The sequence below is a fragment of the Acinetobacter genomosp. 15BJ genome (assembly GCF_000400715.1).
Classification (GTDB): Bacteria; Pseudomonadota; Gammaproteobacteria; order Pseudomonadales; family Moraxellaceae; genus Acinetobacter.
The window spans coordinates 1,409,382-1,640,067 of record NZ_KE007347.1 but is presented as its reverse complement, the minus strand read 5'-3'; the positions used below and the strand labels follow the sequence as shown (position 1 = coordinate 1,640,067).

Genomic DNA, 230,686 nt, shown 5'->3' with positions numbered 1-230,686 from the left:
TTTCCTCATTCCAAGCCCTGTCAGTCTCTTTATCTGGACGTGTCGGGGTCGGTAATATTGCAGGGGTGGCGGCAGCAATTGGGTTCGGTGGTCCAGGTGCTGTGTTTTGGATGTGGTTAGTCGCATTTTTGGGTGCGAGTACCGCGTATGTCGAGTCCACACTCGGTCAAATTTATAAGGTCGAATATCAAGGTGAATATCGTGGTGGGCCTGCATTTTATTTTGACCGAGGCTTAGGTCAGCGTTGGTTAGGGATTCTCTTTGCGATTGCTGCAATTGTTTCCTGTGGTTTGTTTCTACCTGGCATTCAAGCCAATGCGGTCGGTAATGCGTTTACCCAAATTACAGGTCAGGGTGCCATCGTATTTGGTAATGTCGGTACTTATAAATTATTAGCCTTAATCGTGATTGTCTCTTTATTGGCAATCATTATTTTTGGTGGAATTAAACGTATTGCTCGCTTCGCAGAGTTCGTTGTTCCATTTATGGCCTTGGGTTATATCTTGATGGCTGTCATTATTGTCGGGATGAATATCCAAGAATTGCCTGGCGTGATCAAACTCATCTTTGAAGATGCATTTTCTCCAATGGCAGGGATTGGCGCCGCAATTGGTTGGGGAGTAAAACGTGGTGTTTACTCGAATGAGGCAGGGCAAGGTACTGGACCGCATGCAGCTGCAGCCGCAGAAGTTCAGCATCCAGCGCAGCAAGGTTTTGTGCAAGCCTTTTCAATTTATGTCGACACGTTATTTGTGTGTTCTGCAACAGCCTTTATGATTTTGATTACAGGCATGTATAACGTACAAGGTACCTTAGAAGCTGGGCAGTTTATCGTGCAAAATGTAGCGGCTACCACTGAAATTGGTTCACCTGCATTTACACAAATGGCAGTGAGCACCGTATTTGGTGGCTTTGGTCAAATCTTTGTCGCATTGGCTGTATTCTTCTTCGCCTTTACCACGATTGTGGCCTATTACTATATTGCTGAAACAAACATCACTTATCTGAGCTATATCACCAAAACACCATCTCTTTTATTCATCACTAAATGTTTCATTATGATTTCCGTGGCTTATGGCGTACTCAGCGCAACAGGTTATATTTGGGGGATTGGTGATATTGGGGTTGGTCTGATGGCATGGATTAATATCATCGGTATTATCGTGACTTATTTTGTATGGAAACCGACCATTAAAGCACTGCGAGATTATGAAGAGCAGCAAAAAGCGGGGGTCAAAGAGTTTATATTTGATCCAGTTAAACTCGGTATTCGAAATGCAACATTCTGGGAAGAGCGTTTGAAGAAGAAACAGCAACAATCATCTAATGATTGAATTATAAATTAATATTTTCGGGATAAAGAAGTTAGGAAGAATATTCCTGACTTCTTTTTTATGGATTCAACGATTTCCTGTATTTGTGATGTCCTCACAAGTTCATTGTATTGTTTTTGCCTTGTGCGTATGATCGAATTCAATTGTATTTTGAGAAATACAGGTAAAAAATTGCTTAGCTGAAGTCAGCCAATCTATAGATAACGAGAAAAGATACCGAAAATAGTACGAATCGTTATTGAGAGCGGACTTTAGTTAATGAACTAAAAACACTGGAGAGTTTTTGTAAAATGTCGAATCAAAATCTGAGTGAGGCTGCTGAACAAAGCGGACTTCACCGTAGTCTATCTAATCGACATCTACAGTTGATTGCGATTGGCGGTGCAATCGGAACAGGGTTGTTCATGGGGTCTGGTAAAACCATTAGTTTAGCTGGACCATCTATTCTGTTTATTTATATGACCATTGGTTTGATGGTGTTCTTCGTAATGCGTGCATTAGGGGAACTGCTACTATCCAACCTCAACTACAAATCTTTTATCGATTTATCGACTGATTTAATCGGCCCTTGGGCTGGCTATTTTGTTGGTTGGACTTATTGGCTCTGTTGGGTCACCATTGGTATCGCAGATTTATCAGCCATTATTTACTATCTGGAATTCTTTAATGGTGGCGAATCATTTACACCATTAGGTGGTTTGCTGATTAGTACTGTCGCTATTGCTTTTGTGCTTGGCTTGAACTTAGTCACCGTAAAATTATTCGGTGAAATGGAATTCTGGTTTGCGATGGTGAAGATCACAGCGATTATTGTCCTGATTGCTGTTGGTCTATGGATGATCTTTACTGGGTTTACCAGCACTACGGGTACGGTTGCAAGTGTATCTAACCTTTGGACACACGGTGGTATGTTCCCTAAAGGTTTAGATGGTTTCTTGGCGGGTTTCCAAATTGCAATTTTCGCATTTGTCGGGGTGGAATTGGTTGGTACAACTGCTGCCGAAACACAAGATCCGAAACGTAACTTACCGAAAGCAATCAACTCGATTCCAATCCGTATCATTATTTTCTACGTATTGGCATTGTTCGTGGTGATGTGTGTAACACCTTGGGATCAAATCAATCCTAAAGTTAGTCCATTCGTAAACATCTTCTCACAAGCGGGTATTGCTTCTGCAGCGATTATCATGAACTTGGTGGTGTTGTCGTCAGTGATGTCATCAATGAACAGTGGCGTATTCTCAACCAGCCGTATGTTGTTTGGTTTGTCAGGAGATCAGCAAGCACCAAAACTATTTGCGAAGCTTTCTAAATCTGCTGTACCTGCAAAAGCATTAATCTTCTCTTCTATCTGTATCTTCATTGGTGCATTTGTTCAGTTTGTTTATAAATTACAAACGGGTACTAATGATGAAGTGACGGCATTTACTTTAGCAACAACGCTATCAACGATTTTATTCATCTGTGTATGGATGATTATTATGTGGAGTTATATTAACTACCGTAGAAATCGTCCTGAATTGCATGCGCAATCAACATTTAAATTGCCTGGTGGTGTGTTTACATGTTGGGTGGTGATCATTTTCTTCCTTGCAACGATTTACTTCCTTGCCTTGGATGAAACCACGTTGGAATCACTCAAAGTTAGCCCAATCTGGTTTGTTATTTTAGCAATTGGTTATTTCTTCTATAAGAAAAAGTAATTCTTTAGCCGATTTAACACAAAACGCTGACCCCAAAGTCGGCGTTTTTTTATGGTTATTGTTTGATTCATTCAAGTTTAGACTTTAGCCAATCTGACGATCACGCTATACTGCTCCGAATTGTAAAAGTTAGGTGCACAGATGCTTAAAGTCATTTGTTCTATCAGTGTGTTGCTGAGCAGCGTTATTTTAACTGCATGCGGTCAGTCAGGTGCATTGCAATTACCGTCTGATCAAAATCAGGATAAGCGCGCAAAATATCTGCTTTATAAAAATGAAGCACCTCAGGCTAAGGCTTCATCTGATGCAAAAGCAGATCAAGCAGAGGTAGAACGCCAAGCAACATCGTCAACGACTCAATCACAGACCATCTCACCTTAAGTTTGTAAATAAGGACATCTTCATGAGTTTCACTCGCATTAATGGAGTATTGCACGCTGAGCAATGTTCACTGGATCAGCTCGCACAGCAATATGGCACGCCTTTATATGTTTATTCAAAAGCAACTTTTGAAAAGCATTATTTGGATATGCACCGTGCTTTTGATTTTATTGATCATCAAATCTGTTTTGCGGTGAAGTCAAACTCAAATTTGGCTGTTCTAAATGTGTTGGCAAAGGTAGGTGCAGGTTTTGATATCGTAACTGGTGGAGAACTGGCACGTGTACTTGCAGCAGGTGGTGAACCTTCGAAAATCGTATTTTCTGGTTTAGGTAAATCTGAAGCCGATATCGAAAAAGCCTTAAATGTCGGGATTGCTTGCTTTAATGTCGAATCTCATGCTGAGCTGGATCGTATTCAAAAAGTTGCAGCGAAATTAGGCAAAAAAGCACCGATTTCTTTACGTGTAAATCCAGATGTAGATGCCAAAACTCATCCTTATATCTCTACAGGTTTGAAAGAAAATAAGTTTGGTATTCCAAGTGATACTGTTGATGAAACTTATCAATATGCAGCGTCGTTACCGAATCTTGAGATCGTCGGTATTGATTGTCATATCGGTTCACAATTGACTGAAACCAAACCTTTCGTGGATGCACTTGATCGTGTGATTTTAATGATTGAGCAGTTGAAAAGCTTGGGTATCAACCTCAAACATATTGATATTGGTGGTGGTTTGGGTGTGCGTTATAAAGATGAAACGCCACCAAGTGTTGAAGAATATGCTAATTCGATGCGTCCAGCTTTAGAAAAGTTGGGTCTCAAAGTCTATATGGAACCAGGGCGTAGTATTTCTGCCAATGCAGGTGCATTACTCACCAAGGTGGATTTGTTAAAACCGACCAATCATCGCAACTTTGCGATTATTGATGCGGCCATGAATGATTTAATTCGTCCTGCTCTATATGAAGCGTGGATGGATATCCAATCTGTCAATCCAAATCCTGATGTCGAAGTTAAAACTTGGGATTTGGTTGGTGCGATCTGTGAAACTGGCGATTTCTTGGGTAAAGAACGTGATTTAGCGCTTCAGGAAAATGATGTGTTGGCGGTATTAGGTGCAGGTGCTTACGGTTTTGTGATGAGCTCTAACTATAATACCCGTGGTCGTGCTGCTGAAGTTATGGTCAGTGGTGATCAAGCCTATTTAATTCGTGAACGTGAAACCATAGAATCACTCTGGGAAAAAGAGCGTTTGTTGCCTGAGGAGTAAATTAAGATGTATTTAGAATTTACCAAAATGCATGGTCTTGGCAATGATTTTATGGTCGTTGACCTTGTGACCCAGCGAGCTTATTTAGATACAGTGACGATTCAGCGTTTAGCTGATCGTCATTTCGGTGTGGGTTTTGATCAACTACTGATTGTTGAGCCACCTGATTTGCCAGATGTCGATTTTAAATATCGAATCTTTAATGCCGATGGTTCGGAAGTCGAGCAATGTGGCAATGGGGTGCGTTGTTTTGCTCGCTTTGTACATGAGCGTCAATTGACAACTAAAACCAAAATTCGTGTGCAAACCAAAGCAGGGATTGTTGAGCCTGAGTTGGGTGCCAATGGTTGGGTGCGTGTCAACATGGGACCACCGAAATTTCTTCCAGAAGAAATTCCGTTTGTGACCCAAGAGCATGAAGATATTGAAGGTTTATACGCACTGGAACTTGCAGATAATCAGAGCATTAATATTGATGTTGTGAATATGGGTAATCCGCATGCTGTCACGATTGTTCCTGATGTATTAACTGCTGATGTTGAGCGTATTGGTCCACAAGTGGAATCACATGCGCGTTTTCCTGCACGTGTGAATGCTGGATTTATGCAAATTCTGGATGAAAAGCATATCCGTTTACGTGTATTTGAGCGTGGTGTCGGTGAGACTTTAGCCTGTGGTACAGGAGCTTGTGCCGCAGCAATCAGTGGTATGCGCCGTGGTTTGCTGGCGAATGAAGTCGAAGTTCAGCTTGCTGGTGGGAAGTTACATATCGCTTGGCGTGAAGGTGATGTGGTCTGGATGACAGGTCCTACCACACATGTTTATGATGCCCGTTTGGATTTAAGATATTTCCAAGTGTAATTTTAAAAAGATATAAACCTATCTTACGATAAGTAGGGTAGGTTTTTTTATAACTAGAAAGGACATAAATAAAATGAATGGTTTTGCAGCAGGGACATTGGTTCATACGGATAAAGGATTGATTCCAATTCAGAATATTAAAGTGGGCGACCTTGTTTTATCTATGTCGGAAGAAAATATAGATATTAAAGCTTATAAACGTATATTAAAAATAATAACAACATCTAATCAGGAAGTTTATCGTTTTGCTTACTGTACAGAAGATCAATTTTCCGAAATGTATATGGATCTAAGTTATGTTCTTTCAACTGCAGAACATCCAATCTGGTCTATAGAAGAAAATTGTTGGAGACCAGTAAATGAGTTTCAGGGATATAGCAAAGTATATACGTTAGGAGTTGATGAAAAGCAATATTACTTTTTCTGGGCTAATCAATTGTATCGAACGTATGATAGTCATGGGAATATATATGGTCATACAGCTCCACCATTGTCTAGGGATTTTGCTGAAGCGGATAGAATGGAAGCTTTTTTTAAAGTTACTTTAGAATCTATAAAAACTTATAATATGGAGTATGAAAATAAATATTCTCCATTTATGAATGAGGCTATTTCACTTTCATTAATCAAAGACTTATCATCAGTCGCTGATGGAACACCTTTACTAGTTGATACTTATCATATTGAAGTAGAGGATTTTAAGACTTATTTTGTTGGCGAATTAGGACTTTGGGTACATCAATGAAAAACTTGGTCTTTCTTGCGGGTGCGTCTGGAAATACTCAATTTTGGAATCCTCTGATCGAACAGATTCCTCATCATTATACAAAACAAGTAGTTGCTTATCCTGGTTTTCATGGTGTGGCAACAGATTCTGATATTCACAGTTTTGATGATCTGAGCCATTATGTGCTTGCACAGATTCAGCAACCTTCTATTCTTATTGCCCAATCTATGGGCGGAATCTTTGCCATCGCTGCGGCATTACAAAAAACAGATTTGGTGAAAGGTTTAGTCTTGATCACAACTTCGGGTGGAATTAATTTAGACCGATTTCAAGTTCAAGACTGGCGTCAGTTTTATCAGCAAGAATATATTGAATACCCCGATTGGTTCGTGACAACAAAAGCCGATTATGAGCAATGTTTACCAGATATTGAGGTGAACACTTTATTGATCTGGGGCAATCAAGATCCGATTAGTCCGATTGCGGTTGGTGAATATTTAAATCAGATCTTGCAAAAATCTAAACTCTATATTGTTGAAGGTGGTGACCATCAGCTGGCAGAGAAATGTGCAGATGAAGTCGCCATACAAATAAATGATTATTTAAAAAAGAATTAGATCGTGGTTGAAATTGATATTGTGCGTGCTGTGATCAGCACGCTTTTTTATTGCTTATCGTTTGCTGAATGCGAGTTTGAGTGCAAATAAGATGAAAATACTCCCTGTAATACGATCCATATAGCGAATGAATTTAGGCTGCTTCAAATAAGCAGAAATGGACTGCATCGCAGTGATCAAAAAAATTGACCAAATAAATCCAATGGCGACATGAATCATCACCAGCCCCATGGTCCAGATGACTGGAGACGAAGATTGTGGAATAAACTGAGGTAAGAAAGAAATATAAAAAATACCGACTTTGGGGTTGAGTAGATTGCCCCAAAACCCTTTAATAAACCAGTTTTGAGTCACCGCTACATCGTCTAGACCTGCAAGTTGGCTACGCGGTTTTAAAATAAGATTTAAGCCTAACCATGCTAAATAAATCGCACCTATCCATTTCAAGGCATTGAAGGCGAGATCGGAGGTCATTAACAATGCACCTAATCCACAGGCCACAATCACGCCCCATACAATACAACCTAGATTAATCCCTAAAGCAGCTTGGAATGCCTTCGCTTTACCTTCCAGAGTAGCAGTGCGAATAATCAGTGTGGTATCTAGACCAGGAGTAATAGTCAAGAGGGTGATTGCGATGAGATAGGGAATAAGCATTGTTGTCATGATGATGGTGTCACTCAAAACTTGAAATTTATTGTATTACACAGGCATCAATTGTTCGATATCGGTTTAGCGATAAATCGCAGCAAAATTTGCTAGACTGTAGCCGTAGCTATAGGCATAACACTGGAGAGCAATTTGGAAAGTCCTGAAAAACTGTTATCCATGTGGTTAAAAGAACGGATCATTCAAAATCAATCTGAACATACCATTGCTGCTTATCAACGTGATTTAACCGATTTTTTTAAATTTTGCGAATATAAGCAATTACAATTACCAGATGTTGAGGCTTCTGATTTGCGGGAGTATCTGGCTGCGCGTGTCGAACGAGATCAATTGAGTAGCAGTAGCTTGCAGCGTCATTTGACTTCAATTCGTCAATTTATGAAGTGGGCAGAACAAGGTCAATATCTGGAGCAAAATCCATCTGAAGATTTCCGATTAAAACGTCAACCACGACCTTTACCGGGGATGATTGATATTGAGACTGTACATCAGATCTTAGATCAAGTAGCACCAGAGAAACCGATCGAACAACAATTATGGTTACGTGATAAAGCCATGCTCGAACTGCTTTATTCCAGTGGTCTCCGTTTAGCAGAATTACAAGGATTGACGATTAAAGATGTCGATTTTAACCGACAACTTTTACGTATTATGGGTAAAGGCAATAAAACCCGAATTGTCCCATTTGGTGGCAAGGCCAAGGACAGTCTGGTGGAATGGCTGAAAATCTATCGAATTTGGCAAAGTGGTGTTAATGCCGACTCAGCTGTTTTCATCTCACAGCGTGGTAATGCCTTAACTCCGCGTCAGATTGAAAATCGAGTCAAACTGCAAGCACAGCGTGCAGGTGTCAATGTTGATTTACATCCACATTTATTGCGTCATTGTTTTGCGAGTCATATGCTTTCCGCTAGTGGTGATTTACGTTCTGTACAAGAGATGCTTGGGCACAGTAATTTGTCGACCACCCAAATTTATACCCATGTTGACTTCGAACAACTGGCTAAAGTGTATGATCAAACCCATCCACGCGCGCAAAAAAGCTAAATCCTGATATATTATGTTGCAAAATTGAGCATTTAATCGTCGACTACTTTTTCGCTTTATTTGTGAGATTTGTTTAATTGGTGTTCTTACTTAATTGACGCTTTTTTTCGAAAGTGAAAAGACATGTAAATTTATCAGAAACGATCCGTTACAGATCATCCTTATTTAAATCAAAATGCCTGTTTTAGATCGTTGAATTTTATAAAATATTAAAAAAATCAAAGTTTAATATTCATCACATTTATAAACTAAATTTGTAGCATCAATAATTATTTTCAATATGTGAACTGAGCGTTTCATCTTTTTTGTTGCCATAGCGGAAATTGTGACTTGACCGAAATGCCAAATACATTGCAAGATAGGGCACCTAAAAAGTTTCAATCGAAGAGTTAGAATGCTCTTCATTACATTTACTTGCTTAGAACAGCCGAGGATTACATGAAGGCTCTTGTCGCTGTAAAACGTGTGGTTGATGCCAACGTAAAAGTTCGTGTTAAGCCGGACAATAGTGGGGTTGACCTTACCAACGTTAAGATGTCAATCAACCCATTCTGTGAAATCGCAGTGGAAGAAGCGGTTCGCTTAAAAGAAAAAGGAACAGTTTCTGAAATCGTTGTTGTTTCAGTGGGTTCTAAAGACGCTCAAGAACAAATTCGTTCTGCAATGGCTTTAGGTGCTGACCGCGGTATTTTAGTTGAAACTGCTGATGAAGTTGGCGCTTTAGAAGTTGCTAAAATCTTGAAAGGCGTTGTTGATGCTGAAAAACCAGAACTTATCCTTCTTGGTAAACAAGCAATTGATGATGACTCTAACCAAGTAGGTCAAATGCTTGGTGCTTTACTCGGTGCTGGTCAAGGTACTTTCGCATCTGAAGTTAAAGTCGATGGTGGTAAAGTTCAAGTAACTCGTGAAGTTGACGGTGGTTTACAAACTGTTGAGCTTGCACTTCCTGCAATCATCACGACTGACTTACGTTTGAATGAGCCACGTTATGCTGCTCTTCCAAACATCATGAAAGCGCGTAAAAAACCGCTTGATACTAAGTCACCTGCTGACTATGGCGTTGCAACAGGCACTAAGCTTAAAACAATTAAAGTTGAAGCACCTGCTGAACGTAAAGCTGGCGTACAAGTGAAGTCTGTAGACGAGCTTGTTGAAAAATTGAAAAACGAAGCGAAAGTGATCTAATACAGAAGGATAAAATCATGAGTATTTTAGTTATCGCTGATCACAACAACCAGACACTTAACGGTGCAACTTTAAACGTTGTTGCGGCAGCTCAAAAAATCGGTGGTGATATTACTGTATTAGTTGCTGGTTCTGGCGCTCAAGCAGTTGCTGACGCTGCTGCTAAAGTTGCTGGTGTGAGCAAAGTATTACTTGCTGACAATGCTGCTTATGCAAACCAATTGGCTGAAAACGTTGCTGGCTTAGTTGCTGACATCGCGAAAGGCGGATACAAATACGTATTAGCTGCTTCTACAACGACGGGTAAGAACATTCTTCCACGCGTTGCTGCACTTCTTGACGTAAGCATGATTTCAGACATCATTGCTGTTGAATCTGCAAACACGTTCAAACGCCCAATCTATGCTGGTAATGCGATTGCAACTGTTCAATCTGACGAAGCAATTATCGTTGGTACAGTTCGTGGTACAGCATTTGATGCAGTTGCTGCTGAAGGCGGTTCTGCTGCAGTTGAAGCGGTTGCTGAAGCGAAAGATGCGGGTATTTCTAAGTTTGTTAACGAAGAAATCGTAAAACTTGATCGTCCAGAGTTAACTGCTGCACGTATCGTTGTTTCTGGTGGTCGTGGTGTAGGTTCTGGTGAGAACTATCACAAAGTACTTGACCCATTAGCAGACAAGCTTGGTGCTGCTCAAGGTGCTTCACGTGCTGCGGTAGATGCTGGTTTCGTACCAAACGATTTCCAAGTTGGTCAAACTGGTAAAATCGTTGCTCCAGATCTTTATATGGCGATTGGTATCTCTGGTGCGATTCAGCACTTGGCAGGTATGAAAGATTCTAAAGTTATTGTTGCAATCAACAAAGACGAAGAAGCGCCAATCAACAGCGTTGCTGACTACTGGTTAGTTGGTGATTTGAACACTGTTGTACCTGAATTGGTATCTAAACTTTAATTCTTTGTGAATGAAGTTTGAAAAACGCTCCTAAAGGGGCGTTTTTTTATGTGGTTAAAAAAAGATTGAGATATTTGATTTGGTATAAGAGATCACTTTTGTTTTATTAATATCTGGAGATATTCAAATACTAAGTTGTATTCACTTAGCATGCCTATCTCGTTTTTGTTCTTACCTTCATTGAAGAGAGCGCATATATGCTCTTATGTGTATTACATTGAAGTTATACGAGCGATACAGGGGCTTCGTATACGTCCACCGCTGGAATAGCCAAAATCATTAGCAGATCAAAAGGAAAGGCTCTATAAGGGGGATAATAAATAGTCGTGAATACTTGGGAGGATGACTTATGGTGCGTAGGATTTTTATTAAAGATGTACTATATTTTTCTTTTAGCAGAAGTAATTTACTCTATTTGAGATTTTTTCCTCGAGCTAAACTGCGGAATATTCAACGCATTCTCTTAATATGAATCCTTATTTCTGCATTTATGGGTGGTAATGACGTTGATCTTAAGAAGAAGATAAATCTCATTTAATTCAACACTTTTATTCTGTTACTTGATGATCTTTTACCCAAAACAGGAAAGATTCAACTTTTATCGATTGAGTTTTGATTTGATAATTTTAAGTTATTAATTTATATAATTTTTTTATTGTAAAAAAATGCTATTTTTAGATGCGTAAACTCACAGTTAGTGAGTGCCTTGTGCTATAATTTTTCGCTGTATTTTTTATTTTTAGTTCAAGCCCTTGAGCTAAATTTTTGCAAGATTGAAGACATAAAAACAGGTACAACTCTCTACCTGTAAACAAGGAGTATGCATGAGCGTATCGGAAATCAGACCGATTGCCATTGAGGACGAACTCAAGCATTCATATCTAGATTACGCGATGAGCGTAATCGTATCTCGTGCATTGCCAGATGTTAGAGACGGTCTAAAACCTGTTCATCGTCGCGTATTATATGCGATGCACGAATTGGGCAATGATTATAACAAAGCGTACAAAAAGTCTGCTCGTGTTGTCGGGGACGTGATCGGTAAATATCACCCTCATGGTGACAGTGCAGTATACGAAACAATTGTTCGTATGGCGCAGGACTTCAGCTTGCGTTACATGTTGGTTGATGGTCAGGGTAACTTCGGTTCAGTCGATGGGGATAGCGCAGCAGCAATGCGTTATACCGAAGTTCGTATGCAAAAATTAACCCATGAAATCCTAGCTGATCTAGAAAAAGATACGGTTGATTGGGAAGATAACTACGACGGTTCTGAGCGGATTCCTCAGGTGATGCCAACGCGTATTCCAAATCTTTTGATTAATGGTACGACAGGTATTGCTGTTGGTATGGCGACCAATATGGCGCCACACAACATGACTGAAGTGGTCAATGCATGTTTGGCCTATGCCAATAACCCGAATATTTCTATTGAAGGTTTGATGGAGCACATTACGGGCCCAGATTTCCCTACAGGCGGTATTATTTACGGTAAATCAGGCATTGTAGATGCTTACCGTACGGGTAAAGGTCGTTTACATATTCGTGGTAAATATCACTTCGAAGAAGACCAAAAAACAGGTCGTACTACGATTGTTTTCACTGAAATTCCATATCAAGTCAACAAAGCAAGAACGATTGAGCGTATTGCTGAGTTAGTCAAAGAAAAGAAACTTGAAGGTATTTCTGAGCTTCGTGACGAATCTGATAAAGATGGTATGCGTATTGCCATTGACTTGAAGCGTGGTGAAAACGCTGAAGTTGCGGTGAATAATTTATTCTTGCATACGCAATTGCAAAACTCGTTCAGCATCAACATGGTCTGCCTAGACAATGGTCAGCCAAAGTTGATGAACCTGAAAGATATTATTGCGGCATTTATTCGTCACCGCCAAGAAGTGGTCACGCGCCGTACCATGTACGAATTGCGTAAAGCACGCGAGCGTGGTCATATCTTAGAAGGTTTGACGGTTGCATTAGCAAATATTGATGCAATTATCGAAACTATCAAAACTTCTGCCAATCCAGCTGAAGCGCGTGAGCGTTTACAAGCAGGTGAGTGGTCAGGCGGTGGTGTGGTTGCATTGCTTGAAAAAGCAGGTGCGATTTCTGTTCGTCCAGATGAGATCGAAGGCGAAGACCCAGCGCGTCCATTTGGTTTGTCTGGTGACGTTTATCGTTTGTCGCCAACACAAGTAGGCGCGATCTTAGAATTACGTCTACACCGCTTAACGGGCTTAGAGCAAGATAAGTTACACGCAGAATATACTGAAATCTTAGGTCAAATTGCTGAATTAACTGCAATTCTGAATGACTTTAACTTGTTGATGAATGTGATTCGTGAAGAACTTGCGTTGATCTTGCAACAATATGGTGATGGTCGTCGTACTGAGATTGTAGAGTCTGGTGTTGATTTCTGCCGTGAAGACTTGATTCCTGAAGAACAAGTTGTATTGACAGTGTCTCAAACAGGTTATGCAAAAACTCAACCACTTTCGGATTATCAAGCGCAACGCCGTGGTGGTCGTGGTAAGTCTGCAACAGCAATGAAAGATGATGACATCATCCAGCATTTAATTGTTGCCTCGAACCATGCAACGGTACTGTGCTTTACCAATGTGGGTAAAGTCTATCGCTTAAGAGTGTTTGAAGTTCCGCAGGCTTCACGCGGTGCAAAAGGTCGTCCGATTATTAATTTGCTTCCATTGGATGCGAATGAAACAGTAACCGCAATTTTACCGTTGACAGAATTCCCTGAGAACCATTATGTATTTATGGCGACTGCATCAGGTACAGTAAAACGTGTTGAGCTTGCACAATTTAGTAATGTTCGTTCAAATGGTTTACGTGCGATCGAGCTGAATGAAGAAGATACCTTAATTGGTGTTGCGATTACCGATGGTAACCAGCAGATCATGTTGTTCTCGAATGAAGGTAAGGCAATCCGTTTTGCTGAAACTGATGTTCGTGCCATGGGTCGTACTGCCAAAGGTGTACGTGGTATGCGGGTAAGCTTCGCCAGCAATACGATCGAAGCTGAAGATGCTGATGTTGAAAATGATGACAGCGATGACAATGATGATTCATCAGATTCGAATGTTGTTAGCCGTATTGTCTCCTTGGTTGTTGTCCCTGAAACGGGTGAAGTGCTGTGTGCGTGTGCCAATGGTTATGGTAAACGTACCCCAGTCGATGACTTCCCGACCAAGAAACGTGGTGGTAAGGGTGTAATTGCGATCAAGACCAGCGAACGTAATGGTGAGCTTGTTGGCGCAGTATCGATTGATGAAAGCAAAGAACTGATGTTGATTTCTGATGGCGGTACGTTGGTACGTACCCGTGCAGCAGAAGTGGCAACCACAGGCCGTAATGCTCAAGGCGTTCGTTTGATCCGTCTAAGCGATGCAGAAACCTTGGTTGGTGTTGTATCTATTGAAGCAGTAGAGGATGACGAAGAGTTAGATGCTATTGATGACGTAGAAAATACCGAAGCTGAAGCAATCACTTCTGAAGACGTTGTTGTTGAACCAAAAGATGATGCACCTGAAGCTTAATTCGTTTAGGTAATAAAAAAGGAAGCTGATCAGCTTCCTTTTTTATTTAAGAGGTCTGATTAATGAAGAAGACATCATAGTTGCGGTAATGCAGAACTTTGACGTTTGGATGATCTGGTTTGTAGCCTCCAGGGTTACTCACAACAACTACTGGCTGGTTCTGTTTTAACATGTCTTGGAGTTGCTGCTTATTCCATAAATATTGTTTACGTCCAGGTTCAAATAACAGCCCATCTTTAAGCTCTAATGATGAGGTATCCGTTTTGACACTGTCCCAATCATTGACAATATAGACTGGTTTTTTTAAGTCTAATAAAAAAGGAAGGTCGTAGAAGTAATTGTAATAAAAGACCACATCCGAGTTGGGATTCATCGATTTTGCAAAGTCGATTTGGTCAGCATTGTTTTTGGTATCTAGAACGCGTACTGCTGCTGAAATAGACGTACATAATAGAATTAAGCTTAAGAAAATTGCGGTTAAATAATCTATTTTCTTCTGTTTAAATAACAGCATTAAGCAGAAAGGAACAATACATAGAATTGCACCAATGCTATAGATTTGAATCGCATGTGCTTGATAGAAAGCATGCGCATTCTTGATAAAATGCGGTGCTAAAGTAATTGCTAGTCCTAATACAAAAATAAAAAGAGCAGTTCCCCAGATTTGCAGTTTATTTTTATCAGGATTCTCCAATGCAGAACATACAGCAACAGCGAGTAAGATTGCGATTGGTGCTACCGCAGGTAAGATATAGCCTGCCAATTTTGAGGGAGGGATAGAGAAAAAAATACTCACCGATATAAACCACCAAAGGCATAGCGCGAGTAAAGAAGAAGAGAGTGATGTTTGAAAAATACGCTTTGAGAATTGAAACCGACTCACAAATAACCACGGTAAAAAGCTTACAAACAGGATCAGATAATAGAAAAACCAAGGTTGTTTATTGTTAAATGCATTGGAGCTGAATCGGCTGAATTGTTGATCAATGAAAAAATAGTGTAAAAATTGCGGGTATTTTAATTGAACAAAATATACCCAAGGTGCAGTTAAGACAAGAAAGAGGAGAATCCCGAAGGGATTGAGTAGAGCTGGAATCTTCTTCCATTGTTGTGTGCAAATAAGCCAGGGCAATAGTACCAGTCCAGGGATCAAGACACCGATGAGTCCTTTGCTGAGAAAGCCTGCCGCCGCTGCAAAATAGCCTAAAAATAGAACAGTTTTTTTGCCTGAAAGGCTAAAGTCAACAAAACTCAGAATACAAACAGTCATCCATGAAGCGACTAATAGATCATGGTTGATATATTCACTACTGCCGTAGAATAACAAGCTGGTTGCTAGAATAATGATGGTTAGTTGCGCTATTTGTTCTGAGACATGTTTTTTTAAAAAAACAAAAAGGCTGATTAGCATCATGCAGGCAGCTAATGTTGGAACCAGTCGCAGCACCCAAATATGCACGCCGAACACTTCCATTAAAGCTGTTGAAAGCCAGTGCAATAAAGGTGGCTTGTGCATAAAAGGTAAGCCATTAAGACGAGGAATCAGCCAATCTCCTGATTCAAGCATCGCGCGACTAATATCTCCATATCGTCCTTCATCAGGCACAGAAAGTGGACGAATCCATGAGCTAATCAACAACCAAACGGGTAAAAAGATAAGTAAAAATTTAGATGAACGTAGCCATTGTTGCATATATCGAATCCCTATTATTGAAATGCAAAATAACGATTGAGTAAAAAAGTAAAAATTGAGGTGATGCCAATACTAAAAATAACCAGCATGGAAATAGGGATATCAAGGTAATGGTGACTGACTAATAAAACGGACTCATTCAACATGAACCCTAGCCCAGCCACGATGATAAATTTCTTCAGCGTTTCCCTGTGCTTAAGATGTATTGCTTTAAAAGTAAAAATACGATGACCAAAGTAGCTGACCCAGAAAGCCATGAGAAAGGCGAGGAGGTTTGCATATTTTAGTGAAACTTGGTATTGAGGTTGAATCAGCAATATCACAAGAAGGTAGTGTGTAAGTGCTGCAATTAAGCCAACAATACCAAAACGAAAGAGCTGTAGGATATGAGTTTGCATTAGAGAGAAACTACATTATTTTGCTTGTCATGAACCAATGGTTTAGCTTGATTATGTGAATACTCAGCAGAAACAATATATTTTGGTCGGTTTTTAACTTCCGCATAAATACGCCCAATATATTCACCTAAAATCCCAATACAGAGTAGTTGGATACCACCTAAGAGCGTCATTCCTGCGGCCAACGTAGCCCAACCGGGTACACGGATACCTTCAATCATCGTTTCAATAATGATCCAAACGCCGTAACTCATTGCAAAGAGTGCAAGCAGTGCACCGAGATAAATACATAAGCGTAGCGGTAAATCGGAAAAGCCTGTCAATCCTGACATTGCTAGTTGAAACAAGGCCTTAAAATTAAAACTGGATTGACCAAATTGACGTTGTTGCTCAGTAAAGTGGATCCCAATACTCTTAAAACCAACCCATGCATATAGTCCTTTCATATAACGGTTCTTTTCAGGAAGCTTTCTGACTGCCTCAACGACTTTTGCATCGAGTAGGCGAAAATCACCCGCGTTTTCAGGGATGTCGACAGAAGAACTTAAATTCAAAACGTGATAATAGCCTTGAGTAAAGATTTTTTTGAGCCATGATTCTGTGCTTCGATCCCGGATGCCATACACCATGTCATAACCATCTTTCCACAGCTGAATCATGGTCGGAATGGCATCTAGAGGATGCTGGAAATCGGCATCGATCAATAAGGTCGCATCACCTGTAACGTAGTCCAGACCTGCACTTAAGGCTGCTTCTTTACCAAAATTCCGTGATAGAGTAAGGATGCGCAATGGATAGTCATCGAGCATTTGCTGTAACACCGTAATACTATTATCTTTACTACCATCGTCAATAATGATGATTTCATAGCGTAAATTTTGTTGTTCTAACTTCTGCGCCAAAGCTGGGATAAACTTTTTAAGGTTTTCTGCTTCGTTGTAGGCAGGAACAACACAAGATAGAAATGGGCTGTTTATCATAATAATGTATCCATTGGGCTCAGCGAAATTTGATAGATTCGACAATCATCACGAAACTGAGATGAACTGAGGTATTGGAATTCTCGGACACGTGCTTGAGCAATTGGATCCTGCTGATCAACTGCTTGCGTGGCTGGATGGCACATGATCAATAAATTATCTTGCGCGCGCATTAACCATTGTTGATTGAGTTGAGCGTAATTTTTGTGCTCAAAATCATAGATGCCTGCGAAATAATGGTTTTGATGTATATTTTTTTGCTTGCACTGACTCGCTAAGCTTGCTGCTCCTAACGCTGAAAGCAAACGTGTTTTGATGGTGTAATTAGAAATGGTGAGTGGATGTTGTAGGTTTCTAACCCATCCTTGAAAATTCTGCTGTTTAAGGAAGTGAACTAATACATCCCGAATAACAGGAAATTGGTGGATATGTTGATGTCCATCAATAAAATCAGGTTGTTTTCCCATTAGCTCAACAAACGCATTCCATTGTTGCTCAATACTTTGTTGAATGAGTTTACTGTCTAGCTGTCGGCTCCATGCTTTGAGCATTAATATTGGCAATGAAAATGTCGTGTTTGCTGAGCTAAATCTATGGGTGAAATTTAGGTGTAAACCGACATCAATATTGTTGGAGATTGGCTTGAGCTGTTGTGCTGCAATAGACCAATGCTCCGCTTGTGTCATGCAAGAAGTTGCATGTAAAGCACCTGTTTGGATCAGCAATAGAATCGCATCTGAAATCTCAGGATTCATTGCGAAGTCATCAGCGCAATAGCATACTTTAGCCATATCCATGCCTCAATTCAGATGGATTAAAAGGTAAGCGCCAAATTTAGTCTTACCTTTTAATGTCTACGATTGAAGCAATATGCCAAGAGATCCTTAATATCAACTTAAAGCGAAAAACACTATTTTTTAACCAGACGATAATAAGAAATCGCCAATAATATTGCAGCGAGTGTTGCAAGATAAATCAGTTTCGGCACCACAATGGATGTTGGTACACCCATCTGATTCAGTTGAACAAAGAGTTGTACCCCATGGGTTGAAGGCAGTGTCCATGCAAACCATTGCATCCAAAGCGGCATCGCTTCATGTGGCCACGCGGTACCTGTCAGCAAGAACAAGGGTACAGAAGTCACTACAATTAAATGACCAACCCGTTCTGGCATATCAACCAGTGAACCCACCAACATACCTAGGCCAATCACGCAACTGACATAGATCGGCACGGCAAGCAGCATGCCCCAGAAATTGCCACCATGTGGATATTCATATAACCAGAAGGTAAAGCCAAATAAATACAGGCAGCCTAAACAACCTGTGGTAAAGATCGCTGCGAAAGTTGCCCAGAATTCTACGGGTTTTGCCATCCAGCCTTGTTCACGGTAACTGGCGATCAGCATTGCAAGACCGAGCAGAATAGTCTGATGAATAATTAAACTGGCCACAGCAGGGAAGATATAACTGCCATAACCAGACATGGTGTTAAACAATGGAATTTGGTGGATCGAAATTTCTGGTTCAAAAGCAGAAGCACTTCCAAACTTTTCGAGATGCTCTTTCAGGGTATATTCGATCGAACTAGCTAAACCGACACCTACTTCTTTGGTCCGGATGAAATAAGCTGTACTCAAATACAAGCCAATACCGCCCATTTCACCGCGTTTTAAGCTATTGGTCAGGTTTTCAGGAAGTAGCAAAATACCTTCAGCTTGCTGGTTTTTCACCATGCGCTGTGCTTCGAGAAAGTTATCTGTCACGGTGGTGATCTTGATATGCGGACTATTAGATGCTTGGCTGATGATTTTTGAGGTCAAAATGCTCTGTTCTTCATCCACAATCACAATCGGAATATCTTCAGCAGTTTGTGCTTTATAGGCAGTTGGATAGAAAAAACTATAGAGAAAGATTGCGGCAATGAGGGTGGTAAACACCGAGCTATTGGCAAAAATGTTTTTAAAGGTCTGTAGGTAATAGCCGAAAAATGATTTCATGAGCACAGCTCCTGAGTATTTTTCTTTAACAAACGTATGCTCAATGCAAAGAATAACCCTGCAAAGATCAGCAGTATCCCCAATGGAACTAATGAAACATATAGATCACTGCCAATAATCCATTGTTCGGTCTGTAGTTTGGCATAAGGGGTGTAGGGAATAATCATCGACCAGAATTGAGTAAATGCGGGTGCATTATTCAAGGGAAGGGTAATGCCTGAGAAGCTCGGTGATGATCCGCCATAAAGTGCGATAAAACCAAAGGTTTTGGGCAAGTTCTGGGTGGCCAAAACGACAGTACTGCTAATCACGGCATAGGCAAAATACAGCAAAAACTGTGCAACAAGGATCAGTGTAAGTGAACCTGCGATAAAGTAACCACGAATATGTGCGAGCCAGAACATCCAACACCAAGTCCAGGCGCAGAAGATAAAGACATAGAGCAGGATTTTACCTAGTAGACTGGAGATAATTTGTTTTGATTGGACCCATTCACCGACAGTCTTGCGTTTAAATTCCTGCCCGATAGCAAAAGCCACACAGCAACACAATAATAAATGTAAAACTGCTGGCACCATAAAAGGTTCTAGAAACAGTTCATAACTCATGCTTGGGTTATATAGGGTTGAGATTTTGATATGTGGCGTGGGCATATCTAAATAGGGAATGGTATTGGCTAAATAGTTTTGCCCCATATAATCCGCCATACCATTTAAAGTGCTGATCAGCATCGCAGAGGAAATGGTATTACCGATACTAAAAAAAGACTGGTTATAGGCAATACTGATCTGCGCATCTTGGGCTTTGACCAGACGTTGCTCAGCCCCCTCAGGGATCATCACGAATCCCCAAGCTTCAGTTTTGTTGATTAATCGTTCTGCTTCATCTTGACTGGCGGTAATGGTTTTTACTTTCAAAGTATGATTGATGCTAAGTGCATGAATCACTTTACGGCTCATTTCACTTTGATCTTGATCAATCACCACAATCGGTAAATGTTCCGCTTTACCAGCGGAAAACATACTGCCAAATAGTAAAATTACCAGCAAAGGGGCAATGACCGCCATAAACAAATCAACTTTATGGCGTTTTAAATAGCGCAATTCCCGCAGCATTACTGCAAACATTGCTTATTTTGCCTCTTCAATTTTAAACAACACACTCATACCAACTTTTAAATCTGGAATGCTTTGTTCTGGTACAAGGTGAAATTTGAAACTACGAATATCATAACCACCGGTTTGACGTGTAGTTTTAATTGTCGCAAAGTCACCTTCAGCATCAATATTTTTGACTTTGAAAGTTTCTTTACGATTAAGTGCAGGAATAAATCCTTCAATCGTTTTCATTTTATAAACAGAGCTATACATGTCTTCGCGGACATTTAAGCTGACCCACAAATCATGATCTTCGATAATGCTGACCACAGGAACAGCTGTTGCGACTAATTCCGTAGGTTTGCCATAGGTCTTAGATACGGTTCCATCTGTTGGTGAATACAGTTTAGTTTCTTCAGTCAGTGCATTCGCTTCTTTCACCGCCGCTTGAGCCATCGCAACTTGCGCGTCGGCAGTTGATTTTTGTTGTTCTGTACTACCACGTTTGGCACGTGCATATTGTTGGTACGATGCCTCGGCTGTTTCACGTGCAGAGGTCTGTGCTGCAAGCATTTCGTCACGACGTTGGCGAGAAATCACGCCTTGTTGAAATAAGGTTTCACCACGCTTGTAGGTTGTTGCTGCTAATTCAGCTTGGGTTTTCATCGCTTGCCAATTGGCATAGAGCGTATCGATATTTTCTTGTTGTGCACCACGATACACGGTCGAATGAAAAGCAGTCGCACTTTGTAATGCCGCTTGTGCCTGTTCTTTTTTGGCCTCTAATTCAGGACTGACAAAACGAACTAAGGCTTGACCTTTTTTAACAGGCTGGCCTTCAGACACATAAAACTCTTCAATACGGCTCGGGACTTTGGTGCTGATATGTACCGTTTCTGACTCAACCCGACCTTGTAACTCAATCGCTTGCGGTTGATAAGCTTTCCATAAACCAAATGCAATCAGACCTAACAGCAGAATTAGAATAATTAAGCCGATGATTTTTGCCTTCCCTTTTTTTGGTGGCTCTGTTGGAGGCAGTTGTTGATTTGAGGTCTCAGGTCTCGACTGTTCTACTTTTTCTGTAGAGGTGGCTTGCACTTGAGATGGTTCAGAAGCTTGGGTCTCAGTCTTATTCTCCACTTGATCTGTATCGCGTTCTGAATTGGATGATGATTGATCTTGGCTCATAAATTTCTCCAATTAACGGATATAGTCTGTACGTGGTTGATTAACATAAAGCTTGAACTCATCAATTGAACCGTAGCTTTGTAATAAGGTGGCTAAAGATAAGATGTATTTATATGAATTTATTGCCATTTCACTTCTTAACGCGCTGAAGGCATTTTGTGCATCGATTACTTGAGTCGCTGTGCCCATACCTTCTTTAAATGAAAGCTGTTGGATACGTAAGTTTTCTTGTGCGGCTTTGGTGTTCTGAGTTAATAGTTGATGACTGGTTTGAGATGCATTTAATTCGCTATAAGATTTATACAGCACATTTTCCACTTCTTGCTTGGTGCGTTCGGTCATCAATTCTGCAGCATATTTTTTCAGTTCGGCAGCGCGGATATTTTTGTTGTTATCAATGCCTGAGAATAAATTGTATTTGGCCATCACACCGACAATCCAATTCTCTTTATTGTCCAACCCATATTCACCAAAGGCAAACAGGCTTGGCTTTTTTGCAGACTGCTGTACTTTAATATTTTCATTGGCAAGTTGGGTATCCATTTGCAGCTTTTTAATCAAACTTGAGTTTTGATCGTAATTTGCCAGCAGTTTATCCAAAGAGTGATTTTGGCTGGTATTTACAAATAGTGGGGTCGTGAGGTTTAAAGCCTCTTTGCTCTGTAATAGATTTTTTAGACTAAACTGGCTCGCTTGCAGATTCGACTGCGCATTTTGATAGGTGCGTTCTGCATTATTACGCGCCACTTCAAACTGCATGCGTTGTCCTTTATTAATAAAGCCTTGTTTCTCTAATTTAAGTGCATTGTTATAGTGTTCTTGCATGGCATTTAAATTAAACAGGCTGGCATTGAGTAACTGCTGTTGTAATTGCACATTAAAATACGATTGAATCATCTCAAAACGTTGTGAGTCTTGTTGTTGTTTTTCACTGATGTTTGAGCGTTGTGCTTGAATCGTTGCAATTTGCTTGGCACTGTTAATTTTACCGCCGGTATAGAGCGGCATTACCATCGAGATAGAAGTGCGGACATCATGGTCTTTCACTGTCACATCAAGATTGTTGGGAACCTGATTCAACCCTTCATTGACCGTCTGATCAAAACCTTGGCTGACTTGATCAATCACTTCTGGTGGAAGCACATTGCCCCATTGCGACAATTTGTCGTCAAATCCACGAGTGAGTGAGTTTTCGAGTCGACGTTTACTCGATTCTAAGGGCACGCTGGTTTCACTATGAAATGAATAGGCACGAGCATTTAAATCAATACGAGGTAAACCGAGATGCTTTACTGCTTCCATTTCAAGTTGAGAGGCTTGTTGTAAGGCTTGTTGGGCTTGTGTTGAATAGGCATTTTCCACAACATATTGTTCAGCTTGGCTATAACTCAATGTTTGTGCAAATAGGGCCGTAGGAAATAGGGCGCAGCTAATTAAGCCTATACTGAAGCTTAACATTTTAGGAAGCTGCTGGACCTTAAAACTCGGTCGATCATGTTGTTTCAACATTCGGTTATGTCGCAATTTAATAATATCCTGAGTAAGTCTAAATTCTTTTTATAAAATTAAAATAATATGTTTTTAATTAAATAGTTATATCACCACTTTTGGTGTAGTGAAATTGTAAAAAGTAGAGTTTTTAATCTAAATAAATCTCAGAAAAACGTGAAAATAAGATGCTTTAATAGACTATTAAATCTTGGCCTAAAATCTCAGTAGTGAATGAAATAGAATTGAAAAACTAATACTATTTTCTCGGTTAAATTGAAATATTTACGCGATAAGCTGCTGCAAGCTTCGCCAATCTATGGTTAAATTCCCATTCCAATTTGTTCCACTTTAACAAGGGAAAACTCATGCGTGCTTATAATTTCTGCGCTGGTCCTGCTGCATTACCTACTGCCGTTTTAGAAAAAGCTCAACAAGAATTGTTGAATTGGCAGGGCAAAGGTCTGTCGATCATGGAAATGAGTCATCGTAGCAATGACTATGTTGCTGTGGCTGAGAAGGCTGAGGCTGATTTACGTAAGCTCATGAACATCCCAGAAAATTATAAAGTCTTGTTTTTACAAGGCGGTGCATCGCTGCAGTTTTCAGCAATTCCGCTGAATTTGTTGGGTAAAAATAACAAGGCGGATTATATCCATACAGGTATCTGGTCTGAGAAAGCACTCAAAGAAGCCAAGCGTTATGGTGATATTAATATCGTTGAAGCGGGTACTTTAATTGATGGTAAGCATGCAATTACTGAACAAAGTACTTGGAACCTTTCAAACGATGCTGCTTATGTACATTATGCTGATAATGAGACCATTGGTGGTTTGCAATTCGCGGCTATTCCGGATGTGAATGCACCGTTGGTTTGTGACTATTCATCTAGCATTTTGTCTGCGCCATTGGATGTCAGCAAATTTGGTTTGATCTATGCGGGTGCACAAAAGAATATTGGCCCAGCAGGTTTAACTATTGTGATCATTCGTGATGATTTATTAGATCAAGCACAACCTGAAATTCCAAGCATCTTAAAATATGCCGATCAAGCTAAAAATGGTTCAATGGTGAATACTCCTGCGACCTACGCATGGTATTTATCTGGTCTTGTGTTTGAATGGTTGCTTGAGCAGGGTGGGGTAGATGCGATCTATAAAGTGAACCAAGAGAAAGCAAAACTGCTTTATGGTTATATTGATTCAAGCGATTTCTATAACAACCCGATTGCCATTCCAAACCGTTCAATGATGAACGTACCTTTTACATTAGCGGATGAAGCACTTGAAAAGACGTTCTTGCAAGAAGCTGAACAAAATCACTTATTGAACTTGGCAGGCCACCGTTCAGTGGGCGGTATGCGTGCAAGTATCTACAATGCTGTACCTTTAGAAGGTGTTCAAGCATTGGTGAACTTTATGGATGAGTTTGCGAAACGTCATGGTTAAGCCATAAGGTACTGCTAAAAATAAAAGCCCTCAGCATTGAGGGCTTTTATTTGCGAATAGGGTAGTGGTCAAAAAGTTTAAAAAAAGCCAATTCGATGAAACATGAGTGCTGCTAAAAACATACCAAGTAAAAAAAAGCAAAAAGCACCAACATCAAGTTTAAGACCTTGATCACTCGAATGAATCAGACTGGTGGTCGTTTGTTCTGGTATAATTTTCATTAGAACGCCTAAAATGCCATTTATGTGATTTTTTGTCACTTATGTGCAGTTTTAGCATAAATATTGGCCTGAATCCATAGGTTACCGCGAATATATTGGCCAATGTTAAAGTTTTTATACAATTCATTCTTCGTTGCAATACGAATCAAGATTGCAGGTAACTCATCTTCTAATACTAGGGTCACATCATAAAGGGTATATTCTTCTTGCATAAACTGCATAGAAGTTTTGCCGACGATATTACCTTGGAACCAAGCCTCATCTTCTTGACCTAATGTTTCACCAAATAAGTAGGCAACCATTTTAGAAAAGTCGACAGTGACAGGTTCTTGATCTTCTGGTGTTTTTGGTTGCCAGTCATTAATCAATTCTTGTAAATTGTCTGGGGCAATTCCATTATGCTCTGTCAAAATCGCATTTAATGCGCGGTGATGCTTAATTGAAGCAGGGTCATCAACAATGATTTTCTCATCAGCCGAAACCGTTTCTAATTCATACGCCCAAGCATTAAATTGAACTTGATAGGTTTGATTCTTGTCATATTGACAGCTATTTACACTGAATAAATTATCGAATGCATAAATAATGGTATTTTTATTTAAGTTCAAACGTAATACTGCCTGAGTTGAAGAATCACAGGTAATAATTCGCTCGATTTGCGCATCATATTTATATGGGCTATCAAAACTTGGAAATGCTGTTTTTAATGCACGAGGTTTTTGATCTTCAACCGCAATAATTTGATTAATCGAAACAGCTTCGCCACTCGGACCTTGAATCAGCCAGAATGATTGATCCATCTCATGCTCATCCTGACAGAGACCCATCGGCATTACTGGTGCATCAAGAGCCAATCCTAACCATTTGGGAACATCCGTTTCGGGAGTATCTGTCAGTAAGTTCCAATGCTCGACATGATTACCGAAATTTTGATCTTGAATTTTAATGATTTCTGGACTGTTTTGATTTTTCATAAAGCGTAATGCTAAAAAGATTGAACTTACTCTATTAAATCGAGGGTAACTGTCATATTTCAAGTCTGAATCTGTAATTCTCTACAATTAATTTAATTTTTAGCTCGAAATATCAATATGCTGCTTCTGTGTGTCGGACCAGAACTAGCGATGTGAATAGTTAGATGATCTTAATTCTACTTTTCCAGTAATCTGTTACACTATATTTTTTTACTTTCATGAGCTTTTGCCAACGTGCTGCCATTCAAATTGTGGGTAGATGCTGATGCTTTGCCTAAAATTTTACGTGAAGTGATTCTACGTGCATCTGATCGTTATCAACTTGAAGTTATTTTTGTTGCCAATCAAAATGTTGGGATTACGCCGTCACTGCGGATTAAATCCATTCAAGTGATGAGTGGCGCCGATAAGGCTGACCAAGAAATTGTAGATCGTTTGCAAGAAAATGACATTGTCATTACACAGGATATACCGCTTGCAGCACAAGTAATTGAAAAGGGTGGGATTGCGATTCATCCACGCGGTGAAATCTATACTACAGCTAATGTGAAAGCGCGTCTGCATTTGCGAGATTTTATGGATACTTTACGTGGTGCAGGGGTTCAAACCGGTGGGCCACCTCCGATCTCAGAACGAGACAAGCGAGAGTTTTCAAGTTCACTGGATCAGACCATTTTAAAACAGAAACGTAAGACAGCTTCTTGAGTCGGTTATGCCATCACGTATTAACCTCATGCTTACTTATGGACTATTAGTCTTTATCTGGGCAACTACACCTTTAGCGATTGTGTGGAGCGTCTCCGACCTGCATCCGATGTGGGCATTGGTGATCCGCTTTTTTATTGCTTTGCCTTTGGCTGTAACAGTGTTATTGCTGTTGAAGGTTGAGTTCCCAGTTCATAAAATTGCAGTATTAAGTTATGCCGCGGGTTCATTAAGCCTGATTGGATCGCAAATCTTTACTTATGCGGCAACAGCTTATTTAAGTTCTGGATTGATTGCGCTGATGTTTGGTTTGGCGCCGATTATGGCTGGTTTAATTGGACGCTTTGGCTTCCAGCAAAAACTGGCGGGTTTACAGTGGTTAGGTATGGCGACATCGATTGTTGGACTGGCCATGATCTGCCTAAGTGGTAGCCAGCAACATGTGCAGCCCATTGGTATTATTTTAATGCTGATCAGTGTTTTTTCTTATTCATTGTCAATTTTTCTAGTGAAGAAGATTAATGCAGATTTGCCTGTCATGGCACAGGCAACGGGTTCAATTCTGGTTTCAACAATATTGGCAACTATGCTAATCCCGTGGATCTGGCAATATGTTCCAACACATTTCCCGTCAGCCAAATCATTATTGGCATTGGCTTATACGGTGATTATGGCATCGTTGATCGCAATGTTCTGCTACTTTAAATTGGTGCAAAATCTAAAAGCAACCACCTTGTCACTAACCACGGTGATGACACCGATGTTGGCAATTCTGATCGGGGCATACCTGAACCACGAACAATTGTCTGCTCAGGTATTTATTGGGGCGAGTATTATTCTATTTGGATTATTCCTTTATTTCTTTAAAGATTTAAGAGCATATCGCCGTTTAAAAATATAAGAAAAATGTGGGAATTAATTGCTTTCCGTTTGCTGTGTTTGTTGAATACTGGCCGCTAATTTAGCGCGATCTTGGGGGTTTAAAGTAATGAAATACGCGCCAATACGGAACTTACCTTGTTCGTCAGCCGTGCTATGCGCCACTTGTGCTGTTGCCGCAATATGGAAGAAATTTTCTGGGTGGCTCAAGGTAATATGGATATATGTGCCTTCAATAATATCTTGCGAACTATAAAAACTTAAACCATTCTCGGAAAAGTTGACTTGTTCAGGAACGGGCAATAAGGATTGCACGATATTGTCGTAAAAAGAGCCCGTAATCAGATTCAGTTTTTGGTTAAAAAGGGATAAGATGCGAGCAATTTGTTGATCTTTTTCATTTAATTGTTCTAATTCGTAGCGAAACGCATGATCAAATTGATCTAATTCTGCAAGTAGTAGAAAATAGCGTGGCAAAACGAAATGGGAATCATACGGGTCATTCAACGCAACATCATCTGGAATGATTTGATAGTTGATTCTCAACACGGCATCAATACGAGACATCACTCGACGTTCAGTGTTGTCGTCAACAAGATGATGTTGTGAATTTTCCATAATAAATCACCTCGGACTAGATGGTATGTTTAAGCCAATTTCGCTGTATATAGGGTTGAGATACACTCGTGCTCAGCGGAGTAATCATTTTATTTCTTTTGTTGCTTTAGTTTCCATGATCGGCTTGACACTTGGTGTCGCTGTTCTCATTACAGTGTTATCTGTTATGAATGGTTTCGATCGCGAATTAAAAAATCGTGTCCTTGGAATGGTTCCACAAGCCACTGTTTCTTCTACTCAAATTCTAACAGATTGGCCTGAGCTTGTAAAAAAAGTTGAGAACCACCCGCATGTCACTGGTGCTGCACCATTTACTCAATTGCAAGGGATGTTAACCGGGCAAGGTCAAGTTGCAGGCATTATGGTGACGGGGATTGATCCTGAATATGAAAAGAAGGTTTCGATTATCCAGAACCACATGGTTTCAGGTGATTTAAATGCATTGAAAAAAGGCGAGTTTGGGATTGTCCTCGGCAAGGATATGACCGATGCACTAGGCCTTGGCTTAAATGACAGTGTGACCTTAGTACTGCCTGAAGCTACACCGTCACCAGCAGGTGTGGTGCCACGTTTTAAACGTTTTAAAATCGTTGGTATTTTTAGTGTGGGTGCAGAAGTGGATTCAATGGTCGGTTATATCGCCTTGAATGATGCTTCTACTTTATTGCGTTTACCAGATGGTGCACAAGGTGTACGCCTTAAAGTGGACGATATTTTTGCTGCGCCCGCAGTAGTTGACCAGATTGTTAAACAATTACCTAATAATTTTTATGCAACAAGCTGGAAGGAAACGCATGGAAGTTTATTCAGTGCAGTGAAAATGGAAAAGAACCTTGTCGGTTTACTATTATTTCTGATTATTGTGGTAGCAGCATTTAATATCGTATCGTCATTGGTCATGGTGGTAACCGATAAAAAGGCGGATATCGCAATTCTGCGGACTTTAGGGGCTTCTCCAAGATTTATCACGTCTGTTTTTATTGTCCAAGGCACCATCATTGGCGTTGTGGGTACTGTGATTGGGGTTATTTTAGGAAGTAGTTTTGCATTAACGATAAGTGATTTAGTTGGCTGGTTAAATCATACCTTTGGACTGAATTTATTTAGTGGTTATGTGATTGGCTATTTGCCTTCTTATTTACGCTGGCAAGATGTACTAATTGTTGTGACAGCATCTTTATCTATCAGTTTTTTAGCAACAATTTACCCTGCTATCCGTGCAGCGAAAACGCAACCAGCTGAGGCATTACGTTATGAGTAAGATCGTTCTAGAATCAAAAAATATCTTTAAGCATTTCGATGATGGCAAAAGTAAAGTTGAAGTGATCAAAGGCTTATCTCTTCAAGTCAATGCGGGCGAGTTCGTTTCTATTGTGGGGTCAAGTGGTTCAGGTAAAAGTACCTTATTGCATGTGTTAGGTGGCTTGGAGCAACCTTCACAAGGACAAGTATTTTTACAAGGCCAACGCTTTGATAATTTAGGTGAGGCAGAGCGTGGCTACAAGCGTAATCAATACCTTGGTTTCGTTTATCAGTTCCATCATTTACTCCCTGAATTTTCAGCCTTAGAAAATGTGGCGATGCCGTTAATGTTGCGCAGAGAAAGCAACTTTAAGGATGTGAAGAAGCAAGCAGAATATTTGCTCGATCGTGTAGGTCTATCCCATCGTATGGATCATAAACCAGGCGAATTGTCGGGTGGTGAACGCCAACGTGTGGCATTGGCCCGCGCGTTAGTGACCAAACCAGCTGTGGTATTGGCAGATGAACCGACTGGAAATCTAGATCGAAAAACAGCACTCAATATTTTTGAATTGCTCACCGATTTGAAAAAAGAGCTCAACATGGCGATGTTGATCGTGACACATGATGAGCAATTGGCACAGTCAGCGGATTCAATTTTGCATATGCAAGATGGTATATGGGTGGGTGAGCATGTTTAAACCCATTTCATTTTATATTGGGCTGAAATACACACAAGCGAGAAAAAAAAGCCGTCTGGTGTCATTTATTTCATTGATGACAATGATTGGTCTAACTTTGGGTGTGGCGGTGCTGATTACGGTTTTATCCGTCATCAATGGTTTTGACCGAGAATTGAAAAACCGTATTCTAGGCATTGTGCCGCAAGCGACCATTGCCTCAACTCAAATTATGACCAATTGGGAAGGTTTAGCGAAAGATATCACTAAACAATCCCATGTACTTGCTGTTGCACCTTATACCCAACTCCAAGGGATGTTAACGGCGCATGGCCAAGTAACTGGGATTATGATCTCAGGGATTGAGCCAGAATATGAAAAGCAAGTCTCTATTGTTCATGATTATATGAAAGCAGGCAGTCTAGATGCGCTGAAAAAAGGGAAATATGGAATCGTATTGGGGCAAGATCTAGCAGATAGCTTGGGACTTAAACTTAACGATCCTGTGACCCTGGTTTTACCAGAAGCGACGAGCTCATCGGCAGGGGTTGTGCCGCGATTTAAACGTTTCGAAGTGGTTGGAATATTTAAAATCGGTACTCAAGTCGATTCGATGGTGGGTTATATTGCACTGAATGATGCATCAACTTTATTGCGCTTACCAGATGGTGCGCAGGGTATTCGCTTAAAGCTGGATGATATTTTTGCTGCACCAGAAATTTCTGAGAGCATTATCAAAAAATTACCAAGTAATTTTTATGCTTCTAATTGGACATATACCCAAGGTAATTTATTTAGCGCTATTCAAATGGCAAAAAATATGGTGGGATTATTGCTTTTACTGATTATTATCGTGGCGACTTTTAATATCATTTCATCTTTGATGATGCTGGTCACGGATAAAAAGTCAGATATTGCAATATTACGTACTCTAGGGGCGTCACCATTATTGATTACTCAAATTTTCATGGTGCAGGGTACGATTATTGGTGTGATTGGAACGGGTTTAGGTACTGTTTTAGGCATTATTTTATCTTTAAGCATTGGTAATATCGTATCTTGGATTAATACCACCTTTGGCTTGAATCTATTAGATGCATATTTTGTGCATTATTTGCCTTCCTATTTACGTTGGCAAGATGTACTACTTGTTGTAAGCGTCTCATTACTATTAAGTTTACTTGCAACAATTTACCCCGCTTTACGAGCAGCAAAAGTTCAACCTGCTGAAGCATTACGTTATGAATAGTGCATAAATATTAAATTAGACCTCTTGTTAAAGCCCTGAAAAAGGGCTTTAATTTTATCTTTAGAAAAACTAAATTTAATTTTAAGAAATGTTGAAAATTGTTTTAATCAGCTGGATTGCTGGTATTGCCCTGATGGGGCATGATTTTAGCTTTGCAGTACACACTTGGTGGATTTGGCTAACACTAGCAGTCGTGATATTTGGCATTGGTTTATATACAAGAACGTCATATTCTCAATCTGTTGCCTATAAGTTTTTACTCTTAACCAGTGTCAGTTGGGCCTTGTTTTGTACGGGCTTTTATTATGCCGATTCAGCCTTGCAGCAACAGCTAAAATTCAAAGAAACTGAAGTACAGCCCTTTGAAGCGATTGTGTATATCAAAAAAATCGACGAGCTAAGCGAAGATGGGCAGAAACAAATTGTAGAAGTACTTAATCGACACACGCAACCCGTTGATTGGTTGCTTTATATAAAACAACCAAATAATCAAATTGTTCAGCAGCAAGATTTGCAATTAGGTCATTATTATCGTTTATCTGGGAGGATAAAACCTGCACATAGCTATGCTGTAGCAGGTGCATTTGATCAGGAAAAATGGTTTTTACAACAAAATGTCATGTCTGCTTATCAGGTCAGCGACATCCAGCCTTTAAGTCAAGATCAGATCTATCGTTTGGGCTTTCACCAGCATCTCAAGCAGCAACAAACACTACAAGAAAAATTTCTGCTCAATGTTGAAATGCTGCGATTGTCATTCCGTGAAATGCTGCAAGCGAGTACGCTACGGCATAAAGGTTTGTTATTGGCTTTGCTGACAGGTGACGAAAGCTTGTTATCAAATCATTTAAAGCAACAATTCCAACAATTAGGTATTTCACATTTATTGGCAATCTCTGGTCCACATGTCTTGGTTTTTGCGCTGATGCTGACTTGGGTATTGAAGTGCATGGTACAGCGTTATGCGCCAAAATTATATTTATGGCAACCACGACAGGTTTTAGTGCTTTTGCCTTTTGGACTGAGTGTACTGTTGTATGTGGCTTTTGTCGGTTTTGAAATTCCGGCACTGAGAACATTATTAACCGTGATTATTGCCAGTGTTTTTCTATGGTTTCGACAGTCGATTCAGCCATTCGCATTATTGATTTATAGTGCAAGCTTATTGCTGATCTATGATCCATTCAGTATTTTGTCTGCTGCATTCTGGTTGTCGTATGGGGCGTGCTTTATTCTACTACGCATCTATCAAACCATCAGGGATGTACCTCAAGAACAAGTCATCACAACCACTCAAAAACTGCTTTTAGGTATGAAGCTTCTGATTGAGTCACAATGGAAAATCTTTATTGCTTTACTTCCTTTGGTACTTATTTTCTTTCAGCAGATTTCGTGGCTTGCGCCGATCAGTAATCTGATTGCCATTCCATTGCTCAGTGGCGTAGTTGTGCCTTTAGGGATTATCGCAGCATGTATTTGGTTATTGATTCCTGCACTTGGACAACTACTATTTCAGTTCAGTGATGGATTACTGGCTATTTTGCTATGGCTACTCAATGGCCTACAACATGTTTCACCTGAGTTATATGGCGTCAGTTATACACCGTTGATGATGTTGGGCTTTATGGTTGGTATCGTCATTCTATTTCTGCCAAGAGGCATAGTCCCGAAGGTATGGTCGCTGGCGTGCTTCTTACCGATTTTTCTCGGCATAAAAGTCCAATCAACGGTATTCACTATTCTTGATGTCGGACAGGCCATCTTTTTACAGCATCCAGAACTGAGCCTAATGATCGATACGGGTGGGTCATATGATGAAACTAAGTTCAGCTTAGGGGATCGAGTGATTATTCCTTTTTTAAGGCAGCAAGGGATATGGACATTGGATCATGTGATTTTGTCTCATCTGGATCAAGATCATAGTGGCGCATTTGCAGCAATCCAAAATGCTTTTGCGATTACTCAAGTGCAATCCAATGAACGTAATGAAAAAATGCCATTTAAAAATAATTTCTCATTGTGTCAGCAAGGCCAGACTTGGTCATATTCAAATCTAAAAATACAAATTCTATCACCCGATCAGGAGGGCTTGGCTGTTGCAACACATCAGCAAAATGAACAGTCTTGTGTTGTTTATTTACAATTCCTGAATGCGCAACCGTATCAACATTTTCTGATTATGGGCGATGCAGGGTGGGAAACTGAATATAAGCTAATGCAGCAATATCCTGATTTAAAAGTGGATGTTTTGGTTCTAGGTCATCATGGCAGTAAACACAGCTCTGCTTATGATTTCTTAGCGATGTTAAAACCTAAATTAGCGATTGCATCAGCTGGCTCTGATAATCGTTATGGACATCCTAGTCAAGAATTGCAAAGTCGCCTTCAATCTTTAAAAATTCCTTTGCTCAATACAGCGCAGTCAGGCAGTATCAGTTTTTTATTCGAAAATGGTGTTGTTGAGTTAAAACAGCAACGCCATCAACGAAAATGGTTACAACGAGAATAGCCTACGCATCTTTATTTTGTTGTGTCTGCTGACGAACTGCAGCTACTTTTAGCAGCGCTTCATTTTCATCAATATCGTAGATTTTCTTTAAAGCGGGATTGGCGCGAAAACGTTTGTAGCTCCAGTGATAATGCTCGGGGTAACGTCGAATCAGTTGTTCTAAAGTTTGATGAATAATTAAAGTGCCATCTTCGGCATTACCTTCATAGATTTGAGGATTGATCGGTTCGACATACATATCAAAGCCATCTTGATCATTTCTCATGGCATAAAATAATAAAGCTCGAGCTTTGGTTTTTTGAATGAGTTTGGCGCTGAGACTGCTAGATGCCAGCGGAATACCGAAATAATCAACCATATCTCCACCATGATCAGGGGTATGGTCTGGAAGAATAACGGTAGTACCACCTTGTTTTAGTGCTTTAAAAATCTGTCGTACCCCACTTTCATCGGTAGGGACTAAATTTGCCTGATTGCGGCTACGTGCATCACGAACAAAACGATCAGCATCAGGGTTTTTGACAGGCTTGTATAAGATGGTCATTTGCGTATGTTGTGCTAACCATGCGTTCATGACTTCCCAAGTCCCCAAATGAGGCATAATCAGGACGACACCCTTTTTTTCTGCTAAGGCTTCATGGAAATAATGTTCGCCATGAATATTGTGGATTCTTTGAATGTTTTTTGCATCTGTTGAGCCCCAAATACTGAAAAACTCAAAATAAGAACCCAATTCATTTCGAATAGCTTGTTTGGTGAGTTGCTGTCTATGTTGCGAATCCATCTCTGGAAATGCAATTTGTATGTTCAAACCAATCGTTTTTGAAAGTTTGGAAAGTGGAAGAGCTGTGACCAAGGCTGCAACCAAACGTGCAAAGAAGCGCCCTAATTGAATCGGCTGGCGACTAACAAACTGAATAAGACGATATCTTGTACTGGTTGATTTAGGCTGAGTCATGTAGGAAAAATTATAAAAAATTACAAAGGGAAGTATAAAGCAAAAAATAATTATAAGTTAAGACAAGTTATTTAAACAGTTTTGCGCAAATCCACGTATATAATAAAGCCACTTTAAAATATATTGGATTGGAATCTTATGTCCGATTGGCCACCAAAACCACAAAATGAATCTACAAATAGTAATAATGTGACAGGCAAAGAATGGCAAATTTTAGAAAAAGCTGTTTTAGCTTCTGTCGAAGAACAACGCCGTAGTCGTCGTTGGAGCATTTTTTTTAAATGTTTGGGCTTTGCATATTTGCTGATTGTATTATTGGCAATGACCAAGAGCTGTACCAGTTCCTCTGAGAAATCAACGACAAGCATCAGCAGTAACCATTTGGCTGTGGTCGATATTGTGGGAACTATCGATTCATCTGCGGGTCAATCTACAGTGAATAGTGAAGATACCAACAAAGCATTAAAGCGTGCATTTGAAGCTAGCGGCAGTAAGGCAATTGCATTGAATATCAATTCACCAGGCGGCTCGCCAGTACAGTCTGATGAAATTTGGCAAGAAATCCGTTACCTGAAAAAACAGCATCCAGATAAAAAAGTTTATGCCGTAATTGGCGATATGGGTGCATCAGGTGCGTATTATATTGCTTCAGCAGCAGATGAAATCATTGTCAATCCATCAAGTTTAGTGGGTTCGATCGGCGTGATTATGCCAAATTATGGTTTGAATGGATTAGCGCAGAAGCTAGGCATTGAAGACCGTACCCTGACTTCAGGCAGCAATAAAGATATCTTGAGTATGACTAAACCACTTGATCCCGCACAAAAACAGCATGTGCAATCAGTCTTGGATAATGTGCATACTCACTTTATTAATGCAGTGAAAGAAGGTCGTGGTAAACGTTTGAAGTCAAATGACCCTGCAATTTTCTCAGGTCTATTCTGGACGGGTGAACAAGCAGTTGCTTTAGGTGTAGCAGATCGTAACGGAAGTTTGACAACATTGATGCGTGATCTAAAAATCGAGCAAAAAGTGGACTATACGGTACAACGTAATCCGTTAGAATCAATTCTAGGACGTATGGGGGCGCAGCTTGGTGCAGGTATTAGTAGTTCGCTTGCAGCACAGCTAGAAACTCAGCAGAACGCAAAAATACAATAATATTTCAAAAAGGGTTGTGTTAATCACAACCCTTTTTTTTATTCTAAAAATAACTGGACAGTTATCCTTTTAATTTGCAATACATATGTAGAGTAGGATAATTGACCAATCAGTGAAAATAAAAGACAAGCTTATGAAACCCTTGATTCATTTTGCCCATGCCAATGGTGTTCCATCTAAAGTTTATCAAAAGCTGTTTGATCAGTTAAAAGATCAATATGACATTATCTATGTTGCCGAGATTGGAAACGACAAGCGTTATCCGATCACCCACGGCTGGACGCACTTGGTCGATCAGATTATTGATAGCATTGTGCAGCAAGCACAAGGGCGTAAAGTGATTGGCTTGGGACATTCTTTGGGTTCAGTTTTGACACTGATGTCTGCTTATCGTCGTCCAGAGTTGTTTTCACAAGTCATCATGCTAGATCCACCTTTAATCATTGGTAAAGCATCCTTTATTTTTCATCTTGCTAAAATTTTTAAGCCTAAACTGGTGGACAAGATTACCCCAGCAGGTTTGTCAGTACGTCGTCGTGATCATTGGGATTCACGTGAACAAGCTGCAGAGTTATTAGGCTCGAGAGGTTTTTATCAACACTTTGATGCGGATTGTTTTCAAGCTTATATTGACTATGCCCTGACAGATGATCCACAAAATGGTGGTGTCACACTCACCATTGCTAAAGATGATGAAGTGGCAATGTTTAGAACCACACCATCCATGTGGTGGTTACCAATGCCAAAACCTCCTGTTCCTGTAGATTTGGTTGTGGGACAAGACAGTGTTTTCTTAAAAGAAAAGTTCCCGCAAGTAGCGAAAAAGAAATTGGGTATTCCTTTTTCTGTGCTTGAAGGTGGCCATATGTTCCCGTTAGAGCATCCAATGGAAACAGTAGAGAAAATTAAAAGCTTGGTAGTTTGAATCAATAAAAAACGCATCCTAGGATGCGTTTTATTTTTTAGAATTGTGCAAATTGAATTGGTCGTTCTAAGGGCTTTTGGTTGAAATAAGCTTGACCATTCTGCCAAGTCAGTTGGCCATTACATAACCATTCTGTAACTTGAGGATAAATGAAATGCTCAAGCTCATGCACACGTTGTGCCAAGCTTGTTACAGAGTCATGTAAACAGACTTGAATTGCTGATTGCGCAATACTTTGTCCTGCATCGAGCTCAGCCGTGACAAAATGAACTGTACAGCCATGCAAACGATCTCCGGTATTTAGTACACGTTGATGTGTATTCACACCTTTATAAAAAGGCAGCAGAGAAGGGTGGATATTTAACATTTTACCTTGCCATTGACTCACAAAGTTCGGGGTTAAAATCCGCATAAAGCCAGCAAGGATTACGAGATCAACTTGCCATGCCAACAATTGCTGATGCATGGCGTCATCAAAGCTTTCGCGATTTGGATAATCTTTATGTGAAATAACAGCGGTCGCAATATTGGCTTTCTCAGCACGCTGCAATGCGTAAGCATTAGCTTTATTTGAGAGAACACCAATGATTTGCCCTGACAGATTTGCATCTATCAGGGCCTGTAAGTTGCTACCGTTGCCTGAGACAAGGACAGCAATTCTCATTATGCAAAGATCACGCGAATTTTTTCGTCTGCACCTTCAACTGATTCAGCATTTTCTTGGATATAACCAATTTTCCATGCTTTCTCGCCTTGTGCATTTAAGAGATCAATAGCTTTGTCCGCTTCGCTTGCATCAACTGCAATCACCATACCTACGCCACAGTTAAATGTACGGTACATTTCAAAGCGTTCTACGTTGCCTTCACGTTGTAACAACTGGAATAATTCAGACCATTCCCAGCTTGATTCATCAATGACAGCTTGAGCACCATTTGGAAGTACACGTGGTAAGTTACCTGGTAAACCACCGCCAGTGATATGTGCCATTGCATGAACATCAACTTGTTTGCAAAGTTCGAGTACTGGTTTTACATAGATACGTGTTGGTTCCATTGCCACGTCGGCAAGTGGACGACCATCGACGATTTGAGTTAAGTCTACATTCTTAACATCTAAAATTTTACGCAATAATGAGTAACCATTTGAGTGTGCACCACTAGATGCTACACCAAGAAGTACGTCACCAGACTTCACTTTAGTTCCATCGATAATTTTACTGTGTTCTACAACACCAACAGCAAAACCAGCAAGATCGTAATCTTCACCTTCATACATGCCAGGCATTTCAGCAGTTTCACCACCGACCAATGCACAACCAGCAAGTTCACAACCTTTACCAATACCTGTCACTACATCTGCTGCAACATCAACATTTAAATGACCAGTTGCATAGTAGTCGAGGAAGAATAATGGCTCAGCACCACAAACAAGTAAGTCGTTTACACACATTGCAACGAGATCTTGACCAATCGTGTCATGACGGTTGAGGTTTAGTGCTAAACGTAATTTAGTCCCTACACCATCTGTTCCTGATACTAAAACAGGTTCTTCATAACCTTTGGGAATTTTGCATAGTGCACCGAAACCACCAAGACCGCCCATTACTTCAGGACGAGTGGTGCGTTTAGCGACAGATTTGATACGATCGACCAATGCGTCTCCCGCTTCAATGTCGACGCCAGCATCTTTATAGCTTAAACCAGTATTTGGGGTAGAAGTTGAGTTGCTCATAGTGAAGTCTCCGCAGTGGCGGCAGATTATAACCTGAATATACGAAACTCTTATGTTATTTATGCTCGAAAATGCTATCTTTAATTAAAATTTTTTTCCATTTATAACGATTACACGAAAAAAGGCTAGATTTTATGCAAGATCAGGTACTACGTCGTATCTTTATCCTCGCTGGGCTCGCATTACTCCTTTGGGTGCTCTATCTATTAAAGCCCATTGTGATTCCTTTTGTAGGTGCTTTTTTCATTGCCTACTTGTTTAGCCCGCTTGTGGATGTTCTTGTCAAAATTAAATTGCCTCGTTGGCTTGCAATCAGTATCGTGTTTATTGGTATTGGTGTGACTTTGACCATGGTTTTATGGTTTCTAGTACCACTGATATGGAAGCAATTAATGTATGCGCGGGATAGTATTCCTGCGGGAATTCATTGGATTAATGCAACCTTCTTACCGTGGGTATCACATACCTTTAATGTGGTGCCGATGGAAATTGATACTGAACAGATTACCAAAGCTTTTATGGATTATATCCAGACTAACTACAGTGCTGATAGTATTCAAACCATGGCGTTAAGAGTTGCCCAGTCTGGATTGAACTTTATTCAGTTGGGTGGTGTGGTGATTTTAATTCCAATTATCTCATTCTACTTTTTGCTCGATTGGGAAAGAATGCTACAAAGCTTTAGACGTTTAATTCCACGTCCTTATGAAGCTTCAACTTTAGCCATCGTTCGTGAATGCCATAGTGTCTTAGGCGCTTTTGTAAAAGGCCAATTCCTCGTTATGCTTTTATTGGGAATTGTTTATGCTGTTGGGTTGCAATTGATTGGTCTTGAGGTTGGCTTGATTATTGGGATGATTGCAGGCCTTGCCAGTATTATTCCTTATTTAGGTTTTGGTGTCGGGATTATCGCTGCCGTTATTGCAACCCTGTTTCAATTTGGATTGGATTGGACACAACTACTTTTGGTTGGTGTTGTATTTATGATTGGACAAATGGTCGAAGGCTACATTCTTCAGCCATTCTTGTTGGGAGATAAAATTGGGTTATCTCCTGTCGCCGTTGTTTTTGCTGTATTGGCCGGTGCACAACTGGGTGGTTTCCTTGGAATGCTAATTGCCTTACCTGTGGCTGCTGTCATTGTTGTATTATTAAAACATGCACGTGATAATTATGAAAAAAGTCGCTTATATGGATTACCAACAGAAGTTGTGTTGGTAGAAGGTGAAACTCAACATATAAATATTGAATCAGGTCATGTAGAGCTTGATATTCAAATTAAAAACTCTCAAGATACAGAGACTTCAAACTCGAATGACTTAAAGTAATTGAGGAACAAATTAAGTATATGCGTCAACTACAACTGGATATAGAACCTCAACTCGATGCTCGAATCAGTGATTTTTCAGGGCCGGGTTGGGGACCTGTGGTTGATGCAGTTAGACAGTTACATGCTGGGTTGGTAAGCCGCTTTTATGTCTATGGCGGCGCTGGTACAGGTAAGAGTCATTTGCTTTCAGCGATCTGTGATTCATATTTAGAGTTAGGTCGGCCTGCAATAAAAGTTTCATTGTTAGAATTATTAGATGCACCCATTGAAGCAATCACGTCTTTAGAATTTTATGACTTAGTTGCATTAGATGATATTGATTCGATTAGTGGCGTTCCACATTGGCAGAAAGCCGTTTTTCATTTAATGAATAATCATGAAGGGCAGTTGGTTTTTTCTTCTCGTGTTGCGCCCATTGAGCTAAAGCTTGAATTACCAGATTTACAGTCAAGGTTGACTCAGGCTGTCAGTGTAAAAGTGCCGAATGGCAGTTCCTATATTGATCGGCATGCTTTACTACAATCAGTTATGACCCGACGTGGTATTCATTTTGATCAACAGATTGTAGATTACTTGTTGAGCAATGGGCCGCATCAGGCATCAATTTTATTACAAACACTGGCCCAGCTCGAAAAAATGCTAAAGGGCGAAAAAACTAAGCTTTCAAATACAACACTTAAGCAGATTTATGCTTTGATTGATGAATATCGCCAATAGCATAAAATTTCTTGAGTAATTTCGAGAGCTATGACAAAGTACGCACAAAGGAATGTGGTTGCAAACACTGAGTTTGTAATACGAAGAAAAATGAAAAATAGAAGGAGATCGGTATGCTCAAACGGACGCTTGCCTGCGCTTTATTTGCGATTACTGGACATGCATATTCTGCGGATATTCAAGTTACAACATTGGCTGATGAAGACAAAGATGATGCCGTTTGTTCATTACGAGAAGCTGTTGAGTTTTTAAATAAAAGAAGCCAAAAAGAATTTGAAAATGGTTATCACGGATGTGGTAATAAAGATGCAACGAGTAACATCATTTTGCAACGTGACCAGACCTATCAAATTAATTCAGCATTAAATATCAAAGCAGCGACTACAATTCGTACTGCAGCTAGTGATGGCTTTAATGATAATAAAAAAGGCTTAAACAATGCGACGATTAAAATGGTGGGTTCTGATCGTCTTTTCGTAATTGATGATAATAATGTTGAAAGTGCTTTGCTTGCAGTCGGTTTGATTGAGCTAAATCTACAAGGAGCTTCCAATAAGGTTAATGATGGCGGCTTAATTCTCAATCGTGAAAGTTTATCGATTCAATACTCAAGATTAGTCGGTGGTTCAGCGAATCGAGGCGGTGCAATTTATAATGCTGGTGTCTTATCGGATGCGAAAAATACAGCAGGATATGTCTCTATTAATAATAGTATTTTACAAAATAATAAGGCGGATCAGGGGGCAGTCATTTATAGTGAAATGCCAATGTATCTCATTACACAATCGGTAATACGTGATAATGAAGGTGTAGCAGGTACCAATGGTGCTTTGCTCTATGTCCAAACTGGTTTTAATAACGATACTATTGCTGGGGCATTGGGAACGGGTATTTCAGGTATTCGCAGTAGCACTATTTTTCATAACAAAGGCGGCTATGTTGCGAATATTCGTGAAGGGATGATTCTCAATAATAATACAATTATTAAAAATGCTGCTGGGTTACATTTACAGTCTTTAAATTTCAAGATAACAACAACAACTGACGAAAATGGCGAGAAAAAAGAAACAGTTAAAGAATATCCTAGCTCTTATGTTTCAAATAGTATTTTAGTTGCGAATGGAAATACGAACTGTACGAACACTTCAGATGATACGACTATTGTTCAAAGCAATTTAACCACATCAGATTGTGATCGTAATGCAGAAAAACGTTTACCAAACTTTATGTGGAATCAGAATGATCCTGAGCAAGCCTTAATTGCGGGTGGTACAAATGATGAAGGCATTTGTGCAGCTCCACCAGCGAAGGGGTTGCTGTGCCCTTATTCTATTCCGAAAGATCAAATGCTCGGTTTCTTTAAACCCCGTTTATTGGCTTCTTATAAACAGTTGTCAGATTCACTCATTGTCAATAAAGGGCGCATTTATAGTGATGGTACGACTTTCAGTACAGCGAATTGTGAGCCTACAGATCAACGCGGGAAAAGTCGTACAGGGTTTAATGAATTATGTGATTTGGGCTCAGTTGAGTTAATTGTCAATCGTGGTGAAATTCCAATTGTTGGTCAAGATATTTTATACGGACAAGTGGCTAAGTTTAGTATAGCGGAGAGTTTATTAGACGGTGAGTTGCTGGATCCTGCAACATGTGAAGCACAACTTGGTAAGCGTTCAGATGGCCAGCCTTGGAAAGTCGGTTGTTTAGAGGTCGTGCAAACACAAACTCCATCTAAAGGCAAGACCAGCATCGATCAGGATGGTAATGTAACTTATGTGCCTGATAGTGATTGGCATGGTGCAGATAAATTTAATTTACGGGTAATGACGACTACGACTCGTTTTAATGATGTATCAAACTATTTTATTGATATTCCAGCAACAATTGTACAAGATCCACCGAATACCTTTAAAAGTAAAACAGTGAGTACGGGTAGCTTTGGAATGGGTGCGATCTTGATGTTACTTGGATTGGTAGGATTGCGCCGCTTTAAATCATAATCAGGGATGAGATGAGATGAGACATTATAAAAAAACAATTTTAGCAACCATGGTTATGGCGACAATGCCATTGTTAGCGGCAACGAGTAGCACGCCTATTAAAGTCACTACTTTTGTGGATGAAGATGGTGAAAATCCTTCTGCTTGTTCATTGCGTGAAGCATTAAGAACTGCCGAAACACGAGTTGCTTATGGTGGCTGTACGGTCACAGATACGCTTTCAAGTACGCAGAAAGTTATTCAGCTTGAAAAAGGGGTTTATACCCTTAAAAAGGAATTAGCGCCAAATGTGAGTGTCGCAATTTGGGGCGCTAGTCCGGTCGATTGGCAAGAAAAAAATGTGTTATTGAACGATATTGTAAACCAATACCCTGCACAAATTCCTTTGCAAACCACGATTAAAGCTGAGAATTCACGTATTTTTAATACAACATTAGGAGCAAAAGCTCTTAGTCTCAATAATCTGATTTTGACCGGTGGTCGGACGGCAGATCGTGGAGGAGCGATTTATGCAGGTGCTGATGTTGCTTTGCAAAGTAGTCAAATTTTAGACTCTCAGGCAAAAGAGGGTGGTGCTGTTTATTTAGCGGGCCCATCAACAACACTAACTTTGACCAAAAGCTTGATTCAAGGAAATCAGGCTGATAAAGGTAGTGTCTTGTCTATGAGTTGTTTTAATGATGTAACGTATGCAAAGCGTACCCTCAATTTGACCTCAAACAGCTTTATCGCAAATGGTTCTGGAAACTCAAGTAGTATGATTGAGTTTTGTGGAGAATCAACTGCGACATTAACAACCAATACGATTGCAAAAAATATTGTCAACTCCTCATCTGGTAATTTAATTAAATTTACAGGTGATACTAAACCAGGAACTGAAGAAAATAATAATTCCAGTATTTTAAGCAATGCAAGTAATATACTTTTAACCAGTAATACTATTGTTGAAAATCAAGCTTTTACAACTCTGTTGTATGATAAAATTGGTGGAAAAGTATTAACCTATAACGTTCTTGCTTATAATGGTGGGGTGAATAGTTACGCATGTCGATATCTATTTGGTGATGTCGTTAATCAGGAAGACGTTAGTTTTGGTATAGCTTATAATGCGCTTTCATTAAAAGAGGGTGATTCTACATCTCCAATCAATAATATATGTGATGTCCCTAAAGAGTCACTTAAAAATAATACAACCAATTTAAATGTAAGTAATATTAGTATTGGAACACTATTGAGTCCATTACAAGCAGCTTCTGCTTATACTGCATTCCTGCCAATCTATTATCCAAAGAAAAATGTAACAGAAATAGAAGTTAAGGTGGATGATAAGACGACTACAAAAATAGTTGGTTTATTAGATGTTGATGGAATTGCTTGTAGTACAACGGACCAACGTGGTCTGGCTCGTATTGTAGATGGTACCTTGTATTATAATCCTGAGGCGAGCAACCGTTGTGATATTGGTTCAGTTGAGTTAATGAGATTTACAGCGGGTGATTTACAAGATTTGACTAATACCTCTATTAGTGGCGCAATGTCAACTTATCAAGCTCAATATAATTTCTTTGATAATTTAGTCAAAAATCCAAATAATCCTGATTTTTTAACTTACTATAAATCTCGTTTGGATCAATATCAAAAGCTATTGCAATATACAAAAGCTAATTTGAAATATCGTGCAATTTATATTGATTTAAGCAACTATCAATTACCATTACCTCAAGATACTGAGCAAGCTGATGGTAGTTATAAATTAGAGTTTTTTAATCCTGATTTATATAATGTTACGACAGAACCTCTTGGTAAAGGTCAAATTAATGATACTGTCACAGATATAGATGGAAGCGATAAAGAAAATTTAGTATGTGTTTGGAATAAAGACCTTCAGCAAATTATTTTTTATCGTAAGGATGATAGTATTACCCAAGCTGGAGATAAGATTTTCTGTAAATACACGATCACGTCAAAGTCTAATCCAAATATAAGTTCGTCTGGCTTAATTCGTGCAGCTTTTGCAAATATTGCACCAGTTGCAACTGATACATCTTTAACTTTTAAATATAAGGAAAAGCAAAAACTCAGCCTGAATTTATTAAACTTTGCCAATGATCATGGTGATACTGGAGAAGGTGGGACTGGCCCAGAAAAAAATCCAAATAAATCTCAGTTTTGGAAAAATGAAGAAGGGGCTGAGTTACCAATTCGTTTGACGAATGTACCAACCAATGATTTGAGTATTACAGCTGATCGTAAAGGCGCTTGTCCTGCGCCAGATGAAAAAGAAACTTGCTATGGTGGGAATGTTTACGTTCAGGAAGTAAATGCGTTTAACCCATTTAACTTCTCATTTAACTATCAAGTTTATGATGCTGATGGCGTATCATCAAATTCAGCTACTGTGCGAACCATTAGTACAGCAACCACGACGGATGATACTCGCCCGGCGAGCAGTGGTGGGGGTAGCATTAGTTTCTATTCGATATTTGGTTTATTGGGGCTATTGGCTTATCGTCGCTTTAAGAAATAAGCCGACCCAACATAAAAAATAGCGCCTTTAAGGCGCTATTTTTTATTTTTATAAATAAATTAAAAATTAGTGCTCAGCATATTTAGTAAGATATTCTTCTCTGATATTGACGCGTTCTTCGTTACTGGCATTTAGCATGCGTTTACGTAGCGTGTTACGTTCTTGCATACTCATTTTTTGCCATACATCACGCATTTTCTGTTTTTCATCTTCGGGTAGTTGCGTAAACCATTCCATCCGTTGCTGGAGTTGGGAACTTTGGTTGGTCGGAATTTCTTTTAAGGTTTGATAACGTTTAATTAAAACACGCTGCTCTTCAGGTGATAAGTCATCCCAAGCTTCTTCAGTTGCCGGTTTATTCGGTTTAGAGAATACCCAAAAGCGTTCTGAACCTGCAAAACTGGTTTGTAATAAGCCGAGTGTACACACAACAAGTGCTAATTTTTTAGCTGCCATGTGGAACTTTATCCTCACCTAAGACCAATAACATTTCCATATCTTCAACCATTTGCGGTGAAAGTTTTGGATTTACCACAACCTGATTTTGAGGTTGGTCCGCCAATTGCAACGAGCTAGGCAGAACTACAATCCCCATGAGGGCAGCAGCAAACGCAAAACCAGTCATTTTCCAAATACTGTAATAAGAGGTTGGTTTCTTTTGTACAGTATCAAGAACATGATTCATCACCATCATTTTATTGTGGTGTTGTTCTTTCGCAAGTTGGTCGAGTCTGGATGTCACATGTTTAGTGAACTCATCTTTTTTCATTTGATGATCCTCCCGTATGCGGGTTTAAATGCTCTAAAGCAATTCTGAGTCCCTGAATCGCGCGGTGGTAATGTGTTTTCACACTGCCTTCACTGCAATCCATAATCTGTGCTGTGGTCATCGTATCGAAACCTTCCCACGCTCTTAGCATAAATGCTTGTTGTTGACGGACGGGTAATTGATTGATTGCAGTCTGAATTTCCTCCATCGTGACTTCTTGATCAAGAAACTCAAACGGGTTAGGGGTTGATTCATCGACAACATCAATAATTTCTTCGTCATCATCTAAACTAATTTTTTTAAATAATGAGAAAGGGCTTGCACGACGAGCTTCTTTGCGTCGCCAGTCTTGGAGTTTGTTATTTAATATGGTGTAGAACAGGGGATACCATTCTTCAGTACTTTTATCTGCATATGATTTGTGCAATGAAATGAAAGCTTCTTGCACTAAATCCATTGCAATGCCTTGTTGTCCCTGTGTTGCACTTTCCATCATAACCAAGGCACGACCTGTAACGTCTTGCATAAAAAAACGCAGACGTTGTTCAACAGTACTACGATCAGTACTGTTTTCAGTTCGAGCCTGTTTCGGTGCTAAATCCATAGAGATGGAAAATCCTGTCATGGATACCCACCATTAATTCCAATTCATTAATCATATAACGTTGAAAATGGTGGGCGCGTTGACAACTTAAGCAATTATTTTTAGTAGTGTAATTGATTTTCTCAGTAAAAAAATCGTATTTAAAATAATTTAACGTTTTTACTGACGTTGGCGAACCATTTCAAAAAAGCAAACTGATCCAGCAATCGCAACATTAAGAGACTCTTGCCCACCAGGTTGAGGGATCGCCACTGCCTGAGCATGCTCAAGTGCATAGTCACTTGCACCTTGACCTTCATTACCTAAAATCCAGACGCAGGCTTGAGTTAAATCTTGGTTATATAAACTGGTTGAACGATGTGAACTGGTCACAAAAACTGGAATTTGAAATTTTGGAAGAATATCTGTGAGCTGGAAGTTTTCAAAGCATTGAAGGCTAAAATGAGCCCCCATACCTGCTCGGAGAACACGTGGAGACCAAAGCGCAGCTGAACCTTGTGTACAAATCACCTGTTTGATGTTTGCCGCGGCAGCAGAGCGGAGCAATGTCCCTACATTTCCAGGATCTTGAACATTTTCTAGAATTAAAGTATCAGCCTTAAAATCAATAGTGGCTGCGGTTTTGGGTAAATCAACAATCGCGAGACAAGGCAGGGTTGTGCCTAATGTACTTAAATCCTTATACAAGACTTCACTGATAACGAAGATGTGAGCTTGGTGGAGTTCTATCACTTCTTGTAAATCTGGATGTTCTAAGGCTTGTTCGGTGGTAAATAAAGAAAAGATTTTTTTCTGCTGTTGTAACCAAGCCAAGCACAGATGTGTACCTTCTAGAACGGTTTGCTGATGTTTTTTTCGAGCACTGTTAAGCTCGATCAGACCTCGCAAATGTTTAATTTTTGCATTGTCTTTTGATTCTAGGAAAATAACCGCCATAAGATAAACATCCAAAAGGGCATCATAACGTTATAATGCCCTGATTATAAAGGTAATTAGTGGTAGCTTGTTACGCGTTCCACTTCGTTTTTAGAGCCAATAATCACAGGAACACGTTGGTGTAGTTCAGTCGGTTGGATTTCCATAATACGCGCACGACCTGTCGTAGAAGCACCGCCAGCTTGTTCGATCAACATACTCATTGGGTTTGCTTCATACATCAAACGTAAGCGGCCTGCTTTTTTCGGGTCTTTAAAATCATAAGGGTAAAGGAAAATACCGCCACGGCATAAGATACGGTGAATATCACCAACCATACATGCAACCCAACGCATATTGAAATCTTTTTCACGGACTGATGTTTTACCCGCTAAAAGTTCATCAATATAACGTTTTACAGGGTTTTCCCAATGACGTTGATTCGATGAGTTAATTGCAAACTCTTGTGTATCTGCAGCGACTTGCACTTGCTCAGTGGTTAACAAAAAGCTTTGTGTGGTTGGGTCAAAAGTAAAGAACACAACCCCTGCACCCACTGTAAGCGCTAACATGGTTGATGGGCCGTAAAGCACATAACCTGCGGCAACTTGCTCTGTACCAGCTTGCATAAAGTCTGCAGATTGAGTGACAGAATTCTTTGCAGGAAGAATAGAGAAAATCGTACCAACACACATATTAATGTCGATATTGCTTGAACCATCGAGTGGATCAAATAAAACCAGATATTTACCATTTTCTTGAGCAGGAGTGAAGTCATCTAATTCTTCTGAAGCTAAACCACCCACTTGAGGATGTGCTTTTAATGCATCAATCAGGTAATCATTTGAAATAACATCTAGTTTCTTTTGTGTTTCGCCTTGAACGTTCTCGTTGCCTGCACTGCCCAAAATACCAGCTAAAGCACCTTTTTGAAGTGCCTGATCAATGGTTTGGCATGTAGCCGCAATTGTTTCGATGACTTGTGCCAACTCTGGAGTCAAATTCCCATTTTGTTGTTCTAGGTATTGGGTCAAAGTAAGGTTTGACATATTGAATAGCTCCGATTTGGCCGTGTCAAAAATTGATAAAAAAGAATGTGGGTATTCTAGATGAGATCGTCCGAAAATAAAAATTATCTTACTTTATTTATGTTGCTTTTATGATTACAAGTGCAGCATTACATGCTATGTTGCATAGATACTAAACAGGATGTTTGGAGGCTACCGATGTCAACCAAGAATTTTGAGGCAACGCCCACGCCGAGTGAGCCGATTAGCTTAGATACGATTTCTAAAGAAAATGTGAAGGATGCATGGAAAGAGTATGAAGCGAAGCCAGAATATAAAGAGTTTAATAAGCACGATTTGATTGAATCAATGCAAAACAAGCCTGATGCTCAATCTTCGTCTTGATGAATGAAATAAAAATGCTCACATGAAGTGAGCATTTTTATTTATAGCGAAACCACAGTTATTTTAATAGTGGTGGAACTGCTTCGTAGTTAATTTCTACGCGGCGGTTTTCTTTCCATGCTGCTTCGTCATGACCCGCATTGACTGGTGATTCTTTACCGTAGCTAACTGCTTCAAGTTGCTGTGGATTTACACCATTGGTAATCAAAAAGCTTTCAACTGCTTTTGCACGGCGTTCGCCAAGTGCCATATTGTATTCACGTGTACCACGCTCATCAGTATGGCCTGTCAGAGCAACACGAGAGTTAGCATTAGCAACTAGGAATTGAGCATGTGCTTGTAGGGTTTGATAATCTTCATTCGATAAATCACTGCTATCAAAGTTAAAGTGCACAACGCGTTTTGCTAAGAATGCTTTATTTGCTGCAGTTACACCTTTAGAAGATGCACCAGCCAAGTTTTGCGCATTTAATGCAGCATCTTCACTTAAACCATCTGTGCTGACTGTGGTTGAGCCATTTGGATTCGTACCAGTGGTAATTTCAGCAGCAGGCTTACGGCTTGCACAGCCTGTAAATACAAGTGTTGCAGCAATCAGTGGAAGCGTTAGATATTTAATGTTCATATGATTCTCCAATCGATTAAACTTATTTTGGTGCCCAAGCTGGTTCACGAACTTCACCTTGCTCGCTTGGTAAATTCATGCGGAAACGACCATCAGTCGACATGACGGACAACAGGCCACGACTACCTTCACGCGTTGCATAAACCACCATCTGTCCATTTGGTGAGAAGCTTGGTGATTCATCTAAACTGGTCGGTGTCAGAATATTGGTGATACCAGTATTGATATCTTGGATTGCAACTTTGTAGTTACTACCGCTTGGACGATGCACTAGAGCAATCTTTTTACCATCAGCACTTAAAGTACCACGTGCATTAAAAGCACCTTTGAAGGTCAAGCGTTTTACAGAACTGTCATCAAAGCTATAGCGATAAATTTGTGGAGAACCGCCGCGGTCTGAGGTAAAGATAAATGATTTACCATCTGGCGCATATCGTGCTTCAGTATCAATTGCAGTGTCATTGGTCATGCGTTGTACTTGGCGTGTACTTAAATCCATTTGATAAATTTCAGGATTACCGTTCATAGAGGCGGTAAATAGCATTGATTTACCATCTGGAGAGAAGCTTGGTGCGCCATTTAAGCCACGGAAGCTGGCTAAAACTTCACGTTGGCCTGTTGCTAAATCTTGTAGGTAAATTGCAGGACGTTTGGTTTCAAAAGATACATATGCAATTTTCTTTGCGTCAGGTGTCCAAGCAGGTGAAAGAATTGGATCACGAGATGACAAAACAGTTTTAGGTTGTTCACCATCTGTATCAGCAATTTGTAAGGTATAGCGTTGTGCCGGTGTAGCCTGATTACGTAATACATAGGCAATACGACCACTAAAGTCACCTGCAATACCTGTCAACGCTTGATAGATGGTATCACTGATCAGGTGTCCTGCTTGACGCACGCGTGAACTTGGTACTGTGAGCACCTCATTCAATAAATATTGTTGTTTCTGTACATCATAGAGTTGGTAATGAATTTCGAATGTATTGGCATCCACGGCTTTCATTTGGCCGACGACTACATACGGTACACCAGCATTTTGCCAATCACCCGCTTGAACCTGATTAAGGCTTGCAGTGGCTGGTAAATTTTGAGATGCGCTGGTAAAACGGCCTGAGCGATTCAAGTCACTTTCCACAATTGGATAGATCGCATTGTCATTTGCAAATGGGATAATCGCAATTTTAGGTGCTTGTTCAGGTGCTTTAGCAATTTCCAGATGTAATTGTGCGAAAGTTGCTGTTGGAACAACTGTACTAATCGCAGCGAAAACTGCTAAAGAGAGGAGGTGTTTACGAGTCTTGTCCATAGTTACAATTACTTGCGTTCGTATTTTTGTGGCTGTTGATTATTTAACATAGTTACATGCTTTGTGCTATTAAAAGCATGTAACGTTAACTATTCATTACTATTTTGCAGTAAAACTTGAAGTAAAGCTTCTTGCTTCACGGCGAGCAACCGGATCATCTGGCATTGGATAAGGGGCAGCAGCGCGAACAGCAGCTTCTACACTTGCTTTCACATCAGGATCACTTGCTGAAACAACGACAGAAAGTACCGCACCGGTATCGCTTAACGTCACACGAGCACTTGCACGCTGGCCTGATGAACCTGATGGCATATTCCAAGCACGATAGATTTTTTGTTCAAAATCTTTTTTCGCAGTTGAAGCCACACGTTTCGCATCTGCTTTTTTCTGAGCTGCTTCTTGTTCAGCTTTTTTGGCTGCAGCAGCTTTAGCATCTGCTTCTGCTTCTGCATCTGCTTTACGTTTGGCATCTGCTTCAGCTTTGGCCTTTGCGTCTGCATCTGCTTTGCGTTTGGCATCAGCATCAGCTTTTGCCTTCGCATCAGCATTTGCTTTACGTTTTGCATCAGCATCGGCTTTAGCCTTCGCATCAGCTTCCGCTTTACGTTTAGCATCAGCATCAGCTTTTGTTTTTGCATCAGCATTTGCTTTACGTTTAGCGTCTGCATCAGCTTTTGCTTTGGCGTCGGCTTCTGCTTTACGTTTTGCATCTGCGTTGGCTTTTGCTCTCGCGTCTGCCTCGGCTTTACGTTTAGCGTCTGTCTCAGCTTTTGCCTTCGCATCAGCTTCGGCTTTACGTTTCGCATCTGCGTTGGCTTTTGCTCTCGCGTCTGCCTCGGCCTTGCGTTTCGCATCTGCATCCGCTTTTGCTTTGACATCTGCCTCAGCTTTGCGTTTCGCATCCTGTTGCGCTTGAAGTTTTGCATTTTCGGCAGCTTTTTGCTGTCTTAATTTCGCATCTTGTTCCGCTTTTTGGCGTGCCTTCGCTTCAGTCTCGGCTTTGGCATTTTGTTCAGCTCTACGCTTCGCATCCGCTTCAGTCCTTGCTTTTACCTCGGCTTGGCGTTTAGCTTCGGCATCAGCACGTTGTTTTTGTGCTTGAGCGTCTGCAAGTTTATGTTGTTCTTCCACTTGCTTGGCACGAGCAGCTTCATCGGCTTTACGTTTTTGTTCAGCTAATTTTGTTTGCTGTGCTTGTTCCACCTTTTGCTTTTCAGCCGCAAGTTGTTGTGCGGTTGGTGGAGGAGGTGTTACTGGAATATTTTCAGGCTGTGTTGTATCCACAATCGGGCTTTGCACTTCCTCTGCCTGATGTTCAGCAGAGACTTGTTGTTCGGGTTGTTGTAATGACTGTGGTAAATCTTCTGGTTTCACCAAAATAGTGGTCAGTTTTTTAGGTTCTTCAGGTGGTTTACTCAAGCCTAAAAACAACAAGCCAACAATTGCGATCGCATGAACACCAAGGGTAAAACCCAGTGCAATCGCATTTTGTTTAAAAGGTGGCTCTTGAAATTTTTTCATAGCTTATTTTAACGGCTCTGTCAGTAAACCAACTTGAGTAAGACCAGCTTCTTGCAGACTCGCCATGAGTGAGACGACTTCACCATAAGGACGAGATTTATCACCATTCACCAATACAGTTAGTTGTTTATTGTCCTGCTCGGCTTGGGTCTGAGCTTCACTTAGTACAGCTTCAAGCTGCACTAGGGAAAGAGGATCACTGCCTTTGTGTTCTTGATATTGCAAAAAGATATTGCCATCTTTACCAATGGTGACCATCGCTGGCATATCTTTTGATTCAATCGGATGATTATTGGCTTGTGGCAAATCTACTTTAATACCGCTGGTAATCATGGGTGCAGTCACCATGAAAATGACCAATAACACCAACATTACGTCGATATAAGGAACCACATTCATATCGCTTTTGAGCGGTTTCTTAATCCGTTCAAAACGTCCAGATCGTTGAATCGCCATTATGCATCTTCCTGTGTCGTTCCAATCGCTTGACGCTGTAAAAGGGCAACCATTTCTTCTGCAAATAAAGCACGATCTGAATAAGTTGATTCACCTTTAGCCGTGAAGTGGTTAAACGCAAGTACAGCAGGAATTGCTGCAAATAAACCAATTGCTGTTGCAATAAGGGCTTCTGCGATACCAGGTGCTACGGTTGCCAACGTCACTTGGTCTACGGCAGCAAGGCCAATAAAGGCATTCATGATGCCCCAAACCGTACCAAATAAGCCGATATAAGGTGCTACAGATCCAATGCTGGCAAGCGCGCCTAAACCAACTTCTAAACCACTTTGGTCACGGCTTAAACCGACTCGAAGAATACGCTCTGTCCCTTCAATAGTTTGGTTGGTATCTGCTTTACGTTTCTGTAGTTTAAAAAACTCACCTAAGCCTTGGTAGAAAATATCTTCAAGGCCGCGACGCTTAGAGTTCAATTGCGCATTATTGTAAAGTGTATTTAATTCGGCACCTGACCAGAACATTTTTTGAAAATGCTCATCCTCTTGCCCTGCTTTTTTAAAGCCCATATATAATTTGGCAATCAAATACCAGCTATAAATTGAAGAGAGTAACAGGATCAGCATGACCAGTTGTACAACAGGACTTGCTTGTAAAATTAGGTCAGAAATATGCAGGGAAGATTCTAAGTTAGTTGCCATAAGTTGCTGTGCCGAAAGTTTATTTTAGTCCTGTGCTAATTCTTTTTGAATCAGATCACGAATTTCATCAGGAAGTCTACGTGGCATTAACTCTTTGTTTAAACATGCCAACACAACCTCACCTGAAGCCAGCAAGATTTCACCACGATAAATATTTTGTTGCAACACAAAAGATGCGGCTTTACACGAAATAACACGTGCTGTAACGGTAATTAAATCATCCATTAATATTGGACGTACATATTTAACAGCGATTTGATGTACAACGAAGCTGTAATCTTTTTGGTGCCAGTAGTGATCAACACCAGCTGCACGTAGCCATTCGGTACGGGCACGCTCCATAAAACGGATATGATTGGCATGGTAAACGATACCGCCTGCATCTGTATCTTCGATATAAACGCGAATTTTGAACTCAAAATGATTTGCCATGTCTTTATTACCTATTCTTGCGTACTGTCAGCAATCACGAATGATATTGTGTCAAACGGGCTAAGGAAATAGTAATAAATAACATATTGTTGAATGAAGTAAAAAACAGGCCCTTAGATAGGGCCTGTTTTTTTAATAGTTGAGTTCTTCCCACGCGACGACTTTAGGGAAGCCTGTGACAGTAATGCCATTGGCATAGGCCCGCATTAAAGCTTTATAGTCAGCAGTTTTGGTGATATTAATTGCATTTTTATTGTTGTTAGTATCTTCAATATAAATTTCAGCAAAGCTTGGGTAAAAAGCCAATACATCTCCGACACTTCCAAATTTGATTTGATTGTCAAAATTTACAGAGAATTCTTTATTATTGTTTATCCCAACTAGGCGTCCTTTGGTAATTGATCCAGTTGACCAAGGCTCAAAGCTATAGTTTGTAAGTTTATAGACTTCTGTATATTTTTTATCAGCCCATGTGAATTCCATTTGAGCAATATCATATTTGAAGGGGCGCGCATCAGCATAATAAGATAGACTACTTTTGCTTCCATTGAAGGTTGTTGTTTCATTATCAACCTCTACTTTAAATTGATTCAATGTCGTATCGATTTTAAAGTTATCCTGTGACCAGTATCCTTGTGTACTAACACTTCCAGATAGAATCATTGGTCCTTCAGAAACAGGTTGAATAACACCATCTTTTGTATACTGTAGATCACATTTATTCAGTGTAACAATTTGGCTATTTCTACTAAAGCTTCCTTCTTTATTTCGGCAGAAGGCTTTATAGCCCATTTTTTCTCCACCTTGAATTAAATAAAAAACGGATTCAGCAAGCGTAATCGTATCAATGAGTTGATTTTCATTAATGCTTGATAAGTTGATAATTGGTGCATAAATCAATTCAAGATTTTCTGGTTTGCTATAATCTAGTTTTTCTTTGCCTTGAAATGAATTGCTGTTATTTGCATTATCACCTCCACCCCCGCAGGCTGTTAAAAATAAGCTACTCAAAAATACCGAAGTTATTGTTTTATTTTTCATTGTTACCCTGAAAATAATGAGGTGATTAAAATCAGGCATATCCTATTCTAATCACCTCATTATAAGAAGCGTTAAGTTAAAAATATTTCATATTATTCAGGTGGTGTCATACCAAACTGTAAATATGCCATATTGGTTGCAATACGGCCACGTGCGGTACGCATGACATAACCTTGCTGAATCAAATACGGTTCAATCACATCCTCAAGCGTTCCACTATCTTCAGCCATTGCAGCAGCCAAAGCTTCAACACCTGTTGGTCTACCTTCAAAGCGTTCCAGCAACATACTGAGATAACGACGATCGAGCGTATCTAAACCAGCTTTATCTACATTGAGCATGTCTAAAGCACGTTGTGCCATATCTTGAGTCACTTCACCTGTGCCTTTCACTTGCGCATAATCACGTACACGGCGTAATAATCGATTGGCAATACGGGGCGTACCACGAGCACGACGAGCAATCTCTGTTGAACCTTCTTTGGTAATCGGGACATCCATTAGGTTGGCTGAACGTGTCACGATATGAGTCAAATCTTCAACTGAATAGAACTCTAAGCGCTGCACAATCCCGAAACGATCACGCAAAGGAGAGGTGAGTAAGCCAGCTCTTGTTGTTGCCGCAACTAAAGTAAATGGCGGTAGATCAAGTTTGATTGAGCGAGCGGCAGGACCTTCACCAATCATAATATCCAGTTGATAATCCTCCATCGCTGGGTAGAGAATCTCCTCGATCACTGGCGAAAGACGGTGAATTTCGTCAATAAACAGAACATCACCTTCTTCCAAATTGGTCAGCATTGCAGCTAGGTCACCCGCACGTTCCAATACAGGGCCAGAAGTTGATTTTAAATTACCGCCCATTTCTCTTGCGATAATATTGGCTAACGTGGTTTTACCTAAACCTGGTGGACCAAAGATCAGGGTATGATCCAGTGCTTCACCGCGACCACGTGCTGCACCAATGAAAATTTCCATTTGCTCACGTACCACGGGCTGACCAATATAGTCAGCCAATGAGGTAGGGCGGATGGCACGATCAAAATGATCTTCAGGTTTTTCTGTTCCGCTAATAAGACGATCTTGCATATATCTATTACTTCATCATGGATTTAAGCGCAGCACGGATAATGTCAGCAGATTCAGTATAGTCTGCTTTAACCGCAGCTACTGCTTTTTGTGCTTCTATTGGTTTATAACCCAACGATTGTAAAGCGGCTTCAGCTTCGGCAACTGGTGAGTTTGCCATAAATTGAATTTGCGTCGCTGCTGCATTTGTCGTGCTACCCGTTGTATGCGCCAAAGCTTTAAAACGATCGCGTAATTCAATCATTAAACGTTCAGCAGTTTTCTTGCCCACACCAGGGACTTTAATCAGGGTATTAATATCATCATGTTCAATCGTGTGGATGAGCAGTTCAACACTTAATGTCGATAAAATACCCAAAGCCATTTTAGGACCTACACCATTCACTTTGAGTAGTGTACGGAAAATGGTTTTTTCTTGTGCGTCACTAAAACCATACAGTTGCTGAGCATCTTCACGAACAACCAAATGTGTCCATAAAGTGACTTTCTGTCCTTTTTGTAATTGGCAAAATGTCGAAAGTGGGGTGTCAATTTCATAGCCGACGCCATTTACATTGAGTAATACGGTTGGGGCTTCTAGGGCAAACACTTCGCCAATTAAACATCCGATCATTGAGTCTTTCACTTATTTGTTAATGGTTGAATAGTAGATGCCATTTGTTCTAAACGCAAAATGGCTTTGAGAATTTCTTTGCGATTTCGTGTGGATTTTATCCAAGCGGGTAAGCGGGAAAAATAACTACCATTTCCAGTTTGAGAGGTTCGCTCTCGCAACCCAGCTTGAATATATGTTTTTAACTCTTTTAAGTGCTCAATATTATAAACGGAAATCTCCCCATGCCGAGTTGGGGTTTTTAAATATAGTTCTAAGCCATAGATTGTGCGGCCTATATTTTGATCCAAAATAAAATTAAGCCCAAATTGTTCAAATTTTGAGATATGTTGACAAAGGTGGCATCTTGCCTGAATAAATGGTGGTAATGAACCTGCATTAAGCAGCTTTTGCTTTGCGCTTAACCATGCTCCACCACATTTTTGGCAACGTTTGTACGTTGTAGCGTAATAATGACCATTATGAAGCTGAGCAGTGTCACTTTGGCTTGGATTAATTTGGTAAGCACAATGTAAACAACTCAATAAAAATATACCTTGATACCTATTTTTTTTAGGCGTTTGTGGTTCTTTATATTTTAAAATACATGGCTGATTGCATTTAGGGCATTTAACCCATTGATCAAGATAAATAAAATTTGATAGATAAACTCCATTATCTACATGCCGCTCAAGCATTAAAAGAACCCTATCTTATTGCCTTGCAACTCTTGCGCCAAGCTATAAGCCTGATGGTCTGAAAACTTACTAATAATATCCAAGACTTGCATAATATTATTATAGTGATTGTTTTGCAGATTTACCCCTGAATGTTGCAAAATTGACATCAAACGCTGTTCTTTAAAGCTTAATGTCTTATGCGGCATGGTCAATGGGATAAAAGCGTCCAAAATCGTTTGTAGACTTTGGTGTGCAATAATCTCTAAACCGGATTTTTGAGGATGTTCAAAAATCCGGTCTCTCGCTAGATTCTTTGCAGTTTGAATTCCTGCTTCAATATCGGGCGAGCAATATTGTAATAGGCTACCCTTGAGCTGACCGGTTAAAATTTCATACTGATGTTTGGCAAATGCTGTGGTCACTTCATCGACTAAACGTTTCATCACACGACCGCGTAAGGCCGCAATTTTTTGCTGCCATGTGGTATGTGGTAAATGTAGTTCTTCTGGATAGCCATAATCGGCAATCAAATTCAGGAAAATTGGCTCAACTTCGGCATAGTTCAACATATTGAGAATGATGCCATCTTCTAAATCGATCAGCGCATAACAAATATCATCGGCAGCTTCTAATAAATAGGTTAGTGGATGACGGCAATAGTGATAGTCACCAAGCTGAATAAGACCGAGTTGTTCTGCCAGTTGCTTTAATATTTCTTTCTCAGATTGATAACAGCCAAATTTTGCCCGTTGATGTGAGGGCATATCGCCTTGTTCTTCGATGGTTTTAGATAACCACGGATATTTTAAATAGGCGCCGAGTGTTGCACAGGTTAAGCGCATACCACCATCATCGGGGTGATAGTCAATACGGCTGAGTAGTCGAAGTCCTTGGGCATTGCCTTCAAACTGGCGTACATCGGCTGCTTCTTCTGGTGTGAGTTTGGTCAAGAAGTCACGATGCGATGCATCATCAAACCATTCCCGAATCGCATATTCGCCAGCATGACCAAAAGGTGGATTACCAATATCATGTGCTAGACATGCTGCCTGAATAATCGCACCAACATCAGCAGGTGAAATCCACATGGGTAATTGATCTTTGATTTTTTCTGCGGCTAACATGCCTAAAGATCGGCCAATACACGAAACTTCAAGCGAATGGGTTAAGCGGGTGTGAATACCATCATGTTGAGTCAGTGGGTGAACTTGTGTTTTTCTATTTAGCTGACGAAAACTTTGAGAAAATATAATTCTGTCATAATCTTTGTGGAATGGGCTTCGAGCCAATTCAGTACTACTTTTTTTACTACCTAAACGAATTGCAGAAAGCAATTCTACCCAACGCATTTGTTCCATTCATCATTATTCACTATGAGTTCAGGATCATCATGCCAAAAAAAAGATTAAAGCACTAGAGTAGGGCGACATAAGTTGTCTTGGATAAGTATGTTGTCGTTTATAGTTTTGTATTCAATCATAATTTAAGGCATTTGTTTGTTCACATACGTGGCTTTTATAAGGTATTGATGATGGTGTAAAAGGTTCACTTGTACGCAATGATCAATTCTTTTTTCAGTTTGGTATTTCCATAAAAGAAGAGTTGCAAACAAGAAATATGATTTATACAGCAGGCTAAATGAATTGTTACGAATAAAGTAAAATGGATAAAGCTACAAGAAATTAAGCCATTTGCAGTAGAAAACTCTGATTTTTAAGATGGATATAGCTAGCTGAAATGAGCCTTTCACAGTAGAATATGCGCTCTTTCATAAGTCACATTGTGGTAGGTTCGTTAGACCCACCCGTGGAGCCAAAGTCAACATGTTTATCGTGGCCGGTGCATCAGCACATTCTTCTTTCAAGAAAGCTCAACTCTTAAACCGATTAACGTCAATGAGTTCTGTTCAATCTTTTGACAGCCAGTGGGTTTATTTGTTTGATCAAGCGCTCAACGAGCAGCAACATCAATCGGCATTACAACTTTTAAACGATGGTCAATCTTTCGAACTTCGCCAAGCTGCAAGTGATGAAATCCAGATTTTAGTGACACCACGTGTGGGGACAATCTCGCCGTGGTCATCTAAAGCAACTGATATTTTCCAAAACTGTAATACGCCCATTCACCGTTTAGAGCGTGGTCTGTTATTTACACTAAAAGGTGTGAAAGAGATTTCGAACGAAGTGAAATTGGCCTTACATGACCGTATGACAGAGAGTGTTTTTGCTCAAATTGATGATGCAAAAGCTCTATTCTCAGAAACAGCGCCGAAGCCATTGAACTCAATTGATATTTTGGGTAAAGGAAAAGAAGCATTAGTCAAAGCCAACAATGAATTTGGCTTTGCTTTATCTGAGCAAGAAATAGATTACTTAACCGAAGCATTTACCAAGCTAGGTCGTAATCCAAACGACATCGAATTGATGATGTTTGCACAAGCAAACTCTGAACACTGTCGTCATAAAATCTTTGGTTCAGAATGGACAATTGATGGTGAAAAACAACCGTTGTCTTTGTTCCAAATGATTAAAAATACCTATAAAGAATCTCCAACAGATGTATTGTCGGCATATAAAGATAACGCCTCTGTCATCGTGGGTTATGACACCATGCGTTTTTATCCGAAAGCGGATGAAAATGGTCACTTCGTTTATAAATATAAGAGCCAAGCCGCTCATATTTTAATGAAGGTTGAAACACACAACCATCCAACTGCAATTGCTCCATTTGCAGGTGCTGCAACAGGTTCGGGCGGTGAAATCCGTGATGAAGGTGCAACAGGTCGTGGTGGTAAACCAAAAGCAGGTTTAACAGGCTTTACTGTTTCGAACTTAAATATCCCTGGTTTTGAACAACCTTGGGAAGATAACTACGGTAAACCTTCACGTATGGCATCGCCATTACAAATTATGATTGAAGGTCCATTGGGTGGTGCTGCGTTTAACAACGAATTTGGTCGCCCAGCATTAAATGGTTATTTCCGTACCTTTGAACAGAATGTCAATGGTGACGTGAAAGGCTTCCATAAGCCAATCATGATTGCAGGTGGTTACGGTAACATTCGTCCTGACCATGTTGAAAAAGATGCGATTCAACCAGGTGACTTGCTCATTGTATTGGGCGGTCCTGCAATGTTGATTGGTCTTGGCGGTGGCGCAGCATCTTCTGTAGACAGCGGTACCATGGGCGAGAGCTTGGACTTTGCTTCTGTTCAACGTGAAAACCCAGAAATGGAACGCCGTTGCCAAGAAGTCATCGATACCTGCTGGCGCTTAGAAGACTTTAACCCAATCGTGTCTGTACATGATGTGGGTGCGGGTGGTGTATCTAATGCTATGCCAGAACTTGTGAATGATCATGAGTTGGGTGCAGTGCTTAACCTGCGTAAAATTCCATCATTAGAGCCAGGCATGAGCCCGATGGAAATTTGGTCAAATGAAGCGCAAGAACGTTATGTGCTTGCCATTCGCCCAGAGTCTTTAGAACAATTTGAAGAAATTTGTGCACGTGAGCGTTGCCCGTTTGCGGTACTCGGTGAGGCGACAGAAGCGCGTCACTTAACGGTTGAAGATCCTTTGTTTGAGAACAAGCCTGTCGATATCCCAATGCAGGTGATCTTAGGCGGTACACCGCGTATGCAACGTTCATATGAAACGATTGAGCGTACAGGCAATGACTTTGATGCTGCAAAAGTTGATTTAAAAGATGCGATTTTCCGCGTATTGAAGAATCCAACCGTTGCGTCTAAATCGTTCTTGATCACCATTGGTGACCGTTCGATTACCGGTATGGTTGCACGTGATCAGATGGTTGGTCGCTGGCAGGTGCCTGTTGCTGATGCAGCAGTAACCACCACAAGCTTGCAAGGCTTCACAGGTGAAGCCATGGCAATGGGTGAACGTCCACCAGTAGCATTATTGAATCCTGCTGCATCTGCACGTTTAGCGGTTGCTGAAGCAATCACCAATATTGCTTGTGCCAACATCGAACAAATCAGTGATATCAAACTTTCTGCAAACTGGATGGCAGCGGCAGGTCAAAAAGGTGAAGACCAAGCTCTGTTCGAAGGTGTGAAAGCGATTGGTATGGAAATGTGTCCTGCATTAGGCATCGCAATTCCAGTCGGTAAAGATTCACTTTCAATGCGTACCACGTGGAACGATGGTGAAGACAAAGCGGTGACTTCGCCAATGACAGGTGTAATCACAGCATTTGCACCAGTTCTAGATGTTCGTAAAACCTTAACACCTGAATTGAAGAACTTGGCAGACTCAGTACTGGTACGTATTGATTTGTCTAAAGGCCAGTTCCGTTTAGGCGGTTCGATCCTTGCTCAAGTGTACAAAGCAATTGGTTCTGTGACACCTGATGTCGATAGTTTTGATGACTTCAAAGCATTCTTTGCCTTGATTCAAGACTGGAACAATCGTGGGGTGATTAAGGCTTACCATGACATCGGTGATGGCGGTTTATTGGCGACTGTTGCTGAAATGATGTTTGCTTCACGCTTAGGTGTTGCCTTAGAAAATCAAACGACTGAAAGCTTATTTGCTGAAGAAATTGGTGCTGTACTGCAAATCACAGCTGCGGATTGGGCACAGTTAGAAGTTGAAGTTGCGGCATCAAGTTTGAAAGATGCAATTGCAGTGGTTGGTCGTGTCAATACAACCGATCAATTGGCGGTAAATGGTTTGACTTTAGAACGTGCTGAATTGCAACAAGCATGGGCAGAAGTATCGCATCAGATCCAACGCTTACGTGATAATGTTGAAACTGCTGATCAAGAGTTTGCTTTAATTGCAGATCAAAACCACAAAGGTTTAATTGCACAAGCGACTTATGATTTAAATGAACCTGTTGAAGCGCCGTTTATCAATACACGTCGTCCTAATATGGCCATCTTGCGTGAGCAGGGTGTGAATGGTCATGTTGAAATGGCAGCTGCTTTTGATAAAGTTGGTTTCAACACCATCGACGTACACATGAGTGACTTACTTGCAGGCCGTGTCAGCTTAAGCGACTTTGAAGGTTTAGTGGCTTGTGGTGGCTTCTCATACGGTGACGTGATGGGTGCTGGTGGTGGTTGGGCGAAATCAGTATTGTTCAATGCGAAATTACGTGACCAGTTTGAGCAGTTCTTCCATCGTCAAAATACATTCAGCTTAGGTGTTTGTAATGGCTGTCAAATGATGTCGCAACTTGCACCACTGATTCCAGGTGCAGAGCATTGGGGCCGTTTCCACCGCAATACATCAGAAGTATTTGAAGCGCGTGCCGTGAACGTTCTTGTAGAAAAATCAGTTTCTGTATTGCTCGAAGATATGCAAGGTTCGATTTTACCAATCGCTGTTGCGCATGGTGAAGGTCGTCTGGTTGCAACTGAACAGCAAATTGCTGCTTTAAATGCTGAGAACCAAGTGATCTTGCGTTATGTGGATAGTTTGGGTAATCCAACTCAGCACTATCCATTGAACCCGAACGGTTCACCTGAAGCGATTACAGGTTTAACCTCTAAAGATGGTCGTGCAACAGTGATGATGCCGCACCCAGAGCGTAACTTCCGTGCTTTACAGCATTCTTGGAAGCCAGAAGATTGGGCTGAAGATGGTGCTTGGTTACGTATGTTCCGTAACGCACGTAAATTTATTGGTTAATTAAACCCATGTAATAAGCCACCGTCAGGTGGCTTATTTAATTCAGTATAAAATAATCATCAATGGACAAGAAAAATGAAATCAAAAATCCATTTCCGCGAATTCGCACTGCTGATGGCATTACTCATGTCCATCGTCTCATTTTCAATTGATGCTGTTTTACCTGCACTGGGTGAAATTGGTCGTGTTTTTACTTTGCAAAATAATAATCAAGCGCAATGGGTGATTATTAGTATTTTCTCAGGCATGACCATCGGGCAACTGATTGCAGGACCATTGTCCGATGCGATCGGACGGAAACGGATTTTATTCACTGGCATCGTGATCTACTTTTTAGGCAGTTTATTGTGCTATTCCACCCAAAGTTTTGAATGGTTCTTGCTGGGGCGTTTTATTCAGGGTGTCGGTGTTTCAGGGCCTTATGTGGCATCGATTTCCATCGTTCGGGATAAATATAGTGGTGCCCAAATGGCGCGGATCATGTCTTTGATCATGATGGTGTTTATGGTAGCACCTGCAGTTGCACCGAGCTTGGGACAACTGATTATTCATTTCTTTGGCTGGCGCGATATTTTTGTATTGTATATGGTCTATGCCGTAGCTGTTGGAGCTTGGGTTGCTTTAAGGCTAGAAGAAACCTTGGTGCCTGAGAATCGTCTGCCAATGCGGGTACAAGCGTTTAAAGATGGTTTTAAGGAAGTGGTAAGCAATAAAACCACTATGAGTTATTTATTGTGCGCAGGCTTTTGCTTTGGCGGTTTTATTGGATATCTTGGGACTTCGCAGCAAATCTTTATGCAGCAATTCGGTAAAACAGGGCAGGAATTCAGTGCCTATTTTGCTTTATTAGCAGGTGTGATGGGGATTGCTTCCTTTACTAACTCTAGAATTGTCATGAAGTTTGGCATGCGTCCCATCTGTATTTATGGTTTTCTTGGTTTAAGTCTAATCTCATTGCTGTTCCTAATCATTCAGCTTGTGGGTGTGCCAGTTTCGTTCTGGATGTTTATGTTGTATGCCTGCATTCTGTTTTTATTGTTTGGAACGCTATTTGGCAATCTGAATGCGATTGCAATGGAACCGATGGGGCATGTGGCAGGTATGGCTTCTGCGATTATTGGGGCATCGTCTTCAGTATTGTCTTTGATTCTCGCTTCAATTATTGGGCAGTTATATAACGGTACTTTGATTCCAATGACCAGTGGTTTTGTGATTTTGTGTGGTTTGGCTTTTGCGATGACACAGTATGAGAAAAACCAACTGAAAGAATCTGGAAGTTGATCAATTTTACCCCATTTAAATGGGGTTCCGTATGTTTAAAAGCCATCATGAGATGGCTTTTTATATTTAGCTTTTGATGCAACTCATTAATGCATCACGCGCTCTGAAACCACCGCTAATAGATGATGCGTAGATTGTTTTGCCTTTTAGTAGAATTTCCATTGCACCAACATCATCCAGATTAGACGCTGTTTGTACCATAGTGACTGGGACAAGTAAGATCCCTTTCGTATGGCTTGGGATGAGTGTTGCCTCAGTTAAAGTTTCAGATTGATCAGTCCGCATCACAATGTCGAGTTGTTGATTACTGGCCGTTGTTGGTATATGAGGACCTGTAAATACCAATGCTCCAGTACTTTTTTCTGTAGGACCGAAGAGGGTGAGTTGGCTTAAATCAGAATTATAAGTAACAGCACATCCTCCTTTTCTGCCACGATGTTTAGAAAGAAACCATATTCCATGTTCACCTTGATAAATTTGTTTCATGTTTCTAGGTGTCGAAGATGAATGATGCGGACTTGACTCCATTTGTTTAAGGTTTGCTATTTCATTTGCATAGAGAAGAGTAGATTTTGTTAAAGCACTAAAAGTGAAAATTAAGGTCATCAGAGGTTTATGAGGCATATAAATACTCTTTGCTTTGGATTCTAGTTTTTTAAATTTTATTGACTCGCTTTAAAATCTAATTGAGCGAATCATGGGATATTTGACTGAGCGATATATATCCTGATTGATCTTTTATATATTTTTTTAACATTGGTTAAAAGATCATAAGATGATCAATAATTAAAATTGTCCTATGGTGTCAATTATTGAACGCTGATATGTTATATAGGATGGTTTTTGATTCATGTTTCTTTTATTTAAAATAACAAAGCTATGAAAAAAGTTGTCCCTGTAATTTTAAGACATAAAAACCAAGGTATAGATATATTGGCTTTTCATCATCCACTAGCTGGGACTCAATTGGTTAAGGGTACAGTTGAACAAGCTGAGCAATATGAACAAGCTGCAATTCGTGAGTTGTTTGAAGAATCAGGGTTGATTGCTCGGCCTAATCCCAAGTTTCTGGGTAACCTCATACTTAGATTTAATCAGCAAGATTGGTATTTCTATTTATGCGAGGTGAAGGGTGAGTTGGCTGAAACGTGGCAACATCATTGTCAGGATGGCGGTGGTTTAGACTTTAGGTTCTTTTGGTATTGTTTAGATCAACAACCAGATGATCATTGGCATGAAACTTTTAAAGAAGCTCTAAGCTTTTTAAGGAATAGCTTAACGTCGTCATAATCCATCTGCTATTGGTGAAAGCCAGTCTTGATATTTGTTTCTTAAATCATTTCTTTTCGCTTCATCAAAGATAATAAAATCAATGCCGCCATCATAGGGAGCAACAATGATGTTCTGCTCAAAAGAAACGATAATAGCTCGGACTTCATCATCAGCAATTTTTTTTAATAATTCATTGTGAGTGTTCGGTTGCCAAGTTGTTTCTAGAGAATATGGTCTAAAAAAAGAATCTTCTTCGTCATCATCATAATCTTCAGGATTGAGTTGCTTGAAGTTTATTTCTTGCTCTAAATGAAATTTGTAGGGGAGTATAAAGGCTGGATCATAGGCTTTATTGTTACGGGAATGGCTAAAATAGTGACCTGAGACAATGAATATAGAAGCATCATCCCCAAAGCAGTCTGTAATAATTTTATTATGTCGATTTAATAACAATTCATATTCGGCAGTCGTATCCGCATATCTCTTTGATTCGGGAAGGCTGTGGATTCTGAACCAAAATTGTGGAAAATCTTGGACTAAATAATGAGAAATTGGAAGTTTGTTGGGATAAAAAAGATCCCATTGTGATTGGAAAGAACTCTGCATTTTGGTTTTGATTTTTCAAAAAAATTATTCTACTCAAAATAATTTAAAAAGGCTAAGCCCATTCAGTAGGTAAAGCCTTTTAAACAAAACGAGGTATAGTTATATCCTCTGATTATTTTCATCTTTTAGCAGCATCGGATGTTTATACATCACATCTGTACGAAGTACATATTTTTGACCTGAGACAACAGGTGCGCCTTCATGCAATTGCTGATGTTCAAATACAAGAATTTGTCCAATTTTTGGTTGAATGTTAGTGGTTTGAGTTTCTTTGCATGGTTTCAACATGCCACTATTACGATAAAAAATAGTTTCACCACCAATAAAATCTTCACTCAGATAGATTAATAAAGTAAGTTGGCTACTATGCCAGTCATTCACTTCATGTATACCATCCCAATGTGGTCTAAATGTTTCTCCATTTTCATAACGATAAAAACGAAAACGTTCATTTAAGCCACTTAACTTCCAGCCATTCAATTGTTCAGGAAGGAAATGTTCAAGTTTGGAAAATAGTGTTTCAGCAAGCTGAATATCATCATAAATCACTCGTTTATTATTTCTGACATTGGCGAGCACTTGACGAGCCGAGTTTACGAATATATCGGCTGTTTCATAATGATATTGGTGACTAAGTTCGATGAATGAAAGACATTCTTGATTTGAAAACACGTCATCTACAGTAAAAATTAAAGGTGAGTTTTGATGTGTTTGTCGTTTTTCTTGTCGTAGCAAAAGTGTTTGCTTTGATGTTATCCCATTTTGATGACCTATTAGATTGAGTTTAAAGTGGTTATTTTATCATCATTGTTGTTCTTGTTTCTATTTATTTAGTGGCTCAATTCTTGCTTTCTATATTTTGACAATGAACAAAATATGGGAAATTGGATCATGAAAAATGAAAATTATTTAAGAACATTGCATACAAAAGACAAGGGTTGGTTCTGGTTTGGTTTAACAGTGGCGACACAAACGCTATTCATTGTCGTCAGTTACTTAGTGATCAATATTTCGCTTTGATTATTCAGCTTTTATCGCGTTATGATTAAGATCTCATCTATTTGATTTGAGCTGTCTAAGCGATGCTAAAATTGATTTATTACGTGCCAGAGTCTCACCTTGAATCTACAAAATCTGTCATTTTCGAAGCAGGAGCAGGCGGTATTGGCAATTACGAACATTGTGCTTGGCAAGTGAAGGGTATTGGTCAGTTTAAGCCCGTAAAAGGTGCAAATCCGTTCTTAGGACAATTGGATGAGTTAGAGCAACTCGAAGAATGGCGAGTTGAAACCATAGTCTCTGAAGAAATGGCCAGTGCTGTGGCAAAAGCTTTAAAGGCAAGCCATCCTTATGAAGAACCTGCCTTCGAGTTTATTCAGATTTTATATATTCAATAAACTTTATTCTTTTCTAAGCATACTGCTTTGAATCAACCGAGCAATATCCGTCGTTCGTGCGCTCACCAGTTCTGCGGCATTATAGCAAGCATCTTCTAGACTGGTTGGGCCTGAGGTTAATGAAAAAGCAGCAGTAATACCATGTGGGTAAAGTGCTTGATAATTCTCTCCAAGCGTTCCTGCTATCACAATGACGGGGACATTGGCAGATTGTGCAATTTTGGCGACGCCAAAAGGTGTTTTACCGTTTAAAGTCTGCTCATCAAACTTTCCTTCACCTGTAATCACCCAATCAGCCCCTTGGATTTTGGCAGCGAGCTGATTCAGTTCTGCAATGACTTCGACTCCAGATCGAAACTCAGCCTTTAAGAATGTTTTAGCCGCAAAACCTAAGCCACCTGCTGCTCCTGCGCCAGTCTCATTGCGTTGATCAAAGCCAAAGTATTGAGCAGTAACGTCGGCAAAGTGGGAGAGGGCTTGATCTAACTCCAACACTTGTTGAGGTGAAGCGCCTTTTTGTGGCCCGAAAATATGTGAAGCACCATTTGGACCACATAAAGGATTGGTCACATCGGCAGCTAATAGGAATTGGGTTTGTTGAATCCGTGGATCAAACTGATCTAAATTGATTTCAGCCAAGTTTTGGAGTGTTATGCCGCCAGCAGGTAAGGGATTATGGTCTGTATCCAGAAACGTGGCACCTAATGCCTTCAATAAGCCTGTCCCAGCGTCATTGGTTGCGCTCCCGCCAATCGTGAGAATAATTTCCTTAGCGCCTGCATCTAATGCTGCGAGAATCAGTTGTCCAGTGCCATAGGTACTGCTGTTACATGCATCACGTTGTGATGGCTGAAGCAGTTGAATACCGCTGGCTTGTGCCATTTCAATAATGGCAATTTTTTCAGTGTCTAACCAGCCCCATTTGGCGATTACGGATTCACCAAGAGGGCCTTGCACCATTTGCTCACGCCATTGCCCTGAACACACCTCTAAGACGGCTTCAATGGAGCCTTCTCCACCATCCGCCATAGGGCATTGAATAATCTCTGCATCAGGAAAGACTTGTTGCCAAGCTAAAGCAATTGCCTGAGCAATACCGTGTGCAGATAGGCTGTCCTTAAATGAATCAGGGGCAATCACAACTTTCATAAATTCTTTGCAATCTAATTTTAATCTAGCTTGAGCTTAGTCTGTCCAATGTTGAATATCTAGATGAATGACGAAAATAAAAAAGCCACTCAGTTTAGCAACGAAGTGGCTTGGTTTAATGAACGACTATTGCATTAATTAAACTGAGAAAAATCAGGTTTACGCTTTTGCATAAAGGCTTGTACTGCTTCCATCATTTCAGGAGAACGTACACGTTGCATAAAGATTTCAGCTTCATCATCAACACATGCGATGATTTCAGCCAAGTCTTGTTTCATTAATGCCTTACTTTGTTTGATCGACGCTAATGGCAATGCAGCTAAATGTTGAGCTGTTTGTTGTGCAGTTGCATAGACATCTTCAACCACATCATTGACTAGATTGGCTTTTACCGCAGTTGCTGCATCAAATTTTTTCGCTGTGAATAACAACTCAGCTGCTTTCTGGTAGCCTGCTTGTTTAACCAATAAACGACTTGCAGCACCTTCTGGAGACAGGCCAAGGCTGACAAATGGAATTTGGAATAGGGCCGTGTTATCTGCGAAAACGAGGTCAGCATGTAATAGAAGCGTTACACCAATACCAATTGCTACACCTTTTACGGCAATGATCAACGGCTTGGAAAAACGTGCAGCAGCTTTTAACAATACAAATGGAGGTTGATCGCCAGCTTTACCTTCATGTGGCTTTTGGATAAAGCCCATAAAGTCTTTCATGTCATTACCCGCAGTAAAGTCTTGTTCTGCACCACGGAAGATCACCACACGAACGTCTTTATCCGCATCTGCTTCATCTAAGGCTTTTGCGATCCAAAGATAAAGTTCGCCATAGAGTGCATTCTTTGCTTCTGAACGGTTAATGGCTAAGGTGAGTACGCCATCTTCTAAATTTGCTTGCAAATGTTGATGAGGTTGTTGAATACAGCTAAGTGTCATCGTACTATCCTTGCTTTAATCCAGATTGATTTTTAAGTGCTCTCATTATGTCGCATATTTATCTGAATGACACAACTGATGAGTTCACAAAAAGTGAAATTACGCCTATGTACACATTTGACTATCTTGTTTTTATTGGACGCTTTCAGCCTTTTCATTTGGCGCATATGCAAACCATTGAAATTGCATTACAACAAAGTCAGAACGTGATCTTGGCTTTGGGTTCAGCTCAATCGGAACGTAACATCAAAAATCCATTTTTAGCATCTGAACGTGAACAGATGATTCTGTCGAACTTTTCTGAACAAGATCAAAAGCGGATTCATTTTGTGCATGTTGTAGATGTGTATAACGATGAAAAATGGGTTAAACAAGTTAAAGATTTAGTCAATGCTGTCATTCAATCCGATGCGAAAGTGGGGTTAATCGGTCATTTTAAGGATGAATCTTCGTATTATTTACGCTTATTTCCTGAGTGGCAGATGGTGGAACTGGATAGTTTGAAAGATTCAATTTCAGCCACGCCAATGCGTGAAGCTTATTATCGGGGGGAGATTCAAACTGAATTTTTTCCTGAAGGGACAATCCAGTTTTTGAGTGAATTTCAAAAATCATCGGTGTATCAACAATTACAACAAAAGTTTAAGCACAATGACCGTTCTAATATTGATGAATCTTGATGTTGAGGGAAGATTAAGCATCTTCCCAAAAGATAATTCGATTGGAAAAAGGATCGGTAATACTTAGCTCCAATGTTTCCCAATCGGTCTTCTCAATTTGGGGTTTGGCAAATTTATAATCTTTTGCATCCAATTCTGCATGAAGCAAACTGAGATTCTCCCAATAAATGCGAATGGCACTATGCGGGCTAGCATCACCGAAATGTTCAGATAAATGAATGATGCAATCATCTTTGGAAATCTGTAGATAAATAGGGAAGTTATCCCCAAACGTATGTTGCCAGTCCAATTGGAAGCCCAAGTAGTCAAGGTAAAATGATTGAGCGAGCTCCATATCAAAAATACGAAGAATCGGGGTGATTGATCCAGATTGCATGCTTATTCCTCTTAACGAACACCAAACTGTTGAGTCCAATAACTCTTTTGTTTGGTTGAGGCATCGACTGTACAGGCTAGCGCGTAGTCTGTAAATTTGGGATGCATTAAATTATGACAATGCACAGGACTGGCAAGCCATGTTGCCATCACATCATTTAAATTTTTTTGCCCACGTGCTACGTTTTCACCGCCGCCTCGACCTTTAAATTGTGTTTGTTTTAGGCGGGTTCTAAAATCTTGACCTGTGCTACTGACATGTCCAAGTACACTGTACTGCGCCATATCTTCGGCATGAGCCAAGGCACTTTGATATAAGTGATTGTTCCATCTAAGTGGTGTAACTGCGGGAAAATGCTGTCCACCACATTGACGTGGATGTTGCCGAATTTCATTAATTGCATCAAGAATCACTTGTTGATAAGCGGGGTTTTGTAGATCTTGGCAGCGTATTTCGGTTGCTGATTTTTGAATTTGTGCAACTAAGGGGGCAGAATCTTGAGAAGTCGTAGGTACATTGGAGTTACATGCCGCTAGAAAAAATAACAAGGATAGGGGCAAAAAAGCATTGAGATGAGTCATTTTAAATGTCTTTAATTTAATTCTTTTAATCTATTTATCATACGTCAATCACAAAGCTGAGGGCAATTTGCTTGAATAAAAAAAGCGAGTCTTTAACTCGCTTTTTTGTTACTTAACATGATTATGCTGATTGTAATGCTTTTAAGTCTTCAAGCACTTGTTCTGCATGTCCAGCAGCTTTGACCTTACGATAGCTTTTGACCAATTGCTGGTTATGGAAAATAAAAGTTGAGCGTTCGATGCCCATCACTTGTTTGCCATACATATTTTTTTCTTTAATCACATCGAAATGTTTGCATAACACTTCTTCTTTGTCGCTGATCAAATCAATCGTGAGCGCTTGTTTTTCAGTAAAGTTCTGATGTGCTTTGACAGAGTCGCGTGATACACCAATAATTTGACAGTTTAACGCATCAAATTGGTCTTTTAAGCAAGAAAAGCCAACGGCTTGAGTAGTACAACCTGGGGTTGAATCCTTTGGATAGAAATAAAGCACCAGCCATTCACTACTCAGTTCTGCAAGATTCACTTCACCCTGTGTGGTTGGGAAGCTGTGATTCGGTAATTGAATATTCTCAGACATTGTTCATCCTTCGATAAAATTAAAGTTGTTCAAGCTCAAGTGGCAAAAAAGCATATTCCTCATGATAAACAATATCGCCTTGGCGTACAGGAATAGCTTTGTTAAAAATTGGTCCATCAGTCACGGTAGTGTGGAATTCACCGCCTTCACCACATGGATCAATGCCACGATTTTCTAATTCTTGGATGTATTGCAGCGTAAGAATTTTGCCTAAATCTTCGACTTGCATACCGAGTTTAAGATTAACTGTCACGATAACACTGCGAAAACCAAGATTGATAAACTCTTCTACGACTTCTTTATGTGGGCGCAACCACAGTGGCATGCCTAATTTTAGTCCCACGTGCTGAGTCACTTGATCATGCCAACAGCCATGTTGAGGCATATCCAGATCACCTGTTACCAGTACTTCAGCACCTTGCAGTTTGGCTTGATTGAGCAGCGCGATAAACTTTGCTTCATAATCAGCCCAACTCGATGATGTCATATACACAGGTAAACCAATCGCATCTGCTTGTGCACGGATAATATCGAGTGGCATTGCATGTGAACGAGAGCGTTGCCCTTGTTCTTCCAGCATCACAATCAACCCGATTACTGTGCCTGTTTGCATGGCATGGTATAAGGCGAGGGAACTGTCTTTTCCACCACTAAAAGAGACGATAGACTGCCTTTGATCAGCATTGGTTTTCCATTGGTCTTGCATGGTGTTATTCAACTTATTCATGATAGAAGAGATTTTAACAAACCCTAATAAAAAAGCCCGCATAAATGCAGGCTTTGTTCTGGGCAATACAAGCTTATTTTTTCGGTGCTTGTTGCTGCTGTTGTTGAGCAGCTTTCATTGCTTCTTCAGTGAGCTTTTCTAACTTGCTCACAAGCGGTGCACCTAAGCAAGCTTGTAAATCTTTATTTTGCTGTTGTACAAAACCTAAAGTACTTGGGCTTTTCTTCGCATTGATTGCGCTTTGGATTTCCCATTTTTGTGCTTCAGTTACTTTACCTTGCGCATCAATTTGACAACCACAGAATTTGCTCACTTCTGCCGCTGTTAATTTGCCGCCTTTCGCAGTTTGGTCTTTACATACATTGACCAACGCTGCTTTTACATTGGTACTTTTATACGCAGTTTGTAATGGATTATCAGCTGCGTGAGTTGCCGTTGCAAATAATGCAGCAGCTGACATCATTGTAGAAAGAATAAGATTTGATTTAGAAAACTTCATATAATGTACCTAATTTTTTACCCTATATCGGTTATTCAGCGTAACGCGTTGGATCCGCAATACCTGCTTCGATAAAACCTTGTTGACGTAAACGACAGCTGTCGCATTTGCCACATGCACGTCCTTGAGCATCTGCCTGATAGCAGGATACCGTTTGACTATAGTCTACGCCATGTTCGATGCCTAAGCGTATAATATTCGCTTTGGATAAATGTAACAAAGGTGTTTCAATTTTAAGGGGTTTTCCTTCAACGCCTGCTTTTGTTGCCAGACGAGCCAAATTGGCAAAAGCATCAATAAATTCAGGGCGACAGTCTGGATATCCTGAATAATCAACAGCATTGATTCCAATGACGATGGCAGCAGCGTCAAAAACTTCGGCTGCAGCAAGTGCATAAGATAAGAAAATAGTGTTACGTGCTGGAACATAAGTTACAGGAATGCCTTCTTGTAATTGTTCTGGGACTTCAATGTTATGATCTGTAAGCGCAGAGCCGCCTAAATTGCCCAAATCAATATTAATGACACGGTGTTCTACGCCTGCACGTTGTGCAAGTGCTTTTGCTGCATCAAGTTCAGTCGTCGAACGTTGACCATACATAAAGCTTAAGGCGATACATTCATAATTTGCCTGTGCCCAAGCAAGACACGTTGTTGAGTCTAAGCCGCCAGACAATAATACGATGGCACGAGAACGCATATTATTTTCCATGATTCAACCTAAAAATAAATTTGATAAAAGCCGATCTATTTTGCAGAACGGATATGGTGAGTATTTTAACGACCAGATTCATCATTCCATAACAGCTTATGTAACTGTAATTGGAAACGAACAGGGAGATGGTCTTCTAAAATCCATTGGGCTAAGTCACGTGCCAAAGCAGGCAGGGCGACAGCACCTTTTTCAACTGCAAAAGCAGGTGAGAACCATACTGTACTCACTTTATCTTGCAACTGGAATTGTTCAAGTTGTTGTTTCGACCACTCATAGTCCGCACGATTACAGATCACAAATTTAATCTGATCATGTGGTGTTAAGTAGTCAAGATTGCTGTATAGATTTCGATGATCTTCTTTAGAGGTCGGTGTTTTTAAATCAAGTACTTTTGAAACACGTGGGTCTACTTTAGACACATCTAAGGCACCACTGGTTTCTAGAGATACTTCAAAACCGAGGTCACATAGGCGCTGTAATAAAATCAGGCAATTCGGCTGAGCAAGTGGCTCGCCTCCTGTGACACAAATATAGGGTGTTTTATGTTGGCTTGCAGTTTCGATAATGTGTTCAAGCGATAAACGCTCACCACCTTCAAAAGAGTAGGTCGTATCACAATAACTACAGCGTAAAGGGCAACCTGTTAAACGAATAAATACAGTGGGCAAACCAAAGGTATTCGCTTCGCCTTGCAAAGAGTAAAAGATCTCCGTGATGCGTAAACCAGCCGCAGGATCGGAGACAGGAATTGCAGAAGAACGTAAGGAAGCCATAAACAGTTACCACAAACAGGTGCTACAACCAGCAGCATGCTACATAAAAAACAAAATCTCTACGACCATGACTGATCGTAGAGACGGGGAACGATCAAGTTCCGCAATAAATATTAAAAATTAGTCTGCGCGTAATAAATCGTTCAAGCTAGTTTTAGCGCGAGTTTTCGCATCAACTTTTTTCACGATGATTGCAGCGTAAAGGCTGTAAGTACCGCATTTAGATGGAAGGCTACCCGCAACAACCACAGAACCTGCTGGTACGCGGCCATAATGAACTTCACCTGTTTCACGATCGAAGATCTTAGTTGATTGACCAATGAAAACGCCCATTGAAATTACTGAACCTTCTTCAACAATCACACCTTCAACGATTTCAGAACGTGCACCGATGAAGCAGTTATCTTCGATAATGGTTGGGTTTGCTTGTAATGGCTCTAAAACACCACCGATACCAACGCCACCAGATAAGTGAACGTTTTTACCGATTTGCGCACATGAACCTACAGTAGCCCATGTATCAACCATGGTACCTTCATCTACATAAGCACCGATGTTGACATATGAAGGCATCAAAATCACATTTTTCGCTTGGAAACTACCACGACGAGCTACAGCAGGCGGTACAACACGTACACCCGCAGCTTTGAACTGTTCTTCAGTCCAACCTGCGTATTTAGTATCTACTTTGTCATAGAAACGAAGATCACAAGCTTCAATTGGCTTGTTGTCATTGAGTTTGAATGAAAGTAAAACTGCTTTTTTTAACCATTGGTGAACAACCCACTCACCATCAATTTTTTCCGCTACACGAAGTGTACCGTTGTCTAAAGCAGTTAATGCCTCTTCTACAGCTTGACGGATTTCTGTTGGGCAGTCCGTTGCGCTATAGTTGGCACGGTCTTCAAATGCTTGCTCAATGATTGTAGAAAGCTGAGACATGATCTTCGTTCTTCCAAAAAAATTTTGAAGATTTTACACTAATTTTCGACAAGAATCTTTGAAAAAAGTAGTTACAATATATTGTTTTAAATTTGAGCAACAAAACTGTAATAAAAATGGAGACCATTGTTTTTTATCTATAATTTAGAAATACATAATTCATTCGAATTTGTATCAAAAAATAACAAAAAGTAATCAGTTTCTGTATAAAAAGTTAGCGATCATTCTTTTATGCTTATTCCACAAGCAACAATTATACATTTATTTAAATAAAAGCGTTTTTTGAGGAGACTTCAATGAAAGCTTTGCGTGTTATGTTTGCAGCAGGTGCATTAACAGCGATTGCAGGTACTGCATTTGCAGCAGATGAACAAGTGGTGAAGGAATCAGTTTATGCATTCCCTTCATACTTAGATCCAGTTTCAGTTCGTGCTGAGGTAGGTACTACAGGTTACGGTGGTGCAATTTCATATCGAGTCAATCCATACGTGAGCTTAAGCCTTGGTTATAATGGTGGTGACATTTCTTGGTCTGACGATCTTAAAGTAAATGGCTCTAAATATGACCTAGATATGGACAATAAAACGGCATATTTAAATGCTGAGATTCGTCCTTGGGGTACAAGTGCAAATATGTTTGCAAACTCATTATATGTCGCTACTGGTGTAGGTTACTTAGATAATGATTACGCACTTGATCGCCGTGTAGGTCAAGGTCGTAACTTCAGTGTAAACAACACTGATTTTAATGCAACGTCTGACGTTCATATTGCAGGTAAAATGCGTTATAAAGACGATATCGCACCATATGTAGGTGTTGGTATTGCGCCGCAAGTGTATAAAAACATCGGTGTGTTTGGTGAGGTTGGTGCTTACTATACTGGTAATCCAACAGCAACTTTACAAAACGTAAATGGTGGTACAGCTACTAATGGTAGCGGTGCTAGCTTGAATGATGAAATTGCGAAAGAAGAACGCAATATTGAAAACAAAAGCAGATATGAGTGGATGCCAGTTGCGAAAGTGGGTGTGAGCTTTAAGTTCTAATCCATGCATTCAGCATAAAAAAACGAGCTTAATGCTCGTTTTTTTATGTCTTTATTGTTTGTAAAATAAAAGGGCTCATATGAGCCTTTTATTTTTAATACCTATTACTCTTCTGGATAAGCTACTTTTTTCAGTGCTTTAATATCCGTCTCTGGTGAGCAGAGAGAGATAAATTCATAACCATAGCCACGGAGCAGGTGTCCTTTGCGTACTGCAATCCATGTCGTATTAACACCAAATATATCTGTTTTGATTTGCTGTAAACGATAATCACGCTCTGCATCATAAGCGACATCGTTGACAATTCCGACGCCCATATTCAGTTCAACATAGGTTTTGATTACATCGGCATCAAGTGCTGACATTACAATGTCGGCATGCAATTGTGCATCTTCAAAGGCTTTGTCAATTTTCGAACGTCCAGTAAAACCACCATGATAAGTAATCAACGGATATTCAGCTAAGACATCTAAGCTGATTCTGTCTAGTTTCGCTAAAGGATGGTCTTTTGGGGTGATAATGCTATGGTGCCATTCATAATAAGGTACGCTTGCCAAATTATCTTCTGTTGTTAAAGACTCGGTTGCAATACCAATATCTGCTTCACCTTGTAGTAGCATTTCTGCAATCTCAACAGGGCTGGCTTGTTGTAAAACCAAATGTACTTTTGGAAATAATTTTTTAAATTGATTCACAATCGGTGGCAGTACATAACGTGCCTGAGTATGCGTGGTTGCAATAGTCAGTGTGCCTTCATCAACTTTATTAAAGTCATCGGCTAGCCGTTTAATATTGTCAGCATCGACCAACATCCGTTCCACAATACTTAATAAGGATTGGCCCGGTTCGGTGAGGCCTAATAAGCGTTTACCTTTACGTACAAAGAGCTGTACGCCTAATTCATCTTCTAAATCTTTAATGTGTTTACTGACACCAGATTGGGAGGTATAAAGTGCCGCAGACGCTTCAGTTAAATTAAAGTTTTGGCGAACAGTTTCTCGAATAATTCTGAGTTGTTGGAAGTTCATAAAAGTTTTTCCTCATAAGAGGATGGGGCGTGTTTTACCCCATCAATATTATTTTAAGCAACTTGCGTTGTTTGATCTGCGAATAAATGAAGTTGAGCTGCACTGATCCAAACGGTTTGATTTGGTTTGAATTGATGTAAGTTCGCCTCTTCTACACTTAATAAAATTTCGATAGTACGTCCACTACGATCTTGTAATTCCGCCACAACTCTACCTGCAATCCACACTTCACGTAAGAACGTTGCCTCAATGGTATTGGTTTGAGGTTGGGTATGAATATGTAATTCATTTGGTCGTGCAAATGCAATGACTTTCCCTTGTGGCGCATCTAATAGTGTTGGTAGCTGAATACGATCATCGCCGATACGGATAATACCGCCAGTATGCTCACCTTCAAAACGATTTGCTTGACCAAGGAAATCAAAAACAAATGGGGTTGCAGGTTTTTCATACACTTCACGTGGTGAACCAATCTGTTCGACGTCACCTTTGTTCATCACGATGATTTGGTCAGCCACTTCTAAAGCTTCTTCCTGATCGTGTGTCACGAAGATCGAAGTGATATGTAATTCATCATGTAAGGTACGTAACCAGCGGCGTAGTTCTTTACGTACTTTGGCATCCAATGCGCCAAATGGCTCATCGAGTAATAAAACGCGTGGTTCAACCGCTAAGGCTCTAGCGAGTGCGATACGTTGGCGCTGACCACCAGAAAGTTGGGCAGGGTAACGATCCGCTAAGAAACCAAGTTGTACCAAATCCAATAAGCGCGTTACACGTTTTTTGATTTCAGCTTCTGAAGGACGTGTTGCACGTGGGCGAACGCGTAAACCAAAGGCAATATTGTCAAAAACAGTCATGTGGCGGAATAGGGCATAGTGTTGAAATACAAAACCAACCTGACGCTCACGTACATGGATGTCCGTTGCATCTTCACCTTCAAGTAAAACCTGACCACCATCTGCAGATTCTAAGCCTGCAATGATGCGTAATAAGGTTGTTTTTCCGCAGCCTGAAGGGCCAAGTAGGGCAACCAATTCACCTTCAGGAAAGTCTAAAGAGATATTTTTCAGCGCATGGAATGCACCAAAGTGTTTTTCAATATTTTTAACTTGAATACTCATGTGTTTATTCCTTAGTGATTCGGCTGATGTTTATTTGCTTGCTCTTGACGTATTTCTAGCCATGTTTTCAAAATCAAAGTGATGATCGCTAAAAATGCCAGTAATGAGGACACAGCAAATGCAGCACTAAAGGTATATTCGTTATAAAGAATCTCGACGTGTAACGGTAAGGTATTGGTTTGACCGCGAATATGACCTGAAACCACGGATACCGCACCGAACTCACCCATTGCACGGGCATTACACAGAATCACGCCGTAAATCAGACCCCATTTGATATTCGGTAAAGTCACTCTCCAGAAGGTTTGCCAACCTGAAGCACCCAGTACAATTGCTGCTTCTTCTTCCTCAGTCCCTTGTGCTTCCATTAAAGGGATTAATTCACGAGCAACGAATGGAACAGTAATAAAAATGGTGGCTAATACAATCGCAGGGACGGCATACAAGATTTTGATGTCGTGATCCATTAACCAACTGCCCATCCAACCTTGTGTACCGAAAATCAGCACCAACATTAAACCTGCAATTACTGGTGATACCGAAAAAGGCATATCAATAATGGTGGTTAAGATGGCTTTCCCTCGGAACTGGAATTTTGCAACCGCCCATGCTGCTGCAACACCAAACACCACATTAATTGGAACTGCAATCGCGGCAGTGAGTAAGGTCAGTTTGACGGCTGACAAAGTATCTGAATCGGTTAAAGCATTGATATAAACGGTAAGACCTTGTTTAAATGCTTCAACAAAAACCAAAATCAGCGGTAGGATTAAGCAGCTCAGGAAAAAGATCAGTGCAACACCAATCAAAGTGTAGCGAACCCAAGTTGGTTCACGGGTTGCATCTCTGGCTTGTAATTTGAGTGCTAAAGTATTGCCATTGGTATTTAAACTCATTGTGCAACTCTCCCTGTACGACGGCTAGCCCATGCTTGCACCAAGTTAATTAAAAATAAGATGCCAAAAGAGAGGACGAGCATGACCACAGCGATGGTGGTTGCACCTGCGTAATCATATTCCTCTAAGCGAGAGATGATCATCAGCGGTGCAATTTCTGTTTTATAAGGTTGGTTTCCTGCAATAAAAATAACAGAGCCATACTCACCAACACCACGTGCAAATGCTAAGGCAAAACCTGTCAGCAAGGCAGGGAATAAAATCGGCAAAATGATTTTAGTAATGGTTTGCCAACGATTCGCTCCTAGCGCTGAAGCTGCCTCTTCCAATTCGGTTTCAATGTCACTGAGTACAGGTTGTACGGTACGAACCACGAAGGGAAGACCAATAAAGATTAAAGCAAGTGTGATACCAATCGGGGTATAAGCCACTTCAATTCCAAGCGGGGAAAGGTATTGTCCAATCCAGCCTGTTGGGGCATATAGAGAAGTTAATGCAATACCTGCAACAGCAGTTGGTAGCGCAAAGGGCAAGTCTACTAATGCATCGACAATGCGTTTGCCTGGGAAGTTATAACGGACCAGACACCAAGCCAATAACAAACCAAAAATAACGTTAACTAAAGCCGCAATCAATGCAGCACTAAAGCTAAGCTGTAAGGATTTTAAAATTCGTTCTGAGGTTAAGATTTCCCATAAGCCATCCCACCCAATCCCTAAAGATTTGATAAATACAGCAGATAAAGGAATAAGTACAATCAAAGACACGTAAGCGAGGGTGAAGCCTAATGAGAGACCAAACCCAGGCAGCACTCGGGAACGCTGCGACATGATATTTCCTCAAAGAGAAATGTTTGCTAAAGCAAGCAAATAAAGAATGCGAATACTAAAATTACGGAAAGCTGGGGTCAGGCAAATTTCAAATTAAAATTTGCCTGACTCATTCGGACGATAGGCTGCATCTTTTTTTCAGGCAGCAGGTAGTTCAGGATCTCTGGGAAAGGACCAAATCCAGAAGCAACATTGATATGACCAACTGGACCTAAATTGATTGGTGTTAATTTCCATGCTTGTGCGAGTTGCAATGCATCGACATAACCTAACCAAGGGTCATTTTCACTAATCAATAACGTGGTCGGCACTTCGATTTTGAGCTGCTGAAAATACTGTTTATAGTCAGTCAAGCTATGACGCGCAAAGCCTGCTTCACCAAAACGTGCTGGGTTTGCGGGTGCAACCAAAATCAGATTTTTAACTTTTGCTCTGAGTTCTGGGTGCTCAACAAGCGCAGCAACACTGGTTAAGCAGCCAAAGCTATGGGCAACGATTTGAACAGGCGCTGGAGCTGCAACAACAGTTTTAACAAATTGAGCAACCCATTCGCTTAATACAGGACGATCCCAGTGTTTTTGTTGAACGCGAGAGCTAGACACGAGTTGCTGTTGTAACCAAGACTGCCAATGTTGCGCTTCGCTACCACCTACACCTGGAACAATTACGGTATGAATCATGTCTATTCTCCTTATCCCCTTAGAATCCCTCCCAACCTCCCTTTAAGAAAGGGAGGAGTAACACGAATTTAGTAACTAAACTAAAATCTGTGTAATTCCCCTCTTTCAAAAGAGGGGTTAGGGGAGATTTTTATTTGCCTGTGCTGTTGATCTTGACGATTTGGTCGAAGATACCGCCATTATCAAAGTGAGTTTTTTGCACCTTAGTCCAGCCACCAAACTCTTGGTCAATCGTCACCAATTTAAGTGGTTTAAATACGTTGCTGTATTTCTTTAACACTGCTGCATTACGAGGACGATAGAAGTTACGTGCAGCGATTTCTTGTCCTGCTGGTGAATACAGATAGTTCAAGTAACCACGAGCGATTTGTAGATTGCCTTTTTTCTCAGCATTCTTTTCAACGACAGCAACTGGGGGTTCTGCAAGAATCGAAAGAGAAGGTGTGACAATTTCGAATTTGCCTGGTTGCTCACGTACCGCAAGATAAGCTTCATTTTCCCAAGCCAGTAATACGTCACCAATACCGCGTTCAGCAAAGGTTGTAGTTGCACCACGTGCGCCTGAATCAAGTACTTTGGTTTGTTTATAAATTTGACGAACAAATTCTTGAGCTTTAGCGTCGTTACCACCTTTTTGATGTTTCGCCCAAGCCCAAGCACCTAAGTAGTTCCAACGTGCACCACCCGATGTTTTTGGATTTGGTGTGATGATTTCTACACCTGGCTTAACCAGATCACCCCAATCTTTGATTTGTTTTGGGTTACCTTTACGAACAAGAAATACAATTGTTGAGGTATATGGCGTAGAGTTGTTCGGTAATTTCTTTTGCCAGTCTGCAGGAAGTAGTTTTGCATTTTCAGCAATCTCATCGATATCTGCTGCAAGTGCAAGCGTTACTACATCTGCATTTAAGCCATCAATCACGGCACGGGCTTGTTTACCTGAACCGCCGTGTGATTGTTTAAAGTCGATGTCCTGACCTGTACGCTGTTTCCAGAATGTACCGAATTGTTTATTGAAATCTGTATACAGTTCACGAGTTGGGTCATAAGAAACATTTAGGAATTCTTGTGCCGCGAATGAAGAAACTGAGAGTAATGCAGCAATGACGCCGACTTTAACTTGAGAAAAACGCATGGAAAACCCCTTTAAATTGATCTGTTATAAGCAGATCTTCAATCACTGTTTGGAATATGTACGCAGCATAACGCCAGTTTTTTTGCAAAAAAAATAATTAAAATCGAATTTGTTATGAAAAAAATAGAAATAGATAAAACAGATAAGCTTTGCTGAATTATTGATATATAACAGATTTTTAATTCAACCTTTTAATTGCTATACTTATTTAAAATCAAAGGGTTATTCCTTTTTGGTGGTGCGGTCTTATCGAGTGAGTAGGTGCTTAGATCATGCAGTGTTATAAAAATGGACAATTAATTGATTCCATCCCTTTATTAGACCGAGCTTTCCATTATGGTGATGGTTGCTTTACTACAGCACGTATTTTTCACGGAATTTTTGAATTAAAAGAACTGCACTTTGCACGTTTAAAACTGGCTTGCCAGTCCTTGCAACTGGATGCTGATCTATCCTTTATTGAAAAGTCGCTTGTGCATTTACAACAGCAATATTCTAGTCTTAATGGCACTTTAAAAGTGGTGGTTAGCCGTGGTGAAGGCGATCGCGGTTATAGTCTTCCCTTACATGCGGCTGATGTTTATGTGTGGTATTACCCAAGAGTGACACAGGCGTTTCAGCCTGAGTGGATTGAAAGTGGCATGTTAAATCATGTTTTAGGTTTGAATATGCCTCATTTAGTGGGTTTAAAAACGCTGAACAGATTAGAACAGGTCTTACTAAAACAAGAAGCTGATCAGCGCGGTTGGTTAGAAGCCCTCGTCAGTGATGTACAAGGTTATATTGTTGAAGGGGTGAGCAGTAATTGTTTTATTCGTATAAATGATCGATGGATTACGCCTGAACTTCGTTATAATGGCGTCCACGGTGTGATGAGAGCCAGAATCTTGTCGAGAATGCAGCAATATCAGATTAAATGTGAGCAGCGGTGTATCGATATGAATGAGGTTGGCCATATCCAGAGTTTATTTTTTTGCAATGCGTTACATCCAATGAAAGCGGTTGTTCGATTTAATGATCGGGCCCTAGAGCAGCAACCCTATCTTGATTTATTTGAAACTTTAAAACTTAGCCAGATTGATTAATATGCCAAAGCCGCCTAATTCCAGCAAAAGTAAGAAAAAGCCCAAAGCGAAACCGAAATCTAGATTTTCTTTTTTTAAAACCTTATTCATTGCCATATTGGTTTTTGTCTTGGTGATCATTGGCATTGTATGGTCAAGTTTATTTAAAAATTACCCTGTAGACAGTAAAAAACAGCTTTTAGTGATTTCTTCTGGCGATACCTATTCACGATTTATTGATCGTCTAGCCAAAGAAAATAAAGTGAATTTTCCAATAGTTTTAAAGCTGTATCAGAAGTTTATGATTCATGACACCATGAAAGCGGGTGTTTATGAAATTACAGAAGGCATGAGTATTCGTCAGGTCATGGATATGTTGTCTGATGCAGACAATGCACAGATGAACCGTATTTTAGTGATTGAAGGAACCACTTTTTCGCAGTTGATTCAGAGTTTAAGAAAAGATCCGAATGTCACCAATACTTTGCTTGATCTTCCGCATAGTGAATTATTAAAGCAATTAAATATTCCGTATACACACCCAGAAGGTTTATTTGCGCCTGATACTTATTTCTTTGCCAAAGGTGAGACGGATAAGAAAATCTTAACCGATTTATATCGCCGTCAAATGAAATCGTTGGATGAGGCTTGGGCCAAGAAAGCACCGAACTTACCGTATAAAGATAAGTATGAAGCCTTAATTATGGCTTCAATTATTGAAAAAGAAACCAGTTTAGACAGTGAGTTGGAACAAGTTTCAGGTGTATTTGTACGTCGTTTGAAAATAGGGATGCGCTTACAAACCGATCCAACGGTGATTTATGGCATGGGTGACAACTATAAAGGCAACATCACCCGTAATGATTTGCGTACGCCGACTGCCTATAACACCTATACCATTAATGGTTTACCACCAACACCAATTGCTTTACCAAGTAAAAAAGCGATTGAAGCAGCGATGCATCCAGATGATGCTAAAAATATCTATTTTGTTGCCACGGGCAATGGTGGGCATAAATTTACCGCGTCTTTAGAAGACCATAATCGTGCAGTGCAAGAATATCTAACTGTGCTACGTTCAAAGAAAAAGCAGGGCGAATAATGTTTATTAGTTTTGAAGGGACGGAAGGTGTAGGCAAAACCACGCTGATTCGTAAAATTCATCAGTACTTTGAACAGCAAGGTAAAGAGGTGGTGTTGACTCGTGAACCGGGTGGAACACCACTGGCGGAACAGATTCGCTCCTTATTATTAGCAGTGAATCATGAAGAGCAAATGAGTCATGATACCGAGCTATTATTGATTTATGCAGCACGTGCACAGCATTTACAGCAAGTGATTTTACCTGCATTAGAGGCGGGCAAGATTGTGCTGAGCGATCGTTTTACCGATGCCAGCTTTGCTTATCAGTGTTCTGGACGTGGTTTAAGTCAGGAAAAGTTGCAACTGTTAAATCAAACTTTTGTGGCGAAAATGCCGAATATTACCTTCTGGTTAGATGCACCAATTGAATTGGGCATGACGCGTGCGCGAGAGCGTGGGGCATTAGACCGTTTTGAGCAAGAGAAATTAAGTTTCTTTGCTAAGGTGCGTGCGGGTTATGAGACCTTATGGCAAGCAGAACCTGAACGGATGAAGCGTTTAGATGCAACACAGAATGCGGATGTTGTGTTTGAAGATGCTTTGCAGTATTTGAAATAAAAACAGCTGTATTCTCAATCTTTATTGTTGAAAAAGTTTGAAATCATGCTTTGAACTCTATTACTTATGCCTTACTTTTCAAGGATGAAAAGTAACAAAAATCCTTTGTTGAGCTGAAGGTACATTCTTGATACCGCAGCTCAACTGGCGACATCCATGTCGCCTACCGCTATAGCTAATAATAACTTTAAGTCGTCTTGAAAAGCTCAAAAACTTAAAAGAGTCACTCATTCACCAATGGCTGTTCCACTTTAAAATTCGGTGGTGTTAACACTGTCTTGCGAATCTCATTCGAGAGTTCAGGATAATCAAGTGTGTAATGCAAACCCCGTGATTCCTTACGCTCCATCGCACAACGTACAATCATTTCCGAAATCAGAACTAGGTTACGCAATTCAATCAGATTCTTACTAACACGATAATCCTGATAATACTCAGTGATTTCACGTTTCAGCATTTCAATACGGTGCAAGGCACGCTGTAAACGTTTGGTGGTACGAACAATACCCACATAGTTCCACATGGTGGAACGAAGCTCATCCCAGTTTTGCAGGATCACCACATCTTCATCTGCATCTGTCACTTGCGTTTCATCCCAAGAAGGAACTTCTGGAAGTTTAAAGTCTGCATCAAACTTTTGTTCAATATCTTCAGCCGCACTCATGCCATAAACGAAACATTCAAGTAATGAGTTACTTGCCATACGGTTAGCGCCGTGTAGACCTGTATAAGAGGTCTCACCAATGGCATATAAACCGTCTAAATCAGTTTGGCTATGTTCATCCACTACCACGCCACCGCAGGTGTAATGTGCTGCTGGAACCACAGGAATCATATCTTTGGTGATATCAATACCGAGTTCAAGCAAACGGGCATATAGTGTTGGGAAGTGTTCGGTAATAAATTCAGGTGATTTATGGGTGATGTCTAACCAGACATGGCGAATACCTAAACGTTTGATTTCATGGTCGATGGTACGCGCCACAATATCACGAGGGGCAAGTTCAGCACGTTCATCAAAACGCAGCATAAAACGTTCGCCATCTGGTAGACGCAAATAAGCACCTTCACCGCGCATCGCTTCAGTGATCAAGAATGAGCGCGCTTTCGGGTGATATAAACAGGTTGGGTGGAATTGGTTAAATTCCATATTGGCGACACGGCAACCTGCACGGTAGGCCATGGCAATACCATCACCAGTCGCAATATCAGGATTAGACGTGTAGAGATACGCTTTCATTGCACCACCACAGGCAAGTGCAGTGAATGGTGCTAGGAAAGTATGAACCTGTTCATTAGCTTCATCTAAAGCATATAGACCGATTGAACGATTGGCTTGGTTTTGATGCCCAAGCTTGTGTAGGGTAATCAGATCAATCGCAATATAATTTTCAAAAATCGTAATATTTTTTCGCTCTTTCGCACGTTCAACCAATGTAGTTGAAATGGCTTTGCCTGTTGCGTCAGCAGAGTGAATGATACGACGTTGAGAATGACCTCCCTCACGAGTGAGATGAAGTTGTTCATCATCATCTAGCGTAAATTGAACGCCTTGCTTGAGTAAGAAATCAACTGAAGGTTTGCCGCCTTCGACGGTATGTTTGACGGCATCCAACTCACAAAGATGACCGCCTGCAATCATAGTGTCATTAATATGTTGTTGAATAGAATCTGTTTCGTCTAATACCGCAGCAACACCGCCTTGAGCATAGAAAGTACTGGCTTCTGTCAGCGCAGCCTTAGCTAAAATTGCAATGTTATAATGACTTGGTAAAGAGAGTGCAAGACTTAAACCTGCACCGCCACTGCCCACAATAATCACATCAAAATGGTGAATTGTTTTTAAATCAGGCATGTCAATCTGCTTCAGTTTTAAACGTTCGCTAATGACACCGCTTTTTTATCAAAAAGGCAAGGGCTAATCTGCCTAGAATTGAGTGAATTTTTAGCGAATGCAATTTATTTGCCGATTATTTTTTGCTTAATCTATATGAATCAGAAAATGATTACGTTTCAGTACATTGTTTTAATCTATCGTTAAGCTGTTCAGGATAAAACCATTTCTATCGGGTAAATTATGACGCGTTTCTCCATAGTTTATTCACATTTCATCCTTCTAGATCGTTGTATGCATTGAAAATATAAACATATTTTTACGAAAAGAATGATGGGTGTGTGCTAGAAATATAGACCTAAATTTCATTTTAATTATCAGTATGTAGGTTCTTGCTTCATGAAAAGTCGCTATTTACAACAAGGAATGTATGCTGCGGTATTTACGATAGCAGCATCTCAAGTCAATGCTGCATCGCCAGTAGATTTTTCAAATCTCGTTGAGCAGGTCAGTCCTGCGGTCGTGAGTGTCAATGTTGTCAAAAAAATGACTCAGGAAGAGTTATTACAGCAACAAGTCCCTGAAATTCTACGTCGTTTTTTTGGTAACCAAGTGATTATCCCGCAACAGCAGGGACCTCAAGAAAAAACGGCATATGGTAGTGCCTTCTTTATCGGGAAAGATGGCTACTTACTCACGAACCGTCATGTAATTGCAGATGCTTCACGTATCAGTATTACCCTAAATGATCGTCGTGAATTGGATGCGACGCTTGTAGGAAGTGATGAGCGTACAGATATTGCATTGCTTAAAGTGAATGGCAATAATTTTCCAGAATTAAGAATTGGTAATGTAGACCAACTTCGAGTAGGTGAGCCTGTACTTGCGATTGGTTCACCATTTGGTTTTGATTATTCCGCTTCGGCAGGGATTGTCAGTGCAAAATCAAGAAATATGAGTGGGGAAACTTCGGTTCCATTTATTCAAACTGATGCAGCTTTAAACCCAGGTAACTCAGGTGGTCCATTGTTTAACCAACGTGGTGAAGTAGTGGGTGTTAACTCACGTATCTTCAGTGGTACGGGGGGGTATATGGGCTTATCATTCTCGATCCCAATTGATGTGGCGATGGATGTCGTACAACAATTGAAGACGACAGGTAAAGTCACCCGTTCTTATCTTGGTATTATGATGCAAGATATTGATCGGAACTTGGCAGAGGCCTATAAGTTACCGAAACCGGAAGGTTCGTTGATTACTCAAGTCGCACCAAAGTCTCCAGCTGAAAAAGCGGGCCTCAAATCAGGTGATGTGATTTTGAAAGCCAATGGCGCGCCAATCTCGCGTACCAGCGATTTACTTTATTCACTAAACCGTATCGCGCCGAATCAAACAGTTCAACTGGAAATTCTACGTGATGATAAGACACGTACGATTTCTGCAACTCTGGGTACTGCACCAGATGACACCGCTGCTGATGCTGAAAAAAATAACCCAACCAGTGGTTTAGGCATGAGTATCCGTGATTTAACTGCAGCTGAGCAAGCGCGTTTAGATGTGCGTGGTGGTATCTTGATTCAAGATGTGAAGCGTGGTGGCACTGCGTCATTATCAAATCTGGTTGCGGGTGATGTGATTGTACAAGTGAATGGTACAGCGATTACCAATAGCCAACAGTTTGCAAAAACTGTTTCTGCCTTACCAAAAAATAGTGTTGCACGTGTAACGATTATTCGCCAAGGTCAACGTGCAATTCTTGGATTACGTTTACCTTAATGATGGCATGAAGCTTACGTTGCTAAAACCACTCTAGATTAGGGTGGTTTTTATTTTGAAATACTTTCGTGTTTAGACTAGTGTAGCTAGCGGCACATTGTTAGATGAAGTATACAAAATTATGAGTACGATTTTTGATTTAAAAATACACGTCCAGCCCAAGCATATCGATGTATTGGGTCATGTGAACAATGTGATGTACATCCAGTGGATGCAAGATGTTGCTTCAGCGCACATCGAAACATTGGGTTTAGGTTTGGCACAATATTTAGAACTGAAACACGCTATGGTTGCGGTTGAACATCATGTTCAATACCGTAAGGCTGCGCTAGAAGGTGAAGAAGTCATCTTACGGACATGGCTAGATGATATTAATGCACTTTACTCGTTCCGTCAGTACGCTTTCTATCGACCTAAAGATCAGAGTATTTTATTTGTTGGTAATACTAAATGGGCGTGTATTGAAATTGATTCAGGGCGACCAAAGCGAATGTCACCAAGCTTTACTCAAGCTTATCAGCCAATTGCAGCCAGTTTAAATCCAATGGATTTTAGTGTGACTTATTTTGAATAGAAAGCATTAAATTTCGGCCAGATGAGAGTGTATTTGATGCAACCATTGAAGACATTAGCAACAGAACGTTTGATTTTAAATAGCCTACATTTAGATGATACTGCATTCATTCTCGAAATGTTTTCAAATACTCAAGTACTCGAATTTTATGATTTAGATGCTTTTTCTGAGATTGAACAGGCGGAAGCACTGATTCATCGGATGCATCATCGCTATCATTCAGCATCGGGTTTTCGTTATGCGATACGTTTAAAGACAGGTGAAATGATAGGTGGTTGCGGTGTTAATCGTATTCTTGAGGAGGAGGGTGATCATCGTGCGATTATTGGTTATGACCTGCATCCAGATTATTGGGGAAATGGTTATATGCTTGAGGCGATTACAGCGATGCTAAATTTGATTCGAACAGAGTTGTTGTTTGACCAGAAAATTCGCCATGTAGATGCACAAGTCATGCAGCAAAACCTTAAATCACAACGACTATTACAGAAATTAGAATTTCATCAAATTCCATCTGTGGTTGAAATGGGGCGAACTTTCTTGCAATTTCGATTGTCGTTATTTTGATATTGAGCTATTTGGGCCTAATGCTATACCGCATAAAACGTCTAGGCATAAATTTCTTTCGTCTTCATACCGACCTTCTGTTATAATCGCGGGCAATTTTATTAAACCATTTGGCTCACTACTTTTTGAAAGTATAGGGCGTTCTATTTTGTTAAGGTAACCCATGGCGCAAGCTAAAAAATCCGTAGATATCAAAAATATACGCAATTTCTCGATCATTGCTCATATTGACCATGGTAAGTCGACTTTGGCGGACCGTTTTATTCAAATGTGCGGCGGTTTACAAGATCGTGAGATGCAGGCTCAAGTATTAGACTCTATGGAGCTTGAGCGTGAGCGTGGGATTACCATTAAAGCTGCATCGGTAACCTTGTATTACACGCATCCAAATGGTCAAGAATATCAATTGAACTTCATTGATACTCCAGGGCACGTTGACTTTTCTTATGAGGTATCGCGCTCTCTAGCTGCCTGTGAAGGTGCGTTATTGGTGGTTGATGCAGCACAAGGTGTCGAAGCACAGTCGGTTGCAAACTGCTATACTGCAATCGAGCAGGGCTTAGAAGTTTTACCAATCCTCAACAAGATTGATTTACCTCAAGCTGAGCCTGAGCGTGTAATTCACGAAATTGAAGAAATTATCGGGATTGAAGCGACAGATGCACCAACCTGTTCAGCAAAAACTGGTTTAGGTGTCGAAGGTGTTTTAGAGCGTCTGGTTGATGTAATTCCTGCGCCAGAAGGTGATCGTGATGCACCGTTACAAGCCTTAATTATCGACTCATGGTTCGATAACTACCTTGGTGTTGTATCGCTTGTTCGTATCAAGCAAGGTCGTATCCGCAAGGGCGACAAGATGTTAGTGAAATCAACGGGCCAAACACATCCTGTGACTTCTGTGGGTGTGTTCAATCCAAAGCATACAGAAACTGACATCCTTGAAGCGGGTGAAGTTGGTTTCGTTATTGCTGGTATTAAAGATATTTTTGGTGCGCCAGTGGGCGATACCATTACACTTTCGAATACCCCAGACGTTACAATTTTACCGGGTTTTAAGAAGGTTAAACCACAGGTTTATGCGGGTCTGTTCCCGATTGATTCAAGTGACTTTGAACCGTTCCGTGAAGCACTACAAAAATTACAGATCAATGACTCTGCTTTATTCTTTGAACCTGAGAGTTCGGATGCGTTAGGTTTTGGTTTCCGTTGTGGCTTCTTGGGTATGCTACACATGGAAATCGTACAAGAGCGTTTAGAGCGTGAGTATGATCTTGATTTGATCAGTTCTGCACCGACTGTTATTTACGAAGCTTTAACCAAGAAAGGCGATATCATTTATATCGACAGCCCTTCAAAAATGCCAGATGGCTCAACGGTTGAAGACCTGCGTGAACCGATTGCTGAATGTCATATCCTTGTACCGCAAGAGTATTTAGGCAATGTCATGACCTTATGTATCGAACGTCGTGGTATTCAAAAAGATATGAAATTCTTGGGTAACCAAGTATCAATCACTTTTGAAATTCCTATGGCTGAAGTGGTCATGGATTTCTTTGATAAATTAAAATCATGTTCGCGTGGTTTTGCTTCACTAGATTATAACTTCGTTCGTTTTGAGAGTTCAGCACTGGTTAAGGTTGATGTTCTAATTAATAGCGAAAAGGTTGATGCCTTGGCAATGATCTGTCACCGTCAAGATGCACGTCATCGTGGTATTGCATTGGTCGAAAAGATGAAAGATCTGATTCCTCGCCAAATGTATGATGTTGCGATTCAAGCAGCGATTGGTGCGCAAATCATTGCACGTTCTACTGTAAAAGCGATGCGTAAAAACGTATTGGCAAAATGTTATGGTGGTGACGTTTCACGTAAGAAGAAACTTCTTTCGAAACAAAAAGAAGGTAAGAAACGTATGAAGCAAGTGGGAAGTGTTGAGATTCCACAAGAAGCGTTCTTAGCTGTATTGAAAGTTGATAGATAAAGCAAGATGAGGCTGGGGAAACGTTTGTTTTACCCAGTCGAACGACAGGCAGTTAAACTGCAAGAGAGGGTTTGTGGATTTTGATTTTAACTTGATTCTGGTACCTGCAACACTGATTTTCTTTTTGGTGTGGTTACTAGATAAGTTGGTATTGAAACAGCGTGCAACACGAGGGCGTAATCAAGAGAACTTTGTCATTACTTGGGCATATGACTTTTGGCCTGTGTTAGCTGTTGTGCTGGTGCTACGTTCTTTCTTATATGAACCATTTAATATTCCATCAGATTCTATGGTCCCGACTTTAGAAACAGGTGATTTTATCTTGGTGAATAAGTTTGATTATGGTGTACGTTTACCAATTGTAAACGCTAAAATCATTGATGTAGGTGAGCCAAAACGGGGTGAAGTGATTGTATTCCGTTATCCACCACAACCAACGATTAGCTATATTAAACGTGTGGTGGGTGTGCCAGGCGACCATGTTCAATTCAGAAATGGTCAATTGATGATCAATGGTCAACAAGTCGCAAAGGTAGAAACACAATACTCGCGTGAGAAAGACCAGCAAGATACACCGACAGCACTTTATTTCAAAGAAACCTTGGGTGAACATCAGCATTTGGTTCGTTACTTGGAAGGGCGTAATCCTCTAGTTGAGCAATTCCAATTTGCACAATTGAGAGGTGCAGAAGCACTGATTCCATTTGTTGCCAAAGAAAATGATGTGTTTATCCAAAGCAATGGTCAAGATTGGGAAGTTACTGTACCGAAAGGTCAATATTTCGCAATGGGTGATAACCGTGATCAAAGTGCAGATAGCCGTTTTTGGGGCTTTGTACCTGAAGCGAACCTAACAGGTCGTGCTTTTTATGTATGGATGCATAAAGAACCTGGTTTTAATCTTCCAAGTTTCAATCGAAATGGTAAGATTGACTAATAAAAATATATAGGAAATAGACAGATGCGTAAATCTCAACAAGGGACTTCGTATATTGCAATTTTATTTGGGGTGGTCTTATTTGCAGTTGCTGTAAAAGCAGCAATTGCGATTTGGCCAGCATATTGGGATGACAAGCTGATTAATACTCAAATTGAGGGACTATTAAAAGATAGTCCTGCAAATATCACACCGAGTAAGTTTGCATCTCAGATGGATCAACGTTTTGATATGAACGGGATTCGCGATCTACATTTTAAAGATATTGCGCAAGTGACTTATAAAGATGATCTTGTGGTGATGAAGAAGTATGAAATACGTAAGCCTTTCATGCTGAATATCAGTTTAGTGATGACCTTTGAGAAGACTTTTGACCAAAAATCTGCAAAACAAGCTCAATGATACACGGCTGCAAGGGCGAATAGGTCACCAGTTTAAACAGTTTGACTTGTTAAAGCTGGCTTTGACCCATCGCTCGGTCAGCCATAAACATAATTATGAACGCCTAGAATTTCTAGGCGATGCATTATTAGGGATGATCGTTGCAAATTATTTGTACAATGCCTACCCCCTAGAAAATGAAGGTCGCTTAACACGTATGCGTGCGACTTTGGTTCGACAGGAAGCATTAGGGAAAATTGCAAATGACTTACAATTGAGTCGGTCATTAATTTTAAGCACAGGCGAGTTAAAATCAGGTGGACATCACCGTGAATCGATTTTGGCTGATACGGTTGAAGCGATTATTGGTGCTATTTATTTAGACAGTAATGATCTCAACTTGCTCGAACGCATTGTGTTAAAATGGTATGAACCATATCTTGATCATATCGAACCGACAGATCAACTGAAAGACCCTAAATCACGTTTGCAAGAGTATTTACAAGCACGTAAAAAACCTCTCCCAGTTTACGAGGTTGTAGATATTCAGGGTGATGCCCCGAATCAACATTTCAAAGTGGAATGTGATGTAGCGGGATTGCCAAAAATTATAGGCGAGGGCTCAAGTCGTCGTTTTGCCGAACAAACGGCAGCGGCAGAGATTTTAAAATTATTGGAGCAATAACCTGATGTCTCATTCAGAAGAAAATAAGCCAGAAGCAACTGAACAGCAAGATGGCAATAATGTAGTTGATCAATTTTTTAGTTCTCAAGGAAGCATAATTCCTTCAGATTTTAAAAGCGGTTTTGTTGCAATCGTTGGCCGCCCAAATGTGGGGAAGTCAACTTTGATGAATCACATCCTAGGTCAAAAACTATCGATTACTTCACGTAAGCCACAAACCACACGTCATAAGATCGTGGGGATTGATTCACGTGAGAAATCACAGGCTGTATTCGTAGATACCCCAGGGATGCATAAAAAAGAAGTACGTGCCATCAATAAGATGATGAACCGTGCTGCACACTCAGCATTGCGTGATGTGAACTTGGTTCTGTTTGTGGTTGATGCACAAAAGTGGACGCAAAACGATGAATTAGTTTTGGAAAAACTTAAAAATGCAGATATGCCTGTAATCTTAGTGATCAATAAGCTAGATACCTTTGAAAATAAAAATGAAGCTCTACCGCTGATTCGAGAGCGTGCCAAATTAATGAATTTTGCTGAAATTGTTCCAGTTTCAGCATTGCGTGGTGCAAATCTAGATCATTTGCGCGATACCATCGAGAAATATCTGCCATATCAACCACCTTTATATTCATTAGATCAGATTACTGATCGTTCTGAGCGTTTCCTTGCGAGTGAAATCATTCGTGAGAAAATTATGCGCCAGTTGGGTGAAGAGCTTCCGTACGATTTAACGGTTCAGATTGAATCATTCAAAACTGAAGAAGCGGCAGTAAATGAAAAAACGGGTCGTTTGAAGCCACCTTGTACTTATATTGATGCGACCATTTTTGTAGAGCGCCAAGGTCAAAAAGCCATTGTAATTGGCGATAAAGGCGCGAAGCTAAAAAGTATTGGTATGGATGCACGTGCAGACATGGAAAAAATGTTTGAGCAAAAAATCATGCTGACGCTTTGGGTGAAAGTCAAAGGTGGTTGGTCTGATGATGAACGTGCACTTAAAAGCTTAGGTTATAGCGATATTTAACTGTCTTGCAGACAATGGAAACAGGTATGAAAACAACAATCCGTGTACTCGCAATCGTGACATGTATTTTTATGTTGCAGGGCTGTATTCATAAGCTTGTGACTGTACCTGTGAAAGTTGCTTATAAGACCACTAAAGGTGTTGTTAAGGGGACGGCTGCGGTTGTTGGTGCAGTCATTCCTGATGGCGATGATGACGAAAAGGATGAGAAAAAGAAGGACTAGTATCGTTTTATGATGCGTAATGAAGTCCTGCACGGCTATTTGATTCATCATCGTAAATATCGTGAAAAAAGCCATATTGTGCATTTGTTTACACAAGAATATGGTCGGGTGGATGGGATTTTAAGACAGGTCCCACCACCTCAATATCAGCCAATTCGTCTACAAGCGACAGGCAAATCAGAACTTAAAAATTTCACAAAATTAGAAATCCTGAATCAACCTGTGTTCTTTCATGGTGATGCATTTTTTGCTGGTTTTTATTTAAATGAAATTCTATTGCGACTATGTCCTTTAGAAGAGATGATGCCGCAAACATTTGAACAATATCAGTTGATTCTCGTGTTGTTGCAGCAATTGGCGACACACGAGCAAGCTGCTTTATTTCTTCGGCAAATTTTACGTCAATTTGAGCATGTATTATTGCCAGAACTTGGTTATGCCATTGATTTCTCAGTAGATGCGAGCCAAAAAGACATTCAGGTGACTCAGCATTATCAATTTCAGCTCAATGATGGCTTTTTGCCCGTTTCACAAGCTTCGCGTTCAACACTTGATGGTGCGTTGATTACATCTATGCAAAGTTACGAAGATGGGCAGGATTTTTCTCACGAACAGTTGCAATTATTGGGTAAACTATACCGTCAAATGATTAGCTCTTTGCTGGGTGATCGGCCGCTGAAAAGCCGGCAACTTTGGATTCAAAGTACACAAAATTGATATTCCTGATGTATTGAAAATAATTATTCAGGGCTAAACCGATAGGATATTTTTATGGCTGCAATCTTGGGTGTAAACATTGATCATGTTGCGACGTTAAGACAGGCACGTGGTACAACTTACCCTGATCCAGTTCAGGCGGCTTTGGTCTGTGAACAGGCAGGTGCTGAGGGGATTACTTTGCATTTACGTGAAGATCGCCGCCATATACAAGATGATGATGTGCGTCGCATGCGTCCATTATTAAAAACACGTATGAATTTAGAATTGGCAGTGACAGATGAAATGGTTGCATTTGCCAAAGAGATTCAGCCTCAACATGTGTGCTTTGTACCTGAGCGTCGTCAAGAAGTGACAACCGAAGGCGGCTTGGATGTCGTAGGGAACTTTGAAAAAGTTAAAGCTGCTACTGAAGCGCTCAAAGCCATTGGTAGTGATGTGTCTTTGTTTATCGATGCCGATTTATTGCAAATTGATGCTGCTGTGGCATGTGGTGCACCAACCATTGAGATCCACACCGGTGCTTATGCCGATGCGGAAACGGATGCACAACAGCAAACAGAATTAGCCCGCATTATCAAAGGAGTTGAATATGCAGCGGCAAAAGGTTTGGTTGTGAATGCTGGGCATGGTTTGAATCTGAATAACGTTGCAGCGATTGCAGCAATACCGCAAATTCATGAATTAAACATCGGGCATTCAATTATTGCTGACAGTGTATTTGTGGGTTTGTCTCAAGCAGTAAAAGATATGAAAGCAGCGATTCAGGCTGCTGCGAGATAAGTTGATGAGTAGTGTAAATTATGATGAGTTAATGCAACCTGTCATCGCGTTTTTAGGTTGTGCAACTCCTCAGGCATGGTTGGATGAAGCTGTTAATAATCTTGATGTATTAATGCAAGACCATGCCAACTGTGAGAAAAAAGCGGCGAGTACAGCAATGAACTTAATGTTCCGCTATAGTTTCTTTACAGACCTGCAGGTGAAATTGGCGCAATTGGTACGTGAAGAAATGCTGCATTATGAGCAGGTTTTGGAATTCATGAACAAACGTGGCCAAGAGTGGAAGGGCTTGAGTGCAGGGCGCTATGCAGGTGGATTACGTAAAGAGATCCGTACTTATGAGCCTGAGGCTTTAATTGATGTGATGATTATTGGTGCATTTGTCGAAGCACGCTCGTGTGAGCGTTTCTATGCGCTAGCACCGATTGTGGACGATGAGCTGGGGCGTTACTACCGCTACTTGCTTAAGTCTGAATCTCGTCATTTTGAGGATTATCTGGCTTTAGCTTTGGATGTTGCGAAAACAGCGAAGCTTAAAGATCCAGAAGAGACGATCCAGCAACGCATCGCGCATATTCGTGAAGTGGAAAAAAATCTGATTTTAAGTCCAGATGATACGTTCCGTTTCCATAGCGGTGTGCCAGCTCAGGTCGCTATCTCATCGTAATGAGATAGCGAATTGGGGATATAAAAATAACAACTTTGAGAATTATAAATGAGATTTTTATCAAAAATAATAGTTGTATGATGTGTGCATTTGGGCAGAGGGTATTCATGCTAAGAGTATTGAATTTATTAATATTGATCGTCATGTCTTAAAATGGAAAAAAATACCGCAAATATTAGTTAATCCTTCTTTATTACAAGGTAAAGATAGGGATCTGAATATTTTGATATATGTAAATGAGAAAGGGGAAGTAGTTGCATCAAAAATTAAGAAAAGTAGTGGTATTGTTGAGTTAGATACTTTGGTGATGGCTGAAATTAAGAAATCTAGTCTTTATCCGTATCAGTTAAATGGTAAATATTATCCTGTTAGAGTCGAGCAACCCTTCGAATTTTATATTAATGATAATCAGGTGGATGATCCAGCTTTAACAGAAAGTGATAGAAGTAAATCAATAGAAGAGAAAGTTCATAAAGAAATAATGGGCTTATGGGAAGTTCCTACTGGTAGTGCAAATTTAAGTAATATCGTGAGATTTAATATATCAAGAAATAACGCAATTGATTCTGTACAGGTTCTTCAGAGTAGTGGGAATAGAATTTTTGATCTATCTACGAGACAAGCAGTTCGTCATTCAACAATTGTAAGTAATTTAACGAATGCTGAGAAGAATGATTTCTTTGGTGGGTTGGAGTCAAGGGTGGTAATAATAGTATTTCGATCAAACTAAATATTAATTTGTACGTATAAAAAAGCCCCGATCAATGATCAGGGCTTTTTAGAATCTTGGCTCTCCCACCTGGGCTCGAACCAGGGACCTGCGGATTAACAGTCCGTCGCTCTACCGACTGAGCTATGGGAGAATAGTAGATTGGCTCTCCAACCTGGGCTCGAACCAGGGACCTGCGGATTAACAGTCCGTCGCTCTACCGACTGAGCTATTGGAGAATCTGATGCGCATTTTATGCATGAAAAGCGGATGCGTCAACAATAATAGTAAATAAAATTAATCGTTTGCTTGATTAATAATCTTTTTGGCATGTAGATAAGCGAATCTGTACAAAAAAGACTTAATTCACTTAAAAATTAATCAGTTATTGTGCAGCTCTTTAAATTTGGCTAGTGCTTCAATACGATACTGAATTAGCATTTCACCAATTTCTGGACCAGTCACATGTTCAGGTAAATCCTGTGCACGAATATTTCTGACGATTTGCATCGCATCCAACATGTATTGTGCTTGGGGATATGGGCGTTGCTCTAAGCCTAAACGACCTTTGGCATCACATTCACAGGCTTGTACAAAGGCTTGTACCTTTTCTGGACGGCGAAGCACATCCAAACGTTGTAAAAGACGCCATAAGGTACCTGGCTTTAGATTTTTCACCTGATGGCATTTTAAATGCTCTTTGCATACGATCAAAGCCAGACTCTTTAAATGCGTTGGAACTCTTAAACGATCACACAGATCTGTTACAGGCCGGAGACCACGTTCTTCATGCATGATATGGCGTGGTAGCTCATCCACAGGCGTGAGCGCTTTACCAAGGTCGTGAACCAATACTGCAAAACGTACATCTAACGCATATTTCGCTAAACAGGCCTGTTTAAGCGCCATTAAGGTATGGATACCACAATCAATTTCGGGGTGGTATTCAGGACGTTGTGGTACACCAAAAAGAGCATCAATCTCTGGAAATAGGATCTGCAATGCATTGCAATCTTTGAGTGTTTGAAAATAGACATCAGCATGATCTTCCAGTAATGCACGTGAAGTTTCTTTCCAGACACGTTCAGGTGTTAATGCATCAAGCTCACCAGATTTGGCAATTTCCTGCATTAATTGTAGGGTTTCATCTGCGATTTTAAAGCCATAGTTTGCATAACGAGCAGCAAAACGCGCTACACGAAGTACGCGCAGAGGATCTTCAGTAAATGCGTCTGAGACATGGCGTAGAATTTTTTGATCTAAATCGTCCTGTCCGCCATAGGGGTCATAGATAGTACCTGCATCATCCATTGCCATCGCATTAATGGTTAAATCACGGCGGATCAGATCTTCTTCTAACTTAACTGTGGTATCGGTAAAAAATTGAAAACCGTGATAACCAACACCAGATTTACGTTCAGTCCGTGCAAGTGCATATTCTTCTTTTGTTATTGGATGTAGAAATACGGGGAAATCTTTTCCCACCGGTTGATAGCCTTCGGCGAGTAATTGCTCGGGCGTTGCTCCAACCACCACATAATCTTTTTCGTGATAGGGGTGGCCGAGTAAATGATCTCGGACAGCACCGCCTACTAAATAAACTTGCATGAAAAAACCTCTATTCTTCACACAATCATGCTACAGAATAGAGGTTTTCTCAAGGGTTAAGCGAAGCTTTTCAAGAAAAGCAGGGCCTAAGTGAACTTAGTTTTGACTTTGCTGAATTTCCGCAACCGTTAATGCGGTCATATTCACCAAACGACGAGTCGTTGCTGTAGGTGTCAGAATATGAACAGGTTTTGCAGCACCCAATAAAATAGGACCAATCGTCACATTGTTACCAGAAGTCGCTTTTAACAAGTTGAATGAAATGTTCGCTGAATCTAGGTTAGGCATAATCAACAAGTTTGCTGAACCTTTGAAACGTGAGTTCGGGAATGCAAAATGACGAATATTTTCATCCAATGCCGCATCACCATGCATTTCACCTTCAACTTCTAATTCAGGTGCTTGCTCTGAAAGTAGACGATAGACTTCACGCATTTTTTGAGCGCTCGCATCCGTTTGGTCACTACCGAAGCTTGAGTGAGAAAGTAATGCTACGCGCGGCGTAATACCAAAACGGCGAACTTCTTCAGCCGCTAAAATCGTCATTTCAGCAAGTTGAGTAGCCGTTGGATTAGTATTTACATAAGTATCTGCAATAAATAAATTGCGATCTTCAAGCATTAATGCATTCAGCGTGAAGAACGTGCTACGACCTTCTTTTAGGCCGATCACGTTTTTCACGAAATCTAAATGAATATCATAGCTTGAGTAAGTACCACACAACATACCATCGGCTTTGCCAAATTTAACCAACATCGCTGCGATGAGTGTTGAGCGGCGACGTGCTTCACGTTGCGCATATTCAACTGTTACACCTTTGCGTTGCATGATTTGATGGTATTCTTTCCAGAAATCATCATACGAAGGATTCTTTTCCTGATCGACAATCTCAATGTTCACGCCATGTTGCAAACGCAAACCTAACTTTCGGATATTGTCTTCAATCACAGCAGTACGACCAATCAGAATTGGTTTCGCTAAGCCTTCATCAACCACAATCTGAACTGCACGTAATACACGCTGATCTTCACCTTCAGCATACGCAATACGTTTAGGGTCTGTTTTCGCTTGAGAGAAGATTGGTTTCATCAAGAATGCTGAGTTATAAACAAACTCAGAAAGACGTTGACGATACGCAGAAAAATCTTCGATCGGACGTGTAGCAACACCAGAATCCATTGCTGCTTTTGCAACAGCAGGTGCAATTTCTAAAATCAAACGTTGATCAAGTGGACGAGGGATCAAATAGTCGCGACCAAATGACGCAGATTTTTCACCATAGGTTGCAGCATCCGCTTCAACATGTGCCATGCGTGCAATTGCATGTACACAGGCAATCTTCATTTCTTCATTAATCGTGGTTGCGCCAACATCAAGTGCACCACGGAAGATATAAGGGAAGCAAAGTGCGTTGTTCACTTGGTTTGGATAGTCTGAACGACCCGTTGCCATGATTGCATCTGGACGTACTTCGTGCGCATGTTCAGGCAAAATTTCAGGATCTGGGTTTGCAAGTGCAAAAATAATTGGATTTTCAGCCATTTCCTTAACCATTTCTTTGGTTAAGATGCCTGCTGCTGAAAGACCCAAGAACATGTCAGCACCAGCCATGACTTCATGCAATTGTGTTGCTTGAATGTCTTGTACATAACGCTTTTTCGATTCATCTAAACCTTCACGTGATGTCGTGAGCAGACCGCGAGAATCGGCAACAACGATATTGGCTTTATTCACACCTAAAGCGCAAAGCAAGTCTAAGCACGAAAGTGCTGCTGCACCGGCACCTGATGCAACGATTTTAATTTCGTCAATTTTTTTATTTACCAGTTGCAAAGCATTGAGCAATGCTGAACCGACAATAATACTGGTTCCATGTTGGTCATCATGGAACACTGGAATTTTCATGCGTTCGCGAAGTTTCTTCTCGATGTAGAAACATTCTGGCGCCTTGATATCTTCTAAGTTGATACCACCAAAAGTTGGCTCTAATGCAGCAACGATATCGACGATCTTATCTGGATCATTTTCATCAATTTCGATATCAAATACATCAACACCAGCGAACTTCTTGAACAGAACGCCTTTACCTTCCATTACAGGTTTAGACGCGAGCGGACCAATATTTCCCAAACCAAGCACGGCTGTACCATTACTCACGACAGCAACCAGATTACCGCGCGCTGTATATTTGGCAGCGGCAGAAGGGTCACGTTCGATTTCCAAACATGGCGCAGCAACACCAAGTGAGTAGGCAAGCGCTAAATCTCGTTGGTTAACGAGCTGCTTGCTAGGTGTCACACTGATTTTTCCTGGGGTTGGAAATTCATGGTAATACAAAGCGGCTTGTTTTAAAGATTGATCGTCCATCTGAGTCTCGTTTGTTCCGATAATAATCAGACATATAGCTGTCTAATTACGATATTAAGATAAGTGCACAAGAATATAGCACTAGTTCATGCTTTCGCACAGTCAAAAAAGCTTATTTTCACTGAACTGCATGCTTCTTGACAGTTGATATTCAGCGAAAAATAAACAGCAGAAAAGGTTAAAATTCACGTTTAAATGGAATATCTTGCAGTTGACTGCTGCTTTTGTTTTTGCAGGTATTCTGTCGCATGGGCGGCAGTGAGAGGTTGTGAAAATAAGTAACCCTGTAATATGTCGCAATTTTGTCGTTTCAAATATTCATATTGCTGCTCGGTTTCAACACCTTCAGCCACAACTTTTAGGCCAATGGTTTTACCCATGGCAATCATGGCATTAACTATCGCATCTTGTTTTGCATTACCAATTTTCGAGATAAAGGCACGATCAATTTTTAAAATGTCAATTGGATATTCGGTGAGGTAAGCAAGAGAAGAGTAGCCCGTACCGAAGTCATCCAGTGCGATCGAAATCTGACGTTCTTTAATGGCACACAACACGGTTTTGACATTGTCGGTGTTTTCAATAAAGGCCGATTCAGTAATTTCGAGTTCAAGGTTTTTTCCTGAGATCTCATAAGTATTTAACACAGCATCAATATCATGCAGCAGTTGGCCGCGTAAAATTTGCTGTGCCACAATATTGACCGCGATATTGATATTGTTAAAACCAAGCTTTTGCCAAGTTTGTAGCTGTTTAGCTGCTTCATGTAAAACGAGCTGACCAATATCAGAAATCAGGCTAGTACTTTCCGCTAAAGGAATGAAAATGCTTGGCATGATTAGACCTTTCGTTGGATGCTTCCAACGGATTAGGGCTTCAAAACCATTAATTTGATGATTATGTGCATTAATCTTTGGCTGATAGTACACAACCAGCTCGTTATTCTGAATGGCTTTTCTGAGATCGAGTTCTAGATCTGTATATTTCGCAACAAAATTCGCTCTTTCATTTGAGTAGTAGCGAATGGTATTACCACCTAAACGCTTGGCTTCTGTCAGTGCCTGTTCCGCATGGGTGTTTAAATTATCGACTTGACGGCCATGTTCTGGGTAAATGGCGACACCGATCGAAATACTGACGAAGTATTCTTGATCTGCAAGATAAAAAGGTTTGCTAAAGGCTTCAACAATGTTGTTACACAATTGGTGAATCGGTGGATGTAGTGGTGAAATTTCATAAATAATTGCAAAGTCATCTGCACTTAAATGAGCGACAAGTAGTGCATCAATATTACTAATGCGTAAACGTTGTGCCACCTGTTTGAGTAGTTCATTACCCGCTTGATTGCTAATGATTTCATTCAAGGCACGGAAGCGGTCGATATTTAAACGGATGACAGCCAGATGCTGAATCGACGCTTCATTGACCAAATATTGATGCAACTGCTGTTGGTAATAAAAACGGTTAGGGAGATCGGTAAGCGTATCGTAATTGGTCAGATAAGATAAACGTTGTTCTTGATGCTTACGTTCGGTCTGATCTGAAACAATACCGATATAGTTGATGACACGCTCTTGTTCATCTTTCACCGCATTGATATGAATCCACAAAAAACAAGATTTTTCAGAAATATAGGTTTCTTGAAATTCACCCTCATATTCCTGTTCTTCACGCAGTGTATCGAGGATCGATAAATGAAAATTATGGTGATGTTGTTTATTTTGTTTGGTAATTTCAAATAACTGTTTACTCACGATTGCTTGTTTATCAAGGCCTGTGAGCTGTTCATACTTAGGATTGACTTCAACATAGTTAAAGTTTTCATCTAAAATGAAAATACCTTCAGAAGCTTGTTCAAATACACTGGCAGCAAGTTTTAAGCGCTCTTGATCTTTCTTTTCTTGATTAATATCACGGTGAATACCCACCATTCGCAAAGGGGTGTCATCCTTTGGATCCCTTAAAATTACTTGACCGACATCATGAATCCAGCTCCATTCACCATTGTGGCGTTTAATCCTGAAGGTTTCTTCATAGCGCTTGGTTTGACCACATAAATGATTATATAAGGTATTTTTTACCCGTTCGATATCATCTGGATGAATGATTTTATGCAGTAGGGTGTAATGGTTTTCAGAATTGCGCGTGACTGCTTGACTATGTGCATTGGTGACGCCAACGGTATGGCTTTCAAGATTCCAATCCCAAGGGCGAATGCCGGCGGTTTCATGGGCAAAACTTAAGTTTTGACGATGTTCTTCTAAGCTTTCATTCATTTGCGTCAAGTCGAATGTACGCTCACGAACCTTTTGTTCCAACAGGTGATTATTGAATTGTAGTTGCGCTTCAATATCTTTGGATTTATTCACTTCACGTTGTAATTGCTGACACAATTCTTCAGTCCATTGGTTGTGCTGCTCGGCTACATCAATCAGTTGTTTATTTTTATCTAAAACCAAGGCCAAGCGTTTATGAATTTTATAGGTGACTTGAGCACAGAGTACGGTTGCGAAAAATGAAGAGTAATACGCAAGATAGAACAGGGTGTGATCATTATCTCGGTGTAAAAGCTGAGATGCGATTAAAGGTGCAATACTTGGAATAAAAAATAAGAAGAAATAGCGAATATGTTGGGTTAAAAAGGTCAGTGCAATGATATGAGATGCAGTCAGTAGTAACGCAGTTAGGGTCAAAATATGTGACCCAATCAAATGAGGAATATCGACTGCTAAGTAGTGATTAATGACAATCGTATTCACTCCAATCAGTAAACCAGTAAAAAAACAGATCACTTGAAAAATGATGTTGGTTTGTTGGGTGTAGCGAACTGAAGAGTAGCGTTTGAGTAAAAAATGACAGATACAGGTAAAGCTAAATAAAAGGATGAGGGTAATGCTCATCCAAGTCGTAAAAATATTTGAGTCAAATGAATAAAAAATACCAAATAGGGCGTAATCTAACAGACAAATGCAGAAGACACTTAATACAAATAAGCGTACATGATTTGGATAATCGATTTGATCTGTGTAGATAAACTGTGGCAAATTTTTTTCCTGAGCCCCTAACATACAAAGAATAATCCTTTTCATTTTTTATCTATATTCACAGTCTTTGTTTTTTTGTAAACACAGCAACGTTTTATTTTAAATTAACGCTAAACATAGCAGAAAGCAATGTCACCACATTACTTCTATGCAAAGTGATAATTTAAAATAGATAAAGCAACTACTGGGGCGGTTTCAGTTCTTAGAACACGATCTCCGATACACCAGTTTTTAAATTGATGTTGATTGGCAGTATTAATTTCTGCTTCACTCAGACCACCTTCTGGACCTATCAGTAGGGCAATGTCTGGTAGGCTGTTAAGTAAGACATTCGTTTGGTCTTTGTTTGGAGCCAGCACAAAGCGTGATGATGGTAACTCTGAGTTTAGCCACTCAGTTAAGCTGATTGGCGCTAAAACTTGAGGAACTCGGTTCATGCCACATTGCTCACAGGCAGCTATTGCTACAGATTGCCAGTGATCTAGTTTTTTTTGGTCACGATCGTATTTTAAACGCATTTCACAGCGTTCACTGGTCAAGAGTTGAATGGTTGTAACACCGAGTTCAGTGGCTTTTTGAATCGCATAATCCATGCGATCGCCTTTACTCATCACTTGACCTAAAACAACCTTGAATGGTGCTGTACGATCGGCTGGATCAAATTGATCAACAGAAACAAAAGCATTTTTTTTGTTAATTTCAGTCAGTGTTACGATATATTCGCCACCTTTTCCATTGAAAAAGATGGCTTGTTCTTGTTCTTTTGCGCGTAGCACACGTACCCAGTGATGAAGTACCGATTCGGTTAATTCAACGGTGTTGCCAGTATTTAATTCGGTTTCGATATAAAAACGATTCATGCTTGGGTTGTGCTCGTACAAATTAGTTTAAACCAAGATCGACAACCAGTTGTCGAGTCGGTTCAGTTTGGTTCATTGAATAAAAATGTAGGGTAGGTGCGCCACCTGCGATCAGGCGTTCGCAAAGTTTCACAATCACTTCATGGCCAAATGCTTTGATGCTTGCGCTATCATCGCCATAGGCAGCCAGCTGTTTGCGGATCCAGCGTGGAATTTCAGCACCTGTTCCGTCAGCAAAGCGGATCAAATTGCTCGCATTGGTAATCGGCATGATACCTGGTGCAACTGGAATATTCACGCCAGCTTTGGTAATACGTTCAATAAAATAGAAATACGCGTCTGGATTGAAGAAAAATTGAGTAATACCAGCATTCGCGCCTGCATTTACTTTTTCAACAAAACGTTGAAGATCACCATCAAAGGTGTCAGCTTGTGGATGCATTTCAGGGTAGGCAGCCACTTCAATGTGGAAATGATCGCCTGAATGTTCACGGATAAAGCGAACTAGGTCTTGAGCATAAGGGAGTTCACCCAGACCGACCTGACCTGAAGGTAAATCGCCACGTAAAGCGACAATACGATCAATCCCTTGAGATTTATATAAATCTAAGAGCTCAGCAATACGTGCTTTGTCATCACCAATACAAGATAGGTGAGGCGCAACTGGTGTACCTTTGCCGTTAAAGTCACTAATCGCAGCTAAAGTACGTTCACGTGTAGAGCCACCCGCACCATAGGTAATCGAGAAAAACTCTGGATTTAATCGTTGTAATTCTTGATGAACTGTTTTTAATTTTTCCGCACCAGCATCAGTTTTGGGCGGGAAAAATTCAAAAGAAATAGGAACACGTTTTGTCATTTCAAATCCTTTTTAAAATCGCTTGGAATTTTAGAAAAAAGGGCAGTCCGTAAAACGTCTGCCCTGAATTTCTTAGTATTTATAAGCGTCAGATTTGAACGGCCCTTCAACAGGAACGCCTAAGTAATCTGCTTGTACTTGAGTCAATTGTGTTAACACACCACCAAAGCCAAGGACCATTGCAGCAGCAACTTCTTCATCTAATTTCTTAGGAAGTACTTCTACGCGAATTGCAGCTTGTTTTTGCTCAGCAGGTAAGTCAGCAAATTTTTCAGCGAATAAATGCATTTGACCTAATACTTGGTTGGCGAAAGAACCGTCCATCACGCGTGATGGGTGACCTGTTGCATTACCAAGATTCACTAAACGACCTTCAGAAAGAAGGATAAGGTAGTTATTTTCGTCTTCTGAACGATATACTTGGTGTACTTGTGGCTTCACTTCAACCCACTTGTAACCACGTAAGTATGCGGTGTCGATCTCTGTATCAAAGTGACCGATGTTACACACCACAGCACCCGCTTTTAAGCTATCTAACATTGCAGAATCACATACATGGTAGTTACCAGTTGTGGTTACAACAAGATCGGTATTGCCCAATAGGTCTTGGTTAATATCTTCTTTTTTGCCAGTTTGTACGCCATTTTTATATGGAGATACAACTTCGTATCCATCCATACATGCTTGCATTGCACAGATAGGATCAACTTCAGTTACACGTACGATCATGCCTTCTTGGCGTAAAGATTGCGCAGAACCTTTACCAACGTCACCATAACCAATTACAAGTGCACGACGACCAGAAAGTAACATGTCAGTTGCACGTTTGATGGCATCGTTTAATGAATGGCGACAACCGTATTTGTTGTCATTCTTCGATTTAGTGATCGAATCGTTCACGTTGATCGCTGGTACTTTAAGAGAACCGTCTTTCCACATTTCCAACAGACGTTGTACACCTGTTGTTGTTTCTTCAGTAATACCGTGGATACGTTCTAAAAGCGCAGGGTATTTGTCATGAACAAGTGCAGTTAAGTCACCGCCATCGTCCAAGATCATGTTGGCATCCCAAGGCTGACCGTTGACATTGATTTGCTGTTCTAAGCACCACACATATTCCTCTTCAGTTTCGCCTTTCCAAGCGAATACAGGAACACCGCTTGCAGCAATGGCAGCAGCAGCATGGTCTTGAGTAGAGAAGATGTTGCAAGAGGTCCAACGCACTTCTGCGCCAAGCTCAACCAATGTTTCAATAAGAACAGCAGTTTGGATTGTCATGTGGATACAACCCAAGATTTTTGCGCCAGCAAGTGGTTTAGCTGCTGAATAACGCTTACGTAAGCCGATCAAAGCTGGCATTTCTGCTTCAGCAAGTTTGATCTCTTTACGACCGTAGTCAGCAAGGGAAATATCAGCAACTTTGTAATCTGTAAATGAAGCATTCACCGCGTTCATCAGGATCTCCTAGAAAAAATAGTATGGATCATTCTGTTCGCGGATGCCGTTGTTGGTTAAAACGAGTGTCTAACCGATCGTCGAGCCTGGCAAATTGATCTTTAGTGCCGATCAATTGTCGCAGCATCCCTCGACTGGGCATAATGATACTTGGAAATTGCTTTTGTTCCAATGAAATTTTGTTTGAAATGGTTAGAAAATGAAGGATTAAATGAGAGATACGTTTTAATTATTTTTATGAGCATCAATCAAGGATTCCAAATCCCTTTGAAACCCTGATATCTCGGGAAATTTACCATTAGGCTTTTAAATGATCTTCAAACTCTTCACCCAGTTGCATTGCTAAAGCATTACCAGATAAATCGCCTGTGACTAAACCATATTCTTTTTTAAAGCTAAATGTGAAGCCACGGTTATCTGTCAGATTTTTAACCGAATATCCTAATTTTTCTAACCAAATACGGAAAGCCAATACGTTTTTTGCTTTAACAACTCTGTTTTTCATGACAGATCTCCTTGTGAACATGTATTTATTAATAAGGGTCAGTTAAATTTTTTTAAAGGGGGATTGCATAGATTTATTTTTCCACATGTAAGTAATGTAAATTTAGCGTAATTTTTATAGATAGAATCTTATCTGTGTTTTTATTAGTTATTTGAATTTATTGTGAAAAATATTTTTTATAAATATAGTGTAAATCAATTTTTGGGGGAAATATTCTTGAATCAAATGTAAAAAATGATTTCATTTTCCACTTTGTTTAGAAAGTAGAAAATGAATCAGTCGAAGCGATGGGATTTAATTAAAATTGATCTTTCAGACTACGAATTCGAGCAAACTCTTCTGCACTTTCAGTCCGCAGGAAGGGATTGGTTTCAAGCTCTAATTCAATGGTACTTGGAAGGGTAATTTGATCTGCTTCTCTTAGCGCTTTGACTTGTTGCATGCGCTGTTGTAGCGCGACATTGTGTGGTTCAACGGTTAGGGCGAACTCTGCATTGGCAAGGGTATATTCATGGGTGCAGTACACCTTGGTCTGAATAGGTAGCGCAGCCAAACGATTCAAGGAGTGATACATTTGCTCCGCTGTCCCTTCAAATAAGCGGCCACAGCCCATTGCAAATAAGGTGTCACCGCTAAACAGCGTCTCTATTTTTTCAATAAAATACGTAATATGGCCAAGGGTATGGCCTGGAGTTGCAATAATTTCAACTTTGAGATCATTAAAATGAAAATGATCGTCATTTTGTAATGGATTTGAAATGAATGAGATTTTAGTTAACTCATCGCGTGGACCGTAGACCATTATATTCTGATCGGCGAGTAAACCTTCAACTCCACCTGTATGATCTTTATGCCAATGCGTCAGCCAGATTTGTTTAAGTTGTAGACCATTTTGCCCACAGAAATCAGTAACTAAACCAGCTTCTGTTGGATCAATGGCAACGACTTCTTGTGTTTCTGTATCTTCCAATAACCAAATATAGTTTTTTAAGGCATTTTTTACGTCAATTGCATGAATCTTATAATGCATAGCCGAATCCTAAAGCTTTGTTTCGTGAGGTTATTGCAGTTTGGGTACTCATATGAGTGCCTATTTGTAGTGTAAGTGCAAATGCAGTTCAGTGCAAAACTCCTACTGATTTATAGCGCTGAATAATGACTTTCTCGGGCAGATTTTGACAGTCACTTTCAATAGATATCTTTATCGTTGACAAGTGTCATATTTTCAATAAAGATGAGATAAAAGTTTTATAAGTTAATGATTTATCTTTAGTCGTATAAAAATATTGAAGTAAAGCTAAATAATTTCAATGATTAGATTTAAAAAGAGAAATACAGATTTTTTACCATGGGTGAAAAGTGATAAATCTGCAGAACAAGAGAGGGAATTATGTCTGAGCTGATCGATCATGAAGTGGTCGTTATCTTTAAAAAGTATTTATATCCGCTCTCTGCCAAACTTACAGAAATGCTGAATGAGCATTTTAGTCATCAGACTGAACGTCGGGGTTGTGGCTATACGCAGGCGACGCGTGTTATTGCAGAGTTTGTTTCTCAAGTTAGGGATCCAATCGGGTTTCAGGACTTCCGTATTTTTGAAGAATATGAGACCAAAGCTTTACGTAATATTCTTAATCAAAGCTTATCTTATGGCTTAGAGTTAGAAACATGGCGTAATTTGGATACCAATATAAACGTCCAACAATGCTTGCAGCGTTTAAACCCACAAGAAAGTTTTGCACAGAGCTTACAGCAGGAAGTCGAGTTTCAAGCAAAGTTAAGAGTCATGCATGAATATGCTGAGCTCGAAGAGAGCAAGCTGATTTGTCAGCTACTCAGCGATATTATCCTGCCGCAAAAAGCACAGCAGATTGGCATGATTGAGTGTCAGGCTTTAGAGGAAAAACCTAAAGTAGGCTCTTGCCCGATGGCAGAGAAATTCTTCTTGCGCATCGCACACCATCGTTTATTAAGACAGGGTGAAATCAATATTTTTGTTGATGAGCAAGAACAACCGATTATGATGGAAAAGTTAAATATGGGGGATAATCATTCCTGTATCAGTTTGGTTCCTTTAATGATGAATGGTGTGCGGTTACCTGCGGGCAGTTTGTTTTCAGCTAGCTATGACATTGAACAGCTGACTAAACATAAAAATAAACAATATAAGGGCTATGTGATTCCAATCACTGAAATGAATGGTTTTTGGTTTCTACGTTTAACAACCTTGGCAGTTTCGCCACAAAATCGTGCTCGGGCATTTGGATATCACTTTAAACAACAGGTCGATAATGGATTATTTAGACCTGATACAACCGAATTGAGTCAGCTGATGGAAATTGCGCGTGATCAGATTTACGTAGGACATCCATGCTAAAAGCCTGTTATTCACCACGCTATTTTGCACGAACGCATACCAATAGTATGGAAAAACTCACTGCTGTTGCGGATGTATTACGTGCTCAACAGATGGTTGAATTGATAGATCCAGGCAGCATAGATGTGGAGTTGTTAAAGAAATTGCACAATCCACAGTATGTGGATGCTTTTATATCTGGAGAAACTGCATTTGCAACCATTCAAGGCTTTAAGCCATGGAATGAACAACTGAGAGATGCGATTTTATCGGTTCAGGCAGGGCAATTACTGGGCGCTGAAATTGCTTTGAAAGAAGGGATTGCTGCAAATATTGCCCAAGGATTTCATCATGCAAGTTATGAGTCAGGGGCAGCTTATTGCACGTTCAATGGCTTGGCACTGGTGGCAAAGCAATATCCTGAAAAACGCATCTTTGTTTTGGACTGTGATCAACATGGGGGAGATGGCACAGCTATCTTCACCAACCGTATGACCAATCTGATTAATTTTGGAATTTTTGGGATCCGTTTTGGCTGTAAGGCCAGTGAGCGCAGTTTGACCCGTTATATTCATCCCAAACAAGGTAATTTTGAATTGTACCGTGAGGCGCTGTTTGAGGCCTTTCAGTATGCATCCGGTTGGGATACAGATTTAATTATTTATCAAGCAGGCATGGACTGCCATCAACATGATAAATACGGCTCTAAATGGTTTAGCACTGAATTATTATTTGAACGTGACCGAATTGTCTTTGATATGGCCAAGAAAATGAAAATTCCAATGCTGTTCGTTTTGGCCGGAGGGTATCAGGCACTGGATGATTTAGTGCCATTGCATGTCAATACCTTTAAGGCAGCGAATGAAGTTTATTTTCCATAGGTAAAATATAAGACATAAAAAAACGCTCTTGATGAGCGCTTTTTCTATTTGTTTACTATCGCAGTTTTGCTAGCCAATCACCGAGCATTTGTACCATTTGAACCAGTAGTAATAACACGATGACCGTTAAAATCACCACACTGGTGTCGAAACGCTGGTAGCCATAAGAAATTGCTAAATCACCAATACCACCAGCACCAACAGCACCTGCCATCGCTGTCGCACCGATGAGCGAGATTGTACCCGTAGTTAAATTCAGAATCAGAGAGCTACGTGCTTCAGGGATGATAAACTTAAAGATAATTTGCCAAGGTGATGCACCCATTGCCTGAGCGGATTCGACAATGCCTTCATTCACTTCAAGTAACGAAGTTTCAATTAAACGACCTAAATATGGGCCGACATAAATGGTTAAAGGTACAATCGCAGCCCAAGTCCCAATTGATGTTCCAACTAACATTTTGGTCAGTGGAATAACAGCAATCAGTAAGATAATGAAGGGAAGAGAGCGCAGTGCATTCACAATCGGATTGAGGAAATAATAAATCGCGCGATTTTGTAAAATACCACCCGTACGGGTAACCACTAAGGTAATGCCTTGGATAAGTCCCCAAATACAGCCAAACAGCAGCGAGAAGAATACCATTTGGAAGGTTTCTTGTAGTGCTGTAACAAATTGGTCGATGGATAAGGAACTATGCCAAAATGGAGCGGTGACTTGGGTCAACCATTGTACGATTAAATCTCTCATTGGCTAACCACTCCAGACTGTTCAACTTTCACGCCTTGAAGCTCAAGAAATTTAACAGTTTCTTGAATGGTCAGCGGATCACCTAAGAGTTGGATGAACATTTGTCCAATCACGGTGCCATTAATTTCTGTCATGTTCGCGAAAAGAATATTTAGACTGATATCAAATTGCTTAATCGCAGCCTGAATCACGGTTTCTTGTGCTGATGTACCTAAGAACTGCAAACTGTAAATACTATTATGATGCTTGTGTTCAAGATTATTCAGAATATTGATCGGCAACTGTTGTTGCAATACCGTTTGAATAAAGGTCTTGGTGGTTGGATGCTGTGGCTGACTGAAAATATCCAATGTCGGACCAGTTTCAATCACATGACCAGCTTCCATCACAGCAACATAATCACAAACCGATTCAATCACATCCATTTCATGGGTCACCATGACAATGGTAATGTTCTGTTCTTGATTGATCTTTTTTAATAAAGCCAAAACTGATTTAGTGGTTTGTGGATCAAGGGCAGAGGTTGCTTCATCGCAGAGTAAAATCTTAGGATGATTTGCAAGTGCACGTGCAATCCCGACACGTTGTTTTTGACCACCTGAAAGTTCATCAGGGTAGGCATCTTTTTTATGTTTGAGATCAATGAAATCAAGTAATTCGGCGAGGCGTTTTTCTCGTTCTGCTTTGCTATGACCTAATAATTTCAGCGGTATTTCAATATTTTCAGACACGGTTTTAGTCTGAAGTAAATTGAAGTGCTGAAAGATCATGCCGATATTTGCACGTTCTTGACGAAGTGTACGCGCATCCATTGCGGTAAAATCTTTTTGATTAATGATCACTTGTCCCTGAGTCGGGCGCTCAAGTAAATTAATCATACGGATAAGCGTACTTTTACCTGCACCACTGTAGCCAATAATGCCAAAGATACTACCGTCGGGGATCTCTAAATTAATCTGATCCAGCGCGTTAATCGTTTGACCTTTTAACTGATAGTGTTTCGAAATGTTTTTAAATTGGATCATGTTCGTCAATACTATGCAAAAAAGAAAAAACAGGCAAAATCACTTTGCCTGTTTTATTTGAGGGTATTATATTACGAATTCGCTTCTGTGAGGTAGCTTGTTGGTTTATTTACGTCAACTTTCGTACCAGCAAAGTGTTCTTGTACATACTGCTTCACAGCTTCAGTATGGTAAAGCGCGCCAACTTTTTGGAGCACGGCATCATCTTTACGTGATTCTGCTGTTGCCAATACATTGACATTTAATTTGGTACTTTGATCAACTGGTTCATAGTAGATTGCATCTTTAAGAACGTTTAAACCACCTTCCATTGCAAGTGTATTACCCAACAAAATCGCATCAACTTCGTCTTTAACACGTACAGCAGTTGCCATTTGGATTGGTTTGATCACAATTTTTTTGCTGTTTTCGATAATGTCAGCAGGCGTGCCTTTTACAGGGTCGAACTCAGCTTTTAATTTGATCAAGCCAGCACTTTGTAAAAGTAATAAAGCACGTGATTCATTCGCACCATCATTTGGAATCGCAATGGTTGCACCTTCAGCAAACTCTTCAACTTTCTTTACTTTGCTTGAGTAAATACCCATTGGTTCTAAGTAAGTGGTCGAAACAGGCGCAATCTTATCTTTATTAGCAGCATTGAATGCGACAAGATAAGCGTATGACTGGAATGCATTCAAATCAACTTCTTTATTCGCGGCTGCAGTGTTCATTGCAACGTAGTCTGTGAAGTTCTTGATTTCGAGTTTAAGTCCAGCGGCTTTAGTTTCTGGTAATGTTGCGATATAACGCCAAATATCAGCGTCTGAACCTGTAGAAGCGATTACAACGGTTTGTAATGCAGCAGCATCACCTTTTTGTTCGGTAGATGCGGTATCTGGTTGTTTACTGCAGGCCGCAAGTAATAACACAGACACACTTAAAAAAAGACTAATCAGCTTTTTCATGTATAAATCCTAATCGGAAAAATGTCGAGAAAATCATCATTTCTCTAGCATTAATGATTGCAATAGGTTTGTATGTTGTAAATTGACATCGCACTCAAAACAATCCCTGAATTATTCTTAAAGTTTGAACAAGTGTGATAGATCTACAACATCCGAAAAGTAGATGAATATTCATGTTCCGATTCAGTATATACAGATAGGAACCAACTGTTCATCTCATTTTCAAATCAAATTTGGATTTAGCTGCAATTTGTTTTGTTAGGTTCAATATTCTAGACATTTAAAAATAATGAAAAAGAATATACAGTTAACATAAAAACAACATCTAAAATTTCGGCAATCATAGCAACAATTTATGGGCGGTTATAGTGGAACAGCTTGTACTTTGAAGCTTAACAATCTGCTTGCTTGAAGAAAATAATGGTCTAAGTAAATATAAATAAATGATAGTTTTATGAATTTTTCCAAAAATATAGAGAGAGGAATCAATTGAATAATAAATATATATTTTTCTGAATTTTATATTTAAATAATGAATATAGAATTCATATTTATGCTGTTTATGGAATAAAAAAAGCCTTCCGAAGAAGGCTTTTTTTGCTCACAAAAGCTTATTCAGCTTTTTCGCGAGCAATTGCGCGGTAACCGATGTCACTACGGTATTGCATACCTGTAAAGGTTACTTGGCCGCATACTTCTAGCGCATTGATTTGTGCTTCGAGTACGGTATCACCCAGTGCAGTCACACACAGTACGCGACCACCAGCGGTAATCACATGTCCATCAGCGCTCATCGCCGTGCCTGCATGGAAAATCTTGGTGTCTTCTGGAGACTTACCAAGACCTGAAATCACATCACCGTTACGTACGGTTTCTGGATAACCTTCCGCTGCGAGTACGATACCAATTGACTTACGTTCATCCCATTCAGCTTCGCTTGGTAAGTTACCTGCAATACCTGCTTCAACTAAATCAACCAAAGATGATTTTAAACGCATCATGATTGGTTGAGTTTCAGGATCGCCAAAGCGGCAGTTGAACTCGATCACACGTGGTTGACCTTGTTCATCAATCATCAAGCCAGCATATAAGAAGCCAGTGTAAACATGACCATCCGCTGCCATACCGTCAACAGTCGGGCGCATCACTTCGTTCATGACACGTTCAAACACTTCTGAGGTTACCACAGGAGCAGGAGAGTAAGCACCCATACCGCCAGTGTTTGGACCTTGGTCGCCTTCAAAGATACGCTTGTGGTCTTGTGACGTTGCCATTGGCAAAATGTTGTTGCCATCGATCATGCAAATGAAGCTTGCTTCTTCGCCCGCAAGGAACTGCTCGATAACAACACGTGAACCTGCATCACCAAACTTATTACCTGCAAGCATATCGTCAATCGCAGCAAAAGCTTCTTCGTTGGTCATTGCCACGATTACGCCTTTACCTGCAGCTAGACCGTCTGCTTTAATCACGATAGGTGCGCCATTTTTTTCAACGTAGGTTTTTGCCGCATCCACTTCAGTGAAAACGTCATAAAAAGCGGTAGGAATGTTGTGGCGTTTTAAGAAATGTTTGGCAAATGCTTTAGAGCCTTCAAGCTGTGCAGCGTACTGGGTTGGGCCCCAGATTTTTAAACCTGCTTCACGTGCTGCATCTACCACACCATTGACTAATGGTGCTTCAGGACCAACAATCACCAATGCAATATCATTTGCTTTTGCAAATGCGATGATTGCTGGATTGTCTAGAATATTAAGCTCTACGTTTGTACATTTGTCTTCTGTTGCCGTACCTGCATTACCCGGTGCAACGAAAACTTGAGTGACTTTTGCATCTTGTGCGATTTTCCATGCAAGTGCATGTTCACGGCCACCGCTACCCAAAACTAAAATATTCATTATTAAGTTATTTCCCTTTTTCAGTATCTAAGAATATACCTGTTCAGAATAAAAAAGTCCCTCTTAACCTCTCCCTTGCGGAACTACAATCGTTCCTCATCTCCTAAAAAGGAGGGAACCCATATTGATATAGTCTCCCTCCTTTTTAGGAGGGAGATTTAGAGGGAGGTAAATAAGATGGAATCTTTAAAGTAGCATTAGTGACGGAAGTGACGCATACCCGTGAACACCATGGCAATGCCAGCTTCATCCGCTGCTGCAATGGTTTCTTCATCGCGCATTGAACCGCCTGGTTGGATAATACATTTAATACCAGCCTTAGCCGCATTATCAATACCATCACGGAATGGGAAGAATGCATCAGATGCCATAACTGCACCTTCAACCACTAAACCTGCATGTTCAGCTTTAATCGCTGCAATACGTGCTGAGTTGACGCGGCTCATTTGACCTGCACCTACACCAATCGTTTGACGATCTTTTGCATAAACAATTGCATTTGATTTCACATATTTCGCTACTTTCCAAGCAAAGATCAAATCATCGATTTCTTGTTCAGTTGGCGCACGTTTGGTCACAACTTTAAGATCATCTTTAGTAATCATGCCTAGATCTTGGTCTTGAACCAATAAGCCGCCATTCACGCGTTTATAGTCAAGTTGTGCTGCACGAGCGTCAATTGCTGGGAGCTCACCACACACCAACACACGTACATTCTTTTTCGCACCTGTGATTTCGAGTACGCCATCCGCAATGCTTGGTGCAATAATCACTTCAACAAATTGACGATCTACAATCGCTTGTGCAGTTGCAGTGTCCAATTCACGGTTGAATGCAATGATGCCGCCGAAAGCAGATTCAGGATCGGTTGCATAAGCAAGATCATAAGCTGCTTGAATACCGTCAAGAGAAACTGCAACACCGCAAGGATTAGCATGTTTAACGATCACACAAGCAGGCTTCGCAAATGATTTCACACACTCAAGTGCTGCATCGGTATCTGCAATATTGTTATAAGAGAGTTCTTTGCCTTGTAATTGCTTCGCGGTAGAAACAGATGCTTCTTTTGCATTTTCTTCTACATAGAATGCTGCATTTTGATGAGGGTTTTCACCATAACGTAAATCTTGTGCTTTATTCAGTTGGGTATTGAAGGTACGTGGGAACAGATCCGCTTCGCCTTCAGTTTTGCCAACGCGCGCGCCTAAATAAGATGCGATCATGCCATCGTATTGTGCAGTGTGCTCAAATGCTTTTACTGCTAAGTCGAAACGAGTTTCGTAAGAAAGTGCACCATTTGCTTTTAATTCAGCAACGACTGTGTCGTAGTCAGCTGCATTCACGATAATGCCTACTGAAGCATGGTTCTTCGCAGCGGCACGAACCATTGTTGGACCACCGATGTCGATATTCTCGATTGCATCTGCAAGTGAACAGTTCGGTTTTGCTACTGTTGCTGCAAATGGATACAGGTTTACAATCACCAGATCAATCGGATCGATGTTGTGTTCTTGCATCACTGCTTCGTCCAGACCACGACGAGCTAAGATGCCTCCATGAATTTTTGGATGTAATGTTTTTACACGACCATCCATCATTTCAGGAAAACCTGTATGTTCAGAAACCTCTACTACGGCGATATTGTTGTCTTTAAGCAACTTATATGTACCGCCCGTAGATAAAATTTCTACCCCTAGAGCTACAAGATTTTGAGCGAATTCAACGATTCCGGTTTTATCAGATACAGAGATTAAAGCACGTTTGATAGTCATGATTTTAGTCAACAGTTTGAAGTCTACAGATTGAAAATAAAAGGCAAAAAAAATGCCCACGAGAACGTGAGCATTTTATCAATTATTCACTCATTAAACCGTGAGCTTTTAACTTTTTGCGTAAAGTTCCGCGGTTAAGGCCTAAGATCTCAGCGGCACGTGTTTGGTTACCGCGAGTATATTCTAAGACCACAGATAAAAGAGGTTTCTCCATTTCTGCTAAAACCATGTCATAAACTTGAGATGGTTGCTCACCTTGCAATTGTGCAAAATAATGACGAACTGCGCGATCTACATGGATGCGAAGAGCGACATCAGATTGAGCCGTAAAAATAGGAGATTTGCTATTCATGCGTGTTAATCCGAAATATCAAAATATCACTTGGGTAAAGTGATATAAATGTGGTCTAAATTACTGAGCCCCGTTTTAGATCCTAAAACAGTGACTCTAAAACAAAAGGACTATTAGCTTGCCACAAATCCTCGAGCTGTGTAAAAAATAAGCGTAACAATAGTTAAATATTTGTTACCGCCTACTTTTAAAAACAAAAAAACCAACAATGCGCTTATTGGGTAAAAGCACAGTTCGTTTAACGATTTTATTGTCTATAAATTACGAGGAGTAAGTAGGTCAAGCATTCGTGGCGCGTATCATACCACTGTCAGCGAAAAAGTGAGCAAATTAACTGCACTTTTTTTTGTTTTTTTGTCACTTTTTTGATCTTTCAGGGCTGTACAAATTCTAAACTATAGTCATTGAAGCTATTTTTACTTTTTGGAAGGCTAAATTCGAAGCGAAAAGGGCTGTTGGTTGGAATGCGTTGAATCGTTTTCAAACTATCGACTAAGTAATCTTGTGGTTTGAGCATTACATTAAAAACGGCTTCGTCATTTTGTTTGAGCACGACTTTAATAGGCGGGAGTGCCACGCTGTTCTCATTATGATTTAGAAGCACACCTGAAAAAACAGTGGCATCTTTTTCTCCACGCTTAATTTTTACTTTTTCAAAACTAAGATATTTATATTGTTCATCACTGGTTTTGCACGAGAAAATGCCACAGGCATAATTAAATATCTGATTCAAGGCTGGACTTTCATGCATCAGTTTTGGGTTGAACCATAAAATCTGAAAAGCAAATACCAAAATTAAAGCAATATTACCGAGCCCCCAAAGCGTGTAATACAGCCAACCATGTTGTTTATCATTATTCTCATGGTCAATTTGTAAGGTATCTTCGGACAGATTTAAATTAGGTAGGGCGGTAACAGGTTCAGTATTGAAATAATTGAGGTTGTTGAGATAGGTCAATAAATCAATATTTGAGTTTTCAATTTTCTGATCAAAGATGCTCAAAATCTGCATTTGTTTTTCTGCAAACGAGCTGTCAGGTTGTATTGAAGAAAAAAGTGAGCGATTGACAGGTGTCGGGATCGCTTCACTGTCTGTTTCTAATAAGTTGGTTAATGCATTAAAGTTAATGACACATTTCGGACAACAAACCATACCCTGTGCAACACTGAGTTGTGAAAGGGTCACTTTGTACACAGTTGAACATTTAGGGCAGCGGGTTTGTTTTTCACTCATAAGTAACAATGTTCTCAAATTGTTGTTTTACGTTTTCCTGAAATGCGACACCAGTTTTCTTCACGCTTTTCGATCTCTAATATATCAAAAAACTGTGAGTAAACACTAGAAACATCAGCAACTTGCTCTTCGATTACACCAGCAAGTGCGAACTCTCCCTCATTTTTTATTAAAGTTGAGAATTCAGGCGCAAGTGCCATCAAAGGTGCCGCTAAAATATTGGCGACAAGGACATCTGCTTGTTGTGGTTTAAATTCTTGATCAAACTCTTCGGGTAATCCTACAGAAAGGCGATCGAGTACACCATTTAATTCTGCATTTTGTTTTGTCGCAAGTACAGCTTGCGGGTCAATATCAGTTGCATAAACTTTTTTAGCGCCGAGTAATAAAGCTGCAACACCTAAGATGCCTGAGCCACAACCATAGTCGATCACGACTTTGTCTTTAACATCAGTTTTACCTAGCCATTGTAAGCATAAGAAGGTACTGGCATGGTTTCCAGTACCGAAGGCAAGGCCTGGATCCAGCTTGATATTGGTTGCATCAGCTTCGGGTGGCTCTAACCATTCTGGTACGATCCAGTATTTTTCACCAATTTGAATCGGTTCATAATAATCCATCCAAGCACGTTCCCACACTTGGTTTTCCAAGTATTCATGGCGCATTGGTACATCTGGAAGTTGTGCTTTTAAGAAGGCTTCTAAAGTATCGACATCAATTGGGTCATCTTCTTCTTGTTGGTAAATCCCTGTGACGATGACTTTATTCCAAAGCGGTGTTTCACCTGGCAATGGCTCAAGTAAGGCTTGGTCTTCAGCATCATCTAAAGTTACGCTCACCGCGCCTAATGACAGGAGTAATGTTTCGGTCAGTTCGACTTGGTTTTGATCAACAGTAATATGAATTTGTAGCCAGTTCACAGGAAAACCTAAATAAATGTATTTGTGCTTATTGTAATGGATTCGTGCATGTTAAAGGGATTATAAAGTAGACAGATTACAATTTTAAGATGAAATATTTTGTTCTAATGCAATCTATTATATTGTTTTTATATAAAAGAAGGCCCAATTAGGCCTTCTTTTATAACATTTATGCATTAAGGTGCAGTTTGTTCAACATCAGGTGCTACTGGTGCTACTGGTGCTGCAGGAGCGATAGCGGGTGCTTCCATGGGTGCAGTGCTATTATCTACCGGTGCACTACTGACTGGGCGAGGTGCCGATTGCGTTTCTGAAAGACGACTTTGGGTCTCTGCGGTAGCATTAGATGCTGGTGTTGGTGGTTGGAATGCTAACTTACCCGCTTCATTTGGCTCACATGAACCATTGAAAACAACGCCTTTAAATGCAAATGAAACTGGATCACCTTGTTTTTTGCCTTTACAGACCTGTTGATATTTCTTGGCCTGTTGATCTTGGCTTGCTTTGGTATCTGCATGTGCAGCTACGCTAAAACATAGGCTACAAATAAGAGATGAAAATAAAAGCTTTGTGTTCATATCATTGTCCTAAAGTATTTTTTATACACTTTTAGGATAAGAAACTGGGCAGATAAAACAGTGGTGTTCAAGTTAATAGTGATGAGTCGCTGTGTGCAGTCTAAGAGGAAAATGCAACATAAGGTTTCTTTTTGTATGTTCTGTAGCCAGAACAGGGACTTGCAATCCTCAACAATCTTGACTGTTTTTGGCAATTTAATGCAAAACTCCTGTATAATGCTCTGTCATTTTTTGAATACACATTTACCACTATGCACTATCCTAAAGTTTACGACGTTATCGTAATTGGCGGCGGTCACGCTGGTACGGAAGCAGCACTTGCTGCGGCACGTATGGGAAGACAAACATTATTGTTAACGCATAACATTGAAACTTTGGGGCAGATGAGCTGTAACCCAGCGATTGGTGGTATTGGTAAATCACATCTTGTTCGCGAGATCGATGCACTTGGTGGTGCAATGGCACTTGCAGCGGATAAAGGTGGTATTCAATTCCGTATTTTAAATTCTCGTAAAGGCGCGGCTGTGCGTGCAACACGTGCACAAGCGGACCGTGTACGTTATAAAGCAGCGATTCGCGATACTTTAGAGAATCAAGCGAATTTGGATATTTTCCAGCAAGCTGCAGACGACTTAATTGTTGAAGGCGATACTGTTAAAGGTGTTGTAACCCAAATGGGTATTCGTTTTGATACCAAGACAGTGGTATTGACGACAGGGACTTTCTTGGGTGGGGTGATTCACGTCGGCCTACAAAATTCAAGTGGTGGCCGTGCAGGTGATCCACCATCGATTGCTTTAGCTCATCGTTTACGTGAACTTAAATTACCCGTTGGGCGTTTAAAGACAGGCACTCCGCCACGTATTGACGCACGCACAGTTGATTTTTCTGTAATGACACCACAACCCGGTGATTTCCCATCGCCAGTGATGTCGTTTATGGGTGATGCATCCATGCACCCTGAACAAGTGAATTGCTATATCACGCATACCAGTGAAAAAACCCATGAAATTATCCGTGGCGGTTTAGATCGTTCACCAATGTATACCGGGGTGATCGAAGGTGTTGGTCCACGTTATTGCCCATCAATCGAAGATAAGATCCACCGTTTTGCTGATAAAGATTCACATCAGGTGTTCTTAGAGCCTGAAGGCTTAGATACCCATGAGCTTTATCCAAACGGCATTTCGACTTCGTTGCCATTTGATGTGCAGTTCAATTTGGTTCGTTCAATTCGTGGTATGGAAAATGCGCATATCTTGCGTCCAGGCTATGCGATTGAATATGACTATTTCAATCCACAAGCATTGAAATTTACACTTGAAACTAAAGCGATTCAAAATCTGTACTTTGCTGGTCAAATCAACGGTACCACAGGTTATGAAGAAGCTGGTGCGCAGGGCTTGCTTGCGGGTTTGAATGCTGCACGCCGTGCATGGGAACAAGAAGAGTGGACACCAAAACGTGATCAAGCTTATATGGGCGTTTTGGTCGATGACTTGATTACACTCGGTACCAAAGAACCGTATCGTATGTTTACTTCACGTGCAGAATATCGTTTGATGTTGCGTGAAGATAATGCTGATCAGCGTTTAACCTCGATTGGTCGTGAACTTGGTTTAGTTGACGATGAACGTTGGGCTGCGTACAGCGAGAAAATGGAAGCGGTTGAGCGTGAAACGTCTCGTTTACAACATTTGTGGGCTGCACCAAATAATCCAATGGGTAAAAAATTCGTTGAAATGACGGGTGCAGATCTGAGTAAAGAATGTAGTGCGATCGATTTGCTGAAACGTCCAAATATCAATTTTAGCCAAATTGCTGAATTAACGGGTTCAGAAGTGTCTGAGCATGTGGGTGAGCAGATTGAAATCGCGGTAAAATACCAAGGCTATATTAATCGTCAGCATGAAGATGTTGCTCAATTAAAACGTCTTGAAGAAACCAGAATTCCTGCTGATTTTGAATATGAGGGTATTTCAGGCCTATCACGTGAAATCACATTAAAGTTAAACACTGTTCGCCCTGAAACATTAGCACAAGCAAGTCGTATTCCGGGTGTTACACCAGCAGCAGTTCAGTTGCTGATGATTACGATCCGTAAAAATAATATGGCGAAGAAATCGGCTTAATTGCTTGCTTCGCTTTTTGCCGTTAATGTTAAAAACACCCTTTATAAAAGGGTGTTTTTTTCTGCTGTACAAATTCTGTTAGGTTGTGTTTGATTGAGGGCAATGAGTAAATGAACAATTGGATAGTTTTATTCATTGCGATTACAGCAGAAGTGATCGCAACATCTGCCTTAAAAAGTAGTGAAGGTTTTACCAAGCCTGTTGCTTCTATTGTGGTTGTGCTTGGTTATGTAATTGCATTTTATTGCTTATCTCTAACCTTAAAAACGATTCCTGTAGGCGTTGCTTATGCGATTTGGTCAGGCGTTGGGATAGTTTTGATTACCACCGTGGCATGGTTTGTATTTGACCAAAAACTAGATATTTGGGGAATCATTGGTATTGTCTTGATCATGAGCGGTGTGCTGATTCTTAATTTACTGTCTAAAACCAGCTCGCATTAATTTTCTAATAATAGAAAACCGAGTCATGCATATACTCGGTTTGATTTAATTTGCTAGTCGCAGTGTATTTATAACGCGACCTCAATCCCTTGTTTTAAATTCTGCTGATCAAATTGCGTATTAGCATCAATTTGAGCATAGGCTTTCGGTAATAACTGACGTGCTAGGCGATTCACTCTTTTTTCCAGCCATTTCGGCATGTTGATCGCCAATGGATTGGTTTCTGTTACCGATGCATTGGTCATGACTCGCGTTCCCATAATGTAATCAAACCATGGCTTAGTTACACACCAATTCGCATTTTGATTGCTGGTCATGTGATGATCATAATGCCAAGGAATCCGTTTTTTAGCATATTCTGGATCTAGGTGTGATTTGGCATGCACTTTCCAATAATTCCAAATGCCATAGTACAAGCCTGCGGTAAAGAAGGGTGCAACGGGCAGAAAAATGGTCGATGCAGCCGCTAGGCCGATGAGAGCTGATTTTTCATTGTACATTTCAGAATTTTTAAACATCGACTCAGCATAGCCTTCATCATGAAAGCCATTTAGGCGGGTGCGTTTATGATGAGCAATATGGGTAAAGAACGGACTGTTTCTATTTTTGCTTGGAAATTCATGTAACCAGACTTTGTGGAAATACCATTCCATACCATTAGCAACAAAAATACCGACTGGAAAACCGATCATGAGAGATTACCTCGTAAAACATGGATCGGATTTTAAGAAGGTTTACAGGAATTCTTTTGACTGATCTGGCAGCTTTTAATTGCCTGTTCAATCAATTCAAATTTGTTTGTGTTGGCGATACGCCGTTGGTGTTTCCCCAGTCCAACGTTTAAATGCTCTTGAAAATGCTGAGGGCTCAGAAAAGCCAGTAAGATAAACAATTTGGTCAATAGTTTCTTGGGTTTGGGAAAGTAATCGCCGTGCCAGACGTTCTCGATAATGAGCAATGACTTTCTCGTAGCTAGTATTTAACAATTGTAAATCAGCTCTTAAGCTACGAGCACTACGTCCTAAATACTCAGCAATGATGTTCTGATCAAATTCACCAGACTCTAATAAACCACTGGCCAAGATTTTTTCGATGTCGTGTATAAGCTGATGTTTGTTTAATAGCTCAAGTTGTGATGCAGCGTGATGTTCATGTACTTTTAACAGTTCAGGTTCATGTGCAGCAGAAGGGATTGCTAATTGTGCCTCATCAAAGCAGATATAGCCATTATCTTGCCCGAGTTTGACAGGACATCCCCATACTTTCTGATATTCCTCATGATTCGCTCCGTCTGGATACGGCAAGCCGATTTCAAGCGCTATAAATTTTTCATCACTAATATATTTAAAGAAATTAAGCAGAATGCCAATTGCACATTCCAGATAATGCCGAACAGGATGATTGAGGCCTGAAATCATTACTCTATGTTCATTTATCATTTCTAAGTTAAATAACATGGCATCAGTGAGTAAGGCTTGATAGCGAACAGTTCGTTTGAGGCCTTCACCAAATGTTGCACTACTGAGAAAAAGATATTCAATCACTTGCCCACGAAAGGGAGGGACATTGTGACCGACATGTAAGCCAATATCAGGATCATGACTAATTTGTTCTGCTGCTTGCCAAAAGCGTTGCTGTGTGGCGTTGTCACGGCGTACGAATTTATCTGGTGGTTGATCGGGTAAATGAACACGAGCAAATATGGCAGCGGCATCTAAATTCATCTTTTGCATGGTTTGATAAACCATCCATAAAAAGATGCCTGCATCACTGGTTTTTTTTGAGGTCATAAAACAAGGTAGGTACGAGTTTTAAAACAATATACGCTGTTATTTTTAAGATAGAAATGGATTGCAACTAAATCAAAAGGGTAAAGGTACTTATATGTTGATAAGTACCTTAATCAAAAGGTTTATTCTGTCACTTCAACGGTCACGCTGTATGTATAAGATTGAGCGATAGGTTGTTTGGTATTATCTGTATTTGCTTCAGGATAAGCGGTGGTAATCAGGTAAATACCAGCTTCACTGAATTTCACTTCAACTTCACCTTTGGCATCAGTTTTGACATGCGGTTGATCACGTTTTACATTTGGTTGATAACTGCTTGCACCTTTAAACACATCCACTTCCAGATTTGGAACAGGTTTACCATCCATTAAAACTTGCGCTTTGAATGATTCACCAGAATAGAGTTCATTTGGATGGGTTAAGAATTTGAATTCAAATCCTTTATTGGTCACTGCGGGTACAGCACTTGGTTTGCCTTTGGTGATAAAGCTTTCAGCAATATAGGTGTTGATGGTTTGAGCCATTTTTGCATTTGCAGGAATTTGGTCTTCAGCAATAAAACGGGGTGGTTGATTTGCTGGTACTTGAGGTGCTTTTTGCTCTGCATTATTGCCTTGTGGCGGCATCGGGTTTGCATTAGTAGAGCGTTGCGGGCGAACACGTAACCAACGACCATCAATCAATGCATATTTCGTTGGGTTGCCTGTCGCATTTTGCGTGCGGAGACGATAGGTGCCATCAGTAGTCAAATTGACTTCAGCAACGTTGAATTTTTTTAATTCTGCTGCTGCTTTGATGGCTTCGGTTTTTCCTTCAGGCGTTGTCACCTGATAATCCGTTTTGAAGTTGCGACTTGGCACAAAGAATTTTTCAACGGTAATCCCACTTTGGAAGCTAACGTTATCTGCTTTGCTGTCGAATACTTCTGGCAATAAAAAAGGGCTTGCTGTATGAGCAAAGCTGAATGTCGGTAGCGCAGAAAATAGGGCAAGAGTGAGCAGATGACGCATGAAGAATTCCTTAAAAGAGAAATAAACAAAAATGCAAAAGAATTGCTACAATCTACTTGATAACGAGTATCAGTTGCAATATTATTTCGATAAATTTTTAATCGTTTTTATGCCATTAGACATATACAGATGAACACGTTATTTTTCTCCCTAATGTGTATCTCAAGTGAATGGAATGTTTTTGATTTTATTGAAAATAAGATAATTTCGCTTTCATGTTATTTTGGTTGTAATTCATGCGTGAGACCAAGCCATTTGCTTTTTATTAAGCGCATGTATTGGCTTAGGTAAATCTTAGAAAAGGAACCTTAACGATGTCATCAACGCAACAAGCTTTTCGCCCTGTTCAAATCATATTTCGTTTATCACCGTTGATGGCAGCCATCGCTGTATTTATGTCTCCAGTCACTACGGTTCAGGCCAACGAAAGTGCTGTAAAGGATCCCCAAACATTACAAGCGCTAATTCAGATTCCTAGTTATAGTTTTCACCAAGATCATATTTTAGGGACCTCTTTAGATGTTGTTGTAACCACAGCACATCAAAAAGATGCAGAAAAGGCATTACAAGCGATTCAGAACGAAGTGGCACGTTTGGACAAGATTTTATCGGTGTGGCGTGATGACAGTGAAATCAGTCAACTCAATCGTGAACAACAGATCGCTGCTTCATCTGAACTGTATGAGGTGATTGCAGCATGTGAGCAGTGGCGCAGTGCAACCTGTGGCGGCTTTGATGCACGTTTAGGCCAATTGATTAAGTTGTGGGAACAAAGTCATCAGGTACACAAGCTGGATGATCAAACTCAAGAAGCTTTATTAAGCCAATTAAAAAACCAAAGCATTGAGTTAAATCCGAGAACCAAACAGATTAAACTGGATCCAGCCATTAAAGTCGCACCTGATGCCTATGCAAAAGGCTATATAATTGATCGTGCCTTGATTGCTGCTAAACAAGCCGTGCCACATTTGCAGGGGGTTTTGATCGATATTGGTGGTGATATGCGGGTGTGGGGTCAATCACCACAACAGGCGGGCTGGAAAATAGGGATTCAAGATCCAAATGAACGATTTGATAATGCTGCACCAACACAGGTTTTAAATATTAAAGATCAAGCGGTGGCATTGAGTGGGCAAGGTTACCGTTCATTGGCAGGTCAATCGCATTTACTCAATCCACAAACAGGTATGCCGATTCAAACCGTTGAACAATGTGTTGTGGTTGGACAGTGTGCTGCGGATGCAGATGCTTTGGCAACGGCTTTAACCGCAATGTCACCTCAGGAAGGTATGCAACTGATAGAGGAATTGGTTGGATTTGAAGCACAATTGGTTGCGAGTGATGGTACAAGCTATCAAAGCTCGGGTTGGTCTACACTTTTAGATGCCAATCAGCCTGCGATTCTTCGACATGTGGCTGCTAATGGTGCAGCAACAGCTTGGCCTAAAGGTTATCAGGCTCAAATTGAAGTGAATATTCCAAAACTTGCCGTTGATAATTACCGTGCACCTTATGTTTCGGTTTGGGTGACAGACAATGATAAAAAGTTAGTGCGTACTCTTGCAGTTTGGGGTAAAGATGAGAGGTGGCTGAACTCAAACTATGTGTGGTGGCGTCGATATGGTCGTCAAATGCCAAATCTGGATGCGGTGGCTAAGCCATCACGCCAACCGGGACAGTACCGTTTAGCTTGGGATGGTAAAGATGAAACTGGTAAAGCTGTCGATGCAGGTAAATATTTAATCCATATTGAAACCTCTCGTGAGCATGGTGATCATTCATATCAAAGTTTTGAATTAGAAGTAGGGCCGAAAGCGGTAACAAAAACACTTCCTGCGCAGGTAGAAATTGGTACGCTGAAACTAAACTTCCAACGTGGTGCTTAATTAAAAGCCCTACTTATCTATGAGGCTTATCTCTTGTATCAACGCCGTGATTTTTACCGCCATGCCCGCTATGTGCATGGCTGGCTCTCTGCATTTGCGTTCATTGTTCTGATCTTTTTTGCTGCAACAGGACTATTACTAAATAATCCCGATTGGTTTAAATCATCCAATAATGAACAAATCGTAAAACTCACTTTACCAGCTGCTTTTGTGAGTGCCATCCAAAAACAAGAGAATCCAACTCAGGCGATTCTGGATTTTGTTCGCGACAAGCAGCCGTTGATTGGACGTTATAAAAGCAGCGAAGTGATGGATGGGGAGGTAATGATTCGTTTGGAAAGTCCAGCCGGTTCAACAGATCTTTGGGTATTGATGGATCAAGGTGAAGTTGAAATTACCCAAAAACCAGCCACCACTGTGTCCTTATTAAATGATTTGCATCGGGGTAAAAATGTCGGTGTGACTTGGCATTGGCTCATTGATATCAGTGCGATTATCATCATTTTATTGTCTTTGGCGGGCTATATTTTATTTCTCACCATTAAAACCCGTTTAATTACGCATCTACTGCTAACAGCAGGCAGTATAGCGGCAATTATTTTACTCATTTGGTTTGCCATTTAAGGTGACATCATGACTCAGGCTGTACTGATCGTTATTGCTCTATTGGCAATACTATTGAGTCTGCATCTTTTTTTGGTTGTGTGGCTATATTGGCAGCAAAGAAATTCAAAATCATCCCCGCAATCGCATCCTTCATATTTGGTGGTCTATGCCAGTCAGTCTGGACATGCCGAAATTTGGGCGAGACATACCGCAGAGCAATTACGTTTAGTTGATGATCAGATTGTGGTCAGAAATATTCAAGATCTGAGTATCCATGATTTAACTGAGCAACAGCGAATTTTATGGGTGGTTAGTACCTATGGTGAAGGGGATGCACCGGATAGTGCACAATCCTTTATCAATAAAGCTTTTACTCAAGGCTTAGATTTATCTCATTTATCTTTTGCAATATTGGCATTAGGAGATAGACGCTATGCTCACTTCTGTCAGTTTGGGCAGCGATTGGAACAATGGTTGCTACAACAACAGGCACAGGTTTTATTTGACACAATTTTAGTAGATCAAATGAATAGCCGTGATTTAGAACAATGGTTGAGTGGGTTAGAACAGCTGACTTCAATGCAGTTCAGTGATTTAACCCATTCACAACAAATATTGCAATTAAAGTTTGCGCATCGACAGTGTTTAAATAAAGGCAGTATCGGCGAGCCTATTTATAAAGTTCAATTGATTGGTGATGAGGACTTGGTTTGGTCATCAGGTGATATTTTAGAGATCCAATGCGAAAACAATCTGGATGATATAGAAGCATTTTTGCAATCACAGCAACAGCCAATCCATACTGAATTAATTGCTCAATTGAGCACCCTGAATTTAAGAAAATTACCAATCAAAGCAGAGCAGTCCTTTCAGCAATGGTTAACCCAATTTGAGCGCTTACCCAAGCGTGAGTATTCGATTGCTAGCTTGGCTGAAAATGGCTTAATTGAATTGGTGGTCAGGCAACAACATACGGAAGCAGGTCTGGGTTTGGGCTCTGGCTGGCTGACACAGGGCTTGCAGCAAGACCAAATCTTAAAAGCTTATATTCGCCATAATCCAAGTTTTAATTTGCCGCATGATGCAAGACCTTTGATTTTGATTGGCAATGGTACTGGGATTGCAGGGTTGCTGGCACATTTACGCCAGAGAGAGCATTGGGGTTATAAACAAAATTGGTTGATCTTTGGTGAAAGACAGCAGCAATTTGATCATCTTTATCAGGCTGAAATTCACTATTGGCAGCAACATGGCTTTCTGGATCAGGTTGATTATGCATTTTCCCGTGATCAAGCCGAAAAAATCTATGTACAAGATTGTTTAAAAGCACAATCAACTCGATTACAGGCTTGGGTCAATCAAGGTGCTGCAGTTTATGTCTGTGGTAGCCTTAAGGGAATGGCGAGTGGTGTTGATCAGGCTTTAACAGAAATTTTGGGCCTTGATTTGGTGGAGTTGCTTAAACAAGAACAGCGCTATCAACGCGATGTGTATTAGTCGGATTCAGCTAAAACTAGTGCTTTAATTTTGCTGGCTTTTTCAAAGTGATCCAGTCGATGCTCCATGACCCACCAATGGGCAGCCTCCATAAGGCGCTCAGGATCATCATTTTTATTGGCGAAGAAAGCATAAAAAGAAAGCCCGACGTTTTCGCCTTTTTTGGCCATTTTTTCATCGCAAATATGTATGATTTTCGCTTTTAATTCGGCTCTCATCTTGTGTTCTAAGCGGCTAATTAGAATTGGATGCAGATCATAGCATTCTAAACATAAGCCAGTGTCATCATTTAGTTTTAATATTTATTTTGAAATTAAAAAAAGTCAGCTCGAGATAAGCTGACTTTTGATGCTTCAATCATTTTAAAGTGGAAGAAAATTAGAATTTTTTCTCAAGGCTAAACTGTAATGAAGGAATACTTTCATTGGTTCTCGCCTGATATAAGCTGCCATCTGTTTGATGGGTGAGGCGTTCCTTATAATTAGTACTTAAGACGTTATTGAGATTAAGACTCGCTGCCCAGCCATGACTAAAGCGTTTGGTTGCACTCAAATCTAAACTAAAACGTTCATTGGTGGTGCGATCATAGGGCTGACCATCTAAGGCACGGGTAAATTCAGGCGTGTAACTGACGTTCACGCTGGTCGATAGTTGCCATGGTTTATAGCTATATGATAAGCCCGCACTGGTATTATAAGGCGCAACATCACTGGCTAAGCGTTCACGGTGTTGTTCATCTTCAATTTTGGCGCGAACCGTTGATATTTGCCCATTGAGCATAAACGCATGTCCAGCTTCAGTTTGCTTGAGTGCATAGCGGCCTGAGAATTCAACACCATAAGTGGTTGCTTGATCTTGGTTCTGTGGACGTTCTACGTAACGTGTGCCTTCAAGTGCAATGACTTTTTCAATGTAATCTTTAATTTCACGATGATACGCCGTGACACTCACACCGCCACTAGCAGAATCATAAGCAAGGGTGGATTCAGCTGCACGAATTTTTTCTGGTTTTAGATTTGGATTGCCGCCACGATCAGGATTATTTAAGCTACCTGCATCACTATCTGTAGAGACAGTCACATTCGGAACTAGTCGATCTGTATTTGGGCTTTTAAACGCTTGGCTTAAATTGGTTTGAATCGACCATTGCTCGGTGAGATCAAAACGATAAGCCAAAACAGGACTTAAATGTTGGTCTTGATAATCAACCAAGCCTGAACGGTTAAGCCATTCTTGACGTGCACCTACAGTGATAGTTTGGTGATCTGTAAAACGCCAACTACCCTCACCATAAACAGCATAGCGTTGTTCATCAAGGCTTTTGCTCACATTGCTATCGAGTTCGTTGCTACGTGTATCAAAACCAAATTTAATTTGACGGTCTTTATCTAATTTACGAACCCCATCATAGGCAAGACCGTACTCATTTACAGTTTCATCCGTATAAATTGTATTTTGTGGCGAGCGGGTGAGTTGGGTTTCCGTTTGGCGTTCGACTGATAGACGAATTTTATCACTCAGGTCTTTGTCTTTACGTTCATAACGCGTGTTTAAGCGAATACTATCGTTCTTGTCATTTTGAGTCTGATTAGATGAATAGCCATCCATTTTAATATTGCGATAGAACAATTCAGCAATCAATTTTTGTTGATCATCCAGATCATATTGCAAGCGAGGCGAAAACATCTGCATGGTACGGTTGGTGGTACGGAGTTGTTCCCGTGTTCCCGATGCTGTTTCAGTTTTGGTGATCGAGGTGTTGTCCATCCACATTTGATTGGCAGAGACACTATAAGACCATTGGTTTTCACGACCGTCTGCTTGAATGTTGATTTGCTTGCGTTCAGATTGTTGTTCACCGCTATCGCGTAAGCCATAGCCGAGTTTCACTGAGCCATTTAAACGGGTGTTCAGCGGTTCTTTTAAAATGATATTGATTACGGCTGAGGATGCAACAGAAGCTTGGGCAACACTAGGTTGTTTGACCACTTCAATACGTTCAATCATTTCAGGGGTAATGGTGTCAATAACCGACATGCCACCACGGGGGCCGCCTTGCACGGGCTCGCCATTGACTAAAAATGTGGGTGCGCCACCACCACGGAAACGCATGCCTGAAGCACCACCGCCACCGCGTGGCCCTTGGCCAAAAGCAGGGATCTGAAAACCAGCAGCGCGTCGTAAAGCGTCCATGACGGATTGATCACCATATTGCAGCATTTCTTCACGGCTAATGATGGTTTTAGGTACAGCACTAATATCATCATCTTTGGCTTTTTGGGGTTCTGCAGAAGCTTTGAATGAAAGGGTAGGTAAAACCTGTGTACTTGATTCTGTTGATGTTGAAGAGGGAGACTCAGTTTGAGGTTCGGCAGCGTAAATTGATGCACTTATACCAAGTAAAGCTGAGCTGAGTACACTTAGTTTTCCATAACGCGTAGAATTTTTCATTATCAAACCCCAAAAAATGATCAAATTATTTTCTGTGTAGCCTAATGTAAAATTGTGTAGAAAAATGGAATTTATTCCTAAGAACTCAAAGATTTAAAAAATATTTTTAGGATCGGATTTTAAGATGAAAATGAAGCATAAATTTTAAATGCATAAGAAATGGCCTATTAAGTTAAAAATTAATGCAAAAAATGATGAAAATGAGAATGATTTTTATTAAAATTGTAGTGTTTTTTTGTTTTTAATATTTTTTTAATTTTTGTCTGAGTTTTTTTGAGAAATTTTATGCGTTCTTTACCTTTAAATATGCATCACAAGCCTATTTTTAAATTTAGCTTGTTAACCATGATGCTGTTGCAAGCACAGTATGCTTTTGCCAATGAGGCAGCGGCGCCAACAGCCGTGATGCCAACCATTAAGATCGAAGCAATGAGCGAGCTTGATCCGATCAAAAGTTATATCGATTATGATCAGGCAAGTGTGACCCGTAACGGTCTTAAGAAAAAAGACATTCCACAAACCATCGATACCATTGATGTGCAAAAATATAAAATTTATGGCGCCAATGATCTGAGTGTCATGCTACAAGGAACACCGGGTGTAACAACAACATATGATACACGTGGTGATGGCATTATGATTCGTGGGTTCAGTGCCGATACCAGTGATATCTATCGTAATGGTGTGCGTGAAGGGGGGCAAGTACGTCGTAGTACTGCCAATGTAGAACGCATCGAGATTTTAAAAGGTCCTGCATCTGTACTTTATGGCCGTGGTGCAGGCGGTGGCGTCGTGAATATGGTCACTAAGTTTGCCAATTTTGATTCAAAAAGTTCTGTTGGTGTTTATGGCGGATCTTATGAGAATATTGGTGGTACTTTAGATATAAACCAAGTCGTGAATGATAACTGGGCTGTACGTTTAGTTGGCGAAAAGTCAGATACCAATAGTTTCCGTTCAGGTATTGGTACTAAGCAATCTATGTTTTCACCAAGTTTGACTTATCGTAGTGATGATGAAAAATTACTTTGGACTACAGAATACACCTACGATAAATTAGATCGTATTCCAGATCGTGGACCATCATTTTCGGTATTAAGCCGTTTCCCTGAAAATATCTTGAGAGAAACAGGTTTTGCAACCTCATCGGATTTCATTATCGATGAATTACAAACAGTACGTACTGACTTAAAATATGAATTTGCGCCAGATTGGAAGTTCCATTGGGCATTAAGTTATCGACAAGCTAATCAAGATTTCGATAACTTCTTTGGTGGAAGTTATTGTACTGATAGTACAAAAGGCTGTAAACCAGGTTACATCAAGCAATCATATGCTTGGCAAGAAACTATGAATAAAACAACAACGAATACCTTTGATATTACGGGTAAGTTTAATACGGGGAAATTAGAACACCAAGTGATGGTCGGTGCAGACTGGTCACATGAGGATCGTGAACCGAAGTTGGGTAACTATTCAAGTGGGGATAGTGCTGGACTCTATTATCAATTAATCAATCCATATAATACAACGGATTACCAGACCTCTTTTGATCGTAGTCTAGGTCGACCAAATGCAACGTCTTATACGCACCAAAACAATGATAGCCTAGCATTTTTTGTACAAGACTTAATCTCATTAACACCGACACTTAAAATGATGCTGGGTGCCCGTTATGATCAATATGGGGTCAAAACACGAGATACTTTAGTTGGTTCAAAAACATATGGAAAATCAGTTTCTATGGATTCTGAGACTTTCAGCCCTAATGTCGGATTTGTTTGGCAACCAATTGATGGCCAAAGTTTTTATACATCATATAGTAAGAGTTTTGCACCATTTGGTGGTAGTGCAGGGGTTTCACCATTTACCAATGGTACAGTCGATTTGAGAACAGTGAATGCTGAACCTCAATATAATGAGCAATATGAAATTGGGATTAAAAGTGATTGGTTCAATGATCGCTTGAATACCCAGTTCTCTGTTTTTGATATCCGAAAGAAAAATATTCGTTATCGTCCTGATCCTGACAATCGTCCTTTTGATTATGTAATTGGTGGTGAACATCAGTCTAAAGGCGCTGAATTTAGCTTTATTGGTCGCGTACTTGATAATGTATTTATCCGTGGTGGTTATGGGTATACAGATGCAAAAGTAAAAGATGATAAAGAAAAGTCAGCCAATACAGGTCATTACTTAGCAAATGTGGCAAAAAATACAGGTAATTTATTTATCCGCTATTTACCTGTAGAAAGTATCTATACCGAGGTCGGTGCGACCTATAATGGTTCCCTATATACAAATATTACAAATGCCCCAGATACAAAACTTGATGGTTGGACACGCTTAGATGCTGCTGTTGGTTATAAAGGAGAACATTGGGGAGCGACTTTAGCAGTGAGTAATCTCACAGATAAAGTGTATTGGAGATCAAATACGATGCCAGGTACACCACGTAGCTTCTTGGTACGTTTAAACTACCAGTTCTAATCTAAACACGTTAATGTGACTTTAAGCACTTTTGTCTAGACAAAAGTGCTTTCTTATTTTTAGCTGCTGAAAATGAACAGTTTTTTCTGTTATAAAGATATAATTTACATCTATCTTATTGAATTATATAAAATGTCATTGCTAAAAAAACTGGAATATTCTAATATTTGATTGAGTGAAAATTAAGCAAAAAACTTATTGGAATAACTGTATAATTGTGATGTGGTTATCATTTGTGATTTTAATATGCGTTTTTGTTCTCCTTTTCGGTCTTTTTTGTTAGCATTAAAGAAAACTTTATAATAGAGATAATAATAATGAAGATTAAGATTGCGATCGCTTTGGTCTTTTCTGTATTTATTTTGGGTTATGTCGCCTATGTGGATGCCCAAACCAAGAAACGCCAAGAGCTAATGAAAATTGTTCAAGATGCCGAAAACAGCTTGAATACGATACAGCACAGCCAACATACGCATTTATCCTCTTATCAGCGTAATCAGTAGTTTTGTGCTTTGCTCAGAGGGCGTTCTTGGTGCAATTATCCCATATTGAGCATCAAATGCGCTTTTTTTGTATTGTGATACTCAAGTTTTGAATAGAATCTGTTAAAATATTTACCATTAAATAAAAAGCTGCATGTTGATATGCGGCTTTTTACGTTTTGATATCGGAATCGAATTTATACATATCTTCTGTGTAACAAGTGCAAAGCTGGCATATAGATTGCTTTTAGCCTTGTATACATTTTTGTGTACATTCAAAAAAGATTGCAAACACAAACGTATAGATTTCACATTCTACGATCTTAGATTTCAACAGGTGCTATGTTATGACAACGCCTAATGCTTCGGCTGGTTTGTTAGAACGCTTATTTAAGCTGAGCGAAAACAAAACCAACTTTAGAACGGAAGTTCTAGCAGGTGTAACTACATTTTTGACGATGTGTTACATCATCATTGTAAACCCACTCATTCTTTCTGAAACTGGCATGGATCATGGTGCTGTGTTTGTTGCAACCTGTTTGGCTGCGGCAATTGGGTGTTTGGTCATGGGGATTATTGCGAACTATCCAATCGCACTTGCACCTGGAATGGGCTTAAATGCTTATTTTACCTATTCTGTTTGTTTAGGCATGGGCGTGCCTTGGCAAACTGCTTTAGCTGCAGTTTTTGTGTCAGGTTTGGTTTTCCTTGCAATTAGCTTCTTTAAAATTCGTGAAGCGATTGTCAATGCAATTCCAATGTCACTGAAATTTGCAATTGGTGGTGGTATCGGTTTATTCCTTGCCTTAATTGCACTGAAAAATGCAGGTATTATTGTTGATAATCCAGCCACGTTAGTTGGTCTAGGCGATATCAAGCAACCAACGGTCTTATTGGCCTTATTTGGTTTCTTAATGATTGTGGTTTTGCATCAGTTTAAAGTACGTGGTGCGATCATTCTCAGTATTCTGGTTGTGACTGCGATTGCAACTGCAATGGGCTTGAATGAGTTCAAGGGTGTTGTCGGTCAAGTTCCTTCTTTAGCACCTACCTTTATGCAAATGGACTTTGAAGGTCTATTTACCGCCAGTATGGTTGGGGTGATTTTCGTCTTCTTTATTGTCGATTTATTTGACAGTACAGGTACCTTAGTTGGTGTGTCACATCGTGCAGGCCTGCTTCAAGATGGTAAATTACCACGTTTGAAAAAAGCACTATTTGCTGACTCAACTGCAATTGTAGCGGGTGCTGCTTTAGGTACATCGTCAACTACACCTTATATTGAATCAGCTTCAGGCGTTGCAGCTGGTGGACGTACGGGTTTAACCGCAGTCGTTGTTGCATTCCTATTCATTGGTTGTTTGTTCTTGGCACCATTGGCTCAATCGGTTCCAGGTTTTGCAACAGCACCCGCATTGTTATTCATTGGTGTGTTGATGATCCAAGGGATCACACATATCGATTGGGATGATATTACTGAAGCTGTTCCTGCCTTTTTAACCATCGTGTTTATGCCATTTACCTATTCAATTGCTGATGGTATTGCGATGGGCTTTATCAGCTATGCATTGGTTAAACTATTCACAGGTAAGGCAAAATCAGTACCATATATGGTCTGGATTATTGCAGCACTGTGGGTATTTAAGTTTGTTGCATTTGGCGGCTAAGCAAATTCTTTTATCATTTTCTTCTTGAGCTGTATATGTTTGCAGTTCATTGTGAAGAGAGCCTAAAAGGGCGTTATTTCGATAACACCCTTTTTTCTTTAGACGTGGAGTTAATATGAATCAAATCGAGCTGATTCGTGCTTTACCCAAAGCCGAATTGCATGTGCATATTGAAGGGACTTTTGAACCAGAACTGATGTTTGCAATTGCACAGCGTAATCAGATTCAGATTCCTTATCAATCGGTCGAAGAAGTGAAGCAAGCGTATAACTTCCATAATCTTCAATCTTTCTTAGATATTTATTATGCGGGCGCAAATGTGCTGGTGCTTGAACAAGATTTTTATGATCTTGCTTGGGCATATTTTGAAAAATGTGCTGAAGATCGTGTGGTACATACCGAAATGTTCTTCGACCCACAAACGCATACTGAACGTGGGGTTGAATTTGCAACTGTGTTGGCTGGTTTGAAGCGTGCCTGTGCAGATGCAAAAGAAAAGTTAGGAATTAGTTCACAGTTGATCATGTGTTTCTTGCGTCATTTAAGCGAAGAAAAAGCATTTGAAACGCTGGAACAGGCATTGCCATTTAAAGATGACATTATTGCGATTGGTTTAGACTCAAGTGAAGTTGGGCATCCTCCAGCGAAATTTGAACGTGTTTTTGCCAAAGCGCGGGAAGCAGGATTCTTGATTGTGGCGCATGCAGGTGAAGAAGGTCCACCAGAATATATCTGGGAAGCGCTAGATTTGCTGAAAGTGAATCGTATTGACCATGGTGTGCGCTCAGAAGAAGACGACGTTCTCATGACACGTTTAATCGCTGAGAAAATGCCTTTAACAGTTTGTCCTTTGAGTAACTTAAAGCTTTGTGTTGTAAAAGATATGGGGGAGCATAACATCCGCCGTTTATTACAGAAGGGCGTGCATGTGACTGTGAACTCAGATGATCCTTCATATTTCGGTGGTTATATGAATGATAACTTTGTTGCGATTCAGCAAGCTTTGGATTTAAGCAATGATGAATTAAAGCAACTGGCAATTAATTCTTTTGAAGCTTCATTTATTTCTGAGGAAGAAAAACAGAAATGGATTGCTGAAGTGAAAAAGATCTAAATAAAAAAACCGCCTTAGGCGGTTTTTTTATGTCTAAGGATTTATTTAGGTTGGCGCAACATACTGAGCAAGACATTGTCTTTATCAATCAAGTGATGTTTGATTGCCGCTAAAGCATGTCCTGCAACTAATAAGCCTGCAAACCATGAGAGATAAATGTGAATTGGTTTAACAATTGCAAGTAAGTCTGGATTGTCTTGTACTAGACGCGGAATTTCAAATAAATATAAAACAGGTGCAGGGTGTCCAGCGCTCCAGCTAAATAAACAACCTGTAATTGGCAGTGCGAGCAGCATTAAATAAAGCAGGAAGTGTCCAACATGTGCCAAGGTTTTCATCAAGGGAGACATAGTGTCTGGTAATTGGGGTGCAGGGTGGGTATAACGCCAAAAGATGCGAATTACAACCAAGAAAATAATGGTGGTCGCGATATTTTTATGCAGGGTAATCACATTACCCTTAAAGCTTCCGTCAACCTCATAGCTGAGGAAGTTACCACTATAGAAACCAATCAACCAGGCAGCAATGAAAATAGCAGCCATGAGCCAATGAATAATTTGTGCCGTACGGGTGTAATATTGTGCTGAGGTTGGCATTGCAACATCCTGGCTTTGTTATTGATGATTTGTTTTAATTCTAGATAGCCCTTATTGTTTCGCATACAACGGAAATGTAACGGAGCGTTTTACCAGTAGAACGTTGTAGTGCTTATAAATCATTTATCATTGTTATATTATGTAAAGATAGCACAGGGTCATATCATAAAACGTGTCATTTAGGCACAATACGCCTGCCAAAATTTAGATACGGGATAGAAATCATGAAAAAGTTGGTACTTATTGTTGCCCCTGTTGTTTTAGCTTTAACAGGCTGTGTGACGCCAGATGGAAATAACTCGGTTGGTGCAACTTCACAGCAGTTGGGCATGGCTGCATTAAAAGTTGCTGTAAATGCAAAATGTATTAATGAGATTAATACACTACCTGCATGGAAAACTGCGACACGTGTAATGACAGCAGAACAGCGTGAAAATATTCAAACTGAAGTGTGTGGCTGTGTTAGTGAAAAAGCACCAAATAGCGTAACTGCAGTTGAATTGGCGACAGCAGCTATTGATCCAACAGCACGTGCGACGATTGTAACTCAAGTGGTTTCTCAAACTGTAAATGCATGTGTGGCTGAAACTTTCAAGAAAGTGGGTTAATAAGATAAGGCTGAGTCATCGGCCTTTAGAGATTTTTTTATGAGAGTTGCTGGTGTAGATGAGGCAGGGCGTGGACCTTTAGTGGGTTCTGTTGTTGCTGCCGCAGTCATTTTAGATCCAAATAATCCGATTGAGGGTTTAAATGATTCTAAAAAGTTAACCGAAAAAAAACGGGAAAAGCTATTCTTGGAGATTCAAGAAAAAGCTTTGGCTTGGTCAATTGCGGAAGCAACCCAGGCTGAAATTGATGAATTCAATATTTTACAAGCCACTTTTCTTGCAATGCGTCGCGCAGTAGAAGGATTAGCGACCTCTCCAGCAAAAGTAATCGTGGACGGTAATCAGATTCCAAAAGGAATTACGATTCCGTGTGAAGCGATTGTGGGTGGGGATGCTAGCCATGCAGAAATTAGTGCAGCCAGTATTTTGGCTAAAGTGACGCGTGATCGTCAAATGCAAGAGCTAGATCAGCAGTTTCCTGATTATGGATTTGCGAAACACAAAGGTTATCCAACTAAAGCACATTTTGAAGCCATTGCGGCCCATGGTGTAATTGATCAACACCGCCGTAGTTACGCGCCTGTTAAGAAAGCTTTAGGGCTGTAAAAACAATTAAAGCGACTAATTATAGTCGCTTTAATCATTCGAGAAGAATGCGGCATATTAACGATTGAAGTTATTATGTTGAGGAAAATCATTATTCTCTTCTTCATAAGAATGTTGATAATCTTGATCAAGATGTTGCAGATGCTCATGCATGGCACGTTCATGTTGGATACGTTGGTAAATTTCCTCACGATGCACAGAAACTTCTTTTGGAGCATTTACACCAATACGCACCTGATTGCCTTTTACGCCAAGCACAGTAACACTGACTTGATCCCCAATCATTAATGTTTCTCCGACACGACGGGTCAGAATCAGCATGTTTATCTCCTTGCTAAACGCTTAAACTTGCGACAGGGAATTCATTGTTTGAAAGCACAGCCTAATATACAGAAAACTCTAACAGAAATATGTAAAAAACATTTTTTTTCGTAAGTTCTGTGAGAGTCTTTTTAAAAACCTCAAGGCTAATATAACAGAGCCACTATAAGAAAAACTATAGTGGCTCTGTTTTTTTTCTTATTTACTTGCGAGTAAATATGTTTAAGCAGCTATTAATTAAGCGCGTGCACTGCTTTCGCCATGTTCACGATCTAGGCCAAAAGCTGTATGTAAACAACGAACTGCCAATTCTAAATAGTTTTCTTCGATGATGACAGAAACTTTGATTTCTGATGTAGAAATCATGAGAATATTAATGCTTTCTTCCGCTAATGCAGTGAACATTTTGCTCGCCACACCTGCGTGAGAACGCATACCAACACCAACGATAGACACTTTTACGATGTCATCACGCGTCACAACTTCACAACCGTCAATGCTGTTTGCAGTTTGTTCTAAAATTGCTTTTGCTTTTGCCAAGTCAGTACGATTCACGGTAAAAGTAAAATCTGTTGTACCGTCTTCTTCAACATTCTGGATAATCATATCCACTTCGATGTTGGCATTGCTGATCGGCGACAAGATTTTAGATGCGATACCTGGTTCGTCAGGAACACCTAAAATAGTGAGTTTTGCTTCGTCACGGTTAAATGCAATACCTGCGATGATTGGTTGTTCCATATCGTCTTCCGCCTCAGTGGTAATTAGTGTACCTACGTTTTGTTTGAAATCTTCATCAAATGCACCATCGTTATCATTATCAAAGCTTGATAATACACGTAATGGCACTTGATATTTGCCTGCGAATTCAACAGAGCGAATTTGTAAAACTTTCGAACCTAAAGATGCCATTTCCAGCATTTCTTCAAAAGAAATACGGTCAACTTTCTTCGCTTTAGGCGCTACACGAGGGTCAGTGGTATAAACACCATCTACATCGGTATAAATTTGGCATTCATCTGCTTTTAGTGCTGCTGCAAGTGCAACGCCTGAAGTATCTGAACCGCCACGACCTAAAGTTGTGATATTGCCATTCGCATCATAACCTTGGAAACCAGCGACGACGATGACACGACCAGCATCTAGATCAGCGGTCATTACATCAGTATCAATGGATTCAATACGTGCTTTGGTAAACGCGCTGTCAGTTTTGATACCAACTTGACGACCTGTATATGATTTAGCTTCTACACCAATTGAATTAAGTGCCATAGCTAACATGGAAATCGTTACTTGTTCACCCGTTGACACCATTTGATCTAATTCGCGTGGGTCAGGGGTGCTGGTAATGGCTTTGGCAAGCGCAAGTAAGCGGTTAGTTTCACCACTCATTGCTGATACAACCACGACCACTTTGTGACCATGATCATGCCAACGCTTGACACGATGAGCAACATTTAAAATGCGCTCAGGAGTACCCATAGAGGTACCGCCATATTTTTGAACGATTAATGCCATAGTTGTTCCATATAAGCCATGACCCTGAGAGGCATCAGGGTCAGTTACACAAAAGTGAAGTTTTTATTATTGCTCAAGCCAAGCAGGTAATGCTGCGATGACTTGATCAAACTTCTCGTTAAGTGGCGCGCCACCTTGTGCTAAGTCAGGTTTACCACCACCTTTACCACCAAGCTCTTGAGCCAAGTGTTTGATGATGTCACCTGCTTTTAGAGTTGCAGCGTATTGTTTAGCGACGGAAGCGATTAAACTCACTTTATCACCTTCAACACCAGCTAAAATAATGACTGCATCTTCTAATTTTGATTTTACGCTGTCATGAAGATTGCGTAATGATTTGGCATCTAAACCTTTTACCGATGTGATAAGCGTTTGACGACCCGCAATTTCTTTCACTTGATCCAGTAAATCAGCTGCTTGGAAGCTAGCTAACTTTTGATTCAATTGTTCTATTTGCTTTTGTAGGCTCGAAGCAGTTTCAACAATTGCTTCAACTTTCTCTACAGTTTGGTCTTTTTGCGCTTTCAGCAAACCGTTGATGATTTGGATATCTGTTTCTGCTTTTTGAACCACTTCAAGCGCTTTGGTGCCAGTCACGGCTTCAATACGACGAACGCCCGCAGCAACACCACCTTCAGAAGTGATTTTAAATAGACCAATATCACCCGTACGCTTAACGTGAATACCACCACAAAGTTCGATCGAGAAGTTTTTCTCTTCAATAATAGAACCCATAGAGAGTACGCGAACTTCTTCGCCATACTTCTCACCGAACAGCATCATTGCACCTTTGGCTTTTGCTGATTCAATATCAAGTAATTCAGTTGTTACAGGATTATTCGCAATGACTTCAGCATTAACTAAACGCTCAATCTGTTGCAATTGTTCAAACGAAACAGGTTGGTCATTGGCAAAGTCGAAACGTAAAATGTCGCTTGCAACCAAAGAACCTTTTTGTTGTACATGCTCACCAAGAATTTGACGTAAAGCTGCATGTAAAAGGTGAGTAGCTGAGTGATTACGTGCTGTTGCAGCACGAATATCTGCTTTAACCGTTGCTTCAACATTTTGAGTGGCTTTGAGGCTACCCATGGTCACGATACCTTGATGGACAAAAGCGCCACCAGATTTTTTGGTGTCTTGAACTTCGAAGATACCTGTATCGTTTTTGAATAGACCTGTATCACCGATTTGACCACCGCTTTCCGCATAGAAAGGGGTTTGGTTCAATACGATAAGTGCTTCGTCACCTTCGTTGATTTCATCAACTTGAACGCCATCTTTATAAATCGCAACAATTTGACCTTGGCCCTGAGTCGCGTCATAGCCATCAAACTGAGTTTCGCCTTCAACTTTGACAATGCTGTTGTAATCAACTGCAAACTTACCCGCATCACGCGCGCGTTGGCGTTGCGCAGCCATTTCAACTTCGAAACCAGCTTCGTCAATGGTAAGATCACGTTCACGTGCGATATCAGCAGTTAAGTCAGTCGGGAAGCCGTAAGTATCGTAAAGTTTAAATACGGTTTCACCAGCAATCACATTGCCTTTAAGTTGTGCCAATTCGCCTTCTAACAACTTCAAGCCTTGCTCAAGTGTTTTAGCGAATTGCTCTTCTTCTTTAAGAAGCTGTGCTTCGATGCGTGCTTGTTGTGCAGCAAGTTCCGGATAAGCCTCACCCATGACTTCAATCAGAGGTTGTAACATCTTATAGAAGAATGAACCTGTAGCGCCTAACTTGTTACCATGACGTACGGCACGACGAATGATACGACGCAATACATAACCACGACCTTCATTTGAAGGATTTACACCGTCAGCAATCAAGAATGAACATGAACGAGCATGGTCTGCAATGACTTTTAACGATGCTGGATATTCAACTGGTTTATTTTGTGCTTTCGCTTCAGCTTCAATTGCAGTGGTATCTAGACCAATGATGTCAGCTGCCGCCTTTAATAAGTGTTGGAACAGGTCAATTTCGTAGTTTGAATTAACGTGTTGTAAAACAGCTGAGATACGCTCCAAACCCATGCCTGTATCAACAGAAGGTGCTGGAAGAGGGTGCATAACACCATCCGTAGTACGGTTGAACTGCATGAAAACGTTGTTCCAGATTTCGATGAAACGGTCACCATCTTCTTCTGGAGTACCTGGTAAACCACCCCAGATGTGGTCACCGTGGTCATAAAAAATTTCAGAACACGGACCACAAGGGCCTGTATCGCCCATTGCCCAGAAGTTGTCTGATGCGTATTGGCCACCTTTATTGTCACCAATACGGATAATGCGTTCAGCATCGATCCCGATTTCTTTGTTCCAGATATCAAATGCTTCATCATCGGTATGATAAACCGTGACATATAAACGATCTTTCGGTAAGCCTAACCACTGTTCGCTGGTCAAAAATTCCCAAGCAAATTTCAGTGCATTTTGTTTGAAATAATCACCGAAAGAGAAGTTACCTAACATTTCAAAGAAAGTGTGGTGACGTGCTGTATAACCTACGTTGTCGAGGTCATTGTGTTTACCGCCTGCACGCACACATTTTTGTGATGAAACAGCACGGACATAGTCGCGCTTTTCTAAACCTAAGAAACAATCTTTAAACTGGTTCATACCAGCATTGGTAAACAGCAAAGTTGGGTCGTTGGCGGGAACGAGAGAACTCGAAGCGACACGTGTATGCCCTTGCGATTCGAAATAACGCAAAAATGCTTCACGGATTTCAGCTGATGTCATAAAGCGAGTACTCACAACCAAGACACTCCATAATTTTGAATTTGGCTATATGCAACAAGGTACGTTGTGTCTAACGTTCTACAATCGAACCCAGTGCGTGGCATAGATTTTAAAAGTGCTAAATTATAACGGAAAATACCTGCCTCACCAACGATTTTACAAGCAATATCATATAAAACTGTGTTTAAGCTAAAAATCTATATTCAACAATGCGCTTGATGTTTTACCATATAGCATAGAAAAGATGATGTTTTGATGAATAAGGACGCTACATGCAACGTATCGCTATCAATGGATTTGGTCGAATTGGTCGGAATGTATTACGTGCGTGGTTTGAGAGTCCTAAGCAGTTTCAGTTTGATATTGTTGCCATTAATGATATTGCTGATGTACAGACTTTGGTGCACTTGTTCAAATACGACACCACGCATGGTCGGTTTGCAGGACAGGTTGAAATTCAAATTGAAAATCAACATATTTTTTTGAATATCCAGTCCAATCAACGTCAGTTAAAATTACAGGTTTTTAAGCAGGCTCAGCCAGAATTATTACCTTGGGCTGACTTACATATTGATGTGGTGCTTGAATGTACAGGTCTATTCCGTTCACGTGCCGATGCGACACGTCATGTAGAGGCAGGTGCGAAGCGTGTGATTATTGGTGCTGCGCCTTTTGATTCTGTCGATGCGGCGATTGTCTACGGTGTTAATCACAATGACGTAAAGGCCACAGATCAAATCATTTCCAGTGTCTCATGTACCACACAGGCCTTAGTGCCGCTGGTCAAAATTATTGATGATGCGTTTGGTATTGATACCGCATTAATGACAGAAATCCATGCGGTCACAGCCGATCAATCGGTTTTGGATCATGCGCATCGAGATTTACGTCGCGCACGTGCCTCAGGGCAAAATATTATTCCAACCACATCGAGTGCCTTAGGTGCATTGAAACAGGTCATGCCGAAAATGGAAGATCGGATTAATGGTTATTCGATTCGTGTACCGACCATTAATGTGGCTGCCATTGATCTCACTTTTGTTTCGCATTCACCGATTACCGTGCATAAAATCAATGAAGTTTTGAGCAAGGCGGCGCAATATGATTATGCACAGATTATGCAAGTGACGGATGAAGATCTGGTATCAAGTGACTTTAATCATTCGCCATATTCCCTGATTGTGGATTTAACTCAAACCATGGTTGTGGGGCATCAAGCAAAAGTTTTTGCGTGGTATGATAATGAATGGGGATATGCAAATCGTTTGCTAGATTTGTGTGAAACTTTTTGTGATTAATATTTTAAATAAGATATAAAAAATAATGTGGGGTGTCGCATGACATTAATGTTGATTTGGGGATTTCTTGCTGTTTTATTGGCGGCGGTGGCTTTTTTATTCTGGTTTCAGTTTAAAAGCGTAGAAGTACCAAACTCAGATATTCAGGTGCTACAACTTGAAGAAAAAGTGGTGCATCTGGAGTTGCATCTAAAAAAGAGTTTGGAAATCATGCAGGATCTCGCTAAAAAGATGCATGTACAACAAGAGGTTTTAGATCGAACTGTGGCAAATATCGCTGCACTAGAAAAACAAAATGTTGAAATGGTAAATTTGCTAGAAATTGTAGTAAAAGGCGGGAAAGGAAATTAATAAATATAAGCTAACTTCTGAGAATCTTTTATAAAAATCCAGATGCGCGATAAGTTCGAGGTATTGAATGGGTCTAGACTTGAATGAATTGGTGGTTCGTCTCACTACCGAGGACGATTGGAAAATTCTTCAAACTGTTCGTTTAGAGTCACTGCTTGATAGTCCAGATGTTTTCGCTGCTAATTATGCTACTACAGAGAAATATAGTGAGTCAGAATGGCGTGACCGTGCCTCACAAAAGACTAAATTTCAATATATTTTAGCAATTAAAGGGGATCGAGCAATTGGAATTATTGGTGGAACTCAAAACGCTGCACGTGAATTTAATGTGATCGCTATGTGGGTTAATCCTATGTTTCGTGGCACAGGTATAGCCGATCTACTGATTTCTGCGATTAAGAATTTAGCAGTTTCTAAAGGTCATTCTAGGATTGTATTAAGCGTATCTCCAAAAAATGAGCGAGCAGTCTGTTTATATTCTAGGCATAATTTTGTGTTTATAGCTGAATGGGAATCTTTAGCCCTGAGTTCAGGTGAAAGAAATCAAAAAATGGAATGTGTGTTTTTAATATAAGCTAAGAACAAGACCTTAAGGCGTTTCATTTATTTCGGGTAATCGCTGCTTAAAAGGTTCGTAATTTCGGACGGGCTGTTTTGCATTTAATTCCCAAGCAATCAATGCTATAAAAAATCATATTTGATCAATTGTAAGCAGGGTGATAGTTCAGATATTGGGCAGTTCTTAGGGGCGAGAAAATGGAGTTATATTCCCAGTGCGTAGTTTTAATCTATTGAATATACTCGTTAATTTTTCCTATTTAATTAAGTCGGTTGATCATTAAACCAGAAAGATTTATTCAAATTCTAAGGTGCATCACAGAAATCTTCGTGCTACACTACGCTGAATCGGGCATTCACCCGATTTTTTTATGTGGTTGCTTTTTGTGTGGATGCTTCCACATTGAACAGATTTTAGGTTTGGAACATGGCCATTTCAGAGACATGGTTGCTCCCTGACGGGGTAGCAGATGTATTGCCAGAACAAGCGCAAGTTGTTGAAACGTTGCGCAGAGAAGCTTTAGATTTCCTCGCAGTTCGAGGTTATCAATTGGTGTATACGCCATTTATTGAATACATCGAATCGCTATCTTTACTCTCAGAGTCTAATCAAGATTTAGATTTAGTCACTTTCAAAGTTATTGATCAACTGTCTGGCCGTTTACTCGGTGTGCGTGCGGATATGACTCCGCAAGTTGCGCGTATAGATGCTCATGTTCGACCAATTGAAGGTGTAGCACGTTATTGCTATGCAGGTTCAGTCCTGCATACCAAACCACAGAATTTTAATGCAACCCGCGCGCCTTTGCAGTTAGGTGCAGAGTTGTATGGTCATGACAGCATCGAAGCAGATGTTGAAATGATCAACGTCATGTTGGCGTTAATTGAGCATACCCATACTTTAGAGGGTGCTCATTTAGATTTAGGTCATGTCGGTTTATTCCGTAGTCTGGTTAAACGCGCTGGCTTAAATAAAAATACCGAAAGTGAACTTTCTGACTTATATCAGCGTAAAGCTTTTCCAGAGTTAGAAGAATTCACTCAAGATTTAGCGATGGGTGCAGACTTTTATGCTTTAGGTCGTTATGCAAGTGACCTCAATGCACTAGAAACGCATTTAAGCCAAGATATTTTAAATGATGCGGATTTCAAAAATGCATTCGCTGCATTGAAATCTACATTAGCGCAAATCCAATCACGTTGGTCGAATCTGAACATTGGGATAGATGTCGTTGAATTACGCAGCTATCACTATCATACAGGTTTGATGTATGCCATTTACGCACCGAATCGTGCCGCACCACTGGCTCAAGGTGGTCGTTATGATGGTATTGGTGAGCATTTTGGACGTGCGCGTCCAGCAACTGGATTTAGTTGTGACTTATATGCTTTAGGCGCGACACAGTTTGTAGAAATTGAAACTGTAGTTGCACCGAAAGGCAATGATCAAGATTTATTAAATACAATTGCAGAGGTGCGTGGCAAAGGTTCACGTGTGGTGCAGTTGTTGGGTAATGATGATTTAAGCTCAGTGCCTTATGCGACCCATCAGTTGGTGTCTCAAAACGGGCAGTGGGTGATTGAAAAAATTTAATTGCCAAGTTTTAAGACTTGGTTTCCAATTTTAACAGCATGATGTAATGAGGCTATTATGGGCAAAAATGTTGTGGTACTTGGTACCCAATGGGGCGACGAAGGAAAAGGTAAAATCGTCGACCTGCTCACAGATCAAGCGGCTGCGGTAGTTCGCTACCAAGGCGGACACAACGCAGGCCATACGCTTGTGGTAGGTGGTAAGAAGACTGTATTACACCTCATTCCATCAGGTATTTTACGTGAAAACGTATTGTGCTTAATCGGGAATGGTGTTGTTCTTTCTCCTGAAGCCTTAATTAAAGAAATGGCGATTTTGGAACAAGAAGGCGTACCTGTTAAAGAGCGTTTACGTATTTCTCCAAACTGTCCACTTATTTTGCCAAACCACATCGCGCTTGACCAAGCACGTGAGAAAAAACGTGGTAATGCGAAAATTGGTACAACTGGTCGCGGTATTGGCCCAGCTTACGAAGACAAAGTTGCACGTCGTGCTGTACGCGTAGCAGACTTGATTCGTGGCGGTGCTTTACTTGAGGAAAAACTCAAGGAAATGCTTGAGCTTCATAACTTCCAACTGACTCAATTCTATGGCGTTGAAGAAGTTAAGTTTGAAGATGTACTTGCACTTTGTGATGCATGGCGCGAAGTTCTTGCTCCATTAGTGATTGATGTAACAACTGTTTTACATAATTACCGCAAAGAAGGTAAGGCAATCATGTTCGAGGGTGCGCAAGGTTCATTGCTTGACATCGATCATGGTACTTATCCATTTGTAACAAGCTCGAATACAACTGCTGGCGGCGTAAGCTCTGGTTCAGGTATGGGTCCATTGCATTTAGACTATGTATTGGGTATTACCAAAGCATATACAACACGTGTAGGTGCTGGTCCATTCCCAACTGAGTTGCATTACGATGCAGCAACAGATACAGGTGATGCGATTGGTCGTCACTTAGGTACAGTTGGTCATGAGTTTGGTGCGTCTACTGGCCGTCAACGCCGTTGTGGTTGGTTCGATGCTGAAATTTTACGTCGTTCGGTTGATGTGAACTCATTATCTGGTATTTGCTTAACTAAACTTGATGTATTAGATGGTTTAGAAGAAGTAAAAATCTGTGTGGGTTATGAAGATGTAGATTCTGGCTGTGCTGGTTCTTCTGATGCGATTTCATTCGAAAGCTTGAAACCAATCTATGAAACGATGCCGGGTTGGAGCGAGTCTACTGTTGGTTTGACTCAAATTGATCAACTTCCTGCAAATGCATTGGCATATGTACGTCGTATTGAAACTTTAATTGGTTGCCCAATTGATATCGTTTCAACAGGTCCTGACCGCGCAGAAACAATCGTATTGCGTCATCCATTTTCAGCATAAGCTGAATCGATGACAAAAAAGCTCTCATGAATTTGAGAGCTTTTTTTATGGGAAATATTTCGGGAGAGCGAGGTAAATGACGTTAAAACTGATTGCTGAAGATTATATCCAGCCAGAGAAAATTGATGAGGTGTTACCACTTTATCAAGCGCTGATAGAGAAAACTAAAGCTGAAGCAGGATGCATTGCCTATGATCTTTACCATGACCATAAACAAAAGGGGCATTTTGTTTTTATCGAAGAATGGGTTAATCGTGAAGCACTGGATTTACATGTACAGTCGGAGCATTTTCAGCGATTAGTGCCTCAAATTGATCAATATCAAATACAGGCTGGGCGTTTTACGCATCTGCATCGCTTCGAAGTTTTGTTATCTGATAAAGACGATGGATAAGTTGATCTGGAGTCAAAGATCAGCGATAGCAAAAAATTAGATTTTGATTCCAATCTTTGTTATTTCACAGTCTAAAAAATCCTCGTTATAGTGATTCTACGTTCAAATAAAGAGGGTTTAAGCATGACCAAAAAGAGAATCCGCTACAATGGCTATGAATTAGCGTGCCGATGTTAATTTAAATCAAAGCGCTTAAAAAGGTACAAACCAATTTTGATCAAGGCGGGGAGAGAGGTTGGTTTGAACATTTAAAGAATAAAAATAGTACTGAGTGTTTGATAATAAAATTTATAAAAAATCGAAGAGAACCGAAAGGTTCTCTTTTTTATTGGGGTTGCTCTTCAATCTCTTTCACTGCGTTATAAACAGCAGCAGGTTCAATATTCAGCATTTTCTTACCGAAACTTCTCAGCCACCACACCAGTTGTGAAGTAAATGGAACGGTTGCAGAGACTTCGACAATATTTTCTTCCAGATGTTGGATGATTTGATCCTTACTCAGCTGGCTTTCATAGAAACTCTTGGCAGTGTTCTCTGTCATGGTCAGTTTTAAATGAATTTGTTCGGTTGGCTTGCTGTAGTCAACACGGAAGCCCAATGCACCTGATTCGATATAATTATCAATTTCAAAGTTCACTGGATGTAAGGCGCGACTTTCCAATACGGTTGCCGCCTTAAAGCGGTGCAATGCGAAGGTTTGTACTTCAGTTTTATCATTTCGGGTACAGATTAAATAAATCACTGCACCTTTTTGAACCAAAGCCAGTGGATTAAGGATATAGGTTTTATCTTCACCTTGATGGGTACGGGCACGATAAATACATTCGATCTGTTTGTCTTGTAATAATCCTTCATAAATCGCTTGTTGTGCATGTTTGTCGACGACAGGCGGAATCAATGGTTGAGTGGCTGGCACAATGCGAACACGGTTGATCCACTGTCGAACGTTATTTTGTGTCGATAGACTACGTTTGGCCAGATCAAACCAAGGGGTCATTTCTTCTAATAAACTTGGTGGAAGCAAGTGACGTAAATGCTCTTCGACCATCATAAACGTAACCGCTTGTGAGCTGGTCATATGGGGCAAGCTTTGAATTGGTGCGTCTGAACGCCAACGCCAGCCTTGTGGTACGGTTTTATTACTCTCGATTGGGAAACGCTGAGCAATTTGATTTAAATCACGCTGAATGGTTCGCAGACTGATATCAATGCCTTCGCGTTCTAATATTTCTTGTAATTCGCGTGTGCCCATCCATTTCCCAGTAGAAAGGCGGGATAAGATTTGCCATTGGCGATAAAGGCTATTGGATGTTTCTTTTTCTTGTATGGATGACATAAGCGAAATACGTAATTCAATGGTCTAAAGCAGACACAATAAAAAAACTATACTTAATTATCAAGTCCATCCTATCTAGATTACGTATTTACGACTGAAATGACCCTAGTTTTGCTTAAATATTCTAAGTCTGGTTGAAAATTGATCATTTTGTATAAGTGGCATTGAAATTGCTTCCTTTAGATATAAATAAATGATGAGACGAGGTTTCTATGTCAGAACAAGAACACAACCTACATATCAGCACAGATTATTATGCACCAGAACCCAATCCAGTGGCGTCCGTTGATAGCTCTACATTTATTTCACAGCTCAATGTGACCACCAATTTATTTGAGCAACTTAAATCACAATTTTTCAATGAAATGTTAGATGACAAAAGTTTTAACGGTGAAGCATCCAAAAAAATTGAACAATGGTTAAGTATTCGTAGTCTTGATGATCTAAAAATATTAGAAGCCCAAGCAAAGGAGCATTTCCTTTATCAGGGGATTACTTTTAATGTTTACGGTGATCAAGAGGGTGCTGAGCGTACGATTCCTTATGATCTAATTCCGCGTGTGATTGAAAAGAAACAATGGGAAAAGATCGCAACAGGTTGTGCACAACGTGTGAAAGCACTGAACTTATTTTTAGATGATATTTATCATGGACAGCATATTTTAAAGGAAGGTTTGATTCCTGCGGAGCAAGTGATTGCACATGAAGCTTTTCAGCCGCATATGTTAAAACATCAGCTTAAAGGCAAGGTTTATTCGCAAATTAGTGGTATTGACATCATCCGTGACGGGCAAGGCGATTTCTTTGTGTTAGAAGATAATCTACGCACACCTTCAGGTGTGTCTTATATGTTGGAAAGTCGCAAAATTAGCCAGAAATTGATGCCAGATCTGTGTAGTAGTAATAATTTACAGGGGATTGAGCAATATCCAAGTCTGTTAAGAGCAATTCTCGAAGAAAATGCCTATGTCGATCAGCCATTAATTGTGGTGCTAACACCTGGACGTTTCAACAGTGCCTATTATGAACATTCATTTCTAGCACGTGAAATGGATGTACCGCTGGTGACTAGCCGAGATCTGTATGTAGAAGATGATAAGGTTTTCGTCAAAACTATTCGTGGTCGTCAGCAGGTAGACGTCATCTATCGCCGTGTTGATGATGAATTCTTAGATCCACTCAGTTTTAGACCAGATAGTTCTTTAGGTGTTGCTGGGCTCATGTCGGCGTATCTTCAGCATAATGTGGTGATTGCTAATGCACCCGGCACAGGTGTAGCAGATGACAAATCTATTTATCCTTATGTTGATCAGATGATTCAGTTTTATTTAGGCGAAGCTCCTATTTTGAATAATGTCCCAACCTATCAATGTCGAGAGGCGGAACAACTGGACTATGTGCTCAGTAATTTAGAAAAATTAGTGGTAAAAGAAGCACAAGGCTCAGGTGGTTATGGCATGTTGATTGGCCCTCAAGCAGATCAACAACAGATTGATTGTTTTAGACAGAAACTGATTGAGACGCCACATTTATATATTGCACAACCGACTTTAGCCCTTTCAGTCGCCCCAACCATGACAGCAGAAGGCGTTGCTGAGCGACATATTGATTTACGACCATTTGTACTCAGTTCACCTTATCGCACTGAAATTGTGCCGGGTGGTCTAACCCGTGTTGCCATGCAAGCAGGCTCTCTAGTGGTGAACTCTTCTCAAGGTGGAGGAATTAAAGATACCTGGGTGGTTGAAACATTACGTTCCTAAACCATATTCCACAGCCCGAAGATGATAATAATGAGGGCTGTGAGATTGAATATTAAGAAAAGGGAGGAGATTTATGCTTTTACTTAGTTCAAGTGCTCAACATATTTATTGGTTAGGACGTTATTTATTTCGGATTGGCCATGTGGCAGGACATTTACCTTTTGTAGATGATCAGCAGGCATCAAAACTTGCACAGGCACTCTGTTTACATATTGATGATGCAGAAAACTTGAACAAATTTATGTTAGATCGTCAGCAGCCTTATTCATTATTGAGCCAGCTTGAGATTGCGCGCGACAATATTCAGGAGTTGAGAGGGTTATTAACGGCTCAAGCGTATGCTGAGCTCAATTTCCTGATCAAAAATGTGGCGGCAGACGGGCTCGCGATTCAAGAGGTGGTACAAAATTGTTACGATATCCTAAAAACTGAGCAAGAAGATATTTTTCTATTTTTCCATATTGGGCAATGCATTGAGCAAATTGATACTTATTTTAGATTTCAACACAATACACATGCTGTTTTTGATGCGATTGATCCAACAATCGAGCAGTTATTTCAAATGGGATGGCAGGATTTGCAACCGTGTTGGGAAGTCTTAAAAGATCAGCCATATTTAAATCAGTTTTATGCATTTACCTATAAATTGGAAAATCAATTTGAGGCCTCCTCATGAAACTCATGGTGAACCATCAAACGCATTATCGTTATACTGAGCTTGCACGCAACAGTGTTCAATCCATTAAAATGATGCCACAAAGTTCACTGCATCAGAGTGTTGAGAATTGGCATATTAGTGTTCCTGGTCAGTATTCATGTCAACGTGATGCGTTTAATAACCTGTGGATTACTGCGACACAACGCCATGATTATCGTTATCTGACTATCATGGCACAGGGTGTGGTGGATTTGCGTGCAACTGAGTTGGGGTATTTTGAGACAGATGTCTCAGCATTACTGTTTTTACAACGTACGGCAATGACCTGCTGTGACCTGACCATGACGGATTTTGCGCATTCGATTGTTACTGTAAAAGATCGACAGCATTTGATTATTTTATCTGAAAGAATCTTACAGCAAGTTCCATATCAACCCGAAAGTACCTCGGTGACAACCTCAGCAATTGATGCATTTTATGCAGGACAGGGCGTTTGCCAAGATCATGCCCATATATTAATCGCCATGTGTCGTGCGTTACAATTACCGGCACGTTATGTATCGGGTTATATCTACGATGAAAATCAGCCACACCTCGCCAGTCATGCATGGGCCGAGGTTTTTGTGGATAATGCGTGGTATTGTTTCGATGTAAGTAATCAGATATTTACTCCACAAAATCATATTTACGTTGCAGTGGGTCGTGACTATTTAGATGTAGCGCCTGTTCGAGGTATCCGTGAACGCGGTGGAGTCGAAAGCATGATGTCTGTGGTACAAGTTTTGGCGTGTTGAAAGTAAAGAGAAAAAGATGACCTATTGTTGTGCATTAAGATTAGAGCAAGGTTTGGTATTGATTAGTGATACCCGAACCAATGCAGGGGTCGATCATATTTCTGTATTTCGTAAGTTGCATACCTTTGGTGTCGCGGGTGAGCGTTTTATTGCTTTGCAAACCGCAGGTAATTTGGCGACGACTCAAGCCGTGATTGGACATTTACAGAATGCCTTGGCTCTGCATCAAGAGCCGAATTTGTATAGCGCCAATACCATGTTTGAAGTGGCTGAATTGGTTGGAAAAACCTTACGCAAAGTACTTGAAGATATTACCAGTGACACCCAAGAACAGATGAATTATTCATGTAGTATCTTGGTTGGTGGGCAAATCCAAGGCGAGGAGATGCAGCTTTATAATGTTTACCCACAGGGCAACTTTATTTGTGCAACGACTGATACCCCGTATTTCCAAATTGGTGAAAGTAAGTACGGAAAACCTATTTTAGATCGTGCTTTACACTACGATATGCCGTTAGATGATGCATTACGCTGTTCTCTTATTTCTTTCGATTCGACTTTGCGCTCTAATGTTTCAGTGGGTTTACCTTTAGATGCATTGGTTTATCATAAAGACAGTTTTAAAATTCCTGAATGCAAACGTATTGGTGAGGATGACCCTTATTTTACGCAGATTAGTCGACAGTGGTCTGAGACTTTACGCCGTGGTTTACAAGAGTTACCAAAGCCAACAGCGGACTATGGGTTATAACTTCCGCAAGCTCTCAAAAAATGTATAGACTCTTTTGAGGGAGAATCATCCTAAGATGTTGTTATATTTTTGCTTAGAATACGATCCAGCGACAGCATGCTTGGTCGAGATGTAATCAGTATTGCAAGAATGAACATATACAACAGGTCATGGATGTAGAAGAACCAACTGAGCCAGCTCATTAGATCTAATCCTTCGGGAATAGTGTGTATCCCAACCGTGTATAAAGCGGTTAGACAGATCATAAACAATAAAATGCTGCTGATTTGAGTAAATAATCCCAAAATTAGAAACAAACCAGCAAGCATTTCAGTCGCTGAAACAAAAGTACTCATGATTGCTGGAAATGGAATGCCTGCATCGATGATTGTTTCCAGCATAATCAGTTTATTTTTTTCAACGAAAAGCTTGTTGAAGCCTGTAGTAAAGAAAAAAATACCGATCGAAATTCGGATCAGAAAGAGCACGAATTGCTGGATCGGCATTTTATACAGCGAATTATCATAAATCAGTTTTAACATGCTGAATTTAAATTGTTAAAACGGTATTAAAAATAAAACACACAAGTTGATCAAGTATTGTTTAGTTGCCTAACTGTCGCACAGGTCGTTGGGTGAGGCGGCAAAGTAGCTCGTAGCCGATGGTTCCGTTCGCTGCTGCAACATCATCAACCAAGCGAGATTGGCCCCAAAGCTCAACTTTTGTGCCAATCTCTGCTTTAACATTACTGATATCAATAGCAATCATGTCCATGCTGACACGGCCGACTACAGGAACTAGTTGCTGATCGACGGCAACAAAGTTTTGCTTCACATAAGCGCGTGGATAGCCATCGCCATAGCCAATCGAAACAATGGCAATTTGTGACGTACACGACGCTGAGTAGGTTGAACCATAACCGACAAATTCACCTTGCTGGATTTGATTGAGGGCTATAATTTCGGCACTAAAAGTCATCACTGGTTTTAGATCGAGTTCATGTACATTGCGATCTGCGAATGGTGATGCGCCGTATAGCATGATGCCTGGACGAACAAAATCAAAATGCAGTTCAGGGTATTTATAAATCGCAGCAGAATTACAGCAAGATACCAAGATCGGTTCACAGGCTTGTTTCGCCTGTAAGAATTGTTGTTTTTGTTGCTCATTTAAGGGGTGGTCTACGTCAGCATTGGCAAAATGCATGGCAAGTACACAGGTAAAACCTTCTGCTTTTAAGCGTTGAATCACGTCAATGATTTCATCTACTTTGAAACCTAAACGGTTCATTCCGCTATTTAGTTTGACCCAAACCTTTAGATCCAACGCATTATAAGCAACTTTATGCTGAATCAACCATTCAACTTGTTGTGAGTGATGAACAATACATTCAAGTTTCTGCTCAATGACCTGTTGCATCTCATCTTCAGCAAACACACCTTCAATCAATGTAATCGGCTGAGTGTATCCAAGTTGCCTGATTTCCAACGCTTCTTCTAAGCAGGCGACGCCAAAAGCATCCGTGGCCTCAAGGGCGGCTAAACAGTTTTTGACTCCATGTCCATAAGCATTGGCTTTGACCATACTGACGATTTTTGAATGTGGAGCAATTTGTTTAACACGGTTTAAATTATATTGCAGTGCTTCACTGTCAATATAAACTGTTGCTTGGCGCACCCTGAGTTCTCCTTTGGGTCGACTTGGATTGTATATAAAACAGAAATAGTTTGAACGTTATTCATCATCTTCATATTGAGCATAGAACTCAGGCGAGAGATTACTAAAACGGGTATATTGGCCTTCGAAGGCAAGGCGAACACTACCAATTGGGCCGTTACGCTGTTTACCGATAATGATTTCAGCAGTACCTGCTTCTTTAGATTCTTTGTTATAGACTTCATCACGGTAAATGAACATGATCAAGTCGGCATCCTGCTCGATCGCACCCGATTCACGTAAGTCTGACATTACTGGACGTTTGTTTGGTCGGTTCTCCAAACTACGGTTCAACTGAGAGAGTGCAATTACAGGACATTGCATTTCTTTGGCTAAAGCTTTTAAGCTTCGCGAAATTTCCGAGATCTCGCCGACACGGTTATCGCCCATGCCTGGAACTTTCATCAGCTGTAAGTAGTCGACCATGATACAGCCGATTTTCCCATCATGCATTTTGGCAACGCGACGCGCACGTGCACGAAGTTCGGTGGGTGGCAAGGCAGATGAGTCATCGATATAGAGATGCATTTCTTGTAGCTGGAGAATGGTGCCTGTGACTTTGGTCCATTCGTCTGCATCAAGATTACCTGAACGTAGATGTCCTTGATGAACTTTACCCATCGCAGAGATCAAACGCATGGCAATCGAGTCTGCTGGCATCTCCATTGAGAATACGAGAGCAGGTAGGCGGTTGTATTGCAATACACTTTCAACCAAGTTCATGGCGAACGTGGTTTTACCCATCGATGGACGTGCTGCAACAATAATCAAATCTCCAGCCTGCATCCCTGAAGTTTTATTATCAAGCTCTAAGAAGCCTGTGGTTAAACCAGTAATGTTGCCATCTAATTTAGACAGTTCATCTAGCTTGGTAATAACATCTGCAGTCACTGAGCTGATTGATTTCGGCCCTGAATCTTTTTTATTGTTATTGTGCTGTTCTGCGAGTGAGAAAATTTGGGTTTCAGCCAAGTCTAGAATTTCACTGACTGGACGACCTTTAGTGTCATAAGCATTTTGCAAAATATCACTGCTGACTTTGATCATAGTACGCAGTGTTGAAAACTCTTTGATTTTATTGGCATAAGTTTCAAGATTATAAAAACTTGAAGGTGAATCAGCCATCAATTGCATCAAGTATTCTTCACCACCAATAGCATCTAACAGGTTTTGTTTGAGCAACCAGTCATTGACCAAAACGGCATCATACGGTGAGTTTTCCTGTGCCAGTTTTTCAATGGCACGATAGATATATTTGTGACGTGTTGCATAAAAATCATTTTCTTTAAGCAAGTCACTGACTTGCTCAAAAGATTCTGCAACCGTCATTAAGGCTGCCAATACTGCTTGCTCAATTGCAAGGTTATGGGGGGGGGTGCGGAATTCTTTTAGCTGACCTGAGTCACTCACTTTACTCTCTGTGTTTGGAGAATTTTTGGTAAAATTGGCATTCGCCTGTGACATAACAAGACCTAATAAAAAGATGAAACCATACCGAATGACTATCTTAATCCAAATGGAGGTCATCGGGACAATTTAATTCAGTGAAAATTGTGTAAGTGGTGAAAAAGTGAGGTTTAGATTTTAAAGTCGATTAGATGAGCCCCATTGGCACATCATGTCTAAAAGCGGAATTAATGAAAGCCCTCGCTCAGATAAACTGTATTCAACTTTTGGCGGAATTTGTGGATATTCCTTACGGACAATCAGTTGATCTTTTTCCATTTCTTTTAAGGTTAAACTTAAGGTTTTGAATGAAATATTACCGATTGAGCGTTTTAATTCATTGAATCGCATGATGGATTTATGCTGATACAGCCAATACATGATAATCATTTTGTATTTGCCATTAATCAGGGAAAGCGTATATCCAAAATCTGTTTGCTCTAAGTCAATCTGGGGTGGAGCGCAGGTTTCCATAATTTTTCCGACACTAACTTTTAGTCTAGTATATAACCTTAATGACCGTACTTATATTCTTGAAAGCATACTTTTATAATCAATTTCGTACTGATTACTGAACGACTTAAGTGTCCGATGGGATGAATTTGAAATGAAAAAAACACTCGTGATTATTGCTCATCCTGATATTCATAATTCTGTTATTAACAAACGTTGGATTGAAGAATTAGCTCAATATCCAGATGAATTTACCATCCATCAGCTACATCAAAACTACCCTGATGGTCATATTGATGTAGCAAGAGAACAAGCATTGGTTGAGGCACATCAGAATTTGGTCTTTCAATTTCCGATCTATTGGTTTAATTGTCCACCCTTATTGAAACAGTGGTTGGATGAGGTACTAACCTATGGCTGGGCTTATGGCTCCGCAGGCAATCAATTAAAAAACAAGAAAATAGCGCTTGCGGTATCGGCCGGGATCAAACAGAAAGATTATTCAGCAGATGGTCGCTACCAATTTAGTTTAAAAGAGTTATGTTTACCATTTGAATTAACTGCACGGTATGTGAAGGCCGATTATCAGCCGATGTTTGCTTTTTATGGAATGGATACCAACCCAGAAGAAGGAGAGGCTCAACCTACTGGGAATGAAATCAATCAGAGTGCAGTAAATTATGTGAAATATTTATTGGAGATGCGTTAACTGTATTTTCAATGAATAGTATTATTTAAGAAAACAAAAACAATAGATATAAAAAAAGAGCATGTAAAACATGCTCTTTTTTATGCAGAAATTACTCAGATACGATAGTAACGAGAACTTCAGCAACAACATCATGATGCAATTGGATTGCGATGTTGAATTCACCAGTGTGACGAAGCGCACCGTTTGGTAAACGAACTTCTGCACGGTCTACAACAAGACCAGCATTAGTTAAAGCATCAGCGATGTCACGAGTACCGATAGAACCGAAGAGTTTACCTTCGTCACCAGCTTTCGCAGTGATTACGATGTTAACTTCGTTCAATTGTTCAGCACGTGCATTCGCAGCAGCTAATACTTCAGCTTCTTGCTTCTCAAGTTCAGCACGACGAGCTTCAAAAGCAGCAGTGTTTGCTTCTGTTGCAGCTACAGCTTTACCTTGAGGGATCAAGAAGTTACGACCGTAACCAGCTTTAACTGATACTTTGTCGCCTAATTTACCAAGGTTTTTAATGCGTTGTAATAAGATAACGTCCACAGCTCACCTCACTTACTTATGGTTGTCAGTGTACGGAATCAAAGACAAATAGCGAGCTTGTTTAATAGCTAACGCTAATTGACGTTGATAACGAGCTTTAGTACCTGTAATACGGCTAGGAACAATCTTGCCGTTTTCAGTGATGTACTGTTTTAATGTGTCGATATCTTTGTAGTCGATGTACGCAACATTCTCAGCTGTAAAGCGGCAGAACTTGCGACGACGGTAAAAACGTGCCATTGATGTTCTCCTTATTCAGCTTCTGGAACTGCTTGTTGTGCTTCTTCACGTTGAGCTTTACGCGCACGTTTTTCTTCAGCACTTTTAGCAAGCAAAGATTCTTCAGTAATTGCGTTTTCACGACGGATAATGATGTTACGAATAATTGCATCGTTATAACGGAACAATTCTTCTAACTCATCAAGAGTCGTTTGACCACATTCAACATTCATAAGAATGTAGTGTGCTTTGTGAATTTTGTTAATCGGGTAAGCCAATTGGCGGCGGCCCCAATCTTCTAAACGGTGAATTTGACCTTCAGCTTCTTTGATCTGAGAGATATAGCGTTCAACCATACCTACAACTTGATCGCTTTGGTCTGGATGTACCAATAGTACGATTTCGTAGTGACGCATTGTCAGCTCCTTACGGTTTAAGCAGCCCCTAATTAAAAAAATTAGAAGCAAGGAGTCATAACTAAAAAGTTATGTCGCAAATTGCGAAGCGGGGATTATATGCAAATTGACGCTATAAAGCAAATTTGCCATAGTCTTTGCGATATATTTTTTAAATTAAAAATAGGTAATAAAAATGGGACCACAATTTATAAAGACAGTCGCCTTGCTTGAGTCTATTTTGCAGTCGAATACTGAAGAGGCATATTTAGACGCTTTTGAGGAATACGAAGGTGACATTTACCAAATCTTAATGATCGTCGATTGGCGTGAAGAGGATGAGGCGATTATTGAATATTGTGAAAATATTTTACAAACGGGGAGTTTACGGGCAGAGACACAAAATGCAGATAACCTGCAAGGGGTTACCATTACTGTTTATTATCAGAATCAAACTTTGATTATTCCTTATCAAGGTGAGGGCGCAGATCGGGATACCACCTTAAAAGCACTCAATCAAATTTTGCAGCCTGATTATGAAATCCGCTTTTGTGTGGCTTCTGATGAGTCCGATACATTGGAGTTTATCCCGTTACCAAAAGGTTTGTGGCAAAACTTAGATCAAAAATATCCACATAATATTGATCAATTTTTTAGACGTTTTGAGCCAGACAGTGAGTTTTTGGGTTAGAGTAGTGTTGCAGGTTAATCTTTAAAGGTTGTATGTAACGACTGGTTTGGAATTTAGTCTAGGCTTGTTTCATTTAGGCAATAAAGAACGGAATGTTTTTATTGCACGAAATGATAAAAATTGGGAGAGCATAAAAAGATAGAGCATTCTCTATCTTTTTAAAAAATAGGAAAGAATGGTGCAGGGCTTTTAAAGGTGAAGCTAAAGCTTAAACTGATAACAGTAATGAGGATTACTGAGAAAAGGAAAAAGCGTTTGGCCCAAAGCTGATCATCTTCGGCCTTGAATCCTAAAATAGCAATGTAGAACCAGTAAATGCAAAGTATATTACAGATGACCAAGAACACGATATTGGTGTATCCATATACATATAAAGCATTCATCGCTAGAGTAAATAAAACCACATAAATCAGTGATTCGATTTTTGTTCTAAGGATTGAACGGGCTACAGGTAAAATAGGAACGCCTGCATTTTTGTAGTCGTCAAAACGATAAATTGCGATCGCCCATGAATGCGGCATTTGCCATAAAGCATATGCAACAAAGATCAATAGGGCCGCCATATCGAACTGATGACTTACAGCCACATAACCAATAACAGGTGGACTCGCTCCAGAAATACTACCGATCACGGTTTGATGGATTGTGGTGCGTTTACTCCACAAACTATAAAAACCGACATAGACCACAAAACCAATAACAGCGAATAAAAAAGCATAAGCATTAACATAAAACCAGAGCATGCTAAAGCCAATTACACCTAAAACCAGCGCATAGCACATGGCAACAGTAGGGGAAATGGTTTTCGTCACAAGTGCACGGTTCATGGTGCGCTGCATTTTCTGATCGATGTCTTGATCAATTACGTTATTGACTACACAACCAGAAGCAACCACTAATGTTGTTCCGAGAAGAGTAAGTAATAATAAGAGGCAGTCTATAGAGCCTTGGGCGGCTAAGAAGAAGCCGCCCAAGGTGGTAATAAAATTACCGAAGAGAATTCCTGGTTTAGTCAGGAATAAGTACTTTTTCCACATGACGATCAGTTTAGATCATCATGTTGTAGTGTAGGTAATTCATAATCCACACAGAGCCGACTAAGAGTACAGCGATACATAAGATTGTGTAGATAAATGCAATAAGGTTCCAACGTTGGTCAGATGATGTATTCATGTGTAAGAAATACACAAGTTGTACAAGTACCTGAGCAACAGCAGTAATTGCAATTACTGTAACTAAAATGCCACGACTAAAACCACCAGCCATCACCATCCCGAAAGGGATGATGGTGAGGATGACAGATAGGATAAATCCAATCGTGTATTGTTTGAAGTTACCGTGTGACGCACCTGCAGCATTATGGTCATGACTACTCATTAGAGAACTCCCAGTAAGTAAACGACGCTGAATACACAGATCCAAACGATGTCAAGGAAGTGCCAGAACAAGCTTAAGCAAGCAAGACGACGTGTATTCGGTAAAGTCAAACCATTCTTTTTAATTTGGTAGATTAATACCAGCATCCACACTAAACCAGAAGTTACGTGAATACCGTGTGTACCAACCAAGGTAAAGAATGCAGATAAGAATGCACTGTGTGTTGGACCATGGCCTTCGTGTACAAGGTGATGGAACTCATAGATTTCCATACCAATGAACGATGCACCAAAAAGGAATGTAACAAACAACCAAGTGATTACTTGATTTACATTCTTTTTATAAGATGCAAGTACAGCAAAACCAAATGTTACCGATGAAATCAATAAGGCAAATGTTTCAGTTAACACGAAACCTAAAGAATCATGGAACAGGTCATATGCACTTGGGGTTCCTGGCGGGATATGACTGCTTAATACAGCGAACGCAATGAAGAGTGATCCGAAAAGAATCAAGTCACTCATCAAGTATGTCCAGAAACCAAAGACCGTTAAGTCAGTATCATCATGTTCATGATGACCATCGTGGCCGTGGTTGTCGTGATGAAGTACTTCAGCCATTTCCTTAGTCCTTCTTCAAGTGTTTTTCAAGTAAAGCATAGCGTTCGTTTTCAATACGCTCAACTTCAGCAGCAGGAACGTAGTAATCAACATTCTTAGTGAATGAGCTTACGATCAAGCTAACAATAGCTGAAACGAATGAAACAACAGCGAGCCACCAAATATGCCAGATGAGTGCAAAGCCAAGAATTGTAATGAACATTGCAATGACAAAACCAGCAGCACGATCAGTCGGCATGTGGATGTCTTCATATTTAGTGTTACGTGCGTATGCTACACCATTTTCTTTGTCAGTCCAGAAACGGTCAACGCCGCTAGCATCTGGTTCATGCGCAAAGTTATAGAACGGAGCAGGAGATGACGTTGCCCATTCAAGGGTACGGCTATCCCATGGATCGCCTGTATGGTCCATGTTGTCCTTACGTTGTAAGAAACCAACGATGATTTGCATTAAGAAACATGCAATACCGATCGCGATAAGAACAGCACCAAACAATGCAATCGCTAAGTATGGATCCCACTCAGGGTTGTCATATGTATTCAAACGACGAGTCATACCCATGAAACCAAGGATATAAAGTGGCATGAATGCAAAATAGAAACCAATGAACCAGAACCAGAACGCAGCTTTACCCCATGCTTCGTTGAGCTTCCAACCAAACATTTTCGGCCAGTAGAAGATGATGCCGGCAAACATACCAAACACCACACCACCGATAATTACGTTATGGAAGTGAGCGATCAAGAATAATGAGTTATGTACAAGGAAGTCCGCAGGTGGAACAGCCATAAGTACACCAGTTAAACCACCGATACCGAATGTTACAAGGAAGCCAAGCGTCCATAACATAGGTGTTGTATAGGTGATGCGACCTTTATACATTGTGAATAACCAAGAGAAGATTTTCACACCTGTAGGAATCGCAATAACCATGGTCATGATACCGAAGAACGCGTTAACGTTCGCACCAGCACCCATGGTGAAGAAGTGGTGAAGCCATACAACGAACGCAAGTACAGTAATCGCAATCGTCGCATACACCATAGACTTATAACCGAACAACGCTTTACGAGAGAAGGTTGCAACGATTTCTGAGTATAAACCAAATGCTGGTAATACTAAGATATATACTTCAGGGTGACCCCATGTCCAGATCAAGTTCACATAAAGCATTGGGCTACCGCCAAGCTCATTTGTGAAGAAATGGAAGCCGAAGTAACGGTCTAAAGTAAGCATTGCAAGCGTACCTGTTAATACAGGGAATGATGCAATGATTAATACAGCCGTACAAAGTGAAGTCCACGTGAAAATAGGCATATCCATCAATTTCATGCCAGGTGCACGCATTTTGATGATGGTAACAAAGAAGTTAACACCAGATAAAAGCGTACCTAGACCAGAAACCTGAAGTGCCCAGATATAGTAGTCAACACCCACACCAGGAGAATATTGAATGCCAGATAGAGGAGGGTAAGCCATCCAACCAGTCGCAGCAAATTCACCTAATACAAGTGAAAGCATCATTAAACCAGCAGCACCAGCGAATAACCAGAAGCTTAAAGAGTTTAATAATGGGAAAGCAACGTCACGAGCACCAATCTGTAAAGGTACAGAGATGTTCATCATACCAACAACGAGACCCATTGCTACGAAGAAGATCATGATTACACCGTGCGCGGTGAAGATCTGGTCGTAGTGGTCAGGATGTAAATAACCTTCGCCGCCGCCTTTCGCGAGGAAAAGTTGTAGACGCATCATGATCGCATCGGCGAAGCCACGCAACAGCATGACCACAGATACGATGATATACATGATACCAATCTTTTTATGGTCTACAGTGATAAACCATTCGTTCCACAAATATCCCCATTTCTTGAAATAGGTGATACCGCCTAATACAGCAATTGCACCAAGTGCCATAAAGACCATGGTGACAAGTACAAGGGGTTCAGTCGGGATAGAATCCCACCCTAATTTACCAAAAATCATATCCATGTCTTATTCCCCTTGAGCAGCGTGTTCTGCTGCAGCATGAGTTTCTGCTGTTGCATCATGTCCAGCAGAATGGTCAGCACCGTGATAGTTACTCATGTAGTGGTTGATGATTGTTTCAAACAATTTTGGCTCAACTGATGAGTAATATGTCACTGGGTGTGGCTTAGTCGGGAACGGTTTCATCGCTTCAGCTTTAGCAAGCGCTTCTTCATCACCAGCAGCTTTAGCACGATTCACTAAATGCTCGATCTGGTGTTTAGAACGATCACCATCTTTAAGTGTTGCTAACTCAGCTTGGTCAAGTGTGCCTTTTTGAATTGCTTCAGGGTTAATACTTGTACCATTGCCAGCTTTCACTGCTTCTACCCATTGTGCAAATTCTGGCTCAGTCACGCTATGTGCTTTAAAGCGCATTTGTGAGAAACCGTAACCTGAATAGTTTGCTGAGAAACCACGGAAGATACCTGGTTCGTCTGCTAATAGGTGAAGGTGAGTTTGCATACCAGCCATCGCATAGATCTGGCCGCCTAACTGTGGAATGAAGAATGAGTTCATTGTGAAGTTAGAAGTGATCTTAAAGCTTATTGGTGTTTGTTCTGGGAAGCGTACTTCGTTTACCGTTGCAATGTTTTGCTCAGGATAGATAAAAATCCATTTGAACTGTTCAGCGACAGCTTGAATAGTCAATGGTGCTTTATCTGATTCTAACGGACGGTAAGGGTCGTACTTGTGGGAACCCCACCAAGTTAACCAAGCTAAAATACCAATAATAATGACAGGTACACCCCATACAACGATCTCAATTGTCGTAGAGTGTGCCCAGGTAGGTTTATAGTCTGCATCTTTATTCGATGCGCGATATTTCCAACCAAACCATAATGCCATAATGATTGATGGAATCACCACCAAAAGCATTAAATAGATCGCAGTCATCATCAGGTTACTTTGACCTTGACCAACTGGACCTTTATTGTTTAGAAGTACCATATCACCGCCGCACCCAGTCAAGAGCGCAGCCATCGTTGATAAAGACAATACAGCTAAAATCGTTTGTCTCATTTTACAACCTCGGTGAAGAGTCCCATTCCCTAATTAAAATTATGGGATAGCGATTAAAGTGTCGCGTGATTGATAAGGATTGGTTAAAAAATGCTTAGCAATCACGCGACACCGCAACGTTGTTGGGCATTATGCCTTATATTGAAAAACTAAGCTACTCATAAAGTCGTGTGAAATACTTGTTTTAAAACCCGATTTATTTTGTAGGGATTGTTATTTGCATTTGTGTTTTTTATATAAATATCAGATTAATACATAAAAAAAGAGGAATAAATCCTCTTTTGTTTATCGATTTGTGATTACTGCTTAATGACCTTGGTTTTTGCCAATTTATCGTGCAAAGTTTGACGATTTTTAGTAAATGCGAATAAAGCATAATCAATCACAGTAATGATTGGTACAAGGATAAGATTGAGAATGATAAACAACACACTTCTCAACCAAAAGGCCCGAATTGTGTTGACTTTTTCTGATGTTTCGACATCCACAATTTTAATCTTGGCGATTTTTTTACCAATACTCTGACCTGATTTTGCAATAAAGAACGCTTGAATCATGAGCATGATAATGAGATAAGCAAAGATCATTATCCATGCTTCATTTGGAATTAGCTGCATCAATTGATGCTGCAATTCTACTGCTTTATCCGATGCAATTTGGGTGGCTTGCATCTGTTTTTGAATTTCAAACAACTCTTGATATTGGCTTTCATTAAAAAAGAAAGATGGAATTGATGCCATCGGTAGCCAAAGGATTAAATCAAATATTTTAGCTAAGGCGCGAGAATGAAATGGAGCTAAAGCAGGTGCTTTCTGTTCGACTTTGATTTTGTACGCGGGTTCGTTCGTTTCAGTTTTAATTTGAGCACTAAAAGGAGAGTAACCTACAGGTTCGTAGACAAGTTTACCTTGTGTCAGTTCGCCAAGTGTTTTCCATTCGGCCATACCTTCATGCCAAGCCAAATCCGTCAATAAAACTTGTTGACTGGCAAGCATTTGGTTCACTTGTTCTAGACTATAAGGTCCTGCTTGTTGATTGTTACGAGCCAAGTAAATTTGCATAATTTTAAAATCTCAATTACGAAAGATGAAAAAAGACCCTACGAAAGAGGGTCTTTTTCTAAAAAAGACTAGGCTTTCTTGATTTGTTCTTCAGCAAGGAAGAACCAAGTATCAAGTACTGAGTCAGGGTTAAGTGACACAGATTCAATACCTTGTTCCATGAGCCATTTAGCAAGGTCAGGGTGATCCGAAGGACCTTGACCACAAATACCAACGTATTTTCCTGCTTTACGGCAAGCATGAATTGCCATAGAAAGTAGCGCTTTAACTGCTGGATCACGCTCATCGAATAAGTGAGATACGATACCAGAGTCACGGTCAAGACCGAGTGTTAATTGTGTTAAGTCATTTGAACCAATAGAGAAGCCATCGAAGTGCTCAAGGAACTGTTCCGCCAACAATGCATTGGTTGGAAGTTCACACATCATAATGACTTTTAAACCATTCTCACCACGTTTTAAACCGTTCTGAGCAAGGAGTTCAATCACACGTTTCGCTTCAGAAACTGTACGTACAAATGGAATCATGATCTGGATATTAGTTAAACCCATTTCATCACGTGCTTTTTTCAAGGCACGACATTCAAGCTCAAAACAGTCGCGGAAGTTGTCAGATACATAACGACTTGCACCACGGAAGCCTAACATTGGGTTTTCTTCTTCTGGTTCGTATAACTTACCACCGATCAAGTTTGCATATTCATTTGATTTGAAGTCAGACATACGTACGATCACTGGCTTCTCAGCAAATGCAGCAGCAAGTGTTGAAATACCTTCAACCAACTTCTCGACATAAAATTCGATTGGAGAAGAGTAGCCAGAAGTACGTGCCATAACAGCAGCACGTGTTTCGCGCGGCAAGCTGTCAATGTTTAACAATGCTTTAGGATGTACGCCGATCATACGGTTAATGATGAACTCAAGACGTGCAAGGCCAATCCCTTCATTCGGGATTTGAGCGAAGTCAAATGCACGGTCGGGGTTACCGACGTTCATCATGATTTTGAACGGTAGTGATGGCATTGAATTAATCGAATTACGTTGTACTTCGAAATCTAATGCACCTTCATAAATGAAGCCAGTATCACCTTCAGCACATGAAACAGTTACTTCTTGACCATCAGTCAGTACTTCTGTTGCATTACCACAACCCACGATTGCTGGAACACCTAATTCACGTGCAATAATGGCTGCGTGACAAGTACGACCACCACGGTTGGTAACGATTGCAGCAGCACGCTTCATCACTGGTTCCCAATCTGGGTCAGTCATGTCAGATACAAGTACGTCACCGTCCTGAACCTTATCCATTTCTTTAATAGACGTTACAACACGCACTTTACCAGAACCAATGCGTTGACCGATTGAACGACCTTCACAGATGACAGTGCCGCGTTGTTTTAACAAGTAACGTTCCATGGTACCGACATTTTGACGGCTTTTTACTGTTTCTGGACGTGCTTGAACAATATAGATTTGACCATCATCGCCATCTTTTGCCCACTCGATATCCATCGGTGAACCGTAGTGTTGTTCGATGATCAAGGCTTGCTTTGCTAATTCGTGCAATTCGTGATCATTTAATGCGAATTGTTGGCGTTCTGGTTTTTCAACATCAACTACAACAACTGATTTACCCGCAGCGCCTTCTTCACCATAAATCATTTTCTGGTGTTTAGAACCGAGGTTACGACGTAAAACAGAGTGTTTACCTGCATTTAAAAGCGGTTTAGATAAATAGAATTCATCAGGGTTGACTGCACCTTGTACAACCATTTCGCCTAAACCATATGATGCAGTAATAAAGACTACATCACGGAAACCTGATTCTGTATCAAGCGTAAACATGACGCCTGCAGCACCAGTTTCAGAGCGAACCATACGTTGTACACCAGCAGAAAGGGCAACAACACTATGTTCAAAGCCTTGGTGTACACGGTAAGCAATCGCGCGGTCATTATAAAGTGAAGCAAAAACTTCTTTAATCGCGATAAGAACATTATCAATACCGCGAATATTGAGGAATGTTTCTTGTTGACCTGCGAAAGACGCATCTGGTAAGTCTTCAGCCGTTGCAGAAGAACGTACCGCAACAGCAATGTCTGGGTTGCCGTTTGAAAGTGCAGCAAAAGCTTCACGAATTTCTTGTTCTAATGTCGCAGTAAGCGGAGTTTCAACAATCCAGTTACGGATTTTTGCACCAGTTTCAGCAAGTGCATTTACATCTTCTACATTTAGCTGAACAAGTTCAGCCTGAATACGAGCGTTTAAGCCGCTTTGATCCAAGAACTCACGATAGGCAGCAGCAGTAGTTGCAAAGCCACCAGGTACCGATACACCAGCATTGGATAAATGGCTGATCATTTCACCCAAAGATGAGTTTTTCCCACCTACGAGTTCGACATCGTGTTTTCCTAATTTTTCCAGACCGATTACGCGCGCTTCCAAAGTATTTACTCCACTTTTTTTGCAGTATGAATGACCATCATTGGTATGAAATTATACAAAAGTGCTTAGATTTAGTGTTTTACTAAGCGACAGTCATGTTAGATGAGTTTACTATAAAGATTATAGAGCACTAAGACAAATGTTTAAGGAGAATTTTGATGCCCGTAAGTAAAGAAATTAAACGGAGCGTTTTTTTTATTTCAGATGGTACCGCAATTACCGCAGAAACCCTTGGACATTCACTACTTGCGCAATTTCCAAACGTCGATTTTGACATCCATATTATACCGTATATTACGACTGAAGAAGCGGCTATGAATGTCGCTGTAGAGATCAATGCATGTCAAAGTCGTGATGGTTCTTTGCCGCTAGTTTTTGATACTTTGGTTGATCCGCATGTCCGTGAAATTATCAATACTGCGAAGGCAGTCAACTTAGACGTTTTTGAAGGCTTGATTAGTAAATTAGAACAAGAATTAGGTACGCCACCGACGACATTGGTTGGACAAACCCATGCGGTAACCGATTCTGAATATTATAAAGCGCGTATCGATGCGGTACATTTCGCACTAGACAATGATGATGGTGCCAGAACACGTCATTATGATAAAGCCGACATTATTTTAATTGGTGTATCACGTTCAGGAAAAACCCCGACCTCAATTTATTTGTCATTACAATTTGGTATTCGGGTAGCAAACTATCCATTGACTGAAGAGGATTTGGATGACAATCGTTTGCCAAAAGTACTGCGTGAACATAAAAACAAGCTATTTGGTTTGATGATTGATGCCGAACGTTTGGTGGCAATCCGTAACGAACGTAAAGCGAATAGCCGCTATTCAAGTTTCAGCCAGTGTCAAATGGAATTACGCGCGATTGAAGGGATCTATATTTCTGAAGGAATTAAATATTTAAATGTCACGGAAATGTCGATTGAGGAAATCTCAACACGTGTCCTACAAATGACGGGTTTAAAACGTCGTATTGGCTAATGAGGCCTGACTACCTCAGTCATTTAGATGGGGTAGTCTGTAATTTTTTAGATCATTTTATTAAAGAAAGTTTGATAAATATCGTGAATTTAAAATAAATAATTGATATTAAATAATAAAGTAAATCTAACTGATCAGTGCTGTAATTGGTGATAATTTTATTGCATTTCTGCTACAATACTGTGATTTAAATCTCACTTTTTATTGTTGGTGGTCTATGGCTTTTATTGCAACTGAATATCTTGATAGCGAGAGTTCTGTTTGGAACAGAAGTCTGTGAACTTGGCTATTCCTTTTCACTCTAATCATCAACTGAGTGAGGCCCAACAAAATATTTTTAATCGTATTCCGAGTCTGGTCTGGCTGCTCTCTGAGTCTGGAGATGCGTATTTTTTTAATAGTTTAAGCCAAGAGTATATTGGTTTTAATGACCTAGAACATTTTGCAAAAGATTGGATCGATTTAATCCATTCAGAGGATAGAGCAATCTTCCAAAGCGAGTGGCAGCAGGCATTTATCTATAAGTCTCCATTTCAAATTGAATGCCGATTAAAACATCAGTCTGGTGCATATCGATGGTTTTTATTGTCAGCAAAATTTATAGCGGCGAATTCAGAAGAAAAGGCACATTGGTTTATCAATAGCGCTGATATCCATGAAACCAAGCAGTATCAACAAAACTTAGTTCAGTGTATTAATGCCCAAACCAACATGCTGGATAATAGTGTTGATTGCATAAAATTATTAGAAGCAGATGGTTCTTTACTGCATGTAAATAAAACTGGATGTATCGCGCTTAATATCTCTCAAAGCCAAAATAGCTTTGGCATGAAATGGGCCGAACTGTTACCTGTCGAAATAAGATCTAAGGCAAGTTATGCCTTAAAAACGGCACTCAAAGGGAAGGCTGCACGTTTTCGTGGGATGAGTGGAGAAGGGACTGAAAGACAATATTGGGATAATTTACTCACCCCTATATTAAATGATAAAGGCCAGATCGTGCAGGTTTTGTGTCTGTCTCGCGATGTGACTACACAAAGACAAACTGAAATCCAATTACAGCTTTCGAGTGAATTGGACGATTTAACAGGATTATACAACCGTAGGTTTTTCAAATTACAACTTAAGCGTGCATTACATCGACATAAAAAAGGTAAGAAGTTACTCGGCTTGATGTTGTTAGATTTAGACTATTTTAAACATGTCAATGATACGCTTGGCCATGCAGCTGGAGATCATCTACTCCGTGTTCTGTCTAAGCGAATAGAAAACATTTTGCCTGAAAATACTTTTGTCGCTCGTTTAGGCGGTGATGAGTTTGCTATTGTCGTAAATGGAATTGAGACACAAGTAGAGCTTGAAAAAATAGCAGTGGATGTTAGTCGACAGTTAGAAGCTCCGATTACTTATGCCGGTAATTTGATTAATGGCAGTATGAGTATTGGCTGTGCGATTTATCCTCGAGATGCCAAAGATTCAGTCAATTTAATGAAATGTGCAGATACTGCACTCAATGATTTAAAAGCAACGGGGCGTGGCGGTTTCCGTATGTTTAATCAGCAGATGCAAGTTGCAGCTCAAAACATTGCGATTCAATTAAATGATGCGCGTCATATTATTCGTGATGACCTTATTGTCCCATTTTACCAGCCGAAGGTGCGTTTAGCGGATGCGAAGGTGGTTGGTTTTGAAGCATTATTGCGTTGGCAAACGGTTGATCAACACATTCATTCACCGTGTAATATTGAACAAGCATTTCAAGACTATATTCTGGCAACAAAAATTAGTGATGCAATGCAGAATAAAGTTTTTAAAAATATTGCAGGGTGGATAGCACAGGGATTGGATGTCGTTCCTGTTTCAATTAATGCAGCACCAGTTGAGTTTCTGAAAGACAATTATGCTGAGCGTTTACTACACCGTTTAAATACTTACAAAGTTCCACATCATTTAGTGGAAATAGAAATTACTGAACATATCTTGGATGATCGTGGTTCTGACTATGTGATCCGAGCATTAAATTTGTTGAAACAACAAGGCATTAAAATATCATTGGATGATTTTGGTACGGGACATTCTTCTTTAACCCGTTTACGAGACTACCCAGTAGATTGTTTAAAAATTGACTGTGACTTTATTCGTCAAATGAATGATGATGAGGCGATTTTAGCCATTGTACAGGCGATCATCGCTTTGGGACCAAAACTGTCATTGGATATTGTTGCCGAAGGCATTGAGAACAAAGAACAATTAGAACTCTTAAAATCTTCTGGATGCTCAATCGGACAGGGCTATTTATTTAGTCGTGCTGTGAATGTAGAACAAGCGACAGAGATGCTCCAAGCTGGAATTTAAAAGGATGGTGAATCTACAAGGCTGATTGGGAAATGAACCTTGTAGACTTAAGCCAAAGATTTAGCTGTTTTTAATATCCATCAATAAACTGAAGTTATCTAAGCGTTTTTGCGTATCGTAAATATCACAGGTGAAGATAAATTCATCGACATCATATTGTGCTGCAATTTTATTTAAGCCGGCTTTAACGGTTTCTTCAGAACCAATTTGTGCCATAGCATAAAAATTCTGAATTGCCACTTGTTCAGCACTCGATGCAAGACCTTCAGTTGAATGAATCGGTGGTTTAAGCTTTAAGCTATGACCGCGGATCAGATTCAAAATACGCTGATATGAACTGGTCGCCAGATATTGAGCTTCCTCATCTGTTGCAGCAACTACTGTTGGGACACCCATTGAAACATAAGGTTTATCGAGGTATTCCGAAGCTTGGAAGTTATCGCGATAGATCTCAATAGCTTGACCTAACATTCTCGGTGCAAAATGAGAGGCGAAAGAATAAGGCAGCCCAAGTTTTGCAGCCAATTGAGCGCTAAATAAACTGGAACCAAGTAACCAAACTGGCACATGGGTATTTTGACCTGGTGTGGCGATAATGCTCTGATTCGGTTGTGGTGCTTTAAAATATTGTAAAATTTCCATTACATCTTGAGGGAATTGATCTTCAGTTTCCTGACGGCCGCGACGTAAGGCACGCATTGTCATTTGATCTGTTCCAGGTGCACGACCCAAACCAAGTTCAAAACGATTTGGATAGAGTGTGGCTAGTGTTCCAAACTGTTCTGCAACCACCAATGGTGCATGGTTGGGCAGCATAATACCGCCTGAACCCAAACGGATGTGCTGCGTATTTGCAGCAATAAATCCTAATAAAACTGCCGTTGCTGAACTGGCAATCCCATCCATATTATGATGTTCAGCCAACCAAAAACGCTCATAACCTAACTTTTCCGCATGTTGCGCAAGTTCTAATGCATGACGGAGAGAAAACTCGATACTCTTGTCATCTCGAACAGGAGCAAGTTCTAGGATAGAGAATTTTATATCTTGTAGTGATTTCATCATGGTGTCTCAAAACTATATATCGAAATAATACGATATAAGTTTGGTTTTGTATATCGTTTTAGATCGATATATTGTTGTTTTCACCAAACAAAAAAAAGCACCCGAAGGTGCTAAAGGGGTAAAACATTTTGATCTGATTAACGGTGTTTGTACCAGCCACGATGGCGGCCATTGTCATGACGGTAGCTTTCACGAGAATTGTAATAGCGACGGTCATCATAAGAACGGCGGTTATCGTAACGACGGTCATAGCGACGATCATCATAACGGCGATCCGCATCACGGTCCTGACCCACTTTTTGACCTAAAGCTGCACCACCAGCTGCACCGAGTGCTGCACCAATATAACCACCATTGCTTCCGCCCATATTACGGCCAACGGTATAACCACCCACGCCACCTAAACCACCACCAATGGCCGCTTCGGTACGGTCACGTCGATTACTAGATGCAGCTGCACCGCCAGCACCACCGATTGCAGAGCCAATCATTGCACCAGTGTCACCACCAAGTTGTTTTCCTAAGGCAGTACCAACTACACTTCCTAGGGCAGAGGTTGCTGCTACACGCGTTGTATTGTCTGCATGTGCAACGGTCATCATGGAAGACGCTGCTAAGATAACGCTACATAACCACATATTCGATTTCATGGTGAAACTCCTTATCCATTCTTTTGGACAATATTCTTTTTGCTTGTGACAAATGTAACAAGAGTTGTGGCTGAAAATATGGAGCGCAATATCTAGATTGAGAGTGTTTGACGAGGGTTTTGTTGGTGTTCTATAACAAATGAAGGGATTGTGAATAAATTATAAAAATAAAGAATGAATAGGCAACGATCAACAGCTAGCGTTGTAATCGAGTACAATGGACGCAGTTTAGGTTAGGATTTATTTATGCTGCTGGAAAAAATTTTGCAATCACAAGGCTTTGGTTCACGTAAGTATTGTCAGCAGTTAATTAAAAATGGTTCTGTTCAAATAGACAATCAGGTCTGTGATAATCCGAAACAGAATTTCAATACCGATCAACTGGTCTTTCAGGTATTTGGTGAAGAATACCAATATCGAGAGCATGTCTATATTGTTTTAAATAAACCGCAAGGCTATGAATGTTCGCATCAGGCGACACATCACAAAAGTGTATTCAGTCTTTTCCCTGAAATTCTGCTGCATCGTGGGATTCAATGCGTGGGGCGTCTAGATCAAGATACCACAGGCCTATTATTGCTGACCGATGATGGACAATATCTACAAGCATTGACTCATCCACGTAAACATGTGCCGAAAGTTTATCATGTGACCACTGCTGATCCAGTTACAGCTGAACAGCAACATGGCCTAGAGCAAGGTGTCGAACTGCGTAATGAGAAAGGCATCTATGCTGCCACCAATGTCCGATTATTCTCGGAACATCAAATTGCAATGACCGTTCACCAAGGTGTTTACCATCAAGTGAAACGCATGCTGGCAGCTGTTGGAAATAAAGTTGAAGTCTTACATCGTCATCAAGTGGGTTTTCTCGAACTTCCTGAACTGGAAGAAGGTGAATGGATCTATTTAACCCCTTCGCAAAAACAGTTAAGTCAGAATATCGCTTTAGATGAATGATTACTTTAAAAAACAATGGAAGGTTTTGAACTCACTGTCTTGGATAAAACCCATTTGTTCATATAGACGGTGAGATTGATAATTATTTTTTTGCGTTTCGAGGCTAATGCGTTGCGCATTTTCATGCCGTGCAAACAAGATCGCGGTATCAATCAGTTGCTTAGCTGAACCTTGTTTTCGATAAGAGGGGGTAACATAGACATCATCGAGAATATAGTAGGTTTCGCAAGCCACAGAAGAAAAGGCAAGGTAGAGTAGTACAAAGCCTGTAAATACGTCATCTTTAACATGAATGAAAATGACACTGTCTTTGTTGTCAAAGCGATGTTTTAAAAATTGATAAGATTGATCAATATTTGATGATGCACCGTAGAACTGACGGTATTCGTCAAACAAGACAGCAAGTTGATGAAGATCTTCCTTTGTTGCTCGCTTAACAATCATTCCTGCCCATCCTTACACTTATAATTTTATTAGGACTGTCAGAATAGCGAAAAAAATTCAGCTTAAAAAATAAAAACTTGTTTATAAATGCAACATTGTTAAGTTTTGTCACTTTCACCGAGAAGGGCGTTCAACTCTTCAAATAAGTCTTCATGATCATCTTCAATTTCGACAGAAGACGGGTTTTCAGTACTGGCTGCTGCTTTGGATTTACGCAGTTTTAATAACTGTTCCATGTTGATGTTTTGATTTTCAATTGCAAATGGAATCGACTTAGTGAGTACCACTTGCTTAAAGAAAAGACGAACGGCTTGAGCAGGGGAGATACCCAACTGTTTAAACACGGCAAAAGCTTGCTTCTTTTCCTGTGAATCGAGGCGAACCTGATAAACTTCTGTTTTTCGCATGAAGAATGAGACCAAATATTTTTAGTTATCGTCATGTATTTTAAACCATTGCAATGTAATTTCAATATTTTTGAAGTGAAAAAATAGAATTTTTGTCATTACGGTGTATTTACAATGTGAGTTCAAGCTTGGAGCTAAACTGCATTTCTTGATTTAAAATCGGATCAATAAACCAAATTTCTTTGGCAAGTAGTTGCAATGGCTGACTAAAATCATCCTCTGCTTTATGCTCAATGTGTGGGTAAAAAGAATCGTTAAGTATCGGAATACCAAGGTAATTTAAATGCACGCGCAATTGATGCTGCTTACCTGTTTTGGGACTAAGCTTATATATAGCATGCTGGTGATCATGCATTAATAATTCAATTTGTGTCTCGGTATTATTTGGTTTATCGGCATTAATTTGCATCGTATAAAAAGGCTGACCTTTTTCTAAATGTAGCCGCAAAACTTGCGGAAAATTCAGTTCAGGTCGATATTTTGCAATGGCATGATAGGTTTTTTGCACTTTTCGTTCGGCAAAAAGCTGCTGATATGCACCTCTTGATGCGGTTTTTTTACAGAATAAAACCACACCTGCTGTTTCTCGATCAAGTCGATGGATGGGGGTGAGATCTTCGTAGCCAGTTTGTTTTTTCAATCTAACCAAGAGGGTTTCTTGTACGTATTGCCCTGTTGGTGTCATGGTCAAAAAGTGCGGTTTATCGACTACAAGTAAATCATCATTTTCAAATAGGATTTCATGTTGAAATGGCACATGTACTTCATGCGCAAGAAAACGATAATAAAAAATATGGGTATTGGGTGTATATCTGCTCTCTACTGTGAGCTGGCTACCATCTGCTGCATAAATCAGTTTATCTGCAAAACGCTGTTGCCATTCACTGACCTGAATATGTGGAAAATGTTGGCAGAGATAATCAAAAATGGTCGATGCAGAAACGTCATGAGGCAAAAAAACTTTACTGGCACTGACGCCATTCATCAGCGGAGGAGAGAAAATAGGTGTAGTAGAGTTAATCATAATTACTAAAGTAGCTGAACTTATGTGGATTGCTGGATTGGATATATATTGTGTTTATTTTTTATCTCGCTATAACACTCAGCGCAGACAATAGCCATATTATTAAAATTACGAAATAGATCAGTCATACCATTTTCTTGGGTAAAAACATATTCACACGCCAAACACCATCCTTGTGGATTTGTAGGTGTTGAAATGTTTTCAATAAAGCCTAAAGGTTGATTGTTGTTATTATTGTGAAGCACATGTCCGCACACTACAGCAGCATAATTTTGACCATGACATTCGCAATTTATAAATAAAGATTCGGCAGACATTTTAATCCTTAATACTGAAATAGTAATTGCATTAAAAAGAATCAACTTCTTTCTATGGATTAGGCTTTAAAGCAGGGCAATGTTATCATAGCTACCATTCCAATTTTGTTTTATTTGCCATGTCGTATTCAGTGAAATTTACTTTAAATCATGAACAAGACACTCAGCGTTTTGCACATATCCTTTCTGAGCAGGTGCGCTCTGGCATTATTTATTTAATTGGTGATTTAGGTGCCGGGAAGACCACTTTTACCCGTTATTTTTTACAAAATCTAGGGCATCAAGGTTCAGTAAAAAGTCCAACCTATACCTTGGTAGAGCCTTATTCCATCCAAGGTAAAGAAATTTTTCATTTTGACTTATATCGTCTGGACGATCCTTATGAATTAGAGCTGATGGGGATCCGGGATTATTTAGAAACACCCGATGCTTTATTTTTGTTTGAATGGCCATCGAAAGGTGGCGATGAAATTCCAAAACCTGATGTGGTGATTGATATTCAAAAATCGGATGATGAGTTGACACGCTTTGTCACGCTAAGCACTGAATCCGAATCTTTATCTCAAACTTTGCAGGAACAATTGAATGGCGCATGATTCAACTCGTCGTATTCATACCCTTGATGCTGCCTTAGCCAACCAGATTGCGGCGGGTGAGGTAATTGAACGTCCCTCATCAGTGGTCAAAGAATTATTAGAAAACTCGATTGATGCGGGCGCAACGGAGCTGATTATTCGAGTTGCGCAGGGTGGTTCTACGCTGATTGAAATCATTGATAATGGCAATGGTATTCATGCAGAAGATTTACCCCTAGCTGTGATGCGTCATGCCACCAGTAAAATTCAAACTGCTGATGACTTACATGCGATTGTTAGTCTGGGATTCCGTGGAGAGGCTTTAGCATCAATTGCAGCGGTGTCACGCTTAACCCTCACCAGTAGTCAAGATGAGCAAGGTGTCGGCTATCAAGTTGAAGTGAATGGTACGGCTTTTGATCATCAACAAATTCAGGCGGTTGCTGCACAAAAGGGCACACACATTCGTGTACAGGATTTATTTTTTAATGTGCCTGCACGTCGTAAATTCTTAAAAAAACCAACAACTGAATTTAATCATATTGAGGAAATTGTTCGCCGTCTGGCTTTAACTCATTTCGATATTCGTTTTGTACTGGAGCATAACGATAATATTCGTTTAAACCTGCCTGTTGCTGACAGTGGTGAATTACGCTATCAGCGCGTGCAACAGCTATTGGGTCAGCAATTTATCCAAAATGCGTATTGGATCGATTCAGATAGTATTAATATGCGCTTATCTGGCTGGTTGGGACATCCTTCTGATGCGCGTGCGCAGGCTGACATGCAATATGTGTATGTGAATGGTCGTATTGTCAAAGATAAAACCATTTCACATGCGTTGCGTATGGCCTATGACGGGATTTTACATGGGCATCAACATTCATCATATTTGTTGTTTTTAGAAGTTGATCCCGAAAATATCGATGTCAATGTGCATCCGACCAAGCATGAAATTCGCTTTTTGAATCAACGCGAAGTGCATGAATTTGTACGCCACTATGCCAAAGCAACTTTGTCTCAATTTCAGACTGCAAGTGCAGATTTAGCACAGGCAATGAAAACAGATGAGGCGGATGATAATTTTAATTATCAACCACAGCCAAAATACCAAGAACAATTCAATTTACATCGTGCGACGGTAGAAGCAGAACCTCAATTAAATTTACCTGCTGAAGTATCGACAGATTTGTTGACTGAATTTAATCAAAGTCGACCACAAGCTGTGCAATACAACTCAGCCCAAACACAGCAGCCTCGATATAATGGTTCTGCACAACTGAATAATGCATTAAAAAGCTATTTAGCACCTTTACGTGAAGAAGCAGAAGATAGAAATGATCAAGGTTCATCACGTGTCGATGAGTTTCCTTTAGGAATTGCGATTGCGCAACTGCATGGGATTTATATTCTGGCCCAAAATACTGAAGGCCTGATTATTGTGGATATGCATGCGGCGCATGAACGTATCTTGCTCCAACAAATGAAGTCAGCATGGGATAAACCTGAGTTTTGGACGTCTCAGCAGTTATTGATTCCAAAAATTGTATCTATCACACGCATGCAAGCGACACGTATCGAAGATTTACAATCACAATTGCAACGGCTCGGTTTAGAAGTCGATCAATATGGCGATGATCAAGTGATTGTGCGTGGTGTCCCAGCGATTTTGCATAAAGCTGATTTTAGCAACCTCATTCCAGAACTGCTGAATGATCTAGATCCAAACGATGAAGCGAGAGGTTTATTGCAAAAACGTGATGAATTACTCGCTGGGATGGCTTGCCACGGTGCTGTGCGTGCGCATCGTCAGTTAAGTTTATCGGAAATGAATGCTTTATTACGTCAAATGGAACAAACCGAGTTTGCTAGCCAATGTAATCATGGTCGCCCAACTTGGCGTGCATTTCCACTAAATCAATTAGATAAATTATTTGCTCGAGGAGAGTAGTTTTACATGTCAAATCAATTGCCCGTCATCAATTTAATGGGGCCTACCGCAAGTGGTAAAACAGCATTGGCATGTGAACTTTATGAGCGTGGAAATTGCGAACTGATTTCAGTCGATTCAGCTTTAGTTTATAAAGATATGGATATCGGTACAGCAAAACCAACCAAAGCAGAACAAGAGCAATATCCGCATCATTTGATTGATATTATTACGCCTTTAGAGGTGTATTCGGCAGCACAATTTGTTGAAGATGTTTGCCCACTGATTGATGATATGCATGCCCGTGGTAAAACCCCAATCTTGGTGGGGGGAACCATGTTGTACTTTAAAGCCTTACTTGAAGGTCTAGCAAGTAATTTACCCAATGCGGATCAAACGATACGTGATGCCATTCTTCAGAAAGCTGAACAGCAAGGGTGGCAATCCGTCTACGAAGAGTTGGTTGAGGTGGATCCTGTTGCAGGAGAAAAGTTTAAAGTATCAGATAAGCAGCGTATCATTCGGGCGCTTGAAGTGTATCGAATCACGGGTGAACCGATAACAAAACTACAAGCTGAACAACCTAAAAATCAACCATATCGTTACATATTTCATAACTACGCATTAATGCCAGATCGTTTAGAATTACATCAACGCATTGAGCAAAGATTGAGCAAAATGTGGAATATTGGTTTTTTGAATGAAGTAGAGGAATTGATTAAAAAATACGATTTAAATGATGATTTACCGTCTATGCGGTCTGTTGGTTATCGTCAAGCTTTGGATTTTTTACTAAAAAGTGACTTAAGTCTCAAAAATAAAGTAGAAATGGAGAACAAAGCCCTTTTTGCGACGAGGCAATTAGCTAAACGTCAATACACATGGTTACGTTCTTTGCAAGAAATACACGATTTTAAAACTTACGTGACGATAAAGCAGGCGAAAGAAGACTTGCGAAACTTCTTTGGATAAAGCAAAATTCGCAGGCTGTCTTTTTATAATTTTTAGTTGAAAAATAAAGATAGTTTTTTTGCGCTGATTTAAAAATTTTTTGGAGTTAAAAATGTCTAAAGGTCAAACTTTACAAGATCCGTTCTTAAATTCTCTCCGTAAAGAACGTATTCCAGTTTCTATTTTCCTTGTAAACGGTATCAAATTGCAGGGTCATATTGAGTCATTTGACCAATATGTTGTTTTGTTGAAAAACACTGTAAGTCAAATGGTTTATAAACACGCGATTTCTACAGTTGTTCCTGCGCGTAACCCACGTCCTGCTGGTGCTCAAGGTACTGCTGGTGGCTTCCCTGCACAAGGCGCTACTGGTGGCTTCGGTGGTCAAGGCGCTGCTGGTGGCTTCGGTGGTCAAGGTGGCGGCTTCGGTGGTCAAGGTGGCTTCGGCGGTCAAGGCGGCGGCTTCGGTGGTCAAGGCGGCTTCGGCGGTCAAGGCGGCGGCTTCGGTGGTCAAGGTGGCTTCGGCGGTCAAGGCGGCGGCTTCGGTGGTCAAGGTGGCTTTGGTCATCAAGGTGGCTTCGATGGCGAAACTAAATTTGAAGATGGTCAAGAAGACGAAAACAATCGTTAATTGATTAATGATCTTTAAGAAAATGCCAGTCTCACGCTAGACTGGCATTTTTTTGTCTATTAGAAAGCTAGAATAAATACTATGGAAATGATTGTTGCTGCGGCATGTTGTAGTGTATTGGTCTCAATTCTGCTGAAATACTTAAAGGCAAAGGGATTTGATGTTTTTCAAATGATTGCGTGGAATTATTTGAGCGCAAGTCTTTTATGTTTTTATTGGTTTAAAACCGATATTACGCATATCTCTTTGAATAATACGCCTTGGTGGTTAATTCTCATTTTAGCAGTGTTACTACCCAGCATATTTTTATGCTTGGCAAAGTCTTTGCAATTTGCAGGCATTCTGAAAACGGAAATTGCTCAGCGGCTTGCAGTCATACTGTCGTTATTAGCTGCCTATTTTATTTTTGGGGAGCAATTTAACCAATTAAAATTAATAGGTGTAGTGCTGGGCGTCATTGCGATTTTAGCAATTATTATCGGACAGGCCACAGAGCAGGCAAGTAAAGGCATGAATTTAAAATCAGCCTTGTTTTTGTTTAGCGTATGGGCGGGTTATGCTGCTGTAGATATATTACTTAAATATAGTAGTAGTTTAGGTTTACAGTTTGCAGTCACACTGAATTTAACGTTTATTGCAGCCTTTATTTTATCCATCGCTTATATCGCAATTACTCAACCAAATTGGCAGCCTAAAAATATTTTCACAGGTTTATTTTTAGGTGTACTAAATTTTGCCAATATTGCCTTATATGTCAAAGCACATATGATCTTCAAAGAAACGCCTGCCATTGTCTTTGCTGGTATGAATATTCTTGTCGTAGTACTTGGCGTTCTCAGTGGCGTAGTATTATTTAAAGAACGCTTAAAAGCTTATACTTGGATTGGATTGATCTGTGGTGTGGTTGCAGTCCTGTGTTTAGCCAAAGCAATGATGTAAAGCGATTTGGCTAAATTTGATGGAAGTAAAATTATGACTGATAAGAGACTGAGTAAAGAAGAGCGCAGACAACAATTGTTGCAGGTGGCTCGTTCAATTATTCGAACTCAGGGTGTAGAAGCCCTAACTCTGGGATATTTAGCAGAGCAGGCTGGTATTACTAAGCCAATTGCATATCGACATTTTATTGACCGCGAAGGGTTACTGATTTCGATTTATCAGGAGTTTGATGATAAACAGACTGCAGAGCTTAATCAGTCTTTAGCCGCCGAAGCAAAAACTTTACAGCAAACCATTCATATTTTTTGCGAAGCTTATTTAAGTTGTTTTATCTCAACTGGTCCAGAGCTTGGATTAGTGATTGCTGCTTTGTCTGGTAGTGATATCTTGCAAAATTATTTTCAGCAATGTCAGCAAAAATTCACAGAGATTTTTAAACAAAGTATGCATCCATTTATTCAATTGGATGGAAAAGAGGGTGAGGCGATTGTGATTGCGATCATGGGCTTGATTGAAACGGTATCGACAGCAGCAAGTAAAAATCAAATTGATGCACTGACTGCACAGCATGTGATAGAAAATTCACTTTTAGTTATTTTACAAGATTATTCAGCGACCTAATTACAGGCATCAAAAACCGAGTTGACAGCGTAAGTTACTATTGGTAACTTGTGTGAATCATCTATTCGGAATTGATCTATGTCTAATTTAAATAAACTTGAGCATGCTTTGATTGTCATAACACATCCAGATACACAATCACTTTCTCATCAGATTGCACAGCATATTTCTCATGATTTAACTAGAAAGGGAGTTTCAGTAGAAATTGCCGATTTATATAAGGAAGGTTTTCAAGCTGCAATGAAGCTTTCGGATATTGAAGCTTATCGTGGTCGTCAAGCTTTGGATGCCGATGTTCAATTTGAACAAGCGCGCTTTGATCGTGCGGATGTTGTCTATTTTATTTTTCCTGTGTATTGGTGGTCGGTTCCAGCTTTCTTAAAGGGCTGGTTTGAACGTGTATTTAGTCAGGATTGGGCCTATAAATACGATGAACAGGGGAATCTATTGGGTACTCTAAAAAATATTCCAGTCAAATTGATTGGGACTGCAACAGGGACGCAATCTGGATATGATCGACACGGGTATACACAAGCGATTCACAAACAAATCGTGGAAGGTATTTTTGCCTATTGTGGGATTGATGATGTCCAAACCTCAATGCTATTTAAAGCAGATTTTATTCAGGCCGATGATCTAAAGGACTTCTTTGAAGAATTAGACCAGACTGTTTCAAGTCACCCTCAAATCAATACGAATGCGTAATGCTAAGCCCTAATAATAAGGTTTAATTGGTCATTATTAGGGCTTTCATTTAATAAATGCTGTTATAGACGAGTAAGAACCACTTCTTCGGGTAGTCGTGATTTTGGCAGTTTGGCATTGAAATCACTGTCACTACGATAACCGAGTGCAACAATCACAGAGGCTTTTAAGCCTTTTTCAGCCAAACCAAATTCTTTATTCATGAGTTCTCTATCAAACCCTTCCATAGGTGTTGCGTCGATTCCTTCTAGGCCTGCTGCAAAAAGCAGTTGTCCAAGTGCAAGGTAGGTCTGGTTTTCCATCCATGCAGGAAGATTTTTCAGTTCATTACGATAGAATTCAACATAACCAGAACGTGTGGCACGTTGTCCTTGTTTGGCAGTTTCATCTTTAAAGCGACCACTGGCATCATCTTGCTGTAATAATTGTTCTAAGTATTCAGCAGAAATATCGGTACGCGTGCAAAATACTAAGGTATGTGAAGAATTGAGAACTTTGGCCGCGTTATACACATAATTGCCAGTCAATGCCGATGCGATACGCTGCTTTGCTTGATCAGATTCAGCAACCAAGAAGTGCCAAGGTTGAATATTTACCGAAGAAGGGCTGAAACGTAAAATTTCGAGTAGTTTTTCAAATTGTGCTTGAGGAATTTTTTTCTCTGCATCATAAGCTTTTGTGGCGTAACGTTTTTTTGCTGTAGCTAAAGTATCCATCCGTCATTCACTCGATTTAAAAATTTAATTTATTCTACTTGATCTAAATTTCACGAAAAGTAGCTAAATGTGATTTCTATATAGATTTAAGTCGTATATGAGTGGGTTAGAGCGAGCGACTATATTTTTCTAAAATACAAAACTAGATCAACTTCCGTTAGAAAAAATCTACAGCTATACATATTCGGTAAAGTTTCTATAGAAAAGTAAGAGTCAAAGCTGTTCTATTTTTAAGGTAAGGAGTGTAAGTAGAAAATAAAGACAGTGATTGATGATTTAATGATCAATAGAACCACTGTTTAAAATCTAATTGATAATTTTCTTGTGGGTTGAGTTCTAAAATCCAAGCTGAATCTGCTCGCCAATCTCCCAAAACAATACGTTGTTTATTCAAGACATGGTGAATCTCTGGCCGATGGGTATGGCCGTGAATTAAATAATCAACGTGTTCAATCACGGATTCTACTGCTTGAGCATTGACATCCATAATGTCATAACTTTTCAGCTGTTTGGTTTCGCTACTTTTTTTACGGAAACCATTGGCAAGTTTTTGTCTAAAGCTCAATGGGGTACGTTTTATTAGCCCCAATAATACAGGGTTACGAATCACTTTACGAAAACGTTGATAAGCAACATCATCGGTACAGAGCGCATCGCCATGTTCCAGTCGGAACGTATGTCGCTGAATATTTAAGGTATAAACGTCAGGCAGTAAAATGCCATCGAATTGTTTTAAGAATTTTTGACCTAAGGCAAAATCACGATTGCCCACTTGGAAGTAAACCTGGTTGTTCGCCGCAGTGAATTTTTGCAAAGCGCTGACAATTTCATCTAACCACGGGGCGGTGTAATCATCCCCAATCCAAGCATTAAACCAATCACCCAAAATATAGAGTTGCGTGTTTTTATGCTGGTATTGTTTCAATAAAGCTAAAAACCCTCGAACGAGTCGAGGGTGATCAGGTGACAAGTGTAGATCTGAAATAAACAGGTAGGTCACATATTTTTCCTATTTTATAATCCCTCCCAACCTCCCTTTGTAAAGGGAGGAGTCCCCCTTTTTTAAAGAGGAGTTAGGGGAGATTTTTATTCAGAAATAATTTTAGCAGATTCAATTACAACGTTCTCTAAAGGAACATCTGCATGGTAACCACGGTTACCTGTACGTACGCCTTTGATCGCTTCTACAATATCAAGACCTTCAACAACTTTACCAAATACTGCATAGCCCCAGCCTTGTGCTGTTTTACCAGTATGGTTTAAGAAAGAGTTGTTTTTAACATTGATAAAGAATTGAGCAGATGCAGAGTGCGGAGCTTGAGTACGCGCCATTGCAATTGTGCCTTCATCGTTGCTTAAGCCGTTGTCAGCTTCATTTTCGATTGAGTCGCGTGTTGCTTTTTCTTTGAAGTTTTCATCCATGCCACCGCCTTGGATCATAAAACCATCAATCACGCGGTGGAAAATTACGCCGTCATAGAAACCGTCACGTACATATTCTAAGAAATTTGCAACCGTTTTTGGTGCTTTTTCAGCGTTAAGCTCAAGAACAATACGACCTTTGTTGGTGTTTAATTCGACTTGAGGAAAACTCATTACATTAATCTCCTAAACATGGGCAAATTGACCATGGGTTTTTGGTTGAGAGAAGCATAAGCAAACTGTAAACTACAAGGCAAGTAAAAAACGTTAAAATCTTTCATAAATAGCAAAGATTGCGTTTTTATTTCCCATTTTTAACTGTAAGAAGTGATTTACACCCTATGAAGCCAAATGATGTTGTTTCTGAACTGCCAAAGACCCCGACGCCGAATACCCATGCCTCTGTCGATGCCGTGCAGCAAGAACAACAGGCAGGCTTAGATTTTGTTCGTCAAGTGATTACCGATGATTTAAAAGAAGGTCGTACCCAAAAAGTTGTAACACGTTTCCCGCCTGAGCCAAATGGTTACCTACATATTGGTCATGTCAAAGCAATTTGTTTGAATTTTGGTATTGCCGAAGAATTTGAAGGTTTATGTAATTTACGTTTTGACGATACCAACCCAGATGCCGAAGAACAAGAATATGTTGATGGTATTGCCAACGATGTGAAATGGTTGGGTTTTAACTGGAATGGCGAGCCTCGCTATGCATCAGGTTATTTTGATCAACTTTATGCATGGGCTGTTCAATTGATTGAACAAGGGGATGCCTATGTTGATTTGCAAACCCCAGAAGAAATTAAGCTGAACCGCGGTAATTTCGTTGAACCTGGTAAAAATTCACCTTATCGTGATGCGACTGTTGCAGAAAATCTTGCGCGTTTTGAACAAATGCGTAATGGTGAAATCCAAGAAGGCGGTGCTGTACTTCGTGCCAAAATCGATATGGCAAGCCCGAATGTGCATATGCGTGATCCGATTCTTTATCGTGTACTGCATTCAGAACATCACCAAACCGGTGATAAATGGAAAATGTACCCAATGTATGACTACGCTCATCCATTGTCTGATGCGATTGAAGGTATTACCCATTCACTCTGTACTTTAGAATTCCAAGATCATCGTCCATTCTATGACTGGATTGTAGAGAAAGTTCACTCGCAAGCTGTACCACGTCAGTATGAGTCTTCACGTTTAAACATCGATTACACCATTACGTCTAAACGTAAATTACGTAAATTGGTTGAAGGTCAGCATGTACAGGGTTGGGACGATCCACGTATGCCAACAGTCGTTGGGATGCGTCGCCGTGGTTTTACCGCAGAAGGCCTACGTGATTTCTGTAAGCGTGTTGGTGTATCGAAAACGGATGGTATTGTTGATGTGGCAATGCTGGAGTTCTGTATTCGCCAGTCATTGGAAAATGCAGCAGCACGTGGCATGGCAGTACTGAATCCATTGAAAGTGACATTGACCAATTTACCTGAAGAATTGGATCTCACGCATGCACGTCATCCAAACGTGGATATGGGCGAACGTATTATTCCGTTAACGCGTGAACTTTATATTGATCGTAAAGATTTTGAAGAAGTACCGCCGAAAGGCTTTAAGCGTCTGATTCCTGAGGGTGAAGTGCGCTTGCGCCATGCTTATGTGATCAAGTGTGATGAAGTGATCAAAGATGCCAATGGTGAAGTGGTTGAGCTTAAATGTTCAATTGACCCTGAAACTTTGGGTAAAAATCCTGAAGGCCGTAAGGTGAAAGGGGTTGTTCATTGGGTCTCTGCGACCAAAGGTGTACCTGCGGAAGTTCGTATTTACGATCGTTTGTTTAACGAAGCAGCACCAGATGCGGATGATGATTTCTTAGCACATTTAAATCCAGAATCGTTGCAAGTAGTACAAGCGGTGATTGAGCCAGCTTTAGCACAAGCAAAACCTGAAGATCGTTTCCAGTTTGAACGTGAAGGTTATTTTGTTGCGGATCAATATGATCATCAAGCTGAAAAGCCTGTGTTTAACCGTATTCTGGATCTGAAAGATAGCTTTAAAGCTGACAAGAAATAAGTTTTGAATTTATTGTCTTGATCTTAAAAAGCCGATTTGTTTTCAAATCGGCTTTTTATTTCTGCTGCTAATGGGTTTTTTAAGCATTTTATTTTAAATCGGTGTATCGCGTTGTGCGATTGTTGGGAGGTCGGTTTGTTACTGATCTTTATGAGGCATTGCTTGTTGGATGTGGGCAGCAATCGCATCGATGATGAGTTGATCGAGATCAGTTGGTAAATCATGCCCCATACCCTCAATTTTTAACAGCTCTGCGCCAGAAATAGACTTTGTGCTATCTTGGCCGCATGCAATCGGGATTAATAAATCCTCTGTGCCATGAATCACCAGTGTAGGGGCAATAATGCGGGCGAGGTATGAGCGAATATCACCCGTTGCTGCAATTGCAGCAATTTGCCTTTTTAGTCCATCTGGATCGTAACTGCGGTCATATTCCTCTGAAATAAGTTGTAAATACGCATTTTCGTCGAAATTAAACCGAGGGCTCGAAATATATTTTGCAAAGTGCAATTTATGCAGGAAAAACCCGTCCTATCCAAATGTGGGTCTGGACTTGGGCGGGTGAGCAGCGCCATAACATCAGATGGGGCACTTGGAAGCGTAGGGTTTCCTGTGCTCGACATAATGGATATCAAGGTCTTGACTCTTTTAGGGTAAGTACTTGCCATCAGTTGGGCAATCATCCCACCCATAGAACGTCCAATAATGTGGACTTGATCAATTGCTAAAGCATCAAGTAATCCCACTGTATCTTTAACCATATCGTGAAGCGTATAAGCAATTTTAATGTTCTCGCCATTTTGGGTAGCATGGATCAGATCACCCAACTCTGGAGCGGGTTGATCATGCAAATGTGTTGACAAGCCAACATCTCGATTGTCAAACCGAATGACTCGAAAACCTCTTTTAGCAAGCATTTGACAGAATAAATCACGCCAATGAATCATCTGAGTACCTAATCCTGAAATTAATAGAATGGTATTTTCATGCTCAGCGCCAAAGATATCGTAGTGGAGATAGAGATTGTTTGTAGAGACCTCATTCATAGTTCATCTCAAAAAGTAAGATACAATGCTTGCAATATACTTGATAACTCAAGTATATTGCAAGCATTGTATCTGTATTGAAATCGGTTATGAATAAGCTTGAATTATTACTGGATCAACACCTTGTTGGTTCTTTATTGAGTAAAAAACTGGATCTGGCGCTTAGCGTACACGGAATTAATCTGACGGAATTTATTCTGATGTATCACCTTGGTCTAGTGCCTGAGGTGGGATTAAATCGAATCTCATTGGCCCATAAAGTTGCACTGACAGCTTCTGGTGTCACCAGAGTGTTGCAACCTATGGAAAAAACTGGGCTGATCGTAAAGACGGTTCATCCACGTGATGCAAGACAAAGCTTTGTTGTACTGAGTGCAAGTGGTCAAGAACTTCTCAGCAGTGCGATCACGACGGTCGAGCACACGGTTGATTCTATCTTTGCATTATTCAATCAAGAGGAAATCAAGACGTTACAGCTTTTGTTGAATAAATTAAAAGTTTAAGGGGGAGAAAAAAATGAAAGACGCGTATATTTTCCCAACACAAGAGGATGGCATTCGTTTATTTAAGCGACATCTTCAAGGGGAGGTCGTCATGTTGAATTTACTTCGATTAAAACAAGTGGCGGATTATTCAGATTGTCCAGATTTAGCACCAGCAACCCCAATTACAGGACGAGAGGCGTTTCAGCGCTATATCGACCATACACGTCCGTTTCTACAGCAAACGGGTGGCGATATTTTACTGCTCGCCAATGCGGGTGAATTTTTTATCGGACCCTCTGATGAGTATTGGGACATCGTGATGTTGGTAAAACAAACATCCATTGACAGCTTTATGTCGTTTGCACAGAACCCAGAATGCATGAAGGGAAATGGACATCGTATTGCAGCAATTCAAGACTCTCGATTACTGCCAATGCAGACAACAACACAGCTTTAACATGGGTGTAACAGACCTTATGGATGAACCAACGAAAAAGCCCAGCGATTTAATGTTGGGCTTTTTTTACAGTTCTAAAATAGCAAGCTTTTAAACATTCAGATGGTCTAAGAACGTTTGAATTGCGAGTCGGCACTGTTGCTCCAACTGTGCTGCATAAGCCTGATTATCTTGACGCAATTGAGGAATGGATAAACCCGCATGACGTATTTCACAGGTATGTCCAATGAGCCATTTTTCAAAATTTTCTTCAGCGATTTCAAGATGGAACTGCAAGGCCAAGATATTATTACCGACAGAAAAAGCTTGGTTGGGATAGATTGCCGAACTTGCCAATAAGGTACTATTTTCAGGTAAATCAAAAGTGTCACCATGCCAGTGCAGCACTTCGACATTTTCTAATGCTGCTAAGGGATTCGTCTCAAGCACTTTAATGTCTAATTTGCTCCAACCAATTTCTTTTTGGTGTCCAGCATAGACTTTTGCCCCGAGTGCGTGTGCAATGAGTTGTGCCCCCAAACAAATTCCGATGGTGGGTTTATTGGCTTTTAAGCGTTGTTTTAACCCTGCAATTTCATCCACTAAAAACGGGTAGTCCTCGGTTTCATAGACGCCGATTGGGCCACCAAGAATCACCGTTAAGCCTTCATAATTGAGCGCAGGGCTAAGATCGTCCACGCCTGCTTCGAAATAACGGACGCGAAAACCCAACTGATAAAAAATATCTTCTAATGAACCTAGGTCTTCAAAAGCAAGATGTTGAATGGCGTAAACGGTTTTTAGATGGGTGGCGAGGGTCATGACCGAGTACCAATGAATAAAAATTATGTTGTATCTTAAATCATTTTTAAGACTGATGTGTTGACCTTATGCATGTTGGACAGCACTGGTAAATAGGGCTGTCCAAGTACTCAGTTAAAAAAGCAATCTGCGTTGATGATGTTCTTCAACAGTTGGAACCACATGTTCATCTTTCAAATCGACACCAGAAAACCCCAGTTGTTTGGAGTTATGCATTAAAGCCAATAAGCGTTGTGTGGCAATCGGCGTACTTAATCCTGCGGGACGAATATTGGAAATACAGTTACGTTGTGAATCTAGGCAACCGCTGTGCGCTTCCCATGTGTAGTAGAGTCCCATACTGTCAGGTGAACTGAGACCGGGACGTTCACCGATCAGCATAATGAGCATACGCGCCTGAAAAATTTCAGCGATTTCATCCCCCAAAGCAACACGGCTGCCTGTTGCAATCACCACAGGGGCTAAAGACCATTGTTGTTCTGCAAACGGTTGGATCAGTGCCTGTATAAAAGGCAGTGCATTTTCTTCAATGGCACGGGCCGATAAACCATCGCCAATCACAATACAGACATCATAGCTCTGCTGATCTTGTTGCATTTGCTGAAGCTGTTGCATCGAATCGGTTGAAAGTAAACGTCCTAAATCAGGTCGCTTCAAATACAGCTCTTTATGTTCAGCCTGACTTTGTACATGGATAGGAGTGAGCCCCAATTGTTGTAATTGCTCAGTCAGTAATTCGACATTTAAGCACTGGAAAACCGCATCTTTGGCTTGAGCATGGCTGAGTTGGAAATCAAGCAAAGCGCGGGTTGGAATGCTGCACCCTGCACGTCCAATGGCAATACGGGCATCGGTAAACTGTTTCAGTGTTTCCCACTGGTCTTGATGCGCCTGTGCAGGAAATTGAAAGTCTTTAGAAAGTTTCATTTGATTCTCCTCAATGCATCAATAACTTGGAGAATTGAGCAGGCATTTGTTCTGCCCAATGAATATGCTGTTGCTGCTGTTTTAAAATGCCTTGTTGCTCTAACCAAGATGAAAACTCAGGGGCTGGTTGTAATCCAAGCAGTTGTCTGAGGTATAGTGCATCATGAAAAGAGGTGGTTTGATAATTCAGCATCACATCATCTGAACCCGGAATGCCCATAATAAAATTAATGCCTGCTGTACCGAATAAGGTCAGCAGCACATCCATATCGTTCTGATCGGCATCTGCATGATTGGTATAGCAGATATCACAACCCATCGGCAAACCGAGCAGCTTGCCGCAGAAATGATCTTCCAGACCCGCGCGGATAATTTGTTTTCCATCATAGAGATATTCAGGGCCAATAAAGCCGACCACGGTATTGACCAATAAGGGATTGTATTTGCGTGCTACGGCATAGGCACGCGCTTCGATGGTTTGCTGATCGACGCCGTGATGTGCATTACTCGACAGGGCACTGCCTTGGCCTGTTTCAAAGTACATTACGTTGTTGCCAAGCGTACCACGGTTGAGAGCCAGTGTTGCTTCATAACCTTCTTGCAGCATTTCGAGTGAAATGCCAAAACCCTCATTGGCTTTTTGTGTACCTGCGATGGATTGAAACATCAGGTCAATCGGAACATTTTTTTCTGCCAGTTGAATGCCTGAACTGATATGGGTCAGAACACAAGACTGGGTCGGGATTTGATATTCTTGAATAACATGATCAATCAGTTTTAGCAGCTCTGATAAATTATGTAAGTTGTCTGTTGCGGGATTAATGCCAATTACTGCATCACCATTGCCATACATCAAACCATCTAAAATACTGGCGGAAATACCCAGTACATCATCGGTGGGATGATTGGGTTGTAAACGCGTGGATAAATGTCCTTTTAAGCCGATGGTATTGCGGAATTGAGTGATGACCTCACATTTACTAGCGACATAGATGAGATCTTGATTGCGCATAATTTTACTCACAGCTGCGACCATTTCTGGTGTGAGACCCGCTGCAAGTTGCTGTAGTTTTTCGGTGGTGGCATCTTCGCTGAGTAGCCAGTTACGGAAATCGCCAACCGTAAAATGCGCAATCGGCGCAAACAGATCAGCGCGGTGTTCATCAATAATCAGTCGGGTAATTTCATCAGTCTCGTAATCGACTAGCGTTTCATTTAAAAAGTTTTTTAACGGCACATCTGCAAGTGTAATTTGTGCAGCAACACGTTCAGTAGCATCCTGTGCAGCAATCCCTGCCAGTTGATCACCAGAACGCAAAGGCGTGGCTTTTGCCATTAATGTTTTAAGATCGGCAAACTGATAGTGTTGTTGGGCCACGATTTGACGGTAACGCATGCGCTTCTCCTTAATCTTCCTGATTATTGTTTTTCATCTGCCGTGATCTGGGCAAACTCTTCCTCTGGCGTCCCCTGTATGAGTTGATGACGGCTATAAAATATAAAATAGGCAATAAAGACCATATAAATGCCTGCTGCAATACACCACACTTTAGGATTGACCAGAAAACCTGCGACAACTGCGATGGTAGCTAAAATTAAGGCAATGCTCGAGGTGACGATACCACCAGGTGTTTTATAGGGACGGTGCATTAAGGGCCGAGATACGCGCAGTTTAATATGCGAGAGCATCATCAATACATAAGAAATGGTTGCACCGAAGACTGCAATTAAAATCAGTAAATCGCCTTCTTTAGTTAAGGACAAGAAAAATCCAATGATGCCTGGAATGATGATGGCTAAATAAGGGGCATGATTTTTATTGGTCAATGATAGCGATGTAGGTAAATAGCCCGCACGGGAGAGTGCGAAAATTTGGCGTGAATAGGCATAGATAATCGAAAAGAAACTGGCGATGAGTCCAGCAAGACCGACAAAATTGACAAAGTTAGCCAGCCATGTACCTTGTCCATAGACTTTGACGAGGGCATCGACCAAAGGTGCACTGGAGTGTTGCAAGGTACTGGCACCCGCTGCACCTGCACCCAAAAATAAAATCAATAGGGCAAAGGCGGTTAAAATCAACATCGCACCAATCAGTCCGCGTGGCAGTGATTTGGCCGGATCTTTGGCTTCTTCTGCGGCTAAGGGCACACCTTCAACGGCCAAGAAAAACCAAATTGCATAGGGAACCGCTGCCCAAATCCCTAAATAGCCATAGGGTAAAAAGCTACTTGCGCCAAATTGTTGCCCCGCTGGAATATCAAACAGATTATGCGAATTAAAATGAGGAAACATCGCAAAAATAAAAACGGCCAGTGCGATTGCCGCAACCAAGGTGATGGCAAACATAATTTTAAGGGCTTCGCCAGCACCTTTTAGGTGAATACCCATAAAAATGAGATAACAGGCTAAATAAACTTGCCAGCCACCAATGCCAAATAACGATTCACAATAGGCACCAATAAAGACCGCAATGGCTGCGGGCGCAATCGCGTATTCAATCAGAATCGCGGTACCTGTTAAATAACCACCGAGTGGGCCAAATGCGATACGCGCAAAACTATAACCGCCACCCGCTGTTGGCAGCATGGTCGCCATTTCGGACATGGCAAGGCATAGGCAGAGATACATCACGGCAACGACTGCGGTGGCAACAAACATGCCGCCCCAACCCCCTTGAGCGATACCGAAATTCCAGCCAGCAAAATCACCTGAAATGACATAGGCAACCCCTAAACCGATCAGTAATAACCAGCCCACGGCACCTTGTTTGAGTTGTCTTTGGGCAAAATAATCTTCGGAAGTGGTTGTCGATGCTGAAAGTGCAGAAATAGGATCTTGATTGTTCATACAAAGCTCCGTGTATGGGTCTTATCAGCAAGATGCAAAAGCAATGCCGATGTTGCACACCCTGTGCAGAAATTGAATTTTTATTTGCTTTGGTGATTCAGTTTGAGTGAAAAATAGAGGTTTTTTATAAACCAACATCTGATGGTTTAAACCTGTATAAACCTTTAAAGATAAGGCTTATACAGGTCAGTAAACCGATTTGGATCGTCTAGAAAAAGCCCATGGCTTTGGTTGAATAACTCACCAACAAGTTTTTGGTTTGTTGATAATGATCGAGCATCATTTTGTGGTTTTCACGACCTACACCTGACTTTTTATAGCCTCCAAATGCAGCATGAGCAGGGTAGATGTGATAACAATTGGTCCAAACTCGACCCGCTTCAATGGCACGGCCTGCACGATAGGCAGTATGGTTTGAGCGTGACCAGACCCCTGCACCTAAGCCATACATGGTGTCATTGGCGATCTGAATGGCTTCATCAAAGTCCTTAAATGTGGTCACAGACAGCACAGGGCCAAAGATTTCTTCCTGAAACACTTGCATGTTGTTATGGCCTTTAAAGATGGTCGGTTCGATGTAGTAACCATTGCCGACCTCTTGGCGACCATGCCCACCCAATAGCACTTCCGCACCTTCTTGTCGGCCTGTATCGATACAACGCAGGATTTTTTCTTGCTGTTCCAATGAGGCTTGTGCACCGACCATAGTGTCGGTATCAAGGGGATGTCCGAGTTTGATGCGCTTGACCCGTTCAATGGCTTTTTCCATAAATTGATCGGCAATACTTTCCTGAATCAAGGCACGCGATGGGCAAGTGCAGACCTCACCCTGATTCAGCGCAAACATGGCGAAACCTTCAAGGGTTTTATCAAGAAAATCATCATCATGATCCATCACATCGGCAAAGAATACATTCGGTGATTTTCCGCCTAGCTCCAAAGTCACTGGAATGATGTTTTCGGTGGCATATTGCATGATCAATTGCCCAACTTGGGTCGAACCAGTAAACGCAATTTTGGCAATACGTGGACTGGTTGCCAGTGGGCGGCCAACTTCGGCACCATAACCATTGATGATATTGAGTACACCCGCAGGTAATAGGTCTTGTATCAGCTCAGCCACTAATAAAATGCCAACAGGTGTTTGTTCCGCAGGTTTGATCACCACACAGTTGCCCGCTGCCAATGCCGGTGCCAGTTTCCATGCCGCCATGAGAATCGGGAAGTTCCAAGGGATGATTTGTCCAACCACGCCGAGTGGTTCATGAAAATGATAGGCAATGGTGTCTTCATCAATTTCGGAGATACCACCTTCCTGTGCGCGAATACAGCCTGCAAAATAACGGAAATGATCAATGGCCAAAGGGATGTCAGCCGCCAGCGTTTCACGGACAGGTTTACCATTATCCCAAGTTTCAGCAACCGCCAACATTTCTAAATTGGCCTCCATACGGTCCGCAATTTTAAGTAATAAATTAGATCGTGTGGTTGGAGAGGATTTATTCCACTCTTTCTTGGCTTTATGGGCAGCATCCAGTGCCAGTTCAATATCTTCTGCACTCGAACGTGGAATACGAGTAAAACTTTTGCCATCGACAGGGGAAATATTGTCAAAGTAGACTCCTTTGACTGGCGCAACCCACTGCCCACCAATAAAGTTTTCATATTGGTCTTTAAAATGGATTTTTGAACCAGATTGATTCGGATCAACATAGCGCATATACATACTCCTTTATGTGTTGTGATATTTTTAAATAAAGTACTGGGTACGTTATTGAGAATGACGTTATCGCGTTGAAGGTTGGAAAAAGGTTGGAATTGCATATAAGGGAATAGGGAAATTACAAATGCATACAAAAAGGGAATTACAGCAACAGCGGACATTGGTTGAGCAACTCAGGGCGCAAAGTAGTCTCAATCCACAGCATGCCGAAAAAATGGAACAGAGTATTGCCAGTTCATGGGAGCGTTCTACACTCGCTGATATTCCTAAAGAACGTTTAGCTGCACCGTTGCTCGATCAAGTTTCGACTCAAACAGGTTCTTTGGCCTTGGCATTACAGGCTTGCCAAGAAGATCTAAAACATGTTGCAGAACAGTCTGCTATGGTGCTTGCGGTTGGCGATGTCGGCAGTACCATTATCTGGACAGCATCCTGTACCCAAATGCGTAATGCTGCCGAACGCGTCCACTTTGTTGCAGGGGGACAGTGGCAGGAAGAATTAGTTGGCACCAATGCGCTGGCACTTTCACTGAAGACCCGTAAATCAAGCTGTGTATTTTCTAATGAACACTATATGGCATCGGTACATGATTGGGTTTGCTATGCTGCGCCTGTGCTTGATCCTTATTCCAAGCAAGTTTTAGGCGTAGTAGATTTATCCACTACATGGGAAAACCACAATAGTTTAGGTCTATTAGCCGTCGAACGCTGCGCCGCAATTATTCAAATGGCGGTGCAACAATTACAGCAACAACACCTGTATTTACGTACTTTTAATACGGCACAGGTGTTGATCAATGGCAAAAGCTTAAGTTTAACCCCGAGACAAATCGAAATTCTGGTGATTTTAGCTCTATGTCCACAAGGTCTGAATTTAGAGAATTTACATCAGGCTTTGTATGGGGAACGCAAAGTCAGTCTTGGGACATTAAAAGCAGAGATGTCTCATTTAAGAGATCGTTTAGGTGAGGCGCTTGGTTCAAGGCCTTATCGCCTGAATATTCCGATCGAGGCAGATTTCCTGCAACTGGAACAGGCATTGGATGCGGGTTATATCAGTACCGCTCTACAAGGTTATACTGGTATTTTCTTAGCGAAAACCGAAAGTCCATTTTTATCTGCTTGGCGGGATTGTTTGGAGTCGCGTTTGAGTCATGTGATTTTTCAGACACAGGGCAGTGATGCTTTATTAAAACATTTGGCCTATTGTCCAGAAGCCGTTGATGCTGCTGAACGTCTGCTGGAATTATTGCCAGCTTCGCATCCCGCTAAAAATATGCTCAGTAAGTACCAAGACCACTGAGCATCAAGATATTTAAAATGGTCATCGGTATTACTGGATTTTTTCAGCCAACCAAGCAAACAGATCTTTATAGACCTGTGCACGAACAGGCGGTGCAGATAAAACCAAATCATGCAGACCGTTTTGAATAGCAAGTGTTTGCACATCACCTTTCATTTTCTTGGCATTCTGAGTCATATCATTGACATCCAGAATCACATCGCTTTGTTGCGCATCAATACCCCATTTTTTAGGAAATTTTGATTGATGTGAATGCATGATCAAGGTAGGTACATTTAAACTCACACCCTGATGAATTTCCTTTTGTGCTTCGTGAATTGCCGTCACAAAACAGAGGTGCACAAAAGGCATGGTTTTTGGTTTCCAATCCAGATTGAAATCCCACTCACCATAAAAATCTTTATGTAAGCTCGGGGTATACCATTGATTTAGACCGCTTGGAAATTTTCCATTCGGTAGGCGTTTACCCACTTCGCTTAAGAGCGGAATACCCACTTTTTTCTCAAGGACACTTTTATAGAAATCATAGAATGGGCTGTTGTTCCAGACTGCTTTGATTAAGCGATGATCTGGATAATGTGCAGCATATAAGGTAGCAGTTAAACCGCCTGTTGAATGGCCTGCCAATACAACTTGATTGTGATTTTCTTGACCAATAATTTCCAGTGCTTTGCTGATCTCTGCATCGTATTCACGTAAATCAAGCACATAGTAGAATTTTTGGTGAGGCAGGCGAGAGCGACCATATTTTCTCAGGTCGAGTGCGTAAAAATCGTAACCATGCTGATTAAATTGTTCAGCCATTTCTTTTTGAAAAAAATAGTCTGCAAAACCATGGATATATAAAACTGCTTTTTTGGTTGCTTCAGCGGCCTTCTTGCGAACCAAAGTAGCTACAACTTTTCCATCATAATCATCTGCAAAATTTAAGGTCAGTTGCTGATAATCTTCACCGAGTATATCTGTTTGATATGCATAAAGATTTGAAGTAGTCATTTTTATAGATCAAGTCTGAATTCATTAACAACCACATTAAATGAAAACCTTTGGATGTCAATGTAATTATGCGATACCAAGCGTTCAACAATGTTAGGTATTTGATGAGGAAATTCGGTTAGATTTCGCATTGCATTTTTATTTTGGGTAAAAAATCGTTAAGCTATGCGCTGTTGATTTTGACTGAAGAAATTATGAAACAAGAGACTGCACTCAAGTTACTTAAAGCTGGCGAAAATGTTTTTTTAACGGGTTCAGCAGGTGCAGGAAAAACCTATACGCTTAATCAATACATTCATTATTTAAAAGCACGCAAAGTACCTGTGGCAATTACCGCTTCGACAGGAATTGCAGCGACGCATATGAATGGTATGACCATCCATACTTGGGCGGGGATCGGGATTAAAGACCGCCTGACTGATGATGATCTGAAACGGATGAAAGAGCGTAAATATTTAAAAGAGCATTTAGAAAATGCCCAAGTCTTGATTATTGATGAAATTTCGATGTTGCATGCCAAGCAACTGAATCTGGTCAATCAGGTGCTGAAATACTTTAAAGAAAGTGACGAAGCCTTTGGCGGGATTCAAGTGATTGTGGCAGGGGATTTCTTCCAGTTACCGCCAGTCGGTAAAAAGGATGAAAGCAATCGCGATAAATTCTGCTTTATGTCCGATGCATGGGTCGAAGCCAAATTCCGTGTCTGTTATTTAACTGAACAGCATCGTCAGGATGATGAAATTCTCAATCAGATTCTCAATGCAATTCGGGCACAGAATATTAAAGGTAACCATATTAGTGCTTTGCAACAATCGCGGCAGCACGATATTGGCGAGACCTTTACTCGTTTATATACGCACAATATGGATGTCGATAATATTAATTATCAGCACCTGAATGAAATTGACAATGAAAGCCATCAATTCAATGCGGTTGTCGATGGCAACGAAAAGTTGATGGAAACCTTAAAATCCTCAGTGCGTGCGCCTGAAGAACTCACCCTAAAGAAGAATGCCAAGGTGATGTTTGTCAAAAACAACTTTGATATGGGATATATCAACGGCAGTCTGGGTGAAGTGATTGGTTTTGAAGAAGACGATAAGCAGGGCATTTTGCCTAAAGTGAAGTTGACTGATGGCACAACCTTCTTGGTTGAACCTGAAACATGGTCAATTGAAAATGAAGCAGGTAAGGCGATTGCCAGTTTCCAACAGATTCCGTTGCGTTTGGCTTGGGCGATTACCATTCATAAAAGTCAGGGTATGACTTTGGAAGCAGCAGAAATCAATCTCAGCAATACCTTTGAAAAAGGTCAGGGTTATGTGGCTTTATCACGCTTAAAATCTCTGACAGGGCTGAAGCTGCTTGGCTTTAATGAGCAGGCGCTTGAACTGGATAGTCTAGCAATCAAAGCGGATCGCCGTTTTCAGGAATTATCCACTGAAGCGGAAGCCAACTTTGAAAATATTGATTTAACCACACAGCATAATGCTTTTATTCGGCATTGTGGTGGCACATTGAATGCCACTGAAATTGCCCGTAATGAAAAGAAAATCGCCAAAGGTGCGAAACAGAATTATGCCGCAGCGACCTTGGATGAAACCCGTACTTTATTTGAAGAAGGTTATGAGATTGAAGATATTGCGCATGAGCGTGGTTTAACGCCTGCAACGATCATCAATCATCTGGCGCGTTTGCATAAAGAGCAGGGCTTGGATATTTCGGTGGCCAGTCCGGGTGATGAAGTGATTGAAGAAGTGCGCAAGATCTATAAGCGTTTGCATAAACGTAAAAACCCTGAACATTTTACCGATGACGGTTCGATTAAATTGCGTCCCATCGTTGAAGCCACCAGCCCAAGAATGGCTTATGACCAAGTTCGCTTAGCTTTATTATTTATTGAATAGGAATCATAAAAATGCCGCATTTAATTGCAAACTATTCAGCTAATTTAACTGAATTAGATCCACATCAATTATTAAAGGATGCGAATATCGCATTAATTGAAACTGATTTATTCGTCGCAAATGATATTAAATCTCGTGCATTTAAAGATGAGATATTTTTAATTGGTTTGAATGAAGCAGAGGAAGCCTATATTCATTTAAAACTGTATTTGTTGAGTGGCAGGACGCAGGCTCAAAAACAAGCTGTTGGTGCGGCATTGTTGCAGCGATTAGAGCAAAAAAGCTATATCCAGTCTAAGGTCAGCTATCCGATACAGTTATGTGTCGAAGTGATTGATATGCCGAAAGAGGATTATTTTAAGGCTACAGTTTAAGGTTTAATGATTACTGTTTTATCAAATAGGGAGAATTGGCCTTATTTGATAAAACATATTGGTTTATATGTATTTTGATTTGAACCTGTAAAAAATCTTATTAATAATCATTCTAAGGCTTTAGACTAAAATCTGCAGGTCATTACAGTCACTGTTGCAAGAACGTAACATTAAAAATATAGACAGATTTGTATGCTGTTTATAAAATAGCTTAAATTTTAGTTAATATTTTATAAAATAATGTTGAGTAATATATTTCAGGCCCTGGATAGTTTGGGTCTTACTGCACAAAAACGTGCAATTCATATTCAATTTTCCAATCAAAATTTAAATACTCAAGTCTTCCTACAACGTATTGATGGTCAGCATCAACTGAATGATGGATTTAAGGCAGAACTGATCTGCCTGTCAACCAATGCGACCATTCCACTCAAACAATTTATTGGCAGCCAAGCGGCAATTGATACGGTGACAGATCAAGGTCAATTGACCCGCGTCACAGGGATTATTACTCAAGCCTTACAAGGGCAATCAGACGGTAGCTTGACCGTATATAAGCTGACTTTAGAAGATCCAACTGCATTGTGGAAACAACGCCGTAACAGTCGCGTATTTATGAACAAGAGTGTGCGTGATGTGGTGGAAATCGTTTTCAAGGAATGGCAGCAAAAAAGCCCCTTGTTTGCATCCAGCTTAACGCTTGATTTAAGCGGACTCAGTCAAGATTACGACATTCGTCCCTTTATTATGCAATATAATCAATCAGATGAAGATTTTTTAACATCTTTGATGCGTAGCGAAGGGATTAGCTGGTTAATTGATGAAGCTGAAAGAACCGTCGCGCAAAGCAGTGCCGCGATTCAGCCGCAAAAACTACGTCTGATTGATGACAATAGCCAATACCAAGCACTCGATCGTCGACAGATTCGTTATCACTGTAGTAGTGCTACAGAACAATACGACAGCATGACCAGTCTGGTTGGACAGCGTTCTCTACAGCCGAGTAGCGTGCATGTGCAACGCTGGCAGGCCGATGCCTTAGAACAAGAAGACGGTGCAGGTAGTGTACAAAGCACACATAAACACAGTGCTCAATACGACAATGCCAGTCTTGGACTAGAACAGGCATGGCATTTTTCACCCGCATGGATGCAAGACTTAAATGGGGAAGATGGTGCAACCGCATCGGGCAATGCTCAGATTGAAAAGCTGAATCAAAATCTGGGTCAATATTACGACTTACAATCCAAACAATTTACAGCCCATACTACCGTCCGCGATACCCAAGTGGGTTACTGGTTTGAATTGGCTGAACATCCTGAAATTGATCAACACGATGGCGCAGACAAAGAATTCCTGATCACAAGCAAAAACTTTTATAACCAAAATAATTTACCCAAAGACTTGCAGCAACAGATTCATCAGCTATTAGCGCAAAGCAACTGGCAAATAAAAGAGAGTGATGAGCGCCAAGCCAATCAACTGACATTGCAACGCCGCAGCATTAAAACCGTACCCGAATACAATCCCTTACAACACCGTCCAACTGCATCACCGCAACGTGCCAAAGTGGTTGGGCCAAGCGGTGAAGAAATCCATGTGGATGAATGGGGACGAATTAAAGTCCGCTTCCTGTTTACTCGCAATGACGATCACAGCCACGATGGTGGTGCAGGTGCCAATGACAACGACACCGATTCTGCTTGGGTCGATGTACTCACGCCTTGGGCTGGTGAAGGCTATGGCGCACGCTTCTTGCCCCGTATTGATGAAATCGTAGTCATCGACTTCTTTGATGGCAATATTGACCGTCCATTTGTGGTGGGAAGAATTCATGAAGGCCATCGTAGCCCAACCAAGTTTGATCATGTAGGTAAGCTGCCAGACACCAAGAAACTGGCAGGAATTAAGTCTAAAGAGTATCAAGGTGAAGGTTTTAACCAACTGCGCTTTGATGACACCACAGGGCAGATCAGTGCCCAGTTGCAAAGCAGTCATGCTGCCAGTCAACTCAATCTGGGTAAACTCAGTCATCCCAAAGATAAAGCAGAAAGTGAAGATCGCGGCGAAGGTTTTGAACTGCGCACTGATCAATGGGGTGCAGTCCGTGCAGGCGAGGGTTTACTGCTTTCCACGTATAAACAGGATCAAGCCCAAGGCCAGCATCTTGATGCACAACCTGCTAAACAGCAGCTCGAAGGCAATCAAAACAATGCCAAAGCCTTAAGTGAAGTTGCCAAGAATCAGCAGACTGATGAAATAGAATCGCTGGATCAACTCAAAGAATTTGCTGAGCAGATTCAAGAGAAGATCGCTCAGTTTAAAAAATCATTGCTATTGCTGAACTCGCCAGCAGGGATTGGCCTAAGTACCAGTGAGGATATTCATTTATCCGCAGATGGGCAGATCAATCAGTTTGCAGGCGACAGTATTAATCTGAGTACACAGAAAAATCTGGTTACGCATGCGCAAAACAGAATCAGTGTGTTTGCTGCGCAGAATGGAATTAAACAAGTTGCTGCCAAAGGTAAGTTTGAAGTCCAAGCGCAGTCGGATGGCATGGATTTACTTGCCAAGCAAGGTATTCAGATTATTTCGACTGAAGATCGTATTGAAATCACCAGTCCGAAAGAGATTGTGATTACAGCGGGTGGTTCCCAGATCAAGCTGAATGGTTCAGGTATTTTCCCTGTGACCAGTGGCAAGTTTGAGGTGAAGGCAGGGCAGCATTTGTTTAAGTCTGGTGAACAAGTTGTTAGCCACTTTCCAATATTACCCGAAAGTAAGGGGCTATTTAATCTAAGTGTTCAATTGATTGATAATCAAAATACACCGTATAAAAATAAAGCATATTTCGCAATATCAGAATCAGGCAAGCAATTTGAAGGTGTTACTGATGAAAGTGGATACACTCAACGAATATATACCGAGAAAGAAGAACAAATATCTTTCCATCTTTTAGACAATCATGATTATCCAGATCCTGTGCCAGACGAGGAAGACACAGAATGAGCACATGCTATGTACAATTGAGATTGAGAGGGTTAGGTAATTATACTAACTTTTCATTTTCTGCAATATTTACCGTACAAGATACTGGCAGACAGTTTGAAACCAATAAATTGAAGATCAACCCTTCAGGTATATCTGTTGAGGCAAATTTCCCTCTGCAAAAAAATGAGAACCCGAAAAACTGTACTGTTCGAATTAATGTTTATCTACCAACTGGAAGATTGTTAGAGCCTCAGCCCTTTGTTGGCATTACGTACACGAGAGAGTCAGGCAGTAGCGTAAAGCATACAGTACATGAAGTTAAACTAGTTACTCATCATACTAGCCAAGAAAAAGATCACAGTATTGATAAAATTGCAGTTAATCGTTCGGTACATCCTCCAGAAGGGTTATACACAGTCGCTTATTACAATGCAGCTATTAATGCCTCTGCAGCAAAGTACGGTGTGGACCCTATGACGATTGGCTCAATCGTTTTTCAGGAAAAATTTTATTCTTCTGCTGCTATTGCTAAGAACTATGTGGCTTACGCTAAAGATAAGTTCGGTGTTAAACCACACAGAAGTTATGGCTTGGGTGAAATGCAACTAGGCTTGGCGGCCAAACTGCTTGGCTTTCCAGAAAGTGATTCAAACAGACTCAGAAAAACATTTGATCTCATAACAAATGATCCTCAAGTTGCAACTGATATGGTTGCCAAAAATATCCAATTAAAGCAATTAAAGTTAGGGCGTCAGCTCACCCCTAGAGAAGCAACCATTTTGCACAATGCAGGGGAGAGTGGTCTGGATTCTTTTTTGGACCCGGCAGAAGATAAGACAAATTTTGAAAATCCTAAAAAAGTCTATAATCGCTCAAGAAATTGGCAGGAATCAATCAGGCAAGCTTTACGAGGAGTTATTTACTCTAAGCCAGACAGTTGCCCAGCTTGTACTGCGACTCCACGCACATTACATAAATATTGGACACCCGGTGAGGGCTACTCAGGACTATGAAAAATTTAACATTAAAACATTACTTGGCGCTTATTCTGATTCTTTCAGGTATCTTGGCTATTTGTTTTGAATCTCTTACAAAAGGTTTTGTCACTTACGTGCCTTATGGCGGGGGGGAATTTGTCTATTTGAGGGAAATGGAAGGCTCAAACGAAGACGAAAGCGTACTCCTTTGGTTCTTCGGTATCGTAAGCGTTATTCTTGGTACTATAATGTTCTTTGTGAAGAATATTACATATGTTCTGAGAATTGGCTTTTTTGCTTATGTATTCCTGTTCTTATGTGCACTCATGACCGATAGTGATCCTTTAAACCAACTCATTATCAATACAGTTAAGTTTGATCATAATATCTACTTAATTTTATGGTGTATTTTTTTAGCTCTTTATACTGTAGTTTTTACAATATTAAATATGAGAAATGACTGATTTTTAATAGTAGTTATTTTGAAAATGATCCTCCCTTTGTAGTTGGTCGGATTCACGAAGCACATCGTAGTCCAACCAAATTCGACAGTGTAGGCAAGCTGCCAGACACCAAGAAACTGGTAGGGATCAAATCTAAAGAGTACCAAGGTGAAGGCTATAACCAACTGCGCTTTGATGATACCACAGGTCAGATCAGCGTCCAGTTGCAAAGTAGCCATGCCGCTAGCCAACTCAATCTTGGAAAGCTGAGTCATCCGAAAGATAAGGCAGAAAGTGAAGATCGAGGTGAAGGTTTTGAACTACGTACCGATCAATGGGGTGCGGTACGTGCAGGCGAAGGTTTATTACTTTCCACACATAAACAGGATCAGGCCCAAGGTGAACACCTTGATGCACAACCTGCTAAACAGCAGCTCGAAGGCAATCAAAACAATGCCAAAGCCTTAAGTGAAGTTGCCAAGAATCAGCAGATTGATGAAATAGAATCGCTTGATCAACTGAAAGAATTTGCGGAGCAGATTCAAGAGAAGATCGCCCAGTTTAAAAAATCACTGTTATTGCTGAACTCGCCAGCAGGTATTGGTTTAAGTAGCAATGAAGATATTCATTTATCTGCGGATGGGCAGATCAATCAGTTTGCCGGTGCCAGTATCAATCTGAGTACACAAAACAATTTGATTACGCATGCGCAAAATAGAATCAGCGTGTTTGCCGCACAGAATGGGATTAAGCAGGTTGCTGCCAAAGGTAAGTTTGAAGTTCAGGCTCAATCGGATGGCATGGATTTGCTGGCCAAGCAAGGCATCCAGATTATTTCGACCGAAGATCGTATTGAAATCACCAGTCCGAAAGAGATTGTGATTACTGCGGGAGGCTCTCAGATCAAGCTGAATGGTTCAGGTATTTTCCCTGTGACCAGTGGCAAGTTTGAGGTGAAAGCTGGGCAGCATCTGTTTATGGGTGGGGCGAAAGTAAATACAGTTATTTCAGCATTACCCGATGTAGAAAATCCTTATGTTTTACAATACTTGGTAAAGAATAAAGAAAGTCAGGTCATGGCTGATAAACCTTACATATTATTTGATGAAGAGGGAAATGTTCAAAAGGGCAAAACTGACCAAAAAGGATTTATGAAGCTAAAAACATCACCATCTGCTCAACAAATTACGACTTTAGTAATGATGAGTGAAATTGAGCAAGCTGGAGAAGAAGACTCGGGAGATCAACTATGAGTACCTATTTCAGTCGTCTAAAGCTTAGTGTTCAAGACCCTCTCAAATTGAAAGATTTAACTTATAAATTCTTTGTGATTAATAATACGACTAAGAAAACAACAACATTTGAAGGTAATTTTGATGAGCAAGGTTTAACAGGTTGGACTGAAATATATAATTTAAATACCTCCTTGATTTATTCTGTTTATTTCCGTGGAGAAGTTCTTCAAAAAATTGCAGTTAAGGCTTATTCTGATAAAAAGACACATAGTACGTTTACAATTAAGACCACAACGGAAATAACTAAAAATCTAAAAGAAAATATTAAGGAAATTTATCTTAATGATGGAGAGGTGGCTTGGTATTTAATTAAAAAAACTGAAACAATGTTAGATTGGTCGAAAAGAGTTTTTAAAAAACCATTGATTGCATCAGATTGGGATACGCTAAAGGCCAATAATCCGCATATTTCAAATATAGCACCTATTCGACTTCTGACCCCAGGGATGGTAGTGATTCTTTCAAATTCAACATCAGCAAAAGAATTGCAAAAATATAAAAATGATGCACAAAAAGCTCATACCAATATTGAGCTTATGAAAAAAGATAAAAATTTTGATGCAGAATTCTTCGCCCAGAACTATGAATTTTTTTATGACGCCTTGATTGATACTAGAACGGAGATTACATATAAAAATATCTTTGAAAATAACGACCATCCTTTAGTCCAAAAATTTGAAAAGCCTTCAAATGATAGCGGAATAGCATGGGGAGCAATTGCTAAAGGTGGAATTGATGCAACTTTAGCATTTCATGAAGGTACAGCCACACGAATGAATAAAATTCATGGTCAATTAGCATTAAAAATGGCTGAAGAAAGAGCAAAAGGATCAGGACTAGCAAATCCTAAAAACTTTAAGGCTTTTAGGCATAAATATAGTGATTTATATAAGCAATTAGATCATGAATATTCAAAAGGAATTTTTAAGTGGGATCAGTCTATCAAAACTAATAATATGCGACGTATGATTAGTCAATCCTCCTTGGCTAGAGGAACAACTTATAAAGGTGGTATGAAAGAGTATGTAGAAAAAATGGCTGAGTTAGGGAGAATGAGTAAAGTCATTAAAGGTGGGGGATACTTATTTTTAGCAATTGATGTTTATAATGCAGGTGATGCAATTGCCAATGCGAAACCTGAGGAAAAAACTAAAACCACTGTAGTGGAAGTATCTAAAATTGCTGGAGGAATTGCTGGAGGAGCTGCAGGAACCTTTATTGTATTAACTGTTGCTACAGGAGGGACTTCATTGGTAGTACTAGGGTTAGCAGCAACACTTTCTGCTGGACTAGGGTGGTATGGCGGTGAAAAAGGAGGTGAAATTGGTGAGGCTATTTATAACCAACTGGAAAATATAAAAAAGTAGTTTAATATGACTGAGACAATTATTTATTTATTTAAAACAATTCCTTTTGCTATGCTAGGAGGTTTTTCTTTAATTCTTTTTTTTATTCTTTCAATCTCTTTGTATATTTATATTTCAATGAATTTAAGAGGGATTCTAAGAATAATATTTAAAGATGAAGCATACTTTAAGCTTCCACTAGAACCATTTAATTATTTTTTTATAAGTATTTTGCCTTTAGTTTTTTGGCGTGAAATTTTAAATATAAAAAGAGGAGTCATTTTTAAAAAATTATATGATAAGAATTTTTATTATCCATTAAATAAAAATCAACTATTCCTACTTTTGAAAAAATATCCATTGTTTTTCTTTATTCAATATTTTATTTTTTTATTTTCTTTACTTTTTTTGATTTTTGGAACTTTCTTTAGTTTATTTGAGAAGGTTTAGTTTTTATTAAAAAGAGATAATTATTTGGTACTGCGGATGGAGCAATTGGATATACAGTGTCGTTACTGTTGCCTGGGAAATAACCTCCGTTGTAGTGGGGCGAAAATATGGGAGAGATTATAGGAACTGGTGCTGATCGTAGTATAGAATGGATGACCCAATAAAATGTTAGAAAAGTATTTTGAAATAGCTTTTGCAATTATTAGTTCTATATGGATATCTTATTCTTTAATATCTAGTTTCAAAAGTTATGCATATGTTAAAAAGAATCTTAGTTCTATCTCCAGTTTACTCTTTGATAATCCCAAATACTTTAAAAAGTTAGATTTGACTAGCTTTTTTTTAATAGAAACAACGACAGGAATGGTTGCAGCTGCTAGATTCAGAGAGCTAAAAGTTCTAAAAAGAGATACCGTTTTTTCTAGAGGCCCCTTTCCATTAGCACCTAATATGAATGATAAAAATCTTAACCTATTATTACTCAACCATGGAGAATGGTATAAATCGGTTGTAAAAAATTTAATTTTCTCAGCTTTTTGTTTATCAATATTAGCAATAATACTATTTTTCCTAAGTGAAAATATTACTCAGAGCTAAAGGGCTTACTGGAGGTGAAATTTTAAGCAAGCGTCTAGTTGGATTTTTAGCTATTACGCCTCATGCTAAAGTTGGACAGGTAATTATGACAGTAGCAGGATTAGGTGGTGAGGCTGGGGCAAATATTGCTGAATATTCATATGATAAAATTAAGAGTATTTTTTAATGAGTGTAAAAGACTATTTAGTCATTGGATTTATCCTTTGCCTTATCCTTTTTGGAGTTTTTCATCAACTAGCTTCAAGAATAATTGTTAAATCTTCAGACCTTAGGAAGAGTTTGTATGGATTTGATTCGTTTGAAAATAAGTCAGTGAGTATACCTAATATTCAGGCTATTATGTCTGTCATTACTGTGACTAATATTCAATATTTTTTATATGCAAAAAAAATCCTGAATATATTTTTTTAAAAGAAGAAAACATCCACTCTTCCCTGCATTGGATACAAAGTCTGCAATTTATATAGTGAAAAATTATAGAAAACTTAATTTGTATATTATTTTTCAAGGTGTTTTTGGTGTTTTGTTTCTACTTTTTGGAATTGTTTTTGTTGTTTTTAAATAAAGTAGTTTTTCTTTTGTTTGTGCTGTATTTGATATTGTCTTTAAATGGTGTTTTTATGAATGCTAATGAGTCCTCGGGTGTGATATGCATGTTAAAGACTTGTTAGTGATTTATTTATTATTGTCGGTTGTGTTGTGGGCTATTTTTCACCAATTAGCTGCAAGGTATGTGAATCGTAATGAATCTTTAAAAAGTATATTTTATGGTAACTTGTATAAAAACAAATCAATGGATGTCGTTAATATTGAGGCAGTAATTTTAGGTGTTACTTTTATTAATATAATTTTCTTTATTTCAGAAAAAAGCTCAGAAAACTTTTTCAAAAAAAGAAAACTATTCTATGGCTTGGATTTGGACTCTGCTATGAGTGTAGTAGAGCAGCATAAAAAGTTATGGTTTTATATTAAGTTATCTGTTTTTTTTGGTTTTGTAGTAGTTATAAGCTCCGTTATGCTCTTTTGGCTGTAATTCAATTATTGTTGATTTTATCTATCTACAAAGGTTATTCCATACTTGTCTGAACTTAATCCTGTTCCATTAAACACACTCCGTAAAGACCAACTTTATAGTTTAAGCGTTGTTTGTCAGCGTGAATTTCTTCATTTTCTTATGAGGTTAAACAAGGACGTACAACAATGAAAAAAGCAATGCTTCTCTTGGGTTCAATGGGTGTCTTGGCAAATACGCCAGTCTGGGCTGCCGATTTCAGTATCGGTGACCCGAAAACCCAAGCGGGTGAACTGAAACTGACGGGCGCCATCCGTACCCGCTATATCCATAAAGACTATATTGTCGAAGCCAATGAAGGTTCCAAAAATGATGACTGGCGTCTGGCTGATATCAAAGCGGTACTCAGTTATGAAAACCCAGACTGGATTGCATCAATGGATGTACGTTGCTACCAGTATGACCGCTTATGTGATGCACTATTTTTAAAAGATGCTTGGGCAGGCTATAAGTTTTCAGATCAGCAACGACTGACAGTCGGTTTTCAATCGGTTGATTTCGGTTTTGGACGACTCTGGGGCAATAGTTATTATGAAACTTTGCTGAATACCGTTGGACTGGAAGACATTCAAAACCTTGGGGTGAAGTACCAGTTTAAGGACAGTCTGTATAACTTCATTCTTGGTTTTTACCCAACCGATGGCGGCAATTACAAAGGTACATCCAAGGATTCCAGTCGCTATAGCGGTAACTTTGTGCGGGCAGATGATTTGACTCAAGGCACCGATATTGATGAAAAGAATATGTGGGTGACGCGCTTATCCCGAAAATTTGAGCTAGATCAATCCCAGAATTTCTCCACGGAAATTGGAGGTTCTTACTGGTACTCAGAACTGGAAAATAATCGCACCAATAAAGATGGGCATCGTAGTACATGGAGCATTTTTAGCACCACCAATTATCAGGCATGGCAATGGTTGTTCTTGGCAGGAGAGCAGGATATTAAAAATGCAGATGATCTTTTGCCAAAAAGTTCGACCATTGGCGCATTTGATTATCCCTATCAAGTGGCGAACAAAGGCAAATATATGGCCAATGAAATTAACTACACCTTTGCCAAGCCTTTCCATCAGTTAGAAAATATTAAACCTTATGTGTCGTATAGCCGTTTTTATAAAGATGAATCAGGCTATCAAGATTCGGATCGCTTAATTGCAGGCTTATATTTTAACTATAAAAAAGTCGGCATACAGGGCGAATATATCTGGAGCCGCAATGACCCAATGACGGGCAGTGGCGCAGATGGATTGGCGCAAGGTGACAGCAATCAATGGAATAAATTGTTCTATTTATCGCTAGGTTATTACTTCTAAATTCGGCGTTGAAAATGAGCCAGTCTGTTTTGCGATAGACTGGCTTTTTTGCTTTAGGCGGTTCTTAAGATCAGTGCCCCGATTAAAATGATGCATGAGGAGATAATCCGTACCGCATTGATACGTTCTTTTAGAATAAAGATCGAAATCAGCGTAGCAAATAAAATCGAGGTTTCCCTTAGTGCGGCAACAATCGCGACAGGTGCAAGCGTCATTGCCCACAGTGCCAAGCCATAAGAGAAAAAAGAACCGATTCCACCAATTAAACCTAAATGCCAATTATTTCGAAAATACTCACCCATCTGACGATATTGCATTTTCAGGGCAAATATAAAAAAGATCAGTCCTGAGAGTACGAAACTCCATAGGATATAGGCAATGGCTGATCCTGCAAGACGAACGCCATGACCATCCAGCAAGGTATAACCTGCAATCAAGACGGCATTGAGTAATGCCAGACCAATGCCTTTGCGTCCTGTTTTGGGCGCAGCCAAAATCATCGATAAAATGCCGACGGAAATAGTGATGATCCCTAGCCATGTATTGAATTGTAGTTGTTCGTGCAATAACAAGGTGCCTAAAACGGCCACAATCAATGGTGCAGTGTCGCGCATTAGCGGGTAGGTCAGTCCCATATCGGCGATGCGATAGATCTTAGCCACCATGCCAAAATACAGAATTTGTATTGCCGTTGAGGCCAAAATATAAGGCCAGCTCTCGCGTTGCGGTATCGGGAAAAAGGACAGCAGTAGTGCGGCTAAAACTGCTGCGGATGCAGTGACCAGTACCGTGGTTAAAAACTTATTTGTACCCGCTTTTACAATGGCATTCCATGTGGCATGACATGTCGCTGCAAGTAAAATAAGGCCAAATATTGCCGTGCTCATAAGCTGCCTGTTAATTCATGATCTTGCTAATGTGCATGATGTGGATGAAAAAATAAAGCAGGCAGCTTAGCGCGATTATAGAAATACTTTCTCGGTATTTGGATTGATCGGCTCAATCGGTTGGATCAACTGGCCACGGCTTAGGTTCTGGATATGCTGTAAACGGTTGATCAGTTCATTTTGAATAAACAGAATACAGGTCTGTAGTTTAGATGAGCTTTTTAAACGTGAAGGATAGACCGCCCAAACATCGGCATCTTGCCAGTACTCAGGCAAGATATGCTGTAACTGACCGCTAATTAATTCATCTGCGACGTCCCAAATCGAACGTAAGATAATGCCATGTCCCTCGATTGCCAATTGATGAATAATTTCGCCATTATTGGAAATAAAACGGGGTGTGACATGTACCGACCGATCTTCCGAAGGATGACGTAATTTCCACAATACTGAAGATTGATCTCGTTCACTGATGGTGAGGCAATCGTGGTTGCGTAAATCTTCCAGACTTTCAGGCATGCCTTGTTGCAACAAATAGCTGGGCGCAGCGCAGAAAATCCTGAAATTCGATACCAGTTTTTTGGCAATCATATTCGGGGCAATGTCATTGCCAATGCGAATATCCAGATCAATGCTGTGTTGAATCAGATCTTTGGTGTTGTCGATGGTATCAAACTGAATTTCCAGTTTAGGGTACATGGTCATCAATTTAGACAGGATTGGCGCAACATGTTTACGGCCAAAACCGAAGCTGCTGACAATGTCTAGATGACCCGTGGGCGTGCTTAAGGGGTTATTCACTAGCTCACTGATTTCATCAAATTCATCCAGAATATTGGAGACCCGATCCAGAATCAGTTTGCCATCTTCGGTCAAACTGACATGACGGGTACTGCGATGGAACAGTTTACAGTTCAGATTGGTTTCTAAAATGTTGATGCGTTTACTGATAAATGCAGGTGAAGCACCCAGCTCCTCAGCTGAATCGACAAAACTCTTGCGTTTGGCGACTGTGCAAAAAACCTTTAAATCCGATAGGTTAGGTAGATTATTCACGATCCGTGTCCATTGGGGTGATAGTTTTCTTATTGATCATTGCTGCCGAAAACAGCATGTTTACAGCTAAGGATATTAACCAAAGGTGTAAGGGAGCGTTATGGCAAAAAAGTATAAAGTTGCCACGATTGCGGGTGATGGGATTGGTTTAGAAGTTCTACCAGAAGGCATCAAGGTTGTAAAGGCAGCAGCAGACAAATATGGCATTCAAGTTCAAATGGATAGCTTTGATTGGGCCAGCTGTGATTATTACCTTGAACACGGCAAAATGATGCCAGATAACTGGTTTGAGATCCTGCAGGAATATGATGCAATCTTCTTTGGTGCGGTGGGTTGGCCTGAAAAGGTACCTGATCACATTTCACTATGGGGATCATTACTCCAGTTTCGTCGTCGTTTTGATCAGTATGTGAATTTACGCCCTGTTCGGTTAATGCCTGGAGTGAAATGTCCGCTTGCTGGCAAACAACCGGGCGATATCGATTTTTATGTGGTGCGTGAAAACAGTGAAGGTGAATATTCTGCCATTGGTGGTAAAGCCTTTGAAGGCACCGATCGTGAGTTTGTGTTGCAGGAAGCGGTATTTACCCGTCATGGGGTCGATCGCATCTTAAAATATGCCTTTGAATTTGCGGACCAGCGTGAGGCTAAAAAAATCACAGCTGCGACTAAATCCAATGGCATTGCCGTCAGCATGCCGTACTGGGATGAACGTGTCGATGAAATGGCAAAACACTACCCACAGATCAAGGCAGATAAACAGCATGTCGATATTTTAGCAGCACGTTTTGTTCTACAGCCTGAGCGCTTTGATGTGGTGGTGGCATCGAATTTATTTGGTGACATATTGTCGGATTTAGGACCTGCATGTACGGGCACCATTGGTTTGGCAGCTTCGGCCAACCTTAACCCTGAACGTAAATTCCCGTCATTGTTTGAGCCTGTACATGGTTCAGCACCCGATATTTACGGTCAGCAAATTGCCAACCCAATTGCGGCGATCTGGTCGGGTGCCATGATGCTGGATTTCTTGGCAGATGGAGATGAGCAGGTGATTCAGGCAGGACAGGAAATTATGCAGGCGATTGAGCATGTGTTGGTGCATGGCCCGAAAACGCCTGATGTTGGTGGAACTGCCAAGACTTATGAAGTAGGTGATGCGATTGCATCCTGTGTGACTCAGCAAAAAATGGATTTATTCGCGATGGAGTAAGTACCCCTGAGGGAATAGTCACTATCCGAGATGGATTGAATAGATATGGATAATCAAATTACAAAGCCTTATACAGATAAGACGCTTGCGATCACCAGTCTTGCCGTTGTATTTACATCGGTGGCTGGTCTGGCAATCTACTCATCTGAATCAATACAACTGGCTGCAAAATGGATGCAGTGGACCACGTCGGTGTTTACCACGCCAGTCCTGTTATTTGCTTTTTTATCAATTATTTTTACCTTCGGTTTGGCCTTTAGTAAATACGGCAAAATCAAGCTTGGTGAGGGGAAGCCCCAATACAGCACCATGTCATGGATTTTCATGTTCATTTTGTCTGGGATTGGTTCTTCAACCTTGTACTGGGGCTTTTTAGACTGGGCCTATTATTACCAGACCCCAGGTTTAAATTTAGCTCCTGAATCGGCTGAAGCACTGAAATACAGTGTGGCCTATTCCTTCTTTCACTCTGGTTTGAGTGCATGGTCGATTTATGCTTTAGCATCGATTTCACTGTGCTACAGCTACCATGTCAGAAAGAATAAAGGCCTAAGTCTGGCGTCAATGGTGGAAGCGGTCACTGGTTTTAAAGCAACGGGGCCAGTTGGACGTGTGGTCGACTTGATGTTTTTGCTGTGTATGTTTGGTGCCTTGACCATTTCACTGGTACTGACTGCGGTGACTTTTACTAACATTCTGTCGCAACTCACGGGTATTCCGAATACCTTCATGACCAAAGTCATCATCATCTTGGCGGTGTCGGTGTTATTCGCCCTCAGCTCCTATGTCGGTATGGATAAAGGCATGCAGCGTTTGAGTCATATGGTGTGCTTAGGTGTGGTGCTGTTTGCGATCTATGTGCTGTGCTTTGGGCCAACCCAATTCATTATGAACAACTCATTGATGAGTTTTGGCCTGATGGCGACTAACTTTGTCGATATGAGCTTATTTACCGATCCGATGGGCGATGGAAAGTTCACCCGTGAATGGACCGTATTCTATTGGTTATGGTGGATTTCTTATGCACCGGGCGTGGCGTTGTTTGTAACCCGTGTTTCCAAGGGGCGCACCATTAAAGAAGTGATTCTTGCCATGGTCATCGGCGGTAGCGTTGGTTTATGGTTCATCTTTGGGGTGTTTGAAAATTACAGTGTCTATAGCTTTATTCATGGCATGGTCAATGTTCCGCAAATCTTGAGTCAGCAAGGTGGTGAAGTCGCGATTGGTCAACTGTTGGGTTTATTGCCAGCAGGCAAGCTGATGATGTGGTTGTTCCTTGGCATTATGGTGATTTTCCTTGCAGCACATATGGATGCAGTGGGCTATGCAGTTTCTGCAACTTGTACCCGTGGTTTAGGTGAAGGGCAAGATCCATCTCCAAATGCGCGCTTGTTTTGGTGTCTGATGTTAACACTGGTACCGATTGCGATGATTTTCTCTAAGGCACCTTTAGACACCATGAAAACCGCCACCATTGTGACTGCCTTACCGTTTATTGTGATTATTCTGGTACAGACCTATGGTTTGGTGAAATGGTTGATTGAAGATTATTCCAAAGTGCCATCGCATTTGATTGAACAGCGCAGCTTTAGTGACTTGGAAGCGCTTGAGCATACTGACCCAAATCAACAGATGCAGATTGATATTGCGGCAACAGCACTGGCACATAAAAGTAGTCAAAAGGAATTGTCATGACAGCACAACCGAACACGCACTATGAGTTAAGCGAAGAAATGCAAAGTCTGGTGTACTGGAGCAGCATTTATTCAGCAGCGGATAACGATATTGATTCAATTCGTGCAGCCTATGATGCCATGTGCCTGCACTATACCTTGCCACGCGATGGAACGGTGAAGATTGAAGATAAAACCGTTGCGCATGCCACTCATCCCGTCAATGTTCGGTTGTATTCACCATTGGGCCAAGCACCCACGGAAGGTTGGCCTTGCGTGCTGTTTATCCATGGTGGGGGCTGGATGCTGGGCAATCTGGATTCACATGAATTTATCACTCGCTATTTATGTCGTGATTTAAATGTTGCGGTACTGAGTGTGGATTATCGTTTGGTGCCAGAACATCATTTTCCAGCTGCTTATGAAGATTGTGAAACAGTCTATCACTGGCTACGTGAGCATGGTGCAGACTGGAATATTGATCCAACACAACTGGTGTTAGCAGGAGACAGTGCGGGTGGCAATTTAGCCGCGGCACTGGCGGTTCAATTACAACATACAGGTACGCAGGCATGTGGTCTGGCTTTGATCTATCCATGTTTGGGCAGCAGTTTTGCTACTGCATCTTGCCAGCAGCATGCACATGCGCCGTTACTGACGCTAGAGGAAATGCATTATTACCTGAAGGAATATGCACCGAATGCAAGCGACTGGCAGGACACTCGATTAGCGCCACTGTTGGCAGAAGATTTCAGTGATATGCCACGCAGCTTTGTTGCGGTTGCGGAATACGATCCGCTGTGTGATGACGGACATATTCTTGCCGACAAGTTAAAGCAGGCCAATATTGCCGCCGAGTTTTATCTCGGCAAAGGATTACTACATGGCAGTTTACGTTTAGTACGGGATTGTCCTGTGGTGCAGGATTTATATCAGCATCTGCTGAGTTCGTTAAAGCAAATGTTCAAGTGATTTGAACATCAGCCAATTTTGATAAAACGGTCGTTAGGACAAAAGAGTTTAATGGAGTAAAACCATGAATGCAGTTGAAAAATTACCAGAAGATTTCTGTTCAAACCCAAATGTGGCATGGACATTTCCAAAAGTGTTCTATACCTCATCTCAGGTGTTTGAGCGCGAAAAAGAAGAAATTTTTGCGAAAAGCTGGATTTGCGTAGCACATGGCAGTGAAGTTGCCCAAGCCAATGACTATATTACCCGTAAGGTGATTGGTGAAAATATTATCGTGATTCGCGGCAAAGACAGCGTATTACGTGCCTTTTATAATGTCTGCCCGCATCGTGGTCATGAGCTGTTAAGCGGCAACGGTAAAGCCAAAAATGTCATTACCTGTCCGTATCATGCATGGACATTCAAGCTGGATGGTAGTTTGGCTCTGGCACGTAATTGTGATCATGTGGAGTCTTTTGACAAGCAAAACTCCAGCATGGTGCCGTTAAAAGTTGAGGAATACGGTGGTTTTGTCTTTATCAATATGGATGAAAATGCCACCTGTGTTGAAGATCAGTTGCCTGAATTTGCACAAAAATTGAATGAAGCTTGTGCGGTAATTAAAGACTTGAAACTGGCGGCACGTTTCGTAACGGAAACACCTGCGAACTGGAAAGTGATCGTAGATAACTATTTAGAGTGTTACCACTGTGGCCCAGCGCATCCGGGCTTTGCTGATTCAGTACAGGTGGATAAATACTGGCACACCACGCATCAAAACTGGACGCTGCAATATGGTTATGCACGTTCTTCAGAAAAATCATTCAAGCTTGATCCATCGGTGAAAGACCCAACATTTAGTGGTTTCTGGACTTGGCCATGCACCATGTTTAATGTACCGCCGGGTGCAAATTTCATGACCGTGATCTATGAGTTTCCGATGGATGCGGAAACTACTTTGCAGCACTATGACATTTTCTTTACCAACGAAGAACTGACCCAAGATCAGAAAGACTTAATTGAATGGTATCGCAATGTCTTCCGTCCTGAAGACCTTGAATTGGTTGAAAGCGTACAACGTGGTTTAAAATCACGGGGTTATCGTGGTCAAGGTCGTATCATGACCGACAAGCAACGTTCAGGAATCAGTGAACACGGTATTGCTTATTTCCAGAATCTTGTTGCGCAATACCACAAATAATTTTGTCTCAAGCATCAGATAATTTAAGGTGCGGTGATCAGGCCGTACCTTGCTTTCAATCGATAGGAATATGACATGTCAAGTTTGCAAGCAAGTCCGTTATTTCAACAACGCGGATTGATCAATGGTCAATGGGTGAGTGCACAATCCGATGCCACCATTGCTGTGACCAACCCTGCCACAGGTGAAGAAATTGGCGTCATTCCAAATATGGGTGCAGCAGAAGCCACCGAAGCAGTCGAAGTGGCGTATCAGGCTTTAGCTGCATGGAAAGGATTAACGGCACAAAAACGTGCAGATCTGTTATTGGCTTGGTATCAACTGGTTTTAGCGCATGCCGATGATTTGGCTCGAATGATGACCATTGAACAGGGCAAGCCCGTAGCTGAGGCTTTGGGTGAAGTGAAATATGCGGCCTCATTTATCCAATGGTTTGCTGAAGAAGGCAAGCGCGTTTATGGCGATGTCATTCCAACTACCAATAGCCAGCAGCGTTTTATTATCACCAAAGAACCTGTGGGTGTGGTTGCAGCAATTACGCCGTGGAATTTCCCGATTGCGATGATTACCCGTAAAGCAGCACCTGCTTTGGCGGCAGGCTGTACCATCGTAATTAAGCCTGCCAATGAAACCCCGTATTGCGCACTTGCGCTTGCCAAACTGGCAGAAATGGCTGGCATTCCAGCGGGCGTCATTAATGTTGTCACTGGCAAATCACAAGACATTGGTTCGGTCTTTAGCAGCCATGAAAAAGTCAAAAAATTGACCTTTACCGGTTCTACACCTGTCGGTCGTTTATTGATGCAACAATGTTCAGGCACTATTAAAAAGTTGGCGTTGGAACTCGGTGGCAATGCACCACTGATCGTGTTTGATGATGCAGATTTGGATAAAGCGGTACAAGGCGCAATCTTTGCCAAGTTCCGTAATGCAGGTCAAACCTGTGTTTGTGCCAATCGAATCTACGTTCACGATAAGATTTATCAGGCATTTACCGAGAAATTTGTGCAAGAGGTACAGAAATTCAAAATCGGCAATGGTTTGGAATCGAATGTGCAGATTGGGCCGTTAATCAATGACAAAGCGGTGTTGAAAGCAAAACAGTTGATTGATGATGCCTGTGGTAAAGGTGCACAAGTGGCGTGTGGCGGTCAGCAGCATTCATTGGGTCAGACTTTCTTTGAACCGACGGTGTTAACCGATGTTTCGCGTGATATGGACATTGTTCAGGAAGAGATTTTTGGGCCTGTGGCACCGTTAATTCGCTTTACTGAGGAAGCCGATGTGGTGGCGCAAGCCAACGATACCATTTTTGGTTTAGCGGCTTATGTGTATAGCGAAAATATTTCACGGATTTGGCGTGTCGCTGAACAGTTGGAATATGGCATGGTCGGAATGAACTCAACTGCTATTTCCAATGAAGTGGTGCCATTTGGTGGTGTGAAACAATCAGGTGTTGGTCGTGAAGGTTCTAAATATGGCTTGGAAGAGTTCATGACCATTAAATATATGTGTTTAGGAATCTAGGGACACTATTGGTTGGGTTGCCAGAATGGGCGACCCAACAGGCAATATGCGCTTAAAATTAGAAAATGCTTAGATGAGCAGCATGCGGTAAAGAGGATTTAGACATGGCTAGTCATTATGAAATGTTTGCATCAGTGGTCACACGTGTAGAGCAACTGACTCCACTGATCAAACGGTTTACATTTAAACGTCAGGACGGACAAAATTTCCCTCAATTCAATGGTGGTAGTCATATCATTGTGAAAATGAATGACCAGCTATCCAATGCCTATTCACTGATGAGTTGTGCTCAAGATCTTTCGACTTACCAAGTGTGTGTCCGTAAAGATATTGAAGGTAAAGGTGGTTCAGTCTATATGCATGATCAGTGCAATGAAGGCTGTGAGATTCTGATTTCTGAACCGAAGAATTTGTTTCCCTTAGCGGCAGATGGTGAGAAACACATTCTGATTGCCGGCGGTATTGGTATTACGCCATTTGTGCCGCAAATGGATGAGTTGGCTGCGCGTGGTGCCGACTATGAGTTGCATTATGCCTATCGTTCGCCAGAACATGCCGCGCTATTAGAAGAGCTCAAACTAAAGCATGGCGAACATATTTTTAGCTATATCGATTCGGATGGTAAATGTTTGGATTTGGATCAGTTGATTGGTGCCCAACCGAAAGGCACGCATGTCTATATATGTGGCCCTAAGCCAATGATTGATGCGGTGATCGATCGTTGTAATTACCATCGTTACCGCGATGAATATATTCACTGGGAACAATTTGCATCAACGGTACCAGAAGAGGGGGAAGCCTTTACGGTAGTGCTGGCAAAATCCAATCAGCAAGTGGAAGTTCAAGGCAATCAAACCATTTTACAAGCGATTGAACTCCTCAATATTGATGTGGAATGTTTATGCCGTGAAGGGGTCTGTGGGACCTGCGAAACTACAATTCTTGAAGGTGAAGCTGAGCATTTTGATCAGTACTTGAGTGATGATGAAAAAGCCTCACAGCAATCGATGATGATTTGTGTGTCGCGTGCCAAAGGCAAAAAACTGGTACTCGATCTTTAGTTTTAAGCGTTGAGTTTTAAAGTATAAAAAGCAGCCTAAGCTGCTTTTTTATTGATCATGAATATTGATTCAGGTTTATTTTTTGCCTTTCTTGGTTTTTAGATATTCTTGATAGGATTCTTCGGCAAAGCGTCTTAAGGAATCCCCAATTGCGGCATATTGGTATTCATTCAGATTGGCCAATGAAGCACGGGCAGACGGATGCTGCACCCCAAAGCCAGAACCGGGTAACAGCACTACACCCGTTTCATCAGCGACGCGGAATAATAATTCGGTTGGGTTCTTATTTTTCATCACCCAATCTGCAAAATCATCTCCATATAGTGTTCTGGAAGTATTTTCCAAATTCACCAAGGTATAGTAATCGACTGAATTTGGATCGACAGGCACATCAACCCCTAATTGGCGATATAGTGCAGCATCACGTTCGCGCACTACAGATTTAACTGCCTTTTTATAGTTCTGTTGCGAATCCATCATATTGAACAGGGCAAACAGTACCATTTGTACTTGTTGTGGAGTAGATAGACCCGCCGTGTGATTCAGGGCAACATTGCGGCTATCTGCGACCAGACGATCAATAAATTTAATCTTGGCTGGATCGGTGGTTAAAGAGGAATAGCGTTCTTCCAGTTCCTTCTTGTCTTTTTTCGAGAGTGCCGCCAATTTTTGATCCAGAATATTATTGTTGGAGAGGGCAATCACCCCAAGTCTCCAACCCGTTGCCCCAAAATATTTCGAGAATGAATACACCAAGATGGTATTGTCTGGACAAATCGCAAATAGTGATTTGAAGTTGTCTGCAAAAGTACCGTACACATCATCCGTTAAAATAATCAGGTCAGGTCGTTTTTTAACGATATCAGCCAATATCGCCAAACCTTCATCACTCAGTTTTACTGAAGGTGGGTTACTTGGATTCACAAGGAAGAAGGCTTTAATCGATGGGTCTTCCAGTTTCCGCAATTCAGATTCAGGGTATTGCCAACCGAGTTTTGGATCTGCCTCGATCAAGACTTCTTCAAGTTGATAGTCATTCAGTTTTGGGATTTCTAAATACGGAGTGAAAATGGGTGCACCAATCGCGATACGGTCTCCATTGGCAATAATTTTATTCTCTTTTAAGGAGTTAAAAATATAGGCCATTGCTGCGGTTCCACCTTCGACAGCAAATAAGTCTAAACCTTCTTTAGGCATGCCTTGGACGCCCATTTCACGCAATATATATTCTTTGATGATGGACTCGCTAATGCGTAGCATGCGATCTGGAACAGGGTAGTTACAACCTAAAATTCCCTCAACCATTTCTAGTAAAAAAGCATCTGGATCTAAACCAAGCTGATCTCGGACATAGGAAATGGCTTTGCCTAAAAATACCACGCCAGGTTTATCCCGATTGTGCATAATGAAGTTATCGAAGCGAGATTGCAGACCAACTGGGCGAGGGAAGCCGCCTAAGCCTTCTGGCATATAAGAGAACGAAAACTCTGATTCGGTGGTTGAAAATAGCCCCAATTGGAAGAATGCTCGACGTGGAATCGTGGCTAAAAAGTTTGGATTTCCGCGCCCTGCATTTAGCATCATCCTGTCTGTTTTACTTTGGGCAAGTTCGATTAAATTGTCTTTTAGTTCGAATGGGCTAAGTTTTGAGTATTTTGAGTAATCAACGTTCCCCATGGGAAGTCTCCTTAATTATAGTGACGGCAATAAAATTTTGAATATGGATGTTAAGCAAGACCAACAATCAGTGGGCCAAGCAGAGTTAAGAATACGTTTGCCAAGGCATAGGTAATTGCGAAAGGCACGGTCGGAATCGAGTTTCCAGCTTTATCTAAAATTGCACCAAAGGCTGGGTTGGCACTACGGGAACCCGATAATGCACCTGCCATAACCGCAACGTTGTCATAACGCAGCACATAACGAGCGAAAAGCATGGATAGAATCAGTGGAACCAGTGTGACCACGACACCAATCATAAATAGTGAAAGACCACTGTCTTTAATGGTTTGGATGGCTTGTAAACCAGATTGCAAGCCAACCGCAGCAACGAATCCTGCAAGCCCCAAATCTTTCAGTAGCTGTGATGCAGCTAAAGGCATGTTGCCATGGACTTGATTACGGCTGCGCAACCAACCAAACAGAAGGCCAGACAGTAACGCACCACCACCTGCACCGAGTGTTAGAGGTACATCACCAATACGAACAACAAATAGACCAATCAATAAACCAACGACCAAGCCTGCGCCGTGGAAAATCCAGTCGGTCTTTAAGCTTTCTGGCAGTGCTGTACCTGCTTCTTTGACTAAACGATCAAGATCACTTTTAGTTCCATAAACCGTAATAACATCTCCTTGATGTAAAACGGTGTCATCACTCAAGCTTTGAGTTTCATCATTACGTTTAATCGCCAGTACGTAAATCCCATGCTTTAAATAAGCAGGAGTATTGCCTTTGATATCGCCGAGACTACGGTTGATATACTTGGAATTTCTTAGGATCACATCCGTCGTATCCATAATCATTTCCATGCCTTGTGAAGACTGTAGCTCAGTACCGATTTGGTCTGAAACAGCAACAACACTGGCACGACGACCGACTAGCAATATCACATCATCTGTTTGTAAAGTCAGTTCTGGTGCAACATCAATTAATTGATCTTTACGCTTTAAACGTTCTATGGTGATGCTACTTTGCTTGGCTTCAAGTTCTGCAACAGTTTGCCCATTAGCTTGTTTAACTTTATAAATGCGTCCGACAATTTCAGGCATTGCCAGTTCTTGGCCAGGCGCTAGTTCAAAAGCACCTTTAAGGCGTTCGGATTGTGCTTTCAAAGCATCATCATGAATTTCTTTGCCCATAAACTTAGGGAGAATATTCACACAGACGATAATCGCACCCAATGAACCGAAAATATAAGTCACTGCATATCCGATTGCGACATTGGCCTGTAGTTTTTGAATCTCAGCTAAGGGGAGGTCGAGACGGGAAATCGCGTCACCTGCAGTCCCAATAATTGCAGATTGGGTCATGCCTCCAGCGGCCAATCCAGCTGCTAATCCTTTATCTAAATGGAATAACTTCGCCATGACCAACACGGTAATTAAACCACTAACTGCCATGAACACTGCTAAGAGGATTTCTTTTATCGATTGTGGACCTAATGATTTAAAAAATTGCGGACCACTTTCAAAACCAACTGCATAAATGAACAATGCAAACAGAATAGCCTTGACCCCATTATCGATAGGTACACCGATTAGACTTAACACCACTGCAACAAGTAGAGAACCCGCCACGCCACCGAACTGAAATTTTCCGAATTGAAACTGACCGATCCAGAAACCTATTGCCAAGGATAAGAACAATAATATTTCTGGACTATGTTTTAATTCACCTTGTAACCATTCAATCATTTTTCGATCTCACTTTTATTATTCGATCTATCTTTAGGTTTGAAATTTATTTATTTTTCATGTTTTTAAAGATACCCCTCAGAATGGATCTGTGCAAATCTATTGATTTTATTGTGTTTTAGTATTTATTAATCTAAGTTGCTAGAAAAACTAATTTTTTTCTTAAATGAGGTTGTTTTAAAAAATATTTTAACTAAAGATAAAATAAAGTTACACAAAGAAACAGATTGAAATATGAGTGATTACTGGGATTTTGGTTGGTGTTAATAATATTAAACTAATAGTTAAATATTTATAATTAATGTTTATTGTATTGATTTTAAAAATTTAATTTTAAATTTTTAAATAGCAAATAGGTGTATTTTAAATAATAAAAAAGTAAATGTAATTTTTGTTAATTAATTTAAAAAAACAAAAGTATAAATAAAGAATTACTCTAAGTTACCAATGGTTTAATGGGTTTCTGATTATATTTTATTCAAAATAAATACTTTAAAAATATATATAAAACGACAAGGTGAAATAATCATGAATAAAGTCTATAAGCTAGTGTGGAACGCTTCAATGGGTGTTTGGGTAGCAGTCTCTGAGCTAGCTAAATCAAGAGTAAAATCAAAAACAATCAAAATTTCAGTCACAGCGGTACTCCTTAATTTTACGATGGGAGCGATGACTAGCTATGCGGATGACGTGATTCAGGGCACTAATATACAAGTCATTACAGATAACAGTGATCCGCTTAATATAAAACATACGATTTCGACCTCAGATAATGTCAGCTTTAAAAATGTCACCGTGGGGTCAGTGACGATTGATAGCACAGCTAATAAAATATCTGGGTTGAGTGATGGGGTGAGCAATGATGATGCTGCAACCTTTGGTCAACTCAAAACTGTTGATAATAAAGTCATTCAAAATAGCTCAGATATTTCATCATTAAATTCGAGTGTTTCAAAAAATGTAAATGATATTTCTCTATTAACCAACCGTGTAACGGTAAATGAAGGGGACATTGCAAACTTACAATCATCGGTTGGGGGAATATCCAACCAAACTTGGAAAATTCAAGCCAATGGCGATGCTGCTACATCGGTAAAGGCTTCTGACACCGTGCAATTTTCAGATGGTGCAAATATTGCGATTACTCGATCAGGAAATAATCTTACTGTTGCGACAAAGCCAGAGGTCAGTTTTGACAAAGTTACAGTCGATGGGGTGGTGATCGATAATGGTCAAATTACAGTAACTAAAAATGCCACTGTTGGTTCTGGATCTAAAGAAGTGGTGACGGGTGATCAACTGTATCAAGTGGAGCAAGATTTATTAAATGCAGGGATTGAGCGAGCAAAATATTTTCATGCAACTTCGGTTTTAGATGACTCTGTCGCAAATGGTACAGATTCTGTGGCGGTCGGACCAAAAGCTGTGACCAATAGTGCCGCTACAGATGCAGTGGCGATAGGTAATAATGCCATTGTTGGAACAGCAGTGGCAGGTACGGATGGAGTTGCGTCGATCGCGATTGGTAAAGACTCCAAAGCTCTTGGCAATAAAAACACGGTGATCGGACAAGCAGCGACGACTGATACGATGGAAATTACTAGTTCGATTGCGATTGGTGATGCGGCAAAGGTTAGTGGTACCAGCACCAAAAATGCCATTGCAGTGGGTTCTAACTCAGTTGCGAGTGCTGAAAATTCCAGTGCACTGGGCTCAGGTGCAGAAGCTTCTGCATCCAATGCCACTGCTATTGGTCAAGGGGCGAAAGCAGCATCTGGTTCAGCAACCGCTCTTGGGGACAGTGCAATTGCTGGCGGAGCAAATTCAACAGCGCTGGGTTCAGGTGCACAGGCAAATAGTACCAGTGCCATTTCTTTAGGGGCAAATGCAGGAGTTGGTACGGTCAATAATGCAGGAAATAGTAATCAAAACCATATTGCAATAGGTACCAGCGCTGGACAAAACATTAAGGGGAATGAAAATATTGCCATTGGATTGCAAGCCTCAAATGGAACATCTGGTAATTATAATATTGCGATTGGCTCTAAGTCGGGACAAGGCTCAACTGGCGAAGAAAATGTGAGTATCGGGTATTTGTCCAATCAGGATGCAAGTGATACTGATCATACTACAGCCATCGGCGGACGTTCGATTTCTGGTCAAGCTGCTGTTGCTGTCGGTTATTTAGCAAGTGCGGATAATCAGGGCGCAGTCGCGATTGGGTCTAATTCAAAAGTAGAAGGCATCGATGATGGTTCTGGGACGGGAACCAAGAAAAATGCAGATAATGGGGTTGTCATTGGGACGAATGCATGGGCAAAAGACAACAGTATTGCATTGGGTTCTAATTCTGTCGCTTCAAAAGAGTTAGCTGAAACACAAACAGGCTATTTGACTTCAACTAAAACCAGTAATCAGGGAGTTGTCTCAGTAGGTTCTGATGGCTCAGGAGGGGTTGCTGCATTTAACCGACGGATTGCCCATGTTGATGATGGTGCGGATGGTTATGATGCTGTGAACGTTAGACAATTAAAAATTGCCCAAGAAAAAGTGGGAAATTTAATTGGTGGCGATGTGAGTGTAGACAACAATGGGAGTTATTCACAAATTACGCTGAAAGATAATAAAGGCAATGAATTTAAATATAACACAGTGGTTGATGCCTTAGGTGCAATCTCCAGTGGCGCTGTGCTTCCAAGCGTTGACAATGCTGTGACTTATACCGATGCGACGTCAAAGCAAATTAATTTAAGACCCAATACGGTGATTAGTGGACTGGCAGCAGGCAAAGTAGGGACAGATGCAGTAAATCTAGCTCAAATGCAAGAAGCGGTTGAGGCGAGTCGAGTTAAATATATCAGCGTAAAATCAGAAGCGATTGGGAATAAAAATAATGAAGGGGCATCTGGGGTCGATGCTGTGGCAATTGGACCTGAGGCGATTGCCCAGAATAAAAACAGTACTGCAATTGGTTCGCAGGTCTATGCGCTAGGGGATAATGCAACCACGATCGGCTCAACGGGCACAATTGCATATGATGCAGCAGGTGTTGCGATTGGTCAGCATGCGATCAGCCGTGGTGAAAACAGTATTGTCATTGGTAAAGATGCGAAATCAGAGCCACAAACCAGCAATGATAAAGTAAATGATGCGATTGCTGTGGGTAGCAATGCACTGGTGACCAACAGTAAAGGGATTGCAATTGGTAAAGAAACCATCGCTCGAGGGGAAGAGAGTATTGCGCAAGGTTATGACGCTCGTGCCAGTGCAGATAGAGCGCTTGCCGTTGGGGTCAGCAGCCGTTCCTCAAGTACAGATGCGCTGGCTTTGGGTACGCAAGCATCGGCGTCTGGAACCAATGCTCTGGCGACAGGTAAACAGGCCAATGCAAATGCCCGTGATTCGATTGCAACAGGTACCCAAGCCACAAGTTATGCAAGCAATGCGATTGCGATGGGGAACAATTCAATTTCTGGGAAAGCTAATCCGACCAAAGATGAAATTGATAACAATCTCAATTCAAATACCATTGCCATTGGTACAGATAGTTTTGCCCAGATCCAAAGTGCAATTGCTTTAGGAAATACGGCTCGAGCAACTGAAGAAAATACCATTGCAGTAGGTAAAAACAGTAAAGTGGAAGCGAAAGATGCGATTGCAATTGGTTTAGATGCGCAGACGGTTGGGGCAAATGGGATTGCTTTAGGGAAACAGGCGAAAGCAGACGGGGAAAATGCGCTGGCTCAAGGTGTAGCAGCGAAAGCGTTAAATATTAATTCGATTGCACAAGGGAACAATGCACAAGCTATTGCGGATAATGCAACTGCGATTGGTGCAAATGCTTTGGCGACAGGTAGCGCAGCAATTTCACAAGGTTTCAATGCTAAAGCACTAAATACCAATACCATTGCTCAAGGTACTAATGCACAGGCAATTGCCGAAGGTGCGACTGCTTTAGGTGCAAATACAGTCGTTAATCATAACAATGCTGTTGCACTCGGTAGCGGCTCGCAATCAGCTGATTACGTACAGACAACCAGTACGGTGATTAATGGCAAGACCTATAATTTTGCTGGTACACCTACCAATTCTTCAAGCGTAAGTGTAGGCAGTGCAGGGAATGAACGTACTATCGTTAATGTCGCAGCAGGTCGAATTAGCTCAACCAGTACGGATGCGATTAATGGTAGTCAGTTGCATCAAACCAATACAGCAATTGAAGATTTAGCGAATACAGCACTGACCTTTCAAGCAGATAGCGGTGGCAATGTACAGCGTAAACTTGGAGAAACACTAAATGTCGTTGGTGGCGTAACAGATGCGAGCAAATTGACAGATAACAATATTGGTGTTGTGGCTGATGGAAATAACAAGCTCACAGTTAAATTAGCCAAAGATGTGAAAGTCGATAGTGTTAATGCAGCAGGCACATTGATCAATAGCAATGGTCTTAGCTTTGTCGATGGTAGTGGCAATGCGATCGCGAATAGCCCAAGTATTAGTAAGAACGGAATCAGTGCAGGCAATCAAAAGATCACCAATGTGGCTAAAGGTGATGTGAATGCGAGTTCGACTGATGCGGTGAATGGTAGTCAATTGCATGAAGTTGAGCAAATTGCCAATAAGGGTTGGAACCTAAGCACCAATCAGAATGCGGCAAGTAAGAGTAATGTTGCACCTGACGATACCGTGGATATTTCCAATGCGGACAGTAACCTTGTGATCAGCAACCAAGGCAATAATGTTGATATTCGTCTCGCCAATCAGGTCACGATTGGTTCAGGCACAGGCAGCAACCCTGTAACGGTGAATGGTGTGACAGGTCGAATCAATGGTTTAACCAATACCACATGGGATCCAAATACCACCTATAACAGTAAACAAGCTGCGACCGAGGAACAATTAAAGTC

General features: G+C 40.6%; 217 protein-coding genes, 2 tRNA genes and 2 pseudogenes (1 of these 221 running past the window's edge). 106 read left to right on the top strand and 115 right to left on the bottom strand.

Annotated elements, in window-relative coordinates:
* The 7 genes from F896_RS06510 to F896_RS06540 all read left to right on the top strand — a co-directional run.
* Positions 1–1,334, top strand: partial view of an alanine/glycine:cation symporter family protein gene (locus F896_RS06510; RefSeq protein WP_016164301.1) — the 3' portion only. It extends 175 nt beyond the left edge of the window; only the last 1,334 of its 1,509 coding nucleotides appear in the window; its start codon lies beyond the left edge, outside the window; the stop codon is at positions 1,332–1,334.
* A gap of 290 nt (positions 1,335–1,624) precedes the next feature.
* Positions 1,625–3,037, top strand: a complete 1,413-nt coding sequence (locus F896_RS06515) for an amino acid permease (protein WP_016164300.1) — start codon at positions 1,625–1,627, stop codon at positions 3,035–3,037.
* A 141-nt stretch (positions 3,038–3,178) separates the two neighbouring features.
* Positions 3,179–3,418: an LPS translocon maturation chaperone LptM gene (gene lptM, locus F896_RS06520; protein ID WP_004654681.1), complete on the top strand. Its 240-nt coding sequence runs from the start codon at positions 3,179–3,181 to the stop codon at positions 3,416–3,418.
* Between the two features lie 22 nt (positions 3,419–3,440).
* Positions 3,441–4,691 (top strand): diaminopimelate decarboxylase, encoded by a 1,251-nt coding sequence (lysA, locus tag F896_RS06525; RefSeq protein WP_016164299.1) that lies wholly within the window; start codon positions 3,441–3,443, stop codon positions 4,689–4,691.
* A gap of 6 nt (positions 4,692–4,697) precedes the next feature.
* The gene (gene dapF, locus F896_RS06530; protein WP_016164298.1) at positions 4,698–5,552 is read left to right on the top strand and encodes a diaminopimelate epimerase; all 855 of its coding nucleotides are present in this window, start codon (positions 4,698–4,700) and stop codon (positions 5,550–5,552) included.
* A 73-nt stretch (positions 5,553–5,625) separates the two neighbouring features.
* Positions 5,626–6,297, top strand: a complete 672-nt coding sequence (locus F896_RS06535) for a Hint domain-containing protein (RefSeq protein WP_016164297.1) — start codon at positions 5,626–5,628, stop codon at positions 6,295–6,297.
* Positions 6,294–6,896 carry an alpha/beta fold hydrolase gene (locus F896_RS06540; RefSeq protein ID WP_016164296.1) on the top strand — a complete coding sequence of 201 codons (603 nt, stop codon included), beginning with the start codon at positions 6,294–6,296 and terminating at the stop codon, positions 6,894–6,896. The genes F896_RS06535 and F896_RS06540 overlap by 4 nt, the downstream gene beginning before the upstream one ends.
* 54 nt (positions 6,897–6,950) lie before the next feature.
* On the opposite strand, the gene F896_RS06545 is transcribed toward F896_RS06540, so the two are convergent.
* Positions 6,951–7,562 (bottom strand): LysE family translocator, encoded by a 612-nt coding sequence (locus F896_RS06545; protein ID WP_016164295.1) that lies wholly within the window; start codon positions 7,560–7,562, stop codon positions 6,951–6,953.
* A 162-nt stretch (positions 7,563–7,724) separates the two neighbouring features.
* Between F896_RS06545 and xerA the strand changes: the two genes are divergently transcribed.
* The 4 genes from xerA to gyrA all read left to right on the top strand — a co-directional run bounded on the left by xerA (position 7,725) and on the right by gyrA (position 14,307).
* Entirely contained in the window at positions 7,725–8,612 is an 888-nt protein-coding gene (xerA, locus tag F896_RS06550; protein WP_171069700.1) for a site-specific tyrosine recombinase/integron integrase, read from the top strand.
* Between the two features lie 438 nt (positions 8,613–9,050).
* The gene (locus F896_RS06555; protein WP_004654672.1) at positions 9,051–9,800 is read left to right on the top strand and encodes an electron transfer flavoprotein subunit beta/FixA family protein; all 750 of its coding nucleotides are present in this window, start codon (positions 9,051–9,053) and stop codon (positions 9,798–9,800) included.
* Between the two features lie 17 nt (positions 9,801–9,817).
* On the top strand, positions 9,818–10,753 hold the full coding sequence (locus tag F896_RS06560; protein ID WP_016164293.1) for an FAD-binding protein: 936 nt from the start codon (positions 9,818–9,820) through the stop codon (positions 10,751–10,753).
* 824 nt (positions 10,754–11,577) lie between these two features.
* The gene (gyrA, locus tag F896_RS06565) at positions 11,578–14,307 is read left to right on the top strand and encodes a DNA gyrase subunit A (RefSeq protein WP_016164292.1); all 2,730 of its coding nucleotides are present in this window, start codon (positions 11,578–11,580) and stop codon (positions 14,305–14,307) included.
* A gap of 46 nt (positions 14,308–14,353) precedes the next feature.
* Here gyrA and F896_RS06570 read toward each other — a convergent pair whose 3' ends face one another.
* The 8 genes from F896_RS06570 to F896_RS06605 form a co-directional block, all read right to left on the bottom strand.
* On the bottom strand, positions 14,354–16,000 hold the full coding sequence (locus F896_RS06570) for an ArnT family glycosyltransferase (protein WP_016164291.1): 1,647 nt from the start codon (positions 15,998–16,000) through the stop codon (positions 14,354–14,356).
* A 14-nt stretch (positions 16,001–16,014) separates the two neighbouring features.
* Positions 16,015–16,398, bottom strand: coding sequence for a GtrA family protein (locus F896_RS06575; protein WP_016164290.1), 384 nt, complete (start codon positions 16,396–16,398; stop codon positions 16,015–16,017).
* A complete protein-coding gene (locus F896_RS06580; protein WP_016164289.1) occupies positions 16,398–17,378 on the bottom strand; it encodes a glycosyltransferase family 2 protein in 981 nt (326 codons plus the stop codon). The genes F896_RS06575 and F896_RS06580 overlap by 1 nt, the downstream gene beginning before the upstream one ends.
* On the bottom strand, positions 17,375–18,169 hold the full coding sequence (locus tag F896_RS06585) for a ChbG/HpnK family deacetylase (RefSeq protein ID WP_016164288.1): 795 nt from the start codon (positions 18,167–18,169) through the stop codon (positions 17,375–17,377). Before F896_RS06585 ends, F896_RS06580 begins: the two co-directional genes overlap by 4 nt.
* Positions 18,170–18,288: 119 nt before the next feature.
* Entirely contained in the window at positions 18,289–19,377 is a 1,089-nt protein-coding gene (locus F896_RS06590; protein ID WP_016164287.1) for an ABC transporter permease, read from the bottom strand.
* Positions 19,374–20,504, bottom strand: a complete 1,131-nt coding sequence (locus tag F896_RS06595; protein WP_016164286.1) for an ABC transporter permease — start codon at positions 20,502–20,504, stop codon at positions 19,374–19,376. The genes F896_RS06590 and F896_RS06595 overlap by 4 nt, the downstream gene beginning before the upstream one ends.
* Before the next feature lie 3 nt (positions 20,505–20,507).
* The gene (locus F896_RS06600) at positions 20,508–21,665 is read right to left on the bottom strand and encodes an HlyD family secretion protein (RefSeq protein WP_016164285.1); all 1,158 of its coding nucleotides are present in this window, start codon (positions 21,663–21,665) and stop codon (positions 20,508–20,510) included.
* A 12-nt stretch (positions 21,666–21,677) separates the two neighbouring features.
* The gene (locus F896_RS06605) at positions 21,678–23,174 is read right to left on the bottom strand and encodes a TolC family protein (protein WP_016164284.1); all 1,497 of its coding nucleotides are present in this window, start codon (positions 23,172–23,174) and stop codon (positions 21,678–21,680) included.
* Positions 23,175–23,521: 347 nt separating this feature from the next.
* On the opposite strand from F896_RS06605, the gene serC reads away from it, so the two are divergent.
* On the top strand, positions 23,522–24,601 hold the full coding sequence (serC, locus tag F896_RS06610; protein WP_016164283.1) for a 3-phosphoserine/phosphohydroxythreonine transaminase: 1,080 nt from the start codon (positions 23,522–23,524) through the stop codon (positions 24,599–24,601).
* 77 nt (positions 24,602–24,678) lie between these two features.
* On the opposite strand, the gene F896_RS21050 is transcribed toward serC, so the two are convergent.
* Positions 24,679–24,822 carry a hypothetical protein gene (locus F896_RS21050; RefSeq protein WP_004654651.1) on the bottom strand — a complete coding sequence of 48 codons (144 nt, stop codon included), beginning with the start codon at positions 24,820–24,822 and terminating at the stop codon, positions 24,679–24,681.
* Positions 24,823–24,857: 35 nt separating this feature from the next.
* On the bottom strand, positions 24,858–25,796 hold the full coding sequence (locus tag F896_RS06615; protein ID WP_016164282.1) for a hypothetical protein: 939 nt from the start codon (positions 25,794–25,796) through the stop codon (positions 24,858–24,860).
* Between the two features lie 234 nt (positions 25,797–26,030).
* Here F896_RS06615 and F896_RS06620 point away from each other — a divergent pair, with 234 nt between their 5' ends.
* On the top strand, positions 26,031–26,501 hold the full coding sequence (locus tag F896_RS06620) for a YaiI/YqxD family protein (protein WP_016164281.1): 471 nt from the start codon (positions 26,031–26,033) through the stop codon (positions 26,499–26,501).
* A 7-nt stretch (positions 26,502–26,508) separates the two neighbouring features.
* Positions 26,509–27,402: a DMT family transporter gene (locus tag F896_RS06625; protein ID WP_016164280.1), complete on the top strand. Its 894-nt coding sequence runs from the start codon at positions 26,509–26,511 to the stop codon at positions 27,400–27,402.
* A gap of 14 nt (positions 27,403–27,416) precedes the next feature.
* Here F896_RS06625 and F896_RS06630 read toward each other — a convergent pair whose 3' ends face one another.
* Positions 27,417–27,998 carry a PilZ domain-containing protein gene (locus tag F896_RS06630; RefSeq protein WP_005204919.1) on the bottom strand — a complete coding sequence of 194 codons (582 nt, stop codon included), beginning with the start codon at positions 27,996–27,998 and terminating at the stop codon, positions 27,417–27,419.
* A 25-nt stretch (positions 27,999–28,023) separates the two neighbouring features.
* On the opposite strand from F896_RS06630, the gene F896_RS06635 reads away from it, so the two are divergent.
* The 4 genes from F896_RS06635 (at position 28,024) to F896_RS06650 (ending at position 33,678) form a co-directional block, all read left to right on the top strand.
* Positions 28,024–29,259: a lipoprotein-releasing ABC transporter permease subunit gene (locus F896_RS06635; RefSeq protein ID WP_016164279.1), complete on the top strand. Its 1,236-nt coding sequence runs from the start codon at positions 28,024–28,026 to the stop codon at positions 29,257–29,259.
* Positions 29,252–29,941 (top strand): lipoprotein-releasing ABC transporter ATP-binding protein LolD, encoded by a 690-nt coding sequence (lolD, locus tag F896_RS06640; protein WP_004654642.1) that lies wholly within the window; start codon positions 29,252–29,254, stop codon positions 29,939–29,941. The genes F896_RS06635 and lolD overlap by 8 nt, the downstream gene beginning before the upstream one ends.
* On the top strand, positions 29,934–31,169 hold the full coding sequence (locus F896_RS06645; protein WP_016164278.1) for a lipoprotein-releasing ABC transporter permease subunit: 1,236 nt from the start codon (positions 29,934–29,936) through the stop codon (positions 31,167–31,169). The genes lolD and F896_RS06645 overlap by 8 nt, the downstream gene beginning before the upstream one ends.
* An 88-nt stretch (positions 31,170–31,257) precedes the next feature.
* Positions 31,258–33,678 (top strand): DNA internalization-related competence protein ComEC/Rec2, encoded by a 2,421-nt coding sequence (locus tag F896_RS06650; protein WP_016164277.1) that lies wholly within the window; start codon positions 31,258–31,260, stop codon positions 33,676–33,678.
* Between the two features lies 1 nt (position 33,679).
* On the opposite strand, the gene F896_RS06655 is transcribed toward F896_RS06650, so the two are convergent.
* A complete protein-coding gene (locus tag F896_RS06655; protein WP_016164276.1) occupies positions 33,680–34,636 on the bottom strand; it encodes a lysophospholipid acyltransferase family protein in 957 nt (318 codons plus the stop codon).
* Positions 34,637–34,774: 138 nt separating this feature from the next.
* On the opposite strand from F896_RS06655, the gene sppA reads away from it, so the two are divergent.
* Both sppA and F896_RS06665 read left to right on the top strand, forming a co-directional pair.
* Complete coding sequence (gene sppA, locus F896_RS06660; RefSeq protein WP_016164275.1) at positions 34,775–35,797, top strand: signal peptide peptidase SppA; 1,023 nt, start codon at positions 34,775–34,777, stop codon at positions 35,795–35,797.
* Between the two features lie 133 nt (positions 35,798–35,930).
* Positions 35,931–36,722 (top strand): alpha/beta fold hydrolase, encoded by a 792-nt coding sequence (locus tag F896_RS06665; protein WP_016164274.1) that lies wholly within the window; start codon positions 35,931–35,933, stop codon positions 36,720–36,722.
* Positions 36,723–36,759: 37 nt separating this feature from the next.
* On the opposite strand, the gene purN is transcribed toward F896_RS06665, so the two are convergent.
* Together purN and purM are read right to left on the bottom strand one after the other, a co-directional pair.
* Positions 36,760–37,389: a phosphoribosylglycinamide formyltransferase gene (purN, locus tag F896_RS06670; RefSeq protein ID WP_171069699.1), complete on the bottom strand. Its 630-nt coding sequence runs from the start codon at positions 37,387–37,389 to the stop codon at positions 36,760–36,762.
* Entirely contained in the window at positions 37,386–38,456 is a 1,071-nt protein-coding gene (purM, locus tag F896_RS06675) for a phosphoribosylformylglycinamidine cyclo-ligase (protein WP_004805639.1), read from the bottom strand. Before purM ends, purN begins: the two co-directional genes overlap by 4 nt.
* A 134-nt stretch (positions 38,457–38,590) precedes the next feature.
* Between purM and cxpE the strand changes: the two genes are divergently transcribed.
* The 4 genes from cxpE (at position 38,591) to F896_RS06695 (ending at position 45,030) form a co-directional block, all read left to right on the top strand.
* Positions 38,591–39,784 carry a chloramphenicol efflux transporter CxpE gene (gene cxpE / locus F896_RS06680; RefSeq protein WP_016164272.1) on the top strand — a complete coding sequence of 398 codons (1,194 nt, stop codon included), beginning with the start codon at positions 38,591–38,593 and terminating at the stop codon, positions 39,782–39,784.
* A gap of 20 nt (positions 39,785–39,804) precedes the next feature.
* Positions 39,805–40,503: a DnaA ATPase domain-containing protein gene (locus F896_RS06685; RefSeq protein WP_004805642.1), complete on the top strand. Its 699-nt coding sequence runs from the start codon at positions 39,805–39,807 to the stop codon at positions 40,501–40,503.
* A 113-nt stretch (positions 40,504–40,616) separates the two neighbouring features.
* Positions 40,617–42,503 carry a rhombotarget A gene (rbtA, locus tag F896_RS06690; protein ID WP_016164271.1) on the top strand — a complete coding sequence of 629 codons (1,887 nt, stop codon included), beginning with the start codon at positions 40,617–40,619 and terminating at the stop codon, positions 42,501–42,503.
* Between the two features lie 16 nt (positions 42,504–42,519).
* A complete protein-coding gene (locus F896_RS06695) occupies positions 42,520–45,030 on the top strand; it encodes a CSLREA domain-containing protein (protein WP_016164270.1) in 2,511 nt (836 codons plus the stop codon).
* A 66-nt stretch (positions 45,031–45,096) separates the two neighbouring features.
* Here the strand turns inward: F896_RS06695 and F896_RS06700 are convergent, their stop codons facing one another.
* The 5 genes from F896_RS06700 to F896_RS06720 all read right to left on the bottom strand — a co-directional run bounded on the left by F896_RS06700 (position 45,097) and on the right by F896_RS06720 (position 48,367).
* Positions 45,097–45,486: a DUF3106 domain-containing protein gene (locus F896_RS06700; RefSeq protein WP_016164269.1), complete on the bottom strand. Its 390-nt coding sequence runs from the start codon at positions 45,484–45,486 to the stop codon at positions 45,097–45,099.
* Complete coding sequence (locus F896_RS06705) at positions 45,476–45,799, bottom strand: hypothetical protein (protein WP_016164268.1); 324 nt, start codon at positions 45,797–45,799, stop codon at positions 45,476–45,478. Before F896_RS06705 ends, F896_RS06700 begins: the two co-directional genes overlap by 11 nt.
* A complete protein-coding gene (locus tag F896_RS06710) occupies positions 45,786–46,403 on the bottom strand; it encodes an RNA polymerase sigma factor (protein ID WP_016164267.1) in 618 nt (205 codons plus the stop codon). Before F896_RS06710 ends, F896_RS06705 begins: the two co-directional genes overlap by 14 nt.
* Positions 46,404–46,562: 159 nt before the next feature.
* Positions 46,563–47,339 (bottom strand): TrmH family RNA methyltransferase, encoded by a 777-nt coding sequence (locus F896_RS06715; protein WP_016164266.1) that lies wholly within the window; start codon positions 47,337–47,339, stop codon positions 46,563–46,565.
* Between the two features lie 56 nt (positions 47,340–47,395).
* Positions 47,396–48,367 (bottom strand): class 1 fructose-bisphosphatase, encoded by a 972-nt coding sequence (locus F896_RS06720; protein ID WP_016164265.1) that lies wholly within the window; start codon positions 48,365–48,367, stop codon positions 47,396–47,398.
* Positions 48,368–48,544: 177 nt separating this feature from the next.
* Between F896_RS06720 and F896_RS06725 the strand changes: the two genes are divergently transcribed.
* Positions 48,545–48,730 (top strand): NF038105 family protein, encoded by a 186-nt coding sequence (locus F896_RS06725; RefSeq protein ID WP_004805661.1) that lies wholly within the window; start codon positions 48,545–48,547, stop codon positions 48,728–48,730.
* 58 nt (positions 48,731–48,788) lie between these two features.
* Here the strand turns inward: F896_RS06725 and pal are convergent, their stop codons facing one another.
* From pal to F896_RS06780, 11 genes are all read right to left on the bottom strand, one after another.
* On the bottom strand, positions 48,789–49,355 hold the full coding sequence (gene pal, locus F896_RS06730) for a peptidoglycan-associated lipoprotein Pal (protein ID WP_004805662.1): 567 nt from the start codon (positions 49,353–49,355) through the stop codon (positions 48,789–48,791).
* Positions 49,356–49,377: 22 nt separating this feature from the next.
* Positions 49,378–50,661, bottom strand: a complete 1,284-nt coding sequence (gene tolB, locus F896_RS06735) for a Tol-Pal system beta propeller repeat protein TolB (RefSeq protein WP_016164264.1) — start codon at positions 50,659–50,661, stop codon at positions 49,378–49,380.
* 99 nt (positions 50,662–50,760) lie between these two features.
* Positions 50,761–52,182, bottom strand: coding sequence for a cell envelope integrity protein TolA (gene tolA / locus F896_RS06740; RefSeq protein WP_016164263.1), 1,422 nt, complete (start codon positions 52,180–52,182; stop codon positions 50,761–50,763).
* 3 nt (positions 52,183–52,185) lie between these two features.
* Positions 52,186–52,638, bottom strand: coding sequence for a protein TolR (gene tolR, locus F896_RS06745; RefSeq protein ID WP_016164262.1), 453 nt, complete (start codon positions 52,636–52,638; stop codon positions 52,186–52,188).
* Positions 52,638–53,336 (bottom strand): protein TolQ, encoded by a 699-nt coding sequence (gene tolQ, locus F896_RS06750; RefSeq protein ID WP_016164261.1) that lies wholly within the window; start codon positions 53,334–53,336, stop codon positions 52,638–52,640. The genes tolR and tolQ overlap by 1 nt, the downstream gene beginning before the upstream one ends.
* A gap of 24 nt (positions 53,337–53,360) precedes the next feature.
* Positions 53,361–53,768: a tol-pal system-associated acyl-CoA thioesterase gene (gene ybgC, locus F896_RS06755; RefSeq protein ID WP_016164260.1), complete on the bottom strand. Its 408-nt coding sequence runs from the start codon at positions 53,766–53,768 to the stop codon at positions 53,361–53,363.
* Positions 53,769–53,900: 132 nt separating this feature from the next.
* On the bottom strand, positions 53,901–54,848 hold the full coding sequence (locus tag F896_RS06760) for a hypothetical protein (protein WP_228130615.1): 948 nt from the start codon (positions 54,846–54,848) through the stop codon (positions 53,901–53,903).
* 53 nt (positions 54,849–54,901) lie between these two features.
* Positions 54,902–55,897, bottom strand: coding sequence for a Holliday junction branch migration DNA helicase RuvB (gene ruvB / locus F896_RS06765; RefSeq protein WP_016164258.1), 996 nt, complete (start codon positions 55,895–55,897; stop codon positions 54,902–54,904).
* Positions 55,898–55,904: 7 nt separating this feature from the next.
* Positions 55,905–56,510, bottom strand: a complete 606-nt coding sequence (ruvA, locus tag F896_RS06770; protein WP_016164257.1) for a Holliday junction branch migration protein RuvA — start codon at positions 56,508–56,510, stop codon at positions 55,905–55,907.
* Positions 56,511–56,518: 8 nt separating this feature from the next.
* On the bottom strand, positions 56,519–57,187 hold the full coding sequence (locus tag F896_RS06775) for a hypothetical protein (RefSeq protein ID WP_016164256.1): 669 nt from the start codon (positions 57,185–57,187) through the stop codon (positions 56,519–56,521).
* A complete protein-coding gene (locus F896_RS06780; protein ID WP_016164255.1) occupies positions 57,187–58,527 on the bottom strand; it encodes a deoxyguanosinetriphosphate triphosphohydrolase in 1,341 nt (446 codons plus the stop codon). The genes F896_RS06775 and F896_RS06780 overlap by 1 nt, the downstream gene beginning before the upstream one ends.
* A 465-nt stretch (positions 58,528–58,992) precedes the next feature.
* Between F896_RS06780 and purL the strand changes: the two genes are divergently transcribed.
* Together purL and F896_RS06790 are read left to right on the top strand one after the other, a co-directional pair.
* Positions 58,993–62,823: a phosphoribosylformylglycinamidine synthase gene (gene purL, locus F896_RS06785; RefSeq protein WP_016164254.1), complete on the top strand. Its 3,831-nt coding sequence runs from the start codon at positions 58,993–58,995 to the stop codon at positions 62,821–62,823.
* Between the two features lie 75 nt (positions 62,824–62,898).
* Positions 62,899–64,104, top strand: a complete 1,206-nt coding sequence (locus F896_RS06790; protein WP_016164253.1) for a multidrug effflux MFS transporter — start codon at positions 62,899–62,901, stop codon at positions 64,102–64,104.
* A gap of 66 nt (positions 64,105–64,170) precedes the next feature.
* On the opposite strand, the gene F896_RS06795 is transcribed toward F896_RS06790, so the two are convergent.
* Complete coding sequence (locus tag F896_RS06795; protein ID WP_016164252.1) at positions 64,171–64,728, bottom strand: hypothetical protein; 558 nt, start codon at positions 64,726–64,728, stop codon at positions 64,171–64,173.
* A gap of 255 nt (positions 64,729–64,983) precedes the next feature.
* On the opposite strand from F896_RS06795, the gene F896_RS06800 reads away from it, so the two are divergent.
* Positions 64,984–65,394 carry an NUDIX hydrolase gene (locus tag F896_RS06800; RefSeq protein WP_016164251.1) on the top strand — a complete coding sequence of 137 codons (411 nt, stop codon included), beginning with the start codon at positions 64,984–64,986 and terminating at the stop codon, positions 65,392–65,394.
* Here the strand turns inward: F896_RS06800 and F896_RS06805 are convergent.
* Together F896_RS06805 and F896_RS06810 are read right to left on the bottom strand one after the other, a co-directional pair.
* Positions 65,389–65,982: a DUF3885 domain-containing protein gene (locus tag F896_RS06805; protein WP_016164250.1), complete on the bottom strand. Its 594-nt coding sequence runs from the start codon at positions 65,980–65,982 to the stop codon at positions 65,389–65,391. The genes F896_RS06800 and F896_RS06805 overlap by 6 nt on opposite strands.
* 99 nt (positions 65,983–66,081) lie before the next feature.
* Entirely contained in the window at positions 66,082–66,717 is a 636-nt protein-coding gene (locus F896_RS06810; RefSeq protein ID WP_016164249.1) for a 2OG-Fe(II) oxygenase, read from the bottom strand.
* Between the two features lie 153 nt (positions 66,718–66,870).
* On the opposite strand from F896_RS06810, the gene F896_RS21345 reads away from it, so the two are divergent.
* The gene (locus F896_RS21345; protein ID WP_265596757.1) at positions 66,871–67,002 is read left to right on the top strand and encodes a KGW motif small protein; all 132 of its coding nucleotides are present in this window, start codon (positions 66,871–66,873) and stop codon (positions 67,000–67,002) included.
* Between the two features lie 62 nt (positions 67,003–67,064).
* Positions 67,065–67,379 (top strand): YqfO family protein, encoded by a 315-nt coding sequence (locus F896_RS06815; protein WP_016164247.1) that lies wholly within the window; start codon positions 67,065–67,067, stop codon positions 67,377–67,379.
* A 3-nt stretch (positions 67,380–67,382) separates the two neighbouring features.
* Here the strand turns inward: F896_RS06815 and F896_RS06820 are convergent, their stop codons facing one another.
* The gene (locus F896_RS06820) at positions 67,383–68,528 is read right to left on the bottom strand and encodes a glycerate kinase (RefSeq protein ID WP_016164246.1); all 1,146 of its coding nucleotides are present in this window, start codon (positions 68,526–68,528) and stop codon (positions 67,383–67,385) included.
* Between the two features lie 134 nt (positions 68,529–68,662).
* Positions 68,663–69,463, bottom strand: coding sequence for an enoyl-CoA hydratase-related protein (locus F896_RS06825; protein WP_016164245.1), 801 nt, complete (start codon positions 69,461–69,463; stop codon positions 68,663–68,665).
* 107 nt (positions 69,464–69,570) lie between these two features.
* Here F896_RS06825 and F896_RS06830 point away from each other — a divergent pair, with 107 nt between their 5' ends.
* The gene (locus F896_RS06830) at positions 69,571–70,143 is read left to right on the top strand and encodes a nicotinate-nicotinamide nucleotide adenylyltransferase (protein ID WP_171069695.1); all 573 of its coding nucleotides are present in this window, start codon (positions 69,571–69,573) and stop codon (positions 70,141–70,143) included.
* 13 nt (positions 70,144–70,156) lie between these two features.
* Here F896_RS06830 and F896_RS06835 read toward each other — a convergent pair whose 3' ends face one another.
* From F896_RS06835 to dapD, 8 genes are all read right to left on the bottom strand, one after another.
* Positions 70,157–70,519, bottom strand: a complete 363-nt coding sequence (locus F896_RS06835; protein ID WP_016164243.1) for a glyoxalase superfamily protein — start codon at positions 70,517–70,519, stop codon at positions 70,157–70,159.
* Between the two features lie 11 nt (positions 70,520–70,530).
* Positions 70,531–71,100 carry a CAP domain-containing protein gene (locus F896_RS06840; RefSeq protein ID WP_016164242.1) on the bottom strand — a complete coding sequence of 190 codons (570 nt, stop codon included), beginning with the start codon at positions 71,098–71,100 and terminating at the stop codon, positions 70,531–70,533.
* A 121-nt stretch (positions 71,101–71,221) separates the two neighbouring features.
* On the bottom strand, positions 71,222–71,683 hold the full coding sequence (locus F896_RS06845) for a peroxiredoxin (RefSeq protein ID WP_016164241.1): 462 nt from the start codon (positions 71,681–71,683) through the stop codon (positions 71,222–71,224).
* Positions 71,684–71,702: 19 nt separating this feature from the next.
* Positions 71,703–72,389: a Dph6-related ATP pyrophosphatase gene (locus F896_RS06850; protein ID WP_032882274.1), complete on the bottom strand. Its 687-nt coding sequence runs from the start codon at positions 72,387–72,389 to the stop codon at positions 71,703–71,705.
* A 94-nt stretch (positions 72,390–72,483) separates the two neighbouring features.
* A complete protein-coding gene (locus tag F896_RS06855; RefSeq protein WP_016164239.1) occupies positions 72,484–72,909 on the bottom strand; it encodes a hypothetical protein in 426 nt (141 codons plus the stop codon).
* A 31-nt stretch (positions 72,910–72,940) separates the two neighbouring features.
* A complete protein-coding gene (gene queC, locus F896_RS06860; protein ID WP_201772399.1) occupies positions 72,941–73,609 on the bottom strand; it encodes a 7-cyano-7-deazaguanine synthase QueC in 669 nt (222 codons plus the stop codon).
* A 77-nt stretch (positions 73,610–73,686) separates the two neighbouring features.
* On the bottom strand, positions 73,687–74,397 hold the full coding sequence (queE, locus tag F896_RS06865) for a 7-carboxy-7-deazaguanine synthase QueE (RefSeq protein WP_005189947.1): 711 nt from the start codon (positions 74,395–74,397) through the stop codon (positions 73,687–73,689).
* A gap of 120 nt (positions 74,398–74,517) precedes the next feature.
* Positions 74,518–75,339: a 2,3,4,5-tetrahydropyridine-2,6-dicarboxylate N-succinyltransferase gene (dapD, locus tag F896_RS06870; protein WP_004805724.1), complete on the bottom strand. Its 822-nt coding sequence runs from the start codon at positions 75,337–75,339 to the stop codon at positions 74,518–74,520.
* A gap of 296 nt (positions 75,340–75,635) precedes the next feature.
* Between dapD and carO the strand changes: the two genes are divergently transcribed.
* Positions 75,636–76,385 (top strand): ornithine uptake porin CarO, encoded by a 750-nt coding sequence (carO, locus tag F896_RS06875; RefSeq protein ID WP_016164238.1) that lies wholly within the window; start codon positions 75,636–75,638, stop codon positions 76,383–76,385.
* 104 nt (positions 76,386–76,489) lie between these two features.
* Here carO and F896_RS06880 read toward each other — a convergent pair whose 3' ends face one another.
* The 6 genes from F896_RS06880 to F896_RS06905 all read right to left on the bottom strand — a co-directional run bounded on the left by F896_RS06880 (position 76,490) and on the right by F896_RS06905 (position 82,081).
* The gene (locus F896_RS06880; protein ID WP_016164237.1) at positions 76,490–77,413 is read right to left on the bottom strand and encodes a CysB family HTH-type transcriptional regulator; all 924 of its coding nucleotides are present in this window, start codon (positions 77,411–77,413) and stop codon (positions 76,490–76,492) included.
* 53 nt (positions 77,414–77,466) lie between these two features.
* Complete coding sequence (locus F896_RS06885) at positions 77,467–78,537, bottom strand: sulfate/molybdate ABC transporter ATP-binding protein (protein WP_016164236.1); 1,071 nt, start codon at positions 78,535–78,537, stop codon at positions 77,467–77,469.
* 11 nt (positions 78,538–78,548) lie between these two features.
* A complete protein-coding gene (cysW, locus tag F896_RS06890) occupies positions 78,549–79,433 on the bottom strand; it encodes a sulfate ABC transporter permease subunit CysW (RefSeq protein WP_016164235.1) in 885 nt (294 codons plus the stop codon).
* On the bottom strand, positions 79,430–80,263 hold the full coding sequence (cysT, locus tag F896_RS06895; protein WP_016164234.1) for a sulfate ABC transporter permease subunit CysT: 834 nt from the start codon (positions 80,261–80,263) through the stop codon (positions 79,430–79,432). The genes cysW and cysT overlap by 4 nt, the downstream gene beginning before the upstream one ends.
* Positions 80,264–80,340: 77 nt before the next feature.
* Entirely contained in the window at positions 80,341–80,943 is a 603-nt protein-coding gene (locus F896_RS06900) for an RBBP9/YdeN family alpha/beta hydrolase (RefSeq protein ID WP_016164233.1), read from the bottom strand.
* Positions 80,944–81,073: 130 nt separating this feature from the next.
* Positions 81,074–82,081, bottom strand: coding sequence for a sulfate ABC transporter substrate-binding protein (locus F896_RS06905; protein ID WP_004654537.1), 1,008 nt, complete (start codon positions 82,079–82,081; stop codon positions 81,074–81,076).
* A 272-nt stretch (positions 82,082–82,353) separates the two neighbouring features.
* Between F896_RS06905 and pabC the strand changes: the two genes are divergently transcribed.
* From pabC to tmk, 3 genes are read left to right on the top strand one after another with little or no spacing between them, the layout of a single operon-like run.
* Positions 82,354–83,166: an aminodeoxychorismate lyase gene (gene pabC / locus F896_RS06910; RefSeq protein ID WP_016164232.1), complete on the top strand. Its 813-nt coding sequence runs from the start codon at positions 82,354–82,356 to the stop codon at positions 83,164–83,166.
* A 1-nt stretch (position 83,167) separates the two neighbouring features.
* Positions 83,168–84,247 carry an endolytic transglycosylase MltG gene (gene mltG / locus F896_RS06915; protein ID WP_016164231.1) on the top strand — a complete coding sequence of 360 codons (1,080 nt, stop codon included), beginning with the start codon at positions 83,168–83,170 and terminating at the stop codon, positions 84,245–84,247.
* Complete coding sequence (gene tmk, locus F896_RS06920; protein ID WP_016164230.1) at positions 84,247–84,846, top strand: dTMP kinase; 600 nt, start codon at positions 84,247–84,249, stop codon at positions 84,844–84,846. The genes mltG and tmk overlap by 1 nt, the downstream gene beginning before the upstream one ends.
* 223 nt (positions 84,847–85,069) lie before the next feature.
* Here the strand turns inward: tmk and nadB are convergent, their stop codons facing one another.
* Positions 85,070–86,707: an L-aspartate oxidase gene (gene nadB, locus F896_RS06925; protein ID WP_171069693.1), complete on the bottom strand. Its 1,638-nt coding sequence runs from the start codon at positions 86,705–86,707 to the stop codon at positions 85,070–85,072.
* A gap of 372 nt (positions 86,708–87,079) precedes the next feature.
* Here nadB and F896_RS06930 point away from each other — a divergent pair, with 372 nt between their 5' ends.
* The 13 genes from F896_RS06930 (at position 87,080) to F896_RS06990 (ending at position 97,732) form a co-directional block, all read left to right on the top strand.
* Entirely contained in the window at positions 87,080–88,456 is a 1,377-nt protein-coding gene (locus F896_RS06930) for a Do family serine endopeptidase (RefSeq protein ID WP_004805748.1), read from the top strand.
* Positions 88,457–88,577: 121 nt separating this feature from the next.
* Positions 88,578–89,030 carry an acyl-CoA thioesterase gene (locus tag F896_RS06935; RefSeq protein WP_016164228.1) on the top strand — a complete coding sequence of 151 codons (453 nt, stop codon included), beginning with the start codon at positions 88,578–88,580 and terminating at the stop codon, positions 89,028–89,030.
* 36 nt (positions 89,031–89,066) lie between these two features.
* Complete coding sequence (locus F896_RS06940) at positions 89,067–89,597, top strand: GNAT family N-acetyltransferase (protein WP_016164227.1); 531 nt, start codon at positions 89,067–89,069, stop codon at positions 89,595–89,597.
* Positions 89,598–89,760: 163 nt separating this feature from the next.
* Positions 89,761–91,578, top strand: coding sequence for a translation elongation factor 4 (lepA, locus tag F896_RS06945; protein ID WP_016164226.1), 1,818 nt, complete (start codon positions 89,761–89,763; stop codon positions 91,576–91,578).
* A 73-nt stretch (positions 91,579–91,651) separates the two neighbouring features.
* Entirely contained in the window at positions 91,652–92,515 is an 864-nt protein-coding gene (gene lepB, locus F896_RS06950) for a signal peptidase I (protein WP_016164225.1), read from the top strand.
* A gap of 24 nt (positions 92,516–92,539) precedes the next feature.
* Entirely contained in the window at positions 92,540–92,917 is a 378-nt protein-coding gene (locus tag F896_RS06955) for a DUF4845 domain-containing protein (protein WP_004654518.1), read from the top strand.
* Positions 92,886–93,581: a ribonuclease III gene (rnc, locus tag F896_RS06960; RefSeq protein WP_004805889.1), complete on the top strand. Its 696-nt coding sequence runs from the start codon at positions 92,886–92,888 to the stop codon at positions 93,579–93,581. The genes F896_RS06955 and rnc overlap by 32 nt, the downstream gene beginning before the upstream one ends.
* 4 nt (positions 93,582–93,585) lie before the next feature.
* Positions 93,586–94,611 carry a GTPase Era gene (gene era / locus F896_RS06965; protein WP_016164224.1) on the top strand — a complete coding sequence of 342 codons (1,026 nt, stop codon included), beginning with the start codon at positions 93,586–93,588 and terminating at the stop codon, positions 94,609–94,611.
* Between the two features lie 26 nt (positions 94,612–94,637).
* Entirely contained in the window at positions 94,638–94,835 is a 198-nt protein-coding gene (locus F896_RS06970; RefSeq protein ID WP_016164223.1) for an NF038104 family lipoprotein, read from the top strand.
* A gap of 9 nt (positions 94,836–94,844) precedes the next feature.
* Entirely contained in the window at positions 94,845–95,552 is a 708-nt protein-coding gene (gene recO / locus F896_RS06975; RefSeq protein ID WP_016164222.1) for a DNA repair protein RecO, read from the top strand.
* Between the two features lie 54 nt (positions 95,553–95,606).
* Complete coding sequence (gene pdxJ / locus F896_RS06980; RefSeq protein ID WP_016164221.1) at positions 95,607–96,335, top strand: pyridoxine 5'-phosphate synthase; 729 nt, start codon at positions 95,607–95,609, stop codon at positions 96,333–96,335.
* A 4-nt stretch (positions 96,336–96,339) separates the two neighbouring features.
* Positions 96,340–97,002 carry a MiaE family protein gene (locus F896_RS06985; RefSeq protein WP_016164220.1) on the top strand — a complete coding sequence of 221 codons (663 nt, stop codon included), beginning with the start codon at positions 96,340–96,342 and terminating at the stop codon, positions 97,000–97,002.
* A gap of 82 nt (positions 97,003–97,084) precedes the next feature.
* Positions 97,085–97,732 carry an energy transducer TonB family protein gene (locus F896_RS06990; RefSeq protein WP_016164219.1) on the top strand — a complete coding sequence of 216 codons (648 nt, stop codon included), beginning with the start codon at positions 97,085–97,087 and terminating at the stop codon, positions 97,730–97,732.
* A gap of 57 nt (positions 97,733–97,789) precedes the next feature.
* On the opposite strand, the gene F896_RS06995 is transcribed toward F896_RS06990, so the two are convergent.
* The 10 genes from F896_RS06995 to gloB all read right to left on the bottom strand — a co-directional run bounded on the left by F896_RS06995 (position 97,790) and on the right by gloB (position 109,439).
* A tRNA-Asn gene (locus F896_RS06995) sits at positions 97,790–97,865 on the bottom strand.
* A 9-nt stretch (positions 97,866–97,874) separates the two neighbouring features.
* A tRNA-Asn gene (locus tag F896_RS07000) sits at positions 97,875–97,950 on the bottom strand.
* A gap of 142 nt (positions 97,951–98,092) precedes the next feature.
* Positions 98,093–99,319 carry a multifunctional CCA addition/repair protein gene (locus tag F896_RS07005; RefSeq protein ID WP_016164218.1) on the bottom strand — a complete coding sequence of 409 codons (1,227 nt, stop codon included), beginning with the start codon at positions 99,317–99,319 and terminating at the stop codon, positions 98,093–98,095.
* A 96-nt stretch (positions 99,320–99,415) separates the two neighbouring features.
* Complete coding sequence (locus tag F896_RS07010; RefSeq protein WP_016164217.1) at positions 99,416–101,686, bottom strand: NADP-dependent malic enzyme; 2,271 nt, start codon at positions 101,684–101,686, stop codon at positions 99,416–99,418.
* A gap of 191 nt (positions 101,687–101,877) precedes the next feature.
* Positions 101,878–104,754, bottom strand: a complete 2,877-nt coding sequence (locus F896_RS07015) for an EAL domain-containing protein (RefSeq protein WP_016164216.1) — start codon at positions 104,752–104,754, stop codon at positions 101,878–101,880.
* 122 nt (positions 104,755–104,876) lie between these two features.
* Positions 104,877–105,590 (bottom strand): 16S rRNA (uracil(1498)-N(3))-methyltransferase, encoded by a 714-nt coding sequence (locus F896_RS07020; RefSeq protein WP_016164215.1) that lies wholly within the window; start codon positions 105,588–105,590, stop codon positions 104,877–104,879.
* A 22-nt stretch (positions 105,591–105,612) separates the two neighbouring features.
* Complete coding sequence (metF, locus tag F896_RS07025; protein ID WP_016164214.1) at positions 105,613–106,449, bottom strand: methylenetetrahydrofolate reductase [NAD(P)H]; 837 nt, start codon at positions 106,447–106,449, stop codon at positions 105,613–105,615.
* Between the two features lie 72 nt (positions 106,450–106,521).
* Positions 106,522–107,904, bottom strand: a complete 1,383-nt coding sequence (gene ahcY / locus F896_RS07030) for an adenosylhomocysteinase (RefSeq protein ID WP_005189859.1) — start codon at positions 107,902–107,904, stop codon at positions 106,522–106,524.
* Positions 107,905–108,202: 298 nt separating this feature from the next.
* Positions 108,203–108,409 carry a hypothetical protein gene (locus tag F896_RS07035; protein ID WP_004771531.1) on the bottom strand — a complete coding sequence of 69 codons (207 nt, stop codon included), beginning with the start codon at positions 108,407–108,409 and terminating at the stop codon, positions 108,203–108,205.
* A 298-nt stretch (positions 108,410–108,707) separates the two neighbouring features.
* A complete protein-coding gene (gloB, locus tag F896_RS07040; RefSeq protein WP_016164213.1) occupies positions 108,708–109,439 on the bottom strand; it encodes a hydroxyacylglutathione hydrolase in 732 nt (243 codons plus the stop codon).
* A gap of 360 nt (positions 109,440–109,799) precedes the next feature.
* Here gloB and F896_RS07045 point away from each other — a divergent pair, with 360 nt between their 5' ends.
* Both F896_RS07045 and F896_RS07050 read left to right on the top strand, forming a co-directional pair.
* Positions 109,800–110,786: a hypothetical protein gene (locus tag F896_RS07045; protein ID WP_016164212.1), complete on the top strand. Its 987-nt coding sequence runs from the start codon at positions 109,800–109,802 to the stop codon at positions 110,784–110,786.
* Positions 110,780–111,646, top strand: coding sequence for an arginase family protein (locus F896_RS07050; protein WP_016164211.1), 867 nt, complete (start codon positions 110,780–110,782; stop codon positions 111,644–111,646). The genes F896_RS07045 and F896_RS07050 overlap by 7 nt, the downstream gene beginning before the upstream one ends.
* Before the next feature lie 55 nt (positions 111,647–111,701).
* Here F896_RS07050 and F896_RS07055 read toward each other — a convergent pair whose 3' ends face one another.
* From F896_RS07055 to F896_RS07095, 9 genes are all read right to left on the bottom strand, one after another.
* Complete coding sequence (locus F896_RS07055; RefSeq protein ID WP_004654491.1) at positions 111,702–112,397, bottom strand: methionine ABC transporter permease; 696 nt, start codon at positions 112,395–112,397, stop codon at positions 111,702–111,704.
* Positions 112,394–113,422: a methionine ABC transporter ATP-binding protein gene (locus tag F896_RS07060; RefSeq protein WP_016164210.1), complete on the bottom strand. Its 1,029-nt coding sequence runs from the start codon at positions 113,420–113,422 to the stop codon at positions 112,394–112,396. Before F896_RS07060 ends, F896_RS07055 begins: the two co-directional genes overlap by 4 nt.
* Before the next feature lie 71 nt (positions 113,423–113,493).
* Positions 113,494–114,369, bottom strand: a complete 876-nt coding sequence (locus F896_RS07065; protein ID WP_016164209.1) for a MetQ/NlpA family ABC transporter substrate-binding protein — start codon at positions 114,367–114,369, stop codon at positions 113,494–113,496.
* A 611-nt stretch (positions 114,370–114,980) separates the two neighbouring features.
* Positions 114,981–116,267, bottom strand: coding sequence for a phosphoribosylamine--glycine ligase (gene purD, locus F896_RS07070; protein ID WP_016164208.1), 1,287 nt, complete (start codon positions 116,265–116,267; stop codon positions 114,981–114,983).
* Between the two features lie 197 nt (positions 116,268–116,464).
* On the bottom strand, positions 116,465–118,039 hold the full coding sequence (purH, locus tag F896_RS07075) for a bifunctional phosphoribosylaminoimidazolecarboxamide formyltransferase/IMP cyclohydrolase (RefSeq protein ID WP_016164207.1): 1,575 nt from the start codon (positions 118,037–118,039) through the stop codon (positions 116,465–116,467).
* Positions 118,040–118,121: 82 nt separating this feature from the next.
* The gene (gene fis / locus F896_RS07080) at positions 118,122–118,391 is read right to left on the bottom strand and encodes a DNA-binding transcriptional regulator Fis (RefSeq protein ID WP_001086304.1); all 270 of its coding nucleotides are present in this window, start codon (positions 118,389–118,391) and stop codon (positions 118,122–118,124) included.
* Between the two features lie 373 nt (positions 118,392–118,764).
* A complete protein-coding gene (locus tag F896_RS07085; RefSeq protein ID WP_016164206.1) occupies positions 118,765–119,625 on the bottom strand; it encodes a DUF3426 domain-containing protein in 861 nt (286 codons plus the stop codon).
* Between the two features lie 14 nt (positions 119,626–119,639).
* Complete coding sequence (gene prmA, locus F896_RS07090) at positions 119,640–120,545, bottom strand: 50S ribosomal protein L11 methyltransferase (protein ID WP_005204784.1); 906 nt, start codon at positions 120,543–120,545, stop codon at positions 119,640–119,642.
* A gap of 176 nt (positions 120,546–120,721) precedes the next feature.
* The gene (locus F896_RS07095; RefSeq protein WP_016164205.1) at positions 120,722–121,123 is read right to left on the bottom strand and encodes a hypothetical protein; all 402 of its coding nucleotides are present in this window, start codon (positions 121,121–121,123) and stop codon (positions 120,722–120,724) included.
* A 251-nt stretch (positions 121,124–121,374) separates the two neighbouring features.
* On the opposite strand from F896_RS07095, the gene mnmG reads away from it, so the two are divergent.
* Positions 121,375–123,255, top strand: coding sequence for a tRNA uridine-5-carboxymethylaminomethyl(34) synthesis enzyme MnmG (mnmG, locus tag F896_RS07100; RefSeq protein ID WP_016164204.1), 1,881 nt, complete (start codon positions 121,375–121,377; stop codon positions 123,253–123,255).
* 110 nt (positions 123,256–123,365) lie between these two features.
* Positions 123,366–123,698, top strand: a complete 333-nt coding sequence (locus F896_RS07105; RefSeq protein WP_016164203.1) for a DMT family transporter — start codon at positions 123,366–123,368, stop codon at positions 123,696–123,698.
* A gap of 68 nt (positions 123,699–123,766) precedes the next feature.
* Here the strand turns inward: F896_RS07105 and F896_RS07110 are convergent, their stop codons facing one another.
* The 3 genes from F896_RS07110 to F896_RS07120 all read right to left on the bottom strand — a co-directional run bounded on the left by F896_RS07110 (position 123,767) and on the right by F896_RS07120 (position 126,498).
* Positions 123,767–124,390 (bottom strand): sterol desaturase family protein, encoded by a 624-nt coding sequence (locus F896_RS07110; protein WP_016164202.1) that lies wholly within the window; start codon positions 124,388–124,390, stop codon positions 123,767–123,769.
* 96 nt (positions 124,391–124,486) lie between these two features.
* Positions 124,487–125,488, bottom strand: coding sequence for an AraC family transcriptional regulator (locus F896_RS07115; protein WP_016164201.1), 1,002 nt, complete (start codon positions 125,486–125,488; stop codon positions 124,487–124,489).
* Between the two features lie 122 nt (positions 125,489–125,610).
* On the bottom strand, positions 125,611–126,498 hold the full coding sequence (locus F896_RS07120) for a DUF4198 domain-containing protein (protein ID WP_016164200.1): 888 nt from the start codon (positions 126,496–126,498) through the stop codon (positions 125,611–125,613).
* Positions 126,499–126,812: 314 nt separating this feature from the next.
* Between F896_RS07120 and F896_RS07125 the strand changes: the two genes are divergently transcribed.
* Genes F896_RS07125 through F896_RS07135 form a run of 3 tightly spaced genes read left to right on the top strand, consistent with a single transcriptional unit; the run spans position 126,813 to position 130,487 of the window.
* Positions 126,813–128,384, top strand: coding sequence for a DUF2271 domain-containing protein (locus F896_RS07125; protein ID WP_016164199.1), 1,572 nt, complete (start codon positions 126,813–126,815; stop codon positions 128,382–128,384).
* Positions 128,385–128,417: 33 nt separating this feature from the next.
* Positions 128,418–129,008, top strand: coding sequence for a PepSY-associated TM helix domain-containing protein (locus F896_RS07130; RefSeq protein ID WP_016164198.1), 591 nt, complete (start codon positions 128,418–128,420; stop codon positions 129,006–129,008).
* 9 nt (positions 129,009–129,017) lie between these two features.
* Positions 129,018–130,487 (top strand): sulfite reductase subunit alpha, encoded by a 1,470-nt coding sequence (locus F896_RS07135; protein WP_016164197.1) that lies wholly within the window; start codon positions 129,018–129,020, stop codon positions 130,485–130,487.
* Here the strand turns inward: F896_RS07135 and F896_RS07140 are convergent.
* Together F896_RS07140 and F896_RS07145 are read right to left on the bottom strand one after the other, a co-directional pair.
* Positions 130,484–130,705: a DUF6500 family protein gene (locus F896_RS07140; protein ID WP_016164196.1), complete on the bottom strand. Its 222-nt coding sequence runs from the start codon at positions 130,703–130,705 to the stop codon at positions 130,484–130,486. The genes F896_RS07135 and F896_RS07140 overlap by 4 nt on opposite strands.
* Positions 130,706–130,865: 160 nt before the next feature.
* Positions 130,866–132,938 (bottom strand): TonB-dependent receptor plug domain-containing protein, encoded by a 2,073-nt coding sequence (locus tag F896_RS07145; protein ID WP_016164195.1) that lies wholly within the window; start codon positions 132,936–132,938, stop codon positions 130,866–130,868.
* A 285-nt stretch (positions 132,939–133,223) separates the two neighbouring features.
* Between F896_RS07145 and F896_RS07150 the strand changes: the two genes are divergently transcribed.
* From F896_RS07150 to F896_RS07165, 4 genes are all read left to right on the top strand, one after another.
* Positions 133,224–135,428 carry a TonB-dependent receptor gene (locus F896_RS07150; RefSeq protein ID WP_016164194.1) on the top strand — a complete coding sequence of 735 codons (2,205 nt, stop codon included), beginning with the start codon at positions 133,224–133,226 and terminating at the stop codon, positions 135,426–135,428.
* 317 nt (positions 135,429–135,745) lie between these two features.
* Positions 135,746–135,931: a hypothetical protein gene (locus F896_RS07155; RefSeq protein WP_016164193.1), complete on the top strand. Its 186-nt coding sequence runs from the start codon at positions 135,746–135,748 to the stop codon at positions 135,929–135,931.
* 326 nt (positions 135,932–136,257) lie between these two features.
* Entirely contained in the window at positions 136,258–137,577 is a 1,320-nt protein-coding gene (locus tag F896_RS07160; protein ID WP_016164192.1) for an NCS2 family permease, read from the top strand.
* A 115-nt stretch (positions 137,578–137,692) separates the two neighbouring features.
* Positions 137,693–138,691: an adenosine deaminase gene (locus F896_RS07165; RefSeq protein WP_016164191.1), complete on the top strand. Its 999-nt coding sequence runs from the start codon at positions 137,693–137,695 to the stop codon at positions 138,689–138,691.
* A 41-nt stretch (positions 138,692–138,732) separates the two neighbouring features.
* Here F896_RS07165 and F896_RS07170 read toward each other — a convergent pair whose 3' ends face one another.
* Positions 138,733–139,287, bottom strand: coding sequence for a cytochrome b (locus F896_RS07170; RefSeq protein WP_016164190.1), 555 nt, complete (start codon positions 139,285–139,287; stop codon positions 138,733–138,735).
* 224 nt (positions 139,288–139,511) lie between these two features.
* Between F896_RS07170 and F896_RS07175 the strand changes: the two genes are divergently transcribed.
* Together F896_RS07175 and rnhB are read left to right on the top strand one after the other, a co-directional pair.
* Complete coding sequence (locus F896_RS07175) at positions 139,512–139,895, top strand: hypothetical protein (protein ID WP_016164189.1); 384 nt, start codon at positions 139,512–139,514, stop codon at positions 139,893–139,895.
* A gap of 30 nt (positions 139,896–139,925) precedes the next feature.
* Positions 139,926–140,501 (top strand): annotated as a pseudogene (gene rnhB, locus F896_RS07180) (ribonuclease HII); the annotation flags it as partial.
* A 57-nt stretch (positions 140,502–140,558) separates the two neighbouring features.
* On the opposite strand, the gene csrA reads toward rnhB, so the two are convergent.
* The 3 genes from csrA to alaS form a co-directional block, all read right to left on the bottom strand.
* Positions 140,559–140,822: a carbon storage regulator CsrA gene (gene csrA / locus F896_RS07185; protein WP_016164187.1), complete on the bottom strand. Its 264-nt coding sequence runs from the start codon at positions 140,820–140,822 to the stop codon at positions 140,559–140,561.
* Positions 140,823–141,059: 237 nt separating this feature from the next.
* On the bottom strand, positions 141,060–142,340 hold the full coding sequence (locus tag F896_RS07190; protein ID WP_016164186.1) for an aspartate kinase: 1,281 nt from the start codon (positions 142,338–142,340) through the stop codon (positions 141,060–141,062).
* 66 nt (positions 142,341–142,406) lie between these two features.
* A complete protein-coding gene (alaS, locus tag F896_RS07195) occupies positions 142,407–145,097 on the bottom strand; it encodes an alanine--tRNA ligase (RefSeq protein WP_171069665.1) in 2,691 nt (896 codons plus the stop codon).
* Between the two features lie 257 nt (positions 145,098–145,354).
* Here alaS and F896_RS07200 point away from each other — a divergent pair, with 257 nt between their 5' ends.
* From F896_RS07200 to F896_RS07225, 6 genes are all read left to right on the top strand, one after another.
* Positions 145,355–146,380 carry a type I glyceraldehyde-3-phosphate dehydrogenase gene (locus F896_RS07200; protein WP_016164184.1) on the top strand — a complete coding sequence of 342 codons (1,026 nt, stop codon included), beginning with the start codon at positions 145,355–145,357 and terminating at the stop codon, positions 146,378–146,380.
* Between the two features lie 39 nt (positions 146,381–146,419).
* Positions 146,420–146,731: a hypothetical protein gene (locus F896_RS07205; protein WP_016164183.1), complete on the top strand. Its 312-nt coding sequence runs from the start codon at positions 146,420–146,422 to the stop codon at positions 146,729–146,731.
* Positions 146,732–146,798: 67 nt separating this feature from the next.
* Positions 146,799–147,305 carry a GNAT family N-acetyltransferase gene (locus F896_RS07210; protein ID WP_016164182.1) on the top strand — a complete coding sequence of 169 codons (507 nt, stop codon included), beginning with the start codon at positions 146,799–146,801 and terminating at the stop codon, positions 147,303–147,305.
* 411 nt (positions 147,306–147,716) lie between these two features.
* Complete coding sequence (locus F896_RS07215; protein ID WP_016164181.1) at positions 147,717–148,883, top strand: ATP phosphoribosyltransferase regulatory subunit; 1,167 nt, start codon at positions 147,717–147,719, stop codon at positions 148,881–148,883.
* A gap of 57 nt (positions 148,884–148,940) precedes the next feature.
* Complete coding sequence (locus tag F896_RS07220) at positions 148,941–150,260, top strand: adenylosuccinate synthase (protein ID WP_005204729.1); 1,320 nt, start codon at positions 148,941–148,943, stop codon at positions 150,258–150,260.
* A gap of 76 nt (positions 150,261–150,336) precedes the next feature.
* On the top strand, positions 150,337–150,654 hold the full coding sequence (locus F896_RS07225) for a putative quinol monooxygenase (protein WP_016164180.1): 318 nt from the start codon (positions 150,337–150,339) through the stop codon (positions 150,652–150,654).
* 325 nt (positions 150,655–150,979) lie between these two features.
* Here the strand turns inward: F896_RS07225 and F896_RS21150 are convergent, their stop codons facing one another.
* Complete coding sequence (locus tag F896_RS21150) at positions 150,980–151,990, bottom strand: helix-turn-helix transcriptional regulator (RefSeq protein WP_081402383.1); 1,011 nt, start codon at positions 151,988–151,990, stop codon at positions 150,980–150,982.
* A 212-nt stretch (positions 151,991–152,202) separates the two neighbouring features.
* On the opposite strand from F896_RS21150, the gene F896_RS07235 reads away from it, so the two are divergent.
* The 4 genes from F896_RS07235 (at position 152,203) to F896_RS07250 (ending at position 155,956) form a co-directional block, all read left to right on the top strand.
* Positions 152,203–153,753, top strand: a complete 1,551-nt coding sequence (locus F896_RS07235; RefSeq protein WP_016164178.1) for a circularly permuted type 2 ATP-grasp protein — start codon at positions 152,203–152,205, stop codon at positions 153,751–153,753.
* 73 nt (positions 153,754–153,826) lie between these two features.
* A complete protein-coding gene (locus tag F896_RS07240) occupies positions 153,827–154,429 on the top strand; it encodes an alpha-E domain-containing protein (RefSeq protein ID WP_016164177.1) in 603 nt (200 codons plus the stop codon).
* A complete protein-coding gene (locus F896_RS07245; protein WP_016164176.1) occupies positions 154,426–155,205 on the top strand; it encodes a transglutaminase family protein in 780 nt (259 codons plus the stop codon). The genes F896_RS07240 and F896_RS07245 overlap by 4 nt, the downstream gene beginning before the upstream one ends.
* 16 nt (positions 155,206–155,221) lie before the next feature.
* A complete protein-coding gene (locus F896_RS07250; RefSeq protein WP_016164175.1) occupies positions 155,222–155,956 on the top strand; it encodes a proteasome-type protease in 735 nt (244 codons plus the stop codon).
* 50 nt (positions 155,957–156,006) lie between these two features.
* Here F896_RS07250 and F896_RS07255 read toward each other — a convergent pair whose 3' ends face one another.
* The 4 genes from F896_RS07255 to F896_RS07270 form a co-directional block, all read right to left on the bottom strand.
* Positions 156,007–156,477, bottom strand: a complete 471-nt coding sequence (locus F896_RS07255; RefSeq protein ID WP_016164174.1) for a DoxX family protein — start codon at positions 156,475–156,477, stop codon at positions 156,007–156,009.
* A gap of 61 nt (positions 156,478–156,538) precedes the next feature.
* Positions 156,539–157,612, bottom strand: coding sequence for an alanine racemase (gene alr, locus F896_RS07260; protein ID WP_016164173.1), 1,074 nt, complete (start codon positions 157,610–157,612; stop codon positions 156,539–156,541).
* Positions 157,613–157,669: 57 nt separating this feature from the next.
* Complete coding sequence (gene dnaB / locus F896_RS07265; RefSeq protein WP_005152008.1) at positions 157,670–159,115, bottom strand: replicative DNA helicase; 1,446 nt, start codon at positions 159,113–159,115, stop codon at positions 157,670–157,672.
* 120 nt (positions 159,116–159,235) lie between these two features.
* Positions 159,236–159,571, bottom strand: coding sequence for a winged helix-turn-helix transcriptional regulator (locus F896_RS07270; protein ID WP_016164172.1), 336 nt, complete (start codon positions 159,569–159,571; stop codon positions 159,236–159,238).
* 133 nt (positions 159,572–159,704) lie between these two features.
* Here F896_RS07270 and F896_RS07275 point away from each other — a divergent pair, with 133 nt between their 5' ends.
* A complete protein-coding gene (locus F896_RS07275; RefSeq protein WP_016164171.1) occupies positions 159,705–160,259 on the top strand; it encodes an NAD(P)H-dependent oxidoreductase in 555 nt (184 codons plus the stop codon).
* 91 nt (positions 160,260–160,350) lie between these two features.
* Here F896_RS07275 and rplI read toward each other — a convergent pair whose 3' ends face one another.
* From rplI to rpsF, 3 genes are read right to left on the bottom strand one after another with little or no spacing between them, the layout of a single operon-like run.
* Positions 160,351–160,797: a 50S ribosomal protein L9 gene (gene rplI / locus F896_RS07280; protein WP_004654410.1), complete on the bottom strand. Its 447-nt coding sequence runs from the start codon at positions 160,795–160,797 to the stop codon at positions 160,351–160,353.
* Positions 160,798–160,809: 12 nt separating this feature from the next.
* Positions 160,810–161,037: a 30S ribosomal protein S18 gene (rpsR, locus tag F896_RS07285; RefSeq protein ID WP_000090661.1), complete on the bottom strand. Its 228-nt coding sequence runs from the start codon at positions 161,035–161,037 to the stop codon at positions 160,810–160,812.
* A gap of 11 nt (positions 161,038–161,048) precedes the next feature.
* Positions 161,049–161,432 (bottom strand): 30S ribosomal protein S6, encoded by a 384-nt coding sequence (rpsF, locus tag F896_RS07290; protein ID WP_004806006.1) that lies wholly within the window; start codon positions 161,430–161,432, stop codon positions 161,049–161,051.
* A 175-nt stretch (positions 161,433–161,607) separates the two neighbouring features.
* Between rpsF and F896_RS07295 the strand changes: the two genes are divergently transcribed.
* Positions 161,608–162,102 carry a hypothetical protein gene (locus F896_RS07295; RefSeq protein WP_016164170.1) on the top strand — a complete coding sequence of 165 codons (495 nt, stop codon included), beginning with the start codon at positions 161,608–161,610 and terminating at the stop codon, positions 162,100–162,102.
* Positions 162,103–162,260: 158 nt separating this feature from the next.
* On the opposite strand, the gene cyoE is transcribed toward F896_RS07295, so the two are convergent.
* The 7 genes from cyoE to ppsA form a co-directional block, all read right to left on the bottom strand.
* Positions 162,261–163,139: a heme o synthase gene (gene cyoE, locus F896_RS07300; protein WP_004806012.1), complete on the bottom strand. Its 879-nt coding sequence runs from the start codon at positions 163,137–163,139 to the stop codon at positions 162,261–162,263.
* Between the two features lie 10 nt (positions 163,140–163,149).
* On the bottom strand, positions 163,150–163,479 hold the full coding sequence (locus F896_RS07305; protein WP_004806013.1) for a cytochrome o ubiquinol oxidase subunit IV: 330 nt from the start codon (positions 163,477–163,479) through the stop codon (positions 163,150–163,152).
* Positions 163,479–164,099, bottom strand: coding sequence for a cytochrome o ubiquinol oxidase subunit III (gene cyoC, locus F896_RS07310; protein ID WP_004806016.1), 621 nt, complete (start codon positions 164,097–164,099; stop codon positions 163,479–163,481). The genes F896_RS07305 and cyoC overlap by 1 nt, the downstream gene beginning before the upstream one ends.
* Before the next feature lie 4 nt (positions 164,100–164,103).
* Positions 164,104–166,095: a cytochrome o ubiquinol oxidase subunit I gene (cyoB, locus tag F896_RS07315; RefSeq protein ID WP_004806017.1), complete on the bottom strand. Its 1,992-nt coding sequence runs from the start codon at positions 166,093–166,095 to the stop codon at positions 164,104–164,106.
* Between the two features lie 3 nt (positions 166,096–166,098).
* Positions 166,099–167,154 (bottom strand): ubiquinol oxidase subunit II, encoded by a 1,056-nt coding sequence (cyoA, locus tag F896_RS07320; protein ID WP_005211660.1) that lies wholly within the window; start codon positions 167,152–167,154, stop codon positions 166,099–166,101.
* Between the two features lie 299 nt (positions 167,155–167,453).
* Positions 167,454–168,215 carry an RDD family protein gene (locus F896_RS07325; protein ID WP_016164169.1) on the bottom strand — a complete coding sequence of 254 codons (762 nt, stop codon included), beginning with the start codon at positions 168,213–168,215 and terminating at the stop codon, positions 167,454–167,456.
* Positions 168,216–168,283: 68 nt separating this feature from the next.
* Positions 168,284–170,662 carry a phosphoenolpyruvate synthase gene (gene ppsA / locus F896_RS07330; protein ID WP_016164168.1) on the bottom strand — a complete coding sequence of 793 codons (2,379 nt, stop codon included), beginning with the start codon at positions 170,660–170,662 and terminating at the stop codon, positions 168,284–168,286.
* 158 nt (positions 170,663–170,820) lie between these two features.
* Here ppsA and F896_RS07335 point away from each other — a divergent pair, with 158 nt between their 5' ends.
* Together F896_RS07335 and F896_RS07340 are read left to right on the top strand one after the other, a co-directional pair.
* On the top strand, positions 170,821–171,657 hold the full coding sequence (locus tag F896_RS07335; protein WP_004806023.1) for a posphoenolpyruvate synthetase regulatory kinase/phosphorylase PpsR: 837 nt from the start codon (positions 170,821–170,823) through the stop codon (positions 171,655–171,657).
* Between the two features lie 276 nt (positions 171,658–171,933).
* Positions 171,934–174,012 (top strand): sensor domain-containing protein, encoded by a 2,079-nt coding sequence (locus tag F896_RS07340; RefSeq protein WP_016164166.1) that lies wholly within the window; start codon positions 171,934–171,936, stop codon positions 174,010–174,012.
* 60 nt (positions 174,013–174,072) lie between these two features.
* Here F896_RS07340 and F896_RS07345 read toward each other — a convergent pair whose 3' ends face one another.
* Together F896_RS07345 and F896_RS07350 are read right to left on the bottom strand one after the other, a co-directional pair.
* Positions 174,073–175,074: an LLM class flavin-dependent oxidoreductase gene (locus tag F896_RS07345; RefSeq protein WP_171069691.1), complete on the bottom strand. Its 1,002-nt coding sequence runs from the start codon at positions 175,072–175,074 to the stop codon at positions 174,073–174,075.
* A gap of 140 nt (positions 175,075–175,214) precedes the next feature.
* Entirely contained in the window at positions 175,215–175,727 is a 513-nt protein-coding gene (locus F896_RS07350) for a glycine zipper 2TM domain-containing protein (protein WP_005204696.1), read from the bottom strand.
* A 246-nt stretch (positions 175,728–175,973) separates the two neighbouring features.
* On the opposite strand from F896_RS07350, the gene F896_RS07355 reads away from it, so the two are divergent.
* A complete protein-coding gene (locus F896_RS07355) occupies positions 175,974–176,687 on the top strand; it encodes a pseudouridine synthase (protein WP_016164164.1) in 714 nt (237 codons plus the stop codon).
* Here F896_RS07355 and F896_RS07360 read toward each other — a convergent pair whose 3' ends face one another.
* The 4 genes from F896_RS07360 to F896_RS07375 all read right to left on the bottom strand — a co-directional run bounded on the left by F896_RS07360 (position 176,688) and on the right by F896_RS07375 (position 178,879).
* A complete protein-coding gene (locus tag F896_RS07360) occupies positions 176,688–177,131 on the bottom strand; it encodes a GNAT family N-acetyltransferase (RefSeq protein ID WP_005204693.1) in 444 nt (147 codons plus the stop codon). It abuts the gene before it with no gap.
* 98 nt (positions 177,132–177,229) lie between these two features.
* Positions 177,230–177,538, bottom strand: a complete 309-nt coding sequence (locus F896_RS07365) for a type II toxin-antitoxin system RelB/DinJ family antitoxin (RefSeq protein ID WP_005152044.1) — start codon at positions 177,536–177,538, stop codon at positions 177,230–177,232.
* Between the two features lie 109 nt (positions 177,539–177,647).
* Positions 177,648–178,562, bottom strand: coding sequence for a pseudouridine synthase (locus F896_RS07370; protein WP_016164163.1), 915 nt, complete (start codon positions 178,560–178,562; stop codon positions 177,648–177,650).
* A 20-nt stretch (positions 178,563–178,582) separates the two neighbouring features.
* On the bottom strand, positions 178,583–178,879 hold the full coding sequence (locus F896_RS07375) for a hypothetical protein (RefSeq protein ID WP_016164162.1): 297 nt from the start codon (positions 178,877–178,879) through the stop codon (positions 178,583–178,585).
* A gap of 119 nt (positions 178,880–178,998) precedes the next feature.
* Here F896_RS07375 and tsaE point away from each other — a divergent pair, with 119 nt between their 5' ends.
* The 7 genes from tsaE (at position 178,999) to F896_RS07410 (ending at position 185,231) form a co-directional block, all read left to right on the top strand.
* Complete coding sequence (tsaE, locus tag F896_RS07380) at positions 178,999–179,475, top strand: tRNA (adenosine(37)-N6)-threonylcarbamoyltransferase complex ATPase subunit type 1 TsaE (RefSeq protein ID WP_016164161.1); 477 nt, start codon at positions 178,999–179,001, stop codon at positions 179,473–179,475.
* Entirely contained in the window at positions 179,465–181,405 is a 1,941-nt protein-coding gene (mutL, locus tag F896_RS07385; protein WP_016164160.1) for a DNA mismatch repair endonuclease MutL, read from the top strand. Before tsaE ends, mutL begins: the two co-directional genes overlap by 11 nt.
* Positions 181,406–181,411: 6 nt before the next feature.
* Entirely contained in the window at positions 181,412–182,356 is a 945-nt protein-coding gene (gene miaA, locus F896_RS07390) for a tRNA (adenosine(37)-N6)-dimethylallyltransferase MiaA (RefSeq protein ID WP_016164159.1), read from the top strand.
* Between the two features lie 91 nt (positions 182,357–182,447).
* On the top strand, positions 182,448–182,966 hold the full coding sequence (gene hfq / locus F896_RS07395) for an RNA chaperone Hfq (RefSeq protein ID WP_005211687.1): 519 nt from the start codon (positions 182,448–182,450) through the stop codon (positions 182,964–182,966).
* An 81-nt stretch (positions 182,967–183,047) separates the two neighbouring features.
* Positions 183,048–183,905 (top strand): DMT family transporter, encoded by an 858-nt coding sequence (locus tag F896_RS07400; protein WP_016164158.1) that lies wholly within the window; start codon positions 183,048–183,050, stop codon positions 183,903–183,905.
* A gap of 33 nt (positions 183,906–183,938) precedes the next feature.
* A complete protein-coding gene (locus F896_RS07405) occupies positions 183,939–184,526 on the top strand; it encodes a TetR/AcrR family transcriptional regulator (protein ID WP_016164157.1) in 588 nt (195 codons plus the stop codon).
* Positions 184,527–184,604: 78 nt separating this feature from the next.
* Positions 184,605–185,231 (top strand): NAD(P)H-dependent oxidoreductase, encoded by a 627-nt coding sequence (locus F896_RS07410; RefSeq protein WP_016164156.1) that lies wholly within the window; start codon positions 184,605–184,607, stop codon positions 185,229–185,231.
* A gap of 62 nt (positions 185,232–185,293) precedes the next feature.
* Here the strand turns inward: F896_RS07410 and F896_RS07415 are convergent, their stop codons facing one another.
* From F896_RS07415 to F896_RS07425, 3 genes are all read right to left on the bottom strand, one after another.
* The gene (locus F896_RS07415) at positions 185,294–185,947 is read right to left on the bottom strand and encodes an oxygen-insensitive NAD(P)H nitroreductase (protein WP_016164155.1); all 654 of its coding nucleotides are present in this window, start codon (positions 185,945–185,947) and stop codon (positions 185,294–185,296) included.
* A 283-nt stretch (positions 185,948–186,230) separates the two neighbouring features.
* The gene (locus tag F896_RS07420; protein WP_016164154.1) at positions 186,231–186,947 is read right to left on the bottom strand and encodes a UDP-2,3-diacylglucosamine diphosphatase; all 717 of its coding nucleotides are present in this window, start codon (positions 186,945–186,947) and stop codon (positions 186,231–186,233) included.
* An 86-nt stretch (positions 186,948–187,033) separates the two neighbouring features.
* Positions 187,034–187,543, bottom strand: a complete 510-nt coding sequence (locus tag F896_RS07425; RefSeq protein ID WP_004661403.1) for a peptidylprolyl isomerase — start codon at positions 187,541–187,543, stop codon at positions 187,034–187,036.
* 167 nt (positions 187,544–187,710) lie between these two features.
* On the opposite strand from F896_RS07425, the gene F896_RS07430 reads away from it, so the two are divergent.
* Positions 187,711–189,438 (top strand): glutamine--tRNA ligase/YqeY domain fusion protein, encoded by a 1,728-nt coding sequence (locus tag F896_RS07430; protein WP_016164153.1) that lies wholly within the window; start codon positions 187,711–187,713, stop codon positions 189,436–189,438.
* A gap of 138 nt (positions 189,439–189,576) precedes the next feature.
* On the opposite strand, the gene F896_RS21280 is transcribed toward F896_RS07430, so the two are convergent.
* A complete protein-coding gene (locus F896_RS21280; protein ID WP_228130614.1) occupies positions 189,577–189,765 on the bottom strand; it encodes an alpha/beta fold hydrolase in 189 nt (62 codons plus the stop codon).
* Between the two features lie 74 nt (positions 189,766–189,839).
* Positions 189,840–190,484, bottom strand: a complete 645-nt coding sequence (locus F896_RS0119950) for an alpha/beta fold hydrolase (RefSeq protein ID WP_016164152.1) — start codon at positions 190,482–190,484, stop codon at positions 189,840–189,842.
* Between the two features lie 89 nt (positions 190,485–190,573).
* Here F896_RS0119950 and F896_RS07435 point away from each other — a divergent pair, with 89 nt between their 5' ends.
* On the top strand, positions 190,574–190,987 hold the full coding sequence (locus F896_RS07435) for a MarR family winged helix-turn-helix transcriptional regulator (RefSeq protein ID WP_016164151.1): 414 nt from the start codon (positions 190,574–190,576) through the stop codon (positions 190,985–190,987).
* 13 nt (positions 190,988–191,000) lie between these two features.
* A complete protein-coding gene (locus F896_RS07440) occupies positions 191,001–191,426 on the top strand; it encodes a hypothetical protein (RefSeq protein WP_016164150.1) in 426 nt (141 codons plus the stop codon).
* A 90-nt stretch (positions 191,427–191,516) separates the two neighbouring features.
* Here the strand turns inward: F896_RS07440 and F896_RS07445 are convergent, their stop codons facing one another.
* The 5 genes from F896_RS07445 to F896_RS07465 form a co-directional block, all read right to left on the bottom strand.
* A complete protein-coding gene (locus F896_RS07445) occupies positions 191,517–192,227 on the bottom strand; it encodes a glutamine amidotransferase (RefSeq protein ID WP_016164149.1) in 711 nt (236 codons plus the stop codon).
* A gap of 114 nt (positions 192,228–192,341) precedes the next feature.
* Complete coding sequence (gene eutC, locus F896_RS07450) at positions 192,342–193,154, bottom strand: ethanolamine ammonia-lyase subunit EutC (protein ID WP_016164148.1); 813 nt, start codon at positions 193,152–193,154, stop codon at positions 192,342–192,344.
* A 10-nt stretch (positions 193,155–193,164) separates the two neighbouring features.
* Positions 193,165–194,550 carry an ethanolamine ammonia-lyase subunit EutB gene (locus F896_RS07455; RefSeq protein ID WP_016164147.1) on the bottom strand — a complete coding sequence of 462 codons (1,386 nt, stop codon included), beginning with the start codon at positions 194,548–194,550 and terminating at the stop codon, positions 193,165–193,167.
* 23 nt (positions 194,551–194,573) lie between these two features.
* Positions 194,574–196,004 (bottom strand): ethanolamine permease, encoded by a 1,431-nt coding sequence (eat, locus tag F896_RS07460; protein ID WP_016164146.1) that lies wholly within the window; start codon positions 196,002–196,004, stop codon positions 194,574–194,576.
* Between the two features lie 208 nt (positions 196,005–196,212).
* The gene (locus F896_RS07465; RefSeq protein WP_016164145.1) at positions 196,213–197,724 is read right to left on the bottom strand and encodes an acetaldehyde dehydrogenase ExaC; all 1,512 of its coding nucleotides are present in this window, start codon (positions 197,722–197,724) and stop codon (positions 196,213–196,215) included.
* A 127-nt stretch (positions 197,725–197,851) separates the two neighbouring features.
* Here F896_RS07465 and F896_RS07470 point away from each other — a divergent pair, with 127 nt between their 5' ends.
* Entirely contained in the window at positions 197,852–199,030 is a 1,179-nt protein-coding gene (locus F896_RS07470; RefSeq protein WP_016164144.1) for a hypothetical protein, read from the top strand.
* Positions 199,031–199,060: 30 nt separating this feature from the next.
* Here F896_RS07470 and F896_RS07475 read toward each other — a convergent pair whose 3' ends face one another.
* The gene (locus F896_RS07475) at positions 199,061–200,026 is read right to left on the bottom strand and encodes an alpha/beta hydrolase (RefSeq protein WP_016164143.1); all 966 of its coding nucleotides are present in this window, start codon (positions 200,024–200,026) and stop codon (positions 199,061–199,063) included.
* Between the two features lie 194 nt (positions 200,027–200,220).
* On the opposite strand from F896_RS07475, the gene F896_RS07480 reads away from it, so the two are divergent.
* From F896_RS07480 to F896_RS07535, 12 genes and pseudogenes are all read left to right on the top strand, one after another.
* Entirely contained in the window at positions 200,221–201,933 is a 1,713-nt protein-coding gene (locus F896_RS07480) for an AAA family ATPase (RefSeq protein WP_016164142.1), read from the top strand.
* A gap of 11 nt (positions 201,934–201,944) precedes the next feature.
* On the top strand, positions 201,945–202,307 hold the full coding sequence (locus F896_RS07485; RefSeq protein WP_016164141.1) for a 5-carboxymethyl-2-hydroxymuconate Delta-isomerase: 363 nt from the start codon (positions 201,945–201,947) through the stop codon (positions 202,305–202,307).
* 240 nt (positions 202,308–202,547) lie between these two features.
* Positions 202,548–205,319, top strand: coding sequence for a type VI secretion system Vgr family protein (locus F896_RS07490; RefSeq protein WP_016164140.1), 2,772 nt, complete (start codon positions 202,548–202,550; stop codon positions 205,317–205,319).
* Positions 205,316–206,314, top strand: coding sequence for a hypothetical protein (locus F896_RS07495; protein WP_016164139.1), 999 nt, complete (start codon positions 205,316–205,318; stop codon positions 206,312–206,314). The genes F896_RS07490 and F896_RS07495 overlap by 4 nt, the downstream gene beginning before the upstream one ends.
* Positions 206,311–206,742 (top strand): hypothetical protein, encoded by a 432-nt coding sequence (locus tag F896_RS07500; protein WP_016164138.1) that lies wholly within the window; start codon positions 206,311–206,313, stop codon positions 206,740–206,742. The genes F896_RS07495 and F896_RS07500 overlap by 4 nt, the downstream gene beginning before the upstream one ends.
* Positions 206,743–206,768: 26 nt before the next feature.
* Positions 206,769–207,974, top strand: a pseudogene (locus tag F896_RS07505) (DUF2345 domain-containing protein); the annotation flags it as partial.
* The gene (locus F896_RS07510) at positions 207,971–209,383 is read left to right on the top strand and encodes a hypothetical protein (RefSeq protein WP_016164136.1); all 1,413 of its coding nucleotides are present in this window, start codon (positions 207,971–207,973) and stop codon (positions 209,381–209,383) included. The pseudogene F896_RS07505 and the gene F896_RS07510, both read left to right, overlap by 4 nt.
* A gap of 6 nt (positions 209,384–209,389) precedes the next feature.
* Entirely contained in the window at positions 209,390–209,812 is a 423-nt protein-coding gene (locus F896_RS07515) for a hypothetical protein (protein ID WP_016164135.1), read from the top strand.
* A 165-nt stretch (positions 209,813–209,977) separates the two neighbouring features.
* Positions 209,978–210,409, top strand: coding sequence for a hypothetical protein (locus F896_RS07520; RefSeq protein ID WP_016164134.1), 432 nt, complete (start codon positions 209,978–209,980; stop codon positions 210,407–210,409).
* Positions 210,387–210,575, top strand: coding sequence for a hypothetical protein (locus tag F896_RS0119945; RefSeq protein WP_032882269.1), 189 nt, complete (start codon positions 210,387–210,389; stop codon positions 210,573–210,575). The genes F896_RS07520 and F896_RS0119945 overlap by 23 nt, the downstream gene beginning before the upstream one ends.
* Before the next feature lie 483 nt (positions 210,576–211,058).
* On the top strand, positions 211,059–211,442 hold the full coding sequence (locus F896_RS07530; protein ID WP_016164132.1) for a hypothetical protein: 384 nt from the start codon (positions 211,059–211,061) through the stop codon (positions 211,440–211,442).
* A 167-nt stretch (positions 211,443–211,609) separates the two neighbouring features.
* Positions 211,610–212,794, top strand: a complete 1,185-nt coding sequence (locus F896_RS07535; RefSeq protein WP_016164131.1) for a porin — start codon at positions 211,610–211,612, stop codon at positions 212,792–212,794.
* A gap of 53 nt (positions 212,795–212,847) precedes the next feature.
* Here F896_RS07535 and F896_RS07540 read toward each other — a convergent pair whose 3' ends face one another.
* Both F896_RS07540 and F896_RS07545 read right to left on the bottom strand, forming a co-directional pair.
* Positions 212,848–213,681 carry a DMT family transporter gene (locus tag F896_RS07540; RefSeq protein WP_016164130.1) on the bottom strand — a complete coding sequence of 278 codons (834 nt, stop codon included), beginning with the start codon at positions 213,679–213,681 and terminating at the stop codon, positions 212,848–212,850.
* A gap of 75 nt (positions 213,682–213,756) precedes the next feature.
* Complete coding sequence (locus tag F896_RS07545) at positions 213,757–214,737, bottom strand: LysR family transcriptional regulator (protein WP_009509203.1); 981 nt, start codon at positions 214,735–214,737, stop codon at positions 213,757–213,759.
* Between the two features lie 100 nt (positions 214,738–214,837).
* On the opposite strand from F896_RS07545, the gene F896_RS07550 reads away from it, so the two are divergent.
* From F896_RS07550 to cntB, 6 genes are all read left to right on the top strand, one after another.
* The gene (locus F896_RS07550) at positions 214,838–215,950 is read left to right on the top strand and encodes a tartrate dehydrogenase (RefSeq protein WP_016164129.1); all 1,113 of its coding nucleotides are present in this window, start codon (positions 214,838–214,840) and stop codon (positions 215,948–215,950) included.
* A 39-nt stretch (positions 215,951–215,989) separates the two neighbouring features.
* Positions 215,990–217,645, top strand: coding sequence for a BCCT family transporter (locus tag F896_RS07555; protein ID WP_171069689.1), 1,656 nt, complete (start codon positions 215,990–215,992; stop codon positions 217,643–217,645).
* The gene (locus tag F896_RS07560) at positions 217,642–218,595 is read left to right on the top strand and encodes an alpha/beta hydrolase (RefSeq protein WP_016164127.1); all 954 of its coding nucleotides are present in this window, start codon (positions 217,642–217,644) and stop codon (positions 218,593–218,595) included. Before F896_RS07555 ends, F896_RS07560 begins: the two co-directional genes overlap by 4 nt.
* A gap of 64 nt (positions 218,596–218,659) precedes the next feature.
* Entirely contained in the window at positions 218,660–219,775 is a 1,116-nt protein-coding gene (gene cntA / locus F896_RS07565) for a carnitine monooxygenase subunit alpha (protein WP_016164126.1), read from the top strand.
* A gap of 75 nt (positions 219,776–219,850) precedes the next feature.
* Positions 219,851–221,302: an NAD-dependent succinate-semialdehyde dehydrogenase gene (locus F896_RS07570; RefSeq protein WP_016164125.1), complete on the top strand. Its 1,452-nt coding sequence runs from the start codon at positions 219,851–219,853 to the stop codon at positions 221,300–221,302.
* 104 nt (positions 221,303–221,406) lie between these two features.
* Positions 221,407–222,363, top strand: a complete 957-nt coding sequence (gene cntB, locus F896_RS07575; RefSeq protein WP_016164124.1) for a carnitine monooxygenase, reductase subunit CntB — start codon at positions 221,407–221,409, stop codon at positions 222,361–222,363.
* A 75-nt stretch (positions 222,364–222,438) separates the two neighbouring features.
* Here cntB and F896_RS07580 read toward each other — a convergent pair whose 3' ends face one another.
* Together F896_RS07580 and aspT are read right to left on the bottom strand one after the other, a co-directional pair.
* Complete coding sequence (locus F896_RS07580; protein ID WP_016164123.1) at positions 222,439–224,040, bottom strand: bifunctional aspartate transaminase/aspartate 4-decarboxylase; 1,602 nt, start codon at positions 224,038–224,040, stop codon at positions 222,439–222,441.
* Between the two features lie 50 nt (positions 224,041–224,090).
* The gene (gene aspT / locus F896_RS07585) at positions 224,091–225,776 is read right to left on the bottom strand and encodes an aspartate-alanine antiporter (protein ID WP_016164122.1); all 1,686 of its coding nucleotides are present in this window, start codon (positions 225,774–225,776) and stop codon (positions 224,091–224,093) included.
* 528 nt (positions 225,777–226,304) lie between these two features.
* Between aspT and F896_RS21040 the strand changes: the two genes are divergently transcribed.
* Positions 226,305–230,686: ESPR-type extended signal peptide-containing protein (locus tag F896_RS21040; protein WP_016164121.1), on the top strand; the 4,382-nt coding region annotated here is incomplete at its 3' end.

Coding starts and splice junctions, on each gene's coding strand:
- F896_RS07190 (WP_016164186.1), bottom strand. CDS start 142,340: ATGGCATTAATCGTTCAAAAATATGGCGGTACCTCTATGGGTACTCCT.
- mutL (WP_016164160.1), top strand. CDS start 179,465: ATGGCGCATGATTCAACTCGTCGTATTCATACCCTTGATGCTGCCTTA.
- F896_RS06570 (WP_016164291.1), bottom strand. CDS start 16,000: ATGCAACAATGGCTACGTTCATCTAAATTTTTACTTATCTTTTTACCC.
- F896_RS07295 (WP_016164170.1), top strand. CDS start 161,608: ATGGGACCACAATTTATAAAGACAGTCGCCTTGCTTGAGTCTATTTTG.
- F896_RS06700 (WP_016164269.1), bottom strand. CDS start 45,486: ATGGCAGCTAAAAAATTAGCACTTGTTGTGTGTACACTCGGCTTATTA.
- F896_RS06985 (WP_016164220.1), top strand. CDS start 96,340: ATGAGTAGTGTAAATTATGATGAGTTAATGCAACCTGTCATCGCGTTT.
- F896_RS06645 (WP_016164278.1), top strand. CDS start 29,934: ATGTTTAAACCCATTTCATTTTATATTGGGCTGAAATACACACAAGCG.
- F896_RS07480 (WP_016164142.1), top strand. CDS start 200,221: ATGAAACAAGAGACTGCACTCAAGTTACTTAAAGCTGGCGAAAATGTT.
- pabC (WP_016164232.1), top strand. CDS start 82,354: ATGCAGTGTTATAAAAATGGACAATTAATTGATTCCATCCCTTTATTA.
- F896_RS07200 (WP_016164184.1), top strand. CDS start 145,355: ATGCAACGTATCGCTATCAATGGATTTGGTCGAATTGGTCGGAATGTA.
- F896_RS07125 (WP_016164199.1), top strand. CDS start 126,813: ATGTCATCAACGCAACAAGCTTTTCGCCCTGTTCAAATCATATTTCGT.
- F896_RS06555 (WP_004654672.1), top strand. CDS start 9,051: ATGAAGGCTCTTGTCGCTGTAAAACGTGTGGTTGATGCCAACGTAAAA.
- F896_RS07490 (WP_016164140.1), top strand. CDS start 202,548: ATGTTGAGTAATATATTTCAGGCCCTGGATAGTTTGGGTCTTACTGCA.
- dapF (WP_016164298.1), top strand. CDS start 4,698: ATGTATTTAGAATTTACCAAAATGCATGGTCTTGGCAATGATTTTATG.
- F896_RS07535 (WP_016164131.1), top strand. CDS start 211,610: ATGAAAAAAGCAATGCTTCTCTTGGGTTCAATGGGTGTCTTGGCAAAT.
- F896_RS07225 (WP_016164180.1), top strand. CDS start 150,337: ATGACGTTAAAACTGATTGCTGAAGATTATATCCAGCCAGAGAAAATT.
- tmk (WP_016164230.1), top strand. CDS start 84,247: ATGTTTATTAGTTTTGAAGGGACGGAAGGTGTAGGCAAAACCACGCTG.
- F896_RS06605 (WP_016164284.1), bottom strand. CDS start 23,174: ATGTTGAAACAACATGATCGACCGAGTTTTAAGGTCCAGCAGCTTCCT.
- F896_RS07360 (WP_005204693.1), bottom strand. CDS start 177,131: ATGATTGTTAAGCGAGCAACAAAGGAAGATCTTCATCAACTTGCTGTC.
- F896_RS06595 (WP_016164286.1), bottom strand. CDS start 20,504: ATGTTTGCAGTAATGCTGCGGGAATTGCGCTATTTAAAACGCCATAAA.
- tolB (WP_016164264.1), bottom strand. CDS start 50,661: ATGGACAAGACTCGTAAACACCTCCTCTCTTTAGCAGTTTTCGCTGCG.
- F896_RS07470 (WP_016164144.1), top strand. CDS start 197,852: ATGCATACAAAAAGGGAATTACAGCAACAGCGGACATTGGTTGAGCAA.
- F896_RS07245 (WP_016164176.1), top strand. CDS start 154,426: ATGAAACTCATGGTGAACCATCAAACGCATTATCGTTATACTGAGCTT.
- miaA (WP_016164159.1), top strand. CDS start 181,412: ATGTCAAATCAATTGCCCGTCATCAATTTAATGGGGCCTACCGCAAGT.
- F896_RS06935 (WP_016164228.1), top strand. CDS start 88,578: ATGAGTACGATTTTTGATTTAAAAATACACGTCCAGCCCAAGCATATC.
- sppA (WP_016164275.1), top strand. CDS start 34,775: ATGTCCGATTGGCCACCAAAACCACAAAATGAATCTACAAATAGTAAT.
- F896_RS06795 (WP_016164252.1), bottom strand. CDS start 64,728: ATGCCTCATAAACCTCTGATGACCTTAATTTTCACTTTTAGTGCTTTA.
- F896_RS06580 (WP_016164289.1), bottom strand. CDS start 17,378: ATGATAAACAGCCCATTTCTATCTTGTGTTGTTCCTGCCTACAACGAA.
- cyoC (WP_004806016.1), bottom strand. CDS start 164,099: ATGGCTGAAGTACTTCATCACGACAACCACGGCCACGATGGTCATCAT.
- F896_RS07335 (WP_004806023.1), top strand. CDS start 170,821: ATGCCCGTAAGTAAAGAAATTAAACGGAGCGTTTTTTTTATTTCAGAT.
- F896_RS07435 (WP_016164151.1), top strand. CDS start 190,574: ATGAATAAGCTTGAATTATTACTGGATCAACACCTTGTTGGTTCTTTA.
- eutC (WP_016164148.1), bottom strand. CDS start 193,154: ATGAAACTTTCTAAAGACTTTCAATTTCCTGCACAGGCGCATCAAGAC.
- F896_RS06885 (WP_016164236.1), bottom strand. CDS start 78,537: ATGAGTATTCAAGTTAAAAATATTGAAAAACACTTTGGTGCATTCCAT.
- recO (WP_016164222.1), top strand. CDS start 94,845: ATGATGCGTAATGAAGTCCTGCACGGCTATTTGATTCATCATCGTAAA.
- cysT (WP_016164234.1), bottom strand. CDS start 80,263: ATGTCGCAGCGTTCCCGAGTGCTGCCTGGGTTTGGTCTCTCATTAGGC.
- mnmG (WP_016164204.1), top strand. CDS start 121,375: ATGCACTATCCTAAAGTTTACGACGTTATCGTAATTGGCGGCGGTCAC.
- F896_RS07465 (WP_016164145.1), bottom strand. CDS start 197,724: ATGCGCTATGTTGATCCGAATCAATCTGGTTCAAAAATCCATTTTAAA.
- F896_RS07405 (WP_016164157.1), top strand. CDS start 183,939: ATGACTGATAAGAGACTGAGTAAAGAAGAGCGCAGACAACAATTGTTG.
- F896_RS07055 (WP_004654491.1), bottom strand. CDS start 112,397: ATGAGAGATTTAATCGTACAATGGTTGACCCAAGTCACCGCTCCATTT.
- dnaB (WP_005152008.1), bottom strand. CDS start 159,115: ATGTCACAGGCGAATGCCAATTTTACCAAAAATTCTCCAAACACAGAG.
- F896_RS07440 (WP_016164150.1), top strand. CDS start 191,001: ATGAAAGACGCGTATATTTTCCCAACACAAGAGGATGGCATTCGTTTA.
- F896_RS07400 (WP_016164158.1), top strand. CDS start 183,048: ATGGAAATGATTGTTGCTGCGGCATGTTGTAGTGTATTGGTCTCAATT.
- F896_RS07135 (WP_016164197.1), top strand. CDS start 129,018: ATGACTCAGGCTGTACTGATCGTTATTGCTCTATTGGCAATACTATTG.
- eat (WP_016164146.1), bottom strand. CDS start 196,004: ATGAACAATCAAGATCCTATTTCTGCACTTTCAGCATCGACAACCACT.
- F896_RS07020 (WP_016164215.1), bottom strand. CDS start 105,590: ATGAATCGTTTTTATATCGAAACCGAATTAAATACTGGCAACACCGTT.
- cyoA (WP_005211660.1), bottom strand. CDS start 167,154: ATGAGACAAACGATTTTAGCTGTATTGTCTTTATCAACGATGGCTGCG.
- F896_RS07235 (WP_016164178.1), top strand. CDS start 152,203: ATGTCAGAACAAGAACACAACCTACATATCAGCACAGATTATTATGCA.
- fis (WP_001086304.1), bottom strand. CDS start 118,391: ATGAATAGCAAATCTCCTATTTTTACGGCTCAATCTGATGTCGCTCTT.
- F896_RS07005 (WP_016164218.1), bottom strand. CDS start 99,319: ATGCAAGTTTATTTAGTAGGCGGTGCTGTCCGAGATCATTTACTCGGC.
- xerA (WP_171069700.1), top strand. CDS start 7,725: ATGTGGTTAAAAGAACGGATCATTCAAAATCAATCTGAACATACCATT.
- F896_RS06900 (WP_016164233.1), bottom strand. CDS start 80,943: ATGATTCATACCGTAATTGTTCCAGGTGTAGGTGGTAGCGAAGCGCAA.
- F896_RS06940 (WP_016164227.1), top strand. CDS start 89,067: ATGCAACCATTGAAGACATTAGCAACAGAACGTTTGATTTTAAATAGC.
- purH (WP_016164207.1), bottom strand. CDS start 118,039: ATGACTATCAAACGTGCTTTAATCTCTGTATCTGATAAAACCGGAATC.
- purL (WP_016164254.1), top strand. CDS start 58,993: ATGTTTATCGTGGCCGGTGCATCAGCACATTCTTCTTTCAAGAAAGCT.
- rbtA (WP_016164271.1), top strand. CDS start 40,617: ATGCTCAAACGGACGCTTGCCTGCGCTTTATTTGCGATTACTGGACAT.
- F896_RS07240 (WP_016164177.1), top strand. CDS start 153,827: ATGCTTTTACTTAGTTCAAGTGCTCAACATATTTATTGGTTAGGACGT.
- lysA (WP_016164299.1), top strand. CDS start 3,441: ATGAGTTTCACTCGCATTAATGGAGTATTGCACGCTGAGCAATGTTCA.
- F896_RS07155 (WP_016164193.1), top strand. CDS start 135,746: ATGAAGATTAAGATTGCGATCGCTTTGGTCTTTTCTGTATTTATTTTG.
- F896_RS06685 (WP_004805642.1), top strand. CDS start 39,805: ATGCGTCAACTACAACTGGATATAGAACCTCAACTCGATGCTCGAATC.
- purM (WP_004805639.1), bottom strand. CDS start 38,456: ATGAGCAACTCAACTTCTACCCCAAATACTGGTTTAAGCTATAAAGAT.
- ruvB (WP_016164258.1), bottom strand. CDS start 55,897: ATGCAAGATCGTCTTATTAGCGGAACAGAAAAACCTGAAGATCATTTT.
- F896_RS07500 (WP_016164138.1), top strand. CDS start 206,311: ATGAAAAATTTAACATTAAAACATTACTTGGCGCTTATTCTGATTCTT.
- cntB (WP_016164124.1), top strand. CDS start 221,407: ATGGCTAGTCATTATGAAATGTTTGCATCAGTGGTCACACGTGTAGAG.
- rpsR (WP_000090661.1), bottom strand. CDS start 161,037: ATGGCACGTTTTTACCGTCGTCGCAAGTTCTGCCGCTTTACAGCTGAG.
- cxpE (WP_016164272.1), top strand. CDS start 38,591: ATGCAAGATCAGGTACTACGTCGTATCTTTATCCTCGCTGGGCTCGCA.
- F896_RS06625 (WP_016164280.1), top strand. CDS start 26,509: ATGCCATCACGTATTAACCTCATGCTTACTTATGGACTATTAGTCTTT.
- dapD (WP_004805724.1), bottom strand. CDS start 75,339: ATGTCTCAGCTTTCTACAATCATTGAGCAAGCATTTGAAGACCGTGCC.
- F896_RS07110 (WP_016164202.1), bottom strand. CDS start 124,390: ATGATCGGTTTTCCAGTCGGTATTTTTGTTGCTAATGGTATGGAATGG.
- F896_RS06720 (WP_016164265.1), bottom strand. CDS start 48,367: ATGTCAAACCTTACTTTGACCCAATACCTAGAACAACAAAATGGGAAT.
- F896_RS06655 (WP_016164276.1), bottom strand. CDS start 34,636: ATGACTCAGCCTAAATCAACCAGTACAAGATATCGTCTTATTCAGTTT.
- F896_RS06835 (WP_016164243.1), bottom strand. CDS start 70,519: ATGCAATCTGGATCAATCACCCCGATTCTTCGTATTTTTGATATGGAG.
- F896_RS07105 (WP_016164203.1), top strand. CDS start 123,366: ATGAACAATTGGATAGTTTTATTCATTGCGATTACAGCAGAAGTGATC.
- F896_RS06650 (WP_016164277.1), top strand. CDS start 31,258: ATGTTGAAAATTGTTTTAATCAGCTGGATTGCTGGTATTGCCCTGATG.
- F896_RS07085 (WP_016164206.1), bottom strand. CDS start 119,625: ATGAGTGAAAAACAAACCCGCTGCCCTAAATGTTCAACTGTGTACAAA.
- gyrA (WP_016164292.1), top strand. CDS start 11,578: ATGAGCGTATCGGAAATCAGACCGATTGCCATTGAGGACGAACTCAAG.
- F896_RS07255 (WP_016164174.1), bottom strand. CDS start 156,477: ATGTTAAAACTGATTTATGATAATTCGCTGTATAAAATGCCGATCCAG.
- cyoB (WP_004806017.1), bottom strand. CDS start 166,095: ATGGATATGATTTTTGGTAAATTAGGGTGGGATTCTATCCCGACTGAA.
- cysW (WP_016164235.1), bottom strand. CDS start 79,433: ATGAGTTTAAATACCAATGGCAATACTTTAGCACTCAAATTACAAGCC.
- ahcY (WP_005189859.1), bottom strand. CDS start 107,904: ATGAACGCGGTGAATGCTTCATTTACAGATTACAAAGTTGCTGATATT.
- ybgC (WP_016164260.1), bottom strand. CDS start 53,768: ATGGCAAATCATTTTGAGTTCAAAATTCGCGTTTATATCGAAGATACA.
- F896_RS06715 (WP_016164266.1), bottom strand. CDS start 47,339: ATGGCGGTTATTTTCCTAGAATCAAAAGACAATGCAAAAATTAAACAT.
- F896_RS06815 (WP_016164247.1), top strand. CDS start 67,065: ATGCTAAAATTGATTTATTACGTGCCAGAGTCTCACCTTGAATCTACA.
- F896_RS07530 (WP_016164132.1), top strand. CDS start 211,059: ATGCATGTTAAAGACTTGTTAGTGATTTATTTATTATTGTCGGTTGTG.
- F896_RS06535 (WP_016164297.1), top strand. CDS start 5,626: ATGAATGGTTTTGCAGCAGGGACATTGGTTCATACGGATAAAGGATTG.
- F896_RS06630 (WP_005204919.1), bottom strand. CDS start 27,998: ATGGAAAATTCACAACATCATCTTGTTGACGACAACACTGAACGTCGA.
- F896_RS07010 (WP_016164217.1), bottom strand. CDS start 101,686: ATGGACGATCAATCTTTAAAACAAGCCGCTTTGTATTACCATGAATTT.
- F896_RS07270 (WP_016164172.1), bottom strand. CDS start 159,571: ATGGAAACCTGCGCTCCACCCCAGATTGACTTAGAGCAAACAGATTTT.
- F896_RS06515 (WP_016164300.1), top strand. CDS start 1,625: ATGTCGAATCAAAATCTGAGTGAGGCTGCTGAACAAAGCGGACTTCAC.
- F896_RS07350 (WP_005204696.1), bottom strand. CDS start 175,727: ATGAAATCGAATATGTGGTTATGTAGCGTTATCTTAGCAGCGTCTTCC.
- F896_RS06600 (WP_016164285.1), bottom strand. CDS start 21,665: ATGAGCCAAGATCAATCATCATCCAATTCAGAACGCGATACAGATCAA.
- carO (WP_016164238.1), top strand. CDS start 75,636: ATGAAAGCTTTGCGTGTTATGTTTGCAGCAGGTGCATTAACAGCGATT.
- F896_RS07305 (WP_004806013.1), bottom strand. CDS start 163,479: ATGAGTAGTCATGACCATAATGCTGCAGGTGCGTCACACGGTAACTTC.
- F896_RS07275 (WP_016164171.1), top strand. CDS start 159,705: ATGAAAAAAACACTCGTGATTATTGCTCATCCTGATATTCATAATTCT.
- F896_RS07415 (WP_016164155.1), bottom strand. CDS start 185,947: ATGGATACTTTAGCTACAGCAAAAAAACGTTACGCCACAAAAGCTTAT.
- tolR (WP_016164262.1), bottom strand. CDS start 52,638: ATGGCGATTCAACGATCTGGACGTTTTGAACGGATTAAGAAACCGCTC.
- lolD (WP_004654642.1), top strand. CDS start 29,252: ATGAGTAAGATCGTTCTAGAATCAAAAAATATCTTTAAGCATTTCGAT.
- lepA (WP_016164226.1), top strand. CDS start 89,761: ATGGCGCAAGCTAAAAAATCCGTAGATATCAAAAATATACGCAATTTC.
- era (WP_016164224.1), top strand. CDS start 93,586: ATGTCTCATTCAGAAGAAAATAAGCCAGAAGCAACTGAACAGCAAGAT.
- F896_RS07540 (WP_016164130.1), bottom strand. CDS start 213,681: ATGAGCACGGCAATATTTGGCCTTATTTTACTTGCAGCGACATGTCAT.
- metF (WP_016164214.1), bottom strand. CDS start 106,449: ATGACAAAACGTGTTCCTATTTCTTTTGAATTTTTCCCGCCCAAAACT.
- F896_RS07475 (WP_016164143.1), bottom strand. CDS start 200,026: ATGACTACTTCAAATCTTTATGCATATCAAACAGATATACTCGGTGAA.
- F896_RS07140 (WP_016164196.1), bottom strand. CDS start 130,705: ATGAGAGCCGAATTAAAAGCGAAAATCATACATATTTGCGATGAAAAA.
- F896_RS06845 (WP_016164241.1), bottom strand. CDS start 71,683: ATGTCTGAGAATATTCAATTACCGAATCACAGCTTCCCAACCACACAG.
- F896_RS07365 (WP_005152044.1), bottom strand. CDS start 177,538: ATGCGAAAAACAGAAGTTTATCAGGTTCGCCTCGATTCACAGGAAAAG.
- F896_RS06855 (WP_016164239.1), bottom strand. CDS start 72,909: ATGAAGTTTTCTAAATCAAATCTTATTCTTTCTACAATGATGTCAGCT.
- F896_RS06665 (WP_016164274.1), top strand. CDS start 35,931: ATGAAACCCTTGATTCATTTTGCCCATGCCAATGGTGTTCCATCTAAA.
- F896_RS07355 (WP_016164164.1), top strand. CDS start 175,974: ATGCTGCTGGAAAAAATTTTGCAATCACAAGGCTTTGGTTCACGTAAG.
- ruvA (WP_016164257.1), bottom strand. CDS start 56,510: ATGATCGGATGTTTAATTGGCGAAGTGTTTGCCCTAGAAGCCCCAACC.
- F896_RS07210 (WP_016164182.1), top strand. CDS start 146,799: ATGGGTCTAGACTTGAATGAATTGGTGGTTCGTCTCACTACCGAGGAC.
- F896_RS07095 (WP_016164205.1), bottom strand. CDS start 121,123: ATGAACACAAAGCTTTTATTTTCATCTCTTATTTGTAGCCTATGTTTT.
- F896_RS07410 (WP_016164156.1), top strand. CDS start 184,605: ATGTCTAATTTAAATAAACTTGAGCATGCTTTGATTGTCATAACACAT.
- F896_RS06615 (WP_016164282.1), bottom strand. CDS start 25,796: ATGAAAAATCAAAACAGTCCAGAAATCATTAAAATTCAAGATCAAAAT.
- F896_RS06905 (WP_004654537.1), bottom strand. CDS start 82,081: ATGCGTTTTTCTCAAGTTAAAGTCGGCGTCATTGCTGCATTACTCTCA.
- aspT (WP_016164122.1), bottom strand. CDS start 225,776: ATGATTGAATGGTTACAAGGTGAATTAAAACATAGTCCAGAAATATTA.
- F896_RS06725 (WP_004805661.1), top strand. CDS start 48,545: ATGTCAACCAAGAATTTTGAGGCAACGCCCACGCCGAGTGAGCCGATT.
- F896_RS06800 (WP_016164251.1), top strand. CDS start 64,984: ATGAAAAAAGTTGTCCCTGTAATTTTAAGACATAAAAACCAAGGTATA.
- F896_RS07015 (WP_016164216.1), bottom strand. CDS start 104,754: ATGTTAGGGGCTCAGGAAAAAAATTTGCCACAGTTTATCTACACAGAT.
- F896_RS06635 (WP_016164279.1), top strand. CDS start 28,024: ATGTTTAAGCCAATTTCGCTGTATATAGGGTTGAGATACACTCGTGCT.
- F896_RS07250 (WP_016164175.1), top strand. CDS start 155,222: ATGACCTATTGTTGTGCATTAAGATTAGAGCAAGGTTTGGTATTGATT.
- F896_RS07205 (WP_016164183.1), top strand. CDS start 146,420: ATGACATTAATGTTGATTTGGGGATTTCTTGCTGTTTTATTGGCGGCG.
- F896_RS06955 (WP_004654518.1), top strand. CDS start 92,540: ATGCGTAAATCTCAACAAGGGACTTCGTATATTGCAATTTTATTTGGG.
- F896_RS06825 (WP_016164245.1), bottom strand. CDS start 69,463: ATGACACTTAGCTGTATTCAACAACCTCATCAACATTTGCAAGCAAAT.
- purD (WP_016164208.1), bottom strand. CDS start 116,267: ATGAATATTTTAGTTTTGGGTAGCGGTGGCCGTGAACATGCACTTGCA.
- F896_RS07430 (WP_016164153.1), top strand. CDS start 187,711: ATGAAGCCAAATGATGTTGTTTCTGAACTGCCAAAGACCCCGACGCCG.
- F896_RS07375 (WP_016164162.1), bottom strand. CDS start 178,879: ATGTCTGCCGAATCTTTATTTATAAATTGCGAATGTCATGGTCAAAAT.
- F896_RS07115 (WP_016164201.1), bottom strand. CDS start 125,488: ATGACCTCAAAAAAAACCAGTGATGCAGGCATCTTTTTATGGATGGTT.
- tsaE (WP_016164161.1), top strand. CDS start 178,999: ATGTCGTATTCAGTGAAATTTACTTTAAATCATGAACAAGACACTCAG.
- F896_RS06775 (WP_016164256.1), bottom strand. CDS start 57,187: ATGCTTGAGCGGCATGTAGATAATGGAGTTTATCTATCAAATTTTATT.
- F896_RS07120 (WP_016164200.1), bottom strand. CDS start 126,498: ATGCGTCATCTGCTCACTCTTGCCCTATTTTCTGCGCTACCGACATTC.
- F896_RS21050 (WP_004654651.1), bottom strand. CDS start 24,822: ATGAAAATTATACCAGAACAAACGACCACCAGTCTGATTCATTCGAGT.
- F896_RS06560 (WP_016164293.1), top strand. CDS start 9,818: ATGAGTATTTTAGTTATCGCTGATCACAACAACCAGACACTTAACGGT.
- F896_RS06840 (WP_016164242.1), bottom strand. CDS start 71,100: ATGACTCATCTCAATGCTTTTTTGCCCCTATCCTTGTTATTTTTTCTA.
- tolQ (WP_016164261.1), bottom strand. CDS start 53,336: ATGGCAACTAACTTAGAATCTTCCCTGCATATTTCTGACCTAATTTTA.
- F896_RS07455 (WP_016164147.1), bottom strand. CDS start 194,550: ATGCGTTACCGTCAAATCGTGGCCCAACAACACTATCAGTTTGCCGAT.
- F896_RS07510 (WP_016164136.1), top strand. CDS start 207,971: ATGAGTACCTATTTCAGTCGTCTAAAGCTTAGTGTTCAAGACCCTCTC.
- F896_RS06930 (WP_004805748.1), top strand. CDS start 87,080: ATGAAAAGTCGCTATTTACAACAAGGAATGTATGCTGCGGTATTTACG.
- F896_RS07485 (WP_016164141.1), top strand. CDS start 201,945: ATGCCGCATTTAATTGCAAACTATTCAGCTAATTTAACTGAATTAGAT.
- F896_RS07045 (WP_016164212.1), top strand. CDS start 109,800: ATGTCTGAGCTGATCGATCATGAAGTGGTCGTTATCTTTAAAAAGTAT.
- pal (WP_004805662.1), bottom strand. CDS start 49,355: ATGAACATTAAATATCTAACGCTTCCACTGATTGCTGCAACACTTGTA.
- F896_RS06575 (WP_016164290.1), bottom strand. CDS start 16,398: ATGCAAACTCATATCCTACAGCTCTTTCGTTTTGGTATTGTTGGCTTA.
- F896_RS06545 (WP_016164295.1), bottom strand. CDS start 7,562: ATGACAACAATGCTTATTCCCTATCTCATCGCAATCACCCTCTTGACT.
- serC (WP_016164283.1), top strand. CDS start 23,522: ATGCGTGCTTATAATTTCTGCGCTGGTCCTGCTGCATTACCTACTGCC.
- F896_RS07345 (WP_171069691.1), bottom strand. CDS start 175,074: ATGAAATCACTACAAGATATAAAATTCTCTATCCTAGAACTTGCTCCT.
- F896_RS07050 (WP_016164211.1), top strand. CDS start 110,780: ATGCTAAAAGCCTGTTATTCACCACGCTATTTTGCACGAACGCATACC.
- F896_RS06695 (WP_016164270.1), top strand. CDS start 42,520: ATGAGACATTATAAAAAAACAATTTTAGCAACCATGGTTATGGCGACA.
- F896_RS07165 (WP_016164191.1), top strand. CDS start 137,693: ATGAATCAAATCGAGCTGATTCGTGCTTTACCCAAAGCCGAATTGCAT.
- mltG (WP_016164231.1), top strand. CDS start 83,168: ATGCCAAAGCCGCCTAATTCCAGCAAAAGTAAGAAAAAGCCCAAAGCG.
- F896_RS07160 (WP_016164192.1), top strand. CDS start 136,258: ATGACAACGCCTAATGCTTCGGCTGGTTTGTTAGAACGCTTATTTAAG.
- F896_RS07175 (WP_016164189.1), top strand. CDS start 139,512: ATGAAAAAGTTGGTACTTATTGTTGCCCCTGTTGTTTTAGCTTTAACA.
- tolA (WP_016164263.1), bottom strand. CDS start 52,182: ATGAAAAAATTTCAAGAGCCACCTTTTAAACAAAATGCGATTGCACTG.
- cyoE (WP_004806012.1), bottom strand. CDS start 163,139: ATGTGGAAAAAGTACTTATTCCTGACTAAACCAGGAATTCTCTTCGGT.
- F896_RS07145 (WP_016164195.1), bottom strand. CDS start 132,938: ATGAAAAATTCTACGCGTTATGGAAAACTAAGTGTACTCAGCTCAGCT.
- F896_RS07060 (WP_016164210.1), bottom strand. CDS start 113,422: ATGATCCAATTTAAAAACATTTCGAAACACTATCAGTTAAAAGGTCAA.
- pdxJ (WP_016164221.1), top strand. CDS start 95,607: ATGGCTGCAATCTTGGGTGTAAACATTGATCATGTTGCGACGTTAAGA.
- rpsF (WP_004806006.1), bottom strand. CDS start 161,432: ATGCGTCACTACGAAATCGTACTATTGGTACATCCAGACCAAAGCGAT.
- F896_RS07445 (WP_016164149.1), bottom strand. CDS start 192,227: ATGACCCTCGCCACCCATCTAAAAACCGTTTACGCCATTCAACATCTT.
- F896_RS07580 (WP_016164123.1), bottom strand. CDS start 224,040: ATGGGGAACGTTGATTACTCAAAATACTCAAAACTTAGCCCATTCGAA.
- F896_RS06805 (WP_016164250.1), bottom strand. CDS start 65,982: ATGCAGAGTTCTTTCCAATCACAATGGGATCTTTTTTATCCCAACAAA.
- F896_RS07220 (WP_005204729.1), top strand. CDS start 148,941: ATGGGCAAAAATGTTGTGGTACTTGGTACCCAATGGGGCGACGAAGGA.
- lptM (WP_004654681.1), top strand. CDS start 3,179: ATGCTTAAAGTCATTTGTTCTATCAGTGTGTTGCTGAGCAGCGTTATT.
- F896_RS06710 (WP_016164267.1), bottom strand. CDS start 46,403: ATGGATTTAGCACCGAAACAGGCTCGAACTGAAAACAGTACTGATCGT.
- F896_RS06820 (WP_016164246.1), bottom strand. CDS start 68,528: ATGAAAGTTGTGATTGCCCCTGATTCATTTAAGGACAGCCTATCTGCA.
- csrA (WP_016164187.1), bottom strand. CDS start 140,822: ATGCTGATTCTGACCCGTCGTGTCGGAGAAACATTAATGATTGGGGAT.
- F896_RS07550 (WP_016164129.1), top strand. CDS start 214,838: ATGGCAAAAAAGTATAAAGTTGCCACGATTGCGGGTGATGGGATTGGT.
- queE (WP_005189947.1), bottom strand. CDS start 74,397: ATGGCTTCCTTACGTTCTTCTGCAATTCCTGTCTCCGATCCTGCGGCT.
- F896_RS06705 (WP_016164268.1), bottom strand. CDS start 45,799: ATGAAAAAAGATGAGTTCACTAAACATGTGACATCCAGACTCGACCAA.
- F896_RS07215 (WP_016164181.1), top strand. CDS start 147,717: ATGGCCATTTCAGAGACATGGTTGCTCCCTGACGGGGTAGCAGATGTA.
- F896_RS07325 (WP_016164169.1), bottom strand. CDS start 168,215: ATGCAAATTTACTTGGCTCGTAACAATCAACAAGCAGGACCTTATAGT.
- F896_RS06970 (WP_016164223.1), top strand. CDS start 94,638: ATGAAAACAACAATCCGTGTACTCGCAATCGTGACATGTATTTTTATG.
- F896_RS07560 (WP_016164127.1), top strand. CDS start 217,642: ATGACAGCACAACCGAACACGCACTATGAGTTAAGCGAAGAAATGCAA.
- F896_RS06540 (WP_016164296.1), top strand. CDS start 6,294: ATGAAAAACTTGGTCTTTCTTGCGGGTGCGTCTGGAAATACTCAATTT.
- F896_RS07570 (WP_016164125.1), top strand. CDS start 219,851: ATGTCAAGTTTGCAAGCAAGTCCGTTATTTCAACAACGCGGATTGATC.
- queC (WP_201772399.1), bottom strand. CDS start 73,609: ATGCGTTCTCGTGCCATCGTATTATTGTCTGGCGGCTTAGACTCAACA.
- cntA (WP_016164126.1), top strand. CDS start 218,660: ATGAATGCAGTTGAAAAATTACCAGAAGATTTCTGTTCAAACCCAAAT.
- F896_RS06780 (WP_016164255.1), bottom strand. CDS start 58,527: ATGGAACAAATGCGTTGGGTAGAATTGCTTTCTGCAATTCGTTTAGGT.
- F896_RS07515 (WP_016164135.1), top strand. CDS start 209,390: ATGACTGAGACAATTATTTATTTATTTAAAACAATTCCTTTTGCTATG.
- F896_RS07170 (WP_016164190.1), bottom strand. CDS start 139,287: ATGCCAACCTCAGCACAATATTACACCCGTACGGCACAAATTATTCAT.
- F896_RS21150 (WP_081402383.1), bottom strand. CDS start 151,990: ATGTCATCCATACAAGAAAAAGAAACATCCAATAGCCTTTATCGCCAA.
- F896_RS06830 (WP_171069695.1), top strand. CDS start 69,571: ATGTACACATTTGACTATCTTGTTTTTATTGGACGCTTTCAGCCTTTT.
- gloB (WP_016164213.1), bottom strand. CDS start 109,439: ATGCATTATAAGATTCATGCAATTGACGTAAAAAATGCCTTAAAAAAC.
- hfq (WP_005211687.1), top strand. CDS start 182,448: ATGTCTAAAGGTCAAACTTTACAAGATCCGTTCTTAAATTCTCTCCGT.
- F896_RS06880 (WP_016164237.1), bottom strand. CDS start 77,413: ATGAACTTCCAACAACTCAGAATTATTCGAGAAACTGTTCGCCAAAAC.
- F896_RS06760 (WP_228130615.1), bottom strand. CDS start 54,848: ATGCCTGATTTTAATCACCTCATTATTTTCAGGGTAACAATGAAAAAT.
- F896_RS06585 (WP_016164288.1), bottom strand. CDS start 18,169: ATGGCTAAAGTATGCTATTGCGCTGATGACTTCGCAATGAATCCTGAG.
- F896_RS07035 (WP_004771531.1), bottom strand. CDS start 108,409: ATGAAAAACAGAGTTGTTAAAGCAAAAAACGTATTGGCTTTCCGTATT.
- F896_RS07520 (WP_016164134.1), top strand. CDS start 209,978: ATGTTAGAAAAGTATTTTGAAATAGCTTTTGCAATTATTAGTTCTATA.
- F896_RS06590 (WP_016164287.1), bottom strand. CDS start 19,377: ATGAAATCATTTTTCGGCTATTACCTACAGACCTTTAAAAACATTTTT.
- F896_RS07495 (WP_016164139.1), top strand. CDS start 205,316: ATGAGCACATGCTATGTACAATTGAGATTGAGAGGGTTAGGTAATTAT.
- F896_RS0119950 (WP_016164152.1), bottom strand. CDS start 190,484: ATGAATGAGGTCTCTACAAACAATCTCTATCTCCACTACGATATCTTT.
- F896_RS06850 (WP_032882274.1), bottom strand. CDS start 72,389: ATGCAAGACCAATGGAAAACCAATGCTGATCAAAGGCAGTCTATCGTC.
- F896_RS06790 (WP_016164253.1), top strand. CDS start 62,899: ATGAAATCAAAAATCCATTTCCGCGAATTCGCACTGCTGATGGCATTA.
- F896_RS07065 (WP_016164209.1), bottom strand. CDS start 114,369: ATGAAAAAGCTGATTAGTCTTTTTTTAAGTGTGTCTGTGTTATTACTT.
- F896_RS07370 (WP_016164163.1), bottom strand. CDS start 178,562: ATGATTAACTCTACTACACCTATTTTCTCTCCTCCGCTGATGAATGGC.
- F896_RS07425 (WP_004661403.1), bottom strand. CDS start 187,543: ATGAGTTTTCCTCAAGTCGAATTAAACACCAACAAAGGTCGTATTGTT.
- F896_RS07150 (WP_016164194.1), top strand. CDS start 133,224: ATGCGTTCTTTACCTTTAAATATGCATCACAAGCCTATTTTTAAATTT.